This is a genomic window from Chitinophaga eiseniae (assembly GCF_900167135.1).
GTDB classification, from domain to species: domain Bacteria; phylum Bacteroidota; class Bacteroidia; order Chitinophagales; family Chitinophagaceae; genus Chitinophaga; species Chitinophaga eiseniae.
On record NZ_FUWZ01000001.1, the window covers coordinates 2149078 to 2379763 of the forward strand.

144 protein-coding genes and 1 tRNA gene (2 of these 145 running past the window's edge) are annotated in these 230686 nt (G+C 51.0%); 88 read left to right on the top strand and 57 right to left on the bottom strand.

Going from position 1 to position 230686, the window contains the following annotated elements:
• Positions 1-81, top strand: partial view of a helix-turn-helix domain-containing protein gene (locus tag B5D63_RS08880; protein ID WP_078668348.1) — the 3' portion only. 279 nt of this gene lie to the left of the window's left edge; the window shows 81 of its 360 coding nt (coding positions 280-360); its start codon lies off the left edge, out of view; its stop codon occupies positions 79-81.
• Positions 82-166: 85 nt separating this feature from the next.
• On the opposite strand, the gene B5D63_RS08885 is transcribed toward B5D63_RS08880, so the two are convergent.
• The 5 genes from B5D63_RS08885 to B5D63_RS08910 form a co-directional block, all read right to left on the bottom strand.
• Positions 167-376 carry a hypothetical protein gene (locus B5D63_RS08885; protein WP_078668349.1) on the bottom strand — a complete coding sequence of 70 codons (210 nt, stop codon included), beginning with the start codon at positions 374-376 and terminating at the stop codon, positions 167-169.
• 49 nt (positions 377-425) lie between these two features.
• Positions 426-1199, bottom strand: a complete 774-nt coding sequence (locus B5D63_RS08890) for a hypothetical protein (RefSeq protein ID WP_078668350.1) — start codon at positions 1197-1199, stop codon at positions 426-428.
• Between the two features lie 413 nt (positions 1200-1612).
• Positions 1613-1945: a YegP family protein gene (locus B5D63_RS08900; RefSeq protein ID WP_078668352.1), complete on the bottom strand. Its 333-nt coding sequence runs from the start codon at positions 1943-1945 to the stop codon at positions 1613-1615.
• Between the two features lie 622 nt (positions 1946-2567).
• Positions 2568-4907: a S8 family peptidase gene (locus tag B5D63_RS08905; RefSeq protein WP_078668353.1), complete on the bottom strand. Its 2340-nt coding sequence runs from the start codon at positions 4905-4907 to the stop codon at positions 2568-2570.
• Positions 4908-4919: 12 nt separating this feature from the next.
• Positions 4920-6014: an AAA family ATPase gene (locus B5D63_RS08910; protein WP_078668354.1), complete on the bottom strand. Its 1095-nt coding sequence runs from the start codon at positions 6012-6014 to the stop codon at positions 4920-4922.
• A 209-nt stretch (positions 6015-6223) separates the two neighbouring features.
• On the opposite strand from B5D63_RS08910, the gene B5D63_RS08915 reads away from it, so the two are divergent.
• From B5D63_RS08915 to B5D63_RS08935, 5 genes are all read left to right on the top strand, one after another.
• Positions 6224-6937 carry a hypothetical protein gene (locus B5D63_RS08915; protein ID WP_143312819.1) on the top strand — a complete coding sequence of 238 codons (714 nt, stop codon included), beginning with the start codon at positions 6224-6226 and terminating at the stop codon, positions 6935-6937.
• A gap of 96 nt (positions 6938-7033) precedes the next feature.
• On the top strand, positions 7034-7372 hold the full coding sequence (locus B5D63_RS08920; RefSeq protein ID WP_078668356.1) for a helix-turn-helix domain-containing protein: 339 nt from the start codon (positions 7034-7036) through the stop codon (positions 7370-7372).
• Positions 7373-7770: 398 nt separating this feature from the next.
• The gene (locus B5D63_RS08925; RefSeq protein ID WP_078668357.1) at positions 7771-8133 is read left to right on the top strand and encodes a plasmid mobilization protein; all 363 of its coding nucleotides are present in this window, start codon (positions 7771-7773) and stop codon (positions 8131-8133) included.
• Complete coding sequence (locus B5D63_RS08930) at positions 8123-8896, top strand: relaxase/mobilization nuclease domain-containing protein (protein ID WP_078668358.1); 774 nt, start codon at positions 8123-8125, stop codon at positions 8894-8896. Before B5D63_RS08925 ends, B5D63_RS08930 begins: the two co-directional genes overlap by 11 nt.
• Before the next feature lie 37 nt (positions 8897-8933).
• The gene (locus B5D63_RS08935) at positions 8934-9533 is read left to right on the top strand and encodes a hypothetical protein (RefSeq protein ID WP_078668359.1); all 600 of its coding nucleotides are present in this window, start codon (positions 8934-8936) and stop codon (positions 9531-9533) included.
• Positions 9534-9603: 70 nt separating this feature from the next.
• Here the strand turns inward: B5D63_RS08935 and B5D63_RS08940 are convergent, their stop codons facing one another.
• Positions 9604-9924, bottom strand: coding sequence for a hypothetical protein (locus B5D63_RS08940; RefSeq protein WP_078668360.1), 321 nt, complete (start codon positions 9922-9924; stop codon positions 9604-9606).
• Positions 9925-10403: 479 nt separating this feature from the next.
• On the opposite strand from B5D63_RS08940, the gene B5D63_RS08945 reads away from it, so the two are divergent.
• From B5D63_RS08945 to B5D63_RS08965, 5 genes are all read left to right on the top strand, one after another.
• Complete coding sequence (locus B5D63_RS08945; RefSeq protein WP_159455946.1) at positions 10404-10784, top strand: GIY-YIG nuclease family protein; 381 nt, start codon at positions 10404-10406, stop codon at positions 10782-10784.
• Positions 10785-11419: 635 nt separating this feature from the next.
• On the top strand, positions 11420-37522 hold the full coding sequence (locus B5D63_RS08950; RefSeq protein WP_078668362.1) for a non-ribosomal peptide synthetase: 26103 nt from the start codon (positions 11420-11422) through the stop codon (positions 37520-37522).
• A 17-nt stretch (positions 37523-37539) separates the two neighbouring features.
• Entirely contained in the window at positions 37540-44835 is a 7296-nt protein-coding gene (locus B5D63_RS08955; protein WP_078668363.1) for an amino acid adenylation domain-containing protein, read from the top strand.
• A 5-nt stretch (positions 44836-44840) separates the two neighbouring features.
• Entirely contained in the window at positions 44841-46910 is a 2070-nt protein-coding gene (locus B5D63_RS08960; protein ID WP_078668364.1) for a penicillin acylase family protein, read from the top strand.
• A gap of 912 nt (positions 46911-47822) precedes the next feature.
• Entirely contained in the window at positions 47823-66251 is an 18429-nt protein-coding gene (locus tag B5D63_RS08965) for a non-ribosomal peptide synthase/polyketide synthase (protein WP_159455947.1), read from the top strand.
• A 76-nt stretch (positions 66252-66327) separates the two neighbouring features.
• Here the strand turns inward: B5D63_RS08965 and B5D63_RS08970 are convergent, their stop codons facing one another.
• Complete coding sequence (locus B5D63_RS08970; protein WP_078668366.1) at positions 66328-66660, bottom strand: YegP family protein; 333 nt, start codon at positions 66658-66660, stop codon at positions 66328-66330.
• Between the two features lie 225 nt (positions 66661-66885).
• Here B5D63_RS08970 and B5D63_RS08975 point away from each other — a divergent pair, with 225 nt between their 5' ends.
• The 9 genes from B5D63_RS08975 to B5D63_RS09010 all read left to right on the top strand — a co-directional run bounded on the left by B5D63_RS08975 (position 66886) and on the right by B5D63_RS09010 (position 80266).
• Positions 66886-67434 carry an RNA polymerase sigma-70 factor gene (locus B5D63_RS08975; protein ID WP_078668367.1) on the top strand — a complete coding sequence of 183 codons (549 nt, stop codon included), beginning with the start codon at positions 66886-66888 and terminating at the stop codon, positions 67432-67434.
• Positions 67435-67511: 77 nt separating this feature from the next.
• Entirely contained in the window at positions 67512-68462 is a 951-nt protein-coding gene (locus B5D63_RS08980; protein ID WP_078668368.1) for a FecR family protein, read from the top strand.
• Positions 68463-68612: 150 nt separating this feature from the next.
• Positions 68613-72017, top strand: coding sequence for a SusC/RagA family TonB-linked outer membrane protein (locus B5D63_RS08985; RefSeq protein ID WP_159455948.1), 3405 nt, complete (start codon positions 68613-68615; stop codon positions 72015-72017).
• 18 nt (positions 72018-72035) lie between these two features.
• Positions 72036-73718: a RagB/SusD family nutrient uptake outer membrane protein gene (locus B5D63_RS08990; protein ID WP_078668370.1), complete on the top strand. Its 1683-nt coding sequence runs from the start codon at positions 72036-72038 to the stop codon at positions 73716-73718.
• A gap of 10 nt (positions 73719-73728) precedes the next feature.
• Positions 73729-75888, top strand: coding sequence for a glycoside hydrolase family 31 protein (locus tag B5D63_RS08995; protein WP_200816935.1), 2160 nt, complete (start codon positions 73729-73731; stop codon positions 75886-75888).
• Positions 75889-76112: 224 nt separating this feature from the next.
• On the top strand, positions 76113-77171 hold the full coding sequence (locus tag B5D63_RS09000; RefSeq protein ID WP_078668371.1) for a lipase family protein: 1059 nt from the start codon (positions 76113-76115) through the stop codon (positions 77169-77171).
• A gap of 515 nt (positions 77172-77686) precedes the next feature.
• On the top strand, positions 77687-77929 hold the full coding sequence (locus tag B5D63_RS34610; protein ID WP_143312820.1) for a class I lanthipeptide: 243 nt from the start codon (positions 77687-77689) through the stop codon (positions 77927-77929).
• Positions 77930-78024: 95 nt separating this feature from the next.
• Entirely contained in the window at positions 78025-79011 is a 987-nt protein-coding gene (locus B5D63_RS09005) for a prolyl hydroxylase family protein (RefSeq protein WP_078668372.1), read from the top strand.
• Positions 79012-79441: 430 nt separating this feature from the next.
• The gene (locus B5D63_RS09010) at positions 79442-80266 is read left to right on the top strand and encodes a M57 family metalloprotease (protein ID WP_078668373.1); all 825 of its coding nucleotides are present in this window, start codon (positions 79442-79444) and stop codon (positions 80264-80266) included.
• Between the two features lie 62 nt (positions 80267-80328).
• Here the strand turns inward: B5D63_RS09010 and B5D63_RS35575 are convergent, their stop codons facing one another.
• The 6 genes from B5D63_RS35575 to B5D63_RS09035 all read right to left on the bottom strand — a co-directional run bounded on the left by B5D63_RS35575 (position 80329) and on the right by B5D63_RS09035 (position 103071).
• Positions 80329-80460, bottom strand: a complete 132-nt coding sequence (locus B5D63_RS35575; protein ID WP_262488134.1) for a hypothetical protein — start codon at positions 80458-80460, stop codon at positions 80329-80331.
• A 312-nt stretch (positions 80461-80772) separates the two neighbouring features.
• Positions 80773-92688, bottom strand: coding sequence for a hypothetical protein (locus tag B5D63_RS09015; protein ID WP_078668374.1), 11916 nt, complete (start codon positions 92686-92688; stop codon positions 80773-80775).
• A gap of 13 nt (positions 92689-92701) precedes the next feature.
• Positions 92702-94207, bottom strand: a complete 1506-nt coding sequence (locus B5D63_RS09020; protein ID WP_078668375.1) for a ComEC/Rec2 family competence protein — start codon at positions 94205-94207, stop codon at positions 92702-92704.
• Positions 94208-94225: 18 nt separating this feature from the next.
• A complete protein-coding gene (locus B5D63_RS09025) occupies positions 94226-97843 on the bottom strand; it encodes a hypothetical protein (protein WP_078668376.1) in 3618 nt (1205 codons plus the stop codon).
• Positions 97840-101415, bottom strand: a complete 3576-nt coding sequence (locus B5D63_RS09030; protein ID WP_078668377.1) for a hypothetical protein — start codon at positions 101413-101415, stop codon at positions 97840-97842. The genes B5D63_RS09025 and B5D63_RS09030 overlap by 4 nt, the downstream gene beginning before the upstream one ends.
• A 12-nt stretch (positions 101416-101427) precedes the next feature.
• Complete coding sequence (locus B5D63_RS09035) at positions 101428-103071, bottom strand: Hint domain-containing protein (RefSeq protein WP_078668378.1); 1644 nt, start codon at positions 103069-103071, stop codon at positions 101428-101430.
• Between the two features lie 469 nt (positions 103072-103540).
• Between B5D63_RS09035 and B5D63_RS09040 the strand changes: the two genes are divergently transcribed.
• The 7 genes from B5D63_RS09040 to B5D63_RS09070 all read left to right on the top strand — a co-directional run bounded on the left by B5D63_RS09040 (position 103541) and on the right by B5D63_RS09070 (position 114510).
• The gene (locus tag B5D63_RS09040) at positions 103541-104146 is read left to right on the top strand and encodes an RNA polymerase sigma factor (RefSeq protein ID WP_078668379.1); all 606 of its coding nucleotides are present in this window, start codon (positions 103541-103543) and stop codon (positions 104144-104146) included.
• 77 nt (positions 104147-104223) lie between these two features.
• Positions 104224-105336, top strand: a complete 1113-nt coding sequence (locus B5D63_RS09045) for a FecR family protein (RefSeq protein ID WP_078668380.1) — start codon at positions 104224-104226, stop codon at positions 105334-105336.
• A 166-nt stretch (positions 105337-105502) separates the two neighbouring features.
• Positions 105503-108952 (top strand): TonB-dependent receptor, encoded by a 3450-nt coding sequence (locus tag B5D63_RS09050; RefSeq protein ID WP_159455949.1) that lies wholly within the window; start codon positions 105503-105505, stop codon positions 108950-108952.
• Between the two features lie 21 nt (positions 108953-108973).
• A complete protein-coding gene (locus B5D63_RS09055; protein ID WP_078668382.1) occupies positions 108974-110866 on the top strand; it encodes a RagB/SusD family nutrient uptake outer membrane protein in 1893 nt (630 codons plus the stop codon).
• 41 nt (positions 110867-110907) lie between these two features.
• Positions 110908-112098 carry a DUF4959 domain-containing protein gene (locus tag B5D63_RS09060; RefSeq protein ID WP_159455950.1) on the top strand — a complete coding sequence of 397 codons (1191 nt, stop codon included), beginning with the start codon at positions 110908-110910 and terminating at the stop codon, positions 112096-112098.
• Between the two features lie 31 nt (positions 112099-112129).
• On the top strand, positions 112130-113203 hold the full coding sequence (locus B5D63_RS09065) for a DUF4998 domain-containing protein (RefSeq protein ID WP_078668384.1): 1074 nt from the start codon (positions 112130-112132) through the stop codon (positions 113201-113203).
• 122 nt (positions 113204-113325) lie between these two features.
• On the top strand, positions 113326-114510 hold the full coding sequence (locus tag B5D63_RS09070; RefSeq protein ID WP_078668385.1) for an exo-beta-N-acetylmuramidase NamZ family protein: 1185 nt from the start codon (positions 113326-113328) through the stop codon (positions 114508-114510).
• 128 nt (positions 114511-114638) lie between these two features.
• On the opposite strand, the gene B5D63_RS09075 is transcribed toward B5D63_RS09070, so the two are convergent.
• Complete coding sequence (locus B5D63_RS09075) at positions 114639-115373, bottom strand: GntR family transcriptional regulator (protein ID WP_078668386.1); 735 nt, start codon at positions 115371-115373, stop codon at positions 114639-114641.
• A gap of 340 nt (positions 115374-115713) precedes the next feature.
• Between B5D63_RS09075 and B5D63_RS09080 the strand changes: the two genes are divergently transcribed.
• The 5 genes from B5D63_RS09080 to B5D63_RS09100 are packed head-to-tail and all read left to right on the top strand — an operon-like array spanning position 115714 to position 124513.
• Positions 115714-118785: a SusC/RagA family TonB-linked outer membrane protein gene (locus B5D63_RS09080; RefSeq protein ID WP_143312821.1), complete on the top strand. Its 3072-nt coding sequence runs from the start codon at positions 115714-115716 to the stop codon at positions 118783-118785.
• A gap of 20 nt (positions 118786-118805) precedes the next feature.
• Positions 118806-120722 (top strand): RagB/SusD family nutrient uptake outer membrane protein, encoded by a 1917-nt coding sequence (locus tag B5D63_RS09085; RefSeq protein WP_078668388.1) that lies wholly within the window; start codon positions 118806-118808, stop codon positions 120720-120722.
• A gap of 37 nt (positions 120723-120759) precedes the next feature.
• Positions 120760-121929, top strand: coding sequence for a DUF5000 domain-containing lipoprotein (locus tag B5D63_RS09090; protein ID WP_078668389.1), 1170 nt, complete (start codon positions 120760-120762; stop codon positions 121927-121929).
• Between the two features lie 26 nt (positions 121930-121955).
• Positions 121956-123158 carry a DUF4998 domain-containing protein gene (locus tag B5D63_RS09095; protein ID WP_078668390.1) on the top strand — a complete coding sequence of 401 codons (1203 nt, stop codon included), beginning with the start codon at positions 121956-121958 and terminating at the stop codon, positions 123156-123158.
• Positions 123159-123175: 17 nt separating this feature from the next.
• Complete coding sequence (locus tag B5D63_RS09100; protein ID WP_235021487.1) at positions 123176-124513, top strand: GH36-type glycosyl hydrolase domain-containing protein; 1338 nt, start codon at positions 123176-123178, stop codon at positions 124511-124513.
• A 98-nt stretch (positions 124514-124611) separates the two neighbouring features.
• Here B5D63_RS09100 and B5D63_RS09105 read toward each other — a convergent pair whose 3' ends face one another.
• Complete coding sequence (locus B5D63_RS09105; protein ID WP_078668391.1) at positions 124612-126336, bottom strand: peptide MFS transporter; 1725 nt, start codon at positions 126334-126336, stop codon at positions 124612-124614.
• Between the two features lie 420 nt (positions 126337-126756).
• Here B5D63_RS09105 and B5D63_RS09110 point away from each other — a divergent pair, with 420 nt between their 5' ends.
• Together B5D63_RS09110 and B5D63_RS09115 are read left to right on the top strand one after the other, a co-directional pair.
• Positions 126757-128928, top strand: a complete 2172-nt coding sequence (locus B5D63_RS09110; RefSeq protein WP_078668595.1) for an outer membrane protein assembly factor BamB family protein — start codon at positions 126757-126759, stop codon at positions 128926-128928.
• 90 nt (positions 128929-129018) lie between these two features.
• Positions 129019-129789, top strand: coding sequence for a DUF3592 domain-containing protein (locus B5D63_RS09115; protein ID WP_078668392.1), 771 nt, complete (start codon positions 129019-129021; stop codon positions 129787-129789).
• A 53-nt stretch (positions 129790-129842) separates the two neighbouring features.
• Here B5D63_RS09115 and B5D63_RS09120 read toward each other — a convergent pair whose 3' ends face one another.
• Together B5D63_RS09120 and B5D63_RS09125 are read right to left on the bottom strand one after the other, a co-directional pair.
• Positions 129843-131129 carry a TULIP family P47-like protein gene (locus tag B5D63_RS09120; protein ID WP_078668393.1) on the bottom strand — a complete coding sequence of 429 codons (1287 nt, stop codon included), beginning with the start codon at positions 131127-131129 and terminating at the stop codon, positions 129843-129845.
• A gap of 60 nt (positions 131130-131189) precedes the next feature.
• Positions 131190-132731 carry a TULIP family P47-like protein gene (locus tag B5D63_RS09125; RefSeq protein ID WP_078668394.1) on the bottom strand — a complete coding sequence of 514 codons (1542 nt, stop codon included), beginning with the start codon at positions 132729-132731 and terminating at the stop codon, positions 131190-131192.
• 282 nt (positions 132732-133013) lie between these two features.
• Here B5D63_RS09125 and B5D63_RS09130 point away from each other — a divergent pair, with 282 nt between their 5' ends.
• The 5 genes from B5D63_RS09130 to B5D63_RS09150 are packed head-to-tail and all read left to right on the top strand — an operon-like array spanning position 133014 to position 136433.
• The gene (locus tag B5D63_RS09130; protein WP_143312822.1) at positions 133014-133586 is read left to right on the top strand and encodes a hypothetical protein; all 573 of its coding nucleotides are present in this window, start codon (positions 133014-133016) and stop codon (positions 133584-133586) included.
• A 3-nt stretch (positions 133587-133589) separates the two neighbouring features.
• Complete coding sequence (locus tag B5D63_RS34975; RefSeq protein ID WP_159455951.1) at positions 133590-134240, top strand: hypothetical protein; 651 nt, start codon at positions 133590-133592, stop codon at positions 134238-134240.
• Positions 134219-135010: a sensor histidine kinase gene (locus B5D63_RS09140; RefSeq protein WP_159455952.1), complete on the top strand. Its 792-nt coding sequence runs from the start codon at positions 134219-134221 to the stop codon at positions 135008-135010. Before B5D63_RS34975 ends, B5D63_RS09140 begins: the two co-directional genes overlap by 22 nt.
• A 9-nt stretch (positions 135011-135019) precedes the next feature.
• Complete coding sequence (locus B5D63_RS09145) at positions 135020-135691, top strand: response regulator (protein ID WP_078668398.1); 672 nt, start codon at positions 135020-135022, stop codon at positions 135689-135691.
• Positions 135692-135722: 31 nt separating this feature from the next.
• Positions 135723-136433, top strand: a complete 711-nt coding sequence (locus B5D63_RS09150; RefSeq protein WP_078668399.1) for a HEAT repeat domain-containing protein — start codon at positions 135723-135725, stop codon at positions 136431-136433.
• Positions 136434-136485: 52 nt separating this feature from the next.
• Here B5D63_RS09150 and B5D63_RS09155 read toward each other — a convergent pair whose 3' ends face one another.
• The 3 genes from B5D63_RS09155 to B5D63_RS09165 form a co-directional block, all read right to left on the bottom strand.
• On the bottom strand, positions 136486-137166 hold the full coding sequence (locus B5D63_RS09155) for a hypothetical protein (RefSeq protein WP_200816936.1): 681 nt from the start codon (positions 137164-137166) through the stop codon (positions 136486-136488).
• Between the two features lie 19 nt (positions 137167-137185).
• Complete coding sequence (locus B5D63_RS09160; RefSeq protein WP_078668400.1) at positions 137186-138205, bottom strand: alpha/beta fold hydrolase; 1020 nt, start codon at positions 138203-138205, stop codon at positions 137186-137188.
• Between the two features lie 139 nt (positions 138206-138344).
• Positions 138345-139520 carry a helix-turn-helix domain-containing protein gene (locus B5D63_RS09165; RefSeq protein WP_200816937.1) on the bottom strand — a complete coding sequence of 392 codons (1176 nt, stop codon included), beginning with the start codon at positions 139518-139520 and terminating at the stop codon, positions 138345-138347.
• A 140-nt stretch (positions 139521-139660) separates the two neighbouring features.
• Here B5D63_RS09165 and B5D63_RS09170 point away from each other — a divergent pair, with 140 nt between their 5' ends.
• The 3 genes from B5D63_RS09170 to B5D63_RS09180 all read left to right on the top strand — a co-directional run bounded on the left by B5D63_RS09170 (position 139661) and on the right by B5D63_RS09180 (position 142549).
• Positions 139661-140308 carry a hypothetical protein gene (locus B5D63_RS09170; protein ID WP_143312824.1) on the top strand — a complete coding sequence of 216 codons (648 nt, stop codon included), beginning with the start codon at positions 139661-139663 and terminating at the stop codon, positions 140306-140308.
• 104 nt (positions 140309-140412) lie between these two features.
• Positions 140413-141147 carry a DNRLRE domain-containing protein gene (locus B5D63_RS09175; protein WP_078668402.1) on the top strand — a complete coding sequence of 245 codons (735 nt, stop codon included), beginning with the start codon at positions 140413-140415 and terminating at the stop codon, positions 141145-141147.
• Positions 141148-141454: 307 nt separating this feature from the next.
• Positions 141455-142549, top strand: a complete 1095-nt coding sequence (locus B5D63_RS09180) for a hypothetical protein (protein WP_143312825.1) — start codon at positions 141455-141457, stop codon at positions 142547-142549.
• 70 nt (positions 142550-142619) lie between these two features.
• Here the strand turns inward: B5D63_RS09180 and B5D63_RS09185 are convergent, their stop codons facing one another.
• The 4 genes from B5D63_RS09185 to B5D63_RS09200 all read right to left on the bottom strand — a co-directional run bounded on the left by B5D63_RS09185 (position 142620) and on the right by B5D63_RS09200 (position 145394).
• Positions 142620-143075 carry a DoxX family protein gene (locus tag B5D63_RS09185; protein ID WP_235021488.1) on the bottom strand — a complete coding sequence of 152 codons (456 nt, stop codon included), beginning with the start codon at positions 143073-143075 and terminating at the stop codon, positions 142620-142622.
• An 86-nt stretch (positions 143076-143161) separates the two neighbouring features.
• Positions 143162-143752, bottom strand: coding sequence for a Crp/Fnr family transcriptional regulator (locus B5D63_RS09190; RefSeq protein WP_078668404.1), 591 nt, complete (start codon positions 143750-143752; stop codon positions 143162-143164).
• A gap of 43 nt (positions 143753-143795) precedes the next feature.
• A complete protein-coding gene (locus B5D63_RS09195; RefSeq protein ID WP_078668405.1) occupies positions 143796-144365 on the bottom strand; it encodes a Crp/Fnr family transcriptional regulator in 570 nt (189 codons plus the stop codon).
• Positions 144366-145394: an SDR family oxidoreductase gene (locus B5D63_RS09200; protein ID WP_078668406.1), complete on the bottom strand. Its 1029-nt coding sequence runs from the start codon at positions 145392-145394 to the stop codon at positions 144366-144368.
• Positions 145395-145587: 193 nt separating this feature from the next.
• Here B5D63_RS09200 and B5D63_RS09205 point away from each other — a divergent pair, with 193 nt between their 5' ends.
• Complete coding sequence (locus B5D63_RS09205; RefSeq protein WP_078668407.1) at positions 145588-146331, top strand: GntR family transcriptional regulator; 744 nt, start codon at positions 145588-145590, stop codon at positions 146329-146331.
• A 55-nt stretch (positions 146332-146386) separates the two neighbouring features.
• Here the strand turns inward: B5D63_RS09205 and B5D63_RS09210 are convergent, their stop codons facing one another.
• The 4 genes from B5D63_RS09210 to B5D63_RS09230 form a co-directional block, all read right to left on the bottom strand.
• Positions 146387-149701, bottom strand: a complete 3315-nt coding sequence (locus B5D63_RS09210) for a glycoside hydrolase family 38 N-terminal domain-containing protein (RefSeq protein WP_200816938.1) — start codon at positions 149699-149701, stop codon at positions 146387-146389.
• A 9-nt stretch (positions 149702-149710) separates the two neighbouring features.
• On the bottom strand, positions 149711-151108 hold the full coding sequence (locus tag B5D63_RS09215) for a sugar porter family MFS transporter (protein ID WP_078668408.1): 1398 nt from the start codon (positions 151106-151108) through the stop codon (positions 149711-149713).
• 17 nt (positions 151109-151125) lie between these two features.
• The gene (locus tag B5D63_RS09220) at positions 151126-153750 is read right to left on the bottom strand and encodes an ROK family protein (protein ID WP_078668409.1); all 2625 of its coding nucleotides are present in this window, start codon (positions 153748-153750) and stop codon (positions 151126-151128) included.
• A 357-nt stretch (positions 153751-154107) separates the two neighbouring features.
• Positions 154108-155196, bottom strand: coding sequence for an acyltransferase family protein (locus B5D63_RS09230; RefSeq protein WP_078668411.1), 1089 nt, complete (start codon positions 155194-155196; stop codon positions 154108-154110).
• A gap of 87 nt (positions 155197-155283) precedes the next feature.
• Here B5D63_RS09230 and B5D63_RS09235 point away from each other — a divergent pair, with 87 nt between their 5' ends.
• Positions 155284-155751 carry a DUF1572 domain-containing protein gene (locus B5D63_RS09235; RefSeq protein ID WP_078668412.1) on the top strand — a complete coding sequence of 156 codons (468 nt, stop codon included), beginning with the start codon at positions 155284-155286 and terminating at the stop codon, positions 155749-155751.
• 54 nt (positions 155752-155805) lie between these two features.
• On the opposite strand, the gene B5D63_RS09240 is transcribed toward B5D63_RS09235, so the two are convergent.
• The 3 genes from B5D63_RS09240 to B5D63_RS09250 form a co-directional block, all read right to left on the bottom strand.
• Positions 155806-157251: an MFS transporter gene (locus tag B5D63_RS09240; protein ID WP_200816940.1), complete on the bottom strand. Its 1446-nt coding sequence runs from the start codon at positions 157249-157251 to the stop codon at positions 155806-155808.
• A gap of 33 nt (positions 157252-157284) precedes the next feature.
• On the bottom strand, positions 157285-157527 hold the full coding sequence (locus tag B5D63_RS09245; protein WP_078668414.1) for a hypothetical protein: 243 nt from the start codon (positions 157525-157527) through the stop codon (positions 157285-157287).
• Positions 157528-157633: 106 nt separating this feature from the next.
• Entirely contained in the window at positions 157634-158197 is a 564-nt protein-coding gene (locus B5D63_RS09250; protein ID WP_078668600.1) for a TetR/AcrR family transcriptional regulator, read from the bottom strand.
• A gap of 154 nt (positions 158198-158351) precedes the next feature.
• Here B5D63_RS09250 and B5D63_RS09255 point away from each other — a divergent pair, with 154 nt between their 5' ends.
• Entirely contained in the window at positions 158352-159431 is a 1080-nt protein-coding gene (locus B5D63_RS09255; RefSeq protein WP_078668415.1) for an aldo/keto reductase, read from the top strand.
• A 24-nt stretch (positions 159432-159455) separates the two neighbouring features.
• The gene (locus B5D63_RS09260; RefSeq protein ID WP_078668416.1) at positions 159456-160391 is read left to right on the top strand and encodes a helix-turn-helix domain-containing protein; all 936 of its coding nucleotides are present in this window, start codon (positions 159456-159458) and stop codon (positions 160389-160391) included.
• Positions 160392-160416: 25 nt separating this feature from the next.
• Here the strand turns inward: B5D63_RS09260 and B5D63_RS09265 are convergent, their stop codons facing one another.
• The 3 genes from B5D63_RS09265 to B5D63_RS09275 form a co-directional block, all read right to left on the bottom strand.
• Positions 160417-161637 carry an RNA polymerase sigma factor gene (locus B5D63_RS09265; protein WP_078668601.1) on the bottom strand — a complete coding sequence of 407 codons (1221 nt, stop codon included), beginning with the start codon at positions 161635-161637 and terminating at the stop codon, positions 160417-160419.
• Positions 161638-161688: 51 nt separating this feature from the next.
• Positions 161689-162027, bottom strand: a complete 339-nt coding sequence (locus B5D63_RS09270) for a YciI family protein (RefSeq protein WP_078668417.1) — start codon at positions 162025-162027, stop codon at positions 161689-161691.
• A 111-nt stretch (positions 162028-162138) separates the two neighbouring features.
• On the bottom strand, positions 162139-162540 hold the full coding sequence (locus B5D63_RS09275; protein WP_200816941.1) for a DoxX family protein: 402 nt from the start codon (positions 162538-162540) through the stop codon (positions 162139-162141).
• A gap of 25 nt (positions 162541-162565) precedes the next feature.
• Here B5D63_RS09275 and B5D63_RS09280 point away from each other — a divergent pair, with 25 nt between their 5' ends.
• Positions 162566-164014 (top strand): ATP-binding protein, encoded by a 1449-nt coding sequence (locus tag B5D63_RS09280; protein ID WP_235021489.1) that lies wholly within the window; start codon positions 162566-162568, stop codon positions 164012-164014.
• 121 nt (positions 164015-164135) lie between these two features.
• Here B5D63_RS09280 and B5D63_RS09285 read toward each other — a convergent pair whose 3' ends face one another.
• Positions 164136-164513 (bottom strand): hypothetical protein, encoded by a 378-nt coding sequence (locus B5D63_RS09285; protein WP_078668420.1) that lies wholly within the window; start codon positions 164511-164513, stop codon positions 164136-164138.
• A 5-nt stretch (positions 164514-164518) separates the two neighbouring features.
• Complete coding sequence (locus B5D63_RS09290) at positions 164519-165481, bottom strand: helix-turn-helix transcriptional regulator (protein ID WP_078668602.1); 963 nt, start codon at positions 165479-165481, stop codon at positions 164519-164521.
• Between the two features lie 105 nt (positions 165482-165586).
• Between B5D63_RS09290 and B5D63_RS09295 the strand changes: the two genes are divergently transcribed.
• From B5D63_RS09295 to B5D63_RS34980, 3 genes are all read left to right on the top strand, one after another.
• Positions 165587-167218: an FAD-dependent monooxygenase gene (locus tag B5D63_RS09295; RefSeq protein ID WP_159455954.1), complete on the top strand. Its 1632-nt coding sequence runs from the start codon at positions 165587-165589 to the stop codon at positions 167216-167218.
• 132 nt (positions 167219-167350) lie between these two features.
• A complete protein-coding gene (locus tag B5D63_RS09300; RefSeq protein ID WP_078668422.1) occupies positions 167351-169774 on the top strand; it encodes an ABC transporter permease in 2424 nt (807 codons plus the stop codon).
• A 114-nt stretch (positions 169775-169888) separates the two neighbouring features.
• Complete coding sequence (locus B5D63_RS34980) at positions 169889-170065, top strand: hypothetical protein (RefSeq protein WP_159455955.1); 177 nt, start codon at positions 169889-169891, stop codon at positions 170063-170065.
• 191 nt (positions 170066-170256) lie between these two features.
• On the opposite strand, the gene B5D63_RS09305 is transcribed toward B5D63_RS34980, so the two are convergent.
• Positions 170257-170895, bottom strand: a complete 639-nt coding sequence (locus tag B5D63_RS09305; RefSeq protein ID WP_078668423.1) for a transposase — start codon at positions 170893-170895, stop codon at positions 170257-170259.
• Between the two features lie 174 nt (positions 170896-171069).
• Between B5D63_RS09305 and B5D63_RS09315 the strand changes: the two genes are divergently transcribed.
• The gene (locus B5D63_RS09315; RefSeq protein WP_078668425.1) at positions 171070-171501 is read left to right on the top strand and encodes an acetyltransferase; all 432 of its coding nucleotides are present in this window, start codon (positions 171070-171072) and stop codon (positions 171499-171501) included.
• Positions 171502-171553: 52 nt separating this feature from the next.
• Here B5D63_RS09315 and B5D63_RS09320 read toward each other — a convergent pair whose 3' ends face one another.
• Positions 171554-171988: an HAD family hydrolase gene (locus B5D63_RS09320; RefSeq protein ID WP_200816942.1), complete on the bottom strand. Its 435-nt coding sequence runs from the start codon at positions 171986-171988 to the stop codon at positions 171554-171556.
• Positions 171989-172040: 52 nt separating this feature from the next.
• Positions 172041-173072: a GNAT family N-acetyltransferase gene (locus B5D63_RS09325; protein WP_143312826.1), complete on the bottom strand. Its 1032-nt coding sequence runs from the start codon at positions 173070-173072 to the stop codon at positions 172041-172043.
• Positions 173073-173548: 476 nt separating this feature from the next.
• Here B5D63_RS09325 and B5D63_RS09330 point away from each other — a divergent pair, with 476 nt between their 5' ends.
• The 6 genes from B5D63_RS09330 to B5D63_RS09355 all read left to right on the top strand — a co-directional run bounded on the left by B5D63_RS09330 (position 173549) and on the right by B5D63_RS09355 (position 176604).
• Positions 173549-174538 (top strand): sigma-54 interaction domain-containing protein, encoded by a 990-nt coding sequence (locus tag B5D63_RS09330; protein ID WP_078668427.1) that lies wholly within the window; start codon positions 173549-173551, stop codon positions 174536-174538.
• A 78-nt stretch (positions 174539-174616) separates the two neighbouring features.
• Entirely contained in the window at positions 174617-174931 is a 315-nt protein-coding gene (locus B5D63_RS09335) for a hypothetical protein (RefSeq protein WP_078668428.1), read from the top strand.
• Positions 174932-174945: 14 nt separating this feature from the next.
• Positions 174946-175239 carry a hypothetical protein gene (locus B5D63_RS35270; protein WP_200816943.1) on the top strand — a complete coding sequence of 98 codons (294 nt, stop codon included), beginning with the start codon at positions 174946-174948 and terminating at the stop codon, positions 175237-175239.
• A complete protein-coding gene (locus B5D63_RS09345; protein ID WP_143312827.1) occupies positions 175218-175487 on the top strand; it encodes a hypothetical protein in 270 nt (89 codons plus the stop codon). The genes B5D63_RS35270 and B5D63_RS09345 overlap by 22 nt, the downstream gene beginning before the upstream one ends.
• Before the next feature lie 69 nt (positions 175488-175556).
• Positions 175557-176003 carry a hypothetical protein gene (locus tag B5D63_RS09350; RefSeq protein WP_143312828.1) on the top strand — a complete coding sequence of 149 codons (447 nt, stop codon included), beginning with the start codon at positions 175557-175559 and terminating at the stop codon, positions 176001-176003.
• Between the two features lie 100 nt (positions 176004-176103).
• The gene (locus tag B5D63_RS09355) at positions 176104-176604 is read left to right on the top strand and encodes an SRPBCC family protein (protein WP_078668431.1); all 501 of its coding nucleotides are present in this window, start codon (positions 176104-176106) and stop codon (positions 176602-176604) included.
• Between the two features lie 54 nt (positions 176605-176658).
• On the opposite strand, the gene B5D63_RS09360 is transcribed toward B5D63_RS09355, so the two are convergent.
• On the bottom strand, positions 176659-177090 hold the full coding sequence (locus tag B5D63_RS09360; protein WP_078668432.1) for a secondary thiamine-phosphate synthase enzyme YjbQ: 432 nt from the start codon (positions 177088-177090) through the stop codon (positions 176659-176661).
• A 117-nt stretch (positions 177091-177207) separates the two neighbouring features.
• On the opposite strand from B5D63_RS09360, the gene B5D63_RS09365 reads away from it, so the two are divergent.
• A complete protein-coding gene (locus B5D63_RS09365) occupies positions 177208-178290 on the top strand; it encodes a Gfo/Idh/MocA family protein (RefSeq protein WP_078668433.1) in 1083 nt (360 codons plus the stop codon).
• A 35-nt stretch (positions 178291-178325) separates the two neighbouring features.
• Here B5D63_RS09365 and B5D63_RS09370 read toward each other — a convergent pair whose 3' ends face one another.
• Positions 178326-179048: a DUF92 domain-containing protein gene (locus B5D63_RS09370; protein WP_078668434.1), complete on the bottom strand. Its 723-nt coding sequence runs from the start codon at positions 179046-179048 to the stop codon at positions 178326-178328.
• A gap of 52 nt (positions 179049-179100) precedes the next feature.
• Between B5D63_RS09370 and B5D63_RS09375 the strand changes: the two genes are divergently transcribed.
• A complete protein-coding gene (locus B5D63_RS09375) occupies positions 179101-179472 on the top strand; it encodes a DUF4260 domain-containing protein (protein WP_078668435.1) in 372 nt (123 codons plus the stop codon).
• 51 nt (positions 179473-179523) lie between these two features.
• Here B5D63_RS09375 and B5D63_RS09380 read toward each other — a convergent pair whose 3' ends face one another.
• The gene (locus B5D63_RS09380; RefSeq protein WP_078668436.1) at positions 179524-181971 is read right to left on the bottom strand and encodes a TonB-dependent receptor; all 2448 of its coding nucleotides are present in this window, start codon (positions 181969-181971) and stop codon (positions 179524-179526) included.
• Between the two features lie 218 nt (positions 181972-182189).
• Here B5D63_RS09380 and B5D63_RS09385 point away from each other — a divergent pair, with 218 nt between their 5' ends.
• From B5D63_RS09385 to B5D63_RS09395, 3 genes are read left to right on the top strand one after another with little or no spacing between them, the layout of a single operon-like run.
• Complete coding sequence (locus B5D63_RS09385; RefSeq protein WP_078668437.1) at positions 182190-183404, top strand: sterol desaturase family protein; 1215 nt, start codon at positions 182190-182192, stop codon at positions 183402-183404.
• A gap of 43 nt (positions 183405-183447) precedes the next feature.
• The gene (locus tag B5D63_RS09390; RefSeq protein ID WP_078668438.1) at positions 183448-184287 is read left to right on the top strand and encodes a helix-turn-helix domain-containing protein; all 840 of its coding nucleotides are present in this window, start codon (positions 183448-183450) and stop codon (positions 184285-184287) included.
• Positions 184288-184324: 37 nt separating this feature from the next.
• Entirely contained in the window at positions 184325-184738 is a 414-nt protein-coding gene (locus tag B5D63_RS09395; RefSeq protein ID WP_078668439.1) for a VOC family protein, read from the top strand.
• Positions 184739-184827: 89 nt separating this feature from the next.
• Here B5D63_RS09395 and B5D63_RS09400 read toward each other — a convergent pair whose 3' ends face one another.
• The 4 genes from B5D63_RS09400 to B5D63_RS09415 all read right to left on the bottom strand — a co-directional run bounded on the left by B5D63_RS09400 (position 184828) and on the right by B5D63_RS09415 (position 186635).
• Positions 184828-185208: a VOC family protein gene (locus B5D63_RS09400; protein ID WP_078668440.1), complete on the bottom strand. Its 381-nt coding sequence runs from the start codon at positions 185206-185208 to the stop codon at positions 184828-184830.
• A gap of 12 nt (positions 185209-185220) precedes the next feature.
• Positions 185221-185769, bottom strand: coding sequence for a DUF4199 domain-containing protein (locus B5D63_RS09405; protein WP_078668441.1), 549 nt, complete (start codon positions 185767-185769; stop codon positions 185221-185223).
• 112 nt (positions 185770-185881) lie between these two features.
• On the bottom strand, positions 185882-186379 hold the full coding sequence (locus tag B5D63_RS09410) for a response regulator transcription factor (RefSeq protein ID WP_200816944.1): 498 nt from the start codon (positions 186377-186379) through the stop codon (positions 185882-185884).
• 31 nt (positions 186380-186410) lie between these two features.
• Positions 186411-186635, bottom strand: a complete 225-nt coding sequence (locus B5D63_RS09415) for a helix-hairpin-helix domain-containing protein (RefSeq protein ID WP_078668443.1) — start codon at positions 186633-186635, stop codon at positions 186411-186413.
• Positions 186636-186971: 336 nt separating this feature from the next.
• Here B5D63_RS09415 and B5D63_RS09420 point away from each other — a divergent pair, with 336 nt between their 5' ends.
• Positions 186972-187853, top strand: coding sequence for a protease complex subunit PrcB family protein (locus B5D63_RS09420; protein WP_078668444.1), 882 nt, complete (start codon positions 186972-186974; stop codon positions 187851-187853).
• A gap of 44 nt (positions 187854-187897) precedes the next feature.
• Positions 187898-188491 carry a hypothetical protein gene (locus B5D63_RS09425; protein ID WP_078668445.1) on the top strand — a complete coding sequence of 198 codons (594 nt, stop codon included), beginning with the start codon at positions 187898-187900 and terminating at the stop codon, positions 188489-188491.
• Positions 188492-188496: 5 nt separating this feature from the next.
• On the opposite strand, the gene B5D63_RS09430 is transcribed toward B5D63_RS09425, so the two are convergent.
• Both B5D63_RS09430 and B5D63_RS09435 read right to left on the bottom strand, forming a co-directional pair.
• Positions 188497-189315, bottom strand: a complete 819-nt coding sequence (locus B5D63_RS09430; protein WP_078668446.1) for an SDR family oxidoreductase — start codon at positions 189313-189315, stop codon at positions 188497-188499.
• A gap of 32 nt (positions 189316-189347) precedes the next feature.
• Entirely contained in the window at positions 189348-190673 is a 1326-nt protein-coding gene (locus B5D63_RS09435; protein ID WP_078668447.1) for an amidohydrolase family protein, read from the bottom strand.
• Positions 190674-190845: 172 nt separating this feature from the next.
• Here B5D63_RS09435 and B5D63_RS09440 point away from each other — a divergent pair, with 172 nt between their 5' ends.
• The 4 genes from B5D63_RS09440 to B5D63_RS09455 are packed head-to-tail and all read left to right on the top strand — an operon-like array spanning position 190846 to position 194240.
• Entirely contained in the window at positions 190846-191754 is a 909-nt protein-coding gene (locus B5D63_RS09440; protein WP_078668448.1) for an ABC transporter ATP-binding protein, read from the top strand.
• 3 nt (positions 191755-191757) lie between these two features.
• Positions 191758-192531 (top strand): ABC transporter permease, encoded by a 774-nt coding sequence (locus B5D63_RS09445; protein WP_078668449.1) that lies wholly within the window; start codon positions 191758-191760, stop codon positions 192529-192531.
• 3 nt (positions 192532-192534) lie between these two features.
• Positions 192535-193557 carry a sensor histidine kinase gene (locus B5D63_RS09450; RefSeq protein ID WP_078668450.1) on the top strand — a complete coding sequence of 341 codons (1023 nt, stop codon included), beginning with the start codon at positions 192535-192537 and terminating at the stop codon, positions 193555-193557.
• Entirely contained in the window at positions 193554-194240 is a 687-nt protein-coding gene (locus tag B5D63_RS09455; protein WP_078668451.1) for a LytR/AlgR family response regulator transcription factor, read from the top strand. Before B5D63_RS09450 ends, B5D63_RS09455 begins: the two co-directional genes overlap by 4 nt.
• On the opposite strand, the gene B5D63_RS09460 is transcribed toward B5D63_RS09455, so the two are convergent.
• On the bottom strand, positions 194227-194757 hold the full coding sequence (locus tag B5D63_RS09460) for a hypothetical protein (protein WP_143312830.1): 531 nt from the start codon (positions 194755-194757) through the stop codon (positions 194227-194229). The genes B5D63_RS09455 and B5D63_RS09460 overlap by 14 nt on opposite strands.
• A gap of 37 nt (positions 194758-194794) precedes the next feature.
• Complete coding sequence (locus B5D63_RS09465; RefSeq protein WP_078668453.1) at positions 194795-195310, bottom strand: hypothetical protein; 516 nt, start codon at positions 195308-195310, stop codon at positions 194795-194797.
• A 45-nt stretch (positions 195311-195355) separates the two neighbouring features.
• Between B5D63_RS09465 and B5D63_RS09470 the strand changes: the two genes are divergently transcribed.
• The gene (locus tag B5D63_RS09470; protein WP_078668454.1) at positions 195356-195880 is read left to right on the top strand and encodes a 2'-5' RNA ligase family protein; all 525 of its coding nucleotides are present in this window, start codon (positions 195356-195358) and stop codon (positions 195878-195880) included.
• Between the two features lie 81 nt (positions 195881-195961).
• On the opposite strand, the gene B5D63_RS09475 is transcribed toward B5D63_RS09470, so the two are convergent.
• From B5D63_RS09475 to B5D63_RS09485, 3 genes are all read right to left on the bottom strand, one after another.
• Positions 195962-196438: a YMGG-like glycine zipper-containing protein gene (locus B5D63_RS09475; protein WP_078668455.1), complete on the bottom strand. Its 477-nt coding sequence runs from the start codon at positions 196436-196438 to the stop codon at positions 195962-195964.
• A gap of 145 nt (positions 196439-196583) precedes the next feature.
• Positions 196584-197216: a DUF2306 domain-containing protein gene (locus B5D63_RS09480; protein WP_078668456.1), complete on the bottom strand. Its 633-nt coding sequence runs from the start codon at positions 197214-197216 to the stop codon at positions 196584-196586.
• 62 nt (positions 197217-197278) lie between these two features.
• A complete protein-coding gene (locus B5D63_RS09485) occupies positions 197279-198157 on the bottom strand; it encodes a helix-turn-helix domain-containing protein (RefSeq protein ID WP_078668457.1) in 879 nt (292 codons plus the stop codon).
• Positions 198158-198246: 89 nt separating this feature from the next.
• Here B5D63_RS09485 and B5D63_RS09490 point away from each other — a divergent pair, with 89 nt between their 5' ends.
• Positions 198247-199656, top strand: a complete 1410-nt coding sequence (locus tag B5D63_RS09490) for an MFS transporter (protein ID WP_078668458.1) — start codon at positions 198247-198249, stop codon at positions 199654-199656.
• Positions 199643-200020 carry a hypothetical protein gene (locus tag B5D63_RS09495; protein WP_078668459.1) on the top strand — a complete coding sequence of 126 codons (378 nt, stop codon included), beginning with the start codon at positions 199643-199645 and terminating at the stop codon, positions 200018-200020. The genes B5D63_RS09490 and B5D63_RS09495 overlap by 14 nt, the downstream gene beginning before the upstream one ends.
• On the opposite strand, the gene B5D63_RS09500 is transcribed toward B5D63_RS09495, so the two are convergent.
• The 3 genes from B5D63_RS09500 to B5D63_RS09510 form a co-directional block, all read right to left on the bottom strand.
• Complete coding sequence (locus tag B5D63_RS09500) at positions 199991-200416, bottom strand: MarR family winged helix-turn-helix transcriptional regulator (RefSeq protein ID WP_078668460.1); 426 nt, start codon at positions 200414-200416, stop codon at positions 199991-199993. The genes B5D63_RS09495 and B5D63_RS09500 overlap by 30 nt on opposite strands.
• 3 nt (positions 200417-200419) lie before the next feature.
• Positions 200420-200794, bottom strand: a complete 375-nt coding sequence (locus B5D63_RS34620) for a VOC family protein (RefSeq protein WP_143312831.1) — start codon at positions 200792-200794, stop codon at positions 200420-200422.
• Positions 200795-201001: 207 nt separating this feature from the next.
• On the bottom strand, positions 201002-202063 hold the full coding sequence (locus B5D63_RS09510; RefSeq protein WP_159455956.1) for a winged helix DNA-binding domain-containing protein: 1062 nt from the start codon (positions 202061-202063) through the stop codon (positions 201002-201004).
• A 172-nt stretch (positions 202064-202235) separates the two neighbouring features.
• Here B5D63_RS09510 and B5D63_RS09515 point away from each other — a divergent pair, with 172 nt between their 5' ends.
• From B5D63_RS09515 to B5D63_RS09550, 12 genes are all read left to right on the top strand, one after another.
• Positions 202236-202757, top strand: coding sequence for a GNAT family N-acetyltransferase (locus B5D63_RS09515; protein WP_078668605.1), 522 nt, complete (start codon positions 202236-202238; stop codon positions 202755-202757).
• 48 nt (positions 202758-202805) lie between these two features.
• A complete protein-coding gene (locus tag B5D63_RS09520; protein WP_078668463.1) occupies positions 202806-204215 on the top strand; it encodes a phytoene desaturase family protein in 1410 nt (469 codons plus the stop codon).
• Between the two features lie 78 nt (positions 204216-204293).
• Positions 204294-204366: transfer RNA gene (locus tag B5D63_RS09525), tRNA-Lys, on the top strand.
• A gap of 319 nt (positions 204367-204685) precedes the next feature.
• Positions 204686-204862, top strand: coding sequence for a hypothetical protein (locus tag B5D63_RS34985; RefSeq protein WP_159455957.1), 177 nt, complete (start codon positions 204686-204688; stop codon positions 204860-204862).
• A 42-nt stretch (positions 204863-204904) separates the two neighbouring features.
• On the top strand, positions 204905-205078 hold the full coding sequence (locus tag B5D63_RS34990) for a hypothetical protein (RefSeq protein ID WP_159455958.1): 174 nt from the start codon (positions 204905-204907) through the stop codon (positions 205076-205078).
• Positions 205079-205122: 44 nt separating this feature from the next.
• On the top strand, positions 205123-205290 hold the full coding sequence (locus tag B5D63_RS34995; protein ID WP_159455959.1) for a hypothetical protein: 168 nt from the start codon (positions 205123-205125) through the stop codon (positions 205288-205290).
• A gap of 38 nt (positions 205291-205328) precedes the next feature.
• Positions 205329-205490 carry a hypothetical protein gene (locus B5D63_RS35000; protein ID WP_159455960.1) on the top strand — a complete coding sequence of 54 codons (162 nt, stop codon included), beginning with the start codon at positions 205329-205331 and terminating at the stop codon, positions 205488-205490.
• A gap of 45 nt (positions 205491-205535) precedes the next feature.
• Positions 205536-205703 (top strand): hypothetical protein, encoded by a 168-nt coding sequence (locus tag B5D63_RS35005; RefSeq protein WP_159455961.1) that lies wholly within the window; start codon positions 205536-205538, stop codon positions 205701-205703.
• Positions 205704-205792: 89 nt separating this feature from the next.
• Positions 205793-206821: a grasp-with-spasm system ATP-grasp peptide maturase gene (gene gwsG, locus B5D63_RS09535; RefSeq protein ID WP_078668465.1), complete on the top strand. Its 1029-nt coding sequence runs from the start codon at positions 205793-205795 to the stop codon at positions 206819-206821.
• A 112-nt stretch (positions 206822-206933) separates the two neighbouring features.
• A complete protein-coding gene (gene gwsS / locus B5D63_RS09540) occupies positions 206934-208004 on the top strand; it encodes a grasp-with-spasm system SPASM domain peptide maturase (RefSeq protein ID WP_078668466.1) in 1071 nt (356 codons plus the stop codon).
• A gap of 1 nt (position 208005) precedes the next feature.
• A complete protein-coding gene (locus B5D63_RS09545; RefSeq protein ID WP_200816945.1) occupies positions 208006-210213 on the top strand; it encodes a peptidase domain-containing ABC transporter in 2208 nt (735 codons plus the stop codon).
• Positions 210203-211504 carry an HlyD family secretion protein gene (locus B5D63_RS09550; protein WP_078668467.1) on the top strand — a complete coding sequence of 434 codons (1302 nt, stop codon included), beginning with the start codon at positions 210203-210205 and terminating at the stop codon, positions 211502-211504. The genes B5D63_RS09545 and B5D63_RS09550 overlap by 11 nt, the downstream gene beginning before the upstream one ends.
• Before the next feature lie 249 nt (positions 211505-211753).
• On the opposite strand, the gene B5D63_RS09555 is transcribed toward B5D63_RS09550, so the two are convergent.
• Positions 211754-212845, bottom strand: a complete 1092-nt coding sequence (locus tag B5D63_RS09555) for a serine hydrolase domain-containing protein (RefSeq protein WP_078668468.1) — start codon at positions 212843-212845, stop codon at positions 211754-211756.
• 352 nt (positions 212846-213197) lie between these two features.
• Here B5D63_RS09555 and B5D63_RS09560 point away from each other — a divergent pair, with 352 nt between their 5' ends.
• From B5D63_RS09560 to B5D63_RS09580, 5 genes are all read left to right on the top strand, one after another.
• Positions 213198-213863, top strand: a complete 666-nt coding sequence (locus tag B5D63_RS09560) for a response regulator transcription factor (RefSeq protein ID WP_235021490.1) — start codon at positions 213198-213200, stop codon at positions 213861-213863.
• A gap of 228 nt (positions 213864-214091) precedes the next feature.
• Positions 214092-214610, top strand: coding sequence for a UpxY family transcription antiterminator (locus tag B5D63_RS09565; RefSeq protein ID WP_078668470.1), 519 nt, complete (start codon positions 214092-214094; stop codon positions 214608-214610).
• A 56-nt stretch (positions 214611-214666) separates the two neighbouring features.
• Positions 214667-220954 (top strand): non-ribosomal peptide synthetase, encoded by a 6288-nt coding sequence (locus B5D63_RS09570; RefSeq protein ID WP_159455962.1) that lies wholly within the window; start codon positions 214667-214669, stop codon positions 220952-220954.
• 25 nt (positions 220955-220979) lie between these two features.
• A complete protein-coding gene (locus tag B5D63_RS09575) occupies positions 220980-223394 on the top strand; it encodes an ABC transporter permease (protein ID WP_078668472.1) in 2415 nt (804 codons plus the stop codon).
• Between the two features lie 74 nt (positions 223395-223468).
• Positions 223469-230686, top strand: part of the annotated coding region (locus tag B5D63_RS09580) for a non-ribosomal peptide synthetase (protein WP_143312832.1) (this coding region is incomplete at its 3' end). The annotated region continues 1562 nt past the right edge of the window; 7218 of its 8780 annotated nt are in view.

Genomic DNA, 230686 nt, shown 5'->3' on the forward strand with positions numbered 1-230686 from the left:
GTCCTGGCTGTCGTTGAGGCTTTCGTAACCAAATCGAAATTACAATCTGTACTGGCACGGCCATCCTGGACAAAAAAATAAAGGCACCCGTTTTGTGACGAGTGCCTTTACACCAAACAATCCCAAAGGTAACCACACCTTAGCCGGGAAACTATTTATCAGCGGCCTAACCGCCTTCATTTGACACTGCTGTTTGACTAACCCCAGTCATGACTGTACCAGCAACAGCGATATAACCGGCAATTTTCACGATGATAGCAGGGATGGCGGGAATACCCATCAGGGCACCGCTGATCGCTGTCAGGACCAGACCTATATTTCGCACCTTACTGAAAAAGGGCGGAGTTGATGCGGTGAGTCGTTGTGCAAGTTTCATATACACAGTTTAAGAGGTGAAGAAAAGCCGGCCCACGTGGGCCGGGTTATCAAGGGTTTGGTGCTGCCGGCATACCGGAAACGTCCACCAAAGCCAGCGCGTTGTATGCGCCGTTTTTAAGGCTGTACAAGGCCCCGTTAACTTGCTGGTAGAACTCCACACCCAACGCCAGAAACAGCGGCTTGGTGGTGTTATCCGTCACATTTACGGTCAAATTCATGACAGCAGTCGGGGTTGCATCGATGGGCAGCTCTGCACTGGCAGCACTTCCATTGATGAATGTTTCCGCCTCGAAATCAATCTCCGCACCGGCCGCCTGGACTTTGAAATGGGTAGCACCTGCAGGAGCGGCCACCATGTTGATGGGGACGAACGCGGGAATATCGACGATCAGGGTTCCGGCAGCGCGATCAATAGCAGTGCTGAATGGAGCGTACAATGTACCGCCCAACCGTGCATTGCTGTTGAACTCAAAACCTTTGAGCAGCTCGGCCTCACCGTCGATGACGTTACGTTGTCCACGCACGTTGGTGGCATCTGCCTGAATCACCTTCACCATTTCACGGGTCAGGCGGGACGACATATAACTGTCGCCTATGCTGAGCAGTAACGCCCGGAAGGCGGTCCGCAACAGTTTACCAGCTTTGCCGGCGCGTCCAAATTCCGCCCCGTTCTCACGGGTCCGGACAAATGCGGGATCTGTTGCGATGCGGTTGGCATCAATGCCGCCTTTCTCACGTGCCAGGTGTCCGGCTTTCGTTTTGTAAAAGGTGATATTGCCGATTGTTCCTTTCAGGGGAATGATTCCACTTTGTCTTGCCATATAGAAACAATTGAATGATAGAATGGGCTGTTTGCATAGCCAAGCCCGTTAGGCTCACATCTGCGCAGGATGCACTACTTTTGCGGTAACCACCCCAAACCTAAGCCGGCATTTTAACCCAGAAAAATTTCCATTCCGATTATGCCATTTTCGCAGAAAATAGTACCTAACCGCATAGTGATTTATGCAAAAGACGTGATGAACATTACAGGCAGAAGTGAACGAACCGCCCGGAAGATCCTGCAACAAGTCCGGAAAACAAATGGAAAAGGAAGAAGCGCTTTTGTTACGGTGGCGGAGTTTTGCCGTTACGCTGGACTGGAAGAGAGCAGTGTCCAGGAGTTTCTAAAGTAGTAGAAGAAAGATAAAAGATACATGGCCGGATATAACATTCCGGCCATGTATGAAAAGTCTTATACAGTTTTGTCATCGACATTAGCCGCGGGAGCATTGCTTTTAACAGAAGCAATACCGTTGTCACGGCCGGAGGTACTTTCATACATTTCGCTAGTGCCGATCACCTGGCCGTTAGTGGCCTTCAGGTTAAAATAGTGTTTCCCGTTAGAAGATGTTTTTTTCTCGAATCGTTCATCATGTTGGGAATTGGTTCGTACAGATTCAATGCCGTTTTCGCAATTTGCTTTGGTGGTGTAGCCTTCACTGGCGAGAATAGTTTCTCCGTTACCAGCATTCAGTTTAAAACGAAATTCGCCTTTGGCGTCCTTGGAAATAACAAATTTACCCATATGGTTAAGTTTAAGTATCCTGAAGTTAAGCATTATTTCAAAACGGACTGCAGCGTTGCGGCAGTGGTACTTTAGTCTTGATAAGTATATAGGTCCGGTATATCAAAAGCGTATATACGTCATATTTAGTGCGTCAAATATATTTTATCGCTGTTTGTGCTTATTTAGCAAGGGTTTTCGTATCTTTGTGATGTTGTAAAGTTCTTTCAAACCTCTACAAAATAAGCTATTCCGGAAGGATACAAAATCGGATACACTAGCTTAAAAATCCTTTAGAAGCAGCGGCAATTAAGCCTTTGATATAGTCCCAGCGGGATCACAAACAACTTATAAACCTCGCGCATGGCGCGGGGTTTCGTTTTTTAGTTGAGCGTTTAGTCGAGTTCCTTCTGTATAACCCCGATTTCTTTCCTGTACTTTATACAGGTTAATCAGCTTTTACTAAGATATGAAATATCTGTTTGGGATTAATTTTTAACGACTATGTTGAATGGATATTTGTGAATTCCAAGGGGATTTTGCATCAATAGTGTTTCTTTAAATAAGGAAGACCTGAGTATGTCAGGTCCCCTTAGGTATCTTTGTTAGTTATTAGTAGCATCCTTTTTATCTAAATTTTTCGCTAAACTCTAACTCTAACATCAGTGCTGAGGTTGATGTTATTGTGTATGAAGCCTCTTGAAGTCAATAGATTCGTGGTAAGATCATAAACTTTATGCTTTTGTCTATTATCTCGAATTGTTAGGATCAGACAGTAATTTTGACTTAAAACAATTCCATCAGCAACACTTCTGCCAGAAATATAGTCTCTAAATAGACCCTCTACCTCGAGATACCAGTGCTTAGGAGCAGTAAGATGCCTATCTGAATTTGCTGGCGTCATATCCTCAAGGTTTACTGCATATTTTTTTATAGGATGAAATTTATCGCCATATTGCACTAACGTTCTCTCATGAGCAAATCTTCCGGTTGTATCTGCTCTAGAATTAGCTGAATAAAGACTTGGATGAAGCAGGTTCTTTCCACCTAAATGGCTTATAGGGTTTTGTTTATTATCTCTTTTTCTCACGCCGTCGTGTGTACCAAAACGAAATTCAATATTTGATTGGCAGTACTCGCCTCCTTGGTTTTCTGCAAACATTGGTTGAGTAACTAGAGTAGCAATGATTTCTCCGTAATATTTGCCATTTTCGATTAAAGCGTCTGGGAATGGGAAGTCCAGCATTTGTATCCAATTACCTTTGGCGAGGCTATCTTGTAAAATTAGCGTGATTTCGTATGGATCATTGTAAAGAATATTGTCTAAGCTGCTAGGTACTCCGTAGCCAAGCATTGTCAATCTTTCCTTTGTTGGTATTGACAATGAAGAAGGGTATTTGGCAGAATGAACGGTAAGTGCTTTTATTAGCAGTGGGTTAAAAGTTTCCTTTAACGAATGATTAATTCCGCCAACTAACGAAGATATTCTCGGGGTAGAAAAGCTAGTTCCTACATTCGAAACTATTTGCCCATTTGTTGAAAATGAATGAACTCCGGTAATTACCATTCTATTACTTGATGGATCGACACCTGCATTGCCGCCTATATGTGTAAGTTCGGGTTTATTTATGTATGAAGGTCCCAACCCAACACGAGAAAAAGGGGATGGGTGAAAAGTTTCGGCTTGATCATATTGACCTTTGTTGTGTGCAATCGATCCAACAACCAATGATAAAACTGAATCTGCAGATCGAGATATTCTGCTGACAGGATGATTTCTCATGAAATTTGTGCAATTGCCGGCAGATTTGCAAATAATAACTTCATTTTCACTTTGGATTTGATCTAAGGCCATTCCAAAAGGTGAAAAGGTATTAATATCAGCTTCTTGAGAAGATCCAAGTGATAAATTCCATGTTTTTATGTTTTTATGTTTACTTATAGCCTCTCTAACATGTTCTACTAAATCACTCTCTTCGATTGTGTCTTTTTTGGGGTCTGGAATTATCGCAGCGTCGAAAATATAGCATCCTCCTACTCCATTGGGGTGTACTTTTTCTAACTCATCTCCATAGACAACAATTCCCGCGACGAATGTTCCGTGTGACTCATCCTTTCTATCTTGTGGTACCTTTGAAAATTTTTCGGTAAGTAGCCACGGTTTTAAGTGGGGGATGGCAGTTATCCCTGAGTCGAGAATCCCAATGGTGGGATATGATTTTCCTTCTTCGGGGTATTTAATGGGGATATTCAATGACTCTCCGTCAGGTATAGAATCGAATGTAATCGTGAAGCGAGGCATTACATATAACGTTTCTAGGGCCTCAAATGTTCTCAAATCTTCAATAGAATCAAATGTGACATCTGCTATTCTGTATATAATTAAGTCAGGAGTATAGTTTACTTTTTTGAAAGTTATTCCTTTCTTCTTGCATGCGGTTTCAAATACTTTACAGACAGAGTTGTTTAGATGATAGTTCTGATAGTTAATTAAAGATACTCTTAAAGGTTGTTGCGTCCAGTCTTCGTTAAGAATTATATCAGGGGAATATTGGCTCATTTCAGTTATGGCGGCTATCCCTTTTTGGTGCTTCTGTCTATTGTTTAGATTCTTTTGGATTTTACGTATTTGGTCGATAGTATTTACTTTAATCAACAAATCACGATTGTTGACCATGCCAATTACATTTTGTTGGTCGTTGTCATTAAATATTTGGCAGATATCTGGTCGATGTGATTTAGCTATCGCTTTATCGTGAATGTTTAGGCGAAGAACCGCGGGGATGAAGTTTCGATCCTGTGGGCGCTGATCTAGCCAAGTGATCGCATCTGTAAGTACAGTATTGAAAGTATCTACTCTTTGATTTAACTCCTCCGTGGTTAGTTTTGCCCACGGTGGAAGCTCGCTACTTCCGCCGCCTTCTGGATTTCTGTCATCAATATTCTTCCTTTTTTCAAATATTTTTATCGGTAAGTTCTTCATAACTATTGAATTTTATTTTTTATCCAAAATATTTGTCGCTTGCCGGTATGAAATGCCCAAATATTGGGCAATTGCTGGCTTTGAGCAGCCGTTTTCTTCTAAGAATTTGGCTAAAAGGGCGGTATCATGTTTATTGTTGTTCCTGAATAAGAATAATTGCGTGAGAATATCCTCTAAGACAATTTCTTCTTTGTCTTGAATAATGCCTTTTGAAATAGTATTATTAAAAATTGTTTTTACCTCCGAAAAGGAAAGCCCCGACATACTTTCAGCTGCGAGTTCTTCTTTTTTGGAGTCTTCTAGGATGTTGTTTTTGAATTGGGAAAGGCTGCTATATAAAAGTTGGGATATTGCTTTTTTATCTGGCTTGGTTACGTCTACAATATAACTAAACCTTCTCCATATTGCTTTGTCCAGTAATTCGTGGTGATTAGTGGCAGTAATCAGAATATTGCCGGCTGCGGTGTATTCATCAATGTTTTGAAGTAAACTATTTATTACCCTCTTTAATTCTCCAAGTTCGTGTTGGTCGTCTCTGGCTTTTCCAATAGCATCAAATTCATCTAAAAATAATATACAAGGACGGCTAGATGCAAAATCGAAAATCCTTCTTATGTTCTTTGCTGTGTTTCCAAGTAGTGAGGATATAAGGGAGTCCAAGCGAGCAATCACTAAAGGTAATTGTAATCTGTGAGCAATAAACTTTGCAATTGTTGTCTTTCCGCACCCAGGAGGGCCATATAGAAGCAATGATGCATTAAGCTCTATGCCTGCTTTTAATAATTTATTTCTATGCTGTACCGTTGAGATAAAAGTGTTTATTGTGTTATGCATTGATTCTGAAAAGATTACTTCATGCATATTGGCTTCTGGTAATAGAACATCAGCCATTGTTAATCTGCTTTCTTGGTCGACCGGAGCATTTATTAATTGATCGCTAAAGACTGAGTTGATTCTTTTTTTTGTTAGTACACTTTCAATCCTATCTGCAGTCTTATTATCTCCATCTTTTCTTAAATTCTCAACAAGGAGGTTAGCGTAACTCATTACTTTTCCCGTGTCGCTTTTTAATGCCCCTTCAATAATTCTTATAATCTCTGTATACATAGGTTTTTCTTTTTGACTTTGTAAAAATATGGCATTTTTTGGTATAAAAACATGTTTTTGTGATAAAAGTTTTCATTTTTCGATAAATTAATAATTTATGACGATAAAATTTGTTGTTTTATGGAGCTTTTAGATTATTCGTATTAATAAATATTTACATATGAATAGATTCTGTTTTATTTTATTATTTTTAGATAAAGGATTCGTGTATGAAAAAGAATTTGCAGCGTATGGCATCCTTTGCCACTTTTGACCTCCCTCTTAATGTAGGCTATAATCAGCTACAACTACTCGCAATTCACAAAGAAAAAACGGCAACTACTCCCCGTTGGAATATTGAAGGCACACGGAGAAAGCTAATCGCTCATTATTGGTATGGGCATGTGTTTTATCACTTTCTGTCATTGTTTGGCGTTGCACTGCTTGTTATTTTGCTGTTTAGCCCTTATTTTAATTTGCTTTACTTATCTGTACTATGTATGATGGGGGGCATAAGTTTTGGGGTAGTCTACTTTTGCATCTATTTGCCTTCTTTTTCGTCAGCCTTTCTTCCGCAGTTGGAAACGTTGGTTGCAAACCACAAGAGGGCGCAGATTGAAATACCACAGACTAAAAGTGCTAAAACCCAATCTAAAATCCCGGCCCTAACAGTTACCCTTTATGCACTTTTCAAAACCGCGGGTGTCGAAAGAGTCGCTTCTGACGCCTTTTCTGCTCAGATGGTAAACAGATTAACCGGTGTGGATACTGATAGCATTAAAGAAAATCTTCGGAGGATTATACACCCAAAGAATTTAACCATCAAAGAACGTGCAGAAATAGTAAAAGGTATAGCCGTTGCAAGGGGGTACTTTGAGAAATTGGACCACTTGCCGGCTATTAAGTTATTGGATGAGCTGGAAATGAAACTGAAAGGGGTCTAAAGGCCCTTTTTTTAGTCTCAGGCCCTAGGTTTAAGTATACTTAGTTTTTTTCAGCTTGCCTGTAGGCGTATGTTTGTCGCCTAAAACAGTAAGTGTATGAAAGAAAATGTGCAAATTGAGAAAACTGTAACCCCCATGTTGTTTCCTTTTGATCCCGACCAGTATTGGCAACGGATTAGACTCATTATCCGGGAGGAAGTTACAAATGTTGAAAAGAGTAAACCCGCTCAACCGCTCTATGAAACACCCGGAATGACCTACAAGCCCCTTTTAAAGCTCGTAGAAGTCTGCGACCTATTTCAGGTTACCAAACCCACTATTTACGATTGGATCAGGCACGGGAAGCTAAAACGCTGTAAGATCCGATCCCGTGTATTCTTTCTTTGGAATGACATACAGGAATTGTTAAAGACCGAAGAAGGCCGCAAAGATTAAACGTTCAGCTTTGCTGCCCGTTTGCGATGATTGAACAGACAGCTTCGCTATCTGTTCCGCGGAGATTGAACTGGCAGCGTTGCCACCAGTTCGGGGAGATGATACAGGCAGCTACGCTACCTGTATGCGGAGATAAACCGGACGGCTTTGCCATCCGGTTGCGGAGGTCGAACGGCTCTACGCTCCGTTAGCGAGCGGTGTTTTTGCTGCGCAAAAACCGCTCGCCCCCTCGCTCCCGTTGGTCGCAAGGGGGATAATGCAGCGGAGATTGTAGCGGAGGATGACGGGCAGCTTCGCTACCCGTCTGCGGAGAAAGTACCGGCGGCAATGCCGCCGGTACGGGAAGATCGGACAGGGCAGCAAAGCTGCCAGCCCTCAAAGATTAAAACGTAGCAGTTATGGAACAGACGCAGGAAAAGAAGAAAGGTAAAGGCGGCAGGCCGCCTAAAGCCGTAAAGAAAGAAATTCGTACGGGTATACGGTTTACCAGAGCCGAGTATTTTATCGTCAAAGAAAAGGCCATTAAAGCAGGTTTGCGCTACACTGGCTATATCCGTCAGATGGCATTGTTTGGAGGTGTTATAGCCCGTTTAAACGACGAGGAACGGGCATATATCAAACAGTTAATAGGGATGGCAAATAATATCAATCAGGTATCGAAACAAGCCCACAAAGAGGGCATGTTAAATGCCATGCTACTTTTTGAAAGTTACCGTAGCCAGATTGATAACCTATTAAACTGGTTAAGACGTGATAAGTAAAGTAATTACCGGTAAATCTTTTTATGGCTGCTGTCGTTATGTTTGCGCAGATGAACAGAGGGCCGAAATACTGGAGGCAGAAGGGGTCAGAGATTACAGCTACCGGCATATGGGCAATGATTTTGAAATGAGCCGGCAACAGTTACCAGACAAGCGAAAGGCTGTTTTTCATGGCATCCTTAGCTTTTATCCTGGTGAACAGTTGACGAATGAAGCAATGGCGCAGATAGGGCGGGAATACCTCGAAAAGCTAGGTATCACTAATACCCAGTACGTAATAACAAAGCATACCGATACCGATCATTTACACCTGCATATCATTGCAAATTTGGTTAACAACCGGGGGAAGGCAATCCGTGATAACTGGATAGGGTTACGGGGGAAGAAGGCAGCGCAGCAGCTTACGCAAAAGTATCAGCTTATTCCTGCTATCGAAAAGAAAATAGCCCTTACCAATCTGCAAGCCCTCAACCAAGAAGAGGCGGCCCGTTATGAAATCTTTCAGGCCATCGAAGCAGTATTGCTCTACTGTAAAACCTTTCCAGCATTGGAAAAGGAGCTGATGAAAAAAGGAATAGACATACAGTACAAGTATAAAGGGGATACACAACAATTACAGGGGATTAGTTTTAAAAAAGGTTTGTATGCCTTTAAAGGTAGCAGCATTGATCGCAAGTATTCTGTAGCTGGCTTGCAAAAGTCAATGCAGCAGCAGATTACACAGGAGCAAAAGCAGTCAGATAGGCGCGGTATGCGTTTGTAACAGTAAACTTATTTAAGAATGAATTAAACTATGTATTATGAATGAGTTGTTATTGCAGACAATTGTAGACAAGTTAAATAAAGTTGATGAAAGTATCTGGCAGATAAATAGTGCAGCACCCCAAATGCCGGACTACACAGAACAGTTAAAGAATGTTGGTACTTCTTTAGAGCAGATAAAAGCAGATGTAACGGGAATGCCGGAACGTCTGAAATTTCCTACAGCGGCGGTTTATACGTTATCGCAAAATCTTGAAATAAATAACGATCTGCTGAAACGTCCGCCCGTACAGGAAATAAAGCATTATCATCATGTAAAGGTAGGGGTGATTGTTTCCGCTTGCCTGTTCCTGTTACTTGTCTTAGGGGCTGTATGGTTATTCAACACGCGCTCCATATTACAGGCTTATAGGGCAGGAGATATAAAATACCGTTACATACAGCTACAAGCGGGAAAACCGTTACGCCCGTTCCTGTCTACGATAGATAGCTTGTATCATGCGCACCCGCAAGCTTTCCGGGATAGTGTTGTACAATGGGAGGAAGAAAGGCAGCGCATAGCAGCTATGCTACACGAAGCGCTGGAAAAAGAGGCAGAAGCAAGCCAGTTAAGGGACAGAGCGGGGAAAATTCGGTAAGGCCAGTTTGTCCGGGGGAGGCGCTGCGAGGAGCAGGCCGCTTCAACTTCCTGAGTTTAAAATTCAAAAACTACTGTAAACTAATATTGTTTATCCGACAATAGTCTTCAATGGTGCCATGTAAAAGATGATCTTTACTCTGTCTGGCAGAAATAACATAAATTCTCAATGGTATTGATGCAGGAAGCATACTTAGTACTTTATTTATGGCTTCCCTATTAGCTAAAGAGTGATGTATTGATGGGAACCAGCCCTTAGCTGGTGCAATTCTATCTACAGCCTTTACAAATTCAGTAAAGGCATTTCCTTCCTCTGGTCCAATAAAGGTATAGTCTCCAGCCAGCAAAAATGGCTGGAATTTTAATTCTTCTTCAACTAAATCTTTCAGCATAATGTTTCTTTTTTAGTGAACCACGGCAACTATATCTAAGGTTACCGTGATCCAGGTTAATTATACAATTGATATTCACAGCACCACTTCTAAACATCAATGAGTTCAACAGAAACAATTCCTTTAGTATAAGGGTTCCGGGAAGTCTACACATCCTGCATAGCTAAAAATTTGAATTTGTTTATATAACTATTCTTTTGTAATTTAATTAAAAAGGTGTTGTATATGAAACAATAATAAAGCAAAGTTGGAAGCAGAAGATTGGCAAGTTTTAGTAGTTTGGGAATGTGAGATATCAAGAGTAAGCAATAGAGGCAAGAGGCTTGCTGGACTCATAGATGAAATAAAAAATAGTCCATTCAAAAAAATAATATCTATTCACTACCTGAAATTATACCTCAATGATAATCAAAGCTAGTTGGAAGCTCCCGATCCCACTAACAGATGGAAGTGTCCATAATGTCATTTACTGGGCCGATATGGAAAAGGTTTCCAATAAAGCTGGGTGCTACTGTTTCTGTAATAAGTACGGAAATTCTATAAGTATTGTCTATATAGGGAAAGCGAAAAACTTGAAAAAAAGAATAGAGCAACAGTTTCTTAATAACGTAAGACTTATGATAGGGCTTAAGAACTTTGGCAATGGTACGAGGATATTGATGTATTGTGAAGTTGAAACTCGAATGCATGAGAAACTTAAGATTTTAGAAAGCCAGCTTATTAAATCGGCGGCTGTTAATGGGCATACCTTATTAAATGTTCATGGTACGAGGAAGCTCGTCAAGCATGAGATTGAATTTATTAAGACTAACAAAGCGGCAAGAACTATTTTTGAAAGAAAAATGAAAGTTTTTTCATAACTGTAAGTTGTAAAAGCTCCGATTTGATCCGACAGTAGGATAAATTTTAGGCAGCTGGAGGTAGATCATTTCTCCCGCAGCCATCATCCCCCCCAACACCAAATTTTATCGCTAAAATTTCCCCGCTGATGTTACATTGCATTTTGAATAATTTATTTTGCAGCAAAGTCAGGGATTATACACCAGCCACCGGTGTTATTGAAGAGGATGGCGAACTAAATCTAAATTCTATATGATTTACCATAGTCTTATGAAAGATATACCCATTTTTGAAAAAGATCGTACCTGCAACGTTCAATGCTGTTGTATGAGCGCAGCTTTCTGATAAGTGCATTTATTTAGCAGTTGAAATTGAATAAGACCCTTTTTGAACTACCATGCGGAGGTTACTATTCCTATGTTGACGATAACTGTCAGGGAGCCCGGAAACTTTCTTATTCAGTCGGCTGACTGAAATACTTGCAGACACTTATGAGAGCTGCTGTGAGAGCTGTGTTGCTTCGATGAAGCAATTAATTTTATTTACCACCTAACTCAAAATAACCATTCTGCTGCTGCGGATAACATACCGCATTTGCCGCTATTTCCTATCTGTCACAGGTTTCAATTACTTTTTTACACCCAAAAGAAAGACTATGTCAAGAGTATTATGCCCATTACATCCGTCTCAGTACGATGTATACAAGGATCAGTTGATTAATACAGATAGTACTTATTATAACATTGGTGGTTATACGAAAATAACCGGATGTCTTGATGTTGAAAAATTCACTGCTGTTGTTTGTTCTTTACCCGAAGTATTTGACGCATTCCGTATGCGTTTTGACCCCTCGCTGGAAACCGCTGGTGTATATTTTGCCGATGATTTCCGCAAGGCTGACCTGGCTGTGCTGGATTTTAGCGATAAAGGAGGTAATGCCGCTGTGCAATGGATGGAGATACGTACGAATGAACCTTTTATTATTAATAAGGACACCCTGCTGTTTGAGCAGTACCTCCTCAAAATATCAGGGGAAGAGTACTGGTATTATTTTAAATACCATCACCTGATTACGGATGGTTTCGGTATCTCCGCAAAACATCAGTACATCAGTCGCCGGTATAATGCATTGACAGCTGGTAAGAAAATATCGTTTAACTACCCTTCCTACAGGGAAGAGGCTATCAATGCAGATACTTATTATCACAGTGACGCCTATCAAAAGGATGCTACCTACTGGAAAAAGAAGATTGCAGCTGTTCCCCGGAAATTATTTCAACCGCGATATCAGCAACCTGCAGTAACCGGCAATAAAAGCGGGACAGTGATTACAGATCCCGATGCCGGTATAATGGCGGTGTTGGATGCCCTGCTCGCGCAAACCGGCTGCAGTTTGCAGCAGATCACCATAGCAGCCTTAATGGTTTATTTCGCCCGAACAGCGGGTGCTACGGAATTGCTTGTCGGTACACCGCTGCATAAACGCAGAAACAAACAACTGCGGGGTATTGTAGGGATGTTTACCAGCATCTTACCTTATAAAGGGGGATATAACCCCGAGCGCACTGTCCTGGAAATGATCAAAGAGATTGCTGCTGCACAGCGGGAAGATTACCGCCATCAGCAATATCTGATAGGAGATCTGAGCCGTCATTTTAAAATCAATGCTGCTGATGACCACCTGCTGGAAGTGGTGGTGAATTATGCGGCGCTGGACCTGGGACTAGACCTGGGTGACAAGGTACAGGCATCCACCTATGACATACCGGTGGGTTACGGCAGGTACCCGCTCGAGTTCTGGTGGCGGGACTATGGCAAGCAACAGACATTGCAACTCAGGATAGATTTTGATAGGCAGTACTTTACCACGGATGATATACAACTGCTGACAGAACGTTTGTTCTTTATCTTCCGGCAGTTCAACGATCACCTGAATGGGAAGGTAGGCGATATAGATGTTTTACCGGAAGCGGAACACCGGCTACTGGATGGTTTTAATGCCACCGCCGTATCTTATGAAGATGTCACCCTGGTAGATCTGATAGCTGCACAGGTATTGCGGGCGCCTCAGGCGCCCGCAGTGTTGTTGGAGGACCATATACTGACTTACGGTGAATTGGATAAGCGTACCAATCAATTAGCGCATTACCTACGGACGAAAGGCGTAGGGCCGGATGTGTTAGTGCCGGTCTGCCTGGAACGCTCACTGGATATGATCGTCAGCATAGTAGGTATCCTGAAGGCCGGCGGTGCTTATGTGCCGGTGGACCCTGACTACCCGGCAGAACGTATCCGCTTTATGATAACAGACACGGGAGCAGCACTGTTACTAACGCACCGCAAACATGAAGCGGTGCTTAAAGAGATGGACATATCACCCGAAATACTGTTGATGGATGAATCGGCTGCGGTATTGGACAGTCTGCCGTCAATAGCCGTTGATGCGGACCTTCAGCCACACCACCTGGCTTATGTGATATATACATCAGGGTCCACCGGTAAGCCCAAAGGGGTGATGAATGAGCACCGGGGCATCGTTAACAGGTTACTGTGGAAACAGTCCTACTTTGGCCTGAAGGAAGGAGAAGGGGTGCTGCAAAAAACGACCTTCAGTTTTGACGTGTCTGTATGGGAGCTGTTATGGCCGCTGATCACAGGCGCCCGCCTGGTGCTGGCACGCCCTCACGGACAAAAGGATGCCGATTACCTGAAAGAAGCGATCCGGCGTTATAATATCAGTACGGTCCATTTTGTACCCTCTATGTTGCAGGTATTCCTGGACAGCCTGGGTGATGGAGAAACGTTACCGCTCACCAGGATCATATGCAGTGGCGAAGCCCTGAAACCTCAGCAAGTGCAGGACCTGCAGTTAAAGCTGCCTGATGCAGAGTTGTATAACCTTTACGGCCCCACGGAGGCAGCGATAGACGTTACCTGCTGGCATGCCCCCCGTCACTATAAAAACAACATCGTACCGATAGGTCAACCGGTATCAAATACACAGATACTCATACTCAACAGTGAGGGAGCGCTGCTGCCGGTGGGCGTTGCAGGCGAACTGCATATCGGTGGCGTCCAGGTGGCACGAGGCTACCTGAACCGCCCGGAACTCACGGAAGAAAGATTTATTAACGGACCTGGTGGCCGGCTGTACAAAACCGGCGACCTGGCGCGCTGGCTCCCTGACGGCAACGTCGAGTACCTGGGCCGTATAGACGACCAGGTGAAGATCCGTGGTTTCCGTGTGGAGCTGGGCGAGATTGAAAACACACTGCTGCTGTATCCGGATATCCGCCAGGCGGCCGTAGTGGTCAACGAAGACCGACAGGGCAATAAACGTATCATCGCGTACATAGTGCCGCTAACTCAGGTTGACAAGGACGCTTTGACAGCTTTCCTCAAAAACCTGCTGCCGGAATACATGGTACCGGTATTGTTTGTGGAAATAACGGAGATCCCGCTGACTGTCAATGGTAAAGCAGACAGAAAAGCCCTCCCGGACCCGCATATCGAAGCGCTGCAAATCAATGATTATGTAGCGCCACGGAATGACGTGGAAACAACACTGGCAAGCATCTGGCAGGAACTGCTGGGCATACAACGGGTGGGTATATACGATAATTTCTTCGAATTAGGTGGTGACTCCATCAATACGTTGCAGATCGTCAGCCGGCTGAAACGCCTTGGTTATGAGCTGCAGCCCAAAGATATATTTGCGGCCCAGCATATTTCAGCGCTGGCCGCCATTGTAGGTAGCCGCCGCCAGCAGGCATCGACTGCTGAACAGGGCCTGCTTACCGGTGAAAGCGGATTGTTGCCCGTTCAACAATGGTATCACGAACTGTCTGGTAACGGCGCTGCCCCTTTATATCAATATGTGATTGTAAAGGTGGACAAGCACCTCACCGCAGCGGATCTGGGCCTTGCGGTCAAAGGCCTGCTGCTGTGGCACGATGCACTGCGTTTCAGCTATAACAACGGAAAACAGGTTTACGGCACTTATAACGGGGATATCGAAACATTATCCCAGCCGGCCGCGGATGAAAAAGCTATTATGCAGAAGATCGTTGCTTTCTCCCGTAAACTTGCATCCGGCCTGGACATACAAAGAGGTATGCTGCTGAAGGCAGCCTTATGTACTTCCGGGGATAAAGGCAGCAACCATCTGCTGCTGGTGGTCCATCACCTGGCTGTAGATGGCGTTTCATGGCGCATCCTGCTGGAAGACCTGAAATTACTGCTGCAACATGCAGATATTCCCGGTACTAAAACAGCTTCTTATCGCCAGTGGTATCAAACACTGGAGCATTACAGCACCCGGCCTGCACTCCTGGAGCAACGAACCTGGTGGGAACAGGTGATACAACAGTACCATCCTTTACCGGCGGATGATAACTACACAGGGGAGATAACGGTGAAGGATATGGCTACCGTAACAAGCTCGCTCGATATTAGTCGTACCCGTCAGTTTCTACAGGAAGCACCAAAAGCTTATCACACCAATAGTAATGATATCCTGCTTTGCGCACTGCTGCTAACGCTGCAGGAGTGGCGTGGCATCGACAAGGTGGTAATCGGCCTGGAAGGCCACGGCCGGGAAGACGGGATCGGGGAACTGGATATCAGCCGCACCGTAGGCTGGTTCACCAGCATTGCCCCGGTAGCATTATCATTGCCCGCAGGAAAGCAGGCGGCGGATGTATTGAAAGAAGTGAAAGAACAGCTGCGCAGAACGCCTGACAAAGGATTGGGTTACGGTGTACTGCGTTACATGAACCAGGAACCCTCCCTGCAGCAGGAGACGCAATGGGATATCCTCTTTAACTATCTTGGTCAACTTGATAATGAAGTAATATTTGGTGCTCATGCCGGTGATGGACTCATGGTGAAGGAAAAGCTTGCCCTGAACAGCGTCGTGATGGAAGGAGTGCTGCAAATGCAATGGCAATATAGCTCCCGCCATTATAAAGAAGATAGTATTACATCCCTTGCGGAGATCTTCCTGTCGAAATTATCCGGCCTGATTGCCCATTGTGTGGAGCAGGCGGCAGCGGAATCTGTATTCACGCCTGCTGATTACGGGCTGGAAGCGGTGATGACCAACGAAGAGCTGGACCGTTTCCTGGATGCACCGGTTAATGGCGGCTTGAGAAGGTCACAGCTGACAGACCTGTACCGGCTGAGCAGCCTGCAGGAAGGGATGCTGTTTCATAGTCTCTACCACGAGCAGGGCGGAGCTTATATCGATCAGTTCATAGTCGCCGTTTCCCGGGTGGATATCTCATTGTTCCGTCAGAGTTGGGAAGCGCTCCTCCGCCACCATACGATATTCCGGACTGCGTTCTATCACGATGTGTGCAGTGTGCCGGTGCAGGCGGTGTATAAAACATCTGTACTGGCATTCATCCAGCTCGATTATCGTAAAACAGCCGACCGGGAGCAGGCGATACAACAATACATCGAAAACGACCGCCGACAGGGATTCGATTTCAGCGAAGCGCCCCTGATGCGTATCACGCTGATACAGGTGGACGATAACGCTTACCGCCTGATATGGACATTTCATCATATCCTGTTGGATGGTTGGTCCGTGCCGGTTTTGCTGGAAGAGTTACTGCAAACTTATGCGTCGCTGACGGCAGGCGAGACCATCGATATAAAAAGGGAAGACCGGTATGCCGAATACATTCATTATCTCCGGCACCGGGATACCGGGGCGGAAGAGAAATACTGGAAAGCATATTTGCAGGGGCTGTCTTCCCCGGGATTACTGCCTTTTATATCCGGAACGGTTAACCGTACCCGTAGCACCGGGCAATACCAGCGGCTTACCTTTGAAGCGGATACGGCATTACTGGCGCAGATCACGCGCTACGCGCAACAACATCGTGTTACGCTGAATTCGCTGATACAGGGCGTGTGGGCGTACCTGTTGTACCGGTATACCGGAAGCGAACAGGTTGTTTATGGCGTTACCGTCTCTGGCAGGCCGGAAGGATTGCCGGATATAGAAAAGCGTGCCGGGCTGTTCATCAACACATTACCATTATATACCACTGTTAATAATAATATACCTATTGGCGAATGGCTACGGGAGCTACAGGAAAGCCAGTTGCAGAGCCGTCGCTACCAGCACGTTGAGCTAAGTGATGTACAACGTTGGACAGGCATTGGCAGCGAATTGTTTGACACCCTGCTGGTGTTTGAAAATTACCCGGTGAACAGGGTGCTGACTTCGCATCACTGGCCATTACAGATGGATAACCTGGAGATGAAAGAGCAATCCAACTATCCGTTGACCATTGTGGTGATGGCAGCCGATACCCTGCAGGTACAGTTCAGTTATAATGAAACTTTGTTGGATGGCGCCTATGTACAGACGATCGCAAGACATACTGAACAGGTACTGCGGCAGATTGTTCTTCCCAATACCGCCACACTGCAGGACGTTGACCTGATCACTGCTGCGGAGCGGACAACGTTACTGGAAGATTTTAATGCAACGGCTGCATCCTATCCGGATGTAACGATGGTAGACCTCATATCCGCACAGGCTTCGCGCAGGCCGGATGCGCCGGCAGTGCTGTTTGAAGAAGAGGTGCTGACATACGGTGAACTGGATAGCCGTACCAACCAGCTGGCGCATTACCTGCGGACGAAAGGCGTAGGGCCGGACGTGTTGGTGCCCGTTTGCCTGGAACGCTCATTGGATATGATCATTGCCATAGTGGGCATCCTGAAGGCCGGCGGCGCCTATGTGCCGGTGGACCCCGATTACCCGGCAGAACGTATCCGGTTTACGATAGAAGATACAGGCGCCCGGTTCCTGGTAACACACCGTAAGCATGAAGCCTTGTTTACCGATATGGACATCTCACCGGAGATTTTGTCGTTGGATGAATCGGGAGAACTGCTGAACAGTTTTTCTTCAACCGCTGTGGAATCTGGCCTGCGGAGCCAACACCTGGCCTATGTGATATATACCTCCGGCTCCACCGGCAAGCCCAAAGGCGTGATGATAGAGCATAGAAATGTGGTGAGGCTGTTTGAGACAGATACCCCGCTATATGATTTTAATGAAGACGATGTATGGACGATGTTCCATTCTTTCTGCTTCGACTTTTCCGTATGGGAAATGTATGGTGCATTGTTCTACGGCGGAAAGGTCGTGATAGTGCCGAAGCATATCGCGCAGGACACCGCCGCTTTCGGTGAACTGATAAAGGCCCGGGGCGTGACCATCCTGAACCAGACGCCATCTGCCTTCTATGTGTTGCAGGATTACCTGGTGCCGAATACGGATATAATACCGGTCCGTTATGTGATCTTCGGTGGTGAAGCGCTCAACCCGGCAAAGGTAAAACCGTGGATGCAGCAATATGGCTCATGCAGGTTGATTAACATGTACGGCATCACAGAAACGACTGTGCATGTTACCTATAAAGAACTTTTCCTGGACCAGCTGAACAGCAGCAGTGTGATAGGTAAGCCTATTCCAACGCTGAGCCTTTACATACTGGATGCCGACGGACATTTATTGCCACTGGGCGTAGCAGGCGAAATGTACGTGGGTGGCGCGGGGTTGGCGCGGGGGTATCTCAACCGTCCTGAGCTTACTGCTGCTAAATTCATTGCCCATCCGTTCCGGCAGGGCGAGAGACTGTACCGCACGGGAGACCTTGGCCGCTGGCTGCCTGACGGTACGCTGGAATACCTTGGCCGTATAGATGACCAGGTGAAGATCCGCGGCTTCCGCATAGAGCTGGGAGAGATTGAAAATGTACTGCAGCAATGCAACCTGGTGAACCAGGCCGTGGTGCTGGCAATTTCAGACGGAGCAGATATGAAGCGGCTGGTGGGTTATATAGTGCCGCAGGGCGCTTTCGATAAAGAAGGCATCCTGGACTGGCTGAAAGCGAGGCTGCCGGAATATATGGTGCCACGATTACTGATCGAATTACCGGAGATCCCGCTGACCGTGAATGGAAAGGTGGACCGTAAAGCACTGTCCGGACCCGCCGCACTGCTGCCCGAACAAGCTTATGTTGCTCCGCGGAATACCACCGAAGCCAAACTGGCCGCTATATGGGAACGCCTGCTGAATGTACCACGGATAGGCATATACGATGATTTCTTTGCCGCCGGCGGACATTCGCTGCTCTCTATGAGACTGGTGGCAGCCTTGCGGAAAGAACTGCAGGTAACATTGTCCGTAAATACCATCTTCAGGTATCCCACAGTGGTGCAGCTGGCTGCTTATGTCCGGGAGCAGGCGCAGCCCGGCGATATTACGGTTGTCCGCACCTTACCACGCCCGGAACGTATCCCGCTTTCGTATAACCAGCAGCGTTTGTGGTTCATTCATCAGTTGGAAGGCAGCGTGCATTATCATATATCCGGTGTATTAATACTCGATGGCGCACTTAACAAAGCTGCATTGCAGGCCGCATTACAGGCTATCGTCAACCGGCACGAGGTGTTGCGTACTGTCGTGGAAGAGGCCGATGGGAATGACTATCAGCGTGTATTGGACAAGGATGTCTGGCAGTGGCAGGAAACAGATCATGCATTGCCGGCAGCGGAGATCAAAACGCTGATCGATCAGCCGTTTGATCTGAAGAAAGACCATATGGCGAGGGTGCATCTGATCCGCCACCACGATACCCGCCATACCTTGGTGCTCACTATTCATCATATCGCAGGCGATGGCTGGTCAACAGGCATCCTCATAAGAGAGCTGCAGGAATTGTATAATGCCTATGCCACCGGCACCAGCATACAACTTCCTCCCATTGAATTACAATATGCGGATTATACACTTTGGCAGCAGGAATACCTGTCAGCGGATGCTATTCAACAACAATTGGGCTATTGGAAAGATCAGTTGACCGGTACTGCGTCGCTGGATCTCCCGACAGATCATGTAAGGCCTGTCGTACAGAGTACGCGTGGCGCTACCCGCGTTTTCCAGCTGGACAAAACGCTGTATACCGATTTGCAAACGCTGGCCCGCCGGGAGGGCGTAACGCTGTATATGCTGCTGCTGGCTGCTTTCAAGGTGTTGTTGCACCGCTACGCCCGCCAGGAAGACATCTGCGTGGGTACACCGGTGGCCGGAAGAACGGTGGCGGAGACGGAACCCATCATCGGTTTCTTTACCAACACGCTCGCGCTGCGTACCAGTCTTCGTCCGGATCTTCCTTTTGCTGTATATCTGCAACAGGTGAAGCAGACCACGCTGAACGCCTACGATAACCAGGATGTTTCCTTTGAAAAAGTAGTGGAAGCGCTCGGGCTGGAAAGGGACCTGGCCCGTCATCCGTTATTCCAGGTGCTGTTCACGCTGGAAAACACACCGGAGCTGAATGCGCTCCGGCTGGAAGGTTTGCAGGTTACAGGCGCTGAAGTAGAAACCCATACCGCCAAGTTCGATCTTACTTTCTCTGTCCGCGAAGCGCAGCAGGGATTGAAACTGGCAGTGGAATATTGCACTGATCTTTTCGAAGCGGCGACCATTGAACGGATGGCCGGTCATTTCCGGCAGCTGTTGCACGCGGTGGTGGCTACGCCGTCTGCTACAATAGGAGCACTGCCGATGCTGGAGGAGGCAGAGAAGCAACAGCTGTTGTTTGACTTCAATGCCACCGCTGCCGATTACCCTTCTGCCGCTACTATACCGGACCTTTTCAGGCAGCAGGTTGCTCTTCGCCCGGCGGCGACGGCAATAGTGTTTGGAGATACCACGCTTACCTACGCTGCGCTGGATGAACGTTCCGATAGGCTGGCGGGCTATCTCCGGGACAAGCACATTGTCACCGAAACACTGGTGCCTGTATGTATGCACCGTTCTCCGGACATGATGGTGGCACTGCTGGCGATCCTGAAGGCCGGCGGCGCTTATGCGCCCATAGATCCCAACTATCCGAACGATCGTATCCGCTATATACTGTCGGACCTGGGAGGACCGGTGCTGATCACCGTCAGTGATCAAAGCGGCCGGCTGGCATCGCTGCAGCCTGATCAGGAGATAGTGTGCATTGACGCCCTGGCGGATGTTCCGGCATCCATGGACCTCGCAACCGTAGAGCTACATGCAGATAACCTGGCGTATGTGATGTATACTTCCGGGTCTACCGGCCGCCCGAAGGGAGTGCTGGTAGAGCATCATAATATAACCAGCCTGGTATGTAATCCCGGCTATATTTCACATACACCCGCAGACGCTATCCTGTCAGCCGGGTCTGTGTCTTTTGATGCGACGACCTTTGAATACTGGGGTATGTTGCTCAACGGCGGCCGCCTTGTACTGAGCCGGGAGCATGAGCTGCTGGATGTGGCTATGTTGAAGGAAGAGCTGCAAAGCAAAGGGGTCACGCAGATGTTCTTTACGACCAGTTGGTTCAATCAACTGGTGGATACGGATATTACCGTTTTTTCGGGCCTGGAAGTAGTGCTGGTAGGAGGAGAGAAGCTGTCGGAAAAACATGTGGAGAAACTACTGGCCGCATACCCATCGATAGGGGTGGGCAATGGCTATGGCCCGACAGAGAACACCACCTTCTCTCTGAGTTACCGTATCGACCCAAATGATCTGCGGGCGATTATACCGATAGGTGTACCGCTGTCAAACAGAACGGCGTATATCCTGGACCGTTCGATGCAGCCGGTGCCGTTAGGCGTAACCGGGGAGTTGTATGTGGGTGGCGCCGGGGTGGCGCGTGGTTACCTCAACGATCCGGAGCTGACCTCGGACCGTTTCCTGGCATCTCCATTTGTGGCTGGAGAACGTATTTACCGGACCGGCGATCTTGCCCGCCGGGAAGCAGATGGTCTCGTCACCTACATGGGCCGCACCGACGATCAGGTGAAGATCCGCGGCTACCGCATAGAACCCGGGGAAATAGAGAATGTGCTGCAGGAGCTCCCAGGTGTAAAACAGGCATTGATAACCGTACGTACCCATGCCGGAGGCGGAAAACAGTTAGTAGCTTACGTCGTGCCGGCTGAAGATTATAGCCAGGAATATATCCGGTCTACCCTCAAACAGCGGCTTCCGGATTATATGATTCCCTCTTTTATCGTTGAGCTGGACGCATTCCCGCTTACAGCCAACGGAAAATTGGATAGAGGCGCATTACCATCCCCTGATCCGGGCACAGGGGGCCAACGGGCGTACACAGCGCCCTCTGGTCCGCTGGAAACCCTGCTGGTAGACATCTGGGAGGAATTGCTGGGGGTGGGCCATATAGGCGTTCACGATAATTTCTTTGAGCTGGGAGGTCATTCCTTGCTGGCCATGCGTGAGGTTGCGGTGTTGCGCAACCGCCTGCAGGTGGAGCTTTCCATCAGATCATTATTCCAGCATCCGACTATAGCGGAGCTGGCATCCTTTATAAGCGGGCTGACACAGAAAGACCGGTTGCCTGCCATTGCGGCTGGAGAGCGCCCGGACCGCATACCGCTTTCGTATAGCCAGGAACGTTTGTGGTTCATCGACAAACTCAGTGGAAGCACACAGTTCCATATGCAGGCGATACTGGAGCTGAAAGGAGAACTTGATATAGCTGCCCTGGAACAGGCGCTCAACGCTATCGTAGACCGGCACGAAGTATTACGCACCGTAATGACCGAGGAAAACGGGATCGCTTTCCAGCAGGTCCTGCCTGCCGGCAACTGGCTACTGAACCGTATTGATGGACCGTTGAGCAGCACGGCCATCCACGACATCATCAAACATCCTTTTGATCTGGCGGCAGATCATATGTTACGGGCACATCTTATCCGTATGGCGGAAGATACGCACACACTGGTGCTAACCCTGCATCATATTGCGGCCGACGGCTGGTCGGTAAGTGTTATTGTGAAAGAACTGGTTGCCTGGTATAATTACTACACCACCGGTACACCTGCACAACTTCCGGATATATCCGTACAATACGCCGATTACGCATTGTGGCAAAGAAAATATCTCACCGGAAAAATGCTGGAAGAGAAAGCAGCATACTGGAAGCAGGAACTGGCCGGAGTAGCGGTATTGGAATTGCCCACTGATTATCCCCGTCCTGCAGAACAAAGCACCCGCGGAAGGATACATCAGTTCCGCCTGGACAGGCCTTTGCTGGAGGATTTGAAGTCACTTTCCCTGAATGAGGGCAGTACTTTGTTTATGACGCTGCTGACTGCCTTTAAGGTGTTGCTCTATCGCTACAGCGGGGAAACGGACATCTGCGTAGGTACTCCTGTCGCCGGCAGGACCCACCAGGAAACAGAAAACCTGATAGGCTTCTTCATTAATACCCTTGCCCTCAGGAGTAACCTGTCAGGCGATCCGTCGTTTGTATCCCTGCTGCAACAGGTGAAAAGAACCACCCTGAATGCCTGGGAGCACCAGGAAATACCCTTTGAGAAAGTAGTGGATGCGCTGGCGGTTGCCCGCAATATGAGCCATAGCCCTGTATTTCAGGTGATGTTTGTATTACAGAATACGCCTGATGTGCCTGAAATACAGTTAGGAGCGCTGAAATTAAAAGAGCAGCCTGTGGAGAGGACAACTTCCCAGTATGATCTGACTTTATCCGTTAACGAAGAGGCAACAGGGCTGTCTGTCAGCCTGGAATATTGCACAGATCTGTTCCACCCTGATACGATCCGCCGTATGGCGGCACACCTGGAAGTTTTACTCGAAGCGATCGTGCAGGACCCGCATGCGAATATCAGCGCGCTGAATATATTGCCTCCCGAAGAAGAAAAAATGCTGCGCTGGCAGTTCAATGATACGGAAGCAGGCTATCCGCTTCATCAGAATATCATTGATACGTTTGAGCAACAGGTGTCACGCACGCCTGAGGCGGTGGCGCTGGTGTATGAGTCGCAGCTGCTGACCTACAGGGAACTGGATGAACGTTCGTTGGCGCTTGCGCGTTATTTGTGCAGCAAGGGCGTACAGCCTGAAACGTTAGTGCCAATCTGCATAGAGCGCTCTCCGGAAATGATCATCGGTATATTAGGTATACTCAAGGCAGGAGCCGCTTACGTGCCTGTTGATCCGGAACACCCGGATGAACGCATCCGTTATATACTGAAAGATACCGCTGCCGGTATCGCCGTTAGCAGCAGCGCCTGCCGGCATCGTTTCCCGGAGACCATGGAGGTAATATGCCTGGATGGAGATATCCGGCAAACGGCGGCGACAGCAGCTATTACCTTGCCGCTGTTTGGTTCGGGGCAACTGGCTTATGTGATCTACACTTCAGGTTCAACCGGCAGACCCAAAGGCGTGCTGGTAGAACACCGGGGAATTGTAAACCTGGCATATTCGCAGCGGGATGTGCTGAACATCAGGACAGGTACGCCTGTGCTGCAGTTTGCATCCTTCGGCTTCGATGGCAGCTGCTACGAGATATTCAATACGTTATTGAATGGCGGTATACTGGTACTGCCGAAAAAAGACGACCTTTTATCCGCGGAAAGCTTTACAGCCCTGATACACAGGCATCACGTGGCGGTGGCCGCTTTACCTCCTTCCTACCTGCATATTATCAGGGACATGCTTGGTCCCCTGAAGACAATTATCTCGGTGGGAGAAGCATTCAATAAGGAAGACGGTCTGTATATCGGTGCTAAAGGTATCCGTATGCTGAACGGTTACGGCCCTACGGAGAACACGGTTACCGTGACCATAGCACGGCAGCCGGTTATAGACGGCCGGGTAGTCATTGGTAAGCCAATTCACAATGTACAGGTACATATCCTGGACGGGAACGGAAGCTTGTGCCCGGTGGGTATACCCGGTGAGATCTGTGTCAGTGGCGCCGCATTGGCCAGAGGTTATCTGAACCGGCCGGACCTGACAAGGGAAAAATTTACTAAAAACCACTATAACACAAGATTCAGTGGCCGGATGTATAAAACCGGTGATCTTGGGAGATGGCTGGCAGATGGAAATATCGAATACGCCGGAAGGAAGGATGACCAGGTAAAAGTACGCGGATTCAGGATTGAGCTGGGAGAAATAGAAACCGTTTTGCAGGAGAGCGAATGGGTGGAACAGGCAGCTGTAGCGGTGAAGACGGATGAATTCAATAACAAACGCCTGGTAGCCTACGTGGTGCCCCGTACCGCCTTTGACCGTGAAGCTATCCTTACGCATCTGAAGGCAAGGCTGCCGGAATATATGGTGCCGGGCATACTGCAGCAACTGGAGAAACTGCCGGTCACCGTCAACGGGAAGGTCGACCGTAAAATGCTCCCGGACCCGGACGCTAACGAGCTTTCCCATAATACCTATACTGCGCCCCGCAATGAAACGGAGGCCATGCTGGCAGGCATCTGGCAGGATCTGCTGGGCATATCACAGGTAGGTATACACGATAATTTCTTTGAGCTTGGCGGTGATTCAATTATCACTATCCAGGTAGTCAGCAGGGCTAAGCGCGCCGGTTATATACTGCAGCCACGGGACCTTTTCCGCAGCCAGACAATAGCTGCATTGAGTGAGCTTTTACAGGAGAATGCCCAACAACAGATTACTGCCGAACAGGGACAACTGACCGGGGCCGCCGGATTGTTACCGGTACAACAATGGTATTTTGATACCAACGGACAAAGCGGTGCGCATTTTAACCAGCATTTACTGCTGGAAGTATCAAAAGACATTTCCGTTCAAAAACTGGATAAAGCCATACAGCAGCTGGCCGTCTACCACGATGCCCTCCGGTTTAGGTATACAGATCATGCCGGCGGCATACAGCAGATTTACGGAAATCATATCGCCGGACTGGAAACGGTGGACATCTCGGATTCCCCGGACAGTGAACTGGCCACAAGGATTAATACCCTGGGCGATAAGTACCAACGCAGTCTTGATCCCGGGGTAGGAGTGCTGTTCCGTGCCTTGCTGTTACTGACAGCACCCGGAACAGAAAACAACAGGTTGTTGCTACTGGTCCATCACCTGGCGGTGGATGGCGTTTCCTGGCGTATCCTGCTGGAAGATCTTTCGTTATTGCTGAATAGTGATGTTCATGTTTCCCCCGAAATCACACTGGGCCCCAAAACAAGTTCCTACCGGCAGTGGTATGATGCCCTGGTAGATTATGGACAGTCGCCGCAATTACAGCGTCAGCGGCAGCATTGGGAGGAGCTCACGCAATTCCATACACCGCTCAGGGTTGACAGGGAGGTAGAAGGGCCTGTGACAATGAAAGATACCAACACCTGCGAAATTCGCCTGGATACTACGCAAACGAGGTATTTGCTGCAGGAAGTGTCGCGTGCCTATCATACAGATATCAACGATATCCTGCTGGCCGCACTCGCCGCCGCTGTATGTGACTGGAACAAGAGCCGCAGCGTTGTCATCGGACTGGAAGGTCATGGACGTGAAGATATTCTTCCGGGTATTGATACCAGTCGTACCGTGGGTTGGTTCACCAGTATGTATCCCGTGCTGTTACAGCCTGACAGTACCACAGATGTTGCTTCCCTGGTAAAATCAGTGAAGGAGCAGTTGCGTAAAGTGGAAGATAACGGTGTCGGATATATGGTGCTGAAATATATCGACCTGGCAGACAATCTGCAGGGAAAAGACCCATGGGAGATCGGATTTAATTACCTGGGGCAATCGGACAACCTGGTGCAGGAATCCGGATACCTCAGGCTGGCGAAAGAAGCTGCCGGTAATGCGGTAGGAGAAGCGTTTATTCTTCACGATAAAATATTTATCAATGGCGCCGTGCAGAATGGAGAACTCATACTGCACTGGGGGTACAGCAGTCTGCATTATGATAAGGCAACGATCGCCGCACTGGCAGACGCCTATCTCGTCATCCTTAAATCTGTTATTCACCATTGTATCGCGCAGACGCCTGTCTATACACCATCTGATTACGGCCTGGAGCACTGGGTGGACTACCGGGAGCTGGACAGTTTCCTGGATGCCGGTTACAACGGTATGCCCAGAAGAAGCCAGGTGGCTGCTTTGTACCGCCTGAGCGGCCTGCAGGAGGGAATGCTTTTCCATAGCTTGTATGATGAGGAGGCGGGAACTTATATAGAGCAGTTTAAATGTACGTTGGAGAATGTAAACGAAGAAGTGTTCCTGCAATGCTGGAATTATCTGCTGCAACATCACACCATCCTGCGCAGCGCTTTTTACTATGACGCCTTTAATGTGCCGGTACAATGCGTGTATCACCAGGTGACGCTGCCGGTAGCGATACATGACGCCGGAACGGCATCGCAGCTGCAGGCCATTGAAGAAGCCGATCTGCGGCAGGGATTCGATCTCGGTATCGCCCCGCTGATGCGGGTAACGCTTGTCCGTCTTGGTGAAGGCCGCTACCGTTTACTATGGACTTCCCATCACCTGTTGCTCGATGGCTGGTCATTCCCCGTGCTGGTACAGGAACTGCTGGAGGTATACGGGTCTCTGCTCAAGGGAGAACAGCCTGTAGTGTTACCTGAAGACAGGTATGAAGATTATATCCGTTTTATTTACCGGCAGGACAAAGCCGCAGAAGAACAATACTGGCGCCACTACCTGCGGCATCAGACGGAAGGCACGTTATTGCCTTTTATCAATGGATCGCAGAGTACTAAGGGAATTGGCATATTCAGGGAGGCCGAAGTAAACCTGGACGCGGCGGTTACTACGGTGTTGTCGCAATATGCACAACAGCACCGTATCACCCCCAATACACTGATGCAGGGAGTGTGGGCGTTCCTGTTATATAAGTACCTTGGCAGCCGGCAGGTGGTGTATGGCATCACGGTGTCCGGCAGGCCGGAATCCTTGCCGGGCATAGAGCAACGGGTAGGCATGTATATCAATACGGTGCCATTGCAGGTGGCCGTCAGCGGAGAGCGGGAGATCAGCGCCTGGCTGCAGGAACTGCAGGCAGACCAGCTGAATAGCAGGGAATACCAGTATGCACCGTTGAATGACGTGCAACGGCTCACCGGTATTACCGGCGATATGTTTGACAGCGCCCTGGCATTCCAGAACTATCCCGTGAGCGATGTGCTGGCATCACAGAACTGGTCGTTACGGATCAGCGAAGTAGCGGCAGACCCGATATCCAATTACCCGCTGACCATCATCGTGACAATGGGTGATAAGACCCGTCTGGCGTTCAACTATAACAGTGATCTGCTCAGTGATGATGATGCATCCCGCATCGCTGCTCATTTTAAACAGGCATTGCTGCAAATCATTCATAAAGCGGCAACACGCCTTGATGACATCAACATATTGACCCCCGAAGAAAAAAGCCAGCTGCTGTATGGCTTCAATGCTACTACAGTGGATTATCCCGCAACTGCCACTATCCCGGACCTTTTCAGGATACAGGCGGCACAACGGCCGGATGACACTGCCGTGGTGTTTGGAGGCGCCTCGCTTACCTATGCTGCGCTGGATGAACGTTCAGACGCCCTGGCGGGTTATCTGCAACGCAAGGGCGTTACCATTGAAACACGTGTACCGGTATGTATGCACCGCTCGCCGGACATGATAGTGGTCCTGCTGGCCATCCTGAAGGCTGGTGGCGCCTATGCGCCGATAGATCCGGACTATCCGGATGACCGGATCAACTATATCCTCTCAGATCTGGGAGGCCCCCTGTTGGTCACCGACCGCCGGAGTAACGGACGGCTCAACGCGCTGCAACCGCAACAGGAAGTACTGTGCATCGATACACTGACAGATTTTTCATCGATATCAGGTGGCCCTGCCGTAGCGGTACGTGCAGATAACCTGGCATACGTGATGTACACATCAGGATCTACCGGCCGCCCGAAAGGGGTGCTGGTGGAGCACCGGAACGTAACCAGCCTGGTATATAACTCCAACTATATCTCATTCGGGCCAACGGATGCAATCCTGTCAGCGGGATCGGTGGCCTTTGACGCTACCACTTTTGAATACTGGGGCATGCTGCTGAACGGCGGACGGCTGGTGCTGAGCCGCGAACACGATCTGCTAGATGTGGCTGTATTGAAAGAAGAACTGCAAAGCAAGGGCGTTAGTAAAATGTTCTTCACCACCAGCTGGTTCAATCAGCTGGTAGATACCGATATTACGGTGTTTGCGGGAATGAAAGTGATACTGACAGGGGGAGAGAAAATGTCGGAAAAACATGTGGAGAAACTACAGACGACTTACCCCGCTATTGCGGTAAGCAATATCTATGGGCCTACAGAGAATACCACCTTCTCCCTGAGCTATCGCATAGATTTGCACGGTCTCCGGGCGGTTACCCCTATAGGAGTACCATTAAACAACAGAACTGCTTATATCCTTGACAGTTCGATGCAACCGGTACCCGTGGGTGTAACGGGTGAACTATATGTGGGAGGGGCCGGCGTGGCGCGGGGGTATCTGAACAATGAAGCGCAGACCGCTGCCAGGTTCCTGGCGGACCCATTCCTCGAAGGAGAACGTATTTACCGGACAGGAGATCTGGCCCGCCGGGAAGCGGATGGCAATATTATTTTCATGGGCCGTGCGGACGATCAGGTGAAGATCCGCGGCTACCGCATAGAACCCGGGGAAATAGAAAGTGTCCTGCTTCAGTGCCCATTGGTAAAACAGGCATTTGTAATGGCTGTTTCAGATGCGGTGCATCAGCACAAGCATCTCGCAGCATACATAGTGCCCCAGCATACCTTCAACAGAACAGGCATCCTGGAATACCTCAAAGAGCGCCTTCCGGATTATATGGTGCCCTCTTTCCTCATAGAGATGAAGTCCCTGCCGTTGAATGCCAACGGGAAAATTGATAAAAAAGCCTTGCCGGCGCCGGAAAAAGAAATACCCGATACTGCTGCTTTCGTAGCGCCACGGAATGCCCTGGAAGAAACACTGACCGGCATCTGGCAGGAATTGCTCAGTGTACCACAGGTAGGGATACACGATAATTTCTTTGAGCTGGGGGGCGATTCCATTATTGTGATACAGATGGTCAGCCGTATACGGCGTGCCGGCTTTGAACTGAAGGTGGGCGACATTTTTGAAAACCAGACGATTGAGAAAATATCCGCGCAGTACTATTTACAGGAGGGAACAGCCACGAACGCCGAACAAGGCACACTAACCAGCAGCAGCGGGTTGTTGCCGATACAGCAATGGTATTTCGAAAATGTTTCGGATACACAGGTACCTTTTAACCAAAGCGTCCTGCTAAATATTGATAAGTCCATTACCGCAACTGCAGTCGATACAGCGATCAAACAACTCCACCGGTATCATGATGCGCTACGTTTCACTTTTAACAGAAACGGGCTTGAATGGGAACAGGTGTACGGGACCTATGAAGGGCAGGTGATGGTAAAGGATTTGCGTCATATTACGCCGGCGCAGCTGCCGGCAGCCATCAGGGATATAAACGGCAGCAGCCAGTACAGCCTTGATATTACAAAAGGTGTATTGTGTAATGCCGTATTTATTCAGACACCTGCTGAAATAGGCGGAAACAGGCTGTTGCTGACAATCCATCATCTCGTAATAGATGGCGTATCCTGGCGTATTCTGTTGGAAGACCTGGCCTTGTTGCTGCAGGGTGGTGATATAGGTGCGAAAAGCAGTTCCTGCAGGGAGTGGTACCAGGCGCTTGCAAATTACAGCGGCAGCAGACGGTTGCTGGACCAGCAGTCCTACTGGACACAAACAGTGAAGAGGAACATACCGTTACGTACTGATAAAACCACCGCTGCGCCGGTTACCATGGCTGATATGAAAGGCCATACGGTCCGCCTGGATGCCCATCGTACCAGGCAGCTGCTACAGGATGTTCCGCAGGCATATCATACGGTGATTAACGACCTGTTGCTGGCAGCGCTGGCACATACACTATCAGGATGGAATAATAACGGCCAGGTAATGATAGGCCTGGAAGGACATGGCCGGGAGCATATCAGCGAGGCGGTAGATACCAGCCGCACGGTGGGTTGGTTTACCAGCCTGTTCCCGGTATTGCTGGAAGTGGCTGACAACAGCACATATGAACAACTGTTGAAAGACGTGAAGGAACAGCTGCGTAAAATAGCGGACAAAGGGCTGGGTTACGGCGTACTGAAATATATCAACAGGCTGGAGCCCTTACAGGAAAAGGATCCCTGGCAGGTGGTGTTCAACTACCTTGGTCAGTCGGATAATATGGTGGAAAGGGATGGCTTCCTGCGTATTGCGGGCGAATCGCTGGACACTGATGCGGGCGGTGATTTACCGGTGCAGCATCTGTTGGCCGTGAATGCGGTGGTGCAAGGCGGAGAGCTGATATTGCAATGGGGATACAGCCGGCATCATTTCGAGGCGGACAGCATTCATCGCCTGGCGGAGAAATATTGCCTGTGCCTGGAAGCATTGATAGATCAATGTTTATCCGTAGAGCATCCTGTGTTTACCCCCGCCGACTACGATCTGGGAGATGTGATCAGCAATGGAGAGCTGGACGGCTTCCTGGATGCGCCTTATCAGGAGGCCACCAGGCGTTTGCACCTGAGCAGCATGAGCAGACTAAGCAGCTTGCAGGAGGGGATGTTGTTCCATAACCTGTTTGATGAAGAGGTGGGCGCTTATATCGACCAGTTCGCCTGTGAGCTGACAGCGGTGCGGCCTGACCTGCTTGAACAAAGCTGGAATGAAGTGCTGCTCCGTCATAGCATTCTGCGTACCGCTTTTTACAGCGAAGCATTCAGCGTACCTGTGCAATGTGTATATAAGCATATACGTATACCGGTAACAGTGATTGACTACCGGCATATGACCGACAGTGAACGGGAAGAAGCAGTAATGGCCTTCAGCGCGGCAGACAGGGCCAGGGGCTTTGACTTTGAAGCACCTCCCTTAATGCGTATTACCTTGCTGCAGCTCAGTGATGAGAAATACAGGCTGCAATGGACTTTCCACCATATCCTGCTGGATGGCTGGTCTATCCCGGTGTTGATGGAGGCATTGCTGCAAACCTATGAAGCGCTGGCAACCGGCAAACAGCCGGTACCTGTGGCAGAGGACCGCTATGAGGATTATATACGTTATCTGTACCGCAGGGACAGGGAGACAGAAGAATTATGGTGGAAGGAGTATTTGCTGGGCTTGCACGAAGGATGTCTGTTGCCGTTTATTGGCACTACGGCAGCAAGGAACAAAGGCGCCGGTGAATACGGGGAGCATATCATCTATATGGAAGGTGCTGCTGCAGAGCGTTTTGCCCATCAGTACCATATCACCCAGAATACATTGATGCAGGGCTTATGGGCCTTCCTGCTGTATCGCTATACCGGTAACCGGCAGGTTGCCTACGGAGTGACGGTATCCGGCCGACCGGCCGACCTGGAAGGAGTAGAGCAGCGGGTAGGGCTTTACATCAACACGCTGCCTCTGCATACTGTTGTAGACGATAGCCGGGAAATTGTTCCCTGGCTGCAGGAACTTCAGGCCAAACAAACACAGGTACGTAATTACCAGTATACGTCCCTGATAGATATACAACAGTGGGCGGGCGTTGCCGGTGACCTCTTTGATACGTTGCTGGTATTCGAAAACTATCCTGTAAATCATCTGCTGGCCGCACAGCCCTGGAAGCTGAAGGCCGGTAATGTGGAGATGAATGAGCAGACCAATTACCCGCTCAGCATCGCCATCTCCACCGGTGAAAAAATAACTGTACGTTTCAGTTATAATGCCTCCCTGCTGGACGAGTCCTATGTAGCTGCCATCGCAGGCCATTTTGCACAGGTATATACGCAAATAGTAACGCAGGAGACCAACCACATAGGTGCATTAAACGGTATTACCCCGTCGGAAAAAATACAACTGACGGAAACGCTCAATGATACAACGAAAGATTACCCGGCACATAGCAACCTGGTAGCGCTGGTACGTGAACAGGCTTCGCGCAGGCCGGATGCCATCGCTGTCATGATGGATGGGCAACGCCTGTCTTATGCCAGTCTGGAAGAACATTCCAACCGATTGGCGCACTACCTGCACGAGCTGGGGGTTACAACGGACACGCTTGTGCCGATATGCATGGAACGTTCACCGGAAATGATCATCTCCATACTGGGTATTATGAAGGCGGGTGGCGCTTATGTACCGATGGATATCGATTACCCGGCTGACAGGATACAATACATCCTGGATGATACCACTGCCGGAATAGTGATAACCGGTAAAAATGGAAAACACGACTTTCCGGGAGGCCTGTCTGTTATTGTTATGGACACCGGCGGGCAAAAGCTCAGCGGATACCCCTCCGGTCCGCTGCCAGACACGGTGGCTTCGCAGGACCTGGCGTATGTTATTTATACTTCAGGGTCTACAGGCCGCCCCAAAGGCGTTATGGTGGAACATGGAGGCATGCTGAATCATCTCTATGCCAAAATCAGCGACTTGCATATTACCGATGCATCGGTGGTAGCGTATACCGCTTCGCCTACTTTCGATATTTCTGTCTGGCAGATGCTGTCGGCCTTACTGGCGGGCGGAACTACTGTTATTTACAGCGAAGAAACGGTACTGCAGCCGGCAACGCTGCTGCGGATGATTGACCGTGATAAGGTAACTATCTGGGAAGTTGTACCATCTTACCTCGGTGCATTGCTTCAGGAGCAAACCACGGCCACATTGCAACAACTGCAATACCTGCTGGTAACCGGGGAGGTGCTTCCAAGGCATATACTGGCACAATGGTTCGAACATCCGCTGTATGGGCATATTCCTGTTGTGAATGCTTACGGCCCTACGGAGGCCTCTGATGATATTTGTCATCATATTATGCACCATACGCCGGAGAGCCTGAATGTGCCACTCGGCAGGCCTTTGCAGAATATGCATATATACATACTGGATGGTCAGAACAGCTTATGCCCCGTAGGTGTGCCGGGAGAAATATGTGTATCGGGGATTTGCGTGGCACGCGGTTATCTCAACCGGGCGTCGCTTACGGCCAGGTCTTTTGTAATGGATCCCTTCCGTCCGGGAATAAGAATGTACCGCACGGGAGATGTTGGCCGCTGGCTGCCCGACGGAACTATTGAATACAGAGGTCGTGCAGATGACCAGGTGAAGGTGAGAGGATATCGCATTGAGCTGGGCGAGATAGAAAATGTATTACAGCAATATCCAGGTATTAAACAGGCTGTGGTACTGGTAAAAGATACGGCTACCGGCAAACAGCTGGTGGGCTACATCGTATGTGACAATGCTTTTGACAGGGACAGTGTTTCCACCTATCTTAAAGCGCAGCTGCCTGCATATATGGTACCTGCTATATGGATAGCGCTTGACGCTTTCCCGCTTACAGCCAATGGTAAAATAGACAAACAGGCATTGCCTGCTCCCGGCGCGTCCTGGCGTGCGGACAGCTACGTGGCGCCTCGCAATGAACGGGAACATCTGCTGGCAGGCATTTGGGGAGCATTGCTGAATATAGAGGCAGTGGGTATCCACGACAACTTCTTTGAGATTGGCGGGCATTCGCTGCTGGCAATGCGCCTGGCAGCTGCCCTGCGGAAATATGAACAGCTGGAGATTCCTGTCAGGAAGATATTCGAGCATCCCACTATTGCGGGACTCTCCGTGTATATGGCCGGACTGACAAGAGAAATATTACCGCCTGTGACCAGGACGCCGGAATATCCGCAGCACCTCCCGCTTTCGTATAGCCAGGAACGGTTGTGGTTCATTGATCAGCTGGAAGGAAGCGTACAGTATCATATGCCTGCCATCCTGCGCATGGAGGGCATATTGGACAGGAGGGCATTATGGAAGGCATTACAGGAGATTGTTAATCGTCATGAAGTGCTGCGCACCGTCATCCGTACTTCGGGCGGGCAGCCTTATCAGCATATTCTTGAAAAAGACGGCTGGGACTGGACAACTATCACCGGCGATGATGACGTGGATGCGCTGATACGTTTACCATTCGACCTGTCGGCAGATTACATGTTCCGCGCCCACCTGCTGCAGGAAGGAGAAGATACACATGTATTGGTATTAACCCTGCATCATATTGCAGCAGACGGTTGGTCCATAAGGGTTATCGTAAATGAATTGACCGCGTTGTACAAGGCATATAGTACGGCAGAAAAAGCATTGCTGCCCGCAATGGAGATCCAGTATGCGGATTACGCCATCTGGCAACGTAACTATCTCTCTGGTAAAGTGCTTGAAAGGAAGCTTGATTACTGGAAGGCTAAATTAACGGGGACTACGCCGCTGCAGCTATCGACAGACTATCCATATCCGGCGGTGTCAACGGGCCGCGGGGCCTCCGGCCATTTTCATCTCAGCAAGGAGATGGCTGATGCGCTGCAAGGATTTTCACAGCAACAGGGGGTTACGCTCTTTATGACGTTACTCGCTGCTTTCAAGGTGTTGTTGTATCATTACAGCGGCCAGGAGGATATATGTGTGGGCACTCCTGTTGCAGACAGAACGCAACTGGAAACTGAAAACCTGATCGGATTTTTTGTGAATACACTGGCGCTTAGAAGCAGCCTGGCGCATAACCCGGCTTTCACAGCGTTCCTCCAGCAAGTCAAACAAACCACTTTGGATGCTTATGAGCATCAGGATGCACCTTTTGAGAAAGTGGTGGAAGTGGCAGTCAAAGAGCATGACAGAAGCCGCAGCCCTCTTTTCCAGGTAATGATGGCATTACAGAATATGCCGGAAACATCCCTGCCGGAGCTGGACCACCTTCGTCTTTTACCCGTGGATGCCGGACAGACGACCTCCCGGTTTGACCTAACCTTCATACTGTCTGTAACAGCACAGGGACTGGAAGGTAATATTGAATACAGCACCGATCTTTTTAACGGGAACACAATCAATCGCATGGCAGCTCATTTTGAGCAATTGTTGGCAGCCATCCTCCGGGCGCCTGCAACACCGGTAGCATTGTTGTCGGTATTGTCTCCCGCTGAAACACATGAGGTAACTGTTGCCTTTAATGACATTCCTGCCAGTTATGTTTTACAGCCTGACCAAACGATCCTGGACCTCTTTGCTGCATATGTAACGAACAATCCGGATGCGCCGGCCGTACTGCATGGCGATAGCCAACTGACCTATAAGGCGCTGGATGAACGGTCTTCTCAACTCGCCCACTACCTGCGTGATAAAGGCGTATCTGCAGAAACTTTGGTGCCGGTGTCCATTAACCGGACACCGGAGATGATCATTGCCGTTATGGGGATTCTGAAGGCAGGCGGGGCTTTTGTGCCGGTTGATCCGGAATATCCGGCGGAGCGTATACAGTATATGTTGTCTGATACACGCGCCGCCTTGCTGATAAGCAACCGCGCCACGGTGCAGCGTTTGCAGGTAGAACAGTTGCCGGATATTATCCTGCTGGATGATGAACGGCGTATCATTGACACTTACCCTGTAATCAGTCCTGGTACGCTCCCTTCTCCTGATCAACTGGCTTACGTGATCTACACGTCCGGTTCCACTGGTCATCCCAAAGGGGTCATGGTTGAGCACGGCGGTGTATACAACCTTGTACAGAGCCAAAGGGATGCACTGTATTTGCGGCCCGGTATGCGGTCGTTGCAGTTTGCTTCCTTCAGCTTTGATGCGGCCTGCTATGAGATCTTCAATACCCTGATGAGCGGCGGAACGCTGGTATTGCCAGAGGAAGAGGACCTGCTGTCTGTGGACCGTTTCGCTTCATTACTGGAACGTCAGCAGGTGGAGCTGGTGACATTGCCGCCTTCCTACCAGCGCATTGTAAAAGATATGCTCGGGCCGGTGAAGACAGTGGTGTCTGCCGGTGAATCCCTGCGAGTGGAAGATGCCCGTCATATGATGAAGAAAGGTATCCGTGTGGTGAATGCCTATGGACCCACAGAGAATACAGTATGTTCTACGCTCACCGGTGACCCGGTAAAGCCTGATAATACGGTCGTAATAGGGAGACCCGTTGCCAATGTGCAGGTATACATTCTTAATGCCTGGGGTGGATTGTGCCCGGTAGGTGTAAAAGGAGAGATATGTGTGGCAGGTCCGGGGCTGGCGCGAGGCTATTTGCATCGTCCGGACCTCACAGCGGCGAGTTTTGTTACAACGCCATCCGGTTATAGGATCTACAAAACAGGCGACGTTGGGAGATGGCTGCCTGACGGTAACATAGAATACCTTGGCAGGGTCGATGACCAGGTGAAGATCCGTGGTTATCGTATTGAGCTGGAAGAAATAGAGAGCGTAATAGAGGAACACCCCGAAGTAAGTCAGGCGGTGGTGCTTGTCCGGCCAGCCGGCCAGCAGGATAAGATGCTGACTGGTTATATTATCCGTAAAGGGAATATTGATCAGGAAGGGTTGTTGTCATGGCTGAGAAACAAATTGCCACAATACATGGTTCCCGCCATGCTGACGTTCCTGGATGAGCTGCCGGTGACACCCAGCGGAAAAATTGACAAGAAAGCCCTTCTGCAGTTGAATCTTGGTATTGCGCGTACGAGGGAATATTGGGCGCCGGCCGGTGAAATAGAACAAACGCTTGCCATGATATGGGAACAGTTGCTCAATATACAACGCATAGGGGTACACGATAATTTCTTCGAGATAGGCGGGCATTCCCTGTTGGCGATGCGTGTCCTCGCAGCGGTACAGGAAACCTATGAGGTAACACTGCCGGTAAGTACATTTTTCCAGCTGCCTACCATCAGTGCGCTGGCGGTACACATCCAGGTAAACCGGCGGGATGTACAGCCGAATGAAGCAGATACCCGGTCTTTCATTTTGTAAAGAATAAAATATTACACATGACTAATATCAGCTTAACTGATACTATCAATCTGTTGAAACGTGCCAATGACAGCGGTATAAAGATTATATACGACGAAGGTGAACTGGTGGTGCAAATGCATAGAAACAGCGAAGTAGATCCCGCGTTGCTGAAAGAGCTGAAGCTCAACAAACCGCATCTGATCGATTATTTTCAGCAGCATACAAAAAGTAATACAGATATACCGCTTACGGTGCACCGGCCCTCGGGGCCGGTGCCGTTGTCGTTCAACCAGGAGCGCCTGTGGTTTATTGATCAGATGGAAGGAAGCGTGCCCTATCATATCAATGTACTGCTGCGCTTACAGGGCATCCTCGAAAAAGATAAGCTGACAGGTGCTTTGCAGGAAATTGTGAACCGGCATGAAGTATTGCGTACCGTAATAGCATCCACCGACGGTGTGCCTCATCAGCAATTGCTTGAACGGAATAAATGGACATTGGATATGGCAGATATTCCCGGTATAGCAGATGATGCGGACAGGCTGAAGGAATATGTGAAAAGTAGTATTGAAAAACCATTCGATCTTTCCGGTGATCATATGTTAAGGGCGCGTTTGATTGTGCTGGCGGAAGAAGAGTACCTGCTTGTACTCACGCTTCATCATATTGCCGCAGATGGTTGGTCGGCAGGCATTATCGTGGAAGAACTGATAGAGCTGTATAATGCGGCGGTTCAAAACCGGATGCCACAGTTGCGGAAGCTGGGGATACAATATGCAGATTATGCCATGTGGCAACGTGGTTTCCTGAAAGAAGAGATGCTGGAACGGAAACTGGACTATTGGAAAAAGAAGCTGGCGGATGTTGCCACCCTACAGCTGCCCACAGATCACCCCCGTCCGCTGCAGCCGGGTTTCCGGGGACGTGAATACCACTTCGACATTGATAAGGCGGTGACAGACCAGTTGAAAGCGCTTTCCCAGCAGGAGGGGGCCACACTGTTTATGACGTTGCTGGCTGTTTTTAAGGTGTTGTTACACCGCTATACTTTGCAGGAAGATATTTGTGTGGGCAGTCCTATAGCAGGAAGGTCCCTCCGGCAGTTGGAAGGATTGATCGGATTTTTTGTGAATACCCTGGCATTGCGTACCGAAGTACTACCAGGTATGCTTTTCACAACACTGCTGAAAAATGTAAAAGACACTACGTTGGCGGCTTACGACCATCAGGATGTGCCGCTTGAGAAAATAGTGGAGGCGGTGGTGAGAGAACGGGATGTAAGTGTAAACCCGTTGTTCCAGGTGTTGTTTATCTTGCAGAATACGCCTCCCGTACCAGATATACGCCTGAGCGGTCTTCGTATTTCCCCGGAGCCGCTGGAATCAGATACGGCCAAGTTTGATCTGACCTTTTTATTGCAGGAGGAGGCAGGTGAACTGCATGCCTGCATAGAATATTGCACAGATCTTTTCGAGGAGGCGACCGTTGAACGGATGGGCCGTCATTTCCGGCAGCTGTTGTATGCGGTGGCGGCTGAGCCATCCGCTACAGTGGCAGCGTTACCGATGCTGGAGGACGCAGAGCAGCAGCGACTGTTGTTTGACTTCAATGCCACCACTGCGGAGTATCCTTCTGCTGCCACTATACCGGACCTTTTCCGGAAGCAGGTTGCGCTTCACCCGGAAGCACCGGCAGTAGTATTCGGAGATACTATGCTTACCTATGCTGCGCTGGACGAACGGTCTGATGTACTGGCGGGCTATCTCCGGAATAAGGGCGTTGCCACCGAAACGCTGGTGCCTGTATGTATGCATCGCGCCCCTGATATGATTGTGATACTGTTGGCGATCCTGAAGGCGGGTGGTGCTTATGCGCCCATAGATCCTGATTATCCGGATGACCGTGTCCGTTATATCCTGTCGGACCTGGGAGGACCGTTGCTGATCACCGTCAGTGACCAAAGCACCCGGCTGGCATCACTGCTGTCGGGCCAGGAGATAGTGTGCATAGACACGCTGGCGGATATTCCTGCCGCCGGAGATCTCACATCGGTGGATGTGCATGCAGAAAACCTGGCGTATGTAATGTATACCTCCGGTTCTACCGGCCGTCCTAAAGGTGTGCTGGTAGAGCATCGTAATGTCACCAGCCTGGTATGTAATGCCAATTATATTTCACTCACGCCGGCAGATGCTATCCTGTCGGCCGGATCTGTCTCTTTTGATGCGACGACCTTTGAATACTGGGGCATGCTGCTCAATGGCGGCCGCCTGGTATTGAGCCGGGAACATGAGTTGCTGGACGTGTCTGTATTGAAAGAAGAGCTGCAAGGCAAAGGCGTAAATAAGATGTTCTTTACGACCAGCTGGTTCAATCAGTTGGTAGATACCGATATCACTCTTTTTTCGGGTTTAAAGGTGATCCTGACGGGAGGAGAGAAGCTGTCAGAAAAGCATGTGGAGAAATTACAGGCCGCATACCCATCGATAACGGTGAGTAATATCTATGGGCCGACGGAAAACACCACCTTCTCCCTGAGTTACCGTATCAACGGGAATGGTCTGCGCGCGGTTACACCGATAGGATTGCCGCTGTCCAACAGAACGGCATATATCCTGGATGCTTCGCAGCAACCGGTGCCTTTCGGAGTGACCGGAGAGTTGTATGTGGGTGGCGCCGGAGTGGCACGTGGCTACCTGAACAGCCCGGACCTGACATGCAGCCGTTTCCTGCCGTCCCCTTTTGTGGAAGGAGAACGTATTTACCGGACCGGCGACCTGGCCCGCCGGGAAGCAGATGGTCACATCACTTTCATGGGCCGCACTGATGACCAGGTGAAGATCCGTGGCTACCGCATAGAGCCGGGAGAAATAGAAAGTGTATTGCAGGAGCTGGCCGGTGTAAAACAGGTATTGGTAACTGTGCGTACCTATACGGGAACCGGGAAACAGTTGGTGGCTTACATCGTGCCGGCTGAAGATTACAGCCAGGAACATATTAGGGCTTCCCTCAGACAGCGGCTCCCGGAGTACATGCAACCTTCTTTTATCGTTGAGCTGGATGGCTTTCCGTTAAATGCCAATGGGAAGGTAGATAAAGGGTTGTTACCATCGCCTGATGCGGGTACGGGAAGCCAACGGGTTTATGTTGCGGCCTCCGGTCCATTGGAGACGTTACTGGTGGGTGTATGGGAGGAATTGCTGGGTATTGGCCGTATAGGCGTTCATGATAATTTCTTTCAGCTGGGAGGTCATTCGCTACTGGCGATGCGCGAAGCTGCGGTATTGCGCAGCCGCCTGCAGGTAGAAGTTCCCATCAGATCATTATTTCAGTATCCGACTATAGCGGAGCTGGCGGCTTTTATAAACGGGTTGACGCGGGAGAGCGGGTTACCCGTCATTAGTACAGGTGAGCGTCCTGACTATATACCGCTCTCGTTTAACCAGGAACGCCTGTGGTTCATTGATCAGCTCAGTGGAAGCGTGCAGTTTCATATGCCGGCGATCCTGAAGCTGAACGGACAACTGAATATCCCTGCGCTGGAACAGGCGTTACGCGAGATTGTGAACAGACATGAAATATTACGTACCGTCGTAATGGTTGCAGACGGCCGGCCCTATCAGCACATCAAAGCGCCGGACAACTGGCGGCTGACGGTCATAAACGGCGAGGTGAGTGATGAAGATATCAACAACTGGACCACTATGCCGTTTGATCTCTCCAAAGATGATATGCTACGCGGAATGCTGGTTTGTGCTCCCGCAGGAGAATATACCCTGGTGCTTACCCTGCATCATATTGCCGGTGATGGATGGTCTGCCGGAATATTAATCAACGAATTATCATCGTTATATAACGCTATTGTTTCCGGTGCGGAAGCCGGTCTGGCGCCGTTGCCGGTACAATATGCGGATTATGCGGTGTGGCAACGTAATGTATTGACAGATGATGCGCTGGGGCACAAGCTGGCGTACTGGAAGCGGCAGTTGCAGGATACCTCGCTGTTGCAGGTGCCGGCCGATTTCCGGCGGTCTGCCGTTCAAAGCATTGATGGCGCCACTTTCCAATATGTACTGGATAAAACCTTGTCATCAAAAATAAAGCAGTTGTCAAATGATCAGGGTGTTTCACTGTTTATGACTTTGCAGGCAGCGTTTAAAGTATTATTATACCGGTATTGCGGACAAACAGACATTTGTGTAGGGTGCTCCGCCGCCGGCCGGCAGCAACAGGAGTTAGAAGGACTGATCGGATTCTTCATCAATACACTGGCGCTTCGCAGTGATCTGTCAGGAGCGCCTGCCTTTACAACTTTTCTGCAGCAGGTGAAACAAACTACGCTGGAAGCCTTCGAACACCAGGAGGTGCCTTTTGAAAAAGTGGTGGAAGCGGTAGTAAAGGAAAGGGATACCACCCGTAACCCTATCTTCCAGGTGCTGTTTGGCATGCCTAATATGCCGGCAGGACCGGCGCTTCATCTCAGAGAGCTGAGCCTGTCTGCTGCCCCGGTAGTGCGTAATACCACGCAGTTTGATATTAACTGGTCTGTGATGGAGGCCGCGGGAGAACTACATTTGAGTATAGAATATCGTAGCGATTTGTTTCTGCCGGATACTATCCGGCGTATGGTAATGTCCTATGAACTTTTGCTGGAAGCTATTGCAAACGATCCAGTGTCAGGTGTTGATGTGTTGCCGCTGTTGACGAAGGAGGAAGAATACCAACTGCTGCATGTCTTCAATGATACTGCGGCGCCTGTACCCCGTGCTGCCACAGTGGTGCATCTGTTGGAAGCGCAGGCACTGCGTAACCCGGATGGTACCGCGGTGATCTCTGCTACCGGAAAAGTTAGCTATAGGGAGCTGAAGGAGGCGGCCGACAAGTTGGCCGCATTTTTACGGCATCAACACAATATAAAGCCGGGCATGCTGGTGCCACTGTGCTTTGAGCGGGGAAGTGATATGATCATGGCTATATGGGCCATTATGAAAGCAGGGGCTGCTTATGTTCCCGTGGACCCTGCATTTCCGGCAGAACGCATCCGGCATATACTGGAGGATACACGTGCGACCGTGATCGTATGCAGTGAAGAAGGAGCCGGTGTTTTGCCGGATGTTAATGTGGAGATTGTCATTACGTCACGGGTAGATACTGCCGGAGAAGTGCCGCTGACGAATTATCCCGGTAGTGAGGACCTTGCCTACATTATTTACACTTCCGGCAGTACGGGTATGCCCAAAGGTGTAATGATCACGCACAACAACCTTTTGCATTATCTCTGTAATAACAAGACGGCTTATGTTGCTGAGGGAGGTACCGCTACAGGTAGTTTTATACACCTGTCCTATACTTTCGATGCAGCTGTAACCGCGCTCTTTATGCCGCTTATATCCGGGAAACCGGTAGTGATAAGTGCAGCCCCGCAGACGATGGTATTTGAAGATGAGTTGCTATGGAAGTATGCGCCTTATGACTTTATTAAATTAACTCCGGCGCACCTGCCTTTGCTGGAAGAAGCTATGCAACGCCGTCAGTTGGCCTGCCCGGCGTCAACGCTTGTAATAGGAGGGGAAGCGCTATTGCCCGGACATGTGGCTTTTCTGAACGGACTGCATGTAACGATTGTAAATGAGTATGGACCTACGGAAGCAACAGTAGGCTGTAACACTTATTCGTTCCGGCCGCAGGAAGGACAGGTCATCAATATAGGTAAACCTGTGGATAATATACAATTATATCTGCTGGATGCCCGTCATCAGCTGGTGCCAGTTGGTGTGACCGGCGAAATATGCATCGGAGGTGCGGGGGTGGCCCAGGGATATCTTCGTCGCCCCGAACTCACTGCAGAGAGGTTCACGGATAATCCTTTTCACGGTGGAAAAATGTACCACACAGGTGATCTGGGCCGTTGGTTGCCCGATGGCAATATGGAATACCTTGGACGTATGGATGACCAGGTAAAGATCCGCGGCTACCGCATAGAGCCAGCGGAAATAGCGCATGTGCTGCAGACATCTCCGCTGGTTAAACAAGCCATTGTCGTTACACAGGAGCAACAACTTATAGCTTATGTAGTGCCGGCGGGTGATTTCGATGATGACGGGATAATGACCTGGTTGAAACAATTTTTGCCAGGGTATATGATACCGGAACATCTCATTCCGCTGGAAACCATTCCTCTCACCAACAATGGAAAGATAGACAGGAATGCACTGCCGAAAGCGGTTAGCATACAGGAAGCGGATACCTATGCGCCGCCTCAGACACCTTTGCAGTTGTCGCTCGCAGCGATATGGGAAAACCTGCTGGAGGTGGAACGGGTAGGGATATACGACAATTTCTTTAACCTGGGAGGGCATTCGCTGCTGACCATTAAGCTGATAGCAGGCATTCGCAAAACGCTGAAAAAGACAGTTACTATTACGGACGTTTTTGATCATCCCACCATTGCCGGTTTGTCTGCCTTACTGGAGAAACAGGCGGTAAATACTGCAACGGCGCACACCAGGCATTTGTTGCCCCTCAATCATAACAGGGAGGGCGCGCCTTTGTTTATACTTCCCGGTTCTGGTGGTACGAGTGAAGGCTACGGAGAACTGGCCGCTGTACTGGATAAAAACTTTGCGGTGTATGGTTTGCAGATGACAGGGATTTATGAAGATGAACAACTGTTGGAAAGCATGGAAAAGATCGCTGAACAACACATTTCCTGGATAAAGGAAGTACAACCTGTTGGACCCTACCGGTTTGTAGGGCATTCGTTCGGTTGTTTCGTTGCCTTTGAAATGATCCGTCAGTTGGAACTGAAGGGAGAGGAAGTGGCTTTTGCTGTTTTTCTGGATACACCACCAGATGCAAGGAAGGATATACAGCAGCAGCATTTGAATGAACAGTTGTTATCCGGGCTGCAACAATTCCTGGAGGAGCATGAACTTATTACGGTGCCTTATCCCAATTGGATCAACGAGCTGAGGGCAGCAACTGTTAATTGTTCACTGGTCGAAACAGTGACGAAGATGAAGGCGGCAGTCAGGGAGCATGTGCCTGATAACAGCGGTATGTTGTCACTGGCTTTCCGCGTACTGGACCTGGAATTGAACAGCGTCCGGATACCTTATACATTAAAAAGCAGTCTGACGGCTCCTTTGCTGGTCGTGGGGGCAGATGGCGGAACATATACTGCTGATAATATGCTTGGATGGAAACCATATGCGCCGGAACTAACACTGATGCAGTCGCCGGGCGATCATCATACGCTGGTTAAATCACCTTATGTATCTGCCCTGGCGGAAAAAATACTTTCATATTGTCACCATCATAAAATAAAATAGCCGCTATGAAATTTGTCCGATTATCCCTTTGGCTGTCCCTGTGTTTGTATATGAATTTTGCCGGAGCTGGCGTCCCGGCCTATCACTCAAAAAAAGCAGATATCCTCTGGGATACCTATGGCGTGCCGCACATTTATGGGAAGAATATCAGCGCCATGTATTATGCGTTTGGATGGGCACAGATGCATAACCATGGTAATCTGCTGCTTCGTTTATATGGTATTGCCCGTGGCCGTTCTGCTGAGTATTGGGGCGCTGAATTCGCATCCGCTGATAAAAAGATAAGGCTCTTTAAAGTACCGGAACTTGGTAAAGAGGCTTATGCAAAGCAAGGGCATGAAATGAAAAAATACATTGATGCGTTTGCTGCTGGTATCAACGACTATGCAGCTGCCTATCCCCAGATGATTGCAGCGCCATTTAAAGAAGTACTGCCGGTTACGGGTGAAGACATAATGGCACATGCCGTCCGTGTTTTTTTTCTGGAATTCCTGGCGGCAGAAGACAATGCGGCACTCAATCCGATATTAACCCCCGGCTCCAACGCGTATGCTGTTGGCCGGTCCAGGTCAGCTTCCGGTAATGCTATGTTGCTGGCCAATCCGCATCTGCCATGGTTTGATTTCTATACTTTTTTTGAAGCACATCTGCAGGCACCGGGGTTTCATGCCTATGGCGCTTCGCTGGTAGGCATGCCTGTATTGACGATTGCATTTAATGAACATCTTGGATGGACACATACTGTAAATACTATTGATGCAACAGACCGATATGCTTATACGCTTAAAGATAACGGTTATCAGGTAGACAGTGCCACCGTGCCTTTTAAGTATGACACGACGATTGTTCAGATACGACAGCCTGATTGTACGGTGAGATTTGATACAACGGTCCTTCAGTATGCGGGTGATGAACCGGTGCTGGGCGTAAAGAATAATAAAGCTTATACCATCAAAATAGCAGGACTGGATAGTGCCGGCTTCTTTTATGAATGGCACATGATGGCCAAAGCTGCTGATCGCCGTGAATTTGAGACAGCGTTGCGACGGATGCAGTTGCCGTTGTTCAATGTGATCTATGCAGATAGGGCCGGCAATATTGGATATTTTTTCGGTGGCAGCGTTCCGGTACGTTCCTCTGGCGATTGGGATTTCTGGCATGGCACGGTTGACGGCAGCCAGTCAAAGAACTACTGGAGCCAGACACATCGTTATAACGATATGCCAAAGTTATTTAACCCCCGTACCGGCTTCATACAAAATGCCAACGATCCCCCGTGGTATTGTACTTACCCGCCGGTATTGTCTCCTTCAGCTTATCCGTCGTACATGTCGCCCGTTAGTATGGCATTTCGTCCGCAGCGCGCTGTGAATATGATCAGAAATAACTTTTCTGTAACGTTTGATGACCTGGTGAAGTATAAGCTAAATACCGGCGTGGAGGTGGCAGACAGGTTTCTTGATGAACTGCTGGCTGCAATAGAAAAATTTCCTGATCCGGCAGCGCAGGCGGCAGCCGGTGTGCTGCGGAACTGGGACCGCACCACAGACAGCGCGAGCATCGGCGGAATTCTGTTTATCAACTGGTTTGCCAAACTGGATGATACCATGTTTAAATTACCCTGGGATCCGGCACATCCCACGGAAACGCCTGCTGGGCTGAAGGACTCGGCAACTGCAGTAAAGCTGTTATCAGTTGCTACCATGGAGATCTATAATATGTTCGGGTCGTTACAAGTGCCTTGGGGAGCGCTGTTCCGTTTTCGTGCAGGCGCATACGACTATCCCGCCAACGGAGGTCCCGGTAATTTCGGTATCTATCGTACCATGGAATTTATGCCGGATACTGACGGTAGAATGCGGGCAGTGGCTGGCGATACTTATGTGGCTGCGGTGGAATTCGGGAGGAAAATTAAAGCCCGTGTGTTGCTCAGCTATGGTAATGCTTCTCAGCCTGGGAGCCGGCATATTGGAGACCAGTTGCAGTTGTTGTCGCGGAAACAGCTGCGCACGCCCTGGATAGAGCGGCGGGATATTATGCAACACCTGGAGAAAACGGAACGCCTCGGTCATTGACCGGGGCTGGTTTAATATTACGTGAGGCAGTGATGGTTTTACAACTGCAAATTTGGCGCAGTAGACTTCGCAAAAGCGTATATGGTATAGGGTTACATAGAGAAATACAGGAGGCGCTTATAAAAACTTCCGTGTTTTGCTGCCGGAAATAAATCATTTGCACAAAATAAATGTTCGCTTATACGGATATAACCATGCTGTTATGAAAAATCGTTTTCCATCCTGATATCATGGCTGGTGAGTCGGTAAATTACTCCGGAATCTCCTTCCGTGAGTCCAATTTTTTTTGTCTAGTTATGAAATTTATTTACCTTCATACCGCGATTTTAGTTCAAGACTAAAAGCATGTTAGTGCCAATTCCAAAACCCGATTAAATTAGTATTAAAAACTGCGGAACCTTGTTTTAAAAGCCTTTGGCTTGTGAGAAACTCTATCATTAAACCTTGATTTTTTTGCCGATGACCTTTTAGTTGGATTAAAAAGTCATGTGTGTTAGCAAAGGGAACAGCAGGCTAGTCGTGATCTTTTTATTGCAGATGCAGTAAAAGGATTGTTATGCATTGATTTTAGGATATCATACACCAGATACCGACACCTTGTGTGATGGCGCGCCTTTCTGTGCCTATAACAGGCTAACAGTGAATTTTTTGCTATTTATAAATACCCTAAGGACATGAATTCAAAATTACTATCCGGGACTTGTTTGTCCTGCCCATTCGTCTGACATGTCAGCGGCACAACGATTACCATCTCAATAAAAATATTCATTGACAACGTAATACGATTACCCGCGCAGACATTTTATTGCCTTTAACCTATGCCAACCGCTGTAGTCTGTTGGACAAGGATTCCTATTGCCTGTTGTAACAGACAATGCCATGCTTGATTTATTTCCTCATTAAATAATGACCATGCCACTCCATGTAACACCGCTTCATCCTGCTCAGCGGGATATCCTGATGGATTTGTTGATCAATGCAGAAAACTCGACCTACAATGTTGGAGGTGTAACCCGTCTCACCGGCCCGCTTCACAAAGAGACATTCATCGCTGCCGCCGAAACGTTGCCGGTTGTATTCGACGTATTCCGGATGAGGTTCGACCTCGGCGAACAGGCGCCACAAGCCTACCTGGACGATACTTTTAACAGGCAGGAAGTCATATGTATGGATTTCACGGGAGCGTCGCCAGCGGCCGTAGAAAAATGGATACGGGAACGGCTGGAAATACCTTTTGTCCTGCAAAAGGAGAACGCGCTTTGCGAACAGTACCTGCTATCCATATCACCGGAAGAACACTATTATTTCAGTAAATATCATCACCTGATCAATGACGGGTATGGTCTGGCCGCCACCTACCAATACGTGGCCCGTAAATACCAGTCTCTGTTACAGGGCACAACGTTGGAGTGGTCGCCGGTATCCTATGTGGCTGCTGCCGGTGAAGCCCTTGCTTACCAGCAGTCGCCGGCATACCAGGAAGACGCTGCCTACTGGAGAGAGAAGATCGATAAAAAACCGGCGCAACTGCTGGAACGCAGATACGCAAATACCAACACGCATCCGCGGCAATGCCGGACTTTCGTGCTGGAATTTACCGCTGCGGAAAAAGCTGCGCTGGTGGACCTGCAACAAACTACCCAGGCGAACCTGCTTCGCCTGACACTGGCAGCGCTCACCATCTACTTCGCCAGGACCACCGAACATGCGGCCTTTGCGTTCGGCACGCCGGTGCATAGAAGAAGAGACACATCATTGCAGCAGATCGCCGGTATGTTTTCCGGTATCACACCGTTTCAGGCAATATATCAGCAAAACGATACGGTCGCTGCACTGCTGGAGAATATGGCGATTACCAGGAAAAATGATAACCGCCATCAGCAATATCAGGTGGCAGACCTGAGCCGTTCGCTGAAACTTAACGGTACCACGGAACAACTCGTGGATATTCTGGTAAACCACGCTAACCTCAATTTTAACTTCGACTTCGGAGAGAATATACAGGCGGTTACCACGGAACTCACCAGTGAGATCACACGGTATCCGCTGGAGCTGCTCTGGCGCGACTATGGAGAGGGACAACCGCTGGAACTAAAAACAGATTACTACCCGTCGTATTTCACGGAAACGGACATACGTTTATTTGTGAAACGATTATTGCATATCATACAGCAATTCAAAACCGGATGGCAACAAACGCTGGAGGAAATCAGCATCCTGCCGGAGGAAGAACAAACGCTACTGGCGTCTTTTAATAATAATAAGATAGACGTTGATCCCTATCCATATATCCATGCGCTCATAGAAGAACAGGTAAAAATCCAGCCAACAGCGGAAGCTGTGCTGTTTGAAGACCAAACGCTCACTTACCGGCAGCTGGATGAAAAAGCCAACCAGCTGGCGCATTATCTGCGCGAAAAAGGCGTACGGGAAGGCACGTTCGTTCCCGTGTGTATGGAACGTTCTGCCGAAATGGTGCTGGGCATACTGGCTGTGCTGAAAGCCGGCGGCGCTTATGTGCCGGTAGATCCTGCTTATCCGCAACACCGCATCACCTTCATGCTGCAGGATACCCGGGCGGCTATCGTGCTCAGCAACCTGCCGCCGGAACAATATACGACTGCGACAATCGTTGATATCCGCCAGCTGGCGGACGTCATCGGAGCGTACCCTGTAACACCGCCGGAAACGGCCTTACAACCGCAACATCCCGCTTATGTGATCTATACGTCCGGTTCCACGGGCAACCCGAAAGGCGTCACCATCACGCATCAGAGCCTCGTGGCGTCCACACAGGCAAGAATAGCCTGTTATGGTAATACCGGCACAGCGCTGCTGGTGCCGTCTTTCTCTTTCGATTCTTCTGTAGCGGTGATATTCGGTACACTCTGCTCCGGCGGCAGCCTGATCGTATGCCGCGAAGAAACACTGAAAGACGCAGAGACTGTAAAACAACTGCTCACCCGTACGGATATGGTCCTGTGCGTACCTTCCTACTACCGGTTTCTCCTGGAAGAAGGGCTGCTGCAGGAAGCAGCGCTGACAACCGTTATCCTGGCAGGGGAGGCGCTGGAGGTAACACTGGCCCATCGTCATTTCAGAGAAGTGAAAAAAGCCACGCTGTATAACGAATACGGCCCTACGGAATGTACGGTATGGTCATCGGTGGCGCAAATACAACCAGGTGACAAACAGATCACCATCGGAAAGCCGGTGGCAAATATGGAGGTCCATATACTGGATGCACAGCAACGGACGCTGCCGGTAGGCGTGACCGGGGAGTTGTATATCAGCGGCCCCCAGGTGGCCAATGGTTACCTGCACCTGCCCGCTATGACGGCAGAGAAATTTATCACAGACGCAGCAGGTAACCGGCTGTATAAAACCGGGGATACCGGCCGCTGGCTGCCGGATGGCAATATAGAATACCTGGGCCGTATAGACGATCAGGTGAAGATCCGCGGTTACCGTATCGAATTAGGCGAGATAGGCCATGCATTACAGGAGTGCGAAGGGGTGAAACACGCGGTGGTAGTGGCGTGGACAGATGAACGTAACAACAAGCGCCTCGTCGGCTACGTGACCACAGGCGCGGGCTACGATAAGATGGCTGTATTAAACCGGCTAAAAGAAAAGCTGCCGGAATATATGGTGCCGTCGGTACTTGTGGAACTGGCGCAGCTGCCGTTGTCCGTCAATGGTAAGGTGGACAAAAAGGCGCTACCGGCCCCGGAAGCAGCCGATCTTCAACTTCAGGAATATGTGGCGCCGCGTAATGAAACGGAACGGCAACTGGCCGCTATCTGGCAGGAACTGCTGGCCCTGCAACAGGTAGGGATATACGACAATTTTATAGAGCTGGGAGGAGACTCCATCGTCTCCATGCAGGTAGTCAGCCGCGCCAGACGACTCGGATACGAACTGAAAGCAAAGGACCTGTTTAAACATCAGACAGTAGCGGCACTGGCACAGCTCTTATCTGCGGTAAAAGTGGAGAGCACTGCCGGTGAACAGGGGATGCTGACAGGCAGGAGCGGTTTACTGCCCATTCAGCATTGGTATTTTGAAGAAGGACCGGCATTGTTTACCCAGCAGCTGCTGCTGGAAGCAGATAAAAAACTGTCACCGGTAGCACTGGAGGCCGCACTCCATCGGTTGGTGCAATACCATGATGCGCTCCGTTTTGTCTATCAACAGGACGCAGACGGATGGCAGCAGTCCTATGGAACGGCGGAACCTACGTTGCATATCAGGGATATGCGAAGGAAACAGAAAACCTGGCAACAACATATCCCCGCCTGTGTGGCAGAAAGCCAGGCGCGCCTGGATATTCACCAGGGTATCCTGCTGCAGGCTACCCTGCTACAAACGCCTGCCGCCGAGGCGCACAACCGGCTGTTGCTGGTGGTGCATCACCTGGCCATAGACGGCGTATCCTGGCGTATCCTGCTGGAAGACCTCAACCGCCTGCTGGAACAACCCACTGCGACAACAGATGTTGTATTAGGCGCTAAAGGCAGTTCCTGCCGCCAGTGGCAGGAGGCCCTGACGGGTTATGCGAATAACCGTGGCCGCCGGCAACAACGTTACTGGGAAACGGTAGTGGCGAAACGTACGCCGCTACATACCGATCTGCCGTATACCGGTAAGATAACAGTATCGGATATACGTAAGGAAACGGTGCGTCTCGATGCTGCCGCTACCCGCCGCCTGTTGCAGGAGGTGTCGGCGGCCTACCGTACGGAAATTAACGATATCCTCCTGGCAGCCCTGGCTATGACCCTGACAGCATGGAACAAAGGCGCCGGCGTATTGGTGGGCCTGGAAGGGCACGGCAGGGAAGAAATTACGCCCGGCATCGCCGTTAACCGCACTGTTGGCTGGTTCACCAGCCAGTACCCGGTCTGGCTGGAAGCCGCTGACGGCGTATCTGCCGGCCGGCTGATCAGGGATATCAAAGAACAGTTACGCCAGGTGCCGGATAAAGGCATCGGCTATGGCGTCAATAAATATATTGGTAAACAAGCTTCCCTGCAAGGCGCCGTGCCCTGGGAGGTAGGCTTTAACTACCTCGGCCAGGGAGATAACCTGTCTGCGGCACAGGGAGCTGTAAAGGCATCGCTGTCTTCACTGGAAGCCGGCGGAGCGCCGCAGCGGACCATCCCCGAAAAACTGACGGTCAACAGTATGGTCAGTGACGGCGAGCTCAGTATCGAATGGAGCTACAGCCAGCTGCACTTCCATGAAGCTACTATTGCTGAACTCGCGGCAGCGTACCGCTATCACCTGGAAACACTGATCGCACACTGCGCAGAGCGCAGCCGGCAGGCGCCGGTGCTTTCACCTTCCGACTATGGGCTGGGCGGCGCAATGACCAATGATGAACTGGACCGGTTCCTGAGTGCCAAAAAATCCCCGGTCGCCGGCCTGTACCGGCTCACCGGATTACAGGAGGGCATGTTGTTCCATGGATTGTATGATGAAAAAGGAGGGTCCTATATTGAGCAGTTTGGATGTGAACTTCCCCATTTAGACGTAGACGCCTTCCGGAAAAGCTGGGAACACCTGGTACAACACCATACTATTTTCCGTAGCGCTTTCTATGCAAAGCTCTGCAGTGTTCCGGTGCAATGCGTACACCATGAAGTTGACTTGCCTTTCGCGGTATTGGACTACCGGCACATGACGGCAACGGACCGGCAGGAAGCGCTTCAGGCCTGGATGGCCGCCGACCGCCAGCAGGGGCTGGACTTTGAAAAAGCACCCCTGATGCGCATTACCCTGTTCCGCCTGGAAGACAATACCTACCGTATGCAATGGACTTACCATCACCTCCTGATGGATGGCTGGTCCCTGCCGGTATTACTCGGGGAACTGGTGGAAACCTATGAGGCCATCCTGACCCACCATTCCCTGCCATCACGAAAGACGGATGATTTCGGAGATTATATCCGTTTCCTGGCAGACAGGGACCTGGTGGCGGAAGAAACTTACTGGCGCAGTTATCTGAGTGACGTAACAGATGGGTGTTTGTTACCGTTTGTAGCAACTACTGCTTCCCGCACGAGGGGAGGGGGACATTTTAAGGAAACAGCGTTGCGCCTGGATGCGGCCGTCCGCCAGCAACTGGAAAGATTTACCCAGCAGCAACGGATTACCCTCAATACCCTGGTACAGGGCGTGTGGGCGTACCTGTTATCCCGCTATACCGGCAAGTCTTCCGCTATGTTCGGCGTTACCGTTGCGGGTAGGCCCGATGAGTTACCCGGGGCGGATAAAAAGGTCGGATTGTATATCAATACCCTGCCGCTGTATACGATGGTGGCAAATGAGCAAACAATTGCCGGCTGGTTACAGGACATACAGGCCACGCAGCTGCAAAGCCGTGAGCACCAGTATGCCGCATTGAACGATATTCAGCATTGGGCGGGCATTCGGGAGGAGTTATTTGACAGTCTCCTGGTATTTGAAAACTATCCCGAGAATCCAGCTTTGCAATCACCTAACTGGAAATTGCAGCTGCAACAGATCCAGGTACAGGAGCAGGCCAACTATCCGCTCACGATACGCGTGATGATGGCCGACGGGCTGGAGATCGGCCTTGTATACAATGAAACCATGCTCGATGCCGCTGATGTGAGGATGATAGCGGCCCATTTTGAGCAGGTATTGCTGCAAATAGCTACACAACCCGTCAATACCATTGCGGACATTGCATTGCTGACAGCAGTAGAGAAAACACAGCTGTTGTATGACTTCAATCAGACTGCGGCCCCTTACCCTGCTGATAAGAGCATTGTGGCACTTTTTGAAGAACAGGCGGCACAAACGCCGGATGCTGTTGCTGTGGTATACGACACTACCTCATTTACCTATCAGGCACTGGATGAAGCAGCGAATCGCCTGGCCCACCGGTTGCAGGATAAGGGATTAAAAGCAGGCGCTTATGTGCCCCTGTGTTTGAAGCGTTCCGCCGGGCTGATGGTGGCGGTGCTGGGAATACTAAAGGCTGGCGGCGCCTATGTGCCGGTAAACCCGGAGTATCCCGCAGAGCGGATATTGCAATTGCTGAACGACTGCGATAGTCCGCTGATCATCACTGATACGGAATGGAAGGATACCCTTGAGACTATTGCTGACAAAGAATTACTTTATATCGATCATCATCCGGAGCTGCTGCGTTATCCCGCCCATGCACCGGCAGAACAGCCTGCACCCGCGGCCGTAGCGTATGTTATGTACACCTCCGGTTCTACCGGTAAACCCAAAGGCGTAGCCGTTACGCACAAGAACGTGGTGAGCCTGGTGAAGTCGCAGGAGTATATCACGCTTACCAACGACGATGTTATACTGTCTGCCGGCTCCCTTTCTTTTGATGCCACCACCTTTGAATTTTGGGGCGCCCTGTTGAATGGCGGCTGTTTGGTATTAAGCACAGAACGAAGTTTATTGGACATAGAATGGCTGAAGCAGGAACTTCAGCAGCGCCGCGTTACCAAAATGTTCTTCACTACCAGCTGGTTCAATCAATTGGTGGATATGGATATCACCGTATTTACCGGGTTGCAGGAGGTGCTGACAGGAGGAGAGAAGATATCGGAGAAACATGCTGATAAGTTCAGACGCGCCTGTCCGCATGTTGCGCTGACTAACATATACGGCCCTACGGAGAATACAACCTTCTCGCTGTATTACCGTATTCATGAAGCATCGGTGAGCGGCAATGTGCCTATTGGCCGCCCGTTGAAAAACAGAACGGCGTATATACTGGACAGCGCCGGGCAGCCGGTGCCGGTGGGCGTAACCGGAGAACTGTATGTAGGTGGCGATGGCGTAGCAAAAGGATACCTGGACGCGGAAATGACCGCCACCCGGTTTATGCCGGACCCTTTCACCGATGATCCGGAAGCAAGGATCTATCGTACCGGCGACCTGGCCCGCTGGATGCCTGACGGCAATATCGTTTACATGGGCCGTGTGGATGAACAGGTGAAGATCCGCGGGTTCCGTATAGAACCAGGGGAAACGGCGCGTGTACTGGAAGGCTGCCCGGCGGTGAAACAGGCCGTTGTAACCGTCTGGACAGACCCGCGCAATAACCGCTATCTGACCGGCTATGTGGTGCCGGAAGACAATTTTGATAAAGAGGCTATCATGGCTTATCTCAAAGAAAGACTGCCCGACTATATGACGCCTTCTTTCCTGATAGCCCTCGAAGCCCTGCCGCTTACTGCCAATGGGAAAGTAGACAAAAAGGCCTTGCCGGCGCCGGATATGACCGCGCTTTCAGAAGCTGCGTATATGGCTCCCCGTAATGAACACGAGCGTATGTTGGTGGATATCTGGCAACAGTTGCTGGGCCGCGATCGTATCGGCATCCACGATCATTTCTTCGAAACAGGCGGGCATTCCCTGCTGGCCATGCGCCTGCAATCTGCTATCAGAAAGCAGCTGCAGGCGGAAATGCCGGTAAAGGCGATCTTCCATCATCCCACTATTGCGGGGCAGGCTGCCTATATCCTTCAACAGACCGGCCCTGTGCAGCAGGGGATCATAGCGGAAGCATATACCGGCCCGCAGCCGTTATCCTTTGCGCAGGAAAGACTCTGGTTTATTGACCGGTTAACCGGTAGCATACAGTATCATATACCTGTCGTTTACCGCCTGACAGGAACCGTCAACAAACAGGCGCTGGAGATGGCTATCCGGGAGATGGTCAACCGGCATGCGGTGTTACGTACTATCGTTACTGTTATAGATGAAGTACCCCATCAGCAAGTGATGGATAAAGATGGATGGCAGCTGGAAGCAGCAGACAGGCGTGATCTCCATGGGAATATCACAGCATTGCATGATTATGTAAAGTCCCTGATCGATGCGCCGTTCAATTTATCCGCCGACCATGTGTTGCGTGGGCAACTGATTGAGCTGTCAGAACAGGAATGCCTGCTCGCCCTGACACTGCATCACATCGCCGGCGATGGATGGTCCGTCAGCATCTTTATGAAAGAGTTGATGGAGATATATGCTGCCCTGGACCAACAGCAATTACCGGTGTTGCCGCCGCTGGATATCCAGTACACCGACTACTCCCGCTGGCAGCGCACCTACATGTCAACGGCCGTGCTGGAACAGCAGCAAGCCTATTGGAACCACCAACTGGCAGATGTAACGACACTGCAGTTGCCGCTGGACTATACCCGCCCGGCTGTATTTTCCAATCGGGGCGCTATTATACCGTTCCATATAGATGGTACGCTCCGGCAACAGCTACAGGCGCTATCACAACAGGAGGGCGCTACCTTGTTCATGACTTTGCTGGCGGCCTTCAAGGTATTGCTGCACCGCTACAGCGGCCAGGAGGATATCACGGTGGGTAGCCCTGTTTCCGGCCGTACCCGGCAGGAAACGGAAAGCCTGATCGGATGTTTTGTGAATACGCTGGCGCTACGCACGCAGCTGCATGATAATCCCACCTTTGCAGCCTTGCTGCAGAAGGTGAAAAATACCACGCTGGATGCCTATGAGCACCAGGATGTGCCGTTTGAAAAAGTAGTGGAGGCCGTCGTGAAAGAACGTGACCTCAGCTATAGCCCGCTGTTTCAGGTCATCTTTACGTTGCAGAACCTGCCGGTGGTGACCGATCTGGTATTAGGCGCTGCGTGTTTGCAGCCCGAAAGGATTGCTTATACCACTGCGCAGGTTGATCTTAATTTCACGCTGGAAGAGACGGCAACAGGATTGTCGGGCAATGTGGAATACTGTACGGACCTGTTTAAAGAAGATACGGTCCTGCGGATGATCGCTCATTTTAAACAATTGTTGGCGGCCATTGTTGCCAACCCGTCGATGGAAGTAGGCTTTTTGCCGATGTTGATGGCGGAAGAGGAAATACAGTTGCTGGATGGCTTTAACCAGACGGATACTACCTATCCGGCGGATAAAAGTATCACTGACCTCTTTGCAGGACAGGCTGCCCTGACGCCGGATGCTACCGCGCTGGTATTTGAGGGTAGGGAGATGACCTATGAGGCATTGGATATAGCGTCCACACAACTGGCGCAATACCTCGTTGAGGCGGGCGTAACGCCGGGGATGCGTGTGCCTGTTTGTATGGAGCGTTCTGATAGGCTGATCGTCGCTATCCTGGCGGTATTAAAGGTGGGTGGCGCTTATGTGCCGGTTGATCCGCACTATCCGGCAGAACGTATCAGCTTTATGTTGTCCGAAAGCAACAGTCAGCTGGTGCTGACCACTACGATGCAGTTGGCTGCGCTGGAACAGACAGGTGCTGCCATGCAATTTATCTGCCTGGACCAGGTGTCCGAAATGCTGCAGACAACGATGATGGCAGCGGTATTGCCGGTGGCACGGCCGCAGGACATGGCTTATGTTATTTATACTTCCGGCTCTACCGGCACGCCGAAAGGCGTGATGGTGAGCCACCAGAATGTGGTGAGCCTCGTGAAGGGGGCTGACTATGTTTCTTTCCGGGACTCAGACCGTTTGTTATCTACCGGTGCGCCTTCTTTCGATGCCGCCACCTTTGAATATTGGGGCATGCTGCTCAACGGCGGCCGCCTTATTCTTTGCCCGGAACAACAGCTGCTGGACAACGATCTGTTGAAACGGGAGATCCGCACGCACCAGGTAAATATGATGTGGTTTACGGCAAGCTGGTTCAATCAGCTCATAGATACGGACATCGCTATTTTTGAAACATTGTCGGTGGTACTGGCCGGAGGAGAGAAATTATCGGAAGAACATATCAGTAAATTAAAACAAAAATATCCGGCCCTGACCGTTATTAACGGTTACGGTCCTACGGAGAATACCACCTTCTCTCTTACCTACACAGTAGCAGCAGGCGCCGTGCAGGTACCGGTGCCGGTGGGCCGCCCATTGAGCAACCGGAAGGTATATGTCCTGGATAGCCGCCGCCAGCTGGTGCCGGTCGGCGTTACAGGCGAAATATATGTAGGTGGCGCCGGCCTTGCTTTGGGTTATCTCAATTTGCCTGAGTTGACAGCAGAGCGTTTTATCTCCCACCGGTTCAGTAACAACAGGATAGAGAAACTATATAAGACCGGGGACCTGGGCTGCTGGCAGGCCGATGGAAATGTGCTTTGCCTGGGTCGTACAGATGACCAGGTGAAGATCAGGGGATATCGTATTGAACCCGGTGAAACAGAAAGGGTGCTGCAGCAGTGCGAATGGGTAGAACAGGCGGTAGTGATGGCGCGTACCAATGAACAGGGCACTAAATATCTTGCCGGTTATATTGTTCCGGCAGGGGGCTTTGAAAAAGAAAAAATACAATCCTGGCTCCGGCAGCTGTTGCCTGACTATATGGTGCCTGCCGTCCTGGTGCCATTGGAGAAACTTCCGCTGACAGGCAATGGTAAGGTGAATAAACGCGCATTGCCGGAACCGGACCCCGCGCTGATGCCTGCGGCAGCGTATGTGCCTCCACGTAATGCCACCGAGCTGGTGTTGACAGGTATCTGGCAGCAATTGCTGAAAGTGTCACGGGTAGGTATATACGATAACTTCTTTGAACTGGGCGGGCACTCCCTGCTGGTAACCCGTGTGGTATCTGCCATACGCCGTGAACTGGAAGTAGAGATCCCGATACGCGACCTTTTCAATTACCCGGTAGTAGCTACGTTGGCGGACCATATCCGTCGTCAGCAACCCGGCACAGTGCTGCCGGCGGTTACCGTATCTCCACGGGATGAAAAGCTGCCGCTTTCTTCCGCGCAGGAAAGGCTGTGGTTCATCGACTGGATGGAAGGCAGCGTGGCGTATCATATGCCGCTGGTATTGAAACTGGATGGAGACCTGGACGTGACGGCGCTGAAAAATGCCCTGGAAACAATTGTGGAAAGGCACGAAGCATTGCGGACTGTTTTCCGCGAGGAAGACGGAACGGTAAGTCAGTATATCCTGCCTGGCGGCGGATGGCAGCTACAGGTGGTGGATAGGACGACAACGACCGACCGGGAGAGCATATTGGAAGAAATTACGCAATGGTGTAATCAGCCATTTGACCTGAAGGCGGATTATATGATGCGGGTACACCTGGTACAACTGGCGCCCAGGGAGTATTTCCTGGTGATCGTGCAACATCATATTGCATCCGATGGATGGTCTGTGTCCATATTGCTCAGGGAACTGGTACGCCTCTACGAAGCGGCGCACCGGCATCAGGAACTCCGGCTGGAGCCTTTACCCGTGCAATATGCGGATTATGCATTGTGGCACCGGCACCATCTGCAGGGGGCCGTATTGGACCAGCAACTGGCTTACTGGAAAGAAAAGCTGGAAGATACTGCTACGTTGCAGTTACCCATCGATTTCCCGCGCCCCGCCACACAAAGCACCCGCGGAAATACCTTGTATTATGAAGTCGATGGTACACTGACAGCCGGTATACATCAGCTGTGCAGGCAGCAGGGCGCCACTCTGTTTATGACGATGCTGGCGGCTTTCAAGGTACTGTTGTACCGTTATAGCGGGCAGGAAGATATCTGTGTGGGCAGCCCTATTGCCAACCGTACACAGCAAACTATAGAGCCGCTGATTGGTTTCTTTGTGAATACCATCGCGTTGCGCAGCAACATGGCCGGCAATCCTGACTTCCTCTCCCTGCTGAAGCAGGTAAAAGCTACGCTGCTGGAGGCATATCAATACCAGGATGCTCCGTTTGAGAAAATTGTGGAGGCGGTGGTGAGCGACCGTGATATGAGCCGTACGCCCCTGTTCCAGGTGATGTTTATCTTACAGAACCTGCCGGAAGTGCCGCATCTGCAGCTGGATGACGTGCAGGTGGCGATGCAGCCGGTAGCCAACAGTACCTCCAAATTTGACCTGACAGTGGACGTTACCACTACCGACAGCGGAATGCGTTTCCGGGTGGAATATTGCAGCGATCTGTATGAGGAGGCTACCATCGCCAGGATGATGGAGCATTACCTGGTACTGCTGGAAGCCATTGTGGCAGCGCCTTCCCGGCCGATAGGAGCATTGCCGATGCTCACGGTGGCGGAAGAAAAACAACTGTTGCAGACGTTTAACAATACGGCAAACATGTATCCTGCCGGTAAGGCGGTGATAGACCTGTTCGAAGCCCAGGCGCAGCAGACGCCGGATGCGGCTGCCGTTGTCTTCGGACCGGAACAATATACTTACCGTCAGCTGAATGAAAAGGCGAATCAGCTGGCGCATTATCTCCGGCAAAAAGGGGTAGTGGAAAATACCCTGATACCCGTATGTATGTCCCGCTCGCTGGACATGATCACCGCTATTGTGGGCATCCTGAAAGCCGGCGCCACTTATGTGCCGGTAGATCCTGCCTATCCGGAGGTACGTATCCGTTATATCCTCGCTGATACCCACTTCTCCCTGATGATTACAGATAAACGCAGCCAGGAGCTCCTGCCGGCAGACATTGCAGCAGAACGTATCCTGGTGTTGCGGACAGATGGGGAAGAAAACATACTGTCGGGGCTGCCGGTAACAAACCCCGACCGGTATACATCTCCGGAAAAAATCACTTATCTCATCTATACCTCCGGTTCCACAGGACAACCGAAGGGGGTGGAAATGCCTGACAGGGCGTTGTTTAACCTGCTTTGCTGGCAACAGCAGGAAATAGATACGCTGACGCCTAAACGTATACTGCAGTTTGCCAGTATCAATTTTGACGTGAGCTTCCAGGAGATATTCTTCACGCTCAGCTTTGGCGGCTGCCTTCACCTGGTAGACGAACAACGCAGGAAAGACATGGCTGTTCTGATGGAACAGATCAACACAGAAAAAATCAATTGTCTCTTCCTGCCTTATGTGGTATTGAAAAACCTGGCGGAATACGCAGAAGAAAGCGGTATGTATCCGCAATACCTGGAGGAAGTGATTACTGCCGGTGAACAGCTCAAATTGAGCGATGACCTCCGGTTGTTCCTGGAGAAAGGTAACACCCGTCTGCATAACCAATACGGCCCTACGGAGGCGCATGTGGTAAGTGCCTATACGATACGGCCCGAAGACTATGCCCGGCGGGTATTACCGCCTATTGGTAAACCCATAGCCAACACCCGGTTATATATCCTGGACGCCAGTGGTAATCCCTGCCCGGTAGGGGTGCCGGGGGAATTGTTTATCGGCGGGGTACAGGTGGCGAAAGGGTACCTGAACCTGCCGGAATTAACAGCAGAGCGCTTTATGGCCGATCCGTTTGATGTGACCGGGAAAGGCCGCGTGTATAAAACCGGTGATATCTGTTGCTGGTTACCGGATGGTAACATCAACTACCTGGCCCGTAAGGACGACCAGGTGAAGATCCGTGGAAACAGGGTGGAGATAGGCGAGGTGGAAAGCGTACTGGGACAATGTGAACTGGTGGCGCAATGTGTGGTGCTGGTAAAAGAAGACCAATACAGTAATAAACGATTGATCGCCTATGTAGTGCCGCAACGGCGCTTCGGAAAAGACGACCTGCGTACCTGGATGCAGTCCCGGTTGCCGGATTATATGATCCCCTCTCTTTTCATCACTTTACCTGAACTGCCACTGACCAATAATGGCAAGATCAATAAACGCGCGTTGCCGGAAGCGGACCTGAGCGCACTCGGGGCCGCTACGTACGTGGCTGCACGTAACCTCACCGAACAGCAGTTGACAGATATCTGGCGTACTTTATTACAGGTGGAAAAGATTGGCATACACGACAATTTCTTTGAATTGGGAGGCCACTCTCTGCTGGCCATGCGCCTGCAGTCTGCCCTGCGTAAACATATGGAAGTGGAGATAGCGGTGAAGTCCATCTTTGCCCATCCTACCATCGCGCGGTTGGCGGCGTTTATCCGACAGAACGGCAAAGGCTGGCTGCTGCCGGCGGTAACACCACAGCAGCGGCCGGCGCTGATCCCGCTGTCGTATAGCCAGGAACGTTTGTGGTTCATTGATCAGATGGAAGGCAGCGTACAATATCATATGCCGGTGGTATTGCGTATGGAAGGAGCACTTGATAAGGAAGCATTGTCGCAGACATTCCAGGACCTTGTGGACCGCCACGAAGTGCTGCGGTCTGTCATCGTACAGGCAGACGGGCACTCGGGGCAGCGCGTATTGCCCTCAGGGAAATGGCAGTTGCAACACATCGACCTGTGTGGCCGCCCGCAGGAAATAGCGGATTATCGCGCCCTCGTGCATATTTTGATAAGAAAACCTTTTGATCTTACCAAAGACCATATGTTGCGGGTGTATCTGATTGCACTCGATGCTACTACGCATATCCTGGTGATGAACATGCACCATATTGCGTCCGATGGCTGGTCCATCAGCGTACTGTTCCGGGAACTGTTGACCCTTTACCATGGTTATACGACGGGGGAAAAGGTGAAATTACCGGCGCTCGACATACAATATGCAGACTATGCCATCTGGCAACGGGAGTATATGTCAGATGAGGTATTGGCGGAACAGCTGGCGTACTGGAAAGAAAACCTGAAAGACGTACAGCCGCTGCAGCTGCCAACAGATAAACCCAGACCTGCCGTAAAGGGTAAAAATGGCGCCGTAGAATACCTGCAAATCGATAAGGAACTGACGGACCGGTTACTGGCCTTGTCGCAACAGGAAGGCGTAACGCTTTTCATGACGTTGCTGGCAGCCCTCAAGGTGTTGTTGTTCCGCTACAGCGGACAGGAAGATATCTGCGTTGGCAGCCCCATTTCCGGGCGTACGCGCCAGGAGGTGGAAGGACTGGCCGGTTTCTTCATCAATACCCTCGCGCTGCGCAACAACCTCGCCGGCAACCCCGCGTTCCTTGCCCTGCTGCAACAGGTGAAACAGACTACCCTCAGCGCTTATGAATACCAGGAAGTACCATTCGAGAAGATCGTGGATGCCGTGGTAACGGAGCGTGATATGAGCCGCAGCCCGTTATTCCAGGTGATGCTGGTGTTGCAGAACACGCCCGATATTCCGGAGCTGACATTGGGAGCGGTACAGTTATCGGAAGAGCCGCTGGACCATATCTCTGCTGTCTTTGACCTTAACTTCTGCCTGAAGGAGACCACAGAGGGCCTGTCCCTGATCATCCAATACAGCACGGACCTGTTCTATCATGATACGGTGACCAGGATGGGTAAACATTTTGAACAGTTGCTGCGGTCCATTACCCGTCAGCCTGCTGCCCACATCTGTGCGTTATCGTTGCTGGATGAAGCCGAAGAACAACAATTGCTGGAAGGCTTTAACAGCAGGACGTCAGCCGTAATGCAGGATATGTCATTGCCGGGCCTGTTCTCTGCGAGGGTGGCAGCCATGCCCGATGCCGCGGCATTAATGTTTAAAGATATTACGTTGACTTATAAGGAACTGGATGAGTACTCCAACCAGTTTGCACACTACCTGCGTGGTAAAGGCGTGGTACGGGATACGCTCGTGCCTTTATGTATGGAACGCTCGCCGGAGATGATTATCAGTATATACGGCATCATGAAAGCGGGTGGAGCCTATGTTCCTATAGACCCCGAATATCCGGCAGACAGGATACAATATATCCTCGCAGATACCGCCGCGGACATTATCGTCAGCAGCCCTGCGGCCAGCAACACGCTGGCGGCTGCAGCAGCGGGTCTGGAGCTGGTAATGGCGACAGACAGGGATTTATTTGCCGGTTACCCGGTGACAGCGCTGCCGGATAGCCCTGCTGCGAATGATCTGGCTTATGTGATCTTTACCTCCGGTTCTACAGGCAAGCCCAAAGGTGTACTGGTGGAACATGGCGGCGTGGTGAACCTGGTACGTGATCAGCGGGAGGCGTTTCAGATTGATGCAGGAAGCCGTATGCTGCAGTTTGCCTCTATCGGCTTTGACGCCTCCTGTATGGAAATATTCACTGCCCTGTCTCATGGTGCTGTGTTAGTGCTGCCAGGTAAGGAGGAACTGATGTCTTCTGCAGGATTTGCGGCGCTGATCAATAAGCGGAAAGTGGAGGTGGCATTTTTACCGCCGTCCTATCTGCACAGCATGAGAGAGATGTTAACCAGGGTGGCAACCGTTATTTCGTGCGGGGAGCCGTTAAACAGGGAGGATGGAAGGTTTCTGCAGGCGCGAGGCGTACGGTTCCTTAACGGCTACGGCCCTACGGAAAACAGTATCTGTACCACTGTAGCCCTTGACCCTATCCGGGAAGACGGCGTGGTAGTCATCGGAAAGCCGGTGGCCAATATGCAGGTGTATATCCTGGATGCCCACGGTGGCTTATGCCCGGTAGGCGTGGCAGGAGAGATCTGTGTGAGTGGCGCGGGATTGGCGCGTGGTTATCTCAACCGCCCGGAGCTTACCCGGGAGAAGTTTGTTGTCAATCCTTTTTCAGGTGACGGCGAAACCAGGATGTACCGCACCGGTGATCTGGGCCGCTGGCTGGCAGACGGAAACATTGAGTACATGGGACGGATCGATGACCAGGTGAAAGTACGAGGATACCGGATTGAACTAGGTGAAATAGAAAACGTGGCGCGGGAATGCGAGCATGTTAACGAAGCGGTAGTGGTTGTAAAAGGAGGAGAACATGACAACAAACTACTCGTAGCTTACGTGATACCCCGGCAGGAATTCAATAAAGACGCTATCGTCGCTTATCTGAAGAGCAAACTGCCGGAATTTATGGTGCCGCCGGTGATCATCCCGATGGAGTCATTCCCGCTGACGCCTAATGGCAAGGTTGACCGGAAAGGCCTGCCGTCGCCCGCATCCCTGATGCTCAACGAACAGTTGCAGGATGCAGGCCCTGCCAACGAAATTGAAGAGCGGCTGCTGGAAATCTGGAAAGAAGTATTGAACCTGCCCCGGTTAGGCATACACGATAATTTCTTTGCGGCAGGCGGTAACTCGATCACCGCCATCCGGCTGATTGCCAAGATGAAAGTGGATTTCCAGGTTTCTATTAATAACCTCTTCCAGCATCCTACCATCGCCGGTATTTCTAAATACGTGATCTATGAAAAGAATCACTTTAAAAATAAACTGGCAGCGTTGATGTCCCGGTTTGATCCGGCACAGACGGACCACGAGGCTGTGCAGGCGCAGGCTGCGCACATGCAACAGATGATGGAAGAACAGCAGCGGCCATACCAGGAAGAAGTAAAAGTATGGCAGCAGCTGGATGTCAGCAGTACCACCACCTATCAGCAGATCTTACTGCTGGGGGCCACCGGTTACCTGGGTATCCACCTGTTATATGACCTGCTACAGCGAAACGATACACCGGTATGTGTGTTGGTACGCGCAGAAAGTGATGAAGCGGCTTTCAACAGGTTGTCGGAAAAGTATGCTTTTTACTTTGACTCGCCGTTGCCTGAAGACCGGACAAAGCTGCGGGTATGGAAAGGAGATATCGCTTTACCGCAGCTGGGCATGGAAACGGCCGCGTTTGAGACGCTGATGTCGGAAACGGACTGTATCCTGAATACAGCCGCCAACGTAAAACACTACGGTAGTTACAGTGAGTTTGAAGCTGTAAACACCCGCTCCGTGCAGACCATACTGGATTACTGCAAGATCGGAAGAACGAAGGTTATCCATCATATCTCGACAACCAGCGTTGCCGGCATGGCTCATAAAGGCAGTACCGACTATCTGTATACGGAAGCTGATTTGTTCAAAGGGCAGGAAGTGCCTAACTTCTATGCGAAGAGCAAACTGGAGGCGGAGCGCCTGCTGGATGCAGCCAGACGGGAAGGTGTGATGGTCAACATCTACAGGGTAGGGCATTTGTCGTTCCACTCCGCAACCGGTAAGTTCCAGGAGAATATTGACAATAATGCTTTCTATAACCAGATCAAAGGCTTTATTTCCTTCCGCACAATGCCGGAGGAATTCAGTGAACTGGAATTGTCTAATATTGACCAGGTATCTGCAGCGATACTGCAGATTTTCGACAAGCCGGCATTACTGAACAGAAATTACCACGTTCGTAATCCGCATATGCTCCCTGCCGCTGATTTTGTGGCTTATCTGAACAGTTACGGGTACGATATGGAGTTGACGAATGTATACACCTACCTGGAGAGAATGTTACAATCATATCATACTAAAAAGGACCTGATAGACCGCCTGTTTCTCCAGGCTGATCTGTTTGGCGACGACAAGCAGGATGCTGGTCATCCCTATCATGTATGTTATGAGGCAACTAATGCCGTCCTGAGAAAAATGAAATTCAGATGGGCGCGTCTCAACGAAGAAAAGATACACCTGATGATCAGGTATGCCGTGGAAGTAGGATTCTTTGAGCCTGTACGTAAAAGGGCTGTGTCTTTGGGGCATGATTGATCCTTTTGATTACAACCCTGCATGATAAAAAACCTTCAGGTCTTATGACCTGAAGGTTTTTTTGTTAAACTGAAATTTACACTGTCTGGTCTTCTACGGCTGCTGCGGCCGCGTTACTTTTAACCGACTCAATCCCGTTATCCCGGCCGGCGGCGCTGGTGTACATCTGGCTGGTGCCGATCACCTGGCCGTTGGTCGCTTTCAGGTTAAAATAATACTTGTCGTTGGTAGCCGTTTTCTTCTCGAACCGTTCGTCGTGCTGGGAGTTGGTCTTTACAGACTCGATACCATTCAGACAACCGGCCTTGGCATTGTAGCCTTCGCTGGTGAGGATGGTTTCTCCGTTGCCGGCATTCAGTTTAAAACGGAATTCTCCGTTAGCGCTCTTGGTGATGATAAATTTTCCCATGGTCGTATAAGGTTTATGCCGCTTAAGATAGTGAATATTTTTATATGTGATGCAACTATATAGCAGTGATGGTTCACAAAGAAGTACCTGGGCTTACCTCCCACGCCTACACGCACCAACAATCGGTTGTATTCCGCCACCTGCTAAAATCCATGCATAAATCGCTTAAATAGCACTATAATCAGGCTTATATTATTGCTATCTTCCGCGTAAATTCAATAGTGAATGGCGCTCGAATTATCGCCCCTTTCCAACGATGATATCTACCTGCTAACAGGGCTGGCACAGGGTGACGCTATGGTCTTTCGCCTGATATACCAATCCTATGAACGGAAGGTATACAACATTGCCTTTTTTTACACCGGTTCTGAGGAAGATGCAGAAGACATCGTACAGGACGTGTTTACCTCCCTCTGGTTACGGCGGGAGAAAATTGAATTAAAAGGGCCACTGGAAAACTATATTACCCGCTGCGCAAAATACACCGCCTTTTTTTACCTCAAAATGAGGCAAAAGAAAAAACACGCGACCGAAAACGCCGCCGCCCCCCGCGCGCTGGACGGCCCGGAAGAACATATCCGCTACAAAGACATGCAGGCCTATCTTCACCGCCTGCTGGAATCCCTGTCACATAAAACAAGAGAGATCTTCTTCCTGAGCCGTTACAACGGGTTAAGTTACCCCGAGATAGCCAACAAGATGGATATTTCTGTAAAAACAGTGGAATATCACGTATCGCTCGCCTTAAGAAAGATAGCCTCCGGAAAATTTTAAATTTTTTTTAATTCGGTTTAGGGTATTCAGGGTGTTTTATACACTTATATACCGACAGCCTTTTCAAGATTAATGCGATGGCGCCCATAGACAGAGCTCTGCTGGAGAAATATTTTAACGGTGAATGTACGCCTGAAGAGGAAAATCTGGTGTATCGCTGGCTGGATGAGAACGATCTGGACGCCTATCCTGACGTGCATAACGAAAGGAAACATGACCGGAAACGGAAGAAAGGATGGGAGAAATTATCCAGGCTCGATGCAGGACTCATGGCTTTGCCTGCTCCGGGAAGTACTGCCGCCCCCCGCGGGAGGTGGTGGATGGCTGCTGCCATGCTGATAGTATTGCTGGGAGGGGGACTGTTGTATTTTAATTATTTCCGCGGTTATGAAAAAGAGTATTCCACCTCTTTTGGCGAAGTAAGGACTTTTCGCCTGGCGGATGGCACTACGGTAACGCTCAACGCCTGTTCGGCACTAAAGATCAGGCGCGGCTTCGGCCGGAAACACCGCGACGTGCAGCTGCAGGGCGAAGCCTGTTTCGATATCCACGGTCAGCCGGGAACAGCCTTTACCGTGTATACCGGGAAACTGTCCGTCACGGCGCTGGGAACGGCTTTTAATGTTACGGCCTTTGCGGATGGCCCGCAGATTATCGTATCGCTCGCCAATGGTAAAGTACGGGTAGCAAAAGAGAATACGCCCGGAACGGTGCTGGCGCCGGGAGAGGAGATCGTATATTCCACGAAAGATGACCAGCTCAAAAAAGAAAAATTCGACTACAGGAAACGATTCGCCTGGAAGCAGATGATCATTTATTTTGACAATGCCAACATCGACGAAGTGCTCGCTAAACTGGAAAGATTCTATGGAGTACAATTTGATATCAACCAATTGAAGTCCCGCCAATGGCGGCTTACGGGAGAATACAGCAATCCGGCGCTGCAAGAGGTGCTGGAGAGCCTGTCTTTTAATTATGATTTTAAATACAGGATAGAAGCCGGCAAAATCATCCTGTTCGATCGTTAAATCCAGTATACATATGTAGTAACCGCATTTAAAAAGATGCCGGTAATCGGACAGGACTACCGGCCTGTTAATGTAAAAATGCGTCATCGTGCGGAAAGTGGAGCCTCCGCGCACAGGCGACGTTTGCTTAAACATAAACACGTTAAAAGTATGAAAAAAAGATCAACCAGGGTATTCGCGAGGACGGCAGGATGTCTGATGATGTGCCTGCTCATCGAACTGACAGCATCCTCCGGCAGCCATGCCAATGCCCAAATGAACCACGTTATCACGGAAAACTTCCAAAACATCTCTGTAAGAAAACTATTTTCCATTATCAACCAGAAAACAGCCATCACTTTTGTATTCGATGCCAACAGCATTAATCCCGATACGATGGTACGCATCAACGCCCGTAGCTTAACAACCACTAACATACTGGACAGCCTCTCGGAGAAGTTGAACTGGTCGTTCAAAAAACTGGGAAACACTATCACCGTGAAAAGCAATCCGCCGAAAGCCAATGCGCAAAGCGGTGGTCAGCGGTCGCCCGGCTTCCGGCAGAAAGAGGCTACTGATACTTTCCGCATCTCAGGAACGGTGAAAGACTCCCTCGGCGCCCCGCTGGTAGGGGTGACGGTACAGGTGAAGGATGCCCCCGGCGGAACAGTGACGGACGAAAACGGCTATTACCGCCTTCCGGCCACCCCCCACGCCGTACTGGTTTTTTCCTACATCGGATATGACCGCCGGGAAACCCCTGCCGGTGGCAGTAATCATCTCGACGTAACACTCAGCAGCACCGCCAGCGGACTCAATGAAATAGTGGTGGTGGGATACGGCACAGAGAAAAGAGCCACCCTTTCCGGTGCTATTGCCACCGTCGCAGGAAAAGAAATCAAAGACCTGCCCGTAGCGAATCTTTCCAACGCCCTGGCGGGCAGACTGTCGGGCGTGCGTATCACCCAATCCGGTGGTAAACCGGGAATGGCCTCCGCTATCACGATACGCGCGGCCAGCACCTGGAACAACACAGACCCGCTATATGTTATCGACGGCGTGGTGCGTGACAAATTTGCCTTCGACGCGCTGGACCCCAGCGAGGTGGAGAACATTTCCATCTTAAAAGATGGCGCCTCCGCTGCGGTATACGGCTCCCGTGCGGCCAACGGCGTGATCCTCGTCACCACCAGGCAGGGCAGGGAAGGACGGACCGCCATTTCCTACAGCGGCTCCGTCGGTGTGGAAAAACCGATACACATCCCCGAAACACAGAATGCCTACCACCAGGCCATTACTATCAACGACGCCCTGCGCATCGACAATATACCCACCAGCGATGCCCGGTACTATTCCCCAGATGAACTGGAATACTTTAAAACACATAACTGGAACTGGATAGACGAAGCCTGGAAAAATCCCGTGACGACGAGGCATTCACTGTCTGTAAGCGGCGGCTCTCCCAAAGTGCGCTATTTTATGAACGGCACCTACTTCTATGCCACCGGCTCGTTCAATAAGCTGGACTTCCGCAAGAACACGTTGCGCGCAAATGTGGAAGCAGACATCACCAGTAACCTCACGGCTTCATTGAATGTAAGCATGGACGTAAGGAACGATCAGAAGCCTTACTGGCGGTACGATAATGACGGCGATAATATGGAAGACCTGTACAAAGCTTTCCTGTTCCGTTCCCAGTCAGTACCACCGTATGTCAACGGTAAACTGAACGGCACCTACGTAGAATGGTCACCCCTGGCGATCACCGAAGGGCAGACAGGCTATAACAAAAAGAAGTTTACCAATTATAACACCATCGCTACGCTTCGCTATAAAATACCAGCCATACCCGGCCTCGAGCTGAAAATGATGTTCAATAAATACTCCCGCACCAATTTTGTAAAACAGTTCAGCCTGCCCTATGAACTGACGGTATTTAAACGCAGCGGCGAACACAATCACATCGTTACCGATGAACCGGAAGGCGTGAAAACGCGCAATGACGGGGAGTTTCTGTACGAATCCTACGACAACCAGGAGGCTTACCAGCTGGATGGCTATATCTCCTACAACCGCGCTTTCGGCGCCCATAAACTGAGTGCGTTATTCGTGTACGAACAGGCGGAAAGTAATGGCAATAACTTCAACGGCCAGCGAAACAACTTTGTATCGCCGTCTATTGACCAGCTGTTTGCCGGCAGCGCCGCCAGCCAGTTCGCCAATGGTAACGGCTGGGAAGATGGCCGCGCTTCCTACATCGGCAGACTGAATTATAACTATGCTGACAAATATATCCTCGAGGGCGCTTTCAGGTACGATGGCTCGGTGAAATTTTCACCATCGAGACGGTGGGGTTTCTTTCCTTCGTTTTCCGCCGTATGGCGTATTTCGGAAGAACCTTTCTTTAAAGACAACATCACGTTCGTCAATGATCTCAAACTAAGGAGTACGATCGCTTTAATCGGTAACGACGCCGTTGGCGGCTGGCAATGGATGCAGCGTTACAATGTGGCCAACGGTGCAGTGTTTGGTGGTATCACCAGCGGTATCAAGCCCGGTACATTGTCGAACCCGGATATCACCTGGGAGAAGTCTGTCTCCTGGAACGGTGGCCTGGACGCCTACCTGCTGCAAGGTAAGCTGAACTTTTCGGCAGACGTGTTCCGTACGCATACCTACGATATCCTGGGCGCCAGGCAGCAAAGCGTTCCTTCTACTTTCGGCGCTACGCTCCCAGCTGAAAATTATGGTGTGATCAACGCCAGCGGCTTTGAGTTGTCAGCGCGGTATAATGGTGCTATTAACAAGGAGTTCAACTATTATGCGTCCGCTAATTTCGGATATGCCACCAACGAAGTGAAGGTACAGGACCAGCCGGCCAATCAGCGCGCCTATAAATCCGTGATCGGCTACAATATGAATCGTATCTGGGGGTATGAAGCCACCAGTATTATCCGCACACAGGCAGAACTCGACGCCCTGCCCGCGGGGTACACCATTTTCGGACAGAAACCGGAGCTGGGCATGCTTAACTACCGCGATATCCGCGGAGCAGTAGATGATAAACCCGACGGCAAAATAGATGACAACGATGCACAATACATCGCCAGTTACAGCAATCCCCCGATCAACTATGGTATCGCCCTGGGAGCCACCTGGAAAGGATTGGGACTTGACCTGGTTTTTCAGGGACTGGCGGGTAGTAAAACCATGCTCGATGTGCGTTATGCGCAGGCCAGAACAGAGGAAACCAATTTTGCTTACTGGAACGATCACTGGACACCGGAAAATCCCCATGCCGCATTGCCACGGGTGGCCAGAAACACCGCCGGTGAGGCCTCTACGTTCTGGCTGCGGAACAGCTCTTTCCTGCGGTTGAAGAATGTAAACCTGTCCTACGACCTGCCGCGGGCATTGATGAAAAAATACGGCCTCGCCGGTGTACGGCTCTTCTTCTCCGGCACCAACCTGCTGCTGCTGGAGGATCATGTAAAGGTCAGGGACCCGGAGGCGGCGAGCCTGCGCTCTTATCCGCTGATGAAAAACTACACCTTCGGCCTGAACATTACTTTATAACGTGAAAAGACAATAGTTATGAAAATCGGATATACTGCTATATGTGCTTTGCTTTTGCTGGCCTGCTTCGCCGGCTGCAGTAAAGTGCTGGACAAAAAAGACCTGGGCGCCGTCAATGAATCGGACATATGGAAAGATGACAAGCTGGCCACCGCCTACATCAACAAACTATACGAAGATAATCTCCCCGGCTGGAATACCTCCGATGCTGCTACCTCTGACGAAGCCCCGGGGGGCGATGCCGTGATGTACGGTCAGTTGACTATCAACTCATTCGATCTCTGGCCTTACGACAATATCAGGAACATCAATATTCTTCTCAAAAATATCGATGGAGGAACACTGCCTGCCGCCACGAGGGACCTTTTAAAAGGACAGGCCTTCTTTTTCAGGGCATGGCGGTATTTCCAGATGGTGAGACTATATGGCGGGGTGCCGCTCATCCTGGAACCGCAGCAGGTGACAGATAACCTCGCAGTAGCACGGACGAAAACATCGGCCTGTATAGGCCAGATGGTAGCGGACCTGGACAACGCCGCCAAATTGCTGCCACCTTCGTGGACGGGCAACGACGCCGGCAGGATCACCAAAGGCGCTGCGCTGGCCCTGAAAGGCAGGATACTGCTGTACTACGCCAGCCCGCAGTTTAATCCTGCCAACGACCCGGCCAGATGGCAAAAGGCCTATGACGCCAACAAAGCAGCCAAAGAGACACTGGAAGCCGCAGGCATCGGATTGTACGATAAGTTCGCCGGCATATGGCTGGACGAAATGAACAAAGAAGTGGTTTTTGTAAACCGGTATTCCTACCCCGACAAGGTGAACGACTGGAACGCCGCCACCCGCCCGCTGAGCGAAGCACAGAATAGCACAGGGGCCAATCACCCTACGCTGGAAATGGTGAATGCTTTTCCCATGAAAAACGGCCTGCCCGTCACCGACCCGGCGGCCGGTTACGACGCGGTACATTACTGGCGGAACAGGGACCCGCGCTTTGCAGCCACCATCGCGTATAACGGGTGCCCCTGGGAACTGAGCGGAAAAGCAGGAAGAAGGCAATGGAACTATGTAGGGGCAGAAACACAATTCCTTTCGGAAACAGGGTTTTACTGCAAGAAAGCAGTAGATGTCAGCTATTCGAAATTCTTTACCTATAATAGCAGTACGGATTGGGTGGAAATACGTTTCGCCGAAGTGTTGATGAACCTGGCAGAGTGTGCCAACGAGACGGGCAAAACCGGCGAAGCCTATGAAATACTGAAACTCATCAGGAAACGTGCCGGCATAGAAGCCGGTGGCGATAACCTGTACGGCCTGAAGAACGGAATGACGACCATATCCATGCGGGATGCTGTCCGGCTGGAAAGAAAAATAGAGTTTGCCTATGAAGGAAAACGTTACTGGGACCTCAGAAGATGGAAACTGTTTGAACAGGAAATGAATGGTAAAGTAAGGCATGGCCTCGTCATCAGCTTATTGATCCCTCAGAGTGAATTTAACAGGATACAGGATACCGTTAACCTTGACCGGAACTACAGCCGGTATTTTAAAGACTCCCTGGTAGCGGTAGATAAAGTGTTTAAAATCGATTTTAAGTCCAGCTACTATTTTTATCCTATCAACACCAAACACCTGGAGTTGAATGGCAATCTTAAACAAACAAACGGATGGGATGGAGGTGCTTTTGATCCCCTGCAATAATTTTATGAAGATGAAATGGTATTTTTTTCTGGTCTGTATATTTTCCGGCCTTTATACGCAAGCGCAATCTGTTCCCCTGCAATGGGACCAGGTAGCGCCGGGCGTCTGGAAAGCGACCGTAGGACAGCCCGACAAGGTGGATTTACTGGCAACAGCGGGCGGCAGCCCCCGGAAGGAGGCATTGCAAAAACTGGGAGAAGCGTCATTCCCGCTTCCGCAGGCAGATTGCCACGCTGAAGTAAAAGAAGGCAAGGTATATCTCCGCTTTCCCCTGCAGGAAGAAGAACAGTTGTATGGACTGGGGCTTCAATTTAAAACGGTGAACCGCAGAGGGCAGATATTGAACCTGCATATGGACCACTACCAGGGCCGGGACGATGGCCGTTCACATGCGCCTGTTCCTTTTTATGTTTCCAGCAATGGTTACGGTGTGCTGATCAACAGCGCCCGTTATATTACCGTATACGCGGGCACCGGTGTGCGGGTAAACACGCAGCATCCGCCAAAGGTATATGACCGTAATACGGACCCCGACTGGAGCGCGCAGCCTTACTCCGACGCTGTGGAAATGCTGGTACCGGCGGCCGGCACCGAGATCTATGTGTTTGCCGGCAAAAACTCCATGGAGGTGGTACAGCGGTATAACCTGTTCAACGGCGGCGGCGCACTCCCTCCCAAATGGGGCCTGGGCTTTACGCACCGTATGCCTACGCTGTCAACCGCTGAACAGGTAAAAGCAGAAGCCGCTGCCTTCAACGAACATGGTTTTCCGTTGGATTTTATAGGGCTGGAGCCCGGCTGGCAAACAAAATCCTATCCCTGCACTTTTGAATGGGACAAGTCAAGGTTCCCCGATCCTGCGGGGTTTGTAAAAGAAATGCAGGCTAAAGGCATCCGGCTCAACCTATGGCTGAACCCTTATTTATCTCCGGCATCCCCGCTGTATAGCGCCGCGAAGCCGTTGTCGGGCTCCCACACGGTATGGAATGGACTGGTACCGGATTTTACCTTGCCGCAGGCGCAGCAGCTGTATAAAAATCTCTTCAAAGCACAGCACGTGGATATGGGCGTCTCCGGGTACAAAATCGATGAAGTGGATGGGGTGGACGGCTGGTTATGGCCGGATGTGGCCACTTTCCCGTCGGGAATAACCGCAGAACAAATGCGGCAGGTGTACGGCGTGATGATGCAGCGGCTCACCACGGAGTGGTTCAGGGAGAAAGGGGTACGGACCTACGGACTGGTACGTGCTTCCAACGCCGGGGCCTCCTCTTTCCCCTATGTGATCTACAACGACTATTACAATCATCGTGATTTTATTACGGCTTTGTGTAACAGCAGTTTTATCGGTGTACTATGGACTCCGGAAGTAAGGGCGTCCAAAACCGCAGAGGAATGGCTCAGACGTATGCAGTCTGCCTGCTTTTCGCCGATGGCCATGCTCAATGCCTGGGCAGATGGGACCAAACCCTGGAGTTTTCCGGAAGTGGAGCAACAGGTAAAGGATGTGGCGTTATTGAGAATGCAGTTGTTTCCCTACCTCTATACTGTTTTCTCCCAATACTACCTGGAAGGGAAGCCGCCGGTGAGAGCGATGAACCTCGTGGAAGGCTTCTCGTTTCAGCATCAATCCCAACAAACAGCGCTGGACGCCACTGACAATCCTTACCGGATGGCCCTGCGGGAAGATGTGAAAGACCAGTTCATGCTGGGCGACGATCTGTTGGTGGCGCCTATGTTCACAGGTCAGACCACCCGGAAAGTAATACTGCCGCAAGGTAAGTGGTATGACTTCTACACCGGCGCTTATGCAGGGAACGGCAATATCATCGACGCAACACCGGGACTGGATAAGATACCGTTGTATGTAAGAGACGGAGGCATTATTCCGATGATACCACCGGTAACACACACACCGGCGCCTGACGAGCAGCTTCCGCTGGAGGTCCGTCATTATGGCGAGGCGGAAAGCACTGCATTGCTGTATGATGATGACGGACAATCCTATGGTTACCAACAAGGAAAGTATATGCAATACCGGCTTTCTGCCAAAAAGGATAAACGTCAACAGTGGCAGGGAAAGGTGGTGATAGACAACAAGCAGGGACTGAAGATGGCCTATAAGGATATTAAATGGCGGTTTATGCTGCCTCAAAACCCGGTCAGATAACGCCGCTCCGGCTTTAAAGATAATCAAAAGCAGACCTGTGCGCTATGCGGCACAGGTCTGCTGCGCTTTGGGACTTAAACCAGGTTGAGCCATTTAAAAAAGAGCCGGAAATATTAATGAACGTTATGTTAGGAAACCGAATATTTTTACTAAATTACAGCACTCAAAGTAACCGTGTACACGTTTGACCATTTTTTTACTTCACCCTCTCAAATACCATCACTATGGAATCCAAAACCTCCAAAACCGCAGCCCAATCCAACAACGGAGGGCAACCCGCAGACGCAAAAGTAGCCGTACAACTTTGCTCCCTGGCGCTTGACCTGAATATTGTCAATGACATTGGCAAACTCATGCCCGGCTGGCAGGTGGTCTGGAAAGGTAAACCTACTATTGACGATAACTACGCATTTATTGCGTTTAATGCTTCCGAAAAAAAGTATGCCCTGATCATCCGTGGGTCCGTTTTCGACGGTTTTAAAAGCTGGGACACCTTCGCCAACTGGGTGTTGGAAGACCTGAATGCGATCGTTATGTTAAGCTGGCCTTATGCGCCCACTACCCAAAAGCCCCTTATTGCTGCAGGCGCTTATATCGCCTTCACAAATCTGCTCTTTATGGAAGATTCGATGGGTTCCGGTAAAAGTATTGGCGAATATCTCCTAACGCACGCGATCGAAGCCGGCAATAGCCTGATCATTGCGGGGCATAGCCTTGGCGGAAATATAGCCAATGTATTTGCTTCCTATTTTGTACAGATGCTGTTAGACAGAAAACTGTCTGTTTCCAAGGTTTCCCTTGTTACTTTTGCTGCGCCGGCTTCCGGAAATGGCGATTTTGCACTGGACCTGGACAACAAACTGACGACAGCATGGCACTACGAGAATCAAAATGATATGGTGCCGAAATTTCCTTGTGTCGCCGGTCTTATTTATACCAGCAATACGTTTGCCCCTAAAACGCCGAATGCGAACCTGATTACGGTGACCTTTAATCCCAAAACAATTACCCTCAACGGCCCGAATCTTACGCTGCATGATGCCTATATGGCGATGGCGGGCATATTCGCAAAAAATAACTACATGCAGCCCATAAAAAATAATTACATCACCTTTCCGACGGAACTGAACCCTAATCTTACCGAGAACAGTATCACAGACTGGCTCGGCCAGGTAGGTCCCCAGCATCAACTTAATTATTATGCGGATTTTCTGGGCGTAGCGCTGCCGGTACCAGTAGCTAAACCAGCCACGGCAGCCGCAGCTGCTGCGGCTCTTGCTTAAACAGACCATAATAACATATCAGAATAAAAAGCGAGGCTGTCCCTAAGTAATTAAATTACTTAGGGCGGCCTCGTTTCAGGTAATGCTACAGGGCATCAATGAAATGGCCGCAGGAAACAATTCTCTGCTTCGGAAATGTCCTACAACCCCATTGCACCGTAGCTTTTCGGGAATGTTAACATCGGTGAACAAGTGGTTAACTTCTAACTATATTGCTTGTACGGGATCATGTAATATTGCAGCGTATTATAAAAAAATAAACCGCTGAATATGGTTGTACCATTGTCAATCATATTTCAAAAACAATGACGCTCAAAATAATCATGAATAACGGAAACCGCTCTTCACAAAGCGCATAGCATCTTTCAGGAACCTATAAAGGAGTATGTTTTACATAGTCGGCGTCAGCCGGGTGGTGGTCCTGTGCCATATCATTAACAGCATCATTTGCATTGTCGGTACATGTTATCGGGATGAAGGATTTTTTTATCTATTATTTAAACAGCAAAGCAAAAATGAAAAAACGAACATTCAGAAAACTGAACTTGCGTAAAACGGAAATTGCCAGTCTGAGTCCTGAGGGACTGAAGAATGTGTGGGGTGGTGCCGGTACGGGTCCTGTTGGTCCTCCTACCGGTGGTAGTTATACTGCCGTCCCCGGAGCCCCGGTGCCTTCGCCTGGATCTCCCTGTGTGAACACCTACGCATATCCCTGTCAGATCACCAACGGTAACGTTGGCCCTTGTTGCCCCATTTGATTAACAACCATTGCCTTAACCGAACATCAGGTAACACCCCTCAAAGGTGTTGCCTGATACTTCACTACGATGATTAAACCACTGAAATAGTATTTATGAAACCCGGATTTCATACTATCGCGCATCACTATGCTGTTAACCTAGTGCTTTACTTTCTTGGACTGCATAATATTAATATGGGACGTTTAAAAGTGCGTACAGCGTTGTATGCAAAAGAAACGTTCCCCGAACTGTCTATACAGGTCATCAGTGTGGAATTGCAGGAATGGGGTATCCGGCATACGCTGAAAACGGCACCCTGCAGTATAACCGGTGCCGGCATTTTCCCAACGATGGCTGTTGTCAGTATACAGGAACAGGAAGCGCTGGTTGTGGTGGAAAAAGTGGAAGGGCAACTGGTGCACCTGCAGTACGCTTCCGCAGACAGGGCTACCTTTGCTGTGAGTGAGCTGACAGTGCTGCATTACCTGGACATACACGGGATCGTTATTGACAAGGCATTCTGCGCATCCAATGAACAGGACGATTTGACTAAACGGGAAGCTTATGCGGATACTATTTTTGCGGTAGAAGATTTTTTTTCAGCGGAGGAGTGCGGCTATATGATCAATTATTGTGAACAGCATCACCTGTTCAACAGAAGTATGACTGGGGCTGCAGACGGTACCAGCGAGGTGACCGGGAACAGGACCAGCTACTCTGCGTTTATTACTAACTGCCGGCAGGATACGTTGTTTAACAATATTGTGGAACGGGCAGCGGATCTGATGGAAGTGGAAGCCGCATGTGTGGAAGATTTGCAGTGTGTGCGTTATGGGCCAGGGCAGGAATACAGGCCACATTTTGACTCTTTTGAGAGAGGGCCGAAACGAAAGGCCACACTGTTGGTTTACCTGAATGATGATTTTGAAGGCGGAGAAACAATATTCCCGGAAATTGGCGTCAGTGTCAGCCCGCGGAAAGGAATGGCTTTAGCTTTTATGAATCTTGATGAACAGCACAATGATCTGATCTATTCCCTTCATGGTGGCGCTCCTGTTACGGATGGTACGAAGTTCGCCTGCAACATATGGATTCATTGATGAATACTTAAAATGTGCTTAAAATTCAATTAAAATCGGCTTAACCAACGTCTTAATATAGTTCGGACTACTGCTGTTTCATTACTTTCATAAAAAAAACGCTGCTACTGTAAAATATTTTTTTCAATAGGAATAAAGCCGTAATATTGATGGATAGGCACGATAGAAAACCCGATCGCAGAGCCATAATCTTTAAGCAAATCTGAGTAACCCGCATTTCAACCTGGCATAGTGGAAACAAACTGCTGAACGTGCATATGAGAATAATCACGATGACGATAGTCTTATTTACAGGGGCGTGACTAACGCTTGCCCTTCATCTTCATACGTGTATCGCTAAACGGTAGCTGCGAAGTTCAGCTACAGGGACCCTGTTTTTTCATGCAAACACGATAGCAAATCTAAAATCCAAAACCCAAAATCTTAACCGATGAAAAATCAAGCATTCTTTTTAATGATCTGCCTGCTGGCGGGTTCGTTCATCACTTCATGCCAGAAAGACAATAAACAAGGCAGTGCTGAAAAAGCCGATGTCTCCAAAGAAGTGCTGGCACAGATCAAGGCGAAAGGTTTCAGTACCAGCAACGTACATGCCGTAAAAGGCGGCTACCTTGTAGAAGGAGATATTTTTCTGAGTACAAAAGACCTCAGCAAAAAAGGCCAAACCAATAAAGTAAGAGTTGCCAAAACAGAACAGTATTCCACCAATAACCTGGTCTCCAGCCTGCCACGGATCATCACCGTGAAGGTCACCGGTCTGGGCACCGCCTTTGTACAAGGTACCGACCTGGCCATCCAGCGTTATAATGCGTTAAACCTCCGTATCCGGTTTCAGCGCGTTACCAGCGGTAGTGCGGACATTACCATCCAGGGTTTCTATGAAGGGCCCGTTGGCGGTTATATTACGTTGGGATCATCCGGTTTCCCCACCGACTTCGGCGATCCCTTTGATCTCATAGAAATGAATACCCATCCGTACGCCTATGGCAGCAGCCCCAACGTACAGTACGTGGGTTCTGTGATCCAGCATGAAATAGGACACTGCATCGGTATGCGGCATACGGACTATATGGACCGTTCCTACAGCTGCGGCGGCGATCCGATAGACGAGGGCGATGGCGGCGTAGGTGCAGTATATCTGCCCGGCACGCCCAGCTATCCGGATGCTAACTCCTGGATGCTCTCCTGCTCCAACGGCGGTAACCGTACCTTTAATGCTAATGATATCATTGCATTAAACTACCTCTATCATTAAGCCATCGATTACTTAGCTGCATGAAAAAAATCCCGGTCACTACTGGTGACCGGGATATGTATTTACGCTTTCTTTTTAAACCGTTCAGGAATTTCGTCCCATCCGTCGGGAGGGGGGACGATATAGGCGCCAACGATGAAAATCATTAACCCAAATGAAAATCCCACGAATATCTTAGCTGAAAGCGTACTCATTTTATCTGTTTAAATTATTGTAATCTGTTGTTGGCCACAGAAATAAAAATAACAATCCGCAGATTGTGTGCGATAATGCCTTTTGCCTCATAGGTGCAATACAGAGATTTAAGGTATAGGATGGGTTACATCAGAACTATTCAGTTCCTATACAAATTCAAAATGGTTCCGCTGCAAACTTAATAATTAAAATATTCTGCGCCACTTTATTTCTGCTATTGATTTAATAATCAAACCATTGTACTAGCCTATGCGTGTAAAATCAATTCCGTAAACTCATCAAGTTGTTCTTTAGGATTGTTACTCATAAACTCAATTCCCTTGTATCTTATACACCAGTTGTTCAATATTCATCAGCGTATAGGCATTGCCGCTCACCTGCGAATACAGCTTCATCGAAAAAGCCCATTCTCCGCCTTTTTCCACCGGGTTATTCGTATCCTTCCATGTTTGTACCACATTGTTCAGCGTCGCGGCTGTATCGGCGGACAACGTCTGATTAGGATACAGTCCTATCGGCAGGTAGGTCACCAGGCCATCATCATCACCGTCTGATGGCGCTACCAGCTCAAAGCCATACCGTAACTCAAACGTCACTTGCTGCCCTGACATACCGCTGCCAAATAATGCGTTGAAGCAGGCGTTCAGCGCGTCGGTGAGGGTATCGCCCAGCGCGTTGATGTTGACACGCTTACTGAAATTATTCAGCGGCGTGATCACGCTGGGGGCGATGATGGTATCGGTGGTAAAGATAAACGCCGGGTTGGTAGGCACGTTGTCCAGCAGGTTCTGGTTCCGCTGTACATTCATCTGCGTGCGCGCATTCTGTACCATGGCGAGGTTGAGATCGGGCCACACGAGTTTAAACACCGGCCAGCCTGCTGGCGGAAGCGAGATGTCGGGTGGTACCATATAAGTGGTGGCGTTTTGCTGAGGCGGCTGCATCTGCAGCTGTATAAACAAACCAGTAGAAGGTATCTGCACGTGTACTTCCGGCCACGTGTTGTTGGGGCGGGGACTGGCATCCAGTTGCGTCAGCGTCAGCGAATCCAGGTCTTCATCATCGCGGTAGGCCACGCGCGCGTTGAAGGAGTAGCTGGACAGCGCTACCAGCAGGTCCCGGGGATGGGTATACAGATCGGAGGTTTTCAGGCGGGCGGACCAGTACTGCGCTACATTACCTGCCAGCGAGGCGAAAGTACTCACGGCGTTGGCCACACTGGTTGGGTCCTGTGTGCTGTTGCTGTCAGTCAGCGCCTGCAGCAGTGTCCACAGCGGATCGGCGACATTCACGTACTGCGCCAGCTCGGTAAACAGGTCCCTCGGTGGGGAAGCGAGCGCTTTCGGTGCATCACCCGGACCAAGATTGAATTCCGCCTTGATCATCACATAGTCCTGCTCCGCATGTTGATGCGTGTATACGAACTCGTAGTTCCACAAACTCAGCTTGCTGGCGTCCTGTGTGCCGTCGGGATAACCCTGTACCACCTGCTGCGATACGATCTTCGGCAGCGCCGGGAAAATCCGTAACGGAATAGGTACGTCTACATCGCCGGGATCGGTGTCATGCAACGCGGCGGGTTTGGTGATGCTGTTCAGCAACGGCGTAAACGTAAGCCAGTCGGACGCGTTGTAGCTTTGCGGCACGTTGTCACTGCTGATGTTAAATTCGAAATTTGACAGGTTGTACACGAAAGAACCGGAAACATCTTTATGAAACGCCGGGTTGTCCAGCTGCAACAGGAAGTTTACATATGAATTTGCTTTGGAGAGATCTGTTTTTGCCGCCATGATCGTAAGTCCCGGTACGGAAGTGCCGTCGGCCGCCTTGATATCGGCCTGTCCGTAGAGGTTGGCGGGTGGTAGCGCCGGGTCATGCTGCCAGGCGGAATCCACGATGGAGTCATACTGTACCACTACAGCAGATTCGTAGGTGCTGGCGAGGCTAACGCCCAGCATTTGCGTCATCGTGTCGGCAGCGCTGAGGAGCGCGGGCTGTTTATCCGGATCGGTAACATCCAGTACGGTGTTCAGTCCCGCCGCTATCTGCGGCATCAACGCGCGCTTGGCGTCCATCACTGTTTTGAGCTGGTCGCGGGTATCGGTGTTGTTGTACACTGCCATGGCGTAACCACCCGAAAGGAAGCGGTCCATGTCTTCGAGGAAGCGCCGTGCCCATAACTCTGCATCGATGCTCTGGTAAGAAATGTTCTGTGGTGTGCCGAGGGTGCCGTTGGTATTCAGCGGCGCTACCAGCACAGGACGGGTAACAAGGTTGCTGTACAGTGGCATCAGTGCAAAGAACCGTGGTTGTGCCTGACCGTTAACAGTAGTGGCGCCGTTAAGGGCCACGCGCTTGATGCCGTTGTCGTCAAATTCCACCTGCCACAGGTCCTGCACTACGCCGGTTACCTGACCGGTACCCAGCCGCAGTTTCGGCAATGCGGCCATCATAGCATCGGTGAATTGATTATGGGTAAGGCTGCCACTGGCTTCGTCGCTGTCTACCGGTGGCGGAAAATCAGATTCCGCCATCGCTACAGGCCCTGTCCCGTGAGCAGTGTCGAAACCGGGGTAGATGAGCGAAGCAGGGCGCAGCAACCGTACAGAAACCTGCAACGGTCCTACTGGAACGGCATACGGGCCGCCCTGACCGATATTCACGGAAAGGTTGACCTGCGCCGGTGGTAGCAGTGCCACAGCACCCTGCTTAAACAACATCGCGGCAGGATTGGCGTTCACGATATCGTCAGCGCTTACTAGTGCCATCGCATCTGCAAAGCGGGTAATAAGGCTGTTGAGCGTATCGTTTGCTGCGGTGTTGATGGTCACCGTGTTGCCCTCCGGGTCCGTCGCCTGCAGCGTTACATTGGGGGCGATCAGGTTCAGTACAGCGGTATTGGCCAGCGCAAACGCCCCGGCGCTTACATTGTACAAACCAGGGATGGATTGTGGCGCAGTGACCTGTGCCAGTAACGCCGGCGGACAAACGAACAGCCCGCCCGGGTTCAGCTGGCCCGATGTTCCACCGATAGCACTCACAATATCAGCCAGTGTAGCGGAAGATACCTGCTCTTGCAGAGATGTTAATACAGTAGCAAAAGACGGATTGGTACCTGTGTTAACAGTATAGTTAGTACCACCTACTGGTATCACCAGGTCTATGTTGGGCAGCAGCGTTCCGGGCATGTTTTCATTCAGCATCGCCAGTTGCTGACCGGCAGCGCCCGGCGAAGCGTTGAAATTAAACCGTGCGGCAATTCCGTTCAGCGTATCAGTGGATACAATGGTGTATGGGATACGAAGCTGCGTGGTATCTTCCGGCCAGGACAATGTGCCTGGCACGACAAACTTATTCGCCACGGGCAAGGCGAAGGTTGGATTGGCCTTCAGCAATAGCTCCACAGGACAGGCATACCGGTCGGCAAACTGCTGCAGCGTATCGGGCGTCTCGCTCGCAGCGATATTACTGAAGTCACCGAAGTAGATCAACGCGCCCGGATCGAAGAGATCAGGTGTAGTCAGGTTGTTGGAAACAAGATCGGTCACATTTACGCCAGTGTTGTTGTCTTTCAGCGTATCGTCCGGCTGCGCTACGTACGTAGGGATGGTAAGCAGCTTGTCCTGCGCAAATACACCTTCGATGTCCTTGTACTGGTCGGCCAGCGTAGCCACGGTAATATTCACGCCTGCATTGGCAAATAGGGCGATGACCTTATTGAAGGTATTGTTATCCGCATCTACCGTTACCACCACGTCGGTATCATCATCCACTTCGACGGCAAACTCAAATCCTTCCTCGAGAACAGGCTGGTCACTGTTGGCCACCGCCAGATCGCTGACCTGGGTGTAGTTGTCGGCAGACAGTTTCTGCATACTGTCTGTCGGATAGGTGGCGCCGGTATTGATGGTTTTAGCCGGAATGATGAGCACGGCGCCTATCTTCAGCAACAGCGTGTCGTTGTTGGTGAGCAAGTCGGTGGGCGTAGGAGTGGGCCACCCTGCCGGCGGCAGTGCAGCGAGGCTGCTGATAGACAGATGCTCCACAAACGGATAATACGCCGGAACAACCGGTAAAGTGCTGCCAAACAGTTCTGCCAGCAAGGTACCCGCGTTGGCCATGGCCAGCTCCGCGTACCGTACACCGTATTGGGTAATGATATCACCCGGTGTGGCACATCCTGCGGGTGGGGTGGCGCGCAGCGTCGTCAGGCTATAGGTGACGGCATAAGAGCCGGCAGCATAGCGCCACAACGGAGTCTGGTCTACCTGCACGCCCTTGTTGCCATAAACAGGATCGGAGAGGTAATGAAGCGATGATACCAGCCATGCATTCACGCCGGGTTGCGCCAACTGGTAATAGGACTGGCTGAACAGCTGCTGCTGTTGCGCGATCATGTCTTTGTTCACATCGCCGCTCTGGGAGGGCGACGGCATCAGTTCAGCAGGCCTGGGTGTAATGACTGCCGTCAGCTGCGCATCGTTGTCTATTTTTTGTACCGTGAAATATCTCGCGGTAGAGGGCCAGTCGCCCACACCGATCATGTTGTCGGTGTAGCCTACGTTAACAGGTGTTGTTCCCTGTCCGGTGCCATTGGCGCCGGTCCTGTTGCCTAGCACGTCACCGAAGCCGAACACAAAGTTAGCGGTAGGGAGTGCGGACTGTGTTCCGAAGCCCTGGTAAGGATCGTCTTTTGATGGTGGCAGGCCGTTCACGTCAGGCGCTGCGAGTGTGGTGCCCGCTTTGATGAACCGCGATACCGGCATCACCTGGGCGTATTGCCAGTAAGGTTTCTCCGGGTCGTCCAGCAACCGGCCCGCTGCTTTTGCTTTGCGGAAGGCCCGTGCTTTTTGCCAGGGCGCTGACATGTCGGCATCGGAAGGATTCGGTATAACGGGCATGCCTGATGGCGGCGCTTCGAACGGTGAACCTGGTGATGATACTACGCTGTATGTCATCAGGCTGTACATCGTCTTCAGCAGTTTTTCGTTGTCGTCCGGCGTAATGTTGTCCGGATTGTTGGTGAGGAATTCAAAGCCCACATTGCCGGGTGGCACCAGTGCCTGTGTGACCGTTTCTGATGGGTCTGTACTACCATTGCTTTCTATGTAGATAGATAATTGTGTACTGTCGGCACCCGGACCTATTAAAGCGCAGTTGTTGAACGGCAGGAGGGAACGGCCCTCGGGCGCTACTGTCTGCTGTGTGCCGGCGATGACCAGCAGTTGCAGCACAATATTGCCCTGCTGATCGAAGGCGCTGCCCGGCAGCGGTACACCCGGACTGAAATAATATCCTGTTCCGCCTACTACGCTGCCTTCCCACAACAGCAGCAGGAAATCGGCCAGCGAGGAAAGGGAAGCATAATAACCCGGATCTGCGGGAGGCCCTGTGGGGGCTTCTTTCAGCAATGCCGGCGGCCTGGAGATAGTGGATAAATTTGTTTTTACGAGGAAAGCATTGGCCGGGTCATTGGTGAGCACCGTTAAACCAGAAGTGTTGGTCGCATCCGGCGAAGGTGACAATAACAGGTACGCGACCGTTTTGTCGTCTGCTGGTTGCGATTGCAGCCAGCTGCTGAGTAACAGCAACTCGTCTCTCTTATCGGTGTCCACGCCCATTAAATTGAATTGTGTAGCGGTATCGTCCAGCCGCTTCATTTTGAAAGGAATGATAGCGCCGAAAGTGCTGTTGTTCATCTGTATGGCTTCGCTGCCTGCAGGGGAGCCTTGCTGTGTGGCCAGTATCTCATACTGCGTGGTCACACGGCTCAGCGCTTTGTCGATAAGGTCCGGTGGCAGCATCCAGAGGCCGGCATTGCCGGTAACGTTCTGCTGGCCTGCTACCTGCGGGATAGGCAGCGCTACGGGCGATTGCAACTCGATGCGATGCTCCAGTCCATACGTGCGCGGTACTGTACCAATGATCTGCATCGCCGAAGGGGCGGCAGGCGTGGCCGGTACCGGCACCACGGAAAGTCCCGTCGCCGGCGATGCGTCCAATATGTTTTGATTGGTATAATTGTAGCTGAGCGTGGTAGTAGTGGTGGTGAGCAACACCATGCCTACCCTGAAAGTATCTTCGTTCAGCCCGGGATTATATGTCAGCAGGTTGGGATATGTCTGTTCCAGTTCCGCCAGTGTTTGCCCGGTTTGTACGGTGATGGAATTGAACAGTTCAATCCAGGGCTGTCCGGAAGAAAGTGTCAGCGCCAGCGCAGTATCTGTGGGAGCGTCTTTGTTGACCGCCACGGTGAACTGCTGTCCGGTGAGGTCATACAACGGCAATGGTGCTGCCGGATTGGCTACCACATGACCATCTTCTGTCTTCAGGTCCGGCAGTTGCAGGCCCGACATCAGCATACGGGATGATTGATTGACGATGCTGGTGAAGCTATCGCCGGTGAGTACGGCATTGATCAGTACATCGATGTCCTGCGCCGGCAGATGGTTTACGGTTAGCACGGTATCTTTTGCAAACAGACCCGGCACGCCTTTGAGCCTTGTGGCGGCGTCGGTGACCGATAGCCCGTAACTAGTGCTCAGCACGTTGAAGGTCAGTGCGCCGTCGTCAAACACGGCAGTCTTTGCATTGGGTACGGTAACGGAAGCCACTGGCGCCAGTATGTTGGCTGGCCCGATCCAAACCGCCACATTGGCCCAATTATAGGTCCAGATACCGGTAGCAGGAGCGGAGGGATCGGTGTTGGTCCAGCTGGCGTCCAGGATCAGATGCCGTGTCAGCGATTCGATGGTGGACCCTGCCTCGATGGTCAGTCCCTGTTGTGCAGGAATGTTCCAGCTTTGTGTGCCGGCGGAAGTTACGGCGTTCCGGAAGACAGGCCACTGTGGAATGCCGGCCGGCGTAGTATCGCCAAAGTCCTGCTGGAAAGCCAGCGTAAACCCGATACGCTCCAGCGTGTCGCCCGGTATCGTCGTATAGGTGTTGCTGTTACCGGCGTCGCTGTAGGCTATCTGGTAGGCATTGGGTACGGTTAAGGAGTATCCGGGCGGTAGTTCTATCGTAGCAGGAACCGGTTGACTGGGGAACAGCGTCGCCAGCAACACTTTATTCTTTTCCGATATCACCTGTGCATACCAGTTCGCCATTTCCGGCAGCGGTGTATCATTGAAGGTGGTGAGATCGGCGTACCGCACGAAAAAGGCCCCTGCCGTACGCAGTTGCACAAAGTCGGCCGGCGCATTGGTAAAAGTACGCTGCGGCAGATCGAAGGTGGCGCCGGTATTCAGTATGTTAATACCCGATGAGAGTTCAGGAAACGCAGGGTCATGGTAACCGAGCATGTCGGCCACGGATGTTTGCTGAAACAGGGTAGCGATGTCCGTTAGTGTTTCGTCCGTAGCAGCCTGATGTACCAATGTGCCCAGCGTACACTGGTTGACATTGAAAGGTCTGTCCGCATTGTCCAGCCCCAGTATTTCAGGGGCTATGCCCAGTTTGATGTTGATGCTGGTGCCTACGGCGCTGTTACTCAAGGTGGTGATCAGCGTGGGATTGAGGAACGCCAGTTCTTCCGGCGTTGCGCCGAGGTGTTCGGCTACGCTTTCGATGGTATCGCCGGAGCTGATGATATACACGACGGTAGCCGTTGGCAACGACGCTGCCACTTGTTCCAGGTTTTGTACTACGCCTTGTATGTCCTGTACTATGACCGTTGTATTGTCGAGATGTTTCTGCATTTCCTGCACGCCGTTCTGGATCACCATCAGGCAGAAATCGCGGAACATGAAGCTGGTGAATGATTCGTAGGCCGCCGGGTCGTCTGTGGAGGGTTTGCCGCCAGCTTCGCTGCCCACAGGAAAGTAGGCGCCCAGTAGTTGAGAAATAGCCCATTCATACCACGGCCCTATTTTATTTTCGGTACCGAAATCTACATCGCCACCCTGGGGAGACGTCCAGCTGAGGAACGGCGGCATGGGTAACACCATCGCCGATTTCTCATCAGGGCGCGGATCGGTGTCGCCGCTGATCCATAAATTGATATTCGTGCTGAAGAAGGTGGCGAGGTCTGTGATGGAAAGCCCGCTGGTCATAGTGTCAGGCAGGTCCAACTGCTCCAGTAACAATTGTATTTGCCCGGCTGTGACGGTATTTCCTTGCGCGGTATCGCGCGGCAGGGCGTTGACGGCATACAGTAATAATCCCTGTGTTAAGATATCGGCGGCCAGTAGGCTGGTGTCTTCATCAGTGGCGGTCATGGCGCTGTGTGCGGCACTGCGCCTGGCGCATGACGCGGCGTCCGTGGCGGTGGCAGGCATGCCGGTATCGGCAAATAAAACAAAGGCGCTCCTATAGACCGGATTGGGATTGTCGGGAACGGTATCGTCCCAGTTCACCGGCACACCAGCCACGGTAAAGGCCGGCAGTAATGTCAGGTGGGCATTGCGCGGTGAATCGGAAAATACTTTAATGCCCGGCTGCCAGTTCAGTACATACCCACTGTCGATGTCTCCTACAAGGAAACCCTGTGCCCGCATGCGTTTCAGCGATACGTCATGGGTAGCGCGCATTGCTTTCAGCCGGCGGTAGTTGTTATTGCGTAAACGGAAGCTTTGATTGGAACGATAAGTCCCCGGCACATGGCCTTGTGCGGCCAGCAGTGATTTGGAGCTGCCGCTGTTGCTGCTGAGTATCCACGGCGTTGGCTGCGCAGTGCCCACCACAAATTGCAGCTGAAGTTTTACGCTGAAAGAGAAATGAAGCCGGACGAACAAAATTTTTACAGAGGCTTTTGCACTGACGGAGGCGGCCAGCGTCAGCACCATCGGCTGATAACTCTCGTAAACAACGCTGATCTGCGCATACGCTTCCAGCGTTACAGACACTTTCACCACCGCAAAATCTACGGAGCCATATATTTTACCATGAAGTGCGGCAATACCCTTGCATTTGAAATAAGTGACCGACGCTGAACCGTTGCTGGTAGGATTAAACCATGCCAGCACGCCCTGGAAGATCACCTGTAACTCCACATAGGCGCCGCCGGAAAGAATGCCGGCGGTTATCTCCCGGCCTACGCCGGCGGCAATACCAATGCCCAGTTCTATCACCGGAGAAAAAGTACCGTTTGAAATACGGGGGACCTGCGTGGAGGTATCGCCATTCAGCAGCCCGAAATAGAAACCACCCCGGCCAATGAAGACATACGCCTGCAGACTGAAGGAACGGGCAAAATTCTGATTGTAGGGGAAACCAAGGTCTATCTTAAAATTGCCGTTGGTATAAATCTCTATGACGATAATACCCAGGGTGATGGTGACCACGCCCAGTTGAATCGTACGGAACATATCCGGCACCTGGAACTCGATGCGGAACATGCCTATTTCGTCGGTGATCTTTTTATAGAGTATTTCAAACTTCAACCCTGCCAGCGCTCCTGCACGTTCTCCACCCAGGGCAACAGACAGTCCGTACAGTTTCGGATCATTAAAAATAAATCCAAGGGAGACCGTATTCATGAGGGTCACATCCAGACCGATGAGCCACTGGCTCTCTGCCGAATACTGCATAGTACTGGGCATAGGACTGCCATCAGCGGGCGGCGGCGTCATATCTTTGCGCAGCTTGGCAATGCTCTCTGCTACAGTGTTAGGCGTAGGACCGGTGAAAGTGACGCGCTGGCCCAGACCCAGGTAACGCAGGTCTATCAGGCTCTGACCTTGCCCCGGAACAGCTGGGGGAGGATCGTTCACCACATCCCAGGTCAACGGCTTATCACTGGTGTAACGCTGGCCCATGCAGCTGCCGGTCAGCACCAGGTTGACTTTCCCTTCACCATTCTGCCTGCTGTACCGAACGCCCACGGAATCAAGTTGCGCGACCACCAAATCGACTTTGGTATTGAAAACAAATTCAACCACGTTTTCTTTAGGGTCGATGGTGAGCACAAAGCGGGAGAGGTCTACTTTTTTCAGCAGGTCCCACGGAGAGTCCAGTTTAAAGCCGAGCGTAGGCGCGGCCAGGTTGACCAGGTACTCCAGGATATCGCCCAGCGTGATGCCGCCTAATTGTAGTGACACCACCTGGTGGCGGTTGTTTTGTTCCCCGCGCCAGGAGGTAGTGGCCTGCAGCCATATATTATCGAATTCTACTTTGAACTGATAGGTCGCTTCCGGCACGCCGAAGGTGAGCGCTGCGGTGAGCCGGATTTTGTTCACGCTGAACATGCCGCTGATCTTACCGGAGGCTTTGTCCGCAGTAGCGGGCTTGTTCATGTCGATGCTGGCGGAAGCGTTTATTTTCAGCTGCGTGTCGAAGATGGTCGGTTCCCAGCGCGCGGAAATCGTAGCGCCGAAAGTATAGGAAGGTTTTACTATCTGTACGCCGTTTTTGCTGGAGCCGGTCGTAAAAGTAGCATAGAGGCGGTCTACGCTGATGTCAGGGATCCAGCCGGGCGGCGTATATCCTTCACCGTAGATGAACCGTGCTACCAGGTCGGTGAGGTCAATGGCGGTGCCTTCATACAGTTTGCCGGCGAGCGTCCATCCCTGTGGTGTTTCGGGGTCTTGTACGGGATATTCCGCGGAGATGAGGAAGCGGGGCAGGTTGTAATTGTCCGGTGATCCCTGCTTGAGATAAAAGGTGCCACTCAGGCTGCCGGATATTTTTCCGTTGTTCAGCACAATGTCAAACTCCATGCCTTCCACGAGAATAGTGGCAATAAAGAGATTGATCTCCCAGCCTTGCACCACGTCGGGTTGGGTGGGATCGCCAAAGAGGATGCCTGCGGTGGCGAAATAATTTTGTCCCAGCGGGTCGGCTGAAAATTTTAGTTTGGTCACGTTCATCGTCTGCAGACCGGTGGAAGGGCCGGAATGACCGAAGAAGTAAGCAAAGGCGTCGCCGATGGGGATATAACTGTCTTTTGCCAGTGAGCCGGTAATAATAAAATTCGGTAACGACATTTTAAGATCGAACGATACCGTCTGGTTGTCCAGGGCTACCAATTCTTTGCTGCTGTTGGGATCGTCCGGGGAGGGTGGGATGACAAGTACCGTTGTGCCCTTTGATCCGAAGTTCATGGTGCCGAACACACTGCCGGTGACCACATGCGTTTTCTGGTAAGCTCCGTTATCATCCAGTACCTGCGACCATGTCCATACCCAGTGGGTGCCTACTTTATCGATGGTCACGAAGGGCACCGGCGGATTCCAGGTTTTGTCTGACTGAATGGTGAGGCCGAAGGCATTTAATGAGAATATCGGGAACTGATCGGTACCGTTGTTCATCAGGTCAAGGTCCACTTCTGCCACATAAAAATCACTGAGTAAAGGGAAGTTCATCGGGATGGGCAGCGGAACGCCGAAGATGCCTAGCAGTTCTTCGAGCCCCTGCACCAGTGATGCGTTTTCTTTTCTGAACAGCACAACGAAGTTCCAGAGGTCATTGGTGGAAAGGATGATCGTTTGGATACGTCCCTGTATCTTACCGATGGCAAAATCGCCGTACAGGTACACCGTTGAAAATGCGGTGATATCGGGTTGCGGCGGTGTGAGCGGAGCGATGACAAAGTTCAGGCCGGGGTTGATCAGCGCCACAGGTTGCGGCCCGTCCACCCCCGGTTCGCTGGCAGCATCGATAACGGTGGCGCTGCCGGTGGCGTTGATGCTCAACAGTGGGTAAGCCCGGTTGTCATCCGGCATGGTAACAGTGCCGGTTATACGGAGCGGCCATGGCCCTATCATGGGCGTTTTATCTAACAGGTGTTTTTTATCAGGTTGACGCTCATCGGGTAGGGGGAGGAAACCGTTGAGCGATAAGGACGCGTCCCCACTGGCGGCGGAGAATTCGGCAGCATTGACTACCATGCCTGTGAGGATGGAATCATACCAGGTAACGCCCATGGCGATGGCAGGAACCTGCATACTGGTAGGCGGCAGGGAGAAGAAATCTGAAAATATCCAGTCTGTTTTCACCGCCAGCGTCAGGGAGAAAGTGTTTCCTTCCTGTTGGTACCGCATTGTGGCGGTAACAGCGTAACTGGTGTCGGCGGTAAAGGAACCACTGCCGGTTAACTGTACACTGGTCCCGTTAGCCGACAGCGTTAGCACAACATTATCGAGTGTATATGCTGAATTGATACCAAACAGCCCCATGACAGGCACAAGCCCGGAGAGATCGGAGGAACTATTGGCCGCGGCCCACAGGTCGATGGTATTATTGCTGATGGCGGCATTGAGGGCATTGTATACACTGGTGGCGCTCATGGTTCAACTACTTTTAGAAGAATTGTTGCAGACGTTGAAAGGATAGCGGAGGAGCGGCAGGCTGACGGCTGGCGCGGGATTTTGTTCTGACTGTTACGGGAGACGGCTTGCTTTCGTTGCCGGTAATTTCGTTCCCGTCTTTATCGAACTCCCAAACCGCTCTTCTCCCCAGGGGACCACCAGGTTTGATAACCATAGCCGAGATGCCGTCTGTAAAAAGAACAAGCGGTAATTTCAGGGTGGCATAACCGCCTACCTCCGCTGTCCCGTCGCCGAAAGAGTCCCACTGCCAGCTGGCATGTGGGTTGATCACTTCTAATCTCTTCGTGGTGGCATTTTTATTCACCCCTTGTGAATCTTCACATTGTTTGTTGCCCAGGTTATAGGAGTAGACAGTGTCATTATTCGTATACCGCGTGGTAAAAGTGCGGGTGATGGAGTCAAATGACCTCGCTGTATCTGTGCTGAGAGTTGCCCCGCTGGTTTTCTTTTTTTTGCTTGATCCGCTGCTGCTGGGCGGGGCCTTTATCTCAATATCAACGTCTACATAGGCGGTCAGCCGGTGTACGTTTTTTTGTTTCAGCCGCGCATCATATAGAAAGGGGGTGGGTACGGTAGGCAGGAACGCGTTCATCAGCTGCAGGGAAGGATGACGGTGCTTTTCGAAAGCGCTGGCGGTAAGTGACTTCGATTTGAGCAATTTGGCGAAGGTGTCCACCACCTTTACCGCTTCTTTGCTGGGGTCTTTACCTTTGGCCACCGCAAAGCCTGTTGCCCTGCTGCCATGATGTGGTAAGGTGGTCATTTTGGTATTGCCAAAAACTTTCGTTCCCTTAAAATGCTGGTTGGTAGCGGACATTGTAACGTTGGTAGCGTCGCCGCAAATGATATAGGACGCCCCGCCAAAATAAATACCACATATAATGGATACCCTGTTTTTCTCCTCTGCTTTGGCGCCCCACAGATCTTCATCATTGGAGTCCCAATCCGGGTCGTCAGACAATACATTGGCTACAATGGCTTGTATTACAACTTCACCGTCATCGCTTTCCCACAGCGGGTCAAAGTCAAATTTCCCCGTAGTGTTATCATAGCTGGTCTTGTAGCTTCCTGGACTAACGATATTCTTTTTTGTGCAATACTTTTTTGTCTGGAGATAGTCGAGAATATTGACCCCGTACTTCACATACTGGTCGTAGTCGCCGCCATACCAGACTTTTCTGACCACCGGCTTTTTTGCCGGTTTGAACATTTCCAGCAGTTCCTGGGTGAGGTTAACGTGATCTTTATCACTGTGGGAAAAGATAATACAGTCAAACGCAGGAACATCCATACCTGATACCCTGTCAACAATGTACTTTAGATTGGTTTCCGTATTGTCGCTCTTTTTGTCGCTGCCACAATCTATCAATACTGTTTCTATCAATTCGGCAGGCGAGCTGTCGTCCCAAATCTCCAGGAAGGTACACTGGCCCTGGCCTACGTCTACTACTGTGACGGTAATTAACCCTGTTGCCATATTTACTGATTTTGTGAATTATGCCACCGGCGGCGTGCGCCTGCCCGTTTCAAGGCGGCGCTGCACCGGATCGGAAATCGTTTTTGGTTTCTTGTTGGTGCCGCTGTCATACGCGGCATACCAGCCCAGCGAACCTTTAGGATTACCAGGCTGGCCGAATAATATGATGTTGTTGTTCCCCGGCGGAAAACTCCATAACAAAACAGAGATCGAAAAATTACGCAGCCGTAGTAAGTATCCCAGCTTGCCATCGTCGGTAGGATAGGTTTCAAACTGGAAATTCCTGAACCCGATTTTCAACACGCCCTGCACGGGGAAACTGCCTGCAATGGCGTTGATGCCCGGCAGTTTCAATCCCAGGTAGACCGGGTTGTCCTGGTCTTGCGTGCCTCTCGACCATGCGGCGAGAATGGATATTTTGAAACTCACGCTGCCGGTCAGGGCGCCGAACGTTCCCAGGTCCAGCGTAAACACCAGCCCATACCACGATGGTTTCATCGGCGTTTGGTCCATGGGCGCTGAGATAGACGTGTAGCCCATGTCTTCCGGCGTTTGTCCTGTAGGCGCTTCTCCCTCCGGCGATAAATCCGGGCTCGCGATCAGTGCACTAACGGTGATCGGAAAGTTATTTGCCAGAGAAGAAGGCCGCGCTACGCTGGCAGTCATGTCAAAAGCGGTATTGGCTTCACGAACGGTGAATGTCTGGTCCTCCGGCGCAGTCATTAAAAACTGCATGTCTATGCTTAGCCCGTTATACCGCAGGTAGTAGTCCGTTTCGTTGTCCTCCCCTGGGCCAAAGGAGAACAGGTCAAAACCTTCTATGAGCCCAAACTGCAGGTTGCCGGAGAGGATGAAAGTTGTAAGTACGGCGGTGGGATCTGGCTGGTTGCCGCCGTTCACCAGTTGTGCCGACAGTACCTCGAGGGTAACAAGCGCCGAGCCGCCGTTGGACAGGAAAAGGTTTTCGCCGGTCAGCGCAAATGAATAGCTGGGAGCCCCTCCAACACGCTGGTAGGAGCCATCGATGATCAGGTTATTACCACGGGCCGCCGTTTGTTTACTAAGTGCGGTGCCCAGTATTTGGTTCAGCATCAGTTCCACCTGCGCAGAGAAATCTGCCAGTGCCGCATTGGCGAAACGCACGAGCAGCTTCATGGTCTTGAAGCCGAAAGGAATGGTTTCTTCAGCGCACAGGTCGGCCGGATCGTTGTAGCTGATCAATCCGAAAGCCGCTGTCTGCTCGGGTCGTGGGATGCCATTCTCCACCGTGAAAGGTGTTTGGGAGAAGCCGATATGATGGGCGTAAAATTGTTGCAGGTTGATCCCGGCGGTAAGGAATTTCAACTCATCCGGCATTTCCGCGATGTCTGTCGGTGCATTCAGGAACAGGAAACCATTCCAGTTGGCGTCATTTACCACGGTGTTGTAAAACAGCTTCAGTGCGTCCGATGCGTCCAGGGCGCCGGCGGCATTAAACATGTTCACTACAATTGACTGTGTGGCGGCGAGCGTACTGTCTTTACGCACGGCTACTTCAGGCCAGAGCCAGCTGCTGGTGTCGTTGGCCAGGTCCAGCAACGTGCGGTTGCAGAACTTGGCGATCATGATGGTGGGGCTGGCAGCATCGGTGCGCCAGGAACGCGGGGAGAGCTGGAACACCCAGTCATCCATTTCCACTTTCAGGATACCGGCGATTTTTAGAAAGCCGGGGAGATAGGTGGGAGTGGCCGCGGTGCCGATGCACGCTACAAAATCTTTTTCTGTGTCAAAAGGTTGCGGCTGGCCCACCAGCGCTTGATACACGGCGTCGATAATGTTTTGCGGAACGCCCATGGCCAGCAGGTAGGGTTTCTCCGCATCGGTGAGCATGTAACGCACGGAGGTGCCCGTCATCAGCTCATCGACGTTCGCGGCCACGAAGAACAGCTGGTTGCTTTGCAGTACCTGTTTGAATTTTCCCTGCACGGCGGTCAGGTCTACCCGTGGATATTCGGTGTTGGGCATATTACCCAGTATCAACCCGTCGTAGTCATTGTAGTCTGTAGTGAGTTCAGCCAACATGCCCTGCGGCGTTACACCCAGGGGATCGCCGTCGGCGCGTACGCGGCGCGAAGGCATTTCGTTGTCAGGCAGCGTACCATAGTCTTTCCCGAGGCAATAACTGCGGTATGGCGCAAGACTGGAATTTTCCATGTTGGAGGCAACTGCTACGTCCGGACCGGCAAGTCCGGCGTACACTCCGGAAGGAAATACCGGCGGCCGCAGCGCGGTATCGTAATATAACGTGTACGCGGGTACGGGATTATAGTCCAGTATGTTGTCTGTCCGTTGTGCACGATTGGAAAATACGGGCGCCTGCTGTGGCTGTGCAAAATACACCGGCTGCGTTCCGGCATTGTTTACCGCCAGCACTGTTAGGTGCGACGTGGTGGCGGTATCCGTCAGCGCATCGGCCACAGTGGGCGCGACGTCGGTATTGGGGACCGGTTGCGGAATATAAGCCGGTTTACCACCTTCAAATGCGATCATGTAATGGCTATCGCCGAGATGGGCATATTCCAGTCCGGAGAGGCCCAGTAGCAGCTGGTCTGTAACCACTGTACCGGATTTGGGCGCATTGTCCGGCGGTTTTACGGTTACGCCGAATGCGCCATCGGGACTGAAGTGATAACGCAGGCCTCCATCGGGATAGTCGGTTTGCACGGGGCATGCTCCTACGACAAGCCGTGCATCCGGTATGGCGCCGCTGCCGGCCAGCGGTGTTAGCTGGATGGTATAGCCTCTTGTGGTGCGCATAAAGCTATCCAGTATCATCGGGGCGTTCCCTCCGGGCGGGAAGAAACTCAGCGCGGTGCGCGTAGGTTCCTGCAGGTAAAGCGGATCGAAAAGTAATCCGAGATACAGCGCGTCTTTTTGCCTGTCGAAGACAGGCATGTACACCATTTGTATGTAGTTGTCATCAGGGGTATCTGTTGTCGTTGCCGGTGCTGCTCCATATAGCAGGCCTATGTTCAACGCGCTCCATACGCCGGCCAGGCCGGGATCGGAGGGCGGAGGGACGTTCATAACGCCGTTGAAGGCGCCCAGTGATGGGCCGGTGAAGGTCATCGTGGCGGAAGGGAAGGCGTAACCACCTTCAGGCCCGTCCAGATTGCCGCCTGTGGTGAACTGTATGCCGCCGCCATCGGCGTCTGCAATATACCCAAGGGTATTCTGGCCGGCAATGGTCAGCTGGTAGGCGCCAAACAGGAATGACACTGCGCGTGTAAGCGTCCACGTTATATCCGATGCGTTGCCTGCAGGATCTGCCAGGCCGGAGGTGGCCTGCCAGTTTAAATAAGGCTGATCAGCATTGTTGATCCATACGAAACGCACAGCGCCCGGCGGCCCCAGGCTGGGACGCAGTATTTCCAGTGCTGCAGCAAACAAGGCAAAGTCCGCTGGTTTTTTATCGAGAAACAGGTAGAACCCGCCGGTCACATCCTGCCACACTGCCGTGGTGCCGGCGCTGGCGCCAAGATTGCCGGAGGGGGTGGCGTAATAACCTGCCCAGTAGTCCGGCACATTGGCGACGGGCAGGGTAGACAGCTCATACAGTAATAATGAGCTCACCTGGTTGAATACGGGAACGCTCATGAACCGGTTTTATCAGTGAATATCTGGTCGCCCGGCAATAACGGTATTGACAAGGCTGTCAGGCCATTGCCCATGGCATATGTTGAAAGTCCGTTCCAGTCAACACGCAATTCCAGCAGCGGTCCCAACGAATCAGACGGGTTGGGGCCGGTCATGGCAGGGGTAACAGACCTGTATATACGAAGATGGCTAAGTGCGCCGGAAGTAGCTGCCGGCCGCATATTCAGCTGCTCCAGCAGATTGCCTGCCGAGGTGCCGACAGGCGTCAGCCGCTCTACACCGTTTACCATCACCTTGATCAGCACCTGTACCGTTGTACGGCCCCGGAAATAGGCGGTCGGCGTAGTGGAAGGGATGACGGTGGTATTCTGAAGGGCGGTATAGGAGGCCGCGGCCACCAGCGTGAAATTGGACTGGGTAGAGTTGCTTCCTTGCCCCCATGCCGCGTTGATGGCGGAGGGAATATATAACCGGTAGAACGGTTGAATGAATTGCGGATAGTAGAGGTCAACCGCGCCTGCCAGTCCGGCTTGTGTGTAACCGGAGCTCAGCGCGGGCGTGGTTACGCCCAGTGCGCCCAGTGAAGAGAGAGTACTGAGGAATGCGTCGAAGCCGGTGCGCCAGTTGGCGCCTGCAAGGTAACTGCCGATCTCGAAATCCAGTGGTGCGCCGGGACCGTAGCCATTGATCCAGGAGGGCACGCTGCCGGGGATGTTGATATAATCGCTGGCGGTTACCCTCAGTACCATTCCCGGCCGCAGGTCGATGTAGCCCGCGCCTGCGGTGGTGGCTGTGGAGAATCCGAAATTATAGTACAGCAGTTCCGCAAATGTCTGTGGCAGTGCAGCCGCGATAGCTGATTGCACCAGTGCAATACCGTAGGCAGTAGCACCAGGCACATTGCCTGCCGGTGGTTTTTCCACGGCTTTCAGAAAGGTGATATAGTCCTGCTGTAGCAGCGGCCGGATGGCCACGGTGTTGAACGACCATGCTTCCTCGCTGGCGGAGATGGTTAACTTGTACGGCAGCGCCGCTACCCCGGAGGGGGTTATACTGAACGGGCCTGCGGTAATAGGTGTGGCGCCGAGTGCGCCGGCGGTGGCGCCCAGTTCCGGCAGGTACATCGTAATGGCCTGTGCCGGAGGGTTGGCCGCTGCGGTGCCCATGGCGCTCATCGCCTGCGCGAGGTAAACGTAGGGGTACGCCGTGGCTGCTGGCTGCTGACTCACGTAGATACCGGTGCTGAACAAGGTGCCGCTGATGCCTCGCAACGCTGTACCATGGATGGTCACCGGCTGTACATAAGCGGTGTAGGTACGGCCGGCTGCCGGAGTGATGATGAATGTAGCGGAGGTCTGGCTGGTGATGGCGGTGTAAGTATTTTGCTGTAAATCGTCATACACAAAAATGGCATATGACAGGGCATCCGCTACTGCGGCCCATTCCATGCCGACGTTACTGCCATCGAACCTTACCCGCGAAATGTTGGCCACACTGGTAGGTATGGTCGCTGGTATTGACGGGGGGCCTGCAAGGGCTACGCCGTTGGAGGTATTATTGGCCTGCACGGTGTAACTTACCTGTGCGCCGGTGGTCAGGGCCTGCTGCAATGGGTAGGATGTGGTGCTGATGTCTTTGTGCGATGTACCGTCGGTGAACAGCACGGTGTAGGTAGCAGCGCTATCCACAGCGGCCCAGTGCAGCGTTGCGATGTTGGTCAGCGGATCGGCGCTGACGGGCTGTATCATCGGCGCTTTTAAAATAGGTGTCGCGCTGGTGCCACCGGCCATGCCGGTATCCGGTTGCAGTACCACCGGCCCTAAGGCTACACTGACCATCACGGCGATGTTTCCTGTATCGGGAACGGCTATATCAGAAAGGGCGATCGCTCCGCTGTTGGCCGTGGTAGTACTTCCACGGGCAATAATGCTGCCGCCGGCAATCACCACCGGTTGATATAACGCCGGCATAATATTGCCGGACGGTATTTGCGGCGCCGTCCAGTTGACGGCTACCTGACTTTGCGTTGTGAGGAGTGCTGTCAGCGTGGGTGCGGCAAACAGCGCATACAGCGTTTGCACCGGGGACGCGCCGCCGGTAGCGCCGGTGGCCGACACCTGAATGGTTTGCGTTTTAGTGGCGTCTATGGCAGTCTTGTCTATGGAGAGGGTAGCGAAGGTGGCATTGAGTGTTTGTGTTGCCACGGAAACATTGTCCTGCAAAAGGCTGACGGTATAGGAGGTGATGGCCGATGCGGCGTCTGGCAACCGTTCCCAGCCAAGGTCAATACGCCACTTGGTGGGACCGGCGGGATCGGTGTAAATCGTTGCAGATGTCAGCAAGGGTGTTGTAGCGAGCAGGATGGCGCCTGCGCTGCGCGGACCGGTGACGATGCCATCAGCGGAGGTGATGTTGCCTGCGACACGTAGTCCCACCATACCTTCCACGTTATAAGTGCTGGTGGCATAGTCGAAGCTGAGTACATTACCGGCGGCAGTTACTGGTCCTGCCAGGATGTTGTCTCCATCCATCAGGTACCCCTGCACGGCCTGACCGGTGGGAATAGTAACGCTGGCAGTTACCTTGCCGGCGGACTTGTTGGCCACTACGTTCGTGATCACCGGTGCTGTCGTAATAAGGGGGAATGGCAGCGGTTTGCTGCCGATGTTATTGGAAACTGTGCTCACCGCAATGGTGATCCCGCTTTGGTTGTAGACATCGAGGGGAATAATGGCCGACAGCGGACCTCCGTGATAGGTGCCGATGACTTTACCATTCGAAAGTACCTGTATGCGGCTGGAATCGGGGGCCACGCAGCCTTGCACCGTGTCCAGCGCCCAGGAGAGCGTCAGCGTTTTACCGTTGTAGGCGGCTGCGCTGATGGTTTTGGCAGCCTGGGGTATGCCGCAGGCAGCGGTAATGGGAGTGGCGGGCCCCAGGCTGAACGGGCCGGAGAAAGCGCCGGCGCCGCCGGCGTTGGTGGTAGGCATGACCGCCTGCGCACTTAAAAAAAATACCGAAGGGAAACCAGTGCTGTCGACCGGCACTGTTACTGTATTGCCCTGCGCCTGGTTACTGCCAACATTCACGTATACGCCGCCGGAAAGGGAGTACACGTTCACCTGTGCGCCTACGCTCATGCCGCTGGGCCCATAGTCCAATATGGCCGTGACATTGCTACCATCGAAGCTGGCGCTTAAGATAGACACTTCCGCCGCGATGACGGGCGCGGAGGTAATAGCCGCGTTCCAGTTGATGCTTGGCAGTGATGCGCCGTTTCTCACCCATATCACGTCCAGCATATACGAATCGGTGGCCGACAGCGGGAACTGAGGCTGGATGAAGGCCGTCGTTACGCTGGTAGTGGGGCCGGAGGTAGGCGACACTGCTATTACTATCTGCGGGTTGGCCGCCATGCGCAACCGTATTACCAACACCGGGTCCTTGACGTTGGCCGGTGTGGGAGACTGACCGGGATCTGTTTGCAGGGTGATACCTGCCGTGCCAACGCCGGGGGGTAATGGCGAATAGGGGCTGGCATAAAAAAGGTTTTTAATAACACTTGTAGCCATGCGGAATAAAGATTAAGAACGCATATCGTTCAATGCAGAGGTGTAATCCTGATGAAGTTCCGGTTTAATGCGGGGAAGCATATAGTTAAGGTCTTTGTACCGGGCAGCTGTTTGAATACGCATGGCATTCTGGTCAGCATGTAACACACCACCGGCGTAGTACCCCGCCCTGTTTTCGGGAAAGTCTTTCGCTGCCTGCTCTCCAGGGTGGCCCAGCGCCAGCGCGTAGAACGTATCGTCATACGCGATGGCTGCTATGTTTTTTACGGTAGAGGCGCCGTCTTCTGTGAGGATAGTGTCGCCGGCGGCCAGGTCATGCACGCTGTTGCATTTGTCTGCCGCAATAAATATCATGTGGTTCCCGGTGGCGACAAAGCTTTTCCCGTTGGCAGTCGTTACCTTGTAGATACCGTCTTCGCCGGCGGTGCCATCGGAGGTGTGTACGCCTTTAACGGTGCCGTATACGCCAAGTGTTTTGCCGTTGCCTGTTTTTACCCTGTCGTTTTGGGTGATCTCTTCGATAGGTCTTTGCGAGCCGTCTTCCAGCGTTACCAGCGTGCCTTTGGCCAGACAATGCCACCAGTAATAGAGATTGGGGATTTTGGTGCAGTTGAGCGAAGGCTCGTCCGGGAGGCCAACGCTGCATACATAAAATGGCGGTGCCACGGCGCCGCCTTTTAGTGGAATGCCGTTAAAAGCAAAGAAAAAATAACTGGCAATCTGGTTCCCTAATGAAGTTGGATCATAAACAATAGATTGGGTGTTGGTATGACTCATCTCATCATAGGGGAAGTTAAACTGCAGGATGTTGGGCGCGAGCCCTACGAAGAACCCGGCTACAAATCCGGCGTCCGGCGTGAATTGCCGGGACCGGCCTATCGTCACAGGCTTACCACCTGTTTTTTGAATAATAATATTGGTGCTGAGGTTGGCGACAGTAAGCCGGTTGATATCTATGGCGCCGCTCAACGCTACATTTCCTGTAAACGGAGCAATGAGCCAGGGATTGTTCGTATTCTTTGATTCCTTATAAATATAGTCGCTGGTGGGATAGCCGCCCGTTCTTCCTACACCGATGTGTATGAGGCCATCCGTAGAAACTGTGATGACAGGATTGGTCACATTCACCGAAATGTCGTAACCGGTGACCACCGTATTGGTGTAAAAGAAGAACCGTGTGGAACCATCATCGCTGGTGGTGTGGCCAAAGTATAAAATACGGAGTTCCTTTCCTGCTGGCAATGCTGTAGCTGAACGGGTGGTACACACCACAATGCCGCTTCTTACGGAAGTATTTTCTCCTTGTGCCAGCAGTTCGTCGCTCTCACTGTCGAGGACCATGAGATAGCCGCCGCTGATCATGTTGTTACCGTCAGAGCATGCTATTACGGAGGCTGTAGCTTTACCTGCGGCTGTTGTACCTGAATCTATCAGCAGTACGGTGTCGAGACCGTCCGTGTTGTCGTGATTACCGGCATGCAGCGCTTTGTAAAGATGAGGATAGGCCTTACTGGTGCGACCGGCTGCTGCTAACATTTGTTCTGCAAAATCCCGTTGACCAGCTTTGGATAATTGTAGGGGGATGGTTTTGCCTATGGGCAAGGATTCCTGGGAAGACAGCAATGCCTCAGCATTCTGAAGTGACAGCGTGTTCATTATTTGAGGGTTTAATGGTTTTTCGGAGGCTATGAGTAATTAAGTTAAGATATTATTTCCGATTCGCAATGCTAAAAAAATAGGTGGTGCCTGAACTTTACTTTCGTTTTAATGCACTGGCGTTAAAATTATTTCTAACATAATTTAAAATAGCTATGGGTGAAATGACGCCTTGTATTAATAGGTATAACTAAGGATGAATTGGCTCTGACGTTAACGGGACAACGTACAGTAAACGATTTTTCTGCGGCGTACGTTGAGGTCGCTGAAGTATCTCCTCCGGGTAACTGGCAATGTACCGTTTTTTGAGGCCGTGAGCCGGGGGGATTCCTGTTTTAGGATTTTCTGTACATGCAATTGTACCGTGATATTGTCTATTTACGATGCTTTTTTGATCGTCCCGGTACACATCTGCTTTGTTTTTTTACTTTTAGCCAGATCTCTTTTTTTACACAATTCCGCGTTTAGTATGATGTCCTCAAACACAATGCCCGCTTGTAGTCTGCTGCTTTTACAACAGGTGGCCGGTGGTGACGAGCCTGCCTTCCGGCAACTGTTTGATACCTTTGCCGACAGGATTTACGGTGTTGCCTATGCTTACACAAAATCTTCCCACCTGTCTGAGGAAATAGTGCAGGACGTATTTGTGAAAATATGGCTTAAAAGGGCTTCGCTGCCTGCGGTGAAGAGTATCGCAGACTATATCTTTATTATCTCCCGGAACAGGATCATAAATGAGCTGCGGCGACTCAAAACAGAAAAGAAATATCTTCAGCAACTTTTTTCGGAAGAAACGGAAAGCCTCCGGTCACCGGAAAGCGAATATGTACTTAAAGAAACCCGCAGTCTCGTTTTACATGCCATTGATCACCTGCCGCCCCGGCAAAGAGAAGTGTATCAGCTCAATCAGCTGCAGGGCTTGCGGCTGGGTGAGGTGGCCGTGCAGCTGGGACTGTCCAGGAATACGGTCAGAAACCATCTGTCCAGGGCTATCCAGTCCGTACGCGAATACCTCCATGGCCATGCCGATGAACAAACCCTGCTTTTTGTGATGATATTTCTTGCCTTACAGTAACATCCCACTGGTACATTTTTTTTAGTCGCGTGTCTTTATATACAGAATCAGCAACAATAGTACCGTAACAACAACATATGCATCGATTTCACCGTAACGCAAGGAGATGGCTAAAAGCAAGGAAGCCCGTTAATCCGTCGTCCGATCATGACGACGTGCTTTATACAGAGATACAGGGATACCTGGTGTCCGGCGTTTTTGACAACTGTAGCACCCCGGCAGGCCGCGAGGCGATGTACCGGCGTATCACCGAACAGGTGAAACCGCATCAGCAGCGCAGTACTGCGCTCCATAACAAATGGTGGAGGGCGGCGGCAGCCATCCTGTTTCCTATAGTGGTGCTGGGAGGGTGGTGGTACCATGGCTACCGGGAAAAACCGGCGCAACACGCTGCTGCCGCCCTGAAAAAAAATAAGGTAGTCCTTACATTATCAGATGGCGCCGTCATCGAACTGGATAGCTCCGGAAGAGGCGCTGTTACCCAGCAGGGGAACAGCGTAAGCATGAAACAAGGTGACGGTAACATCGTGTATAGCTCCCTGGTCAACGAAAGCCGCAAAGTGCCCTGGCATACAATCACCACCCCCAAAGGAGAAACGTTCCTCCTCACCCTGCCGGATGGCAGTACTGCGCTGTTGAATGCTGAATCTTCGATCCGTTTTCCGGTAGCCTTCCCAAAGGAGGGAAGGCTGGTACACGTAACAGGAGAAGTATATTTTGAAATACAAAAGAACCGGGCGCCTTTTCGCGTAAAGGCACCGGGATCGGAGATCAGCGTCCTCGGTACAAGGTTTAACGTAAACGGCTATACGGATAATAATGCGTTGCGCGTTACCCTACTGGAAGGAGCGGTAAAAGTGGCGGCGCAGGCGGACAGTGTGCTACTGCGACCTGGCCAGCAGGCCGTGCTGGCAGCCGGAAAAGCCACCGTTAATAGTCAGGTGGACCTGGAAGAGGTGATGGCCTGGAAAGACGGGAATTTTGTTTTCAACAGTCTTACCCTGCCCGAAATTATGCGCCAGGTCTGCCGTTGGTACGACGTGGAGGTAACCTATGAAGGACCGGTAAGCGCCAAACGTTTTACAGGAATTATCAACCGGAATGAAAGCATCACAGACATCCTCGGCTTTATGCAAACAGCCGGCATAAAGTATAAGCTAAACGATCGGAAAATAGTCGTAATACAATAATCAATATCACCAAAATCCACCGTTACCGGTCCTTCGCGTGTCAGCCGGAGTGACCGTACGCGGGCCAGCTATCCGGACCGCCAGCCGGATGAGGAATGATATGCGCTAAATCGCGATTCTTTTACCCTAAGCAACTCAAAAAAAGGAGTTGATGAAAAACGTATGTATGAACCTAAGAGGACATTTCCTTACCCATCCACAATGTAAAACCATCAACAGACATTTGTTGAGGATGAAGTTTGCCGCTTTCAGCCTGCTCTGTTTTTGTATGCAGACCAGTGCTACGGGATTTAGTCAGACCATTACACTGTCAGAGAAAAATGCATCGCTGAAGACAGTGTTGAAGGAGATCAACCGTCAGACAGGGTACCGTTTTTTTTATGAAGATGCGCTGCTGAACAACGCCGGGGGTATCAGTGTCGACTTGCGTAACACGCCACTGACAGACGCTTTGAAAGCCTGTTTAAAAGATCTGCCGTTGACCTACGCCATCTCAAAAAAACGGATCGTGCTCACCGCAACAGCGGCGGCAGGAAGAAATTCGATGGCGGCTGCCACGCTGCTGGCGATCGATGTGACCGGCATAGTGATAGGGGAAGACGGCACACCGTTGCCGGGGGCGACTGTTAAATTGAAAGGCACCGCCAAAGGAGTAACGACCGATGCCATCGGGCACTTTTCCATCCAGGTGCCCCGCACCGGTGTAGTGCTTACGGTGTCGTTTATCGGCTATGAACCGCTGGACGTCACAGTGCAGGCCGCTGGACCCATGCGGATCGTGCTTAAACGCCAGCAGTCAAAAGTAGAGGAAGTGGTGGTGGTAGCGCACGGGAAACAAAAAAAGACGGAGGTGGTAGGCGCCGTAACTTCCATTAAGCCTGCCGAACTGAAAATACCGAGCAGTAACCTCACCAATGCGCTGGCAGGGAAGCTGGCCGGCATAATTGCCTTCCAGCGGAGCGGCGAACCGGGCTTCGATAACGCCGATTTTTTTGTAAGAGGCGTTACTACCTTCGGCTACCGGAAATCCCCCCTGATTCTCATTGATAATATTCAGGCATCCACGACAGACCTGGCACGTCTGCAGGTGGATGATATTGCGAGCTTTTCCATCATGAAAGACGCAACAGCCACCTCATTGTACGGCTCCAAAGGCGCCAATGGGGTTATCCTCATTACGACCAAAGAAGGGAAGGAGGGCAGCGTCAACCTGTCCTTCAGGGCGGAAACATCCATGTCCCGCTCCACCCGGAACGTACAGCTGGCAGACCCCGTCACCTATATGGAACTGGGCAATGAGGCCGTATTGACGAGAAACCCGCTGGGAGGCCTCCTGTATTCAAAAGATAAGATAGAGAACACCCGTAACGGCGTTGATCCCGTGGTGTTCCCGGCGACCGACTGGCAACAGATGCTGTTGCGTAATGCAGCGATCAACCAACGCTACAACCTGTCTGTAAACGGCGGCGGAAGAATAGCCCGGTACTATGTTTCCGGCGCGATGAATATGGACAATGGCATATTAAAAACAGACCCAAAAAGTAATTTTAACAGCAACTCCAAACTAAAGTCGTATTCTATCCGAAGTAACGTTAACGTGAACCTGACGCCTTCTACGGAGATGATCGTACGTATCTCCGGCAGCTTCGATGATTATTCCGGGCCCATTCAGGGAGGGGAGGAGATCTATAAACAGATCATGCAGTCCAATCCCGTATTGTTCCCGGCTTATTACGGACCTACCGAGGAGACAAAGTATGTACGGCACATCATGTTTGGCAACGCTGCAGACGGTAAATACAATAACCCGTATGCCGATCTGCAGAAAGGATACAGACAGTTCAACAGGTCTGCCATCAACGCGCAGCTGGCACTGAACCAGCAGCTGTCTTTTCTTACAGAAGGGCTGTCTGTCCGCGGACTGCTCAACGTACAGCGCAATGCTTACTTCTCGGTGTCACGTGCCTATAAACCGTTTTTTTATGTCGCCTATAACTATGATTACGTCAGCAAAGGTTATTCGCTGAAAGCCATCAACCAGGAGGCCGGACAATCGGAAGCCCCTGCCGGTACCGAATACCTCGATTATTCGGAAGGTGACAAAACACTGTCATCTGATTTTTACGGCGAGCTGGCCGTTGACTATCGCAGGACCTTTAATAAAGTACATGGCCTCAGCGGTACGCTGGTGGGCATCGCCAAAAACAGCCTGACCGGCAACGCCGGCAATCTTCAGAACTCCCTTCCCTTCAGGAATCTGGGCTTGTCAGGACGTGCTACCTACCTGTATGACAACAGGTATGCCGCTGAGTTTAACTTTGGCTACAACGGCTCGGAGCGATTTTACAAGACGCATCGTTTTGGCTTTTTTCCGTCTGCCGGTATCGCCTACACGATTTCCAACGAAGCGTATTGGGAACGGTGGAAGCGGGTGGTCAGCAAGCTGAAGGTAAGGGCCACATATGGCTTGGTAGGCAACGATGCCATCGGCAGTCCAGACGACCGTTTTTTTTACCTGTCCAACGTAGACATGAACAGCGGTAAACGAGGGGCGTCATTTGGAACATTGAAAAACTACAACCTTAGCGGTATCGATATCTCACGGTATGCCAACTTCGATATTACCTGGGAAAAAGCTGCGAAAACCAACATTGGTTTTGAAGCCGCTTTCTTCGACCGGTTGAACCTGGAAGTTGATGTGTACACCGAAAAACGATCCAACATCCTGATGCCCCGTTCTTCCATCCCTACCACTATGGGATTGTCGGCCGGCCTTAGCGCCAACGTAGGTAAGGCGTCCGCACGTGGCATAGACGTAGCGATGGATTATACCCACCAGATCACCCATCAATGGTGGGCCAAGGCGATGGCCAATTTTACCTATGCCACCAGCCGGTTCGAAGTATATGAAGAACCATCATACCCGGAAAAAAATAAATCGCACCTGGGGCATTCCTTGTCACAGCAGTGGGGATATATCGCTGAAAGACTGTTTGTAGATGACCTTGATGCGAAGAACTCCCCCAAACAAAGCTTCGGCGTATACGGCGGCGGCGATATCAAATACCGCGATGTTAATGGCGACGGCCAGATCACAGAGATGGATATGTGCCCGATCGGCTTTCCGGTCACCCCGGAAATCGTATACGGGTTCGGGTTATCCTCCGGGTATGACCGTTTTGATGTCAATATTTTCTTCCAGGGCCTGGCCCGTGAATCGTTCTGGATAGACGCCGAAGCTACCGCCCCCTTTATCAAAGACCAGCGTCAGCTGCTGAAAGTATGGGCCGATAACCACTGGAGCGAAGATAACCAGAACATCTACGCCCTGTGGCCCAGGTTGAGCACCAGCGTTATTGATAACAACAACCAGCCCAGTACCTGGTTTATGCGAAACGGCGCATTGCTGCGTATCAAGTCCGTAGAAATCGGGTACACGCTGCCAGCCAGGCTGATGAAGCGACTGCGGCTGGCCAATGCCAGGCTTTATGTGAACGGTACCAACCTGTTTACATTCAGCAAGTTTAACCTGTGGGACGTGGAAATGGGTGGTAATGGCCTGGGCTATCCCATTCAACGGATATTTAACGCAGGCGTGACCTGTTCATTTAAGTAATTAACAGTGAAAAAAACGGTTATGAAGATCATTAAGATAATGCTGCTGGGAATGCTGATCATTTGCAGCAGCGCCTGCACAAAATTCCTGGATATAGTACCGGATAATGTGCCCACAGTGGACCAGGCGTTCCAGATGCGGGCCACCGCCAAAAAATACCTGTTTACCTGTTATTCTTACCTGCCATCGTTGGGCAGCGTCAGCGATAACTATACTTTTCTGGGATCCCGCGAAATAGCGTCGCCATACCCCGGTTCGCAGGCGCCGGGCGTATCGGACGGTATTCTGCAGCTCTGTTACGACTATCAGAATATCGTAAAGCCTATCGCCAACTATTGGGACGGCGATAATGGCGGGGTGGCCATGTTCATCGCTATGCGCACGTGTAATATCTTCCTGGAGAATATCGGCAAAGTCCCGGATATACAGGAGGTGGAAAGGAAAAGATGGATAGCGGAGGTAAAGGTACTGAAGGCATATTACCATTTCCTGATGCTGCGTATGTATGGCCCTATTCCCATGATGAAAACCAATATTCCTGTTTCCGCCGACGTGGAGGCCGTAAAGGTAAAACGTGATCCGGTAGAGGAGGTGGCAGCTTATATTGCGCAGCTGGCAGATGAAGCCATTCCGGATCTCCCGTCGGTCATCAATAATCAGCGGGAAGAGCTGGGACGCATCACAGCGCCCATTGCGCTGGCAATTAAGGCATATGCCCTGGTGCTGAATGCAAGCCCGCTTTTCAATGGTAATGCCGACTATGCAGGGTTACAGAATAAAGATGGCCAGGCCCTGGTAAACACCACGTTCGATAAATCGAAATGGCAGGAGGCTGCCCTGGCTTGCCATGACGCTATTGCGGCAGCCAATAGCGCAGGCTTTCAGCTGTATTATTTCCAGAAGCCTTTCGACCTTAATAACATCAGCGACACTACGAAAAAATGTATGGACATCCGGTGCGCTATCACGGAGGATTGGAACCAGGAATGTATCTGGGGCTTCGCGCATTCTACCACTACAGAGCTCCAGCGGGAGTGCGCTCCCCGGAACGACGTATATTCCTATACCTATTCCTTGTGGGCGGCGAACATGAACGCCTGTGAAATATTTTATACGGCGAACGGTGTGCCTATTGAAGAGGACCTTCACTGGGACTACGCCAACAGGTATACGAAACTGGTGACCGTGCCTGCCACGATGCGCAGCATTTTAAAACCGAACTACACCACGTCATATTTCAATATGAACAGGGAGTATCGTTTTTATGCGGACCTGGCTTTTGACGGATCATCTTATTTTATCAAACAAAGACCGAATGAAGACAACCTGCTGTACATAAATACCATGTGGGGGTCTTCTTCCGCCAATTCACTGTCAAGGTATTCCTTTACCGGCTACTGGCCTAAAAAGCTGGTTAGCTGGAAAACATCCGGCGACGGTGGTTCCTATACCGCGGATGCCTATCTGTGGCCGGCCATCCGTTTGAGCGCACTGTATCTCATGTACGCGGAGGCGTTGAATGAGTCAGAAGGTCCTTCGGCCAGGGCGTATCAATACATTGACGAGGTACGCCGCCGCGCAGGCCTGGACGGTGTGGTGCAGTCATGGGCGGCCCATTCCCGGAACGCTGCCAAACCTTCTACTGTGGAAGGACTGAGAAGCATCATCCAGCAGGAAACGATGATTGAATTCATATTCGAAGGAGAGAACTACTGGAATATGCGCCGGTGGAAGCGGCTAGACCTGATGAACAGGCCTGTCACAGGTTGGGACGTCACCCAGCGTACGCCCGCTACCTTTTACAAAGTGAGGTCCATCTATCAACCACGGAATACTTATAAGGATTTCCTGGCGCCTATCCGGCAATACAATCTTTATGTGAATCCTAATCTGGTGCAGAACCCATTATGGTAGGAGGTATCTGCACAGCGCTGTTATCCATCAAAATAAAAAAAATGAAAAAACATTTATTGTTATATATACTGGTCCTGGCGATTGTTTACTCCTGCCAGAAACAAACGGGCACCAATATGGAGCCGATTTATAAAAGTGACCGGAAGCCGCCGGTGGTCACCCATGTGCGGGTAAATAATTTTCCGGGCGGCGCTTTCATCGTATATGATATCCCGGCAGACCCGGAAATACTATACGTGCAGGCGGATTATAAGATCAACCCAAAAACAGGGCAACAGGTAAAAGCATCTTATTATACAGATACCTTAAAAGTAACGGGCTTTGAAAAGGCCGGAGATTACCAGGTAACGTTGCATGCCGTGAGCCGCAGCGAAGTAAAATCGGACCCTGTAGAAGTGACGGTCCATCCGCAAACGCCGCCTTACCTGGATGTGAAGTCTTCCCTGCAGATCGTGGGCGATTTTGGCGGGGCCAATATCTCTTTCCGGAACGTTAGCGGCAGCGACATCGCCGTGGTGGCGCTGGTAGATACGATCGGTAAGGCCGAATACATTTATACGAACTATACGAAGGATACCTCCGGAAATTTCTCGGTGAGAGGTTTTTCCGCAAAAGAACGGAAGTTCGGCGCTTTTGTGCGGGACCGGTGGGGAAACGTATCTGATACTGTTTGGACGAAAGTGACCTCGATGACAGAAACAGAGCTCGACCGGACGAAGATGAAGGCGCTGGTACTGCCGGGGGATCAGACGGCGTGCTGCGGTTCCGATCTTAACGTGCCGCTCACCAATCCGTATAAATCAGGCGACTACGCCTTTTATGGTGTCACCAACCCCAATGATTCCGTTCCTGCGCGGGTGACCATCGATTTCGGCCACCCGGTGGTGCTCAGCCGTTTCAGATACTGGATGCGGCAGAACGGTGGCGCGGAGTTCAGGAACGGCACCCTGCGTTTCTTTAAAGTGTACGGCAGCATGAACCCCAATCCCAACGGGGCGCTCGACGGCTCCTGGACGCAGGTGGGTGGTGTGTACGAGCTGGTAAAGCCCTCTGGTCTTCCCTACGGGCAGTTAAACAGCGCCGACTATGAGGTGGTAAACAACGGATCGGAGTTTATTTTCCCCTTGCCGGCCGTTACGATGCGCTACTTCCGGCTTGTCATCCTGCAAAATTATTCCGGCGGCGGTGGCGTGGAAATATCTTCCCTCCGGTTTATGGGCGACTATCAATAATCATTTCCGGTAGCATTTAAAAAAGACTATTATGAAGTATATCATTTATACCCTGTTGTTGGTGGCCACGGGATGGACTGCATGCACGAAGATGGACCACGAGTACGCCCCTTACCTGTCAAACGGCGAGATCTTCTATACCGGTGTGCCCACCCGCCTGGAAGTTCATCCCGGGAGGGGCAGAGTGGAACTGCAGTTCACCCGCCCGAAAGACCCCAACGTCACCCGGTTTGTTATTTACTGGAGCAACCGCAGCAAACACCTGGAAATACCGGCGACGGACGTCATGGTCCAAAAAGTGATCATACCGGACCTCCGGGAAGGGGAATATGTTTTTGAAATGGTGGCTTATGACAAGGCTGGTAACCCGTCGGCCCGGGGAGCGGCCATTGTCAGCGGTTCCAGCCTGGGCCAGGCATATGAAGGCAACCTGCAGGCGAGACGGGTGACTGTAGCCAACAGCCAGTCGGGCATTCTGCTGGATTTCACCTCGGTAGACACCGTATGCCGGTATACGACGCTAGGTTATACTACATTGCCGGGAGCAGCGGGAACGATGATGTACAGCAACCGCGACGCATTCCGGGATACCCTGAAGGACGCATCCTTACAGCTTTCCGTCATAAAGCTGAAAACAGCCTATGTGCCGCCTTCCGGCATCGATACTTTTTATGCCCGGCAGGAGCTTGCGGTGAACCTGCTGGCCGGTAAGTATGTTTGTACCGGTCAGATGACCGACAATACCACCGCTTCGCTGACAGGGCCCTACCCGTGGAACGTGACGCTGCGGCCGGTGACGGCCACCCAGCTGGAATTAGTAGACGATGACCAGACAAACGATGTGTATCATAAGATCCTGAGTGACGGCAACGGTTCCTACTATGGATCGTTCGGGGTGGTGTTTAACCTCGACAATCACTACCGGGTGATAAGTGTCGTTAATAAATACGGGCAGCCCTCGTCGAACGGACGATCGGCGGAGCTGGACCCGTCGGGCGTCAATACATTTGATCCGGTGACGCGAATATTACGGGTGAAATATTGGATGAACCAACCGGGGAGTACACATCGCACCTCGTTTGACGAGACGTTTACCATGAAGTAGGCAATTTGCCGGATTGTTGGATACTATAAAGCCGCATAAACGGAGGTTTATGCGGTTTATCTTTTTAGGGAATTTTACTTTTGCTGTAGTACATTGCTACCTGTATATAATTTACATGACCCATGCATCAGCTGTTGCCCGGTATCGATATATTATTGGCGCACCCGCCTGTTTGGAAGGACCAGCGGATTGGCCTGGTTACTAACCATGCCGCCTGTACGATAAATTTTAAACCTGTCCGGCAGGCCTTGATGGAGGCGGGATTTAAGATCCGCCGATTATTTTCTCCGGAGCACGGACTGGACACCACCGGCGTCGACGGCGCCGAAATGCATGACGGCATAGATCCGTTAACCGGTCTTCCGGTGACGAGTTTGTACGGTAGCAAGTTGGCGCCTGATCAACAAGATCTCGCCGACATTGACCTGCTGTTGTTTGACATTCCAGACATCGGCTGCCGTTTCTATACCTATCTGTGGACGATGACCCATGTAATGGAAGCCTGCGCGTTGCATAACAAACCCCTCGTGATCGCCGACCGGCCCAATTCTTTGTCCGGCAACATGGCGCTGGCAGAAGGGCCGATGCTGGACGAGCGCCGCTGCAGCAGCTTTATCGGACGGTGGAATATCCCGGTCAGACATAGCTGCACGCTGGGTGAACTGGCGCTTTATTTTAAATCGGCAGGCAGCAGTAACATCTTACAGACAAACCCGCTTGCGCTGGAGATCATTCGTTGCCAGCACTGGCAACGGACAATGTTCCACCCGCAATGGAGCCAGTCATTTGTACCGACATCGCCGGCCATACCTTGTTTTGAAGCGGCGTTATTGTATCCGGGGCTGGGCCTGCTGGAGGCGACCAACATCAGCGAAGGGAGAGGAACGGCCATCCCTTTCCGCGTAGCCGGCGCTCCCTGGATGGATGGCGCAGGTATCGCCCAGCGCCTGAATGCGTTGCATGTTGATGGCGTAGTGGCGCGCCCTGTCAGTTTCAAACCCACCGAAGGAAAATATGCCGGGCAAAACTGCCAGGGTATCATGTTTCATGTAGATGATCCTGCGGGGTTCAGACCTGTAACGTACGGGTGGTGGCTGATGCGCCTCCTCAGAGAACATCATCCCGGACATTTTGCCTGGGCTTCGTATCCCACGTATGTTAATCATAGCGGCGCGCGGCATCTTGACCTGTTGACCGGACTACCAGGTGCTGAGTCAATCATCGGCGGCCCGGAAGACGACACCGATCGTTATACCGATACCGGAGATTGGGAGGAGAGGGTAGCGCCGTATTTATTGTACAGATAAACTGATCTTGAAAGCCAATGACTTCGAAAGGATAGTGGAAGTTATGTAACCGGACAGCTCTTTTTATTGTTATAATGTAGTAACATAATAAAAAGAGTTGATGCCAAATTACTTTTTTGGAGAGCGGATCAAGGCGTACGCCTGCTTTCAACCGTATAAACAAAACTTTCCGCTTTATAGTAGCCGAGATTGTATTCCATGGGACGTTCGGCCTGGTCGTAGACAAATCTTTTCCGGAAGAGGATAGCGCTGCCCAGGTCGATCTCCAGTTTGGAGGCGATTATTTTATCGGCGGTCCTGGAGCTGATTTCTTCTTTTGACAGGGTGGCTACGAAGTAGTGTTCCTGCTCCAGCATTTCGTACAGGGGCTTCTTGAAATCTTCATCACCCGTGAGACCTATTCTTGGGTGGAAATAAGAAATAAAATAGACGAAGGGTTCCTGCGTGTTACCGCGCAGGCGTTCGAGTTTCATAATTTTCCGGTCGGTCCGGATATCGAAGAAGGCTGCAATCTGTTCGTCAGGATAAACCCAGCTGATATGCAGTTCGTAATTTTTGATGGTGATGCCGCGTGCCAGCATTTCCTGCGTGAAACTCAGCCAGTTCATGGATTTGGAGCTCATCTTCGGTTGCGCCACTTTTGTTCCCAGCCGCTTTTTCCGTATCAGCAGTTCTTCATACACCAGTTTGTTGATCGCCTGCCGCAGTGTTGTCCGCGACACAGCCAGTTTTTTGGCCAGTTCCAGTTCGTTTGGCAATAATTTTCCCGCCTGGTATTCCGGTTGTTTAATCAATTCCCGTAACAGATTTTCCACCTGGATATGCAGGGGGACAGCACTTTGATGATCTATCTCAATTTTCATAAAAATGTAGGAACATAATTAAGTATGCAAGTTAATATAATTAATCAATAATGGCCAGCCCTCGCGCTATACCCCTGAAAACCGCTGTGTAGGAAGATCTGAATGAAATAGTACGCTCTCTTTTTACCCCGTTTTGCCTCCTGAAAACATCCCGGGAGTAAATTTTTTTTCCCCGGATGCTTGCTTTTTTCAAACTTAATATGTAATTATGTATGTACAATTCAACCAACTCGCATTTACTTTATACTGTTAGTTAGTCTCTGTTATGAAAAAACGCACCCTGACCTTTTTAAGGCAGCGGAGGTACCTGTATTGCCTCTTGTTACTGCTATCAACCAAAATGTCGCCAGGTCAAACCGTCTTTAAAGTCACGGGTAAGGTCCTGGACAGTAAAGGCCAGGCGATGCCTGGCGTAACGGTCATGATAAAAAACACCTCCACCGGTACCACCACAACGGCCAGCGGAGACTATGTTATTACTGCAGGCGGCGGCACCGACACCCTCCTGTTTTCCTACATCGGGTATCAGCGGCAGATCATACCGCTGGCGGGCCGGCACAGCGTCCAGGTAACCATGCTGGAAAATAAGAATGACCTGAACGACGTAGTGGTGGTGGCCTACGGACAACAAAAGAAAGGTAGTATGGTCAGCGCTATCACCAGCGTCAATCCGAAAGAAATCAAAGGTCCTACCAGTAACCTCACCACCATGCTGGCAGGACGCATCTCCGGCCTTGTTTCGTACCAGCGGAGCGGAGAACCCGGCGCCGATAACGCTTCCTTCTTTATCAGGGGCATCACCTCTTTCGGTTCGGGCAAGCTGGACCCGCTGATCCTGATAGACGGGATGGAGTCTGCCGCCATTGAACTGGCGCGTCTCCAGCCAGACGACATCGCCGGTTTCTCGGTATTGAAAGACGCTGCCGCCGCCTCCCTGTATGGCGCACGCGGCGCCAACGGCGTGATCCTCGTCACCACCAAAACAGGTAAAGCCGGTAATACCAAAATGAACATCAGGCTGGAGAACTCCATCTCTTCCAACACGAGGAACTTCCGCCTGACGGACAACATCACCTACATGCAGCTGGCAAACGAAGCGGCCCTCACCCGCAACCCGCTGGCGCCACTGCCTTACAGCCAGCATAAAATCGATGGAACCATCGCCGGCGGTGATCCGTATCTCTATCCCGACAACAACTGGATAGACGCCCTGATAAAAAAATACACCAATAATCAGCGCTTCAACATCAACCTCACGGGCGGCGGTAACAAAGCGCAGTATTATGTAGGCGCTACCGTCAACCAGGACAAAGGCATACTGAAAACACAGCGCGGCACCGAGGTGAATAACAACATCCGGCTGAGGAGCTACGAGGTGCGTTCCAACGTCAACCTGAAGCTCACCAATACGACAGAGGCCATCATCAGGACCACCGGCAACTTTGACGATTACACGGGTCCGATCGGCGGCGGCGCTGAAGTATTTAAAAGTACGCTGAACGCCAACCCTGTCCTGTTTCCGGCTATTTTTCCGGCCAGCGCGCTGCCAACTGCCCGGCATCCCATGTTTGGCAATGCTTCCCGCGGATCCAACGGTGAAATATATACGAACCCGTATGCGTCGATGGTGTCAGGCTTCCAGCAGTACAACACGTCTGTTTTAAATGTACAGGTAGAAATAAAGCAGGACCTCGACTTTATCCTCCCCGGTCTCTCCGCCAGGGCCATGGCTTATACCAAGCGCTATTCCTATTTCAGCCTGAGCAGGCAGTATACCCCCTTTTTCTATGCAGCCAACCCTGTGGCGGATAAATCCGGCGGCTATACGCTTTCGCTGTTGAATGAGAGTACCGGAACAGAATATCTCAACTACAAGCCCGGCGATAAAATAGTGAACACCACCACTTATGCAGAAGCTGCTATCAACTACAACAGGACCTTCAATGAACTGCATAATGTCGGCGGGCTGCTCATCGGTATCCGGCGCAACTACCTCAACGGCAACGCCGGAGATCTGCAGGCATCTCTTCCTTTCCGTAACCAGGGCATATCCGGCAGGTTTACCTATGCCTACGACAACCGTTACCTGTTTGAAGGTAACTTCGGGTACAACGGCTCTGAAAGATTTGCAAAGAAAAACCGGTTCGGATTTTTTCCTTCCATCGGCCTGGCGTGGAACGCCGGCAATGAAAAGTTCCTCCAACCGTGGAACGATGTGGTATCAAAGCTGAAATTGCGCGCCACCTGGGGCCTCGTAGGCAACGACCAGATAGGCAATGCCAATGACCGCTTCTTCTACCTCTCTAACGTAAAGCTCAGCGACGATCTTTTCTCCGCTGCCTTCGGAGAAAATTTCGCCTATAGCCGCCCCGGCGTCTCCGTTGCCCGGTATCCGAACGAAGGCATCACCTGGGAAAAATCAAAAAAGATCAACGTTGGCATGGACCTCGGACTGTGGAACGCACTGAATATTACCATCGACGCCTACCAGGAGCGCCGCAGCAATATCCTGATGGCCCGCGCCTATATCCCCACCACTCTCGGACTCACAGCGCCGGTAGCCGCCAACGTAGGCGTAGCACAGGGCCGCGGGATAGACGTATCCATGGATTATAACAAAACATTCAACAAAGCATGGCTGCAGATGCGCGGGACATTCACGTATGCAGCCAGCAAACTGCTGGTCAACGAAGAACCGGAATATCCGGCCAACATGCAGTACCTCTCCCGCGTGGGTCACTCCCTCGGGCAGGTATATGGCCTGATCGCAGAACGTTTGTTCGTGGATGATGAGGACGTGAAAAACTCTCCCAGGCAGCATTTCGGGGAAGTGAGGGGCGGAGATATCAAATACCGCGATATGAACGGCGACGGACAAATCACTACGCTGGACATGGTCAACGGGCTTGCGCACCCCGTCACGCCGGAAGTGATCTACGGCTTCGGCTTTTCTTTCGGCTATAAAAATTTTGATATCAGCACTTTCTTCCAGGGATCTGCAAGATCTTCTATCGCCATCAGCCCCGAAGCCATTTCCCCGTTTGTGGCCGATGGCCCTAACCAGCACGGCCTGCTGGACGTGATCGCCAACGATCACTGGTCGGAAGATAACCGCAACCTGTACGCCTTCTGGCCCCGGCTGGGGCTCACTCAAAATGAGAACAACAACCAGCCGTCCAGCTGGTGGATACGCAACGGCGCTTTCCTGAGAATGAAAAGCGCAGAGATCGGGTATAACATCGGCGACAAGGGCCTGAAAAGATACCACATTGCCGGCCTGCGGATTTATGCCAACGGCAGCAACCTGTTCCTCGTCAGCGCCTTTAAACTATGGGACCCCGAACAGGGCGGAAACGGCCTGGGATACCCGGTGCAGCGTGTTTTTAATATAGGCCTCAACGTTCAGTTATAACGCCGGCTAAATCATATGTCATGAAACATTTATCAACCAACTCCTTATCATATCTCTCCCGCTGGCTGTTATGCCTCGCCTGTTCCATGTTGTTCGCCTGCAATAAATACCTCGATATCGTTCCGGACAACGTGGCCACCCTCGATCACGCTTTCTCCAACCGGCTGGAAGCGGAGAAGTATTTATTTACCTGTTATGCTTACCTGCCACAGGATGACCACCCGGATAAAAACCCCGCCTTCAGCGGCGGCGATGAAGCGTGGACCTACTGGCCGATGACGGAAGATTTTTTCTTCCTGGACCCGTACAACATCGCACGGGGAAATCAGAACGTAGCGCAACCCTACATGAACTACTGGGACGGATATGATGGAGAGTCCCTCTGGCAGGGTATCAGGGCCTGTAATATCTTCCTGGAAAATATCAACAATGTCCGCGACCTGCAGCCTTATGAAAGAGACAGATGGACGGCAGAAGCCACCTTTTTAAAAGCTTACTTCCACTGGTACCTGCTAAGGATGTACGGCCCCATCCCGATAGCGGACAAAAACCTGCCCATCACCGCTTCCCCGGAAGAAGTGAAAGTATTCCGGCAACCGGTAGATACGGTGGTGAACTACATCGCAGGATTGATTGATGCAGTAGCGGGCAATGAGAACAGCGCACTACCGGCAAAAATTACCAGTACCACAACAGAGCTGGGCCGCATCACCAGGGCCGCAGCGCTGGCCATCAAGGCGCGGGTGCTGGTAACAGCCGCCAGCCCGCTGTTTAACGGCAACAACGATTTCGCCGGCATGAAAAATAAAAACGGCCAACCGCTTTTTAATCCACAGTACGACGCCACCAAATGGGAAAAAGCACGCGTCGCCTGTAAACAGGCCATCGATGTGGCACAGGCGGCCGGCAGTAAACTGTATTACTTCAACCCCGCCGTGGGAACAGTAGACCCGGCCACGAAAGTGGAAATGAATATCCGTAACGCCGTTTGTGAAAAATGGAACAGTGAGCTTATCTGGGGACAAACATCCGGCGGTACGCCTGCGTACTGGCTGCAAACCTACGCCTGCCCGCAACTGGACCCCAATGTTTTTAACCTGAACCTGAAAGGAAAATTGGCGCCCCCGCTGAAAATAGCGGAACTTTTTTATACACGCAACGGCGTTCCCGTGGAGGAAGACAGGACCTGGAATTACGCCGCCCGCTATCAGTTGCGTACGGCTACCGCAAAAGATACCGGTATACAGGAAGGATATCGCACCATCGGCCTGCACTTTGAAAGAGAACCCCGGTTCTACGCAGATATGGCCTTTGATGGGTCCACCTGGTTTATGAAAAACGGTAATTACAACATTCAGAGTAAACTGGAACAACACTCCGGGAAAAAACAAAGCCGCCTCTATTCCGTCACAGGCTACTATACTAAAAAAATCGTCAACTGGAACCTGGTGTACAACAACACCTCGCTGGAAGTGGAAGCGTACCCCTGGCCGATCATGCGCCTGGGAGACCTTTACCTGCTGTATGCTGAAGCATCCAACGAAACTGGTAAACCAGCTGACGCGCTGTTTTATCTCAATCAGCTGCGGGCGAGGGCAGGACTGGCTTCTGTGGAGTTTTCGTGGAGCACGTATTCTACGAAGCCAACGAAATATTCCACACAGGAAGGACTGCGCGAAATCATCCGGCAGGAAAGGACCATTGAAATGGCTTTTGAAGGCAGCCGCTTCTGGGACCTCCGCAGATGGAAGACAGCGCCACAGGTGCTGAACCAACCTGTCTTTGGCTGGGATATCCTCCAGTCAACCTATGAAGACTATAACCGCAGAGTGTTTTTGTACAGTCCCCGGTTTGTGGCGCCCAGGGATTATTTCTGGCCGATCAAGGAGAACAATATTCAAATCAATCCTAACCTCGTACAAAATACCGGTTGGTAATGGTCATTGATCAATATACCGATATAAACATATTGAGATGAAAAAAAGAATTTTTTACCTGCACCTCTTTATCATCCTCCTGGTGGGAGGCGCCTGCAGGCAGGAAAGCAACGGCCCTGTGCTCAAAGACAAGACCGCTCCGGGGCCGGTGAGCAACGTAGTGGTGGAAAGTCTGCATGGCGCGGCAAAAATAAGTTATGCTGTTCCCGCGGATGCTGATCTGCTATATGTAAAAGCCCTTTATACGGCTCCCAACGGCGTAGTCCGTGAAACAAAAGTAAGCCGTTACAACAGGGACCTGACCGTTGCCGGTTTCGGTGATACCAGCGAGTATAAAATCACAGTGTATGCAGTTGATAAAAGCGAAAATGTCTCCCCGCCGGTGACCGTCATCGTCCGTCCGCAGATACCGCCGGTATGGATTGTCAGAAAAGCGCTGGCCGCCAGCGCCGACTTCGGAGGCATCAATGTAAGATATACCAACCCCGAAGAAGATGACCTGGCGATCGTAGTGCTTGCAGACGATTCGCTGGGCCGGTTCTCCCCGGTGGCTACACAATACACCAACCTGAAGGAAGGTGATTTTTCCACACGGAATATGCCCGACGTACCTACAAAGTTTGGCGTGTATGTACGCGACAGATGGGGCAATCTCTCCGATACCATGCACATGGTGCTGACGCCCCTTTTTGAACAAAGGCTGGACCGCCTCAAAATGAAAGGCCTGGTACTGCCCGGAGATGCGCCGATAGGGTATGGCGGTTCTATCGCCGGCCTTTTCGATGGCAGCACCACCAATGGTTTTTATCATTCCAGCGATGCTGCGAGAATGCCGCAATGGTTTACCTATGACATGGGGCAGCGTGCGAAACTGAGCCGGCTGGTATGGCATATGCGGCCGGGATTTTATTATTCATTGCACAATCCCCGCGTAGTGGAAATATGGGGTTCTGATAATCCAAATCCAGATGGCAGTTTCGACGCCAGTTGGACTTTGCTGGCCACCGTTACGCAGATCAAGCCTTCAGGGTTGCCGGAAGGGCAGCTTTCCCAGGCAGATACAGATGCGGCGCTGGCAGGGCAAACGGTGACCTTCCCTTTAAACACGCCCAAAGTACGCTACATCCGGTTTAAGACACTGAAGAACTGGTCGAACGGGACCTATGTGAACTTTTACGAGATCGCGATGTGGGGAGATACCAAGTAATACATCAACCTGAAAAAAAACAATACATGAAATATAGCTGTTTCATCTTCTTATGGTTGCTGGGCATTTCGGTATGGCTCGTGTCCTGTACCAAAGGAGATGCCTTTAAGAAATATATGGAGGGAGGGGAAATCACCTATCCCGGACGTGTGGATACGGTGCTGGTACAACCGGGTTACGAACGTATACAGCTGCTGCTGGTGCCTGGTAACGACCCGCTGGTGACGAAGTTCAGGATCTTCTGGAACAGTAACGCGGATTCCCTGGAGGTACCGGTAAAACAACACAGCGGAAAGGATACGTTGCCGGTGCTCATACCAGCGCTGCATGAAGGCAATTACAATTTCACTATTTATTCCTATGACAAAGACAATAACAGGTCGGTGATCGTGAATGTCTTCGGAACGGCCTATGGGAAAAGTTATGCCGGCACGCTGGTCAACAGGACGCTGAAGTCGGTGGAACAGTCGCCGGACGGCAAACAGATCATCTTACTTTGGGGAGAGCCTGCGGGGGGAGAGCAGGGGATAGAAGTGAGCTATGTCGGCGCCGGCGGAACAACACAAAAGGTAATTGCCCACCCCGGGGATGCCCGTACGGTGCTTCCTGACTATACAGAGCGTTCAAAGCTGACCTACCGCTCCATGTATAAACCGGATACGACTGCCTTCGAATTTTTTTACCCGGAGCCGTCGGCTGTTACACTGCCTGCATTTGAACGGGAGCTGTCCAAAGCCGGTTTTAAGGTGCTGCCACTACCTACGGATGTAAAGGACGGGGGCTATGGCTGGCTGATAGATTACCTTTGGGACAACAACTATGATGTGCCCGGTTTTGCCACACAGTCTGTTATCCCCTGCTGGTTTACGATAGATGCAGGCGCGGCCGCTCCGCTCAGCCGTTTTAAGCTATGGCAGGCGGCCGACAGGTTATATAACCAGGAAAATGTAAAAACGTTTGAACTATACGGCAGCAATAACCCTGCGCCGGATGGCAGCTGGAACAGCTGGAGCCTGATAGGGTCCTATGAATCTGTGAAGCCTTCCGGTTTACCGACAGGACAGCAGACCGATGATGACATCGCTTTCGCAAAAAACGGGGAATCCTTTTCAGTGCCCACAGGAACAACCGCGTTCCGCTATTACCGGTTCAGGTTACTGACCAACTGGGGGAATGCTCAGTTTATGACGATGGGAGAATGCACGTTTTATACGCACAGTAAAAATTAAATTCAAAAAAACAGAGGATGAAACGACTATTTGTAGCAACATGTCTGCTCATGGGCACCATGGCGCAGGCACAGACAGAAAAAATTGAACTGTTGTCCTATCCCGGCAGGATAGCGGCGACAGTACCGGGTAAAGCCGCGCTGGCCAGGCAGATACTGGCAGACCACCGCCTGGACACCGTGCAGGAAAGGGCCCTGAAAATACTGACGGGTTTTAACGCCGGCACAGGGTACGGGGAGATATGGATAAGAGATTTTAATACGTTTATCAACGGGTCCCTGAAAGTACGCCGGCCTGCAGATGTGAAAGAGGCGTTGCTGCTTTTCTTCAAGGTACAGGGAGCAGACGGCAATATACCGGACGGTGTTATCAAAGAAAAACAGGCCAATATCGGTTATCAATACGCCTACTCCAACCTGGCTCCCGGCTGGGCCAGCCACAAGAATACTGTGGAAACAGACCAGGAATCGTCGCTGATACAGGCAGTGAGGAAATACATTGAAGCTACCGGCGACCGGGCTATCCTTAGTGAAAAAATCGGGGATCAGACAGTCCTGCAGCGTATGGAGGCAGCCCTGGATTTTGTGCTGACAGAACGGTGGTCTGCTGAATATGGCCTGGTAAAAGGCGCCACCACCATCGACTGGGGCGATGTGCAGCCGGAGAAAGGATGGGGGGTAGCGCTTAACAAAGAAACCAAATGGGCAATAGATATTTATGACAACGCCATGTTCCTGTCGGCCATCAGCGACTTCCTGGCGTTGAAACCTGCTGCCGCCGCTGTAAAGAAAAACTGGAAGGAGATTGCCAAAAGTATCAGGAAGAATGTCCGGAAACATCTGTGGGATGCATCTGCCGGAAAATACATTCCGCATATTTACCTGGACGGAAGCCCGTTCCCTAAGACATTCGACGAAAACAGGATCCTGTATACCGGTGGTACTACCTGTGCTATTTTGGCCGGACTGCATGATAAAAAAGAAATCCGGCGTATCAACAACCAATTTCTGGACGCAGCGGAAAAAGAGAAATTTGCTACGATTGGGATGACGGTATATCCCCCATATCCGGTGGAAGTGTTTCCTAATATGGCGGCCTATGTTTACCAGAATGCCGGCGACTGGACCTGGTTCGGTGGTCGTATGATCCCTGCTTTAATAAATGCGGACATGCCTGCGGAAGCTTATGCTGAAATCATTCCCATGCTTGACCGGGTGATTAAAAACAATGGTTTTTACGAATGGTATGATGTACAGAACGGCAAAGCCTCCGGCTCCGGCGACTTCCGGGGAGAAGCGGGCGTGTTCTATGATGCCATTGCCGCACTGAAAAAGTGGGCGCAGCGGGCAAAGTAGTAAGCCTAAAATATGATGTGTAAATACCCTTTAGTGCCCTAACGACTCAGTGCACTTTTATGACAAGGCCGCCGTAGTCTTACGCTGGCAGCTTGATGTTATTTTTTATCCGGGTTGGCCATCATAGCAGCCAGCCATTTGGATATCATTAGCAGGATGATCGCTGCTACGCCTGCCATCACCACAAAAAGCAGGAAGAAGTCGTAAGCATTGTGTATGGCATATCCTGCAAAGCTAACCGTCCTGCCTTTTTCCGGGTAGAGGGTGCTCAGTACACCAGCAAACTTATTAGCTGCCGCTGTAGACAAAAACCAGACAGCCATCAGCAAAGAGGAGAATTTAAGCGGAGACAGTTTGTTGACCAGCGATAGTCCTATCGGCGAGAGACAGAACTCACCAAATGCATGCAGCGCGTACGTCACCGTGATCCAGATGATGCTTACTTTAGTGCCAGGCGCGATGTTCCTTACGCCGAAAGCGATCCATAAATAGCCCAGCGACAGTAGCAGCAACCCGATCGCCATTTTCACCGGCGCGGTTGGTTCGTATTTCCCCAGCCGCGGCCACAGCCAGGCAAAGAAAGGGGCAAACAAAACGATATAGATAGAGCCGAGCGACAGAAAGAGGCTGGGCGGTATCTCTTCCAGCAGCAGCGTGCTTTTATGCTGCAGCAGCAACCAGGCGTTCACGCCGGCGATCCCCGCCGCGAAGAGCGATAGTAGTCCGTATACGGTGCCGCGCAAGAGGCGGTCTGCCGGTTGCGACAACTGTCTCCGCGTCTTCCGGAAAAGACGGTATAATACGTACAACAGTCCCGCGGACAGCAGCCGGAGCCCCCACACCGGAATTTGCAGGTGCAGCTGTCTGTCGGTTTGTTCATCGGTGAAAAAAGTCAGCGAGGCGCCTGTTTGTTCGAAGGCTGCCCAGAAGAAGATCACAAAAAACGATACGATAAAAATGACTTTGATCCGCTGTTTTTCTATGTAGGTGAGCGTCCGGTCCCGGAAAATGGTAACGGCAATGAATATGACGGCGCCGAGCATCAGCCAGGAGAGGTAACCGATCACTTTTGCGTCGAGGTACAACAGGCCGATCATCAGCAGGGAGAAGAGTGCCAGTCCGCCCGTGATGACGGCCGGCTGCAGCGCTTTCGCCGGCACATGCTCCGGTGTCAGTCCCAGTACCTTACCCTCCGGCGATGTCACATACCGCCGATGGAACACCACCTGTACAACAACGCTGAGGACCATACTGATGCCTCCCGCCAGGAATGCCCATTTGAAGTCTGCCGGATTGCCGGTATCGCCTGCCAGTCCGCATATGATAGGCCCCAGCGCCCCGCCGGTATTGATGCCCATGTAGAAAATGGTATAGGCCGTGTCTTTGCGCTTATCGCCGTCAGGATACAGTTGGCCTACAAGGGAGGAGATATTCGGTTTAAAGAAACCATTGCCCGCGATCATGCAGCCGAGGCCGCTGAAAAATAATAACAACGAGACGGAGGTATAACGATGAAACAGCGAGGCGCTGACAAACAGGATCAGTTCTCCTGCCGCCATCACGATGCCGCCGGTGATGATGGAGCGTTTGTTGCCCCAGTAGCGGTCGGCGATGTAACCGCCCAATAAAGGGGTAAGGTAAATGAGACCGGTATAGCTGCCGTAGAGGTTCGCGGCAAACACTTTGCTGAACAGCAATGCTTTGGTCATGAACAGGATCAGCACGGCGCGCATGCCATAGTAGTTGAAGCGCTCCCACATCTCGGTGGCAAAGAGGATATAAAGGCCTTTGGGATGAGCCGCCGGCCGGGAGGTTTCGGGCATAGTGCTGTTTTATATTTGAAGGAGGTTGCGTCCTCCTTCAAATATGCATTACTTTGCCTGATATAGCTTTGCAATAATTGACGGGATATGCCTTTATTTTAACCCTTATGGCTTGTTAAAATAGTGGATCGGCCTCTCATTTCTGCAAGGTATTTAAGGAGTATACCGGGGTGAGTCCTTTCCGGTAGAAAACTTCGGCAAACGAACATCGGAGATCATGTTCCTGAACGTTTTCCCAAACGGGTACCCCCGGATCGCCGTCTTCATAACCCGGTCCGGTTTTATACCAGTTGACTTCAACACGAACAGCTGCATGTCAATAATGCTGCATTACAAGTTAATTTTGATATTTTTATGTTTACCCGGACTTTATTTTCACGTAAAATGTGAATTCTCATAGCTATGCATAATTCGGTAAAAATGACCCATATTATCAACCGCGGAGAACTGTTGCTGCTGCTTTTTTTCATCTCCCTTTGCCATGCGTGTAATTCCGGCAACGCAAAACAATATGCCGACTGGAGGGTTACCGGGGGAAGCAAGGGTAATATCCGGTATTCCTCTTTAAATGAAATTGATACCAGTAATGTGGGTCAATTGGAGGTGGCATGGATATACTATTCGGAAAAACAAGATAGCAACCGGTATGGCTCCATGCAATGTAACCCGGTTATTGTGGATGATGTGCTGTACGGCGTATCTCCGAAATTGAAGCTGTTTGCCGTGGATGCGGCTACCGGAAAGGAGAAATGGTCATTTGACCCTGCCGATACGATCGCCAATAAAACCTGGCACCGGAACAGTGTTAATATGAACCGCGGCGTGGCTTACTGGGCCGACGGCGATGATAAAAGAATTATTTATACCGTGGGACCGGTTGCTTTTTGTGTCAATGCGCAAACAGGTAAACTGGTGACTTCATTCGGGCGCGATGGTGGAATTGACCTGAGAAACGGGCTGGACAGAGATTCGTCAAAAGTGTTTGTTGCGCCTACGTCGCCGGTGATGGTTTACAAAGACCTCTTTTTCCTGAGCGGGCTTGTTGGAGAGGAAACGCCCGGGCATATAAGAGCATTTGATGTAAGAACAGGGAAGCAGCAATGGATTTTTCATACCATACCCTATCCCGGTGAGCCGGGGTATGACACCTGGGAAGACCCGGCAGCCTACAAACATATGGGGTCTACCAATAGCTGGTCAGGCTTCAGCCTGGATGAAAAAAGAGGAATACTGTTTGCTCCTACAGGCAATCCTTCCAGCGATTTTTATGGCGGGCAGCGAAGAGGAGCGGGATTGTACGGAAATTGCATACTGGCGCTTGATGCCGCTACGGGGAAGTTACTGTGGCATTTTCAGACAGTGCACCACGATGTTTGGGATATGGACCTCTCTTCCCCACCTGTTCTGGTGACCATCAAAAAAGACGGGAAAGCAATAGATGCCGTGGTGCAATCAACCAAAACAGGGTTGCTCTTTATACTGGACCGGGAAACGGGCAAGCCCGTTTATCCCATAGAAGAAAGACCCGTAGATACCACGACAACACTGACAAAGGAGAAATTGTGGCCCACGCAGCCTTTTCCTGTATTGCCGAAACCTTTTGCCCGGCATACGCTGACAGAAGCGGACCTCAACCAACTGGTGGACGACTCCTCCTACCAGGATGTACTGAAACGTTTCAGAAGTTACCGTGCCGGATCTATTTACACGCCTCCCTCCAGGGAAGGAACAGTCGTGTTTCCCGGGTATGACGGCGGTGGTGAATGGGGCGGGCCGTCTGTAGATCCTGAAACCAATGTATTGTACGTTAATGCCAACGAAATGGCATGGGTATTAAATATCGTTGACAACAACCCTCCCAAGGAACAGCAGAGGACTAAGCTGGAGGCCGGCGCAGCCATCTACAACCAGAATTGTATGGGATGCCATGGGCCCGAACGGCTGGGAGGGGGCGACTACCCGTCTATCGTGGGAGTTGAAAAGAAATATAACTATTCCCGGTTCGTCGAATTATTGTCAACAGGAAGGAGAATGATGCCTGGATTCAATCATCTTGATACTTTGGAGAAAGATGCTTTGGCTGCCTTTATTCTTGATTTGAAACAACTGCAACCTCAGGAGTACAAGGGAAAGAAGGAGAAACAGGACGCACCTCCACATTTGCTTTATGGATTTACAGGATACAATAAATTCCTGACAAAAGAAGGTTATCCGGCTGTCAGTCCGCCCTGGGGCACTTTAAACGCTATTGACCTGAATTCCGGCGAGTACCTGTGGAAAATTCCGTTTGGAGAATTTGAGGAACTGACAGAAAAAGGTATTCCGGAAACGGGCAGGGAAAACTACGGTGGTCCTGTTACAACGGCCGGAGGCGTTTTGTTTATCGGGGCTTCGGCGGATGGCTATATGAGGGCATACAATAAACGGACCGGCGCTTTGCTGTGGAAAACAAAACTTCCCGCCCCGGGCGTTGCCACCCCGGCGGTGTACGCCGTTAATGGAAAACAATATATGGTGATTGCCTGCGGAGGTTCCAAATGGGGAGGGAAATCATCTGATGCATATGTGGCTTTTGCATTACCGGCGAAATAGAATGGTGGATGGCCGCCGCGGTGAGATGCCCTGTTAGGGTAAATAAATATTTATTATTGTATGTTTGCCCGGCGATAATAAAAAATACCTATGGGCATCATTTTGCTACAAATAACAGGCTATGGCTGGACAGGCATTGCAATTATAGTTTTATCCATTCTTATAGCGATAAAGATACTGAAACGAAGCAACCGGCAAGGAAAGTCGGGCTGCATAGGCATTGGGTATGTGTCGTTGGTGGTATTCTGCCTGCTGACCTTTACGGTTAGCCTCGGAGGCATGTTAGGCGGGTTCATTTATAAAGCGGTGACGTTGCCCCGGTATGAGGCCAGGGTCATCAACTACACCAGCTTCGAGAGTAAAGACAGTAAGAACAGGCACAGGATCATGTACCGCGCCACCGTTACCTTTAATATGGCCGATGGTACGCCGGTAACGATGGAATCCGATGTGGCGTCTTCCGGCAAACCTGAAATAGGCGAGATGGTTACTGTGGGATATAAACCGGACATGGAGCGGGTAGAAGAACTTTCCTGGAGCAAATTCCTGCTGATGGGCGGAGCTTCCGTTATGTTGCTGGTCATAGGATATTTTGCGGTAGGCGGTGTTTTGTATGCGATGGGATACAAGATGAAGCGGTACATGGGATTTGGAATGACGTTGTTGTTGTATTTCATTTTCCCGCTGGCTATGCTGTTCCTGTTTTGTGGGATGGGATATGCCCTTGTGCTTTATTTTATGGGACTGAAGCCTGATATGCCGGTATGGGCGGTAGCGATATGTATGTTCTTCTGCCTTGTACTGGCAGGCTCTTTCTTCGGGTATGCACGTATGCTGATAGACAGACGCGCGCGTCCTTAACCTGATAAGAAAAGCCCACTGTCGGCGTAAGCAGATGGTGGGCTTTTTGGCATTTATAACAAATTCCCCTGCATATAAAACCCCATGTTCAGCGATGCCGTCTGAATATCCAACCGTTCCGTTCCTGTCCACTGCACGGAGGTGGGCGGCTTCCGCGTGAGCGTAAGATACTGACTGACGTCCGCCGTCATGGACTGAGCGATACTGCTGCTGACAGTTTGCACGATGATCTCTGTGATGGCACGCGGCAGTAGTCCGAGGAACCACCAGTACCAGGGGATGTGTACGTCTTTGCGGTACGATGGATTGGGGTCGGGGAGGAAGTCCAGTGTTTTACGGTTGCTGTCGTAGATGGCCTGGTTCTTCGGGTCTATCCAGAAGCGCATATTGATACCGGCTTTCAGGTCACACGAGCCTTCGTAGTTGCTGAAAAGCCCGTCGCCCGTGGTGGTGAGCCGGAAGGAAGACAGGACCGGGTAGTAGGTGATAGCACCGGATTTCACACCATTCATGGGGATATCACGGGTGCTTTGCAGGTGGCCGGTAGCGGCGTTGTAAACGAAGTAGGCGGATGTGGCGCCGTTGCCAAATACGGCAGGCAATGCCGGCATCATCACATGCTTCAGGAAAAGTTCCCTGGAAATACCGAACGAGGCATCATAACCGGGAGATAGCAGCTGGCCGTCTACCTGTAGCGGCAGCTCGTTTATATTCCGGTCGGTGGTAACGCTGAGAATGGCCAGTGCGCCCGAAGCGTTGTGGCGGCTCATATAGGCGTATGCGGAGCGAAAAGGCGTGAGCCAGTTGTTGGTCGACGGCGGTACGAGGTTGATCGTGGCGAAGACATAAGATATCTGCCGGGCGTTCTCCATGATGTAGTTCGATAGTGCTACCATCAGTATCGCATGTTGCGCGCTGTCCAGTTTGCCGTTGGGGTCATGGAACACCACGGGCGTGATGTTGCCTGGTTGCGGAGGATCGCCGATCTGCCCGACGCTCCGGATATCAAACTTTAGTTCCTCCGATGCGGCCTGCGCCTGTCCTGGAAGCATCGCGAGCTGTACGGCCACTACCAGCGAGGTACCGGCCAGGTCGTACTCGGGATGGGTGTTGGTAAACGCGGCTTTCCCGTCGCTGATGCCCAGCTTAAGGTAAAGGATAGCGCCGGAGCCGCCCTGCACGATCTCCCAGTGGGAAAAGCGGCCCATGGCCCTTACGGGCAATTCAGTATTTTTTTGGGTATCGAACTGTAATATCAACTTTTCTTTATTGGAAAGGAGGGAGGCGTTGATCTTGTCGATGGTCACCACATATACGGTGTCCCAGCCGAAGGTATTCATGATAACAGGTTTTTAAAGCCACCCGGATAACAGCCTGTCAGCCGGGTGACGGTGAAGATATCAGGAGGCGAGCATGCCGCCTATCTGCAGGGAGCCGTTCATCTCTGCTTTCGTAGGGGTGAAACCGGTAGAATCCGGCCATTTGATATCACCGGTGGCATCGACGATCATATCTCCGATGGAGGGGAGCACCTCTGCAGCTTTGCCTTGCACTACCTGTGCAATGATGGTGGGGATGGCGGCAATGATACCAACGATAATGGCTACGATGATATATGCGACCACTCTTTTGAAGGTTTCTTTGAGCATCATTTTGGCAACGCCGGCGGCACAACCGGTAATAGCGGCAATGATGGCGTCGGTAACGATGGCCCAGGTGGCAATTTCGTTCCAGGTGTTCATCTTGGGGATCCTGCTCTCTTCGAAGTCGAGTGTCTGTCCGCCGCCGTCAGGCTTGTTGACCAGCTTAATTTTATAGTACCCGGTGGTGAGGACAAACACATCTATTCCCAGGCCGACAGACACCTTTATTTTGGAATTAATCTGCATTTCATCGCCCACGATCTGGTAGGTGAAATCCTGCAGGTAAGGCGTGTAGTTAATACCATTGATGTTGACAGGCTCCAGTTCTACATCTTCGCCTACTTTTTCAATCACCGTATTGTTTGCGCTGGGCTTGAAGTTGCCCTGGGCAGCTTTGGGGAAGGCAGTGCTCATGCCCGGCAGCACCATGTTGTTGAGGAATTTTTTGCTGGAGATAAGCAGGGCGGAGTCGCAGCCTGCGGGGATGCTGGAAGGCGGCAGTTGGTTGCTGAGTCCTTCCGGGCTGTCGTGCGATGTCATGTTCAGCACGCCGAAATAGCTGGTCTCATCGGTAGCCCCGTTGAAATAAGCGTAACTGGTATAGGTGGGCTTCAGCCATTGGAAGGCGCCTTTTGACGCATTGGCGTTGATGTTCACCACGGTAAAAATGTAGGTGAACTGCGCGAGGTTTTTGTTGAGCCAGATAGCCAGCGCGCCTTTGAACAGGGCGTCTTGGGTGGGGGTAGCTTTACGGGTGCCATAGTCCATGTTCTGCACTACCACCGCCGGATCATCAGCGCTGCGGACGGAAGCGTCAGTTACGAGGTACTGCGGCTTGCCATTGTCGTCGGGTTTGCCGTTACCCCTGTCTCCCAGTGATTCAGGCGGTTGTGGCAGATAGGTGAGCTTAACAGAGATAGTAGCATAGCCCTCAGCAAACTCTAACCGGTCGTTTTCGAAAACCATGTGTCCTTCGGGGATCGGCAGCTGCATAAACAAAATGGCCCCTGAGCCGCCACGTACCAGTTTCCAGGCGCCGAACTTACCGCCAAAGCTCCAGTTGGTGGATATCTGGTCGTGGAACTCTTTAGGGTACTTGGCGCTTTTTTCCATGGAGGCATTTACGATCGGCATCCGGATGGAGTTGACCGTATCCCATCCCAGCGTATCCGCTTCGGCTGCCAATACCGCTTTGGGCAGGTTATACTTTTTTACAAAAATTTCAGGCTCGATCTCGTGGAGCTGCGGTACCTGAAAGGCCCGGAAGGTGGATAGGGCGGGTAATGTCTGTGTCGTCATAGTAATAGTTTTTATCGATGATTACCTACTCTGTACGGTTTTCGGCTTCCCCGCAGTATGCATAAAGCATCCTGTTTTACACTGTAAAATTGCTTCGGATCGCAGACGATGGTAAGCGGAGAAATGAGTATTTTTGAAAACAGGTATTACTATCCGATTTGGAAAAAGAAGCAGGTATTTATACCTGTTTTTGCGCAGCCGGTGCGTCAGCAGCCTGCTTTTGTAATTACATTGCAGTCGTTTGTATGTACAGATAACATCACCCAAAATAAATCCTATAAAATGAAGCACCTTTTCTCCCTCATGCTGCTGCTGGGCCTTGCTGCCGCAGGATGCCAGCAATCCCCATCCCCCGACAACCGCCAATCGGACGCACCGCCAAAAATAGAGTGCAGCCAGAATAACGATGATGTTGGGCGCGTACTGGCCAACCTGGTAACGGCCCGCCGTAACATTCACTCGTACGACAGCCTTTGCCGTAAACACTGGGACGGAATCCCACCGGTTCAATCCTATACGATCCGCGCGGTAGACCTGCTGGCGGCCATGGGCATGCCAACAAACCTTGCCGACTCCGCCATGTGCCGGTTCAAGCACATCCGGGTATACCTCGGGTTTCAGGATAAAGTGGGCTTTAAACTCTATATCGTGCCGGTGGCCAATGCCTGCCTGCAGGGTAAAAATCCCGCCAAATGGGACGCAGGGCGCGACGTGATCCTTAACAAAAATGCTAATCCCATCATTGTGCCGCTCGATTCAACCGCCATCGCTGAAGACGATAAATACGTGCTGGACCTCAACGCGCCCTGCCCGAAAACCTGCCCCACAGCGCCTACCCTCAAAGCAGACCGTTAGCCTATGAGCGCTTCAGAAATTATCATCGTGTTATCACACGTGCCTATTCTGCTCACCGTTGTATATGCGGCGGCACAATACCGCACCCTGCCCCGGGAGCTGAAAGTGTTCTCGTGGTTCCTTTTCCTGTCAGGCGTCATCCAGTTTATTTCGCTGGCCTTCTGGTTCGCCAGCAAAAACAACATGCCGCTGCTGCACATTTATGTAGCTGCCGGATTCCTTTGCCTGGCATGGTTCTATAACACCTTGCTCAACGGATTCATAGACGCGGGAATAATATGGCTCATCGCCATATTGTTCCTGCTCTTTTCTATTACCAACTCGCTGTTCATTCAACCTGTGCATACTTTCAACTCTATCGCATTAACTGTCGAATCTATCCTGATTGTGATCCTGGCGCTGTTTACGTACCGCTTTTTCCTGAGCGACATCGTAAAAGAAACCAGTGGTCCCAATATCAAAAGCCTTCACTGGATCAACTCTGGATTGTTTATCTATTATTCATCCAGTATACTGATCTTTTATTTTGGTTCTGTGATTACGACTGCTTTCAGCAGAGGCCTGAATTTATCCGCCTGGATGTTTCACGCATTTTTTTCTATGGTGATGTACACCTGTTTTTTTATCGGCCTATGGAAACGATCAAAGACCTGAGCTTTATTAATGCGCTGCTGCCGCTGGCGGTTATCGTGTTTATCATCGGTATCGGCGTGGTGTTCCTGAACCTGCATTTTCAAAAGAACCTGTCCGATCAGAAACTGAAGCGCGAAGCCCTGAAGAGCAGCTACCAGCAGGACCTGCTGCGGTCCAATATCCAGGCGCAGGAAGAAGAACGCAAACGTATTGCGCATGACCTTCACGATGAGCTGGGAGCGGTCATGTCTATTATGCGTATGCATCTTATGGTGCTGGAACAACAAAGCGCTGAGGGCACGCCGCTGCAGGAAGGGCTGCTGCAGGTGCGCACACTGTCGGAGACGGCGCTCTCCAGTGTAAGAAGTATCAGTCACCGCCTGATGCCACCGCAACTGGAATCTTTCGGCCTGCCGGCAGCATTGCATTCGGTAACAGAACAGTTCAACAAAGCCGGCGATATCACAATAGCGCTCAATTGCGATGATTACATGGATGACCTGCCCTGGCTGGTGAACCTGGGCCTGTTCCGTATTATTATGGAGATGATCAACAATACCATCAAACATGCCGGCGCCAAAGCTATCAGGATAGATCTGTTCCACCGTGGCGAAGAAGTGGTCTGTAACTATGCAGACGATGGCTGCGGGCTGCCGGAAGGAACTGCCGGCAAAGGGCTTGGGCTCAAGAGCATCGAAGGCCGGGTGAATGCGCTCGGCGGAAAGCTGGAAATGGGGAACCTGGAATCCGGCGGATACTACGCCATTGTACGGATCATATTAGCAGCATAATACTTTGATATGAAAAAAGAGATCTACATAGGGCTCGTGGAAGATCAGGCCCTTTTCCGGGAAGGGATGAAAGCCATTATCAGCACCTGGCAGGACATGCAGGTGACATTTGAATCTGCCGATGGGTATTCTGTATTGGACAAGCTGCGGCAGGTCGCCGTTCTCCCGGATGTGATGCTGGTAGACCTCTCGCTGCCGCCTGACGGCGACCGCGAATACGGCGGTCAGCAGGTGACACTGGCGCTGACGGACGCTTACCCCGACATGAAGATCCTTATCCTGTCGGTCCATGACGATGAACATTTCATCAACCAGCTGATACAATGCGGGGCCCATGGCTACCTGGTGAAAGACAGCGGTCCGCGGGAAGTACAGGAAGCCATCATCGCCGTACACACCAAAGGGTCCTATATCAACGAGCGCGCGTTGAAAGCCTTACAGATGAAGAATGTAAGAGTGCCCCGAAACAAACCGCAAAACCTCTCCATCACTAAAAGGGAAGAAGAGATATTACAACTGGTCTGTAAACAATACACCGCAGAAGAGATCGCACAGGAACTTTTTATCAGCGTGAAAACGGTCAACGGGCACCGGAACAACCTGCTGCAGAAAACCGGTTCCCGCAATGTGACAGGGCTGGTGCTGTATGCCATCCGGAATAATATCATCTCCCTCAGGTGAATTTTGTATTTTCCGTTCAAATCAACCTGAGATGACGGACCTGCAGACGTTAAAAGAAACATATCAGCATATCAGCAGCGACAGCAGTACTGCCGACCGGATAGTATTCGGAAGAGCGCTGCTGACACAGAATACGCCCGAATTCCTGGACTTTCACTACTCGCTGCTCAAAGAAACAGCTATAGATACGCAGCTGTATGAGACTATCTGCCGCAAATTTTCCGAAAGAGCAGAGGTGGGAGAATTATACCTGCTGACACAGATAACAGCAGAACCAGACCCGCATATGCAGGCTATCGCGCTACATATTCTCGGTACGTACAAATATAAAAACGGAAAACACCTGGATAAGACGGCCGGACTGGCCAGAAACTATTTAACTGCCACTGTTGCCGTTCTACGGGCCAAAGCGCTGTTTGTCATCGGTTGGGTCGGCCTCCCTTCTGATATCGATCAGATAGCCGCGCTGCTTGCCCATGACCCGGTACCGGAAAACAGAAGCTGGGCCGCTACCGCCCTGATGCAACTCTGTTTTAATCACCCTGAAGCCGCCGCCACCTGCTTGCAAATCCTGAGAGATGCACTGTCATCACAGAATGCATGGCATACCGAATGCGCCATCCTCGTGTCTATGCAGGAAATCAGCGGTAAAAAATGGGGATTGGACGCTACCGATATGCACGCTAACACTACGGAGCAACTCGCAAAGGCAAAAGAGAAAGCGATGAAGCTGAAAATATAGAGGGCGCTCCACGAAAGCGCCCCCTGGTCCATCTATGTATCCACTGTAAGCCCTACCACCGGTAGTTATATCCCAGCAACAAATAAAACGGTAATAACGGTTTCTTTTTAAAATCCTCCTGTAGCAAACCGCCGCCGCTTAAGGTAATATCATGCCGGCCAAAAGAAACACCGCCTTGTAAGCCATAGTTGAAATTGCCGCCGGTAGCGGGGGCGTACCAGCCATCTTTTACATCCGGGTATTGTTTTTTATAGGTGTCTGTGTGTTTGAAGCGGGTGGAAATAGCTTTGTCGAACCCTGCTTCGCCGGCCACAAACCAGGAAGGCCGGTAGTAACCGATGGTGCCGGAGAGGTCCATGCCCCAGTTCAGCAGCCGTACCAGCTCATTTTCATATCCTCTGAAGATCCCGTGCGCCTTCACGGCGAAGTGAAAATCGTTCATCTGCAACAGCCGGACCTGTGTCCCGAGTTTTGCTTTGAAATCGTCCAGGAGGTTATTGCCGGAAGGAAACGAATACGCAGCGTTCGCGATGACGGGGAATTCGCTGTCGGCCAGCTGATAAGCGTAGCCGAGTCCGAATACCATGCCATACTGAGCACCGGTATGGGCGTTGATCCAATGCCGTTGCCCGTCCTGCAGGTTGCCCCAGTTAATGACCTGCGCCCGGAGCGGGAGATGGGCCGGCAGCAGGAGGGAGAATAATAATATATAGCGCACTATTGGGTGGTTCATCGTTACTATGTTGTGTTTTTTAAGGAAGCGAACGGAGATAAGTGAGTATGGCCGGCATCGTTGTTTCTGTCCAGGCTTTGTGGTTGGTAATAATGCCATCGTGCCCCACGCCGGGAACTTTGACCAGCCTGACGGAAGGATATGCGTTGGTTATTTGTTTCGCCCAGGTGTCGGGGTAGGCCTTGTTGTTTTCGCTGTGAAAAAACAGGACAGGCTTTTTGAAACGGTCAAGCCCGGCAGAAAAATCGATGTGGTAAGTATCTCCCACGTCAAAAAGCGCATCCATTATAACGGCGCCGTTACGCCAGGAGACGGAAGGGTCGATGGTGCCTTCTCCGGTAATATCATTTCTGGATACCAGCAGCGACATTTTATAGTCCAGTACTTCATGCTGGTCTTCCTTACCGGTGATGAACTGATCCAGAAAAGCGGCGTCGTTCAGCAGCTCTCCCCATAATTTAAAAGAACGGGAATCTTTTACATAGGCTTTTATGTCGTCCCATTTCAGGCCGCCCGCTTCACAGGCAATAACGCCCTGTATGTTGTCCGGATGTTTGCCGGCGTACCCGGAGGCGAGGATACCTCCCCAGGAATGGCCCAGCAGTACTACTTTTTGCGTGGGACTGGTACGGTAATGCGCGATGACAGCGCTCAGGTCATCGTACATGACGTCCATAGCACCGGCACCGTGAGCGGTGTAACTTTTTTTAGGAAAACGCTGGGAGAGGCCGGACCCGCGCTGATCGTATAGGACTACCCGGTAGCCTTGTTGTGCGAGGTCTTTACAGGGTAAGAGATAACGGTAGTCGCCTCCGGGACCGCCATGCAGCACCACCACCATGGTTCCGTTGGCCGGTCCGGACGCTTCGGCGTGCAGCCGGGCGTTGTTGGCCTGTATGGCCGGGAGGTTGGCATCCTGATCAACGGTCCTGGGCACCAGGTTGCCGACACCGTCGATAGTCCTGTCTTCTGTGGAGCAAGAGGTCAACAGGAGAACGGCCGCGAACGACAGGACAGAAAGATTGTTTTTGAGCACCATTTTTTGTGTTTGAATGATGCCGCTAAGGTCTGTCGCTTTCCATGCGCGGGCGCTTCAATATGGGGGATGATACCTTTTTTAAGTGGCTGTTTTATAGTGTTTTATGAGGAATGATACTGCTCCCTGGGCGTTGGTACCTTTAAGAACGCTCGTTGTTCTGTTGTTTCTGGTACTCGGTGGGCGTGACCCCGCGGTACTTTTTAAAGTTCCGGTTAAACGATGCTTTCGAGTTAAAACCACAATCAAAAGCAAGGGAGAGGAGCGTATATTTTTCATTCCCGGAATGGGCCAGTTGTTTTTCAAAAGCTGCTACCCGGAGTAAGTTAACATAGTCGTAAAAAGTTTTCCCTTCCGCCAGGTTGATCACCTGCGACAGGCTATTAGGGTGTACCTGTAGCCGTTTGCTCAGGTCTCCCAATGTCAGGGACGGGTCTTTGAACAGTTCTTCCTGTGCCATCACCCGCGAGAGCTGTTCCTGTATCCGGTCAATAGTTTCCTGCGGCAACCTCGATTTCTGGTATTTTACCTGTTCTTCCTGGTCCGGGGAATCGTTGGGGGCTGTCTCCGGATGGGCTGCCCATACGGCTTCGGGTGCTATCAATGGCGCCACGCTGCCCGCATGATGGTCCAATATCCCTACCTGCCGGATGCCGAAATAGCTGATGAACAATACCAGCACCACTGCCAGCGTATAAATGGCGGTATCTTTGCTCAATAACACAGCCAGCCATATGACGGCTATGCCGATGATAAGGTACCGCAGCCAGTTGAGGTTGATCTTTTCGGTGTCTGAAAACTGGTGCAGGATACGTTGCCGGTGCTTTCGCAGTAAAAAAAGAGAAAGTACCACATAGGTCACCCCGGAGAGATAAATAGCGAACAGTATATATTGCATCAGCGTTTCGTACCCCCTCCCTTCATGCAGGTAGACATCTATTTTATTATTGAGCGAAAGCAATAAAAAAGGCATAATGGCTGCATAGGCTACGCCGGCAGGAAAAAAATGGAGCAACCATCGCTTCCTTTCGGGCAACTGGCCGGTCAGCTCGGCAGTGTAGAGATACAGGAAAGGGCCGTGAAGCAGCGGCATAGGGATCTCGAAGCCCAGCAGGTATGGCCATTGCAGGTATCGCCCGCTGTGCGTCAGATAAAACAATAGTAAATGAATACCTAAAACGAGCAGCCAGGCAGCCAGCAGGTAGTCTGCATTGTTTTTTCTTTTTTTGATAAACAGCAGGGAGGATAGAAAGAAGGTGATGATAATTCCGGTTAAATATAAAATATTCCAACCCCACAGCGCGGTTATTGACTCCATAATACAAACAGTTATATCAACGATGTTTGCAATATATTGAAAATGGGAGAATTAGTGATGTCAGTGGCATCTTTTCATGATAAGATCATATGGGGCGCGTCAGATCAAAAATGTTCCTGAATTTTAAAAAAAAGTCCCGTATGTTTTCCCGAGCCCGTAACAACCGTCTGTGGATGCTGGCAACTTTCGTATTGTTTTGCTCCTCCTGTGTTTACCCTAACCATACACCGAGAAAAGGCCACCTTAACGGGAATGGCTCCTTCGTGGTGTACAAGACGCCTATCCATAAAAACCAGGAATTGGATACACTGGAAAACCAGCAGGTGACCGGCATCGCCCGGTTCAATGGCATCAATTATCAATCCGGTTTCCGGGTAGGACGGCATGAGCCGGACAGCGGCACTACTTTTATTCCCCTCGGTCTGATCAACAGGGCGGTCATCAGGTCTGGCGATAACAAAGACTCGCTGGTTTATCGCCGCTACGATGGAAACATATGGCAGGTAATTAAAAACAGAAAAGATGTGTCCGTGCTGTTCAGAAGTTACGATAACGATAATACTTGGTATAGCAGCTACGATAACATGACAAACGGTTCCGTTGATTCCTATTATGTCATTGCCGTTTTAAAGAATGATAAAAAGGTGGAAGGTATTCCATATCTCAACTACAGCAAGGAATCCCTGCTGAAGTTTGTGAATAAACAATACCGGCAGCATTTTAAAAAGAGTGATTTTAAAGATGAAGACCAGCTGCTGGAATATATTTTGAACCAGGAAGGGGTTTGAACTTTCCATGTCTAAAAAAACACCGCTTCCCAAAAATGCTTGTACTATTTTAAGGTATTGTTTTTTTCGACCCATTCTCTAACAATAACCAAAATTCAAGCATTATGAAATTCCCGTTCCTTTTGCGGCTGCCTGCGTTCGCATTGTTGGCTGTTGCCGCTATTACCAGCTGTAAAAAAGACAATTCATCTCCTGTCGCCAACAAAAATCAGCTTATTGAAGCTACCGGAAAAAGAAAACCTGATACCCTGCAGATGATTTCCCCCCGTGGTTTCTTTGAAGAGAACACCGGTCTGCTGTTCGGAAACGCGAATACGGATGGCAGTGCTTATCTTTACCGCCAGTTCATTGCTGGCAACTGGACAGTTTCCGCTGTATGGTATACATACAGAAGCTACTTTGTAACTTCGGTGCCCCTACCGTCCGGAGATCCGTCTCTGATTAAATCTGCCACGCTGATGCTTTATTCAGACCGCAACCCGGTAGGTAACGGCAATCAACATGATGCCAACTACGGCAGCAACAACGCTTTTTTTGTCAGGAGAATTACCACTCCGCTGAGCATGACTACAATGGGGCAGTTCAATTGGTTTAACCAACCGGCAGTCACTACGGCCAATCAGGTACTGGTGCCTCATACCAACCAGACGTTTCGTGACGAAGCCGTCGATGTTACCGCTATTGTAAGACAGTTGGTATCAGACGCAAACCAGATGGGGCCGCTGGGGCTGATGATCCAGTTACAATCGGAGGGTGACCATTACAACATCCGTATTTTCTGTGGCTCCACCAATGTGGATGTGGCGAGAAGACCCACTTTGATCATCCAGTACAATTAATCCGTTCCGGGCGAAACATGAACTAACAACACCCATGGCCGGATTGTCCGGCCATGGGTGTTTAATAACGGACACGCTTAAACTTTTTTGTTAAACGTTGCTCAACCGGTCCTTACATGATAATTATGCGTCAGGGCGGCACAGACTTTGACTGTAGTGTTTGCTGTTGAGGCGATGCCTGAAGAAAAATAGCTGCCTGCTGCACCTGTGAGGTACCTTTCGGTGTCTTTAACGGGGAGAAACAAGGCTTCTTTGTCAGGACGTGTGATGTGCCGCCCTTGAATACAATGGTTTAATCTGAAATTTTATGATACTGAGGTATGCTGTAGCATTGTTTGTTATAATGACGGTAGTTTCCTGCGGGAAAAAAGAAACGCCTGTCAGGCCCGTGGACCCTGGTCCTCCAACCCCGGTAACGCCCATCGATCCTGCTGCAACGGGTAAAGCAAAAAAAGTCAGGATGGATTCGTTAGCCAATGCGATCAGAAAATGGGCGGTGAATAATATTGTGCGGGACAGCGTTTGGCAGGACAGCGCAGGTGTCAGTTTTTTTATTAAGTATGGCGCCGGATGGTTTCGGTTCAACAATGATAACCTGTTTCCCGGAAATACCATCAATGCAGTTAAGTTCAAAACAGATGAACTGGAATTTTTACCGGGCCCGGATAATCAGCAGGTGAAAATATTTACAACGGTGCCGGCTATTAAAAAGGGCGATACCGTTGTTGCCGCATCAAAAGCAGCGGTGGACGGCGTGCTCCGGTACTGGTTCCGGGAAAATAAAGGTCCCATCTCTGCGCTGGGTAGCGGCAGGGCAGTCACTTTTACGGACTACGCCACCTTGTCCCTGGCTTTCCCCGGTACATTGACGGCCAGGCATTTTGATCCGATACCTGTGCAGCAAATGGTCCCCGCTGCTTCACATGCAGCACTGGAAAAGAAGACAGGATGCATGGTTTATTCTGTAGGTACTTACCACACTATCTATTTTGATTATAACGACGGATTACAACGGTACAAAAATTACTATGCGACGAATGCGGCGGATAAAGGGATCATCTCATCCGTCTCTTACGGCCACGAGGTATATGTATTCCTCGAAGCCGATACCCCGGAGGATAAACTGAGACCGGCCATGAACCGGACACTTGACGGCACTGAAACCGCTGAGGACATTGAGCTGCTGAGACAGGCAAAAGCACGCGTTTATTATCGGCATACGTCGGCGGATAAAGTATCAAAAGACAATCTTAACGGGTACGACAGGCTGAAGGAATATGTGAACATTCTGACGAAAACCCCTTTTCAATATACGGGTGTTCCGGTTTATTATAGCGTCATGAATACGGCGGGAGCAGATACAGAGGTAAACCGGATACTGAAAGTAGACTTTAAATTGTAAAAAAGACAGCGGCCGGAAATATCCTGGCCGCTGTCTTTTTATGTCGCGGCATTGTTGCTCATGCCGGATATCATTGCAATAATTTATCGATCGCATATTTTCCCCCGCCTTGTATCATGATAACAATGCAGATGCCCAGTACCAGCAGATGGTATTCGAAACCTTCTGCACCGGAGGGGACCTTGCCAAACCAGTTCATGAAAAATCCATTGGGAGCGTGTACGACGAGGATCATGCCGATGAACAGACAAAATATGCCTGCGGCCGCAAATCGTGTACCCGTTCCGGTAAGTAACAGGAACGCCCCCACGCACTCCACCGTGATGGCGGCAACGGCCAGCCATACGGGAAGACCTGCTTTGGTGGTCATGTATTGCATTTCACCCCGGAGGCCCGGCCCGTTGAACCACCCGAAAAGTTTTTGCGCCACATGCGGGAAAAGTACAAGGCCCAATGTGAGTCTTAATATCAGTCCTGCCCAGCTGTCATCGCTGGACAATGCCCATTGCATAAATTCTTTGTACATTTTTATTGCGTTTTATGATGTACAAAGTTGAACAGGATTGTTCAGTTGGCGGTGTGACATTTGGTAAAATAAACCTGTGATATTTCTCACTGGTCGCCACGGGAAGATTTGATCTGCTGCGCTTTCAGGCGGCTGAGTGTTTCCCGCGTAATACCGAGAAAAGAAGCAATGTGCTGTTGCGATACCCGTTGTTCAAACCAGCTATAATGTTTTACAAGGGAGGCATATCTTTCCTCTGCGGGTTTCTGCAGGTAAAGGGTGCGGCGCTGCAGCCAGGCATAGGCCTGCAGCAGTATATTCCGGAAATAGATATCCATGGCAGGAACAGCTATGAACAGCTGGTTCAGCGCTTCCTTTTCAATCACCAGTACGGTGCTGTCTTCCAGCGCATCGATATTATAGACCGAAGGGGTGCCTGAGAGCATGCTGAACCAGTCTGACATCCACCAGTTTTCAAAGGCAAACTGCACAATATTCTCTTTTTCATTTTCTCCCACCTCGTACTGGCGCAGGCATCCGTCGAGCACAAAATAATCATGCTGACAGACTGCTCCTTCCTGCAACAGGTATTGTCGCCGCCGTACTTTTTTGGTGGCCATGGCTGTACAGACAAGTTCCTTTTCCTGGTCCGACAGGCTTACATGCTGATCGATATGGGCGAGTAGGGTGGTATGCATCTCCGTGGCTTTATGGTTGAATAGCAGTTGAAAAATAGAACCTCTACCTGATTTCGCGCCGGATACGGCTAAGCGACTGCGGGGTGATCCTCAGATAGGAAGCGATGAACTGTAGCGGTACCCGCAGCGACAGTTCCGGATAACGTTTTACAAACTCGAGGTATTTGGTTTTCGCATCGCCAAAGTTCAAAAAATCGTTGTCCTTCAGTTTGGCCATCAGCGCCGCTTCCGAAAGTGTTTTGATGAAGATGTACAGGTTGGGGATCTCCTGGCTTAGTTTTTCGATACTGCTTTTGTGGACGATATAAATTTCCGAATCCACCACGGCCTGAATCGCTTCTGTCGATGGCCGGGCGGAGTAATAACTCTCCAGGTCTACAATAAACTGGTTTTCCCTGACGAAATATTTCGTGACATCGTCGCCCTCCGGTGTTACGCCGTACAACCGAAGGATACCATTTTCCACAAAAGCGATTTCCCGGGCCACCTCACCGTCTTTCTGAAAATGTTCACCTGTTTTCAGCTGCTTCGCTTTAAAATGAGCGGAGAAGTGCCGGATGTCCTGTGGCGTAAGAATCCCTCCAAATCCCAGTGTTGCTGTTAGTTTCTTCATTTAATGCACAATTCCTGTCTCAAAAATACTTTTTGCGCACGACAATACCGCTTCCTGTGTTGAAATCTGCTTCCATTGCAGTTCCCGTTTTGCTTTGCCGGCATCTAGTCTTCTCCTTTTGCCGAGATCGGGGAGAATGGGGCCGAGGGTGGTGTCAAACAACGCGGCGAGCCTGACTAAAAAATCAGGAAGCTCCCTGGAAGGCAGTTTCCTGCCCGGATAGGCTTTTTTCAGTATTAATGCCACCTCTTTCATGGTCACATGCCCGGCTGTCACCAGGTAACGGTTGTTGGCCGCTGCCGGTGTCTCCATCGCCCGGATCAGCGCATCGGCTACGGAGCGCACGTCCACAATATCGAACCCGATCTTGGGCACCGCCGGCATACTGCCGTCCAGCATTTTGATGACGATGTTGGCAGAGGTGCCAAAATCCTTCTCCAAAACCGGACCGAGAATGGCGCCGGGTAGCACGGTAACCAGTTCCATGCCGGTGCCATCGCTTTGAATGAAGTCCCATGCGGCTTTTTCTGCGATGGTCTTACTTTTGAAATAAGGCGTAATGTCTTTGGCATGATGAACGTTGCTCCAGTCAGCTTCGGTCATTACCTTGTCCAGTTGTTGCGGTGTTTTGCCATATAGCACCGCCGACGAAGAAGAAGTGAGCACAAAGCGTTTCACTTTGTTGGCCGATGCCGCTCTCATCACATTTAAAACACCTTCCCTGGCGGGAATAATCAGGTCTTCTTCCCGTTTGGGTAATTCCCGTGGAAAAGGGGAGGCCACATGTTGTACAAAATCGATCTGCCGGGTCAGCTCGTACCAGATATCTTTTTCTTCCAGGGTGGCTTGTGCAAAGGTCAACCGGTGCGTGTGTGGCGTATGTTGCGCTATCATCTCCCTGATGGCCCCGGCCCGGCCCATATCCCGCAGGGTGCCCGTCACCTCGTAGCCTTTCTCCAGTAATTGAATGATGGTATGTGATCCCAGAAAGCCGGTGGCGCCGGTCAGTAAAACGCGTTTGTTGTTCATGATGTTTGTTTTAACACAAAATTGCCCCTGTTCTGCTGGTTGACAATTACCATTTGGTAAGAAATTCCGGACAGCCATTTTACACGGTTCTATGGTGGCTTTACCATAAGTAACGCCCTAAATGGTGCGTCCCGCAAGCTTTTCAGTACAAAAATTTTTCCCCGTCGTAAAAAATCGATATGTTCGTACATATATGACGAAAATACCTTTATTGGACCACGATAGTAAAATCCCCCTGCATCAACAGGCGGAGGAGCTATTACGGAAGCTGATCCGGGAGGATTTTTTCCGGGAGGGAGACATTTTTCCAAAAGAAACAGACCTGGCCAAACGCTGGAGCATTTCCCGCAATACCTTGCGGATGGCCATCGCCAATCTGGTGAAAGACGGCCTGCTGGAGCGAAAGAAGCGCTATGGCACGGTGGTGAAAAAGAAAAAGATCACCACTAACCTTGACAACTGGTATAGCTTCACCCATGAAATGGAGGACAAGGGCATCCCGTTCAAAACCCTGAAGAATAAGGTGTCGGTGGCGAAAGCAGGAGAGGAAGTGGCGAAGGTGCTGCAGACAGAGCCGGAGCAACTTGTAGTGTGCCTGGAGCGTATCCGGAGCACAGAGAAAAGCCCGATGGTGTATTTCGAATCCTTTTTCCATCCCAGGATAGGACTTACCGGCAAAGAGAATTTCGACCGTCCGTTGTATGAGATGCTGGATGCGGATTTTCACGTGGTGCCGGTATATTCCCAGGAAGAAATCAAAGCCATCGGCGCCGATGAAAAGATTGCCGGCCTGCTGAAAGTAAAAAAAGGATCGCCGGTGCTGGAACGGCGCCGAATAGTGCTGGACGCCAGCCGGAAGCCGCTGGAGTTTAACATCTGCTGGTACAGGAGCGATTGTTTCACCTACAGTATCGAACTAAAAAGACCTCACTTATAGATAAAAAAATGCCGGATGATTTTTTCATCCGGCATTTTCTTTTGTAGCCCGTTGCTTATGGAATGAGCAGATACTCCTCTACGCCCATAGCGGGCAGGGTGAAGCTCGCTTTTGTATCTTTCGTTTCTCCGTTTCTTACCACAGTAATGCGTGCAGGCGTCAGCGTGCCCCATACAAACCCGGTGCTTTGGCTTGTCTTGCCTGGATTGAAGAGCCGTACCAGGTACTGGCCATTTTCCTGGGGTACTACGGCGGTAGCTACCACGGCGGCGTTGGTCAGCCGGAAGAGGCCTGCCGGCAGCGCAACGCCCTTCTTCATCGGGAAGCTCAGAAGCGGCTGTGTAAAGTCTGCCGCCGCTGTTTCCAGTGCGGCGCCATCTGCGGCGCCGTGAGGCTGTAAGGCATAGCGATAGCTGCTGCTGCCATCCTGGTCTGCTTTGTAGTTGGTATGCCAGTAATTATTCATCACATAGGAGAACCAACGGCTGGTAGGCTGTCCTTTCGTTCTCCAGGCTTTATGGCTTTGGGCGATTTGCAGGCGCTCATCGATCATGCTGTCCGGTTCTACCATCGGTGTTTCCAGCAGCATCCACTGTACGCCGTTGGCCGGGTTGGAGATGTCCATCCACCTGCGGCCGAAAAGGAAATCCATGTTGGACCCCGGCAACTGATCTTTCAGATATTGCAGCGTGCCGTAACCCGCGTCCAGCGTCACTTGCCCGGAGGGTACTTCAAACGGGAACCCGAAATGCAACGCTTCTTTTTGTCTGACAGGCTTTTTGTCAACCGTGTTTTCAATCAGCACCATGTTGCTGTTGGCATAAAGCGTAAGCCTTTTCTCCAGGGCATTGGCGCCAGGCGCCTGTGCGCGGAGGACGATGGTGGTTACTACCGGACCGCTCTCCAGCACCTGCGCCTGCACGGGCTGGTTGGTCTGTGCATCGGCGGGATTCTGTCCGGGCACGTACCAGTAGCTGTTGAGGCCCTGTCCGCGGAACGTGCCGGCATAGTTGTGACCGTCTTTTGCGGAGAGCTGGGTGATACTGCCGTTGTTGTCCCAGGTAATGGCAATGTTGCCGTTGGAGAGGGCGTTGCCGCTCTGTTTAAAAGTGTTTGTTGCCTTCACCGCTTCGTCGGTAACGGTATACACCGCGGTACCAAAGGCCGGCACATCGTTCGCGAGGAATACGAAGCTGCCGTCGGAGAGGCGCTGCAACGGGTATTTCCGGCCGCGGGTGTCCTTCACGGATTTACCGGCTATCTTGATTTTCACCGGTCCGCTGCGGGGCCAGGAGAGCGTGTTTACGACCGCGATGCTGCGGGATTTTTCGTCTGTCAATGGCTGGAACAGCTGTCCGCTGAGGGTATGAATAATACTGTCGGCATCCAGCATGAACTGCTTTTTAATACGCCACTGCTCTGTCACAAACGATACGTCCGGTTGTGAGATGCTGTTATGCGCTCCCCAGGTATGCTCATGGAACATGAGAATATTGGTCCATGCGTTGTAAAACTGCTGCGCGTTAAACCGCCCTGGCGCCAGCATGGCGTAGGCATTGGTGAGTTGAGACAACCGGAGACTGTTGACACGGTTTTGTCCTTCTTCTTTGGCGGTAGAACCGGCGCCGTCTTCCCAGTAAGGGGTAATGTCCCCTTTCACAATAGGCAGGTCTTTCCCGTACTTCTGTTCAAAAGTTTCGAACAGTTTGTCGGTGGTGTTGAGTACAATTTTGGGAGATGCATACTTTTCATTCCACTGTTTAACGAAGCGGGAAATGGTAGTGTCTATCGGCCCGTTATCGGCTACCACATTGTATCTCCACTGAACGATATCATAAGGGTAATGTTTTTCGTCCAGTTCGGCAAGGTATCCTGCGATTTTCTGCGGCCCTCTTTCGAAGACAGCCCCGGGGGCAGTGCCATGCCAGGAGGAATATCCTTTGGCGCCTGTCCAGAACAGTATTTTCTCCTGACCGGAAGGGGATTCCCACCATACCGGTTTATCGCCCCAGCTGCGTACAAAATGACCCACCCGATCACCGAGGTAGGGATGACTTTCGCCCAGGTAGTTAGGCCCGCTGGAGAAATATTTAACGCCGCCTTTCGCCAGTGCTGTCACAGTGCTCCAGGTATAACCCGGCACATCGGAGATCATGGCGCTGGGGATGCGGAAGCCGTAAGTCTTACGCAGCTGCGCGGCGAAGTCGGTATAATGGAATGTTTCTTCCGGCAGCGTAAGGCCTGTGAGGATATTGGCGTACAGGGCAGACAGGCAGATGCTGCCGTCTTTCACCGCCTGGACAAACGCTGCTTTTTTCTCCGGTGTGGCCTGTTGCAGGAAGTGTTCTACCGCCCACAGGGATTCGATGTTCCATTTGAATTTCGCTTCTTCCGGATAGTCGCGGGTGGCGGCGATCATGTCCAGGGCATCGTTGATATTGCGGAGGTGTATTTTTAATACTTCCGGTTGCAGGTGCGAGTAACCGATGTCGGTATGGGAGTGATGTATGAAATGCAGCTCCCGGTAAGTGACAGGTTTCAGGAGGACGACCCGTTCGCTCAGTACCTTGCCGGCATCGCTAACGGTTACACGAATACTGTCGGGCTTTTTCACGGCATTAACCGGGATGTCGAGGGTGTTGACGCCGTCTTCTACCGGGAAGGAATATACTTTTTTACCGTCTACCGTTACCTTGAAAGTACGGGGCGTGCCGAAGTGCAGTGCTGTCAGTGTTACGGGCTGCTGGCCGTTTTTCAGGATAAAAGGTTGGGGGTGGATGTCCACTTTTTCCTGGAAGGAAAATTTGAAGGTCATGAACCAGTCGTTGCTGTGTTGTGCGTGACCAATGATTTTCAGGCGGACCGGCTTGCCTGGCGTTACCCGGCTGAGGGGCAGCCGCAGGAACATCAGCCCGTGGGAGTCGTTGGCGCCGTCTTTCCGGAGTTGCTGGAACACAAGGCGGCTGCTGTCGGGCGCGGCGAACGTCCAGTCAGGCGTTTGATTACCGCGTTTAGTGGTGAACGTCAGCAGTTTTTCATCATCTGCATATAAATCGAATTGGCGGTCGCCGCTGTTGGTAGCGGAGGAGTGGCCCGCTACCCAGCTGAAATAGACATAAGGTCCTTTCACGCGTGCGGGTACGGCAGCGGTTTGCCAGGCGATCGTTTTATGGCCGTCGGTAGCGCGGGTGAGCAGCGCGGTGGTAGCATAATCTGGAAATGCGGAGTAGTAGCGGATGTTCTCGCCCTCCGTTTCATGGTCGTAACCGTTGATCCACTCCACCTTACCGAGATAGGGGACCGTTTTCTGGGCGGTCCCGCTCAGGGCGCAGGCAAGTAAAGCGGTGATACAACAGAATATTTTCATCATAACAAGTGATTAGTGGTGGATGATCGTTTTTTCTTTCATGGTGATATTTTCCAGCGACTGACCTTTGGTTTCGAACAGGTATTTCTTCGCATAGAAAAAGGAGAAAAGGCAACAGCCGGCAAACAGGAAGAAAGTTGCGGCGATGCCCATACCTTCCCGCATGATAGGGAAGAGGAGGTTCAACAGCCAGTCAGACACCCACATCACCAGGATGCACACGGACAATGCCAGTCCTCTTACCGGTGTGGGAAATATCTCGGTAGCGATCACAAACTTCAGCGGTCCCAGCGAAAAGGCGAAGAACAGCAGGAAAAAAGTGATCGGTATCAGCAAAGGCCAGCCGTTGATCTGCAGCAGAAAAAATATGCCCGTGAGCGTTAGTGCTGCGGCGGCGCAGATGGAGCCGGCGAGGTACAGCGGACGGCGGCCCAGGCTGTCTACTTTCCAGATGGCCACAAAAGTGAAGAGCATATTGGCGGCGCCCAGCATTACCTGGTACAGCAGCGTATCGTTGGCCACCACGCCGGAAGCACGCAGGATGGTAGGGCCGTAGTAGATCACCGCATTGATGCCGCTGAACTGAGAGAAGGCTGTCAGTACGCAGGCCATCACCAGCAGGTGTCGCAGCGGTGGTTGCAGCAGGGCCCGCAGCCCGCCGTTGGAGGCGTCGGCAGATACCGCCAGGATAGCCTGTAATTCGGCAGCGGCTTCTTCTTTGTCGGGATTGATTTTTTCCAGGACCTCTAGCGCTTCCGATTGACGGCCAAAGCGGGCCAGCCACCGCGGGCTCTCCGGAACGATGGCCAGCAGGGCAAAGAATGCGGCGGCAGGTATAACGCCCACGAGGAACATACCGCGCCAGTATTCTGTTACAAACAACCAGTGCAGCCATCCGCCGGCGGTGTCGCCGGCAGCTGCCGAATGGCGCTGAATGGCCAGGTTGGAGCAGTAAGCTACCAGTATCCCGATGGTGATGGCCAGCTGGTAGAAGGTGACCAGCCGCCCCCGCCGCGAAGCCGGCGCCAGCTCTGAGATGTAGAGCGGGGATATGTTGGAGGCCACTCCTACGCCCATACCCGCCAGCAGCCTGAAAAATATCAGGAGCGACCAGGCAGTGGACACAGCAAATCCGATGGCGCTGATAAGGAAGAGGAACGCGGCGAGGGCCAGCACTTTTTTACGGCCGATACGGTCGCTAAGGGTGCCGGAAAAGGCTACGCCCGCGATACAGCCCAGCAGGGCACAGGAAACGAACCAGCCTTCCTGCGATGCAGTGAGCTGGTACTGTGTTTTTACGGGAAGAATGATACCACTGACAACGGCTACATCGAAGCCAAAAAGCAGGCCTCCCAATGCCGCGATCAGGGTGACGGTGGTGATGAACAGGCGTGTGTTACTGTTTCCCATGACGTGAAATATTTAAATCAGCAATAGTTGTCTTTTACATATGCCACCACCAGCATGGCCGTGCCTTCGCCGGTATAACGGCAGGTGTAACTGCCGGCTCCTGCCGGTATAACGAAGGTTTCGGCATACTGAAAACGTTGTGCGCCGCCGCCGGCGGTAACGTCCAGCTGGCGGCCTTCTACCAGCATACAGATATGGCATTGCCCGTTGGTGGGAATGGTCACTTCACCGGAAAACTCATAACGGTCCACGGTGTAAAAGTGTTCGGCATGTGTAGGCAGCTGCCATTTTTTTCCGGAGGCCCACTCTTTCTGCAGCTGCGGCTTTGAGATCAGCGTGTCGGGCACGGTCTGGCCTTTCCGGTCGAAGTACAGGTTGTCGAAAGCCCTGTCCAGGTGGATGGGACGCGGACGGCCATTCAGGTCTGTCCGCAGCCAGTCGTACATTTTAAACGTGAAGATGTAGGGCGTGCTGCTGATCTCCAGGACCATATTGTTTTTGCCGGAGGCATGAATGGTGCCGTTGGGGATCAGGTACAGCTCATGTTTTTTTGCGGTGAACTGCTGCACGTATTTTTCCACGGGCAAGGGCACGTTATCGTTGATAGCTGCTTCCAGCGCTCCTCTGAAAGCGGCGGGCTGTATGTCTTCCTGGAAGCCGAGGTACACCTGCGCGTCCGGCTCGCAGTCGAGGATATAATATGTTTCATCCTGCGTAAAATCTTCTCCGAAATGCTGCAGGGTATAGGCAGGCCGCGGATGGCACTGGATGGACAGATTGCCGCCGTCGAACGTGTCGAGGAAATCGAAACGGATCGGGAAGTTGGTGCCGAAGCGTTGGGCCGCGTTGCCGAGGAGCTGGCGGTTATTGTGGAAGGCCAGCATGTCGAAGGTGACTTCCAGCAGGCAGCCGTTACCTTCCAGTACAATGCCGTTTTCCGGTGTGATCAGTTCGAAAGACCAGGCGTAGTTCACTTCATCCGTGTTCAGGCCGGGGAGATGTTTTTTCATCCAGTCGCCGCCCCATACACCGGCTTCAAACCAGGGCCGGGCGCGGAAAGGCTGACGGAGCATCACGTCAAGGGCTGCACGTAGCTGAGGGCCGCGCATCCAGGTGATGGTATCCGGCCGCTGACCATCGATGATCACATCGATATGTGGTAATAACGATTGTTTGTGTTTATTTAAGACGGGCCAGTCGGCGAAGTAACAGCGTTTATACGTATACGTAGGCGTGCCGATGTTGGTGATGCTGCCGGCCCGCAGACGGTACTGGATCTCGTTTTTAGGGATATCTATGTACAGCGTTCTGCCTTTGATGCCCGTGAGGGCCGCGCCGGTGCCATAGATAATATGCAGACCGGGCGTATTGTCCGGGCGGATGGAAAATAATTTCTCCGGATCGAAGAAGTCGGCCAGACTGCCGTCGTACCGTTTGCCGAATACGGCGTCCGGTGTGCCGGAGTAGGTTTCCAGCATGGCGGTAATGGCTGCAGGTGTTTGCAGGCATACGCCGGCATGGTACCAGTATACGGGGAGGTTATAGGTCTGCAGCGCCTGGTGCAGGGCAGCCCTGAATGGCTCCCACAGCACGCCGTCGTAGCCGTCTATGATGAGAAGGTTGTCGTCTTTGACAGCAGCTGCCAGGGAGGCGTAGCCTTCTTCCACCGGGTGACCGGTATGAAAAGAGGGGAAGACGGTATAGTTGTCTTCACCGGTATTATTAAGGGTGACGGGTAGCACCGGCTGGGTGGTCCGGCGTACCGGGGTGTTGTCCGGCTGATGGGGCGCCATGGCGGCGCCGGTGAGGATACAGCGTTCTGTTTCCATGCACCAGGTGATTTTTACGGGGAGATCGTGCAACTGTTCTTCCAGTGGAGCGGAAAACAACGTATAGGCGCGGGCGATATTACCACCGATCACAAGGTCAGTACAGCCATAGGCAGACAGCCAGGGCCGCAGAAAAGCGCCCAGGTTTCGGCCGAAGGCCTGAAATACCGGTCGGGCAATGGTTTCATACTCTTCGGCCATCGCTTTAACGGAAGGGGCCATCACACCCGTCTGCTGCCGGAAGGTATCCAGCAGCCAGCGGGTAGAGAAATAATCGTCTGCCACGCCGTCCTGGAAAGGACAGTCAAAAAAGGCGTCTGAAGGGAGTCCTTCAGGTGCTGCTGCCAGGGCCCCGTTTTCCAGGAAGGCCGACCCGAAGCCGGTACCCAGCGTCAGCAATACGGTTTTTTTGCCGTTGAGGCCCAGTACCTGCCGGGCGCCGATCGCAAACGCGTGTGCATCATTACAAAAGTGCATGGGCAGGTCTCCTGTTCCGGACGCATCCTGCAAGGCCTGTCGTACATGCAGGCCGAACAGGCGGCCGAATTTACCACCTACTTTGGTGATGGCGCTGATGCCGTTCTGATAGTCAAACGGGCCGGGCATGGCTATCCCGATGCCGTCGATCGTCGTGTCTTTCAGTGCTGTGATGCAGCCGGCGATAACGGAAATAACTTCCGCCGCGTTGCTGTCGGCCTGCAAAGGCCTGGTCATCACGGTGCCCGGTGCTGATCCGGTGTTGCTGGTGTCTACTATACAGGCAGATACATGACTGCCGCCAATGTCTATCGCTATTTTTTTCCCGGTTCCCATTATTTTTTAATGTTCATATGTTCAAACATAATAAAAGTTTTTGGAGTAACCAATTAATTTGGAAGAACAACTTAATGGAAAACGGAAGGACTTGCCGGTCCCGGTATCTGCCAGCAAGCAATCGGATCACCGCCAGGGCAACTGTTTTTCTGGTGCAGGCTCTGTGGACAGCGTCGGGGACATGTTGCAGAGAGGGAGACGGTCGCCATTAGGCGCACATCAGGATAAGGAATATGGAAGGCAAAAGGTGGAGCAGCAGTCCATCAGGGAGCCGGGCGGCTGACCATGGGCCGGAAGCACCGAGGATGCCTCCCGGAAATACCGTAAACCCAACGAGGCCCCGGGACCCGGGAATGTTTATCGTTTTTTCCAAACGCGGTTCAAATAGTTCCTGACCGGCTGGTCGTACGCTACCAGCGCCACCCATCCCAGCAGCACCAGGGCGGCCACTCCTGCGGGGATCACCACCGCCAGCCGCGACATACCCGGTTTATATATTTCCAGGTAATGAGCGAAGATCCAGATAAACCCGTAGTGGGTCATATATAACGGGTACGAAACCTTGCCGGAAAACAGGCAGGGCTTCTCCAGCCAGGATACGAGACGGGCGCCGGCGCCCAGTGCCACCAGTACCGGAAAATAAAATACCACGATGGCCAGTTCCACCAGCCAGTTCTGCCCGTAGAAAGGCATAAACAGGGCGAGCAGCAATAAGAGGGCTACGCCGGGGAAACCGAGGCGGTTGGGGATGATCACGCGGAAGCGGTAAACGAGCATACCGGCGGTGAAGGAATAAAATAGCCGGGCGCCGCCATGCCAGAAGTTATCCTTGCTCCAGCCGCCCATAAGGTTGCCGGTACGGTAAGCCACAATGCCCAATATCAGCGCAGCTACTGCGGCCAGCACCAGCAGCAGATTGCGGCGCAGGCGCCATAACACCAGCGCGTAAAAAATATTGGCGACATATTCCCAGAACAATGACCAGGCCGGCGCATTCAGGCAAAAGAGATTAAAGTAGCGTTCCGATATAATGGGAAACGGAATGAGCAGCAGCGTTGTCACAAACAGCAAAGCGGTCTTACCAAAACCATAACCGGCGGGAGGCCCCACCAGAGGGTCCAGCAGATAGGTGAGCAGCCCCAGTACGGCGCCCAGCACCACCAGCGGATGCAGCCGTATCAGCCTCGCCCGGAAAAAATCCCGTAGACGCAGCTGCGGCATCCGGTCATCATAAGCATAGGCCATCACAAAACCCGACAGGCAGAAGAAAAAATCCACCGCCAGAAAGCCATGCCCCGCAAAGTTCTTGGTGTAATCGGTAAATACCACTTCCATAAAGTGGAAAAACACCACGACGATAGCGGCTACGCCCCGCAGCCCGTCCAGTATCGCGAAATGTTGTTTGCCGGCGGGCGCCTGCCGGCGCTGCGCCGCTCCTGTTGTCATTGTCCCTGTTTCCATATCTGTCCGCGCAAGATAACACGGAAGCAGCGTAACTGCAAACCGGATTTATTTGTATCTTTTTGAAAAAAGATGACGACCATACAGCAGATGGCCAAACATTTCCGGGATGTCCATTTCGGGGGTAACTGGACATCGGTGAACCTGAAGGATACTTTGGCGGACGTGGACTGGCAGATGGCCACCACGCCGGTACACCAGCTTAATACCATCGCGGTGCTGGTATTTCATGTAAACTATTACGTAAGCGCCGTGCTGAAAGTCCTGAAGGGCGGGCCGCTGCAGGCCAGTGATAAATACAGCTTCGACCTGCCGCCGGTTACGTCGGAGGAAGACTGGCAGCAGCTGGTCTCCAAAACACTGGCAGAAGCGGCCACCTTCGCCGATGCAATGGAACAGCTGGAAGACAGACAGCTGGCCGACGACTTCACCGACGGGAAATATGGTAGCTGGTACCGCAACCTGGCAGGCATCATTGAACATACCCATTATCATCTCGGACAGATTTCCATCATCAAAAAAATGATTAAAACAGGATGATGGGTGACAGTTAATCCCTTGGGGATATTGAAGAATAAACTTCTCCCCGCCGTGTTAGTCCATCACCGGCTGCACTTTCTTGCCCGGAGCGCGGGATGCGGCGGGCAATTCATGATCCGGCATTTTGCAGAGGCAGATAAGTACAATAACGAGCATGGCGATACTAAAAATTGCTGCTGCTCGGTAACCGTTCACAAACTCCCGCAATCCTGGTGTATTTCCCGCGTAGTAGAAGAATACACCGCCTACTACTGCTGCGCCCATGGCGATCGCCGACTGCTGCGCCGTATAGTAGGTGCCGGACGCAGCGCCGGCAAGTTCATGCGGGATGCCTTTGAGGGAGAACGCCAGCAGAGAAGGCAGCACTGCGCCACACCCGATGCCGTAGGTGAACAGGATGGCGGAGAAAATGAAGGAAGGAGCCAGCGGGTTGACCAGAAAAATGCAGTGCAGGGAAAACGAAATGATCATGATGGTCACGCCGGCCATCAGCACTTTTTTTCCAAAAGCGGGGATCAGTTTAACCGACAGGATAGACGCGATCACATAACCGATGCCCTGAAAGACGAAGTAGGCGCCGGTGTTGTGGGAAGTGATGCCTAAGCCGTCCTGAAAAAATACGCCGGTGATGAGGAAATATGACTCCTGTACCAGGAAGTAAAAGACAGACGCATAGAGACCGGTGCGGAAGGCTTTGTTGCGGAACAGGCGTGCGTCGATGAGCGGCGCTTTACCGGTGGCGAGCTTCCTTTGTTGATCGCGGCCGAAAAGGTATAGCAGTACGATCGCCGTGAGAAACAGCAGGATGCTCCAGGCTGGCCAGCCCGATTCGCGGCCTTGTATGACGGGGAACACGAGAAAGAAAAGGGCGGGCGTGAGCAGCGCTACCCCGCCATAATCGAACCGCTGCGAAGTGTTCCGGGGTGTTTCTTTGAGAACAACGGCCGCACCGATCAATGAAAGGAAGCCCAGGGGCAGGTTGATAAAAAATATCAGCCGCCAGCCGGCAATGGCGAAGTTCGTGTCCGGCAATACGCCACCGAGAAACTGCCCGATGACGGAGGCCGAGCCTGCGATGATGCCATAGATACCGAGGGCTTTCATCCGTGCCGCCGGCTCCGGGAACAGTACCTGTATGTAAGATACGCCCTGTGGCGTCATCAGTGCAGCGGCCAGTCCCTGCACGAACCTGGCGGTATTGAGCTGTAAGCCGTTTTGTGCAAGGCCGCAGCATCCGGAAGCAAGCGTAAACAGTAACATGCCTGTGAGAAATATTTTCTTCCGGCCGTAGTAATCGCCGAGCCGCCCGCCGGTGATGAGCAGGCAGGAATAACCCAGGAGGTAGCTGGCCACTACCAGCTGCAGTTCACTGTTGGTGCCGTCAATACCTTTTTTGATGGCCGGCAGGGCTACGTTGACAATAAAGATGTCGATCACCGCGAGGAATATGCCGGTCGATACGATGGCCATCGATAACCATCTTGATGTATTATTTTGCATAGATAGATCTATCTATTTTTTAAGAAATTTTTTTTAATACGCCTCATACATGTCCTGTGTGGCAGACTGCTTGTGGCCGGAAGGTATGCCAAGGAAACGGGGCACCAGTGCGCCAATGGCATCCGGTGCATCTTCGGGGGAATAGTGCCCGGCGTGCGGCACTTCGTATACTTTTCCGCCGGGAAACAATGACCGGAAGAGAGGGAGGAAGTGTTTCCCGTGAAGGGTTTGATCGTCCATGCCCCGGATAGCCATGGCTGGCAGGCGACTGATCATCTGCCGGGCTTCGGCACCGGGTGTTTCAAACTGATTTCAACGGGTATCATATTGTATGCGTTTAATGAAATAAATAGATATATCTATTTATATGTAAAGAAAAAATTTAACTGATAAGTTTTTTGATGAATTTCCGCACGTTTTCCAGTGCCTGTGTATTTCTGGAAATAGTGGTGTTAACGGTAGCACCTTCTACCATAAGGAAGAAACTCTCTGCCAGCAGTTTAGGTTCCAGCCCGCCGGTATCTGTCAGCTCCTTAAAGAGGCCGTGCAGCAGTACCCGTTGTTTATTTTTATGCGATTCCACCATCTGCTGGACCGGCTCTTCCTGTGATCCTACTTCTGCAATGATTTTTGTAAACGGACAACCGCAGAAATCCGATTTTTTTTGTTGCTCTATCCGGAAATCCACAAATTTCAGAATCTTCTCGCGGGCATTGCCGGCTCCTTTACAGCTCTGTTCATAGCCATCAAACCACTCCTCTTCCTGGCGCAGGAGATAGGCCAGCAGCAAATCGTTTTTAGAGGGGAAATGATTATACAGCGACCCAATGGCGATATCCGCTTCGGCAATGATCTGGTTAATACCGGTTTGATTAAAGCCCTGACGGGAAAATAAATCAGTCGCCACATTCAGTATCCGGTCCCGTACCTTTACTTTTTCCTTCATAAAACTGTTTTTCTGAAACAAATATAATCCTTTTTATAAAAATAGATAGATCTATCTAAAATTAAAATGTTTCCTGTTTCCGGTTAACTTATTCCCTGATCCGGTTACTATTGCCTATGGCGGGTGACGGAATTTTGTATCAAACTAAAGACAGATGGAATTAACGCACTACCGCACACTGGGAAAATCGGGATTGAAAGTAAGTCCGCTTACCCTCGGCGCCATGACCTTCGGGATGGACTGGCGCTATGGCGCAACGCCGGATACCTCGAAAGAAATACTGACCGCCTATCTGCAACAGGGCGGCAACGCGATTGACACGGCCAATATCTACACCAAAGGGCACTCAGAAAAAATCATTGGTGATTATCTGAAAGAAAGTAATATCAACAGGGACCGGCTGGTGATTGCTACCAAGTTCTTCGGCAGCATGCGGCCGGGAGATCCCAACAGCGGCGGCACGGGAAGAAAAACCATCCTGCAGTCGGTAGAAGCGTCGCTGCGCCGCCTGCAGACGGACTACATCGACCTCTACTGGATGCACGCCTTCGACCCGCACACACCTATAGAAGAAACGCTCTATACGCTGGAACAACTGGTACAGTCAGGCAAGGTGCGGTATATCGGCGTGTCTGACACGCCGGCATGGAAAGTAGCGCAGGCGCAGACCATCGCCCATTTCAGGGGCTGGCCGGCATTCATCGGCCTGCAGATAGAATATTCCCTGCTGGAAAGGACGGTGGAAGCAGAGCTGATAGCCATGGCGCAGGAGATGCAACTGGGCGTCATGCCCTGGTCACCTCTGAAACAGGGCGTCCTCTCCGGGAAATACACGCGGCAACAGCAAGGGCAAGCCCTCAGCCAACGTACGGCTGTGGGTAGGCTGAGCGAAAGAACTTACCTGGTGACAGACGCGCTCAACAGCATCGCGGGAGATTACCGCGTGCCTGCCGCCGCCATCGCGCTGGCATGGGTGATAGCCAGAGAAGGGGTGACATCCACCATCGTCGGCGCCCGCACGCCGGAACAGCTGCAGCAGAACCTGCAGGCGCTCACCGTAACACTTTCTCCCGAAACGCTGGCGGAGCTGGACGCTTTGTCTGTGCCCGAACCGGTTTTCCCATACACGTTGCTGGCGAACGCCCGGCATATTGCGCAGGGGGGCGCTACTATCAACGGGCTGCCCTCTGTACTGCCAGCCATCCTTCCGCAGACGGAGCACGATCACTATTGACGCAGATATGCTTATTTTTATGGCATGAAGAAAACAATGCCATCACCCGCGATATATCCGGACATCGCTTCGTTTCATGAAGAACTGGGACTGCCGGCGCCGCAACATCCCCTGATCAGCTATGTCAGCTACGAAGGGATGCAGTTTCAGCGGCATGCGTTTTCTTCACGGATCATGCTCAATTTTTACAAAGTCTCTTTCATTCATAAAACCAATGGGATGGTCCGTTACGGACAGCATCATTATGATTTTAAGGAAGGAGGACTGGCTTTTATGGCTCCGGGTCAGCTGATCTCCGGCGCCTCGCCGGAAAAGAGCTTGTCTGGCGTGATCATTTTTTTTCATCCGGATTTGATCCGGCATCATCCGTTGGGAAAGAAAATCCGGCAGTACGGTTTCTTCTCCTACGCGGTGTCTGAAGCGTTGCATCTTACGGAAAAAGAACGGGATGTTATCCTGAAGTTATTTGAGCAGATCGGGATGGAGCTGGACACGCCGGCAGACCGGTTCAGCCAGGACCTGCTGGTGTCCGGACTGGAGCTGCTGCTGGACTACAGCAACCGTTTCTATCACCGGCAGTTTGCCACACAGCGGGAAGATGATAACGCTCTGCTGAGCCGCCTTGATGCGATATTACTCCGTTATTTTGACAGCGACGCACCTTCCCGGTCGGGATTGCCTACCGTGCAGTATGTTTCAGCGCAGCTGCATTTTTCGCCGGACTATCTCAGCGACCTGTTACGCGCCAATACCGGCTTAAACACACAGCAACATATTCACCGGAAGCTGCTCGAAATAGCGAAAGACCTGCTGGGCGCCGGCGAATGGAGTGTTGCGGATATTGCCTACAGGCTGGGATTCGAACAACCACAGTCATTTAACCGCCTGTTTAAAAGTAAAACAGGGTTGTCGCCGCTGGCCTATCGGCAATCGCTCAAAGCGGGCACGGACGCTTTATAATCTGCCATTTTGGTTTTCTGTCAACCTACAACACGGCCATTTTACGTAATACCTGTTGCTTTTCAACGGGAGAGCGTGCCATGGACAATGCCTGACGGAGGCACGCGGCAGCTTTTTCAGGCGCAATATCTTTGTACAGTTCGCCTAACAGCACAAAATAAAAGTGATTGTTGGTTAGCGGGATTTTCTCTGCTTCCAGGATAGCGGCTTGTGCCCCGTGTACTTTATACATGGCATAGGCGCGGTTAAGCGCCACGGCGGGGGAGAAGTTTACCTGCAATAGCTGATCATACAACTGCAGGATGTCCTGCCATTTTTCGGGGGTGTCTTGTTGCTGGCAGTGCCGGTAGGCGATGCCTGCTTCCAGGTGATAGGAAGTCAGCTGGCCGCCTTGTGCGGAACGTTCAAGATAACGGACGCCCTGATGGATCAGCGCCTGGTCCCATTGGGTGTTATCCTGTTCTTCATAGAGCACAAAAGAAGTCTCGCTGTTTTGTCTCGCTTCAAACCGGGAGGCGTGGAAACACATCAGCGCAATCAGGGCGTTGGTAGCGGGCAGGTTGGTCTTTTCGAAACCGGCCAGCATCAGCCCGAGGCGGAGGGCTTCCAGGCATAACTCCTGTTGCAGGACGCGACTTTGGGTACCGGAATAATAGCCTTCATTAAACAGCAGGTAGATAACATGCAGCACATTGTCGAGCCGCGCTGCCAGCATGTTTTCCGGCGGCATCTCCAGTTTTATCTGTGCGGCGCGTAGTTTTTCCTTTGCCCTGAACAGCCTTTTGTTGATGGTTTCTTTGCTGGTCAGAAAGGCTTCCGCAATTTCGTCGATGCCAAATCCGCAGAGCACGCGCAGGGCAAGCCCAATCTGGCTTTCGCTGGCGATAGCCGGGTCACATACCGCAAAAATCATCTGCAGCTGGCTGTCCCGAATATGCTGGTCGGAGAAATCGAGGGTATCCTGCTCCGCCTGACCGCTTTTCAGCGCCGGCATTACTTTTTCTTCATAGATTTTATTTCGCCGGAAATGGTACAGGGTTTTCTGTCGCGCTACGGCATAGAGCCATGCGGCGGGGTTTTCAGGTATGCCTTTCAGCCCCCATGTTTCCGCGGCCACGAGGAAGGTCTCGCTCACGATGTCTTCCGCCATTTCGATATGCTGTAACCCGAAACGGTGGCTGATAACAGCCACCATACGGGAAAATTCCTGCTGGAATAATTGTTTTAAAGAGAGTGCTGCGTCCATGATCATTCACCACCTGTCCGGCAGGACAGGTGGCGGTAAAGTTATTGACAATTATACATACAAGGGTCGGATCTCCACGCTGCCGCCCATATCTACAGCCGGACAGCCATGCGCCAGTGTGGTGGCAGATTCCAGGTCTTCCGCTTTTATGATGATAAAACTGCCCAGTATTTCACGGACTTCCACAAAAGGCCCGTCGGTGACCACACCGCCTGATTTCAATACCCTGCCTTCCAGTGACAGGCGGGGACCATGGCTGGACAGCTTGTCCTGCGCCACGATACCGCTGACCCAGTCCTGCCATTTCTGCGCCAGTGCCTGCATGTCAGCCGGAGAAGCATTACTGTAGTCATAGCTGGGCTGACGGAATAATAACATAAACTCTTTCATCGGAACATTCAAATTAAGGTGATTGTAAAAAGATAACATACATAGGATGACCGGAAAATCCAAAACAGGACATCTTTCCAAAAAATTATTTTCCGGTCGATAAACATACAATTAATCCGGCAGGTTTGTTACTGCCGCAAGCCTCCTGTTAGCAGGCCTCAGATACCAGGAAAGCACGATAAGTACCACGAAAATAAGCTGTGCGGTAACTTCCCCGGGCCTGTCGCCACTGGCCAGGTGAGAGATGGTGGCGCCGGTCATCAGGAAAAAGAAACCGGCATAGGCCCATTCTTTGACCAGCGTCAGCCGGGGCAGGAGCAGCACCGCTACGCCCAGTATCTTCCAGCAGGCCAGTATTGTCATGAGGTAAACGGGATATCCCAGATGCACAATTCCCTGCGTAGTGGAAGGGGTGCGTAACAGTTGAGCGATACCACCGGAAAGCATGCCGGCGGCGAGTAAACCAGTGGTGATCCAGTAGGCGGCCTTACGGCCTTTGGTAGTTGATTGCATGTGAAATGAAGTTTGTTGCATGGGTATGATGCGCGAGAAAAAGGAAATAGGACAGGGGGGAAATATTTTTTTGTTAATACAGATCTGTTTACCGGAATACGGGATTTGCCGAAATGGCAAACGATACTTTCGCGGTTTATCCGGAATTGTTATGCCTGAACAACAAAATATTGAATACAAAACATCGTGGCGGGATGAACATCTTAAATGGATCTGTGGCTTCGCTAACGCCCAGGGAGGCAGGATATTTATCGGTCTGGACGATAGTGGCGCTGTAGTTGGAGTAGAGGACTACCGGAAGTTGATGGACGAAATCCCCAATAAGACAGTTAACCATTTAGGGTTAGTTAACCTCCGTCAGCGGGAACATCATTATTATATTGAAATTGTTGTGCCTGTTAGTACGGTGCCGATTGCCTACCATGGTGTTTATCACTACCGGAGTGGGAGTACCAAACAGGAGTTGAAAGGTATTGCGCTGCAAAACCTGTTGTTGAAAAAGATCGGCAAAAAGTGGGAAGAACTCCCAGTCGAAGGAGCGACGCTGGATGACTTTGATCGGGAGACGATTGATACTTTCCTGCGGAAAGCGCGGGCTAAGGAGCGAATACCCGAGGATGCGGTGATATTAGACACAAAGACGTTACTGCAAAAACTGGAACTGGCAACGTCTGAAGGAGAGTTTACCCATGCTGCGCTGCTATTATTCGGGAAAAGTTTGGGTAGGGTCTCCATTACGGCGAGCTTTAAAATAGGCCGGTTTGGAAAGTCGAATCATGATCTGTTGTTTCATGATATGATCGAGACCAATATCTTTAGCATGGCAGACAGTGTACTGGAGTTGTTGAAGCGAAAGTATCTTATCCGGCCAATATCCTATGAGGGGATGCAGCGGCTGGAGCCCCTGGAGTATCCGGAGATGGCATTGCGGGAGGCTATCTGTAATGCCATTATACACAGGGATTACTCGAGTACGTACACTTTTCTCCGGGTATTTGATGATCGGTTACACCTATGGAACCCGGGGAATCTGCCGGAGGAGCTTCAAATCGATGCATTAAAGGAAAATCACTCGTCGTATCCGAGAAACAGAAATATTGCTAACGTGTTTTATAAAGCCGGCTATATTGAATCCTGGGGTCGCGGGATTAACAAAATTGTAGAGGCTTGTGTAGAGGCGGGACTGCCTGAGCCCAGAATGGTGGAAGAGCAAGGAGGCTTTAGCATTGTGTTTTATAAGGATAGGTATTCCCGGGAATTTATTTCGAGCTTGCAATTGGACGAAAAGTTGGAAAAGGCGATGTTCTACATTAAAGACCAGGGAAATATTACGAATTTCCAATATCAACAATTGGTCGGAGTTTCTAAGAGAACAGCATCAAGAGATTTGCAATTACTCGTTGAAAGAGCACTTATCCAAAAAGTTGGTACCACTGGCAAAGGCACGGTCTACACATTTTGTTATAAACAATGAAAGGGGCCATGTAAAGGGGCCATGTAAAGGGGCCAAAACAGCTTTAAAGGGGCCATAAAGGGGCCAAAACGGCCTTAAAGGGGCCATAAAGGGGCCACGAGTGTCTGGATAAGTGTTGTTCTCAGGAAGGGTTCTGATATTTGTCCTGGTCCCGACGCCAGCTACACCCGCACCGCCTGCACTGCTGCGCCTCTGGTGTCCTGGCCAGGGCATTGCATTCAGGGCAATGGTTAAAGCGTATCTGATCTTTATGCTGATTAAATATCCGGACGGCTACCTCCATTTCAAACTTATCAAAACCATCTTTTAACAAACTGAGTACATCTTCTTTTTCTGTGATCCATCCCAGCTGGCGGTAATGCAACGTGAGGGAATAGTTGCTCTCCCGCGTATGCCGGTACTTGTATAATTGCTGCGTATAGATGAAGAGCTGTTTGAGAGGAGGATCTGTCAGATGAAGATAGTGGGTAAGAATGTATTGCGTCGTTTCCTGGTCCATAGGTATCATTTTAATAACCCCATCGGCGTAATCCCGAACTTCTTCTTAAACGCCCGGTGAAAATGCTGCGGGTGCGTATAGCCGAGGCCGTAAGCAATCTCTGAAATATTCTGTTCTCCCTGTAATATCCGCTGCCGGGCGACTTCCAGCCTTTCATTGTGCACAAAGGCAAATACGCTTTGTCCGAACAACAGGCGAAAACCTTTTTTTAGCTTGAACTCATTGAGGCCACACAAGCGCGACAGCTCCGCCAAAGTGGGAGGGAAGGCGAGATGCTCCTGCAGGTGCTGCCGGGCGTGGTATAAACACTCACGGTCTGCCGTGCGGAGGATGTCTGTGCCGGCGCGTTTGGGAGAAGGCAGCAACGCCTCGCATTGCAGTGCCAGCAGTTGCAGCATCTGTGTTTCAAAATGCAGGCGCTTGAGGCCTTTGGGCACGGGGCTGTCCCAGATATGGTCCAGCGTATGCTGCAGCTGTGGGCTGAAATAAGCCGCTGGTGCGTGCGCGACAAAAGGAATGCCCTTCGCTATTTTTTCGGTCAGGTGATGCAGCTCCGGCGCATAGCTGTTGAGCAGCGTGATCATCTTTTCCGGTTTGATATGCACGCCCAGGTTACGGAAGCCTTTGGTATCGGCCAGCTCATTTTTCTCCCACGAGGACGGGTTGAATAACATGTTGGCGCTTCCCTGTCTGAACAGCTCCCGGTGGATCAACCCTTCATGGGTCTGGTACAGCTTTCCCGACATCACAAAATTAAGCTCCACGAAAGTCTTTTCATTGTAATGCTCCCAGGAGAAGTCTGCCGGGCCTGCCACCACATGGCCGTCGGCAATAGCCATGTCTTCGCAGAGGATGAATTTGCCGCTGCCGTCTACATCCGGCATGGGGAGGCGGTAGTGATGCACCTCCGCCTGGGGGATCAGGAAAGCGTCTCTGAAAGCGGTCGTATGGGCAACGGGTGTTTCCATAATGATAAATGTAGGGTGAAACCGCTACAAAGATGGTACTTATTTATCCGTTTTATGCACTCCGTCCTTTCGGCGGACCGGCAATTTTGCAGAAATGTTTTATTCATGACAACACAACATCAGTGGCATGTGCCGGTATTGATTGCCGGCGGCGGCATTACCGGTCTTTCGGCCGCTTTATTTCTTTTGCAACAGGGTATCCGGCCTTTGCTGGTGGAACGGCACCGCGGTACCTCTATTCACCCAAGGGCGAGAGGATTTGATATCCGTACGATGGAGCTGTTCCGTGAACTGGGCGTAGGAGAGGCGGTCCGGGAAGCAGGTAAAGCACTGGGCCCGGCCTGGGGCGTACTAAGGGGCGACACGCTGGCGGAGGTACTGGCAGATATTAAGCCGCGGGAGGACGGGCGCATTACCTATCCCAGCCAGCTGAAAGGACTGGAAAGCCTGGCGGCGCTCACACCGGAAAGCGGCGCCCGCTGCACACAGGACCTCGCAGAGCCGGTACTGAGGGCTACCGCGGAAGAAAGGGGCGCCCACCTGTTGTTTTATACCGAGATGATTTCTTTCTCGCAGGAAGAAAACGGGGTAAAGGCGGTGTTGCGCGACCGGGAAACAGGGGCCACCACGACCGTAACGGCAGATTACCTGGTGGCGGCCGATGGCGCCAACAGTCCCGTCAGACAACAATTACAGTTGCCCGTCACCGGGCCGGGCGTACTGGCGGATTTTCTCAATATCTACTTCGAAGCGGATATGGCGGAACTGGTGCTGAACCGCGAATTCAGCCTCTGTATCATCGACACGCCGGGGATTACCGGTTTTGTGACGGCTATCAATAACAGCGACCGCTGGGTGTATCAGCTGCGTTATTATCCCGATAAAGGCGAGCGGGCGGAAGACTATACGGAGGAAAGGCTGTTGGCGATCCTCCATGCCGCCCTGGGAATGCCGGCGCTGCCGGTCCGTATCCTGAGTGTGCTGCCCTGGGAGATGACCGTACGGGTGACAGACACCATGCAAAGCGGCCGCATTTTCCTTGCCGGCGACGCCGCGCATATCATGACGCCCTACGGCGGAAAAGGCGCTAACACCGGCGTCCAGGACGCACAGAACCTGGCCTGGAAGATAGCAGCGGTGCTGAAAGGACACGCCTCGCCGTCACTGCTGGACTCCTATACGCCCGAAAGGCAGCCGGTAGGACTGGCCAACGCCATGCGCTCCGCTACGCTGGCTGATGAAAATGGTATCCTGAAAGACCAGGAGATCATGCAGCGGCAGGTGATCGCGCCGCCCAAAGCGGGAGAACAGGCCCCGCTAAAAGCCATGGAGCTGACGCAAAATGTGCGCACGCTGATCGGTATTCCGGATTACCACTATCCGGTGAAAGTAGCTTCCAACTGTCCGCCCAGGCCGGCTGATAAGGTGCTGTACGGCCTTCCAGGCACCCGTGTGCCCCACCTGTGGCTCGATGAAGACCGCAGGCTGTCCTCCCTCGATCTGCTGAAAGGGCGCTTTACGCTCTTTGTTCATGGCGATCCGGCGCCATGGCAGGCTGTGGTGAACGAGGGCTCCGTTTTCGTACAGGTATGCCCTTTGCCTGAGGACCGGCTGGCGCAATGGGAGGAGGTCACCGGCGCCGTTCACGGGGAAGCATTGCTCGTGCGGCCGGATGGTTTCGTGGCCTGGAGAGGAACCTGCACCACGCCGCTGCCACTAAAGGAACTACTGTCATAACCGAACAGCCATTGTTCGAATTTGAACAATATATTAAATATAATAATTTGTATTATTTTGATATTTAGTATATAACTTGATGGTTTCTTTTTTGGTAGGCCTGTATCGTTTTTAGGTATAAATTTCCCTGTCATGCTAAGAAATTATTTCAGCGTAGCGATACGTAACCTTTGGAAGAACAAAGCCTTTTCTGCCATCAACGTGCTGGGGCTGGCCATAGGCCTGGCGACCAGCCTGCTGATCATTCTTTATGTCCTCGATGAACTGAGCTACGACCGTTTTCACGCTGCTGCTGAAAGGACCTACCGCGTAGACGCCGACATCAAATTTGGGGGTACCCATTACGTGATCGCCAGCGCACCGGCGCCGCTGGGGCCGACCCTGAAAAATGACCTGCCCGAAATAGAGGAGGAGACACGCTTTCGTAAGTACGATGGATGGCTGGTACGCAAAGGAAGCCAGAATATCTGGGAAGAAAAAGTGATTTTCGCGGACTCGACCCTGTTCCGCGTTTTCTCCCTTCCGCTACTGGCAGGCGATCAGGCAACAGCGCTACGGGAGCCACACACGCTTGTCATCACCGAGAAAACAGCCCTTAAGTATTTTAACACCACCGATGCCGTCGGCCGCGATCTCCTGATTAATGACAGCGTGCCTTATAAGGTAACGGGTGTGCTGAAACCATTTCCCGGCCTCACACAGGTGGACTTCGATTTCTTCGCCTCGCTCTCCGGCGCGCCGGAAAGCCGGAACGACCTCTGGTTAAGTAATAACTTCAATACCTACGTGGTGCTGCGCAAAGGCGTAGACCCGAAGAAACTGGAAGCCAAACTGGGACCGGCCACCAACAAGTACATCGCGCCACAGCTGCTGACAATGGTGAATGCCTCCCGGGAGGAGCTGGAGCGTAACGGAAGCTACATCCGCTACACCCTGATGCCGCTGACAGCCGTTCACCTGCACAGCAACAAAAGTTTTGAACTGAGCCCCAACGGCTCCATTCAATACGTATATATTTTCTCCGCCATCGCATTATTTATTCTGCTGATCGCCTGTGTGAACTTCATGAACCTGTCTACTGCCCGTTCTGCCAACAGGGCGCGGGAAGTCGGCATCCGCAAGGTAATGGGCTCCCAGCGTACCCAACTGGTGGCGCAGTTCCTGACAGAATCGCTGCTGGTAAGCGCCATCGCCATGCTGTTGGCGTTAGGTATCGCCTCGTTGATGTTGCCCTTGTTTAACGATGTGGCGGGCAAACACATCACCCTGGGGCTGTTCAGCAGACCATGGCTGGGACTTATCCTGGTGGGGCTCGTATTGCTGGTGGGACTGCTGGCCGGTAGTTATCCTGCTTTTTTCCTCTCCGCCTTCCGCCCCCTGCTGGTGCTGAAAGGCACGATCGCTTCCGGCTTCCGCAACAGCATGTTGCGCAACGGACTGGTGGTGTTTCAGTTCAGTATCTCTATTATCCTGATGGTCGGTACTATGGTGATCTATAACCAGCTCCGCTTCATCCGAAATAAACAACTGGGCTTCAACCGCGACCAGGTGATGGTACTACAGAATACTGCCGCACTGGGCACACAGGCAAAAGCCTTCCGGCAGGAGGTGCTGGGACTCAATGGCGTGCAAGCCGGCACGATGACCTCCTACCTGCCCACCGGCCTTAGCCGCAACGATGGTCCGATGTTCCTCACCCCGGTGCCTGATCCCAAAAACGCCGTCACCATGCAGATGTGGTCGGTAGATGATCAGTACATCCCCGCTATGGGCATGCACATGAAAACCGGCAGGAATTTCTCCGCCGCCTTTGCCACAGACTCACAGGCGGTTGTCATCAACGAAGCAGCTGCACGGCTGATCGGACTGAAAGATCCGCTCAACCAGAAAATATATGAATGGCAGGACCAGGGCGGCAAAAGCGGTAACGGCTACACCATCATCGGTGTGGTGAAAGACTTTAATTTCAACTCACTGCGCGAACAGGTAACACCGCTGGCACTGTTCCTCCAGGAAGATAAGGGCAGTATGGCGTTTCGTATGCGCAGCAACGATATCCCGGCACTGGTGGCACAGGTGGAGGAGAAATGGAGAACCATGGTGCCGAACCAGCCGTTCAACTACTCTTTTATGGATGATGATTTCAACCGACTGTATCAGTCTGAAAGCAGAATGGGTAAAATATCTCTGTCCTTCGCTATACTGGCCATCTTCATCGCCAGCCTCGGGCTGTTTGGACTGGCAGCCTATGCGGCGGAACAACGGACCCGCGAAATAGGCATCCGCAAAGTGCTGGGCGCTACCATGACCAACATCGTTCACCTGCTGTCCAAAGATTTTCTGAAACTGGTGATGATCGCCATCCTGTTCGCTTTCCCGCTGGGCTGGTGGGCCATGCACCGTTGGCTGCTGGACTTCGCCTACCGCATCAGCATTGGCTGGGAAATCTTTGCGGCGGCCGGATTCATGGCCATAGGCATCGCACTGGCCACTATCAGCTTTCAGGCTATCCGTGCGGCATTGGCCAATCCGGTAAACAGCCTCCGGGCACAATAAATACTACGCCATTTAACCGATAACAGCGAGGCCGTCTCCCTAAAAGAGGCGGCCTCCTGATTTACAGGAAACGTTGTATATTTTACACCTTTATCGCCGGAGCAATCTTTAGATATGGAAAGTATCAGTAGCAAGGCCACTATCAAACACCTGGTGTCAGCAACCCTGCATACCTTGCGACATAGCGGCCGGGAAGCCTTTGTGACCACGCTGCATGATAGCCTGCTAAAGAAAAAAGTAAGGTTTCCGATAAGGCAGCCGGTGCGGCTTATATATTCCCCGCTACGCTGACATTATTCGGTGAAGGACCGGCAGACAGTAAAACCCTGGTATTGAAAGCCGTTGCCAGACACTATCCTCATCTGCTGGAAAAATATCATCGTTTTTTTGCGGACGGTCCGCAAATGCCGGCGTATTACCGGCGGGCTTTCTCGCAGAAAATGGAGGAGCTATGCCGGCAATACAGGGTGCAGAACAGCCTGTTATCCTTTCATAATCTGTGATTCGTAGGCAGAGCCCCGCATCCATAACAGCCAGTTCATACAGGCTACCGCGCAGATGTTGACCACACCGGCATATACCACCCAGAAGCTAAAGCCATAAAAATAAATCACGGGAATCCAGTAGCTGAAAACGCTCCAGTACGAAGCCATACAGATAGGACACTGGATCACCGGCTTACGCAGGTACTTGTTTACCTTGAATACCTCGTCGATCTTAAAAAAACGTACACCGTTGTCCGTTACCGCTACCTGTATTTTCCCGTCGATTTTTGGGAGAACATGATTCAACTCTTTCAGTACAGGGACCCTGGAAGCGTCATCCAAAGGAAGCAGGATGCTGTTTTCGTGTATTCGCAACTGGTATTCCGGCATCAGTACGCTGAGTTTATCTGCCAGCTGGTCAAACTGTTCGCCGCTGTAGTAAATTTTGATCCGTTCTGTACGGGTGAGATACTTGAAAAGCGGGAACAAAATCATTTCGCTGTCCTTGTCCTTTCCGTTGGGCAATTTCTCTACTGCGCCTTTCGCTGCTATCCGTACACCCAATATAAACAGGGATTGTAAAACGATATAGCCCAGGGCTGCCATGATGCCGAAGAAGATTACACTTGTAGTCATTGTTGCAGGAATTAATTAAGTACAAAATTAACCCGGCGGTAATTGGGATTTATGATACTGATCGTTGGGTATTTGGTACAATTCACAGAAAGAAGAACATTATCGCCCAATCGGGACATTTGGTGAAAATCCCGGAAAAGGCGAAATTGTTGTCCGCACTAAACAGATGGGATTATGAAAATAAGAAGAGCAACAGCTAACGATTACCCGGAAATGGTAAGGATATGGGAATCTGCCGTGAAGGCTACTCATGATTTCTTAACACAGGAAGATTTTGAGCATATCAAGGGGCTCCTGGCGGAGGCTTTTTTCCCACAGGTAGATACTTATCTGTTATTGAATGATGAGGGGCGGTCACTGGCTTTCCTCGGTGTTCATGCCGACTCCCTGGAGATGTTGTTTGTTGATGATGCGTCGCGGGAAAAAGGAGTAGGGAAGCAGCTTATGCATTACGCCCTCACAGCACTAGGTATCCGTAAAGTGGACGTGAACGAGCAAAACAGTCAGGCGGTAGGTTTTTATGAGCAGATGGGCTTTAAAGTCAGCGGTCGCTCTGAGAAAGACGGAATGGGCAAGCCCTACCCGATATTGCATATGGAACGTTAAAATAAAGAAGCCTGCGTGAGCGCAGGCTTTTTTGACTTAAGAACAGCTATGCTTACTTCGCTGGCAGCAGTGGCCAGACTTTTTCTTTGGCCCGATTGCGGGCAGGAAGTACCTGCCGCGCTTCCAAAAGGGTTTCCATTTTATACCAGTTGACAGAAACTCTTCCGAAAATATCTTCTTCTACGGGGCAGCCGAGGGCTGCATCGTCTATGTAAAAGTCAGCCTGTACTTTGGGACTGCCGGTCCACCGGCGCTGCAGCGGGTTCCTGTTTTCACCGTAGAGGGTGATACCTCTGCCATTAAGCCATTTCACGGCGTCTTTCAGATGCCGGCCGGACCGCATGGTGTTGAGGATAAGCTTTACCCCTTGTTGTTGCAGTCTTTGTAACACAGTGATACAGTGTGGAATTTCTTCCCCTATCATCGGAAAGCGATGATAGGCGCAGGTACCGTCAAAGTCAATTGCTATAGTGATGTTGGAATGCATACGTTATGAAGGTTTTAAAAAAAGATATGGTAAAATTTTTTATCAACTATAACTAGAGAAAGCGATAGATAGGAAAAGGCAGGTCTGTCATAACCGGTGTGGGCGCCTTTTTTAGTGTCAGGGCTTTATAGGTGGCGGTATCGGCGATCAGTCGCCAGGTTTTGAAGTCCAGGTGCTGATCGGAAAAGCCGGCCTTAAAATTAAATAATGAATCCTGTTGCCCGCCTACGCCGCCGCCGAGGTGCAGATATTGCATCCCTTTGGACTGCCCGAAAATACTGGCTTCTTCCACCAGTAACCGCATGGGGGAATCGTGAATAAAGTCCTCATGGGTAGCCGCGAGGTGTAACTGCATCATGTTGTTGCAACAGGTAACAAAAACACCTGCTGTATCACATCCTTCATAGGATGCCAGCAGGATATAACTTTGGAAGTCGCTGGCCTGTAACAACTGGCTGAAATAGTTTTTGTCGAAATGATAGTTAGCGCTCGCCCCCAGCCGTTGCATATTCTGCAAATAGATCGCTGCAAATGATGCGATGTCTTCTTCACTGACCCCCTGTCGTACTTTGTAGCCTTTATTCCGCAGCTGATTGATTTTAGAACGGAATGCCTTGCGGTATTGCTGGCGCTGTTCTGCAATGGAAGGGGTGAGGTCTATCACTACTGTTTTTCCGTTGTCATACAAACCACCGGTTTTCCCCGGCTGAAAGTGCTGATGGATCAACGGATGCAGCCTTGTGAACACACTCACTATTTTTTTCTTTTTCAAAAACTGGAGGAAGGCCTGCGAAAACTGCTGCAGGAGCAACGGTGGCATGTCACGAAAATCGATGCTGGACAACGGCCCCGCATATCCGTAAACAGAGGTGCAATCGAAATAATTGGTGTCTTCTATATTCCGCTTCAGCAGCGGTACTGCAATAAAATGTCCGTCTTTTTCAAAGACAAATAAAAAAGGGTTGCTGTCTGCCGCAGACAACTGATGATAATACCAAGTATGGTAAAAGTCGTGCGTGTGGGCTGCATGGATAACCTGGTTCCACTGTTCTTTCTCGGTAATCTCAACTGTAAAGTAAGGCATAACAAATGAGGTTTTTAAACATATATTTTTGATGGCTATGTGTTGGGCGATATGGCTTTTCTCAGCGGGTTTGATATAATAAGGCAGGAATCCGTACGGGTGTTTTGATGCGGACACACAGCACAACTCCTTAGACACCAACTGGTATCTTTTTTGTATAATGCAGCCTACTATTGATGTAAAAGTCTTTACCTGTTACTATCGCTGAAATCTGCTATTGCTTATTTACATATGTGGTTGTTTGGGCTTCAGTTTTGTTTTTACAGGTGAACTGTAAATTTTTCCGGGTTAAAAAAATTTCCATCCGGAATTCAATGACTATGCCATGTGGGTAAATTTCTGTTAACCAATCACTTACGAAGTAAATTGTACCATGGTCCCGTCCAATATTTTGGAGTTACCCAAATGGATATACGAAATGTTGGATATTGTTAACCGGAGTTGCTGTGGACGCAACTCACTGACCCGATAGTGTAATGAAGAGTGAACATACCCGAAAGGATGCTGCTTATTTATCTACGTCATACGGACCCCTGATAGGAGGCCCTGCGCTGCAGGCTGTCATACAACAGGTACGGCAGGTGGCCAATACGGATGCTACCGTATTGCTTACCGGGGAAACGGGTACCGGCAAAGAAGTTATTGCGCAGGCCATTCATGAGTGGTCCGCCCGCAGGGCGCGGCCCATGGTGAAAGTAAATTGCGCCGCATTACCGCCGCAGCTGATAGAATCTGAATTGTTTGGTCATGAGAAAGGCGCCTTTACCGGCGCACTGCAACGCCGCGCAGGTAAATTTGAGCTGGCGCATCAAAGTACTATCTTCCTCGATGAAATAGGAGAGCTGCCGCTGGAACAACAGCCTAAACTGCTGCGGGTATTACAGGAAAAAGAAATAGAAAGAATAGGCGGCACTACCGTTAAAACGGACGTGCGGGTGATTGCCGCCACCAACCGTATACTGGAAGCAGAATGCCAGTCGGGCCGCTTCCGCCATGATCTCTACTACCGGCTCAATGTATTTCCGATTCACCTGCCACCCCTGCGGGAACGGAAAGAAGACATCCCTCTGCTGGCGAAATACTTTGTGGAAAATGCTTCCCAACATTTCCGCAAACCGGTAGCGACGATCAGTCAACGTTCTATGGAAGCGATGCTCCGCTATCAATGGCCCGGCAATATCCGCGAACTGCAGCACCTGGTGGAAAGAGCCGTCATCATCAGCAACGCACCGGTGATTTATGTGGAACTGCCCCCGCCGGAAAAAGCCAGGGACACCGATTCCAGCCCTCCGATTACCAGCCTCGCGGAAGCAGAAAGACAACTGATCATCCGTGTACTGAAACACTGCAATGGACGCATCCGCGGAGAAAACGGCGCTGCGGCCATTCTACAGATTAAACCAACCACCCTGGAAGCAAGAATGAAAAAGCTGGGCATCACCCGGCAGCATACGAACAACAATTAACACCAAACGCTTTTCTCCCAAAATATTACCTGTTGCAGCCGTATATTTAAGCCGTAAATTAAATATACCCGTTGTCGTATGACCACCTGTAACTGGATCTGGAAAGATCGTTTGCCGGCTTTACTACCGGCGTTGTCCCATATCTGTCAATACGCTTTTGACACGTCTGACCAGGAGGCGATCTCTTATGGACTAACCCTGACTTCCCTCGATAATAATCTTTGGTTTGACTACTCCCTGATAGGGAAGCAAACGATTGCGCTGCGTCTTTGTCAGGACGATGACGACACTGACATCGTTCATTGCCAGATCGACCATCCGGAAGAACATCAGCCGGCAGTTGGCATGACGTTCTTTTTTTTAGAGAACTTTGAACTGCGTTATCAGCGTTAACCCGCATGGCGGCCATGGAAGTGCTTTCGCATACTCACCTTGGGATGTTGATAACGGGTCTTTTTAACCTTGCAGGAAAATTATTTTTCCATGCAATCAAAGTTTATCAGGTTGATCACCGTATTCCTGCTGGTGCAGGTGTCTCTCATAGCGCAATCATCGATCTCAATACCCACATCACTGATATCGTTAACCTGCTCTATATGGAAGACCTGCACGATGTGGTGCTGGTAGGGCTCAGCTATGCCTGTCAGTACAGCCTTCCAGCCTGTTTGGCGTTAGCGATGTGCAGGATCAGCAATGGGTAGATGCCCGCCTTGCCTTGCGGCCCTACCGCACCTTCGCCCAGCCACTGGCCGTGCATCATCCCTACGGCAACGGCCTGCCGCTTATCTACATCGCCTGTACGCAGCCACAGCTGCCGGTAATGAGAGTATTTGCTGCTAAAGCAAAACAATCTCCCCAATGGAAATATGACGAGATAAAAACAGGACATGACGCCATGGTCACCAAGCCTGCAGCACTGGCCGATCTGCTGGAAACCATCAGCCGGTAGAAGCGGTTTGGCGGGAGACGGTAATGCACTTATATTTGAGGCACTGTTTTTAACCAATACATTGTACGTATGATGAAGAAATTAATCACTGCCTGGCTGTTGACCGCCGCTCTTTTTACCGGATATGCCACCTATGCCCAGCAGCCGGCAGGCAAAACGATCCGTGAAGGCAAACATAGCTTCACCCTGCAGTGGATTAGCTGGGACCGCCCCGGTGAAGTGATAATCAAAAAACAAAAAGACGCTACCTATACGGTAAAAGGGGAACAACGCGATGAGCAGACCGGCGATTTTGTGACCATCGATGGAACGCTTACCGTGGACGCTCCCAGAGAACTGACATTTAACGGTACCATTCGCACCCAATACAGCAATGTCAATGGCGGCAAGGTGTGCGAAAAAACCGGCACCTACCACTTCCTGGCCAAAGGCGCCAGAAAATACTGGAGGCTGCAGGAGATGGACAACTGCGAAGGAAATAATGTGGTAGACTACGTTGATATCTACTTCCATTAATTTTTATCAAAAAAAATGCGTAACCGATTGGTTTAATAATTTATATTTGTAACCGATCGATTACGCATTTTTTTATTGTCTTACATAAAAAAGCATGACTATGGCAAACACACCTCAACCGGCGATCGCACAAAGCGGCATGCTGGTCCGGAGACCCGCAGCGGAAGTGTTTAATGCATTTATTGACCCGGCTGTCACCACCCGGTTCTGGTTTACCAAAAGCACAGGTAAACTCGAGGTCGGTAAAGAAGTGGTCTGGTCCTGGGAAATGTATAATGTAAGCAGCGCCGTGGACACTATCGCTATTGATCCCAACAAGCGGATAGAGATCCGCTGGTATGACAGTTACGACGTGAAAGGCGGCCATCGGAAAGCCCCGGAGAACGCCACCCGTGTGGTATGGACGTTTACCCCGTATGGAGACGGCGCGACTTTCGTGGAGGTGGTGAATGACGGTTTTACCGGTGATGCCCAGACGGTACAACAGAAGGCGCTGGACTCCACCGGCGGCTTCTGCTGGGTGTTAGCCGGACTGAAAGCTTATCTCGAACATCATATTGAGCTCAACCTGGTGGGTGATCGTTTTCCGCAGGGAAAATAAGGTGTCTTTTACCTTTCCGGGAAAGGAGTTACGTTGACTTCTCTTGTAATAAAGTCACGACATCGTTTTGCCCCATGCGGTCAGCACCAGGTTGCGGGGACCGCCGTGGTCACGGTGTTCGCAGAGGTAGATGCCCTGCCAGGTGCCCAGCGCCAGCCTGCCGTTATAGATGGGGATCGTCACCGAACAGCCCAGCAGGGAGGACTTCAGATGGGCGGGCATATCGTCCGGACCTTCATCATTGTGCTCATAGTCAGGGTCGTTTTCCGGAACGGCTTTGTTGAAATACGTTTCAAAATCCACCCGCACTGTCGGGTCTGCATTTTCATTGATCGTGAGGCCGGCGGAGGTGTGCTGGATAAATACCTGCAACATGCCGGACTGCAACGTTCTTATCTGCGGAAAAGCCTGCACTACTTCGTGCGTGATCAGATGAAACCCCCTGGGACGGGCTTTTAGCCGCAATGCCTGCTGAAAAATCTCCATGCTGTTGTTGTTTCTGCAAAAGTAACATTTCCATCCGGCATAAAATTCTACTTGTAAATCACTGTATTGCACTGTATCTTACCGGGATTGATGAAAAACTAAACCGGAATTTATCTCATGGCAGAAAACGTACAACCGTTACGGGTGCTCGTTGTAGGCTGTGGCAATATGGGCACCTCCCATGCCGTAGCTTATCACACCCTGGACGGCTTTGACATATGTGGTATTGTATCTACCGGCTCCAGCAAGCAGGTATTAAATGATAAACTGGGCGGCGGGTACACGCTGTACAGTAACTATGAAGAGGCGTTGGCGGCCACCCGGCCGGATGCCGTCTGCATCTCCACCTATCCCGATACACACGAAAGTTATGCGATCAAAGCGCTGGAAAGCGGTTGTCACGTGTTCATAGAAAAACCGCTGGCAGACTCCGTAGCCGGTGCTGAAAGGGTGGCTGCAGCTGCTCAAAAGGCTGGTAAAAAACTGGTGGTAGGCTACATCCTGCGTCATCACCCTTCCTGGGAACGTTTCGTGGAGATCGCCCACCAGCTGGGAAAACCGCTGGTAATGCGCATGAACCTCAACCAGCAGAGCTCCGGCAGCAAATGGGGCGTGCACCGCAACCTGCTGCAAAGCCTTAGCCCCATCGTGGATTGCGGCGTGCATTACATTGATGTGATGTGCCAGATGACCCGCTCCAAGCCGGTGCAGGTGAGCGCTATCGGCGCGCGGCTGTCCAACGATATCCCGGCAGATAACTACAACTACGGTCAGTTACAGATCCGCTTTGAAGACGGCTCCGTAGGCTGGTACGAAGCAGGCTGGGGACCTATGATCAGCGAAACGGCGTTCTTCGTGAAGGACGTGATCGGCCCGCAGGGCTGCGTGTCTATCGTAGCAAAAGAGTCCGGCAAAGCGGGTAACTCAGATAACATCGAGGCACATACGAAAACAGAATCCCTGCGACTGCATCATGCCACACTGAACGATAAAGGAGAATTTGCGAAAGAAGATACCTGGATCAATATGGAAGATGAACCGGACCACCAGGAGCTGTGCAACCGGGAGCAACGTTACTTCCTGAAGGCTATCCGCGAAAACATCGACCTGACGGACCATGTGCTGGATGCCGTGAACAGCCTGCGCATCGCCTTTGCCTGCGATGAGTCTGTCCGTACCGGAAAGATCGTTACCTTATAAACTGACAGAAGCCCGCCACTGTGCGGGCTTTTTCTTTACCACCACCAGCCGCATACACCGGCTACCAACGCCGCAAACAACGTATTGCTAAAATTGACCGCATCATTGCCGATGTAGTGTTTCCGCTCCAACGCTGCTCCCAGTACTGAATCCATCAGGTTGCCCAGCACCCCGGCTATCACGATATAGGCTATACGCCGGTCGAACCCTGCGGCCAACGCATACACGCCGGCAATCACACCTGCGCCGGCAGCTCCCAGCAGCGTGCCCTCCAGGCTTACCACGCCATCCAGCCCCCTGGCCTCTTTTCTGAAAGTGAGGATATTGAAAAAGCGGCGGCCGTATACCGTGCCCAGTTCGGATGATAACGTATCGGCGGTAGCGGAAGCCAGGCTGCCCGCCAGCATAAGGCCATATAATTCCCTGCGCACAGGATCGGCCAGCATCAGCAATGCCATAAGGGCGGCAGCGCCGCCGTTGGCAAATACCTGGCCGGCTTTCCGCTTTTCAGGATGCGCCCCGTCGGCGGTAATGGCGGCTTTAATATTCTTTTTATGGGAAGTGGCCAGGGTGCCCAGCACGAAGAAAGTGCCCAGCAGGGCGATGCCGGGATAACCCGCGCCGAAAAAGACCAGCAGCCCGGTAAGACCGGCCGCCATGGCCGCGGAAACGGATAGTTTGCCGGTCCGGATGCAGACCGCCATAAAGCCGGCCAGCAACAACACAAAGAGGCCGTAATGCTGAAATGTTGTATTCATAAATCGAGGTCAGCAAAACTAATTAATTACTTTTGCTGCCTGAAAATTTTATATGAAAACGTTGTTGAATCTGGAAGAAATTGCCATGTTCCTTATGGCCATCATTCTTTTTAATGTACGGATATCCTATGCCTGGTGGGTGTTTCCTGCCTGCCTGCTGCTACCGGACATCAGCATGATCGGTTATGCTGCGGGCAACAAAGTGGGCGCTGTGGTGTACAATTTCTTCCACCATAAAGGAATCGCCCTGCTGGTGTACCTCGCCGGCCACCTGTTGGGATTTGAATGGCTGGCGTTTACGGGAATTATCCTGTTTGCACACTCCTGTATGGACCGCGTCTTTGGTTACGGCCTGAAATATATGTCCGGCTTTAAAGACACGCATCTGGGAGAAATTGGCCGCACGGCTAAACGAAAATCATAAAAAAAGCCGGTGTGAAAACACACCGGCCGTTATTGGAATTGATTGTAAGGTTTAAAATTTGAAGGCCACACTGGCAGAGAAGCGACGGGGCATCATTCTCTCAACAGTCGTCCATCCGCCATAGTACGCTTTGTCAGTGATGTTATCCATCTTCAGCGCAAGGCGATAGGCGTTCACCTGGTAGAAAACACCAGCGTTCAATACCGTATACGAAGGCAGCGTGAACACACCGGTAGCTTTTGAGTTGGTGATCATGTTTTCACTGCCGTAGTTGCCACCAAAGCCAAGACCGAGGCCGTGCAGTTTACCGCTGGTAGCGGTATAGCTGATCCACCAGTTGGCCACATGCTCAGGGCCCGCGCTGACAGGGCGACGGCCCAATATGCCGGAGTCGGACTTCTCCATTTTACTGTCATTATAACCATATCCGGCCACAATATTTAATCCCGGCAGGGGATTGGCGATCAGGTCCACTTCCACGCCCTTGCTGCGCTGGGAACCATCCTGTACCGTAATGTTATAGTGGTTGCCGCCTTTTTCCACGTCAATGCTGCGGGTCATATTGGTCACGAGAATATTATAGTAGCTGGCGCTCATGCTCAGTTTGTCGTTAAGCACATTCAGTTTCACACCGCCTTCAAACTGGTTGGCCTGCTGCGGTTTCAGTACGCCGCTATACTCTGGCAGCGACTGGGTGACGGGGGCTGCGTTTTTGAAGCCGTTCATATAGTTGGCAAACAGGCTCACTTTATCTTTCACTACCTGGTAGATCAAACCAAATTTCGGGGAGACGGAGGTCTGGCTGAAATCATCTTTGCCTTTCTCACCTGTCACGTAGTTTTTGGTGGGTTTGGTAACGAAATGGTCTACCCGTACGCTGGCCATAGCGATCAGCTGATCGGTGATATTTAACACATCAGAAACGTAGGCGCTGTAAGTATAGTTGGTGGTGGCATTTTTGACCTGTCCGCTCGTTACCTGTGCCAGCCGGGCGTCTACAGCGGCCCTATTGAGCTGCGAGTAGCGCGGGTCTTTCGGATTCACGGTATTAATGAGGTCGAAGCGGATATAGGGTGAGTTGTCGTTTTCGGTGAATTGGCTCAGGAAGTCCAGTCCGGCCACGAGGCGGTTGCGCAGGCTGCCGATGTTGAAATCGCCGATAAAATTCTGTTGAACGTCGGTGGCAGTGGTGATGGAGTGCTGATGGGTCAGATAGCGGCTGATCAGCGTATCGTTGGCAGGCATTGGGTTGTCCCTTGTACCGCCCTCATCGAGGAACATCACGTAGGAGTAGTAGCCCTCGCTGCGGCGGGTGCTCCTGGAAACTGTCGTCTGGGAAGTCCATTTGTCTGACAGTTTGTAGTTGGCCTGACCAAAGAGGTTCACGGACGGTGTTTTGATAGTAATATCATTGCTGGTGAAAGACCGGGTGAAGTCGATGCCCAGCTGGTCCGGTGTCCTGGCAATCAGCTGACGGCGGCGGTTCAGAAATATCATGGTGGGATTGGTGCTTTCTCCGCTGTAGAATTCTGTGTTCACGAGGAACGACAGGCGGTCGTTCACGCGGTAGGAGAGGCTGGGGGCCAGGAACCAGGAACGTTTGAAGCCTGCGTCCTGGAAGCTGCCTTCTGAGTGATAAGCGGCGTTGGTACGCAGGATAACGGATTTATCCTTGTTCAGCGGGGTGTTGAGGTCTGCCGTTACGCGGTTGAGGCCATAGGTGCCGCCGGTATAGCTGATTTCGCCGCCGAACGCATCGTAAGGCTTTTTGGTAACGATGTTGATCAGGCCGCCGAAAGAAACGAGGCTGCTGCCGAACAGGGTGCCGGAAGGGCCTTTGATGGTTTCAACACGTTCAATATCCGCCGGATCGGGGCTGCCGTTGGAGATGCCGGCGATACCGTTGACCATGGTGGGTTGCACCGCGAAGCCGCGCATGGTGAAATAACCTGCGCCGTCGCCGCCGCGGCCGGTGGAAGACCACAGGCGGGTCACGCCCGGTGCGTTTTTCAGCGCATCATCGAAGCTGGTGATCACCTGTTCTTTCATCAGTTCTTTGCCTATCACGTTGTATACCTGCGGATTTTCCAGGTTTTTGATGGGCAGCCGCGCGATATAGTCACTTTCCTTGTTGGCCAGCTTGTTTTGGCCGCCTATCACGGTTACTTCCGACAGTTGTGTTTTAGACACCTGCAGGTGCAGCTTCACGGTGGTGGTGTGGTTAGCCGTTACCGTTACCGTCTCAGCCATAGGCTCGTATCCCAGCAGGGATACCTGCAATACATATGTTCCGGGCTCCAGGCGGCGAAAAGCGAAGTCGCCTTTCCCGTCTGTAACGGTGCCTCTGCTGTGCTGTTCGATGCGTACGCTCACGAAAGCGGCCGCTTCTCCTTCACTGGTGACAATATTTCCTTTAATCCCTCCGGTGCCGCTCTGGGCGCTCACTCCGGCTATCAGGCTGAAGAGCATTAACAATAATGCTGATAATTTCTTGACCATGGTTGTGCTATAATGATGATATATGGAGACAAATTGACAATCACGGCCGCAAAATTCTATCAGTAAAAAGAAGTTGCACCATCCAATCGGGAAAAATATTTACGCATTCGGGAATTATCCATGACAGTTCAACCCGGTTATCTGACAACTCGAGAAAAAATGGCTGGCCGGGCTGCCGGGACATTGCATTTTTGTAACGTCCATAAACAAAACACATCATGAAATTTGAAAAAGTGCATAACAAGGGGCAGGCGAGGCTTTTTAAGAGCCGTTACCTGGAGATGCTGACCAAAACGCACCCCGCGGTGATTTTTGGAATGTACCTGCCCGTTATCGGATATATGCTCTATTACAGCCATGCCACCCTGGGATATTCACTGCCCCGCGTTATACTGACTTACTTTGGGGCCATGTTCGGCTGGACGCTCTTCGAATACGTGGCGCACCGGTTTATCTTTCACTGGGTCAGCGACCAGCCGGCCATCCGCCGCGTGGTATATACGTTGCACGGCAATCACCACGAATACCCGCGCGACCGGCAGCGGCTGTTTATGCCGCCGGTGCCCAGCGTCATTATCTCTTCGCTCTTATTCAGTATTTTCTACCTCCTGATAAAAAACAATGCATTTGCTTTTTTTTCGGGGTTTGTGTCCGGTTACCTGTTGTACGGCAGCATGCACTACGCCATCCATGCCTGGGCGCCGCCATTCAAATGGCTTAAACCGCTCTGGCGCAACCATCACCTGCATCACTATAAAAACGACGATCTGGGATTCGGGGTCAGTTCTACGTTATGGGACCGGGTATTCCGGACCATGTTCACGCTTTGTTTGCTGTTAAGTCTGTCTGTAGCCGGTTTCGCCCACCAGCAGGCCGAAGGGGAGTACCGCCTGGTAAAAAGGGATAAGTCCATCTCGTTGTACGAAAGATGGATCGCAGCCGGTAATGAAGAAAGTGTGCGGGAGATCAAAGCGGTGTTTACCGTTCAGTCTGATGTGCCCTCCGTGGCGCGGCTGCTGACAGACCAGCAGCAGGGCGTGGTGTGGAACGCCCGCGCCAAAGCATACCAGGTGCTGCCTTTGGAAGAAGGCCGGGAATGGATCACCTACCTCAAGTACAATATCCCCTGGCCCTTCGGAGACCAGGACTGTTGCCTGCTGTTCCGCCTGAAAATGCAGGATCAACATTCGGGCGAAATCAGCTTCGAAAGCACGCTGAACAATCGTTTTCCTGTTTCCGGCGATGTGACGCGCATTACCGGCACCCGGGGCAAATGGCTGATGGAAGAAACCGCCGGTAACACCATGCAGATCACCTATACGATCACCACCAACCGCAGCGCCCGGGTACCGCGGTGGGTATCGGACCCGATCATCCGTAACAACATGTTTGAAACGATGTCCACCTTCAGAAGCATCCTCGAAAAGCGTTGATAAAATTGTGCTGTTTGATTATTTTTGGAGAAACCTCCGGTGAATGATCTACAGGGAGTTTGCACCGCACCCGCAACTGGCGCCATATGTTGAATGTTACTGGAAGGCCGATGCCGACAGGCCGCCCTTCAGGGACGAGGAATCGTTGATTCCTGACGGCACCATTGAGCTGATGTTTAATTTTGGTGATAACTACGCCCGTGTGAAAAACGGTTCCCGCCAGCCGGTAAAGGGATCTCATATAATCGGTATCCGTCAGCATGCATTGCGGATTTCCCAGACCGCCCACCAGCATGTGTTCTCCGTGCGCTTCCGGCTGGGCGGCGCCTACCCGCTGTTCCGCATCCCTGCGCATTTACTGGCCAACGACTTCTGGAGCCTGCCGGATGTGCTGGGCAGAGACTATACATTACTCGAAGAACAGCTGTTTGAGGCCACCACAGACGAACAGCGGGTGCTGCTCACCGACCGGTTTCTCCTGGGACGCCTGGAATTTGATAATACCGCTCATCGTTTTCTGCAACAATATACCGCCTGGATGCTGCAACGGGAAGATGTTTCTGTGGCCGACGCCTGCAAGGCTTTCGGCATCTCGTACAAAGCGATGGAACGCCGTTTCAGCCAGGTAGCAGGACTTACCCCTTCTGAACTGCTGAAGATACGGAGGTTCAACAAAGCCATCCTGGCCATGTACAGCTGTCGTCATGAATCGCTGACCGCCGTGGCGCACAGTTGTGGCTTCTACGACCAATCTCATTTTATCCGCGAATTCAAACAACTGTCCGGCACTACCCCGCGCCGTTTCCTGGAAGAACAGTATACCATTGTGCAGGTGATACAGCCTGCCCTCGCGGCCCGGCTGTCTAAATCGTACAATTTATAGTCCTTCGCTTTTATCATCTTCGTAAAAAATACAGGTCATGGAAGGAAAAAAATATGAGTTGATTCCCTATCTCAGTTTTGGGGGCAATTGCGAAGAAGCAATGAGTTTTTATGCGAAAGCGCTGGGCGGCGCCTATAAAGTATGGACCCGCTACGACAATCCGAATATGAACGCGCCGGAAGCATATAAAGACAAGGTGCTGCACAGCAGGCTGCATTTTAACGACCTGGCCATCTACGCCAGCGATACTTTCCCCGGCAAGGAGTCAAAGGGCAACAGCGGAGATGTGTCACTCTCTCTGACGTTCCCGGATGAGCAAACCGCGCAGCACGCGTTTGACGCATTGTCGGCCGGCGGAACGGTAGGCGTACCTTTCGCTAAACAGTTCTGGGGTGACTGGCACGGTAACCTAACCGATAAATACGGGATTAAATGGATGGTGAATTGCTGATGCATGTGGTGTCACGCGTTTTCACACGATCCCGGTTCCCCAGGTTTATGCTTCGGTAAACCGGGACCGTGCGAACGCATCTCCTGAAATCAGGCAATCTGTCCCAGGGTAATCAAATTACCGCAGCCGTCTTCAAAGATGGCTTCAATGCCCCAGTCGACTTTCGTGGGTGACTTTCGGAACACCACGCCTTTGGCAGTCAGCCGTTCGTATTCTGCTGCGATATCCGCTGTGCCCAATACGATGACGGGTATGCCGGCTGCGTATAGTCCTTCGTGGTAGGCTTTGGCCAGCGGGTGGGTGGATGGTTCCAGCAGTAGCGTGGTCCCGTCCGGATCTTCAGCAGAGACCACCACCGCCAGCCATGCTTCCGGCATATAGATTTTCTCTTTAAAGCCCAGTACCTCTGTGTAAAAGCGAAAAGCTTCCAGGGGGTCGTCTACGTGGACCCCGGTCATGGCAATTATCATATGGATATGTATTTAGGAATGAGTAATCATGGTGGCGGTATTGCTGCCTTTTTTGCGTTTTAGTATCAGGGCGCTGATGAGCGCAATCACAAGACCGATAGGCAATACTTCCGCATAGGTGACGAGGATGACAAACAGCGGGTTTTTATACATTTCCTTAAAACTTTCCGCTTCGGCCATTTTTTTACTGAGGGTAGCGGCGTCAGCACCGGCTTCTTTGGCCTGCTTCAGCATATGGGCGTTGTATTTGTCCATAAAATCGGGAACAAACAGGTAGTAGTCGACCAGCCATACCAATACATAGGCCGTAGAGGCAATCAGTGCTATCAGCAGACCCACCTTAAAGGCCTGGCCGAAGGTGATCGCACCGTTGTTATATTTGTCGCGGTAGTTTTTGACACCTACAAAAATGAAGGAGAAGGCGATCAGCATGCCGGCATAGCCGAGCACCATGTTACCCTTAAAGTCGGGGTCTTTATAACACCATAATACAGAAAATACCATCATCAGGCTGATAATGGCGCCGGAAATCAATCCGAAAACGAGCACATTTTTTTTCATCTGTCAGGATTTAGTAGTGAGTACAAAAATGCCGTTCTGCCAGCATTTTCCATTCATACTTTAGGATGATTTTGGACTGTTTTCCCTTTTTCCTGCTTTTGGGTGATGATGATTAGGGTATGATACTCAATCGTTTAGCTTTTTCCACGGCTTGTGTCCTTCTTTTGACGTCCAGTTTTTCAAATACGCGGGAGGCGTGGGTTTTGATGGTGTTCAGGGAAACGAACAGGCGGCCGGCGATCTCCTGGTTACTGAGACCATCGGCCATGAGCTGCAGCACTTCCAGTTCCCGGCCGCTAAGGCCGAGCCGGTCCAATTCTACTGTGTTCATGGAGAAGGTCGCCGGCGCAGATACCGGTACCGGTTTTTCCACGATCACGGTTTGCACTTTCGGCCGGGCCAGTTTCAATGAGAGCCATACACCCAGCGCCGTAAAAATAACGGCCACCATGCCGATATAAATTTCCATGGCATGATGAATAATCAGGAAACGCAGTTCCAGCCATTTCAGGAGAAATAGAAGAACGGCCAGGGAGAGGCCGTAGAGGATGTTTTGCCTGTTTCTGGTGATGGCGTGCCACTTCATGCGTAACTCGTTTGCTGTCAACATAAAGTTATCATATTTAGCGCAAAAGGGATGGTCAGCGTTGTTCCGGCGCCAGTGACCATCCTTTCTCCGCTAAGGCCGCTTTGATAGCGGCGATGCCGTGAGGTCCCATACCATGCAGGCGCTTCAGGAATGATTCGGTGACGGCTTTAAGTTGTGGCAGGCTGGTATAACCGGCGTTATGCAGGGCACGCAGGGCAGGTTGGGATAATCCGGATGGCAGTTCGCCGTGTGGAATGCGCGCAGATTTTTTAACCATGTTGCTGTTGAATTGGTGAAACGCTAAAATAAATAAGAATCGGTGAAGCCTGCAGGGCAAGTCCGTCAATCAGGGGGCCTCCCTGCGACAAAACTTTTCCGTGGTCCGGGATGTATTAAATTATGGTTTCCTGTAATAGACGCAGTAACATTTAAATATCCTTGTGCGTTGTACTGCTTTTGCCGGCCTCAGACAAGTGGCAGGACCATTAAAGTTTGACTATTAAGCTATTATTTATCAAAAAATGATAAAAACTGTTGGTCGAAACATATGATTGTTCAATTGCATACAAGATAAAATAAATTACATTTGACACCAGAAAAATTCAATTTTCCCATGAACAGACGTACTGTTATTGCATTGCCATTGGTTTGCCTGACGCTTCACAGCACTCTCGCCAGCCAGGCTGCAAATGTTTACCCCGCTACGGAAACCGTTGCCACCGCCATGAACAGGGCTGATCAGCCCAAAGCGGCCAAAGCGATCACCTACGGTCAGGGTATAGACCTGATTGTAAAAGGGCTGGGCCTCAATATTGACAACATCCGGTTTATTAAAGAACCGAAGGCCACCGACTACTGCCAATATGCAGACAATAAGGCGTCTTACGCCCAGTCTGTAATTATTGCGGCCAACAACGGTATTACGCTGGACCGTAAACAACGTTTCAATACACCGATGACCCGGGAGCAGTTTGCCCTTGCGCTGGAAGAGGCGATGGAGCATACCGGCCCGTACCCGATGAACATGATGTGGATCAACATCGGAGACGCTGCTGCTTTCGTTAACAAAGACAAAAGCAACAACGCTGTACAGGCGCTGATTAAATTCGGCGTGGTAAAGCTGGAGAGAAATAATTTCCGCCCCCGGGCTTATGTTACACCCGCAGAAGCCAATGCCATGGTGGCAAAAGCCGCTGCATTCGTAAAAGAACACAAACAACGCGTGGAAGAACATCAACAGCAAAACGAGGTAACGGTAACGACTACCCCGGTAAATGCACAGGTAAACAGTGTGGTACTGTCCAGAGGCAGCCAGCCTAATTCCGGCTACCAGATCGCCATCACCGGTATCGACTTCGCCGAAGGCACTGCTACCGTGCGTTACAAGCTCTCCAACCCGGAAGAAGGAAAAATGTACATGCAGGTGATCACGGAGCCTAAAGCCGAAACCTTTGTGGGCAGCGCTTATAAAGTAGTATTACAGCAAGATAAATAATAAATAGCGTGGGACTGGACCTGTATCATTTTAAACCTTGTGCGATGCCTGCCGGTAAACCGGCCGCGATCAGTTTCTCCCTGGAGGAGCTGGCGGAGGCGGATACGCCGGCAGTATTCCTGGAAAAACATCAGCATCTGCTGGTGCAGGTGTCCGTCCCGCCTGATACTTTCTCCATTTTTATTGTAGCCAGTGAGCAACAGCAGCAGGTTGTCGAACAACAGTTCGGCATACATGACAACTGCCGGTTGCTCACTGGTACCATGGAATCGCTGGCGCCGATGATCAGCGAAATAGAAAAAGAACTGCAATTAACGGCAACGCCCACCATTATTACACGGGACCTTCATCATGGTACAGCTACTTTTACCTATCAGCTGGTCCAATACCGGACCGTCTATCCCGACCAGACGCTGCTGCATTTTGCGACATACGGGCACCAGTGTGCACAGATGAATGCCCGGTTCTATGAAGACTTTACCAACGACCGGATGTATTTCTTAAAGGCTGATGTACTGCGTGCTTACGGATACATTCAGCCTGCGAAAGGAGCTGAAGCGTCTACCCCTCACAATTTTCAGAAAGACTTCATCGATAATTTCGAAGAAGGCACCAGCATTTTTTATCCCGGCTGGTAATATGCTTACAGGAACAAATCCGGCTGCAGTTTTCCTCCAGGCGTCACATTGTAGTGCGCCAGGTCTGTAATCCCTTCTGCTTTTAACACCGCTTCATCAATAAAATTATTTCCTGTACAGGACGCCGCAGGTTTGCCCAGAATATAAAAAGCGGCATCCGCCATGATGTCGGGTTTGCGGCTTATTTTCATCAGGGCTTCTCCGCCCAGCAGGTTCTTGATAGCCGCTGTAGCGATGGTAGTGGCCGGCCACAGGGAGTTGGCGGCAATACCGGCGGACTTCAGCTCTTCCGCCCATCCCAGCGTGAGCATGCTCATATTGTATTTACTGATGGTATATGCCACGTGTGGTCCCAGCCATTTGGGGGAGAGGTTCACCGGGGGCGACAGGGTGAGGATATGCGGGTTGTTGCCTTTTTTGAGATAGGGGATACAATGTTGGGTAACTAAGAAGGTACCTCTCACATTGATATCATACATCAGGTCGAAACGTTTGGCCGGTGTTTGTTCGGTGTTTGTCAACTGGATGGCCGAAGCGTTATTGATGACCACGTCGATGCCGCCGAATTTTTCAGCTGCCTGTTGCACGGCCTGTTGTATCTGGTCTTCCTCGCGGATATCCACTTTTACCGGCAGGGCTTTACCGCCGGCTTTCTCCACGGCTTCCGCCACAGAAAAGATGGTGCCGCCCAGGCGGGGATCTTCTTCGGTGCTTTTAGCGGCGATCACGATATTAGCGCCGGCGGCGGCCAGTTTCAGGGCGATGGCTTCACCGATGCCTCTGCTGGCGCCGGTAATAAAAATAGTGCGGTTTTGAAAGGTCATATCAGGCTGCTTTTGTTGGGTGTACGAAAAGTTTATGGCCGGATTTTTTTACCGGCTTTATAGACCGTCACGATGTGGCGGGTATTTTTAATGTCTTTCTCCGGGCTGCCGGCCAGTACCAGCAGGTCGGCCACCTGTCCGGGGGCGATGGTGCCGGTGTTGGGCAGTTTCAGCACCTGGGCGGCGTTGCGGGTGCCCACGCTGATAGCTTCCAGCGGCGTCAGTCCTGCCTGTACCATCAGTTCCAGTTCCAGGTGTTCTGAAAAGCCCTGTGCTCTCACGGGCGTTGCGCCGGAGTCGGTGCCCATGGCTACCATAATGCCGGCGCGGTAGATGCGGCGGAGGTTGCGCAGCGCTGTTTCGAAAGCCGTTTTGTTTTTGGCAAAAGCGGGAGACTGCCGCAGTTGCTGTTGATATTTTGGAGAAGTGATCATCTCGTATACGCCCGGCTCTAATGAGCGTTTGAAGAAATCGTCGTGTAGCCATTCGGGTTGGCGTGCGTAGATATAGGCGTATTCATCGAGCGACAACGTGGGGACGTACACGATGCCTTTCGATTTCATGGTTTGCAGCAGCTGTTCATCGATGTCTTTGTCGCGGATGCTGTGCGCGAAAATATCCACGCCGGCAGTGGCCAGCTGTTGCGCGTCTGCTGCGTAATACAGATGCGAAGCTGCCCTGATGCCGTGTTTATGCGCTTCGGAGATGATTGCCTGGTATACTGCGGGTTCCATTTTCTTAAAGTGTCCGCCAAAATCATCTACCCATAGTTTTATCACGTCGGGGCGTACCTGCGCTACCTTATCCATGGCCGGGGCCACGTCAGCGACGGTAGCGGGGCGATTGACGAGGTCCATGCCATAGTCTGCCGGCGGCGCGGCATCAGGCACGCCGAAGCCATAGCCGGCGGAATGCAGGCGGGCGCCGGGCAGCTGGCCGGTGGCGGAGGAGTCGCGCAGGCCACTGTCAAACAGCAGGGGCCGGTCGGTACCCATGGCCAGCACGTGTAACACGCCATAGTTGGCATATTGCTGTAGCTGCCGCAGTATATTTTCCCGCGTATAGTTGACGGCGTTGGTGGTGGTACCCCTGAGGGTGCCTACATGCGTATGTACGCTGATCAGCGCCGGCATCACGGTTTTACCGCTCAGGTCCACCACTGTGGCGCCCGGAGCGTTCAAACGGGGACCTACCGCGGCGATAGTGTCTGCCTGTAGCAGAATGTCGGTATGTTGCCGCGGGCGGCTGCCGGTACCGTCTATCACGGTGGCGTTTTTCAGAAGTATCGTCTGCGCTGTGGCGGTTGTTCCCGACAACAGGGCTGCTGTTATCATCAGTGCAGAAAAGGTGTTGGTCATCCTCATCGGTTTTATAGATCTATCTTAAATATAACCCAGACTGCATAAACTACCATGTAAAATTTTGCAGGACATTTTACCGGTTTTGCAGAGAAACCATCGGATATCACACAATACCGTTGGCTGACGCGGACTGAGCGGCTATTTTTGGACAGTCATCATTTTTTTATGTATGGATTACTGTATTGAAGTAGCCGATCTGGCTTACCAGTTCAGAGACGGCACCCCTGTGCTGCGAAACATAGCGTTGCGGGTACCGCAGGGCGCTATCTATGGTTTTCTCGGCCCTAACGGTGCCGGCAAAACGACAACGCTTCGCCTGATCACCGGGTTACTGCGTATGCAGACGGGCGCGGTGCGTATGCTGGGACAGTCTTTCCGGGAGCATCGCCTGGAGGTGCTGCGGCAGACGGGCTGCCTGATCGAAAGCCCTGCTATCTACGAGCATCTGAGCGCGGTGGAAAACCTGCTGGTGCTGCAGCGTATCTATCAATGTCCGAAGTCTGATATGATGGAGGTGTTGCAAACGGTGGGACTGGCGGCGGTGGCCAGCAAAAAGGCCGGGCAATTTTCGCTGGGCATGAAGCAGCGGCTGGCGCTGGCCATGGCCATGCTGCACCGTCCGAAACTGCTGATACTGGACGAGCCTACCAATGGGCTGGACCCCAACGGTATCATCGAGATGCGCGAGTTGCTAAAGAAGATCAACCGCGAGCAGGGGACCAGCATTCTGATTTCCAGTCACCTGCTGCCGGAAGTAGAGCGGCTGGCCACCCATATCGGTGTTATCAGCCAGGGGCGCATGGTGTTTGAAGGCAGCCTGGAGCAACTGTCGGGGCTGCGGCAGCAGGTGAGGGGCTATCTGCTGGACACCACCAACAATGCGGCGGCGCTGGAGCTGCTGGTTGCCCGGAACGTGCAGGTTGTTGCCGATGCCGGCAGGATACAGGTGCCTGCGTTGCCGGTGGCGGCCATTGCGGAGCTGAACAGTCACCTGGTGCAGCGCGGTATCGGCGTATTCGGCATTCAGCCGGTAAAAAACGATCTCGAAACGATTTTTATGGACCTCATTCAATCCTGAACCATGATAGCATATCTCCATAGTGTACAGAGTGAGTGGATCAAGCGAAGGCACAGTGCCGCCGCCTGGCTGACGATCATCGGTGGTACACTGGTGCCGGTCATCGTGCTGTGTATCCGTTTTTATTATTTCGATCTGCTGGCCAAACAGAACGCGTCAGCAGATATTTGGGTGCAACTGTACAACCGCTCCTGGCAGTACATGGGCTTCTTTCTGCTGCCCATCGGCGTGATCCTGGTGACCAGCCTGATCACGCAACTGGAGACCCGCAGCAACGCCTGGAAGCTGTTGCACGTAACACCACAACGGTTTACCACTATTTTCCTGGCCAAACTAACGGTTATTCTGGTGATGTTACTGTTTTTCTTCCTGTTGTTTAACATCGGCATTTACCTGACGGGCGTGTTGCCGGCGTTATTGGTGAAGGGGGTGCCTTTCCCCTCAGCTCCTTTCCCCTGGCTGAGATACCTGTATGGCAACGGACAATTCCTGCTGGCCTGCCTGCCCATCGTGGCGTTGCAGTTCCTGTTGGGATTACTGTACCGGAATTTTATGGTGCCAATAGGCATAGGGTTGGGCCTGTACATCGTGTCTGTTATTGTGTTCCAGTGGAAATACAGTTACATTATTCCCTACATTTACTGCGTACTGGTATTTAACGACGGTTTTCACCAGGTGGTGAGGCCTGCTAGTCTTTATGCCTTGGCTGCGGGGTATTTTGGTATGTTCTGCGTAGTGGCCTATGCGTTATATATCTGTAAAAAAGAAAAAGGATAATCTATGAAAAAGACGGTTATAGTCCTCCTGCATATCGGTTACTGGATGATGTACAGTTTCCTGATTTTTCTTTTCATGATGATTGTCAGCAAAGGAAAGTTCGCCACAGTGGACCCGCTCAGTATGATTCCGATCACAATTCTTTGTTACGTGCCGGCTTTTCAGGGCTTCTATATTTTTTATGGCCTGTTGTTCAAACGTTATCTGCATCCCCAGCGAATAGCGTGGTTGTTTCTGACAGGCATGGCTGCTACGCTTGCGAGCGGATTGATCACGGTATTACTGCTGCTGCCGTTCTTTGGCCCTTACAGCCACAGCCTCCAGGTGTTTATGCTGATGTTGGCAGCAGCGGGTCTGGCTGCTATTCATGGTATTCTCGGATTGGTGTTGAAAGGTTTTATCAGCTGGTATAATGACATCAAAATAAAAGAAGAACTTAACAGGAGAAATTACGAAACATCTATGGCCCTGATCAAAGCACAGATCAACCCTCATTTTTTGTTTAATACGATTAATAATATAGATGTGCTGATGTCGAAAGACGCAGAGAAAGCCTCGGTGTATCTGAATAAATTATCCGGGATCATGCGGTTTATGTTATATGAAACCAATGGGGAACTGATACCGCTGTCGCGGGAGATGACTTACATCGATCAATATATTGAGTTACAGCGGATCCGTTCTTCCAATGCCACTTATGTTACTTATGAAGTGGACGGAACGCCTGGTAATCGTATGATTGCGCCGATGCTGTTTATTTCCTATATTGAAAATGCCTTTAAACATGCAGAGCATAAAAAGGCGGAAAACGCGATACAGATACGGTTGCAGATAGAGGCAGACCGGATGGTGTTCGTCTGCCGCAACCTTTACAGCCTGACGACGCCAATGAAGCAGGAGCATAACGGGCTGGGCAACGAGTTATTGCAAAAGCGGTTGCAGCTGCTGTACCCCGGCCGGCATGAACTGAATGTCAGCCGGGAAGAAGGTGTTTACCAGGTAAATCTCATATTACAGGACGCATGAAAATCAGTTGTATCATAGTAGAAGATGAGCCGCTGGCCATGGAGCGGGCGAAGGAGTACGTGGAGAAGCTGCCTTATCTGCAGCTGCTGGCTACTTTCGACAACGGCGCTGATGCGATGGTATACCTTCGCCTGCATCCTGTGCAGCTCATCCTGCTGGATATCAATATCCCCGGTATCTCCGGCATACAGTTGCTGGAAGCGGCCAACACGCGCTGCGAAGTGGTGCTGATCACTGCTTATGAGGAATATGCCGTGAAAGGATATGAGTTGAACGTGACGGACTATCTTCTGAAGCCCTATACTTTCGACCGGTTTATACTGGCTATGGATAAGGTGCAGCATAACCTGCAACGGCAGGCGCCTGCCGCGCCGGCATATATCTTCATTAAAACCTCATGGAAGCTGGAGAAAGTATCGCTCGATGATATTTTGTACATCGAAGGGCGGCGCGATTACCGTAAAGTATATACGCAGCAGAAGCAGATCATGACCTTGCAGCCATTCGGCTGGTTTGAGCAGGAACTGCCGCCACAGCAGGTCTGCAGGGTACATAAGTCGTATATGGTGGCCATCGCCAAAATAGACAGCATTGAAAAAGATGGTATCCGGATGGGTGATGCCATTATCCCGGTGTCGGAGACCTACCGCAAACAGTTTTACGCGCTGATTACGCGCGGCTGATTTTTCTACGGGTAAACCAGTAGCAAATCACGAAGAAGAGAAGGGCGATGAGAAGCCTGTACCATTTCTCCATGGGAGCTTCTTTGTTGTTGAAAAAATAATAGCCTTTCCACGCCCAGGCGGCAATCCATTCGGCTATAGTACTCATGTGGGTGATCGCCGGTACGCTGACGATCAGCAGGCAGGTAAACCATACAGCAGCATTGCGTTTAGGAGAGAAAGCGGATGCAGGCACCAGACCTAACAGCAATATAACGATCAGCGCATACTTTACCCAAACGTAAATGGAACTGCGGATGGGATCATCGTAGGTTTCCATGACAACAGAACCGTAGAAGAAAATCAGTATTCCCAGCGGAATCAGGCCCATAATGGCATATGCGGTGTTGGCTATACGAAGATAGGGGGAGCGTATGTTTTTTAATGCAGGGACAAATACGGAGGCTATCAGGAAAAGAACGAGAGAAACAGCGCAGCCGTCTATCAGATAAGTCAGGATATCCCAGGTATGTTGCATGGAGACAGTAGTTGTCCTGTAAAATACAGAAAAAAAATTATGATGACGGCGTACCATCTGTTTTACGCCGGGCATAAATATAGCAGCCGGTAAAATACAGTATGGTGGTGGTAATCACTTCAGGATAAGGTACTCTGGATAACCGTGCGACAGCACGCCTGTGTTCAAAGGCTGCGAGAAGCTGTGTGGTATTGTATTCTATTATGTTAATTAATATCAGGCATGTCATTAGTAGTACAAAGCTCAGTCCACTGGTAAACCGTTTACTTAAAAGCACTACCATGGCAATGGTGCCGAGGCATAGTATCTGGGGAACGGCCAACGGGGGATAGCTAAGGAAGAAATGGTTGGTGTCGCCATGTTCGATCATCAGCCATAACATGATGGCAGCTTTGAGCAGCGCTATAACGGCTGCCGCTTTATTGGCCGTTATCAGGTAAGCCATCCGCATGTTCCTGAGTGCCTGAACGTAGGGGTGGCAGGCGATAAAGAGGATAATAGCAAATACATAACCGGCAATCAGGTAATTGAGGGCGTTCCAAACGTGTTCCATTATGGGTATAAGGTTGTTACTTTGTAAAAGTACAGACAATCACATATGTATCAACTGCAGTCCAAACCGGTCATCATTACCCTTGAAATAGCCCCTTCCGACATGGTGCGGTTCAATACTTTGCGGGAGCTGCATTTTCCGGCGCACGCCAATTATCTCGAAGCACATCTTACCTTGTTTTACCGGTTACCCGGTATGGAGGCCGTTATCCCTGAGACGTTGCAGCAGTATAGCCAGCGGGCGCCGATGCTGCTGCAGGTGAATGATGTTGTAAACTTTGGTACCGGGGTGGCCTATACATTACATGCGCCCGCGCTGCAGGAGCTGCACGGAGAATTGCAGGCGGCATTTGATCCCTGGCTGGTACGGCAGGACCGGCAGCCGCTCCGGCCGCATATCACCATACAGAATAAAGTCACCGCTTTTAAAGCGGCGCAGCTGCATGCACAGCTGAAAGAAAGCTTCCGTTCTTTTGAAATCACGGCTACCGGTTTTGGAACCTGGGCGTATCTGCAGGGGCCGTGGAAGGCGCTGGACAAGTTTATGTTCCGGGAGCCCTGCCTAAAATAAAAAACGCCTCCCGCGGGAGACGTTTTTTATAAAGAAATAAGTGATTAAATATAGCCTGGGGTTTCAGCCCCGGGAAAGGAGTTATTGCTGTGCTGCTTTTTTCTTTTTTGCGTGGTCCACGATCGCACCGGTACCTGCACCAACGCCTGCGCCAACGATGGCGCCGATAGCGGCACCTTTCACACGGTCAGGGTTTACGATCGCTCCGGTGATGGCACCGGCGCCAGCGCCTACTACGGCACCTTTAGCGGTATGGCTCCAGCCTTTTTTCTTTTGCGGAGCGGGTGCTGGTGCGGGAGCAGGGGTATTATCGGAAGCTACGGTGTTGGGCGCTGCATAGTTATTACGGGCAGGCGCTTCTACCGGGTGGCTTTTACGGGCGGAATGATGGATAGCGTTCATGGAGTCGATTACCTGCTGTTTAGCTACGTTAACGGCATTGATGGAATCGAGCGTCTCTTTTTTGGCCTTTTCTACTGCTGCTGCAGTGTCGGCACTGTTACTGTTACAGGCGAAGAGTGTTACTACAGTGGCTAAGGCTAAAACTATCTGTTTCATGGTTCAAATTTTTGAAGAATCTTAGGTTTAGCCACTGTTAGCTAAAATTATGCCATATGTTTAAAATGAAGTATAAAAATTTAATTTTATGACGCCTATGATTGGTGGATATTTAGTATATGTTTGACCGTTAGACGGTTATCTGTTATGCCGTTTTGTGACGGCGGACGATCAGCCAGGCGACGAAAATGTTGGGCATCCAGCAGAGCCAGGCTACCACGCGGTAGGCGATGACAAACTGATGCAGTTCATAGACCAGCAGGGGAAGCCACAGCCGGAGCGTGACCGCAGCTAAGCAGGCGGCGTAACTGTAAATCATCAGCTTTTCATGCCGTGAGGTATTACCTTCTATAATATTGGTATAGGCCAGCAGGGTGGTGGTGAACCAGACGATGGCCAGGCAGATGAAGCCGGCCTGTGCAACGGGGCCGCCGGTGGCGGTAAAGCCGATATAGCAACCGGCAAGGCTGCTGATTAATACCGATATGACATATACTTTACCCAGTTGCCGGTGCAATGGTGTCTTCCGCTCCCGCAGCCTGCGGCTGAATTGCAGCCAGCCGATCAACAGCGCCAGTCCGCCGGGAAGGATGTGCGCATAAAAGCCGATGCGCCATAGCGTATTGGTTAACAGTGCCGGTGGTTTGGAGCGGAGCAGCCCGAACTTTTCCCCTAAAACAAAATATAGGGAAGGATAAAGACCTACGATAACGGCCAGCAGGGATAGCAGTACCCAGGCGCCGGTGCGAAAATACTTTGCGGTAGGGGACACATTCATGGGAAAGGGGATTTACCCTTATAAATTGCGAAGAAAATCCGGCATTAACAACTGTACTTTTCTCAGGAAGCGGAGGCCGGTTGTTTGCGGTTCATTTTCCGGTACATGCCGGGTGTGGTGCCACGATATTTTTTAAAGAGGCGGGAAAGGTAACTCTCGTCTGTAAAACCAAGTTCCTGCGCTATTTCACGGACACGCATATTGCTGTATGACAGGCGGACGTCCACCAACTTGAGTTTATAACTGATAATATAATCCTGTACGCTTTCACCGGTATGCTTTTTAAAGTATTCGCCAAGGTAATGTACAGACATGTTGAATTGCGCCGCCAGTGCAGGCATACGCAACATGTCCGGCTGATACACATGTTCCTGCAGATAACTGATGATGCGTAGCACAGAGGAAGGACCGTTATTTTCCTGTACGTCCGGTGATTCTGACATCAGGAGATTACGCGCGATCAGGTTGAGCAGGATGGAGACAGACTGACGGATGATCAACTGATAACCTTTGCCATGTTGCTGATGCTCACGGGCGATGCTGTTCAGCAAAGCCTGCGTCATGGCTTCGTCTGCGGCATCGCGGAAAATGCAGCCTGCCCTGGAGTGGAAGTTATTGAAGATATAATCTGTTTTTTTCATCCAGTCGCACAGCTCCAATCTTTCCGCATCGTCTTTTAATTGTGTGATAAAAAGCTGCGTGAAGCGAATAATAATAAAAGCGGTATGCTCGGTGATGTCGCAGTGATAGTGGTCCTCCGGGGCTACGATAAATAATTTGCCGGGATGGTAATCATAGCGGTTGCCGTTGATGTGATGATGTCCCTTTCCTTCGCGGATATAGACCAGCTGAAAGGTGGGTTGGGAAAACCGCGTCTGTTCCCAGACGTCTTTTTCTTCCAGTACGATATCATACGGTTCGTGCAGCAGTTTGTTGAACATGCCGCAAAAGTACTGGCAAAACCTGTTAAAGTGCAATTTTTTATTGTACAAATGGGTTTTTCTTTGCAGCCGTAAAAGAAGGGAATTTTATGGAAGCAATGGAAAGCCGTCGCTGGTGGGCACTGGCGGTGTTATGCATGGGCGCGTTTTTGTCGCCGTTGGATTTTTTTATTGTCAATGTCGCATTGCCGGCTGTTAAAACCAGTCTTGGTGCTTCGGACGGAGCTTTGCAGCTGGTGGTAGCCGGTTACGGGGCGGCGTATGCGGTATTTGTGGTGACAGGCGGCCGGTTGGGGGATATTTATGGGCGCAAGCGTATTTTTTTATCGGGAATGATCCTGTTCACGCTGACATCGGGTATTTGCGCGATGGCGGGGGATATCCGGGTGCTGATAGCAGCGCGGGTAGTACAGGGATTATCGGCGGCGATGCTGGCGCCGCAGGTGTTGTCGACCATCCGGCTGATTTTTCCGGCACAGGAGCAGCCGCTGGCTATGGGCATTTTCGGATCGGTATTCGGACTGGCGGCCATTGGCGGGCAACTGCTGGGCGGTGTTTTGATTGAAGCAGGGATCTTCGGCTGGACGTGGCAGAGCGTATTTATGATTAACATACCGGTGGGTGTGATAACTACTGTGGCCGGTCTGTGCGTATTAAAAGAGAACCGTCCGCCGGTGCGGCAGCGGCTGGATATTCCAGGGATGTTGCTGATTACGCTGGCGCTGGGACTATTTATTTACCCGGTGATCATGGGCCGGGAAGCGCATTGGCCGGTATGGATATTCGGCTGTTTACTGGCATCCATAGCGGCGGCTGTCTGTTTTGTCTACACTGAGCGATATACGCTGCAACAGGGCCGTGCGCCTTTAATTCATCTGCCTTTGTTCCGCGACAGGCACTTTGTGAATGGCCTGGCGATCATCTACCTGTACAATCATACGGCGGCATTTTTCCTGGTGTTTCCTTATTATCTGCAGCATGAGCTGCACCGGGACGTGCTATCTGCCGGATTGGCCATATTGCCTTATGCTGCCGGATTTTTTACCGGGCCATTGATAAGCCCGTTGCTGGCAAAACGGATGGGCGTGTATATTGTCAGCCTGGGACAGGGGCTGCTGGCAACGGGGTTTTTGCTGGTAGTGACAGGCATTTGGGTATCACCGGAAGCGGGAACGATGGTGCAGACCGGATTGTTCATGGCAGGTATCGGTCACGGTGTGGTGATGCCTTCCATGATGCGTATCATCCTGGCGGAAATAGGGATGTCAGTAGCGGGACAGGCGGCCGGTATCGTGAGTACGGCCATCCAGGTAGGAAGCGTAATGAGTGTGGCATTGCTGGGAACGTTGTTCTTTGCGTTGCTGGATGTTTGTGCCGCACCGGTAGCGGTGGGCATCACATTGGGTGTCCTGGCCGCCTTACAGGTAGCAGGGCTCGTGTTGGTCATCGCCCTGAAATCATCTTTAAAAAATCAAAAAGTAATATATGGACAATCTTAGCAAAGCAAAAGAAGAAGTTACCCGGTTCTGCGAACAGATCGAGGGCTGGTTTCAGGGCAATGAGCGTATAACCGCAATCGGTATACTGGCCAATTTCAGCTCCGCTTTCAGGATGATATCGCCTGATGGCAGCCGGCGAAACATGGCCGACCTGGAGGCATGGCTGCCGCAGGTGTTTGGCCGGTTTCCCCGGATGCGTGTGACTTTAAAGAATATACAGGGCCACGCCACCGATTATCATGTACTGCTGACTTATACAGAAGTCCAGGATAACGGCGAAGGGGTAAATACCCGTCACTCGAGTGCCGTGTTCATCCGTGACGGGGACCGTATGTTATGGCTGGACCTGTGGGAGCGTTCTTAGGTTCTGGATAACCCTGTCCAGGAAAAGAAGGGTATGGGCATAGTCTTCCGGACCGGTGCCTTCCAGCATCTTTTCCCGGATGAGCTTTTGCCTTTCCTCTATTTCCACGAATACATCGGCACCGGAAGCGGTAAAACGGCAGGTGTCATTGTGAACGCTGATCCAGTCCCTGTCTGTCAGCGAACTGACAATTGCCTGAAACGTTTCCGGTGTGATGAACCGCGCTACCTGCGGGTAGTAGTCTTTCGTATATATTTCTCCGTTATCCGCGATGTTTCTTAGCAGCTGCCAGTGAAAGCGGGTGAGGCCAAAGCTTTCAAAGGCATTGTTGAAGGCGGCGGTGATCAGGCTGTCTGCTTCTTTCAGGTACCAGCCGATGGGCTTGAAGGATTGCATGTGTTATTCTTTACTGGCGGTGGTGATTTCGATTAAGATGTTATCGTACCGGAAGTAAAACCCGAAGGTTTTACGGATGCGCCGGGGCGTTTCAGAGAGGGCAATACCGCCGTCATGCAGTTGTTGCCATGTCCGATGCACGGTCGCCTGGTCCGGCAGGTAAAAACCGATATGAAAAGAATCGGGGTAGGCGGAATTACCGTTTTCATTGAAACGGTTGTGCATGAGCACCAATAGAAAACCATCCGGACCGTTAAGTACGGAGAGGGCATCATTGGGTTGGTGCCCATCGGCCATTTTGAAACCTAAATATGTCTGAAAGAAATGCACAGCGTCGGAAACATCATTGACGGTAAGGTTTAAATGATTGAGTGTCATGTTATTGTATTTAAAAAAGAATGATCGTTCGTTTTTATTAATGCAAATATAAAAGAATGATCGTTCTTTTTTAAAATTTATTTTTTGACGGGCATATGTGGGCCCGTTGACATGGACCTGCCCTGTATTCCATTTGGCTGTTGGAATAGGGAGCCAGGGCCTGCCCGGAGGAGGGGCCTGTACTTTTAATGCTTCGGCGAACAAACGCTATTTTACTACAACGGGAAGGCCGCTGAAGGCGCTGTATTGCCGGATGGCTTTTTTTAAGGCGGTCAGCTGTGTTTTTTTCAGGGGGTATATATGTTGCAGTTCCAGGGTAATATCTTTCTTGTTGACTGTCCGTTTCCAGGTGCCGGTGATTTGTCCGTCGGCCACGATTACCGGGCCGAGGCTGGCCATGGGAGCAAGCTGACCGTCAATACGCAGTTGTTGGATGTCTCTCTTTTTATAAGCGACGGTGAACTCATCGAAAGCGGGAAGAAGGAACAAGGAAGGTTTGTCCTTATCGGCATTTGCAGGCTTCATCCAGTAGGTTTTGCCGTCTGCCTCTACGGCTGTGAGCTTTGTTTTTATGGCTTCCAGTCCGTTTTTGGCATCGGTGACCGTTAATCCGGACCACCATGCGAAGTCCTGTAAGGTGGCAGGGCCGTGGCTGTCAAAATACCGTTGCGCCAGCGTAGCCAGCGATTCGGCTTTGGAGAGCGAGGCGGCTGCCGGCACATGTTCTTCCAGCAATACATAGGTAAACTGTTTACCGTGCCGCGGACCGCTACAGATAAGTCCGTCCAGCTCCGCATGGGCCAGCAGGGAGCCGAGGCGGTATTCATCCGTGACGATGCCTGCCTTTTGTAGTGCTGGTCCCAGTTGCAACCGTGTCAACTGTTGTTTATTGCGCAGTTGTTTTTCCAGCACTTTCTGGCTTTTGGTGATGATCGCTTTGGTGATACCCCAACGGTTATCGTTATACGCACAGAAGGCTTTGATCCTTGGCGCTGTCAGCTTCAGCATCCAGCGGATGTCTGCCGGCGACACGAAATGCCAGGTGGGGCGCAACACATGCGTGCGGATAATTTCCCAGTTGGCCATGGCATCGTCGATGGCGGTTTCTGTGGCGCCGGTGAGCCGTTGCCCGATGGCCCATTTCGCGGCGGCGTAATCCTGGGCCTGCACGGCGCCCATCCAGGAAACCAGTTCCCCGGGACGGCTGTGCTGTGGTGTTATCAGGCATTGCTGCCGTAATCGCTGTTGGGTAATATCAAAAGTATTCATCGTCATTAAGTTAATCGTTCTGTTCGTGATTACAAAGAAATAACCGGCAAGTGACAACCATATGTCAGCAGGCATTGGATTTATTTTTAAAGTGGATCATTTATTTTATGTAAACCGGGCTATCGGTGTCGGTCAATACAGTGGTATATTTGTAGTCTTTAATGCACACAACATGGACGGAATCACGATCAGAAAAGCTACAGCGGACGACCTGGCCACTATCGGGCTGATCGGGCGACAAACATTTTTCGAAACTTTTGCCCCGCACAATACAGCGGCCAACATGCAGCAATACCTGGAAGAAAGCTTTAATGACGCGAAGCTTCGCGAGGAACTGAGCAATCCGGAGTCCTTCTTCTTTGTGGCGATGGAAGGAACAAAGCCGGTCGGTTACCTGAAACTGAATACAGGTAACGCACAGACAGAAGTGCAGGGCGACACCGCACTCGAGATAGAACGTATTTATGTAAGCAGCGATTATCACGGTAAAAAAGTTGGTCAGCTGTTGTATGAAAAAGCGCTGGGAACGGCGCAGGCGCTCGGAAAATCGTATCTCTGGCTGGGTGTATGGGAGCGTAATCCCCGGGCGATCCGGTTTTACGAGAAAAACGGTTTCGTAGCGTTCGACCAACATCTTTTCAGAATGGGAGAGGAGGAGCAGACAGATATTATGATGAAAAAGATGCTGCCATAAATTTTCCGACAGTGGTAGTACTGTTTTATTTAAACCGGAGCAATACAGATGAGTTACGATGCGATCGTTGTGGGAGCGGGGCCTAACGGACTGGCCGCCGCTATCACCCTGCAACAGCAGGGTTTGCAGGTATTGGTACTTGAAGCCGGGGATACCGTTGGCGGTGGCATGCGTACGAAGGAGCTGACGTTACCGGGTTTTCGTCATGATGTATGCTCCGCCATACATCCGATGCTGATCATGTCACCGTTCTTCAGGGGCCTTTCTTTGCAGGACTATGGCCTTGAGTTGATATATCCTGCTGTGGCGGCTGCGCATCCGTTTGACGACGGTAGTGCCGCCGTGCTGCGGGGCAGTGTTGCAGCAACCGCCGCTGCCTTTGGGGCCGATGCCGCTGCTTATGCAGACCTGGTGGGGCCGGTGGTGGAGCATTGGGATGAATTGAGCAGGGATATCCTGGCGCCTTTTCATTTCCCGCGGCATCCCTGGCTGATGGCGCGTTTTGGGACAACTGCCCTGCGGTCTGCGGAGGCAGTGGCCAAACGTTTTCGTACCGGCGCTGCCAAAGGGTTCTGGGGCGGTATGGCTGCGCATTCCATGTTGCCGTTTCACTATTTGTCCGGCGCGGCTATAGGCATGATACTATGCGCCGCGGGCCATGTGGCAGGATGGCCGTTGGTAAAAGGCGGTTCACAAGCTATAGCAGATGCCATGGCAGCGTACTTCCTGTCGCTCGGCGGGAAGATTGAAACCGGTATCACGGTAGATAACGTGGACCAGCTGCCGCCTGCACATGTGCTGATGCTGGATGTCTCCCCCCGGCAACTGCTCTCCATCGCAGGGCACCGGTTCAGCGCCGGTTATGCAAAAGCGTTAAGCCGTTACCGTTATGGTCCCGGTGTTTTTAAAGTCGATTGGGCGCTCGACGGCCCCGTACCTTTTACCAATCCCGAATGCCGGCAGGCCGGTACGGTCCACCTGGGTAATACCTTCGCAGAGATTGCACAGGCGGAACACGCCAACTGGAAAAACGAGATCACTCCAAAGCCCTTTGTACTTTTCGCGCAACAGAGCCTGTTCGATCAGACACGTGCACCGCAGGGGCATCATACTGCCTGGGGATACTGCCATGTTCCCAACGGTAACACCACGGACATGACTGCCAGCATTGAAAACCAGGTAGAGCGTTTTGCGCCGGGTTTTAAAAAACGCATCATTGGCCGGCATGTTATGAACACTGCCGATATGCAGGCTTACAACGCCAACTACATCGGAGGAGATATCAACGGCGGTGCTATCGATATTGGTCAGCTATTCACGCGGCCGGTGCTGCGTGCTTCTCCTTATCGTACCAGCGCCAAAGGGATCTATCTCTGTTCCGCCTCCACGCCGCCCGGTGGCGGTGTGCACGGCATGTGCGGGTACCATGCGGCGATGCAGGCGTTGAAAGATTTATAGGAGATGAAATTTTTTTTCTGAATATTTTTTGGAGATGAAAATGTTTTTACTACCTTCGCGCTCCCGTTAAGGGGAAATGATTCCGTAGCTCAGTTGGTAGAGCAATACACTTTTAATGTATGGGCCCTGGGTTCGAGTCCCAGCGGGATCACAAGTAACTTCTAAAACCTGCGCTGGTCGCAGGTTTTGCTTTTTTAGTTGAGCGTTTAGTCGAGTTCCTTTTGTATAACCCAGATTTCTTTCCCGTACCTTATACAGGTTAACCCGCTTTTACTAAGATATGAATGTCTAATTTATTTATTCTTGCACCGTTCTCCTTATTCTGAAACGGGTCCCGGTATTCCGCGGGCGCCGCAAATATTCCTCCGAACACCGCAAATATCGATCACTCTCACTCAAATATCCATCTCGCTCCAACGGTGTAATTCCTTCGGCTACTTTTACATCATCATCATTAAAAACTACATCACATGAAAAAGTTACAAAAACTGGTTGCCAAAGCGGTAACATCCCCTGAAACCCTGAAAGGTGGCAGATTAATGCAGATGGAAGCTTTCACCGACGGTGGTGACAAAACTACCTACAACACCGCGAGCTGGAATGGCAGACATTATGTTACTGACGTAAACCAGGACCCCGGAAATTAATCGTACCCCGGAAAAAAGTTAACCTGTTAAATTGGAAAAACGATGAAAAAGAAATTGTCAAAACTGAACGCAAAGAAGGTAGATGCGCCTGCAGCCATTAAAGGTGGCCTGTTACAAATGGTCTCCGATACTTCAGGTGGCGACTGTTACTTCACTACCGCCTTTTGCACTCAAAGAGGGGATCAGTTCTCCTGCGATCACAAAACAGATTGTTAATTAACTACCCGGAAAAAAAACGTTTAACCTTTAAATTAAATACCATGGACAAAAAACTGTCAAAACTGAATGCAAAAAAAGTAGAGAACTCCGAAGCAGTTAAAGGCGGCCTGATGGCGCTGGCTAGCATGGAAATGGACGGTGGTGTTACTACCCATTCTGCTACCCAAAGAGGTGATCAGTACTTCTGCGATCACAAACAAGACAACTAATCCACCTTCATTTATTCATTCATTCAATATTACAACACATGAAAAAGTTAGAAAAACTGGTTCCTAAAGCGGTAACATCTCCTGAAACACTGAAAGGCGGCTTAATGCAGCTGCAATGCCTGGAAGACGGCGACAAAACCACCAGCAACAGCGCTTCCTGGAATGGCAGACATTATGTTACTGATACGAAAGCGGACTAAGTATCTCCCCAAAAAAAGTAGTTAACCTGATAAATTAAAAACAATATGAAAAAGAAATTGTCAAAACTGAGTGCAAAAAAAGTTGAAACCCCTGAAGTAATTAAAGGCGGCCTGATGGCACTGGCCAGCATGGAAATGGACGGCGGTGTTACTACTCACTCTGCTACGCAGAGAGGTGATCAGTACTTCTGCGATCACAAACAAGATAACTAATCATTTCTCCCTCCGCATCAAGATGATGGAAATCAAGGAACTGCCAGCTATTTGCTGGCAGTTCTCTCCAAAAAAATCAATATCCGGTCATGTCTAAAAAGATACTCATATTAAGTCAGTCCTACCTGGAAAGTACTACAGACCAGGTTTGCCAATGGATGGACTATTTGAAAATACCTTACCTGCGGTTGAATGGTGAAGACTTCTTCCGGTTTCAACAGCTTAGTGATCTGCCGGATAATACAGAAACTGCCGTGGTTTGGTACCGCCGGAAAATCGCTCACTTTCCCGCGGAGTTTAGCCTGAAGCAACCGGACTTTAACAGCCAGTACACCATGAAACGTTTTCTGGTAGACGAATTCAACGGCCTGCATTCTTTTCTGTTTCATTCCATTGACGCCCAAAAATGGCTGAACGATCCCCTGTCAGAGAAAAATCTGAATAAACTGCAGGTGTTACAGTTGGCCCGCCGGTTAAACATCCTCACGCCTTTTACGGAAGTGGTGACTACCAAAACAAAAATTATGGCTTTGCTGGAACAATACCCGGCATTGATCGTAAAGCCCCTTAGCGAATGTATTTTACTGGAGGATACCGAGCGCCGGGCCTACAAAATGCTGACCAGCACCATCGATCAAAAGAGCCTGGGAGCAGTACCGGAAACATTTTTCCCCTCCCTGGTACAGGAAAGGATTGTCAAAAAATTTGAGATCAGAACCTTTTACCTGGATGGCGTATGTTATTCCATGGCCATCTTCTCCCAAAACAACCGGAAAACAACAGACGATTTCCGGAATTATGATAACCATCGGCCCAACAGGACCGTCCCCTATAAATTGCCCGCTGACCTGGAACATAAACTGGACCAGCTCATGAAAATACTGCGCTTCCGCACGGGATCCATCGACCTGATGGTAGACATGCAGGGGAACTATCATTTCCTCGAAATTAATCCGGAAGGTCAGTTTGGCATGGTGTCCCATCCCTGCAACTATTACCTGGAAAAAAAATTCGCACGGTTACTTCATCAATCTGTTCTCCATGAAAAAGAAATACATCAGCAACCTGAAAATAAAGAAAATGCTGCCCCTGCCACTGTATTTTCTGAAGCAGAGTGAATCCGTTGCCTCCCTGCCCATCACGAAGTTTGAGAAAGCCTCGAAGGTTAACGCGGAAGGATTCGAACTGTATAATTTCTATAAACCGATCTCCAAATTCTGATTTTCTGTTATGGAATATCTAAACATATACGCAAACTGTCAACTGGTAAAGGGCGCCAATATGTCGCTGCTCTGTGATCTGCAAATGCGCCGGTTTTATCACCTGCCGAATGATACTGCTGAAGTATTGTTGTTCCTGCAACAATATTCCATCGACGAATGTATCGCGCATTATGGGGAAGATAACCGGGAAGCTATCGCCGGTTATGTGGACTTCTTCGTCAGCCGTGAGCTGGGATTCATCGACGACCGTATCCTGCCGGAGCTTACCGCAATGGAGCTTACCTGGGACCGCTTTGCGGATATTACCAATGTTGTTATTGAATACCAGGAAACCATCGACTATACCGGATCATTTTTCCGGGAGCTGCTGGACCAGCACCTGGAAGGGCTGGAGATCAGGTTTTATCAGCCGGTGGCGCTGCCTGAACTGAGGGAATTACTGGCATTGTTCAGCGATTCCACGTTGCGGCATATCAAACTGGTACTGCCCTACGAGAAAAGCCTGAACATAGCCGCACTGGACGAACTGGTGAAGAAACACCAACGGGTAAAATCCCTGTTGGTACATAGTTCACCGGAGGAAAAGCTTGAAAAAATATTCTCGAATTCTGTACCGGTGTACTATTTCACCGGAAAGATCAACTCCTGCATGGCCTGCGGCGAAATACGCGCCCACCACTTTACGGTGAACACGGAACTATTCACCGAAAGCCTGCGTTTTAATAGCTGCCTGAATCGAAAGCTGAGCATAGATCAGCAGGGATATATCAAAAACTGTCCTTCTATGCGGGAGAATTATGGCCATGTGGCAGATACGTCCCTGCAGGCAGTGCTGGACAATAAAACGTTTAACCGTTACAACCATATCCGTAAAGACGATATCGCTGTTTGTAAAGACTGTGAATTCCGGCACGTATGTACGGACTGCCGGGCTTATATAGAAAATCCACAGGACATCTATTCAAAACCCCTTAAATGCGGGTACAACCCATACACCAACAATTGGGAAGAATGGGCGCAGCATCCGATGAAACAAGCCGCTATCGAGTGGTATGGAATGGCAGAGATAATCAAATGATATGAAGCTGAAAAAATTTCCTTTTTATAAGCAGCCGGACGGGAAGGATTGTGGTCCTACCTGTATCAAAATCATCAGCAAGCATTATGGCAGGCTGACAGATATACAGGCTATCCGTACCCTCGCGGAAACAACGCGGGAGGGCAGCTCTTTAGCGGGACTGTCTGCGGCTGCAGAAGGATTGGGGTTTAAGTCACTGGCGGTGAAAATAGATTTTCCCACGCTGGTGGAAGAGGCGCCACTGCCTTGTATTTGCCACTGGGGACAACAACATTTTGTGGTCGTTTATAACATCAGAAAATCGGGTGGACGTACCCTCGTTCAGGTGTCCGATCCGGCCTATGGGCTGATCACCTACACCCGGCAGGAATTCATTGATGGTTGGATGGGCAAGGGAAAAAAAGAAAATGATGAAGAAGGAATTGCCCTGCTGCTGGAAACTACCCCCGAATTTTATGAATCAGAAACCGATACACCTGCCAGGAGGAAAGATATTTCTTTCCTCTTTAGCTATTTTTTCCGGTACAAAAAACTGATTACCCAGCTCACCCTTGGCCTGCTGGCCGGTAGCGTGCTGTCACTGATCTTTCCCTTTCTCTCCCAGAGTATCGTAGACATCGGCATACAGAACCATGACCTGAATTTTATCTACCTGGTACTACTGGCACAGGTGATGCTGTTTGTGGGAAGAACCGGGATAGAAGTGATACGCAGCTGGATCTTGTTACATCTGTCCAGCAGGATCAATATCTCCATTGTATCGAACTTTTTTATTAAGCTGATGAAATTACCCATCAGTTATTTTGATACCCGCATGACGGGGGACATCATGCAGCGTATCAATGACCACCAGCGCATAGAACAGCTGATGACCAATTCGTCGCTGAACACGCTTTTCTCCATGGTGAACCTGGTGATCTTTAGTATTGTATTGCTGTTGTATGATTACCGGCTTTTCCTGATCTATCTACTGGGCGGGGCGTTGTCTATTGCATGGATCTCTTTCTTCCTCAAAAAAAGAAGAGACCTGGACTATAAACGTTTTTCCCAGGTATCGGAGGAACAAAGCAAGGTGATGGAACTGGTGAATGGGATGCAGGAAATCAAGATATACAATGCTGAAAGACAGATGCGCTGGGGCTGGGAGTTTATGCAGGTAAAACTGTTTAAGATCCACATCAGTTCCCTGTCCCTGGAGCAATGGCAAACCGTTGGTTCCAATTTCATCAACCAGATGAAAGACATTTTTGTCAGTTTCCTGGCAGCCAAACTGGTACTCGACGGGAACCTGACACTGGGTATGATGCTGGCGGTACAGTATATCATCGGTCAGCTGAATGGCCCGCTGGTACAACTGATGGATTTCGTAAAGCAGGTACAGGACGCAAAGATATCCCTGGAAAGGCTGAGCGAGATCCACGAAAAAGAAGACGAAGAACGCAGTGATGTACAAACGGTGATGGATATACCGGAACAGGATATTGTATTGGATAATGTCTCTTTCCGTTATGTAGGCGCTGGTTCCCCCGTATTTGAAAACCTGAGCCTGCGTATCCCGCATCGTAAAACCACTGCCATTGTCGGCGCTAGTGGTAGTGGTAAAACCACATTGCTGAAGTTGCTCATGAAGTTTTATGATCCGGTGGAGGGAGAAATAAAGATTGGCCATGCGCCCCTGAAACACGTTTCGCCGCGCTACTGGCGCGATCAATGTGGCGTGGTGATGCAGGAAGGGTATGTGTTCAATGATACCATCGCTAAAAATATAGCCGTCGGCATTGATGATATTGACCGGCCACAGTTGCGCAAAGCTGTAGAGGTGGCCTGCATCAGGGACTTTATTGAAAGCCTGCCTCTGAATTACAATTCAAAGATCGGTAACGAAGGTATCGGTATCAGCGGTGGCCAGAAACAACGCCTGTTTATTGCCCGGGCTGTTTATAAAGCGCCGGAATACATCTTCTTCGATGAAGCTACCAGCGCGCTGGATGCCAATACGGAAAAGGCTATCATGGGCAACCTGGAACAGTTTCTCAAAGGGAAAACAGCGGTGATCATCGCTCACCGATTGTCAACCGTAAAAAATGCTGATAAAATCATCGTACTGGATAAAGGAAGGGTAGTAGAGGAGGGTAGTCACGACGAACTGGTATCGCTCAGAAAAGAATATTACAGGCTGGTAAAAAATCAATTGGAACTTGGAAACTAAAAAAGATATACTGGACACGGTGCAACTGCATTCGGAAGGCGTGCAGGACATTCTGACGCTGCCTCCGCACTGGATGACACGTTGGGGCAACACTGTTATTATAGTAATCCTGCTGCTCATTTTGGTGATGAGCTATGTGGTCAAATACCCCGAGTTTGTTCCTTCCAAGGTGATCATCTCTTCCAGTAATCCACCGGAGAAGCTGGAAGCTCGCACCAATAGCAAGGTAGAGGAAATCTTTGTGGAAGACCACCAAAAGGTAACGAAGAACCAACGCTTGCTGGTGTTGCAGTCCACCGCAGACTACCGGGACGTGATCCGCCTGCGTAATATCATGGATTCGCTGGATAGTAAGGCATTGCTCCACTTCCCCCTGGCGGAAGTAGCCCGGTTTAAGCTGGGGGACGTACAGGCTGACTATAATGCTTTTGCCAGGGCGCTCACAGATGAACAGCTGTATGCCCGCTTGCAGCCCTATTCTCCGGACTTCGCTGCGGCAGAAAGGAGCCTCACGGAGTCGCGTAACCGCATCCGTACCCTGCAACAGCAAAAAGAACTGGAGCAAAAAAAGTATGAAGTCTCTAAACGGGAGTTCGACAGGTACCAGGAACTGTTTAAGGAAAAAGTAGTGTCTGCGGCAGAGATGGGCCAGGAGAAAATCAAATTCCTCCAGGCAGAACAAAATCTTGAAAATCTTAATGTTACGATTTCTCAGTTGCAGGAGAGTATACTGGGTATAGAAAAAACGAAAAGCGGTGTGACTATCAACGCACAAAAAGACCAGATCAACCTGAGCTCACAGACCACCCAGCTGTTTGAACAATTGCGGCGGTCTGTTAAATCCTGGGAGCAAAACTACCTGTTCACCTCTTCCGTAGATGGCGTGGTAGGCTTTCAGCAGTTTCTGGGTAAAAACCAGTTTGTAAAGTCAGGTGATATACTCGTTGCCGTTATGCCGGAAGATAAAAATATGCTGATTGGCCACCTGCAGGTACCAGCCACCAACTCCGGCAAAGTGAAGGAAGGACAGAAGGTACTGCTGAAACTGGACAACTATCCTTACCAGGAGTTTGGCGCTGTACAGGGCAAGGTGAAAAGCATTGCCAATACCCCCGATAAAGATGGTAACTACTACGTGAATGTGGTTCTCCCGGACGGCCTGAAAACCTCTTTTCACAAAACACTTGCCTTCGATAAAGAACTGAAAGGAAATGCAGAGATTGTTACACAGGACCTAAGGTTGATAGAACGTTTCTTTTATCAGCTACGAAAATTACTTCGGTTTGAGTAGGCATTTGTCGGTTATTGTACAATATCCATCTGCCGAAAACTATTTTTTATGGAAAAGCAATAAATGAAAAACGCTTTACCCTCGATGGGCTCGCGTTCATAACCTTTGAGGCTAACGCACAATCACTTCATGGTCCGTTGACAGGGCTAGAAAAAACGATCGGAGCCAGTAATGTGAGCGCACATAAAAAAGAGGCAATCCCTGGGGTTACCTCTTTTTATGTGCGCTTTTTACGTTTCCGGAGCCTACTCAGCGTATACCCGTTACCATTAGTTGCTCTATGGCGGTATTCATCTGAATGCCTTTATTGGTATTGATAAAAAATACGTAACCGGCCTTAAGGTCTTTTGACAGCATAAAAGCAGATTCAAAGTCCTCATTGGTGCCACCATGGCAATACAGCATACCGTAAGGGCTGGGCCGCATGGCGATGCCGAGGCCCCAGGCGGCGTAGCCAAAATGTTTCCTGATGATATTATCGGTTGGCAGTGCTACGTGTTGTTGCAGCATGTCTTTGAAACGCTCCGGCGAAAGTCCTTTCTCATTCATCAGGGCGATGAGAAAATTAGCATAACTACCTGCTTCGGTCAGCAGGCTGGAGGCCGCATTAAACACTTTGGGTTTCCATAGTTTCCGCTGCTGCCATTTTTCATCGTATCCGAGGGCCATGTGTTGTTGCAGGGAATTGTCCCATACCACATAGGCATGTTGCATGTTCAGCGGACGAAATACTTCCTGCTGTAAGAGATGGGAGATGCTGACGAGGTTGGTGCCTGTCAGACGGGCGATTACTTTCGCCAGGTAATAGTAAGCCTCACCGGAGTAGGAAAAGGCTGTGCCTGGTGTGAAAGCGATATTCATTTCCATACCCTGATTGTCGGACCGCCAGTTAGGAAGCCCGCTGGTATGGTCCAGCACCATTCTGGCTGTAATAAGCTTATAACGTTCGTCATAATCGAAATCCTGTGGTGGCAGGTATTTATACAGCGGGGTATCGAGCTGGAGCACGCCTTTTTCTGCCATGCGCAGGGTAAAGTAGGCAAATACCGGTTTGGTGAGGGAAGCTGCCTCAAATAACGTTTGCGCATCTACTTTTTTGCCATTCTTCAGGTCGGCCATTCCAAAAGTGCGCTGATAGACGACGCGGCCTTCATTGATAAAGGCGATGGAAAGCCCTGGGATATGGAATGCATGCATTTTTTCCTTCAGCACTTTATCCATTTGCTGCTCACTAATACTGCCCCCATTGAGCGTCTTTATCTGCGAAAAGGAGGGATGGTTAAAAAACAGGGTGACCATCTGAGTAATAATGAGCGCAAGGAACACTGATTTAAATCTCATGAGAAGTGCAATTTTTTCTTTTCAGGATTTTTTTTGTAAGTTTTATTGATTAAAATGGAAAAGAAAATTCGTAAGCAACAAATATAACAATGAAAAATTGGATTTAAGAGCATTGACATTCTGTAGGTTAGGAAATGTAATGCTTTTTAAACCAAAATTCATTCGACCCCGTTTCCATTTAATGGAATTTTTTTTATTTTTATCATAAATCCTCATTACATCAATTTATCTACAATAATGACCTGTTTAACCCGTAGATGTATTGATTCACAACGTTATGTCAACTCGACTATCCGGATTGCTTTGGAGAATTGAATAATTATTGATGGACCCTTTAATTGAACACATGACCATGAAGACAATCAGTGTGGCTATCTTCGACAAAATCCCCTTATTTGCCAAAATGTTAAAAAAGTACCTGGCCGAGCAGCGAAATATGATGGTGGATGTAATGGTTTCCGATTTTGATGACCTTGCGGAGCGCCTCAGGTGCCATCATGTGGATGTGCTGATAATGGATATTTCGCAGGAGGACTATTTTGAGCAGTTGAAGATGTTGCGTACCGGTTTCCCACAGCTGAAAGTACTTATCCTCTCCATGTGTACCGATCTCCAGGTGGTAAGCGAGCTGCAGGACCTGGGTATATACGGGTATCTTTCAAAGTCGGAAGACGGAGACGAGCTGATCCATGCCATCAAAATGACGGCGGATAACGATATCTACAGAAACAAACTCTTCACGGAAGCCCTGTACCTGAACCGTCGTAAAAGTATGAAGAAAGAACGCGATGAAGCCTATCTGGAGCTCAATGAAAGAGAAAGGATGATCGTGCAAATGCTGTGGGAGGAAAAAACCAATAAGGAAATTGCGGATGAACTGTTTCTCAGCATCAGGTCCGTAGAAAAAATAAGACAGGACGTCCGGGACCGCCTGGGCCTCAAGTCCACCGTAGGATTGCTGAAATATGCCCTGGATAAAAGGATCATTCACCTTAATAATACAATTGTACCTCATTGACCTGTTGCCGGCTATTAGTAAAAACCGAAATGATATTTGGTAATACTACTATAGTTTCTACTCTCCAATTTAGCTAGTTTGCTTTTGTATTCGCAGATAGTAATTGTTACTAGTTGTAGCGATAGCTATGCCAGCACCATGCGGAGCCTAAATATGCAGCTGCTTTGCTCATCAATGTTAAGCGCGCTTGCATCATACTACTTTTTATGTTGACCTAAAAGTTTTGGCATGAGCCCCTTCCTTACTGCCTGGTATCTGTTGTACACCCGACCATGCTACGAAAAAAAAATCGCTGATAAACTAGCGGGCATGGACGTGAATTATTTATTGCCGGTACGTAAAGTGCTGAAGCAGTGGCATGACAGGAAAAAGTACATGGAGGAACCACTGTTCCCATCGTATCTCTTTGTCCACCTCAGCAATATTCAGCAGTTCTTTGAATGCCTGCACATAAATGGAGTCCTGTATTATGTAAAGTTCAACAAGGAGATTGTCCGGATCAATGACGCTACTATCCGTAATATCAGGCTGTTATCTGAGGCTGGACAGGATATAGAAGTAACCACTGGCCGGTTCGGCCCCGGGGAACGGGTGACCATTGTCGAAGGTACGCTGGCCGGACTCTCCTGTGAAGTCGTCGCGTGCGGCAAGCAGGAAAAATTTTTGGTAAGGGTCAATTTTATGCAACGCAACATACTCATGTCCGTTCCGAAAAACTGTCTTCGTAGCCATTGCGTGCACGAATAAATCACCTGTCACAAATTTTAATGCTGAAACATATGCCAGTCACACAGTGTAGAAGTTTGAGCGACATACTGTCGGAAAAGGGATTGCTGGAAGATAAGGGAATCACTTTTATTGAATCCGGTAGCCATGAATATTTCGTCTCTTATCGTGAATTGTTTGCGCGTGCCCTCTCCGCTTTATACTATCTCCAGCAAAAAGGTATCTCCCCCGGAGATGAACTGGTGCTGCAAATAGAAGACAACAGCGCTTTTCTCACCATTTTCTGGGCCTGCATACTCGGGGGTATTATCCCGGTTCCGCTGACCATCGGGCAGAACGATGAACATAAACAAAAGCTGTTTAATGTCTGGAGCGTACTAAACAACCCCTCTCTCGCCATAGCTGCCGACGACCTGGAAAAAGTGCGGTTGTATGCCGGTAAAAACCAGCAGGACGCGCTTTTTGGAAAAATGCGGCAAAACTCCCTCTTTGTAAAAGATATATTACAGGAACACGTCGCCGGGAAAATTTTTCCTGCCCGCGAAGAAGACCTTGCATTCATCCAGTTCTCCTCAGGTTCTACAGGAAAACCCAAAGGAGTAAGGCTTACCCATGGCAACCTGATCGCCAATATCAACGCCATCAGCACCATGGCAGGGTACCATGAGAACGACGCCACGCTGAGCTGGATGCCACTGACGCATGATATGGGATTGATCGGGTTTCACCTGAACCCATTGTGCATTGGGATGCAACAATACCTGATGCCCACCAATACTTTTGTACGGCGGCCTGCCTTGTGGATGGAGAAAGCGACCACGCATCGGGTAACCATCCTCTGTTCCCCTAACTTCGGATATGAATACCTGTTAAAACATGCGGCTATTTCCGACCGTTGGGACTTGTCAACCGTCAGGATACTATATAACGGTGCAGAACCAATTTCACATCTTCTGTACGAAGATTTCATCCGCCGCCTCGCTGCCGCAGGCTTGCCCGCCACGGCGGTACGTCCTGTTTACGGGCTGGCTGAAGCTTCTCTGGCGGTGACCATGTCTGAAACAGCGACCCCGGCAAAGACCATGACTATCGACAGCCGCTTTATGGGTAGAGGAGAACGCGTCATGGTAAAGCAGCCAGGCGAGGAGTATGCGATCACACAGGTGGATGTTGGTAAACCAGTACCGGAATGCCTCGTAAGGATCGCAAACGAAGACAACATTCCGGTGCCGGAATTGATGGTCCATGAAATACAGATAAGCGGCAGGAATGTAACCCGGGGATACTATAACAACACATTTGCAACAGACCAACTGATCACGGCCGACGGATGGCTGAAAACAGGCGACCTGGGATATCTGTGGAATGATCATCTGTATGTTACGGGCAGGGCGAAAGATGTTCTGTTTATCAACGGAAAAAATTTCTATTCACACGATATAGAACAGGTCGCAGGAGAAGTGGACGGCATCAGTCTCAATAAGATCGTGGTAGCTGGCCATTTCAACCACCTGGCGCAAAAAGAAACTGCAGTCGCTTTTGTTTTTCACCGCGGCGCACTGTCACAATTCCTGCCGTTGGCCGACGCATTAAAGCGGCATGTCAACAGCCGGCTGGGGATTGTACTGGACCGCGTCATCCCGGTGCAGCATATTCCCCGTACCACCAGCGGAAAGCTGCAGCGCTTCAGTTTAACGGAACTGCTCTTGCAGGGGGCCTTCGACGATGTAGAAAAGGAACTGGCGTCTATGATGACAAACGGCCGGACGGCCGACGGTCCGCTTACTGCCACCGAGGCGCTATTGGTGGATATCTGGAAGGATGTGTTACAGCAGGAGCATATTGGCATCCACGATAACTTCTTTGAGACAGGTGGTAACTCGCTCCGGGCAATCGAAGCAGCTATGAAGATATCCGCTGTTTTCAGCCAGGCATTCCCGGTCCATCTGCTATTCGAAAAAAAGACGATTGCGGCTTTGGCTGCTGTGGTGCAAACCGGCAGCGAAGCTCCCCCTGTCCGGGATATACCCCCGGCTGCCGGGCAACGCGCCTTTACGCCTGTGGCGCCGGTACAAAAAACATTGTATTACAACTGGGAACGTGATAAGGACGCTGTTGCCTATAATATTCCTGTTGCTGTCGAAATAACGGGTAACATAACGGCTGACAGATTACAGGCCTGCTTCCGATTGCTCCTGCAACGGCACGAGGTGTTGAGGATGTCATTTCATATGCAGGACCAACCCGTGATGCAGGTGCATGAGGAGGTTCCCTTCTTTTTAGCAGCGGTATCCTGTGATCCTGCTGAACTGCATACGCTGGTACAGCCTTTTGATTTGCATCAGGCACCCTTGTGCAGGGCGCAGCTGGTTACAACGCCCGCGTCACGGCAATTACTGTTTTTGGATTTCCACCATATTATTGCTGATGGAATTTCCATAAGCCTTTTCATCGACGAGCTGTTTACCTTATATACCGGCGGCGACTTACGTCCTTTAAAAGTATGTTACCGCGATTACGCCGAATGGCAGCTCAATGCCGTCGATACTGATCAGCGTAGCTGGTGGCGACAGGTTTTATCAGGCACGCTGCCCGTGCTGGACCTGCCGGCGGACTACCAACGTCCGGCCGTGTTTTTACAAGAGGGAGAAAAGCTGCGTTTCAACCTGGGGCCAGGCATGGTGCAAAGCCTTCGGCAACTGGCGCGGAAAGCGGATTGCACCCTGCAGGTACTGCTGTTTTTTATTTATAAAATACTGTTGCAGAAATATACACGCCAACAGGATATTGTCATCGGGGTCCCGGTGGCAGGCAGGAATCACCTTGACTTGCTCGCGCTACAGGGAATGTTCGTTAACAACCTGTGTATCCGGAACCCGTTGGACCCGGAAGATCATTTTTTACATGGGCTGAAAAAAGAACAGGCACAGCTTCTACAGGCTATGAAAAGGCAGGATGTGCCGTTTGGGGAGATATTGCAGCTCGCCGATGGCGTCAGAGATCCCGGCCGGCATCCTGTGTTTGACACGATGTTCGTCTACCAGAACATGCCGCAGCCCCGAAGCAACTACGGCGACCTGACCATCAGGATGTACCCTTTCGACCCGCGCATATCAAAATTCGACCTGACGCTGGAGATGTTCGAGGAAAATGAGCATCTTCGCTACAACCTTGAATACGCCACCAGCATTTTTAGCCGGGAGACCATACTCACTTTTAGCCGCCATCTGGAGGCTTTAATGGCGAACGTGGTGGCAGACCCGTTCTGCCGCATCGCCGACCTGCGGTTGGCAGATGCTGTCCATCAATATACTGCCATAACGCGGGAAGACTACCCCCGTGATAAAACGGCGGACGAACTTTTTGCATTACAGGCGGCGGCTACGCCACATGCCATCGCCCTGGAATACAGGGGCGCCTGTTATTCCTACGAAGCAATAAACCGGAGGTCCGATGCTGTGGCACACAGGTTGCAACAGGAGGGCATCTCAACGGGGGCGATTGTTGCGCTGATATTCCACCGCTCGCCGGAATTTATCATTGCTTTGCTGGGCGTATTAAAAGCCGGTGCGGCCTACGTGCCGGTTGACCCCGAGCTGCCGGATGAGAGAATATCATTTATTCTCAGAGATTGCCGCACAGGGCATGTGTTGACAACGGACGATCTGTGCGGAAGGACGTATTATTCGCCTGATGTGAAAATACTGACAGGCATTTACAGTGAAGAGACGGGACCACGGCCGGTAATGGCCCATACGCCGGAAGACCTGGCTTATGTGATATATACTTCCGGGACCACCGGGCATCCCAAGGGGGCCATGATCTCACATCGGTCGCTGGTCAACTATGCCACCTGGGCCATCCGCAGTTACCTGCCAAATGGACCGGCAGCAATGCCTTTATATACGGCGATCTCTTTCGATCTTACCATTACCGCCATCTTCCCCCCACTGCTGAGCGGCAATAAGATCGTGGTTTATGAAGACCAGCCGGGCGCGCTCGTGCTGGAACAAATCCTCAAAGACAATAAAGTGGAGGTGGTAAAGATCACTCCTTCCCATTTGCGGCTGTTGAGAGATGACCGGTTGAAAGCATTGATCGGGGAAACATGCCGGATCAAGGCATTCGTAATAGGAGGGGAGTCGCTGGAAACCTGGCTGGCCAAAGACATTCACCGGATTTTTTCCGGCCGGGCGGCACTGTATAACGAATACGGCCCTACGGAAACCACAGTAGGGTGTATGATCCACCGGTTCGACCCTGCCGAAGAATGGCTGACGGTGCCCATCGGGATACCGGCGGCCAATACCAGCACGTATTTGCTGGATGAGCAACTCAAACACGTGCCGGTTGGCCTGACAGGCGAAATCTATATCGCAGGTGACGGTGTCGGTAAAGGCTATCTGCATAACGAGCAACTGACAGCCCGGCGGTTTATCGATGACCCGTTTGAACCAGGCAGACGTATGTACAAAACCGGCGACCTTGCCAGGAGGCTGCCGGAAGGAAAGTTACTGTTCCTCGGACGGACAGACCGGCAGGTGAAGATCAACGGCTACAGGATAGAGCCGGCTGAGATAGAACAGCAACTGCTGGGTTATATGGGCATGATGGAGGCGGTAGTAGACATTACTCCGGCGGCAGCAGGACAGCCACTACTGGTTGCTTATTACAAAACGGCGCCGGGCGCCACTGTTAGTGCCTCGCAGCTGAAGAACTACCTGGCGGCGAGGCTGCCCTATTATATGGTGCCCGCTTATTTTCACCTTGTAAACGAGATTCCGCTCACGGTCAACGGGAAAGTGGATACGGCCAGGTTGATTTTGCCCCAGCCTGAAATACCGGCGGAAAAAAAGGAACCGGCAAATGCCATGGTAACACTGGTACTGGAAATATGGAGAACGGTATTACAAAGCCCCGGAATGCAGGCAGACGACAATTTTTTCGCATATGGCGGCGACTCCGTAAAAGCCATCCAGATAGTGTCGAAGCTGTCCGCTCATGGCATTTACATAAAGGTAAAAGACCTGCTGACTTACCATACGGTTGAACAGATTTGCCTGCATTTACCGGCAGCAACCACCAACATTGTCCACGAGCAGGGCGCCATGTCCGGCGAGAAGGGACCGACGCCGATAGAAAGCTGGTTTTTCGCCCATCGGTTCCCGCATCCTGAATATTATAACCAGTCGGTTTTATTGCAGCTGCAGCGCCCACTGGGGCCAACAGACCTGCAACAGGCGTTCAACAGGCTGCTGGTGCATCACGATGGCCTGCGTCTTAATTATAACCCTGACAGCGGGCTACTCTTTTATAATTCCCATCACCTCGACGAAACTTTTGCGCTCACGGTGTTCAATACGGATGTTGCCGGACTGACAGCCGTCTGTGAACAGGTGAGGGGCGGCTTTGATCTTCAGCACGGATTGCTGATCAGGGGCGCGCTAATCCACTTACAAGATGGCCGGAACATGCTGTTTATTACGGCGCATCACCTCGTGGTGGATGGTGTTACCTGGCGGGTCCTGCTGGAAGATCTGTATCTGTTGCTGAACGACGCTGCCGCAACGCTGCCCCTCAAAACGGCTTCGCTTGCCGAATGGAGCAAATGCCTGGCGCCGCAGTTTCCTGCCCTGACGGCTTCCCTGCCCGAAGAAAACAGGTTGGCTGACTGCAAGGTCGCTGACAGCAGCCATCACACACTGAAAATAGATGCGGCCGTAACCGCGGCATTTTCCCGGAACGCATGGCAGTTGTACAAAGCCGATATATCGGTACTGCTGTGCGCCGCACTGGTAAAGGCTTTGGCAGAAGGGGCGGGAAGACGCGCTTTGGTGATCGAACAGGAACATCACGGCAGGGATCTGGCGGATATAGACGTTTCCCGGACTGCCGGTTGGTTTACAACGATGTACCCCTTGGTGGTCAGGGATACCGGCATCGAATTGCCCCTGCTGATCAGAACAATGCAGGAGGAAATGAGACTGGCCGCCGGTACACTTACAGCGCAACAGCTGACAGAGCCCGCGGATATCCGCTATAATTATCTCGGAGATTTTACCCGCGATCTTCATAATGATCTTTTTACCTATGCCAACCTGCCAACAGGCAGGGAAGTGCATGGTGACAATCCGATAACAGTCCAACTGGAATTGAACGCTATGGTGGTGCACGGAGAACTTCTGATAGACCTCACCTATCACACAAAAATAATTCCCGAAGGAACGGTCAGGACATGTATGCTCCTGCTTGAACAGCAAATAAAACTGCTGGCAGTTGCTGCTGATGAAGGGGAGAACGCGCCGGCGCCATCGGACTTTGACTGTGTTGATCTCACCCAGGAAGAACTGGACATTTTATTTTAGAAACCTTTTGTAAACAACATCAGCCATGTTTAGGAATTATCTCAAAATTGCCTGGCGCAACCTGCGCAATCATAAGTTCCATTCATTCCTGAATATTTTTGGACTTTCGCTGGGTATTGCCTGCTTCCTGCTGATCATGCTTTATGTGAACGACGAGTTCAGCTATGACCGGTTCAACGACAAGGCGGACAGGATATACCGTGTCAATACCGACGTGAAGTTTGGCGGTATTGAGCAGCTGATGGCAATAGCGCCGGACCCACTGGGCCCTACCCTGAAAAATGACTATCCCCAGATAGAAGAATATGTGAGGTTCTATGCGAAGGATGAGTCCCGGCTGGTCCGCAAAGGCAGTGAGCTGATCGATGAGCACAGGATCGTTCATGCCGACTCCACGCTTTTTAACGTGTTTACATTGCCGGTTGTAGCCGGAAACAGCCTTACAGCACTCAATGCAGCGGGTAATGTGGTGATCACCGCTTCGATGGCGAAAAAATATTTCGGCTCTATCAACTGCGTCGGGGAGGTGCTGGAAGCCAACAGGAAGCACTACAGGGTTACCGCCGTCATCAGGGACATTCCCGACAACGCGCATTTCAATTTTGATTTTATATTTCCCATGTCCGACCTGGACTATGAATGGGGGAATTTTCTCAGTGCAAATTTCCAGACCTACGTTGTGCTGAAAAAGGGAGTGGATTACCGGCAGTTTAACAAAAACCTGCGGCAGGTGGTGGACAAATATATCTTTCCCCAGGCGAAAGAGATTATGCAGATCAGCAGCGCAGACCAGCTGAATGGCGGCGAAAACAAATTTGCGTTTACCCTTTTCCCGCTTACGGATATCCACTTGCGCTCCGACCGCCAGGGTGAGATAGGGGCTAACGGGAATGTTCAGTTCGTATACATTTTTCTGGCGATCGCTGTTTTCATCCTGATGATCGCCTGTATCAACTTTATGAATCTGTCTACCGCCCGTTCTGCCGCCCGGGTAAAAGAAGTCGGTATCCGTAAGGTGCTGGGGACAGACCGCCAATCGCTGATATACCAGTTCCTGATGGAATCAACTGTTACATCGGTCATCTCTTTATTGTTTGCACTGGTTTTGGTGATTTCCCTGCTACCGGTCTTTAATCAGCTGGCCTCCAAAAAACTTTCGGTGTTCAATATGCTGGATGTGAAACTGCTGTTGACCATTCTCGTACTGCCGTTCCTGATAGGACTGGGCGCCGGTTGTTACCCCGCCTTTTTTATGTCCCGTTTTCAACCGATAAAAGTGCTGAAAGGCATGACCGGCACGTTGCGGAAGAGCAATTTTCGCAATATGCTCGTCATCTTTCAGTTCGCTACATCGGCTATCCTCATTATCTGTACGATCGTGGTATTTCGCCAGCTGAACTTCATTCAGTCAAAAGATGTAGGATTCGACAAGCAGCAGGTGCTCATTATTAACGGTGCTGCTGCATTGAAGGGGAAGGAAGAGCTTTTTAAGCAGGAGGTGCTTGGTATCAATAGCGTGAAAGCGGGCACTGTTACCGGATATCTGCCGGTATCGGGTGCGCTCCGGAAGGGCTGGACCTATTGGAAAAATGCCACGATGGACCTGGACAACAGCATCAGTGTGGAAAGCTGGGAGGTGGACGTGGATTATATCAAAACGATGGACATGAAGATGGCAAAAGGACGCGACTTTTCGAAGAGCTTTATGTCTGATTCCGGCGCTGTGATCATCAACGAATCCATGGCCCGGTCGCTGGGATATGCAGATCCTGTAGGGCAAAAAATCTATACCGGCACGGCGCCTGATGTAACGGTGCTGACGATCATCGGCGTCGTCAAAAATTTTAATTATGAATCTCTTCGTAAAAATATAGGGCCGCTTTGCCTTACCCTGGGGAGGAGCAACGAACTGGTTTCTTTCCGGCTGAATACCGCGCAGGTAGGACAGGCGGTCCGGCAAATCGAAAGCAAATGGCGGGAAAATATAGGCGATGCCCGGTTTAACTACCGTTTTCTGGATGAAGACTTTAACCGCATGTATTTTGCCGAACGCAGAATAGGAAAGATCGCGGTGATTTTTGCCGGACTGGCGGTGCTCATCGCCTGTCTTGGATTGTTTGGCCTGGCCACTTACATGGCGGAGCAGCGGACCAAGGAAATCAGCGTCCGGAAAGTGCTGGGCGCTTCTGTGGGGCGGATTATTTTCCTGTTGTCGATAGATTTCTTAAAGCTGGTAATGGTGGCGGTAATATTGGCGGCTCCTGTTTCCTATTATTTTATGAACAAGTGGCTCGGGAATTTTGCTTTCAGAAGCAGTTTCCCGTGGTGGGTGTTCCTTGTCGCAGCTGTTATGTGCCTGGTGATCGCCTTTGTTACCATTAGTTATCAAACCATCAGAGTTGCCCGGTTAAACCCCGTAAAGAGCCTGAGAGCACAGTAATTGACCCCAAAAAACTGATCATAGTGACACAAAAGCTTCAGAAATCAAATGTTGAAGAAATATTTGAATTAAATATGCTTCAACAGGGAATGTTGCATCACTACCTGGCAGCGCCTGACAGCAACCTGTATGCGGTGTTATTATCGCTGCATATCGATGGCGGGTTGGACGTATCCGTATTTGAAAAAGCACTGAAACTGGTACAGGCGAATAACGAAGTCCTACGCGCCGTGTTTCGCTGGAACGGGTTGGAAAAACCAGTGCAGGTTGTGCTGAAAGAAATTCCGCTGCCTTTTTCCTACAGCGTGCTGCCCGAAGGGGCAATGATTGCGCCGGTCCTGGAGGAAGAACGCTGCCGTACATTTGATTTAGGCACCCTGCCTGTGAGGATGTCCCTGGTCCGCCTGTCGGAGGCTTCCTATCTGTTGAACATTGCGCATCATCATATTCTTTATGACGGGTGGAGCACCGGTTTGTTTCTTAAAGAATTATTCAGCAGCTATTATCAGCTGATGGCTGGCAAGGCGCCGGTTTTCACCGGGAAGGCAACTTATAAGGCTGTCTGGCAGGCTACCCGTAGAAAAGACCCGGCGTCGCCGTCTTTTTGGCTGAATTACCTCAAGGGTTATACGAACACGCCTTATTTTTTTAGCAGCGAAGCGACAACAAATGCGCCGGCTGCTTTAGGGAAACATGCGGTCACCGTTGCTTTACAGCCGCTGGACATATTTTCCCGGGAGCATCACGTGAGCAAGGCTGCGGTACTGTATACGGCTTATGGCCTGTTGTTGCAGCAGTACAGCGGCAGTTCCGATGTGGTCTTTGGAACGCCTTTTTCCGGCAGGGAATCGGCCGTCCCCGGGATCGACGGGGTGATGGGGAATTTTGTGAATACTGTCCCGCTGAGATTGGTTACTACGCCGGGGCAGTCTTTACGGCAGCTGGTGAAATCGGTCAATAACATGTTGTCCGACATCGGACGGCATGTGGGCACTGCCTACGCGGAGATACGGCAGCTGTTGGACCTGAAACCTGCGGACCGCTTATTTGATTCACTGGCGGCCATAGAGAACTATCCGCTGGACGAAGCGCTGATGGAGCATGACGCGGGGTTGCAGGTGAGGCTGCACGCTGTTTATGAACAAACAGACATTCCCCTGGTGGTCACGTTCCTGCTGAGAAAAGACATCACCATTGAACTGGCATACGATCCGGGCATCATCGGAGGAGATTATGTGAAGCTGTTTGCCCGGCATCTGGTACAACTGATCGACCAGATTTGTCGTTGCCCGGAGATGATGACGGAGACGTTGTCATTGCTCCGGGAAGCGGAGCAACAACTCATACTGCATACATTCAACGATACCCGGACGGCTTATCCCGCTGATAAAACGGTACATGCCCTTTTTAGCGAACAGGCCTCGCTGACGCCTCATATTACCGCCCTTACAGAAGGCAACAGGAGCCTGACATACCAGGAGCTTGATATACTGTCAGGCGGCGTAACGGCCTGGTTGCGGCAGCAGCAGGTCAGAGAAGGGGAGCCGGTGGCCATCGTGGCAGACCGCTCCGTGGACGCGATCGTGGCCATGCTGGGCATTCTGAAGGCGGGCGCTGTTTTTCTGCCACTAGACCCCGCATTCCCCGAAGAACGAATGAATGGCATGCTGGCATCGGCAAAGGTGCGGGTGGCGTTGACGCAGGCAGCTTATGCCCATGTGCTGCCACAGGATATGCTGCAAACTGACATCTCACTGGCAGCCAATCATGCTCCGGAAGTAACCGGTACCACTGTATCGGCCACAGCGCCTGCTTATGTGATGTACACTTCCGGTTCTACCGGGCATCCAAAGGGCGTGGTGGTAAGCCACCGGAACATCGTGCGGCTGATAAAAGGAAACAACGCGCTGCCGCTGCATAACGGCGTTCGGATATTACAGACCGGAGCGCCCGCTTTTGATGCCATTACTTTTGAGATATGGGGCGCGTTGCTGAACGGGGGCCATCTGTTTATTATACCCGCAGAAGCCATATTGGATAACGCTTCGCTGGGAGAAGCACTGACTGCCTATGACATCAACATGATATGGATGACGTCTGCCCTGCTAAATCAGCATGTACAGTCAGACGTACAGATATTCGCGCCGCTGAAATACCTGATAACAGGCGGCGATGCGCTGAAGACGCCGTATATCGATCAGGTCCGTCAGGCACATCCGGGACTACAGCTGATCAATGGTTATGGCCCCACGGAAAATACCACCTTCTCCACCACTTTTCCTGTAACAGGGCAGGGCTACCGGGAGCATATCCCTATCGGCCGCCCCGTCAGTAACTCTACAGCCTATGTGTTCAGCTCCACAGGAGCATTGCAACCGGTGGGCGTTCCGGGAGAATTATATGTTGGCGGCGATGGCGTGGCCACCGGTTATCTGAATGATGAACAGCTTACTGCCGCGAAGTTTATCAGCAATCCCTACGTACCGGGAGAGCGACTCTACAGGACCGGGGACCTGTGCCGCTGGCTCCCGGATGGCAACCTGATGTTCCTCGGCAGGATCGATAACCAGGTGAAAATCCGGGGAAACCGCGTCGAACCAGGGGAAGTGGAACATGTAATGCAACAGTATCCCGGAATTAAAGAAACAACGGTGATCGTATGTGACGACGGTGATGTTAAATACCTCGCGGCTTATTACGTTGCCGGGGAGGAAATAGCAACCGCTTTGCTGCATAGGCACCTGTCCGGAAAGCTGCCGGAATACATGCTGCCTGCGGCCTATGTGCATATGCCGAAACTGCCGCTAAATGCGAATGGAAAAATAGACCGGAAGGCTTTGCCACCGGCGCAGCCGTTCACCGGCAAAACTTACACAGCACCATCGGACCCGGTGGAGGAAAAGGTCCGGGAGATCTGGGGCGCCCTCCTGAAAAGGGAGCAGGCAGGTATCAGCGTTACGGACAGTTTCTTTGAACTGGGCGGGCATTCACTCCATGCCACAACGCTGACGCACAGGTTGTTCAAAACATTCGGCGTAAAGGTGACGATAAAGGACATCTTCCGGAATCCCACCATTGAAGGAATGTCTGACTTAATCCGTAAAACGCAACAAACAAATTATACGGCTATTGAAAAGGCGGAAGACAGACCCTGTTATCCGCTTTCCGCTGCGCAACGACGGCTGTTCTTCCTGTATGAGTTCGACAGGACTTCTCTTGCGTACAATATGTTCCAGGCATTCCGTGTGGAAGGGATGCTGGATACGGACCGTCTAAGAAATGCTTTTGGCGGACTGTTACAACGGCATGAGAGTCTGCGCACGCTTTTCACGATAGCCGATGGCGTGCCCGTGCAAAAGATCATGCCGGTAGCCGATTTTGACCTGATTGTTTATCATCCGGAAGACGACATCCGGGAAGTGATACCTGCTTTCAGGAAACCTTTTGTACTGGAAGACGCTCCGCTGATAAGAGTGGGAGTGATGTCCCCCGGCAGGGATACCCATTTTTTGTTGGTGGACATGCATCATATTATCAATGATGGCGTGTCCGTGGGGGTATTGGTCCATGACCTGTTCCGGCTATACAATAACGAAGTGCTGCCACCGCTGAAGTTGCAATACCGGGATTATGCCGTGTGGCAACAGTCGTCCGCGCAGATGGCCCTGGCAGCAGAACAGCGTGATTTTTGGCTGAAGGAGTACGAAACGTTGCCCGCGCCGTTGGCGCTGCCGGCAGATTTCCCGCGTCCCAGGATAAGGGGGCAGGAAGGGATGATCGAAACGTTTTGGATAGACGAAGAGGTCACCGGTCAACTTAAACATCTTGCGGAAAAGGAGGAGGCAACTTTGTTCATGGTGCTTTTTGCTGTATGTGGCGTATGGCTTGGCAGGCTTTCCGGTCAGGAAGACCTGGTAGTGGGTACGCCGGTCTCCGGCAGGGAACATGCTGACCTGGAAGGGATGATCGGGATGTTTGTGAATACCCTGCCAGTAAGGTGCCAGCCGGAGGGCGATCTTACATTCGCCGGATTCCTTGCTGCCGTTAAACAAAAAATGCTGTCCTGCTTTGAACACCAGCGGTTCCAGTATGAAGAACTGATAGAACAGCTGCGCATAGAGCGGGATACCAGCCGTAATCCCCTGTTTGATGTGCTGTTTTCTTTTGAAAACTTTGAAGATACAACGCTCGCCTTGCCGGGCCTCTCCCTCACCCCGCTGGAACAGGAACAGGTAGTAGCTAAATTTGATATAACCCTGTCTGTCAGGGAGAAGGGAGGGGGACTATCGTTTTCGCTGGAATACAATCGCGATTTGTTTACCTCCGGCACCATCAGGCGATTTGCAGACTACTTTAAAAATGTAATATCGGAAGTAATCGTTTCGCCGGACAGCCGCTTGTCCACTATTGACATGCTTTCATGGGAACAATGGAAACGGCTGGTTGACGGGTTCAATTATACCACGGTACCTTATCCGCGTGACAGCACGCTCAGTGAACTGTTTAAAAAGCAGGTGCGCCTGACACCGGGCAATATTGCGCTGACAGCAGAAGGTACGGATCTCACTTATGAAGCGTTGGACAGCAGGGCTGCCGGAGTTGCCCGGGTTTTAACCAACCGTGGTTTGCTGCCGGAAGAGAGCGTGGGAGTAGTGGGGACAAAATCGATTCACACCATAGTAGCTATTCTGGGTATTTTGAAAGCAGGGGGAGCTTACCTGATGCTGGACCCGGATTTTCCCGCGGACCGTATCAGGGATATGCTTACAGGGGGCAGTGCGCGGATAGTATTGACAGACGACCCTGCGGGGTTTCCGTTGAAAGAAGGGATTATTGTGCTGGATGTGAAACAGCTACCCCTTGTTGCTGGTGACACGGCATTGGCGCCGGCAGGTGTAACCGCGGAAAGTATTGCCTGCGTGTTGTACACTTCCGGGTCTACCGGTAAGCCTAAGGGAGTAGCGATCAGCCACCGGAATATCATACGCATGGTGAAGAACGCAGCGGAGCTGCCGTTTAGCGACACTTTGCGATTGGCTCACATCGCGGCGCCAACCTTTGATTTAATCAATTTAGAGATATGGGGAGCACTACTCAATGGCGGCAGGCTTTATCCCGTCGCCAAAGAAGTGGTGCTGGACAACAGCTTGTTTGAACAGGTGCTGCATCGTGAGCAGATCGACTTTATGTGGATGACCTCTTCTCTCTTTAACCAGCATATGCAGGTGAATCCCGGGCTCTTTTCACGGTTGAAGTTCCTGGCTGTTGGTGGAGATGTGGTGAGTCCGCATTCCGTAAATGAAGTGAGGCGGTTGTATCCGGCATTGAAAGTGTTGAACGGATACGGGCCTACGGAAAACGGTATCTTTTCTACCACCTTTCTGATAGAGGAGGATTACCGCTACACGGTGCCTATCGGCAGGCCGGTGAACAATTCCACCGTTTATATACTGAGTCGTTACAGACGCCTGCAGGGCATTGGTATACCGGGAGAAATCTATGTGGGCGGCGATGGGGTGGCCATCGGTTATCTGAATGACGAAGAACTGACCCGGGAGAAATTTACAGAACATCCATTCATCCCTGGCCAACGGCTTTATAAAACGGGCGACCTGGGGTATTGGCAGGCAGATGGCACTATCATATTCATGGGGCGTGCGGATACGCAGGTGAAGATCCGCGGCAACAGGATTGAGCTGGGAGAGATTGAAGCGGTGCTGCAACAATACGAAGGTATAACGAATGCCATCGTACAATGCCGTGAACAGAACGGTAACAAGTACCTGGTTGCCTACTACCTCGCCGGCAAAGAACAGGACATCGCGTTGTTACAGTCCTTTTTGGCTGAAAGACTGCCGGACTATATGGTGCCTGCCGCGTTCGTGCACCTGGAACAGGTGCCGTTATTGCCCAGTGGCAAAGCCGATTTACGCGCGCTACCGGAACCGGTGCTCAGCCAAAACACTTATCAGGCGGCTGTTACCAAAGAAGAAAAACTGCTGGCCGATATCTGGGTGAAAGTATTGGGCATACCGCAGGTGGGAATAACGGATAACTTTTTCTCCCTGGGTGGCGATTCCATTAAATCCATCCAGATCATTTCACGGGTACGTGTGGCAGGATATGAGCTGTCGGCAAAAGACATTTTTTCCAATCAGACCATTGCCGGATTGGCCAGATGCCTGAAGGTGCTGCGGGCACAACCCCGGCAGGACATCGTAAAAGGCGAGGCGGCACTGACGCCGGTACAACGCTTTTTCTTTGACGGGCCGGCAGCAGGGGATGCGCATTTCAACCAGTCCGTGATGCTGCACTTCCCCCAGGGCATTACCGCCGGCGAGGTACAACAGATTTTTGGTTACCTGCAACAGCATCATGATGCGCTGCGCATCGTGATAAAAGAAACCGCCGAAGGCTTGCGGCTGGACACTAAGCCGGAGCAGCCTGTATCGCTGACGGTATATGATGCATATAACGAGGCCGCCTGTACTGCTTTGCAGGGAAGCATGGACCTCGCTGCGGGCCCGTTGATGAAACTGGGGCTGTTCCGGGAAAAGGATGGCAGCCACCTGCTGATCGTGGTCCATCATCTCGTGACCGATGGTGTTTCCTGGCGTATCCTGCTGGAAGACATGGCCACGTTGTACGGCCAGTTACAACAAAAACAAACATTATCGCTGCCCGGCAAAACCACTCCTTTTCTTTCATGGTCCGCCCACCTGCATCACTACATGGAGAGCGCCTCATTCCGCAGCGGGCGCGCCTACTGGCAGGCGCAGGAAAAAAGAGGGCTTCAGGGCTTCATTCCCCGCGACATGCCGGAGGGCAGCAACCGCGGAGAGGAAATGCGGACCGTACGTTTCACGCTGGACAGTATGCGTACGCACGAGTTATTGCGACAGGCGCCGGACACTTTCCGTACATCAGTGGAAGAGGTGTTGCTGGCGGCTTTTGTTGCCGCTGTGGCGCAGCAATACGGACAGCAACAGGTGTGTGTGGACCTGGAAGGCCATGGCCGGGAAGAAATATTGCCCGGCGTGGACATAAGCCGGACAGTCGGCTGGTTTACGAGCATTTACCCGGTGATGCTGGAGCTAAAAGGAACAACGTGGAGCGATCGGCTGCGTCATGTAAAAGAGACGCTGCGTACCATTCCCAATAAAGGGATCGACTACCTGCTCTGCCGGTATTACGATAACAGCCTGGCCGATGCTGAAGCTTCCCGTATCAGCTTCAATTATCTCGGACAATTTAACAGCGAATATCAGCGCTCTGCGCTGTCAGGAGGTCAT

Bases quoted from the DNA above. Each gene is read 5' to 3' on its own strand.
- B5D63_RS08885 (WP_078668349.1), bottom strand. From the start codon at position 376: ATGAAACTTGCACAACGACTCACCGCATCAACTCCGCCCTTTTTCAGT.
- B5D63_RS08890 (WP_078668350.1), bottom strand. From the start codon at position 1,199: ATGGCAAGACAAAGTGGAATCATTCCCCTGAAAGGAACAATCGGCAAT.
- B5D63_RS08900 (WP_078668352.1), bottom strand. From the start codon at position 1,945: ATGGGTAAATTTGTTATTTCCAAGGACGCCAAAGGCGAATTTCGTTTT.
- B5D63_RS08905 (WP_078668353.1), bottom strand. From the start codon at position 4,907: ATGAAGAACTTACCGATAAAAATATTTGAAAAAAGGAAGAATATTGAT.
- B5D63_RS08910 (WP_078668354.1), bottom strand. From the start codon at position 6,014: ATGTATACAGAGATTATAAGAATTATTGAAGGGGCATTAAAAAGCGAC.
- B5D63_RS08915 (WP_143312819.1), top strand. From the start codon at position 6,224: ATGAAAAAGAATTTGCAGCGTATGGCATCCTTTGCCACTTTTGACCTC.
- B5D63_RS08920 (WP_078668356.1), top strand. From the start codon at position 7,034: ATGAAAGAAAATGTGCAAATTGAGAAAACTGTAACCCCCATGTTGTTT.
- B5D63_RS08925 (WP_078668357.1), top strand. From the start codon at position 7,771: ATGGAACAGACGCAGGAAAAGAAGAAAGGTAAAGGCGGCAGGCCGCCT.
- B5D63_RS08935 (WP_078668359.1), top strand. From the start codon at position 8,934: ATGAATGAGTTGTTATTGCAGACAATTGTAGACAAGTTAAATAAAGTT.
- B5D63_RS08940 (WP_078668360.1), bottom strand. From the start codon at position 9,924: ATGCTGAAAGATTTAGTTGAAGAAGAATTAAAATTCCAGCCATTTTTG.
- B5D63_RS08945 (WP_159455946.1), top strand. From the start codon at position 10,404: ATGGAAAAGGTTTCCAATAAAGCTGGGTGCTACTGTTTCTGTAATAAG.
- B5D63_RS08950 (WP_078668362.1), top strand. From the start codon at position 11,420: ATGTCAAGAGTATTATGCCCATTACATCCGTCTCAGTACGATGTATAC.
- B5D63_RS08955 (WP_078668363.1), top strand. From the start codon at position 37,540: ATGACTAATATCAGCTTAACTGATACTATCAATCTGTTGAAACGTGCC.
- B5D63_RS08960 (WP_078668364.1), top strand. From the start codon at position 44,841: ATGAAATTTGTCCGATTATCCCTTTGGCTGTCCCTGTGTTTGTATATG.
- B5D63_RS08965 (WP_159455947.1), top strand. From the start codon at position 47,823: ATGCCACTCCATGTAACACCGCTTCATCCTGCTCAGCGGGATATCCTG.
- B5D63_RS08970 (WP_078668366.1), bottom strand. From the start codon at position 66,660: ATGGGAAAATTTATCATCACCAAGAGCGCTAACGGAGAATTCCGTTTT.
- B5D63_RS08975 (WP_078668367.1), top strand. From the start codon at position 66,886: ATGGCGCTCGAATTATCGCCCCTTTCCAACGATGATATCTACCTGCTA.
- B5D63_RS08980 (WP_078668368.1), top strand. From the start codon at position 67,512: ATGGCGCCCATAGACAGAGCTCTGCTGGAGAAATATTTTAACGGTGAA.
- B5D63_RS08985 (WP_159455948.1), top strand. From the start codon at position 68,613: ATGAAAAAAAGATCAACCAGGGTATTCGCGAGGACGGCAGGATGTCTG.
- B5D63_RS08990 (WP_078668370.1), top strand. From the start codon at position 72,036: ATGAAAATCGGATATACTGCTATATGTGCTTTGCTTTTGCTGGCCTGC.
- B5D63_RS08995 (WP_200816935.1), top strand. From the start codon at position 73,729: ATGAAATGGTATTTTTTTCTGGTCTGTATATTTTCCGGCCTTTATACG.
- B5D63_RS09000 (WP_078668371.1), top strand. From the start codon at position 76,113: ATGGAATCCAAAACCTCCAAAACCGCAGCCCAATCCAACAACGGAGGG.
- B5D63_RS34610 (WP_143312820.1), top strand. From the start codon at position 77,687: ATGAAAAAACGAACATTCAGAAAACTGAACTTGCGTAAAACGGAAATT.
- B5D63_RS09005 (WP_078668372.1), top strand. From the start codon at position 78,025: ATGAAACCCGGATTTCATACTATCGCGCATCACTATGCTGTTAACCTA.
- B5D63_RS09010 (WP_078668373.1), top strand. From the start codon at position 79,442: ATGAAAAATCAAGCATTCTTTTTAATGATCTGCCTGCTGGCGGGTTCG.
- B5D63_RS35575 (WP_262488134.1), bottom strand. From the start codon at position 80,460: ATGAGTACGCTTTCAGCTAAGATATTCGTGGGATTTTCATTTGGGTTA.
- B5D63_RS09015 (WP_078668374.1), bottom strand. From the start codon at position 92,688: ATGAGCGCCACCAGTGTATACAATGCCCTCAATGCCGCCATCAGCAAT.
- B5D63_RS09020 (WP_078668375.1), bottom strand. From the start codon at position 94,207: ATGGCAACAGGGTTAATTACCGTCACAGTAGTAGACGTAGGCCAGGGC.
- B5D63_RS09025 (WP_078668376.1), bottom strand. From the start codon at position 97,843: ATGAGCGTTCCCGTATTCAACCAGGTGAGCTCATTATTACTGTATGAG.
- B5D63_RS09030 (WP_078668377.1), bottom strand. From the start codon at position 101,415: ATGGCTACAAGTGTTATTAAAAACCTTTTTTATGCCAGCCCCTATTCG.
- B5D63_RS09035 (WP_078668378.1), bottom strand. From the start codon at position 103,071: ATGAACACGCTGTCACTTCAGAATGCTGAGGCATTGCTGTCTTCCCAG.
- B5D63_RS09040 (WP_078668379.1), top strand. From the start codon at position 103,541: ATGATGTCCTCAAACACAATGCCCGCTTGTAGTCTGCTGCTTTTACAA.
- B5D63_RS09045 (WP_078668380.1), top strand. From the start codon at position 104,224: ATGCATCGATTTCACCGTAACGCAAGGAGATGGCTAAAAGCAAGGAAG.
- B5D63_RS09050 (WP_159455949.1), top strand. From the start codon at position 105,503: ATGAACCTAAGAGGACATTTCCTTACCCATCCACAATGTAAAACCATC.
- B5D63_RS09055 (WP_078668382.1), top strand. From the start codon at position 108,974: ATGAAGATCATTAAGATAATGCTGCTGGGAATGCTGATCATTTGCAGC.
- B5D63_RS09060 (WP_159455950.1), top strand. From the start codon at position 110,908: ATGAAAAAACATTTATTGTTATATATACTGGTCCTGGCGATTGTTTAC.
- B5D63_RS09065 (WP_078668384.1), top strand. From the start codon at position 112,130: ATGAAGTATATCATTTATACCCTGTTGTTGGTGGCCACGGGATGGACT.
- B5D63_RS09070 (WP_078668385.1), top strand. From the start codon at position 113,326: ATGCATCAGCTGTTGCCCGGTATCGATATATTATTGGCGCACCCGCCT.
- B5D63_RS09075 (WP_078668386.1), bottom strand. From the start codon at position 115,373: ATGAAAATTGAGATAGATCATCAAAGTGCTGTCCCCCTGCATATCCAG.
- B5D63_RS09080 (WP_143312821.1), top strand. From the start codon at position 115,714: ATGTCGCCAGGTCAAACCGTCTTTAAAGTCACGGGTAAGGTCCTGGAC.
- B5D63_RS09085 (WP_078668388.1), top strand. From the start codon at position 118,806: ATGAAACATTTATCAACCAACTCCTTATCATATCTCTCCCGCTGGCTG.
- B5D63_RS09090 (WP_078668389.1), top strand. From the start codon at position 120,760: ATGAAAAAAAGAATTTTTTACCTGCACCTCTTTATCATCCTCCTGGTG.
- B5D63_RS09095 (WP_078668390.1), top strand. From the start codon at position 121,956: ATGAAATATAGCTGTTTCATCTTCTTATGGTTGCTGGGCATTTCGGTA.
- B5D63_RS09100 (WP_235021487.1), top strand. From the start codon at position 123,176: ATGAAACGACTATTTGTAGCAACATGTCTGCTCATGGGCACCATGGCG.
- B5D63_RS09105 (WP_078668391.1), bottom strand. From the start codon at position 126,336: ATGCCCGAAACCTCCCGGCCGGCGGCTCATCCCAAAGGCCTTTATATC.
- B5D63_RS09110 (WP_078668595.1), top strand. From the start codon at position 126,757: ATGACCCATATTATCAACCGCGGAGAACTGTTGCTGCTGCTTTTTTTC.
- B5D63_RS09115 (WP_078668392.1), top strand. From the start codon at position 129,019: ATGGGCATCATTTTGCTACAAATAACAGGCTATGGCTGGACAGGCATT.
- B5D63_RS09120 (WP_078668393.1), bottom strand. From the start codon at position 131,129: ATGAATACCTTCGGCTGGGACACCGTATATGTGGTGACCATCGACAAG.
- B5D63_RS09125 (WP_078668394.1), bottom strand. From the start codon at position 132,731: ATGACGACACAGACATTACCCGCCCTATCCACCTTCCGGGCCTTTCAG.
- B5D63_RS09130 (WP_143312822.1), top strand. From the start codon at position 133,014: ATGAAGCACCTTTTCTCCCTCATGCTGCTGCTGGGCCTTGCTGCCGCA.
- B5D63_RS34975 (WP_159455951.1), top strand. From the start codon at position 133,590: ATGAGCGCTTCAGAAATTATCATCGTGTTATCACACGTGCCTATTCTG.
- B5D63_RS09140 (WP_159455952.1), top strand. From the start codon at position 134,219: ATGGAAACGATCAAAGACCTGAGCTTTATTAATGCGCTGCTGCCGCTG.
- B5D63_RS09145 (WP_078668398.1), top strand. From the start codon at position 135,020: ATGAAAAAAGAGATCTACATAGGGCTCGTGGAAGATCAGGCCCTTTTC.
- B5D63_RS09150 (WP_078668399.1), top strand. From the start codon at position 135,723: ATGACGGACCTGCAGACGTTAAAAGAAACATATCAGCATATCAGCAGC.
- B5D63_RS09155 (WP_200816936.1), bottom strand. From the start codon at position 137,166: ATGAACCACCCAATAGTGCGCTATATATTATTATTCTCCCTCCTGCTG.
- B5D63_RS09160 (WP_078668400.1), bottom strand. From the start codon at position 138,205: ATGGTGCTCAAAAACAATCTTTCTGTCCTGTCGTTCGCGGCCGTTCTC.
- B5D63_RS09165 (WP_200816937.1), bottom strand. From the start codon at position 139,520: ATGGAGTCAATAACCGCGCTGTGGGGTTGGAATATTTTATATTTAACC.
- B5D63_RS09170 (WP_143312824.1), top strand. From the start codon at position 139,661: ATGTTTTCCCGAGCCCGTAACAACCGTCTGTGGATGCTGGCAACTTTC.
- B5D63_RS09175 (WP_078668402.1), top strand. From the start codon at position 140,413: ATGAAATTCCCGTTCCTTTTGCGGCTGCCTGCGTTCGCATTGTTGGCT.
- B5D63_RS09180 (WP_143312825.1), top strand. From the start codon at position 141,455: ATGATACTGAGGTATGCTGTAGCATTGTTTGTTATAATGACGGTAGTT.
- B5D63_RS09185 (WP_235021488.1), bottom strand. From the start codon at position 143,075: ATGTACAAAGAATTTATGCAATGGGCATTGTCCAGCGATGACAGCTGG.
- B5D63_RS09190 (WP_078668404.1), bottom strand. From the start codon at position 143,752: ATGCATACCACCCTACTCGCCCATATCGATCAGCATGTAAGCCTGTCG.
- B5D63_RS09195 (WP_078668405.1), bottom strand. From the start codon at position 144,365: ATGAAGAAACTAACAGCAACACTGGGATTTGGAGGGATTCTTACGCCA.
- B5D63_RS09200 (WP_078668406.1), bottom strand. From the start codon at position 145,394: ATGAACAACAAACGCGTTTTACTGACCGGCGCCACCGGCTTTCTGGGA.
- B5D63_RS09205 (WP_078668407.1), top strand. From the start codon at position 145,588: ATGACGAAAATACCTTTATTGGACCACGATAGTAAAATCCCCCTGCAT.
- B5D63_RS09210 (WP_200816938.1), bottom strand. From the start codon at position 149,701: ATGATGAAAATATTCTGTTGTATCACCGCTTTACTTGCCTGCGCCCTG.
- B5D63_RS09215 (WP_078668408.1), bottom strand. From the start codon at position 151,108: ATGGGAAACAGTAACACACGCCTGTTCATCACCACCGTCACCCTGATC.
- B5D63_RS09220 (WP_078668409.1), bottom strand. From the start codon at position 153,750: ATGGGAACCGGGAAAAAAATAGCGATAGACATTGGCGGCAGTCATGTA.
- B5D63_RS09230 (WP_078668411.1), bottom strand. From the start codon at position 155,196: ATGACAACAGGAGCGGCGCAGCGCCGGCAGGCGCCCGCCGGCAAACAA.
- B5D63_RS09235 (WP_078668412.1), top strand. From the start codon at position 155,284: ATGACGACCATACAGCAGATGGCCAAACATTTCCGGGATGTCCATTTC.
- B5D63_RS09240 (WP_200816940.1), bottom strand. From the start codon at position 157,251: ATGCAAAATAATACATCAAGATGGTTATCGATGGCCATCGTATCGACC.
- B5D63_RS09245 (WP_078668414.1), bottom strand. From the start codon at position 157,527: ATGATCAGTCGCCTGCCAGCCATGGCTATCCGGGGCATGGACGATCAA.
- B5D63_RS09250 (WP_078668600.1), bottom strand. From the start codon at position 158,197: ATGAAGGAAAAAGTAAAGGTACGGGACCGGATACTGAATGTGGCGACT.
- B5D63_RS09255 (WP_078668415.1), top strand. From the start codon at position 158,352: ATGGAATTAACGCACTACCGCACACTGGGAAAATCGGGATTGAAAGTA.
- B5D63_RS09260 (WP_078668416.1), top strand. From the start codon at position 159,456: ATGAAGAAAACAATGCCATCACCCGCGATATATCCGGACATCGCTTCG.
- B5D63_RS09265 (WP_078668601.1), bottom strand. From the start codon at position 161,637: ATGGACGCAGCACTCTCTTTAAAACAATTATTCCAGCAGGAATTTTCC.
- B5D63_RS09270 (WP_078668417.1), bottom strand. From the start codon at position 162,027: ATGAAAGAGTTTATGTTATTATTCCGTCAGCCCAGCTATGACTACAGT.
- B5D63_RS09275 (WP_200816941.1), bottom strand. From the start codon at position 162,540: ATGCAATCAACTACCAAAGGCCGTAAGGCCGCCTACTGGATCACCACT.
- B5D63_RS09280 (WP_235021489.1), top strand. From the start codon at position 162,566: ATGATGCGCGAGAAAAAGGAAATAGGACAGGGGGGAAATATTTTTTTG.
- B5D63_RS09285 (WP_078668420.1), bottom strand. From the start codon at position 164,513: ATGGACCAGGAAACGACGCAATACATTCTTACCCACTATCTTCATCTG.
- B5D63_RS09290 (WP_078668602.1), bottom strand. From the start codon at position 165,481: ATGGAAACACCCGTTGCCCATACGACCGCTTTCAGAGACGCTTTCCTG.
- B5D63_RS09295 (WP_159455954.1), top strand. From the start codon at position 165,587: ATGACAACACAACATCAGTGGCATGTGCCGGTATTGATTGCCGGCGGC.
- B5D63_RS09300 (WP_078668422.1), top strand. From the start codon at position 167,351: ATGCTAAGAAATTATTTCAGCGTAGCGATACGTAACCTTTGGAAGAAC.
- B5D63_RS34980 (WP_159455955.1), top strand. From the start codon at position 169,889: ATGGAAAGTATCAGTAGCAAGGCCACTATCAAACACCTGGTGTCAGCA.
- B5D63_RS09305 (WP_078668423.1), bottom strand. From the start codon at position 170,895: ATGACTACAAGTGTAATCTTCTTCGGCATCATGGCAGCCCTGGGCTAT.
- B5D63_RS09315 (WP_078668425.1), top strand. From the start codon at position 171,070: ATGAAAATAAGAAGAGCAACAGCTAACGATTACCCGGAAATGGTAAGG.
- B5D63_RS09320 (WP_200816942.1), bottom strand. From the start codon at position 171,988: ATGCATTCCAACATCACTATAGCAATTGACTTTGACGGTACCTGCGCC.
- B5D63_RS09325 (WP_143312826.1), bottom strand. From the start codon at position 173,072: ATGCCTTACTTTACAGTTGAGATTACCGAGAAAGAACAGTGGAACCAG.
- B5D63_RS09330 (WP_078668427.1), top strand. From the start codon at position 173,549: ATGAAGAGTGAACATACCCGAAAGGATGCTGCTTATTTATCTACGTCA.
- B5D63_RS09335 (WP_078668428.1), top strand. From the start codon at position 174,617: ATGACCACCTGTAACTGGATCTGGAAAGATCGTTTGCCGGCTTTACTA.
- B5D63_RS35270 (WP_200816943.1), top strand. From the start codon at position 174,946: ATGGAAGTGCTTTCGCATACTCACCTTGGGATGTTGATAACGGGTCTT.
- B5D63_RS09350 (WP_143312828.1), top strand. From the start codon at position 175,557: ATGATGAAGAAATTAATCACTGCCTGGCTGTTGACCGCCGCTCTTTTT.
- B5D63_RS09355 (WP_078668431.1), top strand. From the start codon at position 176,104: ATGGCAAACACACCTCAACCGGCGATCGCACAAAGCGGCATGCTGGTC.
- B5D63_RS09360 (WP_078668432.1), bottom strand. From the start codon at position 177,090: ATGGAGATTTTTCAGCAGGCATTGCGGCTAAAAGCCCGTCCCAGGGGG.
- B5D63_RS09365 (WP_078668433.1), top strand. From the start codon at position 177,208: ATGGCAGAAAACGTACAACCGTTACGGGTGCTCGTTGTAGGCTGTGGC.
- B5D63_RS09370 (WP_078668434.1), bottom strand. From the start codon at position 179,048: ATGAATACAACATTTCAGCATTACGGCCTCTTTGTGTTGTTGCTGGCC.
- B5D63_RS09375 (WP_078668435.1), top strand. From the start codon at position 179,101: ATGAAAACGTTGTTGAATCTGGAAGAAATTGCCATGTTCCTTATGGCC.
- B5D63_RS09380 (WP_078668436.1), bottom strand. From the start codon at position 181,971: ATGGTCAAGAAATTATCAGCATTATTGTTAATGCTCTTCAGCCTGATA.
- B5D63_RS09385 (WP_078668437.1), top strand. From the start codon at position 182,190: ATGAAATTTGAAAAAGTGCATAACAAGGGGCAGGCGAGGCTTTTTAAG.
- B5D63_RS09390 (WP_078668438.1), top strand. From the start codon at position 183,448: ATGATCTACAGGGAGTTTGCACCGCACCCGCAACTGGCGCCATATGTT.
- B5D63_RS09395 (WP_078668439.1), top strand. From the start codon at position 184,325: ATGGAAGGAAAAAAATATGAGTTGATTCCCTATCTCAGTTTTGGGGGC.
- B5D63_RS09400 (WP_078668440.1), bottom strand. From the start codon at position 185,208: ATGATAATTGCCATGACCGGGGTCCACGTAGACGACCCCCTGGAAGCT.
- B5D63_RS09405 (WP_078668441.1), bottom strand. From the start codon at position 185,769: ATGAAAAAAAATGTGCTCGTTTTCGGATTGATTTCCGGCGCCATTATC.
- B5D63_RS09410 (WP_200816944.1), bottom strand. From the start codon at position 186,379: ATGTTGACAGCAAACGAGTTACGCATGAAGTGGCACGCCATCACCAGA.
- B5D63_RS09415 (WP_078668443.1), bottom strand. From the start codon at position 186,635: ATGGTTAAAAAATCTGCGCGCATTCCACACGGCGAACTGCCATCCGGA.
- B5D63_RS09420 (WP_078668444.1), top strand. From the start codon at position 186,972: ATGAACAGACGTACTGTTATTGCATTGCCATTGGTTTGCCTGACGCTT.
- B5D63_RS09425 (WP_078668445.1), top strand. From the start codon at position 187,898: ATGCCTGCCGGTAAACCGGCCGCGATCAGTTTCTCCCTGGAGGAGCTG.
- B5D63_RS09430 (WP_078668446.1), bottom strand. From the start codon at position 189,315: ATGACCTTTCAAAACCGCACTATTTTTATTACCGGCGCCAGCAGAGGC.
- B5D63_RS09435 (WP_078668447.1), bottom strand. From the start codon at position 190,673: ATGACCAACACCTTTTCTGCACTGATGATAACAGCAGCCCTGTTGTCG.
- B5D63_RS09440 (WP_078668448.1), top strand. From the start codon at position 190,846: ATGGATTACTGTATTGAAGTAGCCGATCTGGCTTACCAGTTCAGAGAC.
- B5D63_RS09445 (WP_078668449.1), top strand. From the start codon at position 191,758: ATGATAGCATATCTCCATAGTGTACAGAGTGAGTGGATCAAGCGAAGG.
- B5D63_RS09450 (WP_078668450.1), top strand. From the start codon at position 192,535: ATGAAAAAGACGGTTATAGTCCTCCTGCATATCGGTTACTGGATGATG.
- B5D63_RS09455 (WP_078668451.1), top strand. From the start codon at position 193,554: ATGAAAATCAGTTGTATCATAGTAGAAGATGAGCCGCTGGCCATGGAG.
- B5D63_RS09460 (WP_143312830.1), bottom strand. From the start codon at position 194,757: ATGCAACATACCTGGGATATCCTGACTTATCTGATAGACGGCTGCGCT.
- B5D63_RS09465 (WP_078668453.1), bottom strand. From the start codon at position 195,310: ATGGAACACGTTTGGAACGCCCTCAATTACCTGATTGCCGGTTATGTA.
- B5D63_RS09470 (WP_078668454.1), top strand. From the start codon at position 195,356: ATGTATCAACTGCAGTCCAAACCGGTCATCATTACCCTTGAAATAGCC.
- B5D63_RS09475 (WP_078668455.1), bottom strand. From the start codon at position 196,438: ATGAAACAGATAGTTTTAGCCTTAGCCACTGTAGTAACACTCTTCGCC.
- B5D63_RS09480 (WP_078668456.1), bottom strand. From the start codon at position 197,216: ATGAATGTGTCCCCTACCGCAAAGTATTTTCGCACCGGCGCCTGGGTA.
- B5D63_RS09485 (WP_078668457.1), bottom strand. From the start codon at position 198,157: ATGTTCAACAAACTGCTGCACGAACCGTATGATATCGTACTGGAAGAA.
- B5D63_RS09490 (WP_078668458.1), top strand. From the start codon at position 198,247: ATGGAAGCAATGGAAAGCCGTCGCTGGTGGGCACTGGCGGTGTTATGC.
- B5D63_RS09495 (WP_078668459.1), top strand. From the start codon at position 199,643: ATGGACAATCTTAGCAAAGCAAAAGAAGAAGTTACCCGGTTCTGCGAA.
- B5D63_RS09500 (WP_078668460.1), bottom strand. From the start codon at position 200,416: ATGCAATCCTTCAAGCCCATCGGCTGGTACCTGAAAGAAGCAGACAGC.
- B5D63_RS34620 (WP_143312831.1), bottom strand. From the start codon at position 200,794: ATGACACTCAATCATTTAAACCTTACCGTCAATGATGTTTCCGACGCT.
- B5D63_RS09510 (WP_159455956.1), bottom strand. From the start codon at position 202,063: ATGAATACTTTTGATATTACCCAACAGCGATTACGGCAGCAATGCCTG.
- B5D63_RS09515 (WP_078668605.1), top strand. From the start codon at position 202,236: ATGGACGGAATCACGATCAGAAAAGCTACAGCGGACGACCTGGCCACT.
- B5D63_RS09520 (WP_078668463.1), top strand. From the start codon at position 202,806: ATGAGTTACGATGCGATCGTTGTGGGAGCGGGGCCTAACGGACTGGCC.
- B5D63_RS34985 (WP_159455957.1), top strand. From the start codon at position 204,686: ATGAAAAAGTTACAAAAACTGGTTGCCAAAGCGGTAACATCCCCTGAA.
- B5D63_RS34990 (WP_159455958.1), top strand. From the start codon at position 204,905: ATGAAAAAGAAATTGTCAAAACTGAACGCAAAGAAGGTAGATGCGCCT.
- B5D63_RS34995 (WP_159455959.1), top strand. From the start codon at position 205,123: ATGGACAAAAAACTGTCAAAACTGAATGCAAAAAAAGTAGAGAACTCC.
- B5D63_RS35000 (WP_159455960.1), top strand. From the start codon at position 205,329: ATGAAAAAGTTAGAAAAACTGGTTCCTAAAGCGGTAACATCTCCTGAA.
- B5D63_RS35005 (WP_159455961.1), top strand. From the start codon at position 205,536: ATGAAAAAGAAATTGTCAAAACTGAGTGCAAAAAAAGTTGAAACCCCT.
- gwsG (WP_078668465.1), top strand. From the start codon at position 205,793: ATGTCTAAAAAGATACTCATATTAAGTCAGTCCTACCTGGAAAGTACT.
- gwsS (WP_078668466.1), top strand. From the start codon at position 206,934: ATGGAATATCTAAACATATACGCAAACTGTCAACTGGTAAAGGGCGCC.
- B5D63_RS09545 (WP_200816945.1), top strand. From the start codon at position 208,006: ATGAAGCTGAAAAAATTTCCTTTTTATAAGCAGCCGGACGGGAAGGAT.
- B5D63_RS09555 (WP_078668468.1), bottom strand. From the start codon at position 212,845: ATGAGATTTAAATCAGTGTTCCTTGCGCTCATTATTACTCAGATGGTC.
- B5D63_RS09560 (WP_235021490.1), top strand. From the start codon at position 213,198: ATGAAGACAATCAGTGTGGCTATCTTCGACAAAATCCCCTTATTTGCC.
- B5D63_RS09565 (WP_078668470.1), top strand. From the start codon at position 214,092: ATGAGCCCCTTCCTTACTGCCTGGTATCTGTTGTACACCCGACCATGC.
- B5D63_RS09575 (WP_078668472.1), top strand. From the start codon at position 220,980: ATGTTTAGGAATTATCTCAAAATTGCCTGGCGCAACCTGCGCAATCAT.